Origin of the sequence: Bacillus sp. AK25, assembly GCF_048270685.1 — a bacterium.
Taxonomy (GTDB): domain Bacteria; phylum Bacillota; class Bacilli; order Bacillales; family Bacillaceae; genus Bacillus; species Bacillus altitudinis.
On the sequence record NZ_JBLUWC010000001.1, the window covers coordinates 855,332 to 1,086,017 of the forward strand.

Sequence of the window (230,686 nt, forward strand, 5' to 3'; positions counted from 1 at the left end):
GTTGTTATCTAGTTTTGAGAGAACATTTTTTGAAATATCTCTTGATTTATTTGTAATACATAGTATAATATCTTTTGTCACTAAATTGTCTGGTGATGATGGCGAAGAGGTCACACCCGTTCCCATACCGAACACGGAAGTTAAGCTCTTCAGCGCCGATGGTAGTTGGGGGTTTCCCCCTGTGAGAGTAGGACATCGCCAGGCTTTCTTCATTCCGCAGTAGCTCAGTGGTAGAGCTATCGGCTGTTAACCGATCGGTCGTAGGTTCGAATCCTACCTGCGGAGCCAATTTGGAGAGCTGTCCGAGTGGCCGAAGGAGCACGATTGGAAATCGTGTAGGCGGTAACCCCGTCTCAAGGGTTCGAATCCCTTGCTCTCCGCCACAATTTACATAATAAAGGGCCCGTTGGTCAAGCGGTTAAGACACCGCCCTTTCACGGCGGTAACACGGGTTCGAATCCCGTACGGGTCACCATTTTTATAGAAATACATACCAGCATTTTATTCGGAGGATTAGCTCAGCTGGGAGAGCATCTGCCTTACAAGCAGAGGGTCGGCGGTTCGAGCCCGTCATCCTCCACCATATCTTTTATATCGTCGCGGGGTGGAGCAGTTCGGTAGCTCGTCGGGCTCATAACCCGAAGGTCGCAGGTTCAAATCCTGCCCCCGCAACCAAATTTCTCTTTATTGGTCCGGTAGTTCAGTTGGTTAGAATGCCTGCCTGTCACGCAGGAGGTCGCGGGTTCGAGTCCCGTCCGGACCGCCATTTTTTAAAAAGAATACTTGGCTCGGTAGCTCAGTTGGTAGAGCAACGGACTGAAAATCCGTGTGTCGGCGGTTCGATTCCGTCCCGAGCCACCACTATTTGCCGGTGTAGCTCAATTGGTAGAGCAACTGACTTGTAATCAGTAGGTTGGGGGTTCAAGTCCTCTTGCCGGCACTGTTTTTCAAATGTGGAGGGGTAGCGAAGTGGCTAAACGCGGCGGACTGTAAATCCGCTCCCTCCGGGTTCGGCGGTTCGAATCCGCCCCCCTCCACCATTTTTATTTTCATAGGGGCATAGTTTAACGGTAGAACAGAGGTCTCCAAAACCTCCGGTGTGGGTTCGATTCCTACTGCCCCTGCCAATTATATGATTCATAACATCTATGGCGGTTGTGGCGAAGTGGTTAACGCACCAGATTGTGGCTCTGGCACTCGTGGGTTCGATTCCCATCAATCGCCCCATTTTATTATTGGGCTATAGCCAAGCGGTAAGGCAACGGACTTTGACTCCGTCATGCGTTGGTTCGAATCCAGCTAGCCCAGTTGATATGCGGAAGTAGTTCAGTGGTAGAACACCACCTTGCCAAGGTGGGGGTCGCGGGTTCGAATCCCGTCTTCCGCTCCAATTATGGCGGCATAGCCAAGTGGTAAGGCAGAGGTCTGCAAAACCTTTATCCCCGGTTCAAATCCGGGTGTCGCCTTTTTTGAAAAGACTGCCGGGGTGGTGGAATTGGCAGACACACAGGACTTAAAATCCTGCGGTAGGTGACTACCGTGCCGGTTCAAGTCCGGCCCTCGGCACCATTTTTTATATATTATAAGTTGCGCTCTTTAATGATCATGCCGGTGTGGCGGAATTGGCAGACGCGCACGACTCAAAATCGTGTTCCTCACGGAGTGCCGGTTCGACCCCGGCCACCGGTATCTATATCATCGGTAGTAAATACGATGAAATCAACGTTTCTTACACTTTGTAAGGAACGTTTTTTATTTATCTTCAATACGATTCTTATAAAAATATCGTGTACATATAATCGTGTGCTTACCTGTCATTAAACAAGAATGTTAAAGGAGGGATACATTTGGAGATAAGGTTTGCTAATTTATCAGATACATCGGTAATACATGATTTAATGATAAAGGCATTTTTGGAGTATAAAGACGAAGTGCCACCTTCAAGTGCTTTGGAGGAAACTGTGCAATCCGTTTTAATTGCCTTAAAAGACGGAGAGAGGAGTTTAATTTGTTATATTGATAATCAGCCAGTTGGAATGGTTCGCTTTAAAATAAAAGAAGATAGTTTATATTTTTATAGACTATCCGTAATTCCAGAAATGCAGGGTCATGGTATTGCCAAAAAATTATTAAGTTTTTTAGAAAATTTTGCAGTACAAGAAGAATTAACTAGTATATTCTGCAAAGTTCGTATGACCGTGACTAGAAACATAAAATTGTATAGTTCAATGGGGTATAGCATCTACGATGAGGAAGTTGTACATAAGCCAAATGGTTTAAGTATAAAAATTGTTTCAATGATGAAAAAACTTGGTTAAAAAATTATCGATTGGAGGGTGAATTTCATGCATTTGATATGTGAAAGTGAAAAAATAGAAGATTATTTGCTTGAATTAAACCAAGTCAATTATACTAATCCTATTATTAGGTCTAATGCAGATGAACTTTTTAATCCGGCTCAAACTGAAATTGAAAAGACAAAACTTGCTTATGAGTATGTTCGTGATGAAATATCTCATTCTTGGGATATACAAGGGAAACGGGTAACATGTAATGTATCGGATGTATTAGTGTATAAAGAAGGAATATGCTATGCAAAAATCTAATTTGTTAGCATCTTTATTTTAAGAAATGTTGAATAAATAGCATAATGCCAATGGTTCAAGGGTTCAGACGTTCAAGTACGACTCAAAATCGTGTTCCTCACGGAGTGCCGGTTCGACCCCGGCCACCGGTATCTAGTTTTAGATATTCTTTATTATCATCAATTACAGAAGAATTAAAGAATATTAACGTTTAAAACGTCTTTCTACAAATTGTAGGAGGGCTTTTTTTATTTGTTGTTTACCTGATTTTTCACACGAAAAAATTACTTCAAATTGTGTTCAAAGGAGATTAACTTTTACTTTATTGATGGTTACCTTATGATTAAACTAAAGGGGCAGGACAATTGAAGATGGATTGGATCAATTGTACATAGGAGGTGTTGTAATGATTACGGTTAAAAATGCTGAAAGTTATCTTAAAGATGGCATTGGTGAAGATACCGATGAGATAAATAAGGTTTGGGAAACATTTAAGGCTTTTTCAAAGGAGACCGTTGAGGGCGAAGAAGATAAAGAAATTTTATTTCAGTGTGGTGTCTATGATTTTACAGGAGAGGAACTATTTCATCTTGATTTTGTACGTCAGTTTACAATTTATGAAGAAGATGATTATTCTCATATGGAACAACTGCACTGTGAATTTTTATTTAAACCAACAAGCGAGTTAAAAAAGTTAAAGGTGGTAGAAGAATGGTCAATGGATTATGACGATATAGATCATTTTTTTCATCATATTGAGAGTATTCATGAATTTAAAATTCCTTTGACTTTAAAACCGATTAAATCAGCAATATATCAAGAAGAACTTTAATTCTTATTTCATTAACGGCTGCTTTACTTTCAGAAGGTATACCTTGCCTTTTTGAAATCATTTATCACGGAGTGCCGGTTCGACCCCGGTCACCGGTATCTATTAAAAGTTTGGTTTTTACCATGAATCTAACGTTTCACCCTCGTGGTGAAACGTTTTTTTGTGGTTTAAATGAGTTATTTAGATGAAAATAGAATCCTATTAGAACAGAATGAGCATGTACTACTTTTAACAGAATAAACTTTAGATGATTTGCAACGCAACATTTGGTACGATACATTTAACCATATAAGGAATCAAAATGGAGTAGCGCATTCACATAAAACAGTGAATTACCTTTGTGTAACTAAATGAATATTTGTGGGTACATACACATCTTTAGCTTGCATCATCATTGTGACCCAGTTTGGGGGAGAATTTATGAAAAAACAAAATGATCATGAAGAGTTATTGACAGGTGGAAATGTCTCCAACGTATATCGTTCAGGAGATACGGTTCGCAGAGAGGTAAAGTCAGACAATCTGAATATACAAAAGCTGCTAAAGCATTTAGAAAAAAAAGATTTCTCCTATGCTCCAAAGTTTTTAGGGGTTGATGAAAAAGGTAGAGAGATCTTGTCCTTCATTGAAGGTGTAGCCGGTCATGATCCCTTAAAAAAATACATGTGCTCTCACAATGCTTTAAAAGAAATAGCGAGAATGCTTAGACTGTATCATGATGCTGTTAGTGATTTTCCCATTTCAGACGATTGGGAACGAATGGACAATACGCCTAACAACATAGAGGTTGTGTGCCATAATGATTTTGCGATGTACAATATTATTTTCAAAAATAAAAAGCCAGTGGGAATCATTGATTTTGATGTAGCTGCTCCTGGTCCAAAGCTTTGGGATATTGCATATACTCTCTATACTTGTGTCCCTCTCAGTAGGTTTTTTCGTACTGAAACAGGGGAGGTCGTAAATTATCATTCATTAGAGCATGCAGCCCATATAAAGTATAGAGTTAAACTGTTTTTTGAAGCTTATGGTGAGGAAATACCAGAAGATTATGTGGACATGGTGTTGCTGCGTTTAGAAGGTCTATGTCAATACATGAAGCGAAAAGCGAATGAAGGGGATAGAGCCTTTCAAAAAATGATTCATGAGGGGCACCTTGAACATTATCAAAAAGACATACAATTCATTCATGAACACAGAAAAGAATGGATTTGAGGATGCCAAGGGTTTTATAAAAGAAAAAGGACAACTCATCTTTTTACTAGTTTCATGTGGATGTTACAATTGGTTATAATAGTTCAATAGAATGAATGTAAAGAGGCGGAGTTGTTATTTTGCAAATGAAGACGATATTACAGACTATTATTGAAGATGAGCGATCACATGATTATCCGCTTTTTAGACAGTACTGTGTAAGGAAAGAACAGGGTCTGCGTAAAGATGCGTTAAAGGTTCTTCAGTCTTTTGTTGAAGAGATGAATAAGAACGAATTTACAGCACGGCGTTCATTTGTTGTTTGGCTGTTTGATTACATTGAACGTTTTGAGGATGGTCATCATTTGCTTGTGTATCCATTGGTACATGGGGTGATCCATCCTGTTATTCGAGAGTGGGAAAATATTGATCCAATGGATGTGAGACCGTATCGCTGGCAAGGCTTGTTTGTGCATCAGGGGGAAGGGCTGCCCTATTTATTGAAGGCACTAGAGATGGGAGGCAGCAAAGAGCAGCGAGTGATTGTTCAAATTTGCGAAACCTATTTCTCGGCTTTGTGGTATTCGTTTCATCATATACATGAAGATCTTTATTTAAGCACCTATGAGAAAGATCATGAGCGAATTCAAGGGATTCAAGATGTCATGAAACTGATCGAAGATAAAAATGTTCAAAGCAATGTTGAAAAACTAGCAGTCTACTATAACCAGCTTTTATCGGACTGGAAGGAATTTCAGCAGACGGAGACAAGAGGTTTTGTGAAATGGTGTGCGGATCGTAAGAAGCCCTATGAGTGGGTACAGACATTTTACTATCACCAATAGTTGTTTTTCATAAGAAAAAGGCAGGGATCAACCCTGCCTTTTTTATTTATGCCATATTCTTTCTATTTCTACATGGTCTGGTTTAAAATATTTCAGGATGTAGACATCTGGATTGCTTAGTTGTTCCCACTCCTTGAATCCAATTGCAGGATCGGCGTGTTTTAGAAGCAGGCTCATAATATTGCCATGAGTGGCGAATAAAGTATGATCTCTTCCTAATTTTATTTGTTCATAGAGTGCCTCTACAATACGATTCATCGCTTCTTGGCTCGATTCTCCGCCTTCACAGGTCATATGCAAGTCCGAAAAACTGAGCTTTAGTATTTCATACCAATCCTTCATTGGTTGACTGCTTAACCTACGTTCAGAGAGACGCTTATCCATTTGTACCTTGATCTGTTTGGCATGAGCAAGGGGCTCAACGGTTTGAATCGCTCGTTTATAAGGACTTGAGATGATGTGGTTGAGCTGAATGCCGGAAAAAAACTGTGCGAGTTCATGCGATTGTGTGATGCCTTGAGGCGTTAAAGACGCATCCTCGGATTGTCCATCTGCTTGACAGTGTCTGACGAAATAATATGTCTTCATAGGGGGTACACCTTCCTCTAAGTATAAAAAAATCATCCAATATTGGATGAGGGTTCACGAAAGTTTAGGTTCTATTTGTTCGTGTCTGCTTCTTTGTATGGATCTATCAGTTTTGAGGTTAGGTCTAAGTTGAACAAAAAATCATCTACGGTGTCTGTGCCAAAGGGAAGAGTGGAAAAGTTAATTGGGATGCTGTCTTCTTGCGTATCTGAAGTAATCGGCTGTTTGTGCTGCTTTTTTCTCCAGTTCTTAAACAAGCGCATGTGAGGCCCCCTTTTCTAAAAAAAGATGGATTTATACATAATATACGGGGAGAGTTGTCCGAGCGTCAATTGTTTTCTTCAAAAGGATTTATTACATTTGTACGGAAAGAGCCACAGCTAAGTGCGGATCTTTCCGTGTTTTGACATGGCACGGTGTATGGCTTGTTGTACCTTTCGTTCGCATCTGATGTTGTATGGTTTCTTATGGAGTTTACTCGTCTTAAATTGACCAATTACACGGCGGACTCCTTGATCATAAATGATCAGCTCTCTGCTCGTTTGATCATTTAATAACGCTTGAAACCAGCTGTATTTTTTTAGCTGTGTTGCATTTCGTGATATATCATCTTCATCTACCTGTAAAAAAGGGATATACAGAGCAAGATTGAAGATGTCTAAAATGAATCCCATATTACCGGCCCCCTTCATATCGTTTATTACGTTTAGAAAGGGGAATGGTTCCATACAATTGGTTTTAAAAACAATCCCAGTGCATGAACCATTCTTTATTGTTTTTGTCGTAATAGAAATACATCGTGCCGTTATCACCAATCATGAACCGAGGTTTTTCTTCTGAGGCGATTTGTAGCATGAATTCTCCTGACATCTGGTGGGGAGGAGATTGGATGTAAGCTCCGTATCCACCGATTTTTGTGAACGAGTAGTTTGAGTAATGCTCGAAGAAATGATCTGTCGCTTCTTCACTTTCATTAACCTCTGATAAGTCAACGTATGACCAAGCTTCCTCCCAGCATGGATAATCCGGTTGTTCCCCTTCGAGCCACTCTATCTGGAAAGGCTTAATTCCTTTCACTTCTTCAGGGGTCTCAGCGATTTCTAATCCTTCCATTGATGAATATTCAATGAGTTTCCAGCCCTCACCGTTTTTGGCGATATCGATCGGAAGGGTTTTCTTGTTGATGAAAATTTGAATCATCTTACATTCATCAAAGCCGTTCATTCCCCCTGGTACTTCGGGTAAATACATTTGTAAAATGGGAATCATAGCTCCATCTTGATCTGCCGGCCACCCTTTATCACGTTGGATGAAAAAATGGCCAGCAAACCAGCTGTACTTAGATGGATCAGGACGAAATCCGCCTATTTTGGCTACAATAGGTGTTTTTCCTAGTTGATTTAATTCTTCAAAAGCTTTGATCTTCATTTATCCATCCCCCATTCTTTAGCCAGCAATGTGTGCATCTTGAAACGTTCCATTCATATTGCCAGAGACAATGATGACATGTCCCCAAAATAAATCTCCGTCATGATAGTAGGCTTCGAATTCTCCATTTGGATAAGCATGGAGGCTTTCAAGAGAGATGCGGCTGATAAATTGATCCGGTGTGATTTCTTCTGAATTTTCAGCGGAGTCGTCTTGTTCCTGCCAATCTTTTGCTAGTTCAATCAGCTGATTTGCTGCATATGACTTCATGGAGGCATCCCATGTCGTCTGCTCTTCTACGAGTTGTCTAGCCGTTTTCAGAGAGTCATTCATTTCTTCCTCTTCTTCAAGATTGAAGTAAAGAAGGCACTCCTCATTGCCCCACTGGATGGTTGTTTCAAATAAGTCTAGTCCTTTCACTAATTCAAAGGTACCCAGCTTGTCATCGTGGTAAAAGATAGGTTGTTGAGCTTCTTCTAATATTTCTTGAAGTTCCTTATCTTCAGTATCTGTATCAACAAGTGAAACGAGCATGAATTCACCTTCACCTTTACGTACTTGAAGTGTGACGATAGATTCTTTATGTAATTGCGCTTGTTTTTCCCGTAATCCCTTTTCATCTGTTAACCAGCACAGTCTCACTTTTTCGGTTATGATGCGGTCTTTTTCCTTCCATGCAATGAGTGGGATTGAAGCAGTCCAAAGAGTTTCTTTTCCCGCTTTTCCTGCGCCGACTCCAGAAGGTCCTGTAACAGCCATGATGTCTATCACTTCTTCTGAGAATCTTTGTTCAAATATGTTGACTTGTTTGTTTGATTTCATAGGATGTCCCCCAGATTGATTTATTTGATGGAGCTATACCTTTATCACACCGTACATTGGCAGGGGAAATCAAGCTTTTTTTGCTTAAAACTGTTTTTTCGGTTTGTGGTAGCAGAGAGGATACATGGATTGCTGGAGGTTGAGTCACAATAAAAAAGCAAATTGGTTCGGATTTTGTATAAATTTGGCTAAGTGAGTCGAAAAGCCTAGGTGATTCTTCCTTTTCTTTATAATTACTTTGACACGATTAGATGAAAAAAGTAAAGTAGTACTGAGTGATTTACAAAACCTTCATCATTCTCTGAAACATGAAACGGCAGTAAATTTAATGTAAATGGATATTTTTCCTTTTATTTACTCGTATTTTTTTTGAAACTTATGATGCTTCTTATTCGTTATATTAAAGGAGCACATGTAACCTGAGGAGAAAAGAGCATCGGAATGCTTGGTGCAGAAGATTTACATTTGCAAAATCAATGTAAATTTTTTATGATTTCATTTATATCAGATCGAAAATAAGAAAGAAGAGGTTTTATGAAAAAAATATTTGCGAACAAATATAGCTTTTTTGTTTTGGCTGTCCTTTTATTTTGGGCAAAATCGTACACAGCCTACAAAATGGACTTTAATTTAGGAGTGAAGGGATCTTTTCAAGAGGGGCTTCTCTTATTAAATCCATTCAGTTCAGCCATCGTGTTTTTAGGACTTGCTCTCTTTTTGAAGGGGCGTAAATCGGCCATTGTTTTAATTGTCATTGATTTTATTATGACCGCACTTTTATATGCGAATGTAGCGTACTATCGTTTCTTTGATGATTTTTTAACATTCCCGACAATGAAACAAGCCGGTAATCTTGGGGGAGGTATGACCGGCGGTGTGTTAGCAAGTATTAAGCCGCATGACCTTTTGTACTTCCTTGATATCATCATTTTAATTGCCATTGTCATTTGGAGACCAGAAGTGAAGAAGTTCCAAATGAAAAAAACTTTCGCACTGCTGATTGTGGCTGCAGGTGTTGGACTATTCTTCGTTAACCTACACTTAGCTGAAAAAGATCGTCCAGAATTATTGACGAGAACATTTGATCATAAGTACATTGTGAAATATTTAGGTGTTTATAACTATGCGATTTATGACGGCGTGCAAACCGCACAAAATGCAACGCAGGTAGCAAATGCGAGTAGTGATGATTTAACGGATGTCGTGAACTATACGACTTCTCACTATGCGAAACCAAATGCAGAATACTTTGGTCAAGCTAAAGGGAAAAACATCATCAAAATCCATTTAGAAAGCTTCCAGTCATTTTTAATTGACTACAAGTTAAATGGAGAAGAAGTGACGCCGTTTTTAAACAAACTAGCTCATGGAAAAGAAGATTTTACGTATTTTGATAACTTCTTCCACCAGACTGGTCAAGGGAAGACTTCTGATGCTGAGCTCATGATGGATAATAGTATGTTTGGCTTACCAGAGGGTGCAGCGTTTGTGACAAAAGGTGAAAATACCTTCCAATCACTTCCTGCCATCTTAGATCAAAAAGCAGGCTATACGAGTGCAGTGCTTCACGGGGATTATAAATCTTTCTGGAACCGTGACACGATTTATAAACATATGGGAATTGATCAATTCTTCGATGCATCTTATTACAACATGGATGAAGAAAACCTTGTAAACATGGGTCTGAAGGATAAACCATTCTTTAAAGAATCAATCCCAATGTTAGAATCAATGAAAAAGCCATTTTACGCACACTTAATGACATTGACCAACCATTATCCATTTAATTTAGATGAGAAAGATGCGACAATCGCTAAGGCAACAACTGGCGATAAAACAGTGGATAATTATTTCCAAACAGCGAGATACTTGGATGAGTCATTAGAACAATTCTTTAAGGACTTGAAAAAATCAGGTCTATATAAAGACTCAGTGATTCTATTATATGGTGATCATAACGGTATTTCTGAGAACCATAACCGTGCAATGAGTGAGATTCAAGGGAAAGAAATTACGCCATATCAAAATGCACAAAATCAGCGTGTACCGCTCATGATTCGGATCCCTGGGAAACAAGGCGGCGTGAATCATACGTATGGCGGTGAAGTAGACGTGATGCCGACGCTTCTTCACTTACAAGGTATTGATTCAAATGAGTACGTGAATTTTGGAACAGATTTATTCTCTAAGAAGCATGATCAAACTGTTGCATTCCGTAACGGAAACTATGTGACACCAAAATATACCCTTGTAGATAATACGGTCTACGATACAAAAACGGGTAAAGTGGTGAAACAAAACAAAAAGACAGAAGCGATTAAAGCCCGTGTTGATAATCAGTTAAGCTTGTCAGATAAAGTACTATACAGGGATCTTCTTCGATTCCATAAGCTATCTGATTTTAAACCAGTGAATCCATCTGATTATTTCTATGGTAAAACAAACAAAGAGACAGAAGCGGATTCTTCTGCTAACTAACTGAGTTTTGGGCAAGCACAGAAAGGTGCTTGCCTTTTTCTCTCTTACAGCTTGATTTGTTGGCAAAATATGTTTATATTTAGGGAGAAACAAGCGTGGCGTCAGCGATCAGCTGGCGATAACTCATTTTGTCCTAGGGGATTTCAGGAGGAGCTTATGACAACAAATACAAAAACACAAAAAAAGAAATCAGAATTATGGGGCTGGATCAAAGCCATCTTAATCGCATTTATTGCTGTTTTTATCATTCGTAACTTTTTATTCGCACCGTATATTGTGAAGGGGACTTCTATGGAACCGACACTGCATAATACAGAGCGGGTGTTTGTGAATAAAACAGTCGATTACTTCGGCGATTATAAACGCGGACAGATCATTGTTCTTGATGGGGAAGACCGCAGTACTCACTATGTGAAACGATTGATTGGTTTACCTGGTGATAAAATCGAAATGAAAAATGACCAGCTATATGTGAACGGTCAAAAAGTGGCGGAGCCTTATTTAACATCAAACAAAAAGAAAGCTGCCGCAGATGGCACCTTGCTGACACCTGATTTTGGTCCTCTTACAGTCCCTAAAGGAAAGTACTTTGTCATGGGTGACAACCGCCAAAACTCAATGGACAGTCGCAACGGTTTAGGTCTTTTTACAAAGAGTGATATTCAAGGGACAACATCATTCGTGTTTTATCCCTTCCAAGATATTCGATTAATCAATCACTAGTCAATAAGAAAAAGCACACGGGTGTGTGCTTTTTTTGTTTGGTTAAGACTGGCTTTTTGAAATCGCCTGTTCTAGATCTGCCAGAATATCTTCAATCGCTTCTGTTCCAACAGATAAACGAATAAGTTCTGGTGTCACCCCTGTGGCTTTTTGCTCTGCTTCACTTAATTGCTGATGCGTTGTGCTGGCAGGGTGGATGATGAGTGACTTAGAGTCGCCTACGTTTGCAAGATGTGAGAAAAGCTGAACCGAATCAATGAGTTTTTTTCCTGCGTCTTTACCACCTTTAATGCCGAATGTAAGGATGGCGCCTTGCCCTTTTGGTAAATAAGTTTGAGCCAGCTCAAAGGATTCATGGCCTTCAAGACCTGGATAGCTGACCCATTCTACAAGAGGATGTTCTTGTAAAAATTGTGCTGTCTTTAATGCATTTTCACTGTGGCGTTCAAGGCGAAGATGCAATGTTTCTAAGCCTTGCAAGAGTAAAAATGAGTTGAATGGTGATAAAGCCGCCCCTAGATCACGTAAGAGCTGTACACGTGCTTTTGTGATATAAGCCGCTTCGCCAATCGCTTCCGTATACGTCAGGCCATGATAGCTAGGGTCTGGTTCCGTCAGTCCTTTGAACTTATCACTTTCAGCCCAAGGAAACTTGCCGCTGTCGACGATGACTCCGCCAATAGATGTGCCGTGGCCGCCGATGAATTTCGTCGCTGAATGGACGACAATGTCTGCGCCAAATTCAATCGGTCTTAACAAATAAGGGCTGGCAAGTGTGTTATCCACAATTAGAGGGATGTGGTGCTTGTGTGCAATGGCTGATACGGCTTCAATATGTAAAATGTCGCCTTTTGGATTTCCGATGCTCTCTGCATACACTGCTTTTGTTTTATCTGTAATGGCTGCTTCAAGTTCTTCAAGGTTTGAGGAATCCACAAACTTTACTGTTATTCCAAGCTTTTTCAAGGTATGAGCAAATAAATTATATGTGCCGCCATACAGACTGCTGGAGGATACGATTTCGTCACCAGCTCCTGCAATGTTTAAAATGGAGTAAGTGGTCGCTGCTTGTCCTGAGGAGACCGCAAGTGCACCAATTCCGCCTTCAAGCTCAGCGATCCGTTTTTCAAACACATCATTTGTCGGGTTCATAATACGTGAATAAATATTACCGGGTTCCTGAAGTCCAAATAAATTCGCCGCATGCTCACTATCTCTAAAACCGAAAGAGCTTGTTTGGTAAATAGGTACAGCTCTTGAATAGGTGGCTGAATCCAGTTCTTGACCTGCGTGTATTGCTTTTGTTTCTAAACGAAATTGAAGTTCTTCTGACATGTGTGTATCCTCCTTTTGTTAGATAAAACCAACTACTTTAATAAGAAATATTTAATAAGACTATAAATCTTGTTTACTGCCCGGTCAATCATTTTTTAGATAAATCTGAAAAAACAATAAATATAGTTGACATGTCGGAATAGTATGTATTAACATAAGCATACTGAAAATACCAACAAGAATCGCTGATCGGTCAACCGAAGGCTCGTTCACTCAGGCATGAGTGAAGGGCCTTTTTTTATTTTAATCAGGAGGGAAGTTGAAGATGGAGAAAAAGAAAAAACGAAAAAAATACAGAAAACATTTGGATATCACATTAGACATTTTGATTGAGCGGAACAAATATGAGATTTACAGCAATCAAGAACGAATAGAAGCGATTTACGATCGTATTGATGAAAAGCATACAAGGTCGAAATAACCATTTTATAAAATATAGTTGATTTATAGGAATAATATGATTTAGGATGGTGCTAACAACTCAATATGAATAGCTGATCGGACAACACGAAGGCTCTTATCTCTCTTTTGGGATAAGGGCCTTTCTGTGTATCTATCTGATGACAAGAGGAGTGAACTTGCATTGACTATTTCCGTTGATATTGTGGATAAGTCTTTTTGGAAAGACAAACAAACCATTCAAGTGCTTGAAAACGTAAGGTTCACCATCGTTCCTGGTGAATTCGTGACGGTGATTGGTCCGAGCGGTTGCGGGAAAAGTACATTGCTGAAGATGATTGGAGGGCTTGATACAGATTATGATGGGCAGATCGTGATAGGAGAAAGGCGTGTGACAGAACCAGGAATGAAACAGGGCTTTATTTTTCAAGAGCATCGCTTGTTTCCATGGCTGACGGTCGAAGAAAATATCGCTGCCAATTTCAATTTAAAACAAGCAGCTGTTTGCCGCAAAGTGGATGAATTAATTGACATTGTTCGGTTAAAAGGTTTTGAACACGCCTATCCACATGAGCTTTCAGGCGGGATGTCACAACGTGTTGCTATTGCAAGAGCACTCCTGCGTGATCCGGAGATTTTATTGCTTGATGAACCTTTTGGTGCGCTAGATGCATTTACACGGAAACACTTACAGGATGTGCTGCTGGATATTTGGCAGGAGAAAAGAACAACGATGGTGCTTGTCACTCATGATATTGACGAATCCATTTATTTAGCCAATGAAATTGTGCTGTTACAAGCAAGACCCGGCCGAATTCATAAAATCCTTCCCGTGAACTTACCATTTCCGAGGAATAGAACGTCAACAGCTTTTCAGAGCTTAAGACAAAAGGTGCTTTCAGAATTTGAGAAAACAGATGAGCTGTTACTGACGAATGGCTCAGGAATTTAAGGAGGTCAAATCGAATGAAAAGGCAAAAAAGGATCGTTCTCTTTCTTGGTATCCTCCTTGTATTAGCTGGGTGTGGTCAAGCAGCGAATGGATCAGAAGACAAGCCGAAAGAGGTTCGGATTGGGATTCAGCAAAGTCTAAGCCCACTTCTTTTAGCAAAGGAAAAAGGGTGGTTTGAGCAATCATTTGAAAAAGAAGGTATGAAAGTCAAGTGGGTGGAGTTCCAAAGTGGTCCTCCCCAATTCGAAGGGCTCGCCGCCAATCAATTAGATTTTTCACAGGTTGGTAATTCACCTGTTATAGCTGGTCAGGCAGCAGGTATTGATTTTAAGGAAATTGGTTTATCTCAGGATGGGTTAAAGGCGAATGGGATTTTAGTGAATAAGAACAGTGAGATTCAAAAAGTAGAAGATTTAAAAGGGAAAAAAATCGCCGTTGCCAAAGGAAGCAGTGGTTTTGACTTTTTATACAAAGTATTAGATCAGGCAGGTTTATCTGCAAAGGATGTCCAGATCATTCAGCTTCAGCCGGATGAGGCAATATCTGCGTTTGAAAATGGGTCAGTTGATGCTTGGTCGATCTGGGAGCCGTTCTTATCACTTGAAACGATAGAAAAGGGAGCAAAGCTACTGGTTAATGGAGAAGCGACCGATTTATATTCACCTGGATTCACACTTGTCAGAACCAAGTTTGCCGATGAGTACCCTGAACTAGTGGTGCAATTTTTAAAAGTATATGACAAAGCGGTGAAATGGCAGAAAGATCATCAACAGGAAGCCATTACACTTTATGCTCGTTTGAAACAATTAGATCAGAAGGTGGTGACACAAGTATTAAACAATACAGAGCCGCTCAATGAGCCCATTTCTAAGAAAATCATAAACGCCCAGCAGCATACAGCTGATTTTCAATATCAAACAAAGGCGATACAGCGGAAGATTGATGTCAATCAGGTGGTAGATAATTCGTTTATTGAAAAAATGCTGAAAGAGGAGAAGAGTTGATGAAAGCTGCATCTAACCCAGCCCTTGTGACTAAAACCGAGCGAATGAAGAAAAAAAGGAGAAATGCTTCATCCTTCATCATATTAAAAGGACTTGTATTACCTGCTTTACTCATTGCAATTTGGCAGGGAGCTGCTGCTTCCCAAATCGTTTCTTCTACTGTACTACCTGCACCCACTGTCATTGCGGAATCTTTTCGTGAGTTGATTCGTTCCGGTGAGCTGTTTGGCCATCTTTACATCAGTCTCTACAGAGCAATATGCGGGTTTTTACTTGGGGGAGGTTTAGGACTTGCGATGGGTCTGTGTGTCGGTTTTTCTAGGAAAACCGAGCAGTATGTAGATCCGACCTTGCAAATGCTGAGAACAGTTCCTCATTTAGCGGTGACTCCTTTATTTATTCTTTGGTTTGGTTTTGATGAATCAGCGAAAATTTTATTGATTGCACTTGGGGCTTTTTTTCCGATCTATATCAATACCTTTCTAGGAATTCGCAGTGTAGATAACAAGCTGTTCGATGTGGCTCGCGCTTTAGAGTTTAATCTGTATCAAAATATCACAAAGCTCATTTTACCTGCTGCCCTTCCTCATATTCTTCTGGGCGTGAGGCTTTCATTAGGCATTGCCTGGCTTGGTTTAGTGGTGGCTGAATTGATGGGGTCGAGTAGTGGAGTTGGCTACATGATTATGGATGCAAGACAATTCTCGCAAACGGATAAAGTGTTTGTAGGGATTATCATCTTTGCGGTAGTTGGTAAGATGACTGATTCATTTGTACGGCTGTTAGAAAAGCGACTGCTCAAATGGCGCACAAGTTATCAAGGTGAAAAATAATAGGAGGCGATATGATGAATATTCTATGGTTTATTCCAACGCATGGGGATGGGCGTTATTTAGGATCATCGAAAGGGGCAAGACAGGCAGACTATCCGTATTTTAAACAAATTGCTCAAGCTGCCGATCAGCTTGGGTACACAGGGGTCTTGCTGCCTACTGGTAGATCTTGTGAAGATCCATGGCTGACAGCGGCCGCTTTAGCTGCAGAAACAACTCATTTAAAGTTTCTTGTGGCTCTTCGGCCAGGGTTGATGCAGCCGTCTGTTGCTGCTAGAATGACCTCCACATTTGATCGGCTTTCAGGCGGGAGACTGCTGATCAATGTTGTAGCGGGAGGAAGTAAAGAAGAACTTGAAGGAGACGGGCTATTCATTTCTCATGATGAACGCTATGAGGCAACAGAAGAATTTTTGACCATCTGGAAGCGGTTATTGAAAGGAGAGAATGTTCAGTTTCAAGGGAAGCATCTGCAAGCACAAAATGGACGTCTGCTATTTCCACCAGCTCAAACACCACATCCACCCGTTTTTTTTGGAGGATCATCAGAAGCAGGCATTCAAGCCGCTGCAAAACATACAGATGTTTATTTAACTTGGGGCGAGCCGCCTGCACAAGTAAAAGAGAAAATCGCACAAGTGAAAAAGCAGGCTGAAAAGGAAGGAAGAACGGTGAGGTTTGGTATTCGACTTCATGTGATCGTGAGAGAAACGGAAGATGAAGCTTGGCAGGCAGCGGAACATCTGATTCGTCATTTAGATCAAGTGACTATTGATGAGGCGCAAAAGACTTTACAAGGGATGGACTCAGTAGGGCAAAAACGAATGGTTGAATTACATCAAGGGAATAAAGAGAAGCTTGAAATTAGCCCTAATCTTTGGGCAGGCATTGGCTTAGTTAGAGGCGGGGCAGGAACAGCGCTCGTCGGGGACCCGCATACAGTAGCAGAACGTATAATAGAATATCAGTCTCTAGGTATTGATACATTTATCTTTTCTGGTTATCCGCACTTAGAAGAATCTTATTATTTAGCAGAACTTGTTTTCCCGCTTCTCCCATTTAAAAGAAATGGTGATGCAGGACCACACGTTCCTGCTGGTGAAATTATTGGGAACAATTACTTTCCTGATACAGCCTCTGCTGCAAGTTCCTCATAAATGAAAGCAAAGCAGTCATACTTGTGTCGGGCTGCTTTGCTTTTTTTATAGAAAGAGATGCAAGTAAAATGATATGTGCTGTGGAAGAAGGCAAGGGCTTTTTTCCCAACAGGATTTCTTGTATATACATATTTTAAGAGACAAGAGAAGAAGGAAAATATGCTCACTCTTTTGTCGGAATTATCAGTTAATATGTCGTATTTGATGTGTTAACGACATATAATTAGGACTTTTATATCTGATATATCGGGGGAATTCTTTCTATCTCAAAAAAATGAAAGATTAAATAGAAGAGATGATGAAAATGAACTATTTGAAAAAAGGCAGAAAAAAGATGGATTTATTGCCAATATATGGGTTTGGTGGTTCTTATGTTGTGGTGAAAAATAGTAAAAAAGGGAGAATTTATACAGTTGAACATGAACAATTGAATAAAAAGTCACATTTTACACGAAAATATGTTCGGTCAAAAATGGGATCTTCTGTTGATGTTTGGAGTGTGACGCCTATGATACGATCATCATAAGCTGGGAGGTGAAAAGTATGACTTATGCAGCGCCGCAAGTTGACTATTCCACTATGGAACCTGCTATTATGGACCAAGCTTGGTTCTTAGTATTTGTTGCTGTCCTTCTTGGATTGGGAGCAACAGTTGTTCTAGGAGCAGCAGTTTGGTGTTTAGCAAACGGCAAGGGTAGCTTTACAGGAGCCGTTCAGTGGGAAAGTGGCTTAAAAGTCCAAATTGAATGTAAGTAGCTATACTTAGGATTCATCTTTTTACTTCTTAGATAAGACACCAGGGCTAAACCGTCTGTGGCGGGCGGTTTAGCCTGATCTGTTTTTAAAGAATATGCAGACACTTGGAGGTTATATGTTTACGATCGAGAATTTAACCAAGACGTATAAAAATAACGTGACTGCTGTCAATGATTTTCATTTGAAAATTGCCCCTCATCAAATCGTTGCTGTGGCTGGACCAAATGGATCTGGTAAAACAACGATGATTAACTGTGTACTCGGCATCATTAAGCATACAGAAGGAACCATTCATATCAAGGACGTCACAAATGATGATCCATCCTTTAAAAAACAAGTCGCCTATGTTCCAGATGATCTGCTGCTCCCTGAAGCATTGACTGGTGCTGAATATTTAGATTTTGTTTCTTCTATGTATGAATGTAAAACAATTCAAAGAAGAAATCAACTAATTGAATTGTTTGATATGGAATCAGCTTTATCAAGACCGATTGAAACCTATTCCCATGGAATGAAAAAAAAGACACAGCTGATTGCTGCCTTTATGCTTGAGAGTCAATTAGTGATCATGGATGAGCCCTTTAGAGGACTTGATATTGAAGCGGTTATAAACACAAAGAAACTGATGAAACGTTATGCCGAGCACCATGGTGCAATCTTGCTTTCAACGCATGATATGCTTTCAGCGGAAGAGCTGTGCCACAAGATCGCCATTATTTCTAAAGGAAATAAAATGGATGAAGGGACGGTTTCAGCCTTAAAAGAAAAGTATCAATCAAGCACATTGGAACAGGTGTTTCTGAAAGCTTCAATGTTAAGTGATAGGGGTGCACATTTTGATGAAATCATTAATCATTTCTAAAATGATGCTTAAAATGTGGCAGCAGGAGATGTATAAGCTCTTTGATACTCAAACGAAGCGAATCATTGTGGTCTTATTCTTTTTGTTTGCAGTCACAATGGGAGCCATCATCGGATACAGTTTTACGGGTGTCTTTATGAAGGCTTTCTTAAATGGAGATGAACGTTCACTTGGGTTGTTGGTTGTGTCGATGGCAATCAATGCATCCATTTTTACAAGCTTGTTATTTGTGCTGATCAAAGTCAGAACACCTGAACAAGACCGCTTCTCTATGCAGCTCAGCTGGTTTCCGCTGTCTACCTTTCAAAAAAGTCTTGGTTACTTCATTCCGATGGTGACAGTTGTAACAGGGCTTGTTTTATTTTTCATCGGGATCTTGCTTTTACCTAATTTTATTGCACAAGGGATCGGTATTTTCTTTATTCTTACATTCTTTTTGATGGTGCTGTTGCAATCGCTCTTTGTCTTAACACTGCTTCAGCTCATTTACAACGTGACTTATTTACTCGTACTAAAATTAAAATTACCATTGCAAAAATTTGCAGCGATATTTGTTTTATTAGCGCTAGTTGTAGCCTATGGAATGACACATTTCGACATTAATCAAATACAGCAATCATATGTACAGTTTGATTATCATTTGATGTATTTTACAGCGCCGTTTTTCTTAGCGGCACAAGGGATGTCTCCTGACGGGGTGAATTATGCGATTTTGATCCTCTTCATCTTATTATCTGCGGGAGGCGCATTTATTTCTCTTGCTTTAATGCCAATTATGGCTGAGAAAAAAGCGTTAACCTTTCTGCACAAACTGCCATTTTCATCTTCGAAAAAGTGGTCACTCATTGTAAAGGAAATAAAGTCACAAGTGAGAAATGAAGAAAATATTTTAAACTTTCTCATCCTCCTTATTGTCATTTTATTTGTCCGTTATCAGTTTGCCTTCCGCTTTGAAGGAGAAGCTTTTTTTGTCCTATGTGCGCTAGCTGGGTTAACAGCTTTTAATTCATTTGGCAATGACAAACGTATGCTTGGGATGTATAAAACGTTTGGTCTAAGGCCGTGGGAAGTGGCACTTTATAAGTTCCTCGGGCTTTTGCTAGTTGGTGTGATCCAAATTGTTTTATTTATGATCACAACACTGACGCTCCCGGATCAGATCTGGATCGTGTTGATTGGCGCTGCTGTCTTGTGTAATGCAACGGCTCTCTTTTATGTGGTAGGTATTTTATTACCCCTTGATCGAAATAATCCTTACACAGGTATTTTCTCGTTTGGAGCGCTTATTTTAATCATGATTCCGATTGTATTTATTGGAAACTATGTGATAGGGGAATCGAGTCAAATGCTTCAGTGGCTGCTTGTGGCAGGATTTGAATGTCTGCTCATCTTTGCCATATATAAAGGTTTTTCATGGAGGTATTCACATGATTCAACTTCTTAACAATAAGCTAAAGATTGAGCGGGTGCCGGCACTTGCGCCATATGTGACTTTACAAAAAAGGCATTTGACTGATACGCAGTACGGAAGCTCACTTCCAATTAACGAAAGTGCATATCATATGTTAACGAAAGTGGATGGTCAAAGGACAGAGGCGAGTATTACGGCAGAACTCGCCGATTTGTTTCAGGTCGATGAGTCTGTGATTGCCCGCGATTTTTATCAATTGATGATGGGGTTGAATCAGCATCACTTGCTGTCGATTCATTATCAATCGCCATATCGGACTGTCACAGCCTTCTGTCAATTTTTTAAGCAGTATCAAGTAAAAATGAAAGAGCGGTTTGACTGCACGGGTCATTCATTTCTTCACATATTGGGTACGGCTCTGCTGATGGTGACGCGCAAAATCATCTTTTTCTGGGTGCTCTTTATGATCATGGCGGGAATCGCCTTTTTATTTATTCCTGATTCATCGATTGCGGCCATTGCGATTTATTTTACGATTATTTATTTCGGATTAATTACTGGAACTGCCTTGCATGAGGCGGCACATGGGTATGCACATCGGAAGTTCGCCGGCCGGGATGGTCCTCAAGGCTTTTTTGCAAGCGATATGATGTCTGTGAAATTTGTGAGGCCTGTTTTAGACCCGTTTCAGAAAAAACAGGTGTGGATTACACTGCTTGGTCCGCTTTTGCCGGGGCTCATTGGCGCAGTCGGAATCATTGTGACTGTTTTATTTCTAAAAGAAAATCCAATTTCGACAGGGTTTTTCATTTTTTCAATCACGTATTTTATTCAATTGCTCTACCTTCTTCCGTTTATGGGGGATGGTAAGTCTATTATGAAGCAGTTATTGCTTGGTGGAATGGGAGGACAACGATCATGAACGTTCAGGCAATGAAACAAGGTGCAATTGTTGGTAGTTTCCTAGGTTTCTTAGGTTTTCCGATGTTGACCATTGGTGTTCTGTTCTATCACTTATTTCAATCAAAAACAAATAATGAATTATTATTTAATAGTCTTGCTTTTGAGATGGAAGGTTCGTCTGCATTTACGTTCCAAATCAAACCAAACTTTTTTATTTATATGGTTGTCATTTTTGCTGTCAGTTTTTTCATTGTGGCATTCCTATCAGCCATGAAACAGAAAAAAGCGAAAGATTAGGAGAATTCTCCTAATCTTTTTTTGTATATTAAACCAAATTTTAGTATAATAAAAAATAAATATATAAAAGGGGATATCAATGATTAAGAAATGGAGCATTCTTTTATTTACTGTTTTTCTATTAGCAGGATGCGGCGAGAAGGCTGCAGAAACAACAACGACAGAGAAAACGGTCTCAGAAAAACCTGCAACAGAGAAAAATAAGGAAACAGCAACTCACGATGAAGTAACTGTCGAACCTATGAAACTAACAAAAAATGAAAAAAGTCTTTTGGAAGCATTATCAGATAAGCCGTTTGAAGCGATGACAGTGAAAGGACTAAAAGGCAGTAATAAAAGTGTATCCTTGATCGGTATGCATTACAAAGATGGACAATTATTAAAAGAAGATACAAAAAAAATCACCATTGACCTTCATCAAAATGGCGTCGATAACAGTGTGAATTTTATCTATCAGCTAGAAGATGAAAAAGATGATCTGTTAAAAGTAACGTATAGCTTATGGAAAGATAAAGAGCAAAGCGAACTAACGAAACTCTCGACTAGCATGGATTTCAAACAGGACGTGGGAGGAAACACAACGATATCAGCTTCAGATCTTTTTCACATGTCTCCTGGAGAGAAAAAATTAATTTCTACTACCATCACAACTGGAATGAACCATGAGTTTTCTGGTTTAACAGGTTCTGAAAAGAATCTGAAAGAGGAATTAAAAGATGTAAAGCAGGCTTATTTGGTGTATTTGCAACTAGACAAATAACTATCGTAATATATATGGAGAATATGAAATTTTTTGACGAAAAATCTTCATATTCTCTTGACGAATTGTTAAGAAAGTTGTAACATAATAAAAGTCAACGCAATGACGTTGTCTTTAAAAGATTGATGCGGGTGTAGTTTAGTGGTAAAACCTCAGCCTTCCAAGCTGATGTCGTGAGTTCGATTCTCATCACCCGCTCCAATACATAATTTTGTTTATAACGCAGTATTTCGTTTCATAGATAAACGAAGTGTTGCGTTTTTTATTATGTCAGTATAATGTGAAAAGCACTGTGACCTACAGTGCTTTTTCAATGAGTTCATATTTGCTTTCTCCACCATGTATTTGTATAAACATCTTCGTCAAGGATTGTATAAGCGCTTCACTCTTTTCCCGGGAAATAGATGGTGGGAAGAGAATGATTTGAAGAATGCTTTTTGTGTCTTGAGAAATTTGAGCTTTACTTGCTTGAGAAAATAACCCTTTAAGCTCTGCGCCATCCTGCCATTCAATATGACCAGTTTCATTTTTGGATAATGAAAGAGGCCCTTTCAATTGATCGGCATCTAATGTAAGGATAGGCAAGAAATATTTTAATGAAAAAAATATCGACAAATCCTGTACGGAATTGGTCGAGTCAATAAATTGTTCTTTTTGAATATCAGCAAGTAGCGGAAGAAAGGGGATATCTTCTAGAAGATTCGTCCATTCTTTGATCGCTGGTACTTCTTCCAAAGTTTGATCTTCATATTCAAAAAACAAAGATTCTTGAAACAGACGCAGTCGGCCTTTTAACATTTGAGGGGATTTTCCTATCTCAATATGTGAATATTCAATCTGTCCAACATGGATAGACGGGCTTTGAGGTTGGGAGATTTCCATTTGTATCTTCACAGTGACTCACTCCAATCGGTCATGATACACTCGTATTATACTGAAAACAACTGAAGAAACAAAGAAAGGAGGTTTGCAAGGTGATTCATGTTGGACAATTAAAAGAAGAGTTAATTCAATATGCGAACGAAATTGGTGTCGATAAAATTCGATTTGCAAGTGCTGATACATTTGATTCATTAAAGGACCGCCTCATCTTACATGAATCGTTAGGGTATTTGTCCGGTTTTGAAGAACCTGATATCGAAAAACGAACAAATCCTGCTTTGCTGCTTCCAAAAGCAAAATCAATTGTCGCCATTGCGCTCGCATACCCTTCCAAAATGAAAGATGCTCCCCGAAGTACAAAGGATGCAAGAAGAGGGATTTTTTGCAGGGCTTCATGGGGAACTGATTATCATGTTGTGCTGAAAAAAAAGCTCGACATGCTTGAAGAATTTTTGCGCAGTAAACACGAAGATATACGGACAAAATCAATGGTGGACACAGGTGAATTGTCTGACCGTGCTGTAGCCGAACGTGCTGGCATTGGCTTTAGCGCAAAGAACTGTATGATTATCACACCAGAGTTCGGATCTTATGTCTATTTGGCTGAGATGATTACAAATGTTCCATTTGAACCGGATGAGAAAATAGAAGACCAGTGCGGAACTTGTAATAAATGTGTGGATTCATGTCCAACGGGTGCTCTTGTGAATCCAGGCCAGCTCAATTCTCAAAGGTGTATTTCGTTTTTAACACAGACAAAAGGGTTTTTACCTGACGAATTTCGCTCGAAAATAGGGAATCGGTTGTATGGATGTGATACATGCCAAACGGTCTGCCCAATTAATAAAGGGAAAGACTTTCACCTACATCCTGAAATGGAGCCGGACCCTGAAATTGCAAAGCCGCTCTTAAAGCCACTGCTGACAATCAGCAATCGTGAGTTTAAAGAGAAGTATGGTCATGTTTCTGGATCATGGCGAGGGAAAAAGCCTATTCAGCGGAATGCCATTTTGGCACTTGCTCACTTTAAAGATACATCTGCTTTGCCAGATTTGGTTGACCTGATGCATAAAGATCCAAGACCGGTCATTCGAGGCACGGCTGCTTGGGCAATCGGTAAAATTGGCGATGGTCAGCAGCTTTCAGAACTCGAAAAAGCCCTTGGGCGGGAAAGTGATGAAGAAGCAAAACAAGAGATCATCAAAGGGATTGAATTGTTACAAACACCTTTAAATACTAAATAACCTCCCATTGAACATAGAATGAACCAAACAGAGATGTTAAAAAAAGTTTGGTGGTGTCTGTGTGAAACAATTATTAGAACAAACGTTAGAAGACAGACTGGCATATTTATTAAATGGCAGTACGATCAAACAGCCGCAGCTGATGTCTGATGTGGACGCTGTGGAGCGAAAGAAAGAGCTGTTTGCAAGAAGACAAGTTGAGATTGTCAAGGCGAAAGCAAAAGCAAAACTTCTCGATTCAGCTATTCAAGATGATGGAGCTCAGCAAGTACAATATCTCGCTCACCTCACTTATGTCTGTAAGGATATAGACGATTCTTTTTATTTAGAGGAACAGGTTGAGAAAAGAGAAGCGTTTCTTTATAACGACATGCTTGTGAAAGATCGGATGATGTTAGAAGAACGACAAAAGGAAGATCAGGTGGATGAGCGCTTCCAAAATGAAGACCAATTTGGAAGAGCTTTTCACTATGACCGGCGTGCAGCTGTTCAATATGCTGAAACGTATTGGAATAAACGAAATCCAGCCTATAAAAATTTCGAAGATAACTGTACGAATTTTATTTCACAATGTCTAAAAGCAGGGAATGCGCCAACGAGAGGATATCCGAACCGTGGATCTGGCTGGTGGGTTCGTCCACATACGTGGAGCTACAGCTGGACGGTGGCACATTCGATGAAAAATTATTTAGCCAATTCCAAAGCGGGGTTGAGAGCGAAGAAGCTCAAGGAGCCGCAGGAGCTTCAAATAGGTGATGTTATTTGCTACGATTTTGAAGGTGACGGTAGGTATAATCATACAACCATTGTCGTTGATCATGATAAAGGCGGAATGCCTCTTGTGAATGCACAAACGTATGACAGCCGTATGCGTTACTGGTCGTATGAAGATTCAACGGCTTATACACCTAGTATTCGTTATACGTTTTTTCACATTTTGGACGATGCTCCGAAGGATAGTTAATGGTATAATGTTGAGCGGAAAAGAAAATTAGAGGTGAACTTTTTTGGGACTTCATGTCGTTTTATATCAACCAGAAATTCCAGCTAATACTGGAAATATTGCGCGTACATGTGCAGCAACAAATACAACACTTCATCTGATTCGTCCGCTTGGTTTTTCGACAGATGATAAAATGCTGAAGCGTGCAGGACTCGATTATTGGAAATATGCCAATGTCGTCTATCATGATTCATTAGATGAATTGTTTGAGGCTCATCCGAAGGGGCAATTTTTCTATATCACAAAGTTTGGGCAAAAGCCGCATACAACGTTCGATTACTCGCAGCTAGATGAAGACTACTTCTTTGTATTTGGCAGAGAGACGAGTGGATTGCCAAAAGATTTGATTGAACGGAATATGGATCGCTGTCTACGTTTACCAATGACAGAGCATGTTCGTTCACTGAATCTATCGAATACGGCAGCGATTCTTGTGTATGAGGCGCTTCGCCAGCAGCAATACCGAGATTTGATATAAGAACATGATAAAAGCCGAGATCCGATCTCGCTCTCAGTGAATATGTAAGTACTGAAAATATGAACGAAATGAAAAAGGATGTTCCACTGATGGAACATCCTTTTTTTCATTTACCAGGCTTGCCTTCGTAGCCAGCTGTGAAAATGGATACTAAAAACGTAATGATGACGCCCATCATAATGACCGTTCTCATATAAGCTCCCCCTTATCCCTTTGTTCCTTCGCTGCCGGTTTCATATGTTGTGAAGTTCGCCTTGAAAAGCAGGAGATGAAGATCATTTTTCTCCTGTTTTTCCTTTATTATGAAGGGTCTTGCGGATGGTTGTCAATTCAGTTTGCCAATTCGTCATTTTGAAGAACGAAAGCATGTAATAGGACGCCTCCGCATAGATTGTAAAACAGTATCTGATTTCTAGCTTCAATCTTGAAAGAGGAGGTTCATATGGATATTTTAAAGAAAATTGAACAGCACAGAGAAGAAGAGCAGCGACTGAAATGGGAAGGCACCTTCAGTGAATATTTAGATATTATTAAAGAAAATCCACTTGTCGCTCAATCTGCTCATTCTCGAGTTTATCATATGATTAAGGACAGCGGGATTGAAGAGGAGAATGGGGTCAGAACCTACAAATTTTTTGATCAGGAGCTTTTTGGTTTAGAGGAATCATTGGAAAGGCTAGTGGAAGAGTATTTTCACCCTGCGGCTAAACGTTTAGATGTCAGAAAGCGTATTTTATTGTTAATGGGGCCAGTCAGCGGCGGGAAATCGACGCTTGTCACAAGGCTGAAAAGAGGGCTGGAAGAGTATTCACTAACAGATCATGGCGCAGTCTATGCGATTAAAGGCTGCCCAATGCATGAAGATCCGCTTCATCTCATTCCGCAAAATCTGCGGGAGGATTTCTATAGAGAATACGGCATACGTGTGCAGGGGAATTTATCACCTTTAAACTTGATGAGGCTCGAAGAGGAATATGGTGGCCGCATTGAGGATGTGAGAGTGGAACGAATTTTTTTCTCAGAGGACAAACGGACCGGCATTGGTACCTTCAGCCCGTCGGATCCGAAATCTCAGGACATTGCTGACTTAACAGGAAGTATTGATTTTTCAACGATTGCTGAATTTGGTTCAGAGTCAGACCCGCGTGCGTACCGGTTTGATGGAGAGCTCAATAAAGCAAACCGTGGAATGATGGAATTTCAAGAGATGTTAAAGTGTGATGAGAAATTTCTATGGCATCTTCTTTCATTAACGCAGGAGGGGAATTTTAAGGCGGGGCGTTTTGCGTTGATTAGTGCGGATGAATTGATTGTTGCACATACGAATGAAACGGAGTACCGATCATTTATTTCGAATAAAAAGAACGAGGCTTTACACTCAAGAATTATTGTGATGCCGATCCCTTATAATTTAAAGGTGACAGAGGAAGAACGCATTTATCATAAGATGATTTCAGAAAGTGATGTCTCAGATGTTCATATTGCGCCGCATACGCTAAAGGTAGCTGCGATGTTCTCTATTTTGACAAGGCTGAAGGAGCCGAAGCGGTCTGATATCGATTTGGTGAAAAAAATGCGACTGTATGATGGGGAAAGTGTCGAAGGTTTCCAATCTGTTGATATTGATGAGATGAAAAAGGAATTTCATGACGAAGGAATGAGCGGAATTGACCCGAGATATGTCATTAACCGCATTTCATCCACCATTATTCGAAAGAACATGGAATCCATCAATGCACTGGATGTCCTCCGTTCCTTAAAAGAAGGACTGGATCAGCATCCATCGATCTCAAGTGAAGATCGGGAACGTTATTTGAATTTTATTTCTGTCGCACGAAAAGAGTATGACGATATGGCGAAGAAGGAAGTTCAAAAGGCATTTGTGTATTCCTATGAGGAGTCTGCGAAAACTCTCATGGATAATTACTTAGATAATGTCGAGGCGTACTGCAATAAAAACAAACTGCGTGATCCGTTAACAGGTGAAGAAATGAATCCTGATGAAAAGCTCATGCGTTCAATTGAGGAACAGATCGGCATTTCTGAAAACGCCAAAAAGGCATTCAGAGAAGAAATCCTCATTCGGATTTCGGCTTATGCGAGAAAGGGCAAACGCTTTGATTATAATTCTCACGAGAGATTACGAGAAGCTATTCAGAAGAAGCTCTTTGCCGATTTGAAAGATGTCGTGAAAATTACGACATCGACGAAAACGCCGGATGAGCAGCAGTTGAAAAAAGTCAATGAAGTAGTGGCGCGATTGATTGATGAGCATGGCTATAATTCTACAAGTGCAAATGAACTCTTAAAATATGTAGGCAGTCTTCTGAATCGTTAATAAATGAAGGAGGCATTATTGGCGCAAACCAGCACCGGTAATGTCTTTTTTAAAAATCGTCGTCATTTCGACGACGACCAGCATACGATAATGGAATCGATGGGTACAAGAATTGTCCAAAAAGGTGAGGAGGGGGATGGATGTCCCGGCAAGAAAAAAGTCAGTTTATTGTGTCTCAGGAAGACTGGTCCCTCCATCGAAAAGGCTTTGATGACCAGCAGCGTCATCAGAAAAAAGTCAAAGAGGCGATTAAAAACAATTTGCCGGATCTTGTCACAGAGGAAAGCATTATTATGTCTAATGGCAAAGATGTGGTCAAAATTCCGATCCGTTCTTTAGATGAATATAAAATTCGGTACAACTATGATAAGAATAAGCATGTAGGTCAGGGGGATGGAGACAGCCAGGTTGGCGATGTGGTCGCTCGGGATGGATCTGACAGTAAGCAAGGGCAGGGAAAAGGTCAAGGTGCTGGAGATCAAGCCGGTGATGATTATTACGAAGCAGAAGTCTCATTAATGGATTTAGAGGAAGCGCTATTTCGTGAGCTGGAGCTACCAAATCTTAAACAAAAGGAACTTGATGATATCGTTGTCGAGGAAATTGAGTTTAATGATATTCGCAAAACGGGGTTAACCGGTAACATCCATAAAAAACGAACAATGCTGTCAGCATTTAAACGAAATGCCATGACAGGAAGCCCTTCCTTTTATCCTATTTATCCAGAGGATATTAAGTATAAGACGTGGAATGAAGTCACCAAACCAGAATCGAAAGCGGTTGTCCTAGCGATGATGGATACGAGCGGAAGTATGGGGCTTTGGGAAAAATATATGGCGAGAAGCTTTTTCTTTTGGATGACACGTTTCTTGCGGACAAAGTATGAGACAGTCGAGATCGAATTCATTGCTCACCATACAGAGGCGAAGGTCGTAGACGAGGAGCACTTCTTTTCTCGGGGAGAGAGCGGGGGAACCATTTGTTCTTCTGTCTATCGAAAGGCACTAGAGCTCATAGACGAACGATATCCTCCGTCACGATATAATATTTATCCTTTCCATTTTTCTGATGGTGACAATTTGACCTCTGATAATGCACGGTGCGTGAAGCTCGTTTCTGAAATTATGAAAAAAGCCAATTTATTTTGTTATGGTGAAGTGAATCAATATAATCGGCATTCTACGTTAATGTCAGCATATAAACATATTCAGGATGAGAAATTTAAGCATTATATTTTGAAGCAAAAATCAGACGTTTTTCTCGCATTAAAAAAATTTTTTCAGCAGGAAGAAGTTCATTCTTAAAGAGAACATTCAAAAAAACCTTTCAGCATAAGGGCTGAAAGGTTTTTTGTGTGGAGAAGGAAGGGATCACCAGAAAAAAAGTAAAACTTTCTCTTTGACATTTCAATTTTCATTTATTAATATTTAATCTTGTTAAATATAAGTTTTTCAAAAAAGATGCCGATCGTCTTTTCTTCTTTTTCTGCTTTTTGCTCATAAGTGAACAATAAGTATAAATGGGCTGCACACCATTTTCAGCGGAGTAGAAAAAGGGGAAACAGACAGCTCTATGAGCTTGTTTCATAATCTGTCAGATGATGGGCATTCTAAGTTTGCTAAAGCAGATGACACTATATTTTTATACATGAAAGGAGAAACAAAACATGAACAGAGGGCGTTTATTGCTAACAAATATTATTGGCCTTATTGTGATTCTTGCCATTATTGCCGGAGGTGCTTATTACTACTACGAAAGCACAAACTTCGTAAAAACAGATGAAGCAAAAGTGACAGGTGACATGTATCAAATTACAGCGCCAGCAGCTGGACAAATCAAAGGCTGGGACATCAATGAAGGTGACGAAGTGCAAAAAGACAGCACAGTTGCAAAAGTTGAAGGAGAAGCAAAAACAAACATTAAAGCAGTGGCTGATGGCACATTAGTCAAAAAAGAAGTACAAAACAACCAACAAGTGCAGCCTGGGACAGTTCTTGGTGAAACGATTGACCTAAGCAAGCTTTACATTACAGCGAATATTAAAGAAACAGACATTAAGAACATTGAAAAAGGTGACAAAGTGGACATCGTTGTAGACGGCGATCCTGATACAACATTTGAAGGAACTGTTGAACAAATTGGTTATGCAACAAACTCAACATTCAATATGCTGCCAGCAACAAACTCAAGTGGTAACTACACGAAAGTGACACAAAAAGTAGCAGTGAAAATTTCAATTAAAAATCCATCTGACAAAGTACTTCCAGGTATGAATGCTTCTGTCAAAATTTCATCTTAATGATGACTGATATCAAAAAATGAAAGGAGGTTGTCTGAGATGGCAAATCAACCTGCAGCGACAAAACAGGGAGCAGGCTCCTTGTCTTTACTGATCATTTTAATGGCCGGTTTGTTCGTAGCGATTTTAAACCAAACGCTTTTGAACGTAGCCATGCCCCATTTAATGACTGAATTTAATGTGAGTGCGACGACAATTCAGTGGCTTACAACAGGTTACATGCTTGTCAATGGTGTGCTCATTCCGTTATCTGCGTTTTTAATCACACGTTTTGGCCAGCGCAGCTTATTCCTCGTGGCGATGATTTCATTTACACTAGGGACTTTTATTTGCGGTATTGCGCCAAACTTTTCGACGATGCTGATTGGTCGTTTGATTCAGGCAGTCGGTGGCGGTATCTTACAGCCGCTCGTCATGACAACAATCCTTTTTATTTTCCCTCCGGAAAACAGAGGGAAAGGAATGGGGATTTTTGGTCTTGCGATGATGTTTGCTCCTGCAGTAGGACCAACATTATCTGGTTACATTATTGAACACTATTCATGGCGTATTATGTTTTATGGACTTGTACCAATCGGTGCGATTGTCATTATCGCGGCTTTCTTTATGTTTAAAAATATTGTAGAGCCTAAAAAAATCAAGCTGGACACTCTTGGTGCGATTCTGTCGATCGTTGGTTTTGCTTCGCTTCTATACGGAGTGAGTGAAGCGGGAAGTGATGGTTGGACAGATCCAATCGTTTTATCTACGATTATCATTGGTGCGATTGCGATCATTCTCTTTATTTTCCAACAGCTAAAAGCGGATAATCCGATGCTTGATTTCCGCGTGTTTAAATACAGCATTTTCTCATTATCAAGTGTTATCAACATTATTATTACCGTTGCCTTATACACTGGGATGTTCTTACTTCCGATCTACTTGCAGAACCTCGTTGGGTTTACTGCACTGCAATCGGGGCTATTAATGCTTCCAGGGGCACTTGCGATGCTCATTATGTCTCCAATTTCAGGGATCTTGTTTGATAAATTTGGACCTCGTCCACTTGCCATTGTAGGGATGCTGATTACGGTTGTCACCACATACGAGTTTACAAGGCTGACGATTGATACATCTTATAGTCACATTGTGCTCATGTATGCAGTACGTGCCTTTGGTATGTCACTCTTGATGATGCCAGTCATGACTGCTGGGATGAACCAATTACCGCAGCATTTAAACAGTCATGGTACAGCGATGTCAAACACACTGAGACAAATCAGTGGTTCGATCGGTACGAGTTTGATCACGACGATTTATACAAATCGCACGACATTCCATTATTCCAATATGGCAGATCAAACGAATACGGCTGACCCGTTCTTTATGAATTCATTCCAGGCGGCTGTCTCTAATGTGATGCACCATATGGGCATGACAGCAGAAGCTGCTCAAAAATATGTGTCGACCCAGCTCTTTACGAAAGCACAAGTCGATTCCAATGTGATGGGCATCAATGATGCTTACATGTGGGTGACATTATTCTGTGCAGCTGGTGTGATTCTCAGCTTGTTCCTGCGAGATGTACGTAAGGATAAAAAGCGAAAAGAAAAGCAGGATAAGAAACAAGAAATGACATTGCTTCCAGCACCTAAGGAAGCAAACCAAGATGCAAGATAAGTGTGGAGGGACCGTACATGAAAATTTATGTCGTATACGATAGTGAAGGTGACCATACAAAAGCACTTGCAGAAGCGATTGCAGCTGGCGCAGGTGAAGCAGAGCAAGCTGAAGTGTTCATTGATCATGTGAAAGATGCGGATATCCGCAAGCTTGATCAAATGGATGCAATCATTTGGGGCTGCCCTGGTCACTTTGGTACCATTAGTTCTGGATTAAAGACATGGATTGACCGTCTTGGGTATTTATGGGCAGAAGGAAAACTCATCGATAAAGTCGGTGCCGTTTTCTGTACCACTGCGACAACACATGGCGGATTAGAAATGACGATGCACAATTTGATTACGCCGATGTTCCATCAAGGGATGCTTGTGGTCGGCCTTCCTGGAAATGTTCCAGAAAATGCATTATACGGCTCTTATTATGGAGCAGGTGTGACGTGCCCGATTGATTCTGATGAAGTGATTTCTGCAGAAGGCATTGAGCTGGGGAAAGCATTAGGAAGACGAGTAGCATCAGTCACTGCGTCATTTAAGCGATAAGGAGAGGGTTCTTTTGGCGACGATTATTGTAGCGTTAGTAGCTGCTGTTCTAGTCATTATCGGATTAGTAGCGTTCAATGTCAGACACGCTTCGGCCGAGAAGGAAGAGATCAAAGAAGATGTATCGAATCATCCTGACGTGCCGCATAGCGAGCCAGAAGTTGCGGCGAGACCTGTAGAGCCTGAAGTGGAAGAAAAAGCGTCAGAGCCTTCTCAGACAGATGATGCTCCGTCAGGTGATGATTTCTATAGACAGGCGCTTCAAAAGTTTAAGCAGCCAGAACCACCTGTCAAAGAAGAAGAACCAGAGACGAAAATGAATGATGATATGTATCGTTCTGCTTTACAGAAACTAAAGCAGAAGGACAAATAAAAAGAGAACCTCTCGTCAGGTTCTCTTTTTTTATTGCACAAAAAAACCGCTGGCATAAAAGCCGAGCGGTTTTCCTTCACTCTATAAAGTGCTAAAAGAGCAGATGCTCTTAAATTACGCTTTGTTAACGTTAGCAGCTTGTGGTCCACGGTTACCTTCAACGATTTCGAAAGAAACTGATTGACCTTCTTCTAAAGTTTTGAAGCCTTCGCCTTGGATAGCAGAGAAGTGAACGAATACATCGTCTTGACCTTCTACTTCGATGAATCCGAAACCTTTTTCAGAGTTGAACCATTTTACTTTACCTTCTAACATGAAATTTCCTCCTAAAGCGATCTTAACGCTTAAATTCACTATTCTTGCTCTTACACAAACTTCAAAGACGAAAACTCTTTCAAAACTTTCTTCTTAAAGATGATACGAACAAAAATAATTACCTTTACTTTACCAGTGTTTGCGGGAAAAAACAACTGTTATACGAAAACTTTTTTAAAAATAATTAGCGCTAACAAATTGAGGAAAAAGCCTATGTTAAGTGTTCTCTTTTTCGTCTAGAAAAGCTCACTTTGTTTCTGCCTGACTGCTTCGCTTTATAGAGCTCCTGGTCTGCAATAATCGGTAATTGTTTCATGTTTTCACTTGTACCTGCATCATAAGCACATCCAATTGACACCGTAATGTGAATCGATGTTCCGTTTTGTAAATAAATTGGCTGATCCGCCATTTTTTTTCGTAAACGTTCCGCAATTTGCCATGTTTTTTCAACGGAACAATTCGGTAAAAGCACAGCAAATTCTTCACCGCCGATCCGCCCAATATAATCAGAGCTTCTTGTGTTCTTAATTAGCCTTGTTCCGATTTCTTTTAAAACGATATCTCCCTCATGATGTCCATACTGATCATTGATGGTTTTGAAATAATCGATGTCTAGATAAATCAAGGACATTTGATGGATAGGTTGCTTTAAGTTCAGCGAAAAAGCATCACTTAATATCTCATCGAATTTCCGTTTATTTAAAACACCAGTTAAAAAGTCATAATGAGCTTGGAATTTATACAAATTTAACATCTGATACGCTTTTGTTTGATGCTCAATGACATAAAAGTTAAATAAACCGGCAATATACGAGAAAATCCAATAGGCAGTATGCAGTTCAAACGATCTTTCATTGACGATGATGATAAATAAAATCGTCGCAATGACGTTGCTCATGGTAATAGATAACAGCATTTTTACGACGTGATTGATATGACGCTCAGCAATTAAAAAGGAAGCTGTGGCGATAAATATCATGGAAAAAATATTAATGAAAGAAGCGACATTGGCTTCGATTAATAATCGGCCAATAATGATCACACAGGCTGCAATAAACGTTTGTGCAATGCCTCCATAAAATGCCGTTAAAATAAGGGGGATATGTCTTAAATCGATGATGGCTGGTCCTGCTTTAATAGAGAAAAACATTAAGAGGACACCGAGTAACCCAGAAATCATTCCTTTAAAAATTTGTCTGAGCAGGGTGTCTTCCTTTTTTAAAAAATTCTCTTTAAACACAAGCATCAATAAATAATGGAAAGTGACAAGAATTGTTAAATTAATAAAGAGGTCTCTTAGCAAAATAAAATCACCTTTTTAAAATTACTAAAATTTGTTGCAAAAGAAAAGGGGAAACAAGATAATTAATAAAAATTTCACTTATGAGGGGTTTAAAATGAGGAGAAAACAATTTCCAGATCGAACGGACTGGCTTTCTTTTTTTGAGACGTGGCCTGATGAAGGATTTGAACGAGATATGCCCATTGAATATCAAGATCTAACGTTTCGGTTTGAGAATGAGGAAGAGCGATTTATAGTGACGATGTCTCTTGGAGTACAAGAATTTTCTTTGAAGGCTATTCGTAAAAAGGACGCATCTGTTTTAGGAGTATATGCCTTTAAAACTGTGCGACATGTAGAAATAAAAAAGGATCGGCAACATGAAAAAGAGCTGTTGATACTATTAGATGGTGTGGAACGGTTTGTTATCACGATCGAAATCACCTTCTTACCTTCCTTCTGCATCATGGTGAAAGAGCATTTTTCAGGAGAATGAACAGGAGCCTTTCTGAAAAAAGGCTCCTGTTTTAGTTATTTGTGCTCGATGTCATTGAGCACTTGCTGAATAGATTCATCATCCATTACATTCATGACACTTTCATCAATGTGAAGAGACTGGGCGTAAGACTCTCTCGGCGGCTGATGAGTTTGGTATGTTTTTGATGATGTTTGATGCTGGCTTGTTTCATTAGGCTGGACAGCGCTGAATGCTTGCTTGATCATTTGTCCTACTTCAGCTGTGCCTTTTGAGTCTTTACGTGAATGCGAATGGGGCTCATGACGAGATGACTCATGCTGGTGTTGATCTTTGCCTTTCATCATTGAGGACAAATTCATTTGAGTCATGCTGCTAAGTCTTCTCCGTAATAGTGGTGAAAATAATGCAATGATGGCTGTTGATGCTGCGATCATTGCACCAGTACTCATACCTTTTCTCTTTTTAAACAAACGAATCCCTCCATTTGATCGTGATGATACTTCTTCATCATGTTTAGGATGACCAATCAAGGCCGATTTATGAATTCATTGCTGAAATAGAGGATGTGTGCATAAAAAGTCTGCTGGATGAAAAACCTATGAGCAAAAGGAGGGAATCAATTGATGAATAAGAAATGGATGCTATCTTTATTACTCGTTCCAACATTGATCACTGCTGGGTGTGGAATGAACAACCAAGGCGATGAACGAAGAGGAACAATGAAACGACAGTACGAAAATGTCACATATAAGAACGACAACATGAGACAGGATCAACCAAATGTGCAGACACCTCAGAAGGTGAAAGTGGCAGATAAGGCATCAGAGCTTGTTGCCAACATGTCTGAAGTGAAAACAGCGAACGTACTTGTCACAGGGAAAAATGCATTTGTTGCTGTCGTGCTTGAAGGCAATAAAAGCGGAGATGTAACAGACGATTTGAAAAAGAAAATTTCTGACAAAGTCAAATCGACGGATCAACAAATTGATAATGTGTATGTATCTGCTAATCCAGACTTTGTCGATCGTATGGCAGGGTACGGAAAACGTATTAGAAGTGGAGAACCAATTTCAGGATTCTTCGACGAGTTTACTGAAACGGTTCGACGTGTCTTCCCTGAATCAAAATAGCTACGACAAAAGCCGTATGTCATATGCGGCTTTTTTGTTTGGAACCGCACCTTGCGCACCTGACTGCATAAAGTAAAAAATATATCACCTCTTGTTGATCTTTGTTTTTTCATAGAAAGAGAAAGAGGTTGCAGGATGAATTCAGGTGGGGAGTAAATGAAAGCAAAACCGTCATTAATTCATAAAAAACTTGTAAGCGGAATGATTGCAGCAGGTTTGATTTTTTATGCGTTCACTGCGTACTTGATTTATGTTGCGTTCCAGCTGGCAGGGCAATATCTAGAGGAGCATTCTTCGCCTAAAACGGTCTTAACGGAAGGACTCAATAAGCAAGTCTATGAACATATTCGAATCTACTATGCAGAGGATGAGGGCGCCTTTGTCGATCTGACCATAGAAGCGCTTGAGCAGGCAAAGAAGAGGACGATGTCAGTGTTTCAGTATGAAGCTGATAAACCGTTAGATATCATTTATTTTGATGATAAAGAGACGATTGAGCAATTTGCCGGTATCAAGCATATTACAGGTTTTTATTCTGATGTTGATCATATGATTGGATTATACCCAGATAAACGGGAAGAATTGTTGAAGAAAGAGACACTGCCTTTATACTTTTTCAACACGTTATTCATTCATGAGTATGCCCATTTCGTTTTCTATGAAAAGGTGCATGCATATAAGGTATCTCCAGTCGTCTTTCCTCTTTGGTTCCATGAAGGAACAGCAGAATGGACGGCCTATGATGTGCTGAACGCCACATCTGAACGGTTTGACGTCATTCCTTTTAAATCTCTTTATTCTGATCAAGACTGGCAAGAATCTCGCACGACGTATGAGACAGATGTTTATTTACAAAGCTACTATATGATCTATGAGCTTGTGCAGCTTTATGGACGAGATGTCATACATGAGATCATGGAGGAAACGGCGAAAACTAGTCGTTTTGATAGAGGGTTTGAACAAGCGACAGGACAACGTCTCACAGATTTTGAAGAGCAATTTAAACTGAATTATCAAAGAAACAACGGCTGACCTGTAAATAGGTCGGCCGTTGTTTTTATTTAATGAAGCGGTTTTTGCTGGTTGGCTTTGCTCGGCGGCATCTGCACTTGTCCCTGCATAGGGGCAAATGTAGATGTCATCGCTTGCATATCTTGAGCTGTAAGCTGCGGAACTTGATAATAGCTATGTTTGTTTTGATATAAGAAAATTTCATACGCCATTTCAATAAAGTTCGGGATTTGCGCTGCAAGCACACGTCGTACCACAGGGTTTGTGACCTCTAATGCAGTCATTGAGAGTAATCCAGCATGAGATTTCACGAGACCAAGCATATGCCCTGTAATTCCCGCATCTTTTACATCCTGTAATGATTGATTTGGCTTCTTAGGCTGAGATGGTTTTATTCCGTATGTCACCTGCGTCTGTTCGTTCATCATATAAGTAGATGTTTCTTCACTAGGCTTTTGACCAGTAGAAAAACAATCTACCGTGACGTTGTACTGGGACAATACAAATTGATATTGTCGATCTAACATGTCGGATAATGTGGGATCTTGGATAAATTGCCGAAAGATCATGTATTGATCCAAAATATTAATGGTCCCTGCCAATACCTCATGTAAATCAAATAACTCATGCCCGCCATGATTGAATTGGGGCTGCTGGGCATGTCCTTGAACGTTTGTCTGCTGATCGTTTTGCATAAAGAATCCTCCTTCTGTTTATACAGTCTGTTTTAATGTGAGGAAGTTTTCCTCCTTTCATGCAAAAACATTATTTACAATTAGAGGGTTTTCTTCCTTTTTGTCGAAAAAATGTATCAGACGAATGAACATGGGGGTACCAGATGCAGGACAAAATCATTAATCGTTTGATAGAAGACGAACATGTGCAGGCACCAGTGATTGGCATCGGTGTTTCGCCGTTTGAACAGCATCATCTTGAGGCTTTTTTTCAATCATTTCCGCATGAATTAAATGCCTCTTTTATTGTTGTGCAAAATCATGTGACAGGCGATTGTGTAACTGATTTGGAAGCACTTGTTTTACCGATTGGCTACCGGGCAAAGCCGATTAAGCATGGTGAGAAAGTCATGAAAAATACGATTTATGTTTGTCCGCAGCATGCAGCTGTGACATTGACAGAAGACAAACGGCTACACATAACAGAGCAGCATCCTACAAACAAGGCGTGTGCTGTGAATTCGTTGTTTCAGTCACTTGCCAATGTGCAAAAGGAAGAGGCCTATGCGATCTTTTTTCAAAAAGGCTATTGTGTAGGAAGTGGTCTGCTTCAAATCGTTGAGCAAGGCGGTACAGCCATATCGTGCAGTGAGACAAATAGTGGGTTTGATCGTATGTATCATCAAACATTTCAAGACCCTTCTGCACTTGCGTCATATATAGCCAACATCATCAACGTTCCGCATACAGATGTTGCAGACCCTGTTTTGATCAGAATCATTGAACGTCTTGAAATGCATAAAGGAATTGCATTTTCAACCTATGAGAAGCGCAGACTGCTCTCTGTCATTCAAAAAAGAATGAGGAGTGCGAACCAATCGATCTCCTTATTGTCCGAGTACGATCGTTTATTAGAGAGAGAACCAGATGAGCTTGATCGCCTGCATGTACAGCTTTTAAGCGGCACGACTTCCTTTTTTAGAGATATGGAAGCCTTTCGAGTATGTGAACATCACATCATTCCGTCGATCATTGAAAACACAATGAAAAATGGGAAATCTCGATGCCGCATTTGGATTGCAGGATGTTCTACAGGTGAAGAAGCCTATTCTTTTGCGATGTTATTTTTAGAAGAAATGAAACGAAGACAAGTGTCCATTGAACTTCAAGTGTTTGCAACAGACATCAACCGGAAAGCCATCCAAAGTGCAAGCAAAGGTGTTTATTCGCTTGAGTCTATGGCACGGATGCCAGAAAAATGGAGGGCGCGATATTTCGAAAAAAAAGGTGACGCTTTTATTGTGAAGCAGTCGCTTAGAAAACATATTGTCTTTGCTCCTCACAATTTATTGATCGATTCACCTTTTATCCACCTCGATTTTATCAGTTGCCGAAATGTTCTGATGTACTTCCAGCCAGAAGTACAAAAACGAGTCTTATCTCGATTCCAATATGCACTAAAGGATCAAGGGATGTTGATATTAGGACCGAATGAAAAGGTACCCAATATCCCTCGTTTATTTCATTTGTTAAATGAAAAGTGGAACATTTACACCCACTCAAACGTTCCTAAATACAATGTAGGTCATACGGAGTTAAAAAAACGAGCTGTCCAATATATGAAAGAAGTAGAGCAGGAGTATGATGCATGTTTCATCATAGACGATTTCGAGAAAATCCTCGCGATATCAAACGGTGCCTATTCTTTCTTAGCGCATGCAGAAGTCTCAGATGAATTATGTGAATATGTAACCCCTGATTATATGAAAGAGATACTAAGTCAAAGCTTTCAAAAGGTGTGGACTGAAGAGACTGAGGTTGTCTTTCAACATGTCCTCATTTCGGAAAATGGAAGAAAGCAGTATGCAGATTTTACAGTAAAACATTTTGATCGCCGTTTTAAAGGAGTATACGTCATTCTCATTCGGAAGAGTGAGAGAGGAAAAAATCAAAAGAACGGCAGGGACAAAGGGATGTTAGAGCAGAATTCGGTTTATCAACAGCGAATTGTCGATTTAGAAAACGAGCTCAATGAGGTCAAACAAAAGGAGCAAGAAGCAAGGGCTCAATTAAAAGAAAAAAACAAGCAAATAGAAGTGCGCGAGAAAACAAACGAGCATTTTATTAATATCATCAACAACTTAAAGGTGACAAGAGAAGAACTGTACCGGCCGTCTGTGAAGCCAGAACTTGCCACGTTGTTTGTGGACCGGGAAATGAATATTCGCTATCACACTCCTACAGCTACCTCTTTATTCACTTCAGCTCAAACCCGGCACCAGCAAACGTTTCAGTCGATGGTGAAGAAGTTATCGAAGGAAATGCTCTATCATGATATTCAATCTGTCATTTCAGATAGGCGCGTGATCGAACGTGAAATTGAAACGAACGAAGGAGAACAATTCACGGTTCATATGACACCTTTCTATGATCAAGATCGCGAGGGAGCGGTGATGACCTGGATCAAAATGACCGAAATGACGAAATTGAAGCAGGCTCTTCATCTTGCGGTGACAGCACTTGATAACAGCCATATTCATATTGTGGTTGCAACGGGAGAAGGTGTTATTCAGTGTGTCAATCAGCGCTTTTGTCAGTTTGTACAGCAGCATGAATATGATTTGATCGGAAAAGATATTTTTTCTGTCTATTATGCGTTGTGTCAATGTGATGATCTAGTGAAACAATGGGACGTGTGTTTAAGAGAGGGCAGCTGGACAGGTGAGTTGTATTTTCAGGACTTATCAGGGCGTGAGCGATGGGAAAGAGTCTCTTTACACCGAATCGATGACCCTGACAAAATGCAGTCTACTGTCATGCGGATTTCGGAGGATATTACAAGTCAAAAACAGTCTGAGAAAATGCTGATGAAGTCTGAAATGCTGTCAGCAGTTGGACAGCTTGCAGCTGGTATTGCCCATGAGATACGTAACCCACTTACGTCGTTAAAAGGCTTTTTACAGCTAATGATTCAAAGTAAAAAGTATCAGAAGGATTATGCCGATGTGATGATGTCAGAGTTTAATCGGCTTGAGTCTATTATTAACGAATTCCTTGTGCTCTCTAGAAGCAAATCTGTTAAATTTGAACCGGTGAATGTGAACCTTCTCCTCGAAGAAGTCATTATGGTCGTTGAATCTCAGGCGGTCTTAAAAGGAGTGTCGATTCAAAAGAATTTGGCTCCCTCTTTGCCACATATTCAAGGCATTCCAAATGAACTGAAACAAGTGTTTCTTAACATTCTTAAAAATGGAATTGAAGCGATGGATGGAGTAACAGGTGTGATCCAAGTGACTTCATTATTGAAAAACGACCAAATGATGCTGATATTTGAAGATCAAGGAAAGGGCATACCAGAAGAGGAGATTGGGAAATTAGGCGAACCTTTTTACACAACGAAAGAAAAAGGAACGGGTCTTGGATTAATGATGACCATTAAGATTATTGAAAGTCATGGCGGTACCATTCGTTTTGAGAGCAAAAGCTTTGAAGGGACACGTGTGATTATTACGTTTCCAAGTAATTGAGATCAGCTTTACATGAAATCCATCCAGTCTCAATAATTGCTTTGTACAATAGAAGAGATGAAGTTCAAAGGGGAGAAATCTAATGAAACGTATACAATCCATTCGAATGGTCTGTTGTTTGATTTTGGTGATATTTAGTCTGCAATCTTTACTGCCTAGTATGATGACTGCTGAGGCGTTTTCTTCTTCTGAGAAAAAGGAGACTTTATGGAAACAAACAAAGCCGATGAACATAAAAAAAGCCCGAAAACTGATAGGAGAAACGGTAACGGTGAGCGGAATCGTAACAGCAGATCAATCCGCTATAGGGAATGGGAAACTATCAACATATATTCAAGACAAAACAGCTGGTCTCAATATTTATTCTGCGCAGCCTAAGAATTTTCCAGAACTGAAAGCAGGCATGAAGGTCACGGTGACAGGCAAGATCACGACTTATAAAGGGCTCGTTGAAATTGTACCAGATCAAGATCGTCTGAAGATAGATGCTGTGAATCAGCCATTGCCTTCGCCAAAGAAAGTTTCCATTAAACAATTGGAAGCGGATCAGGCAGGCAAATATGAAGGAAGATTAGTGAAGGTAAAAGGCTATGTAGAACAGGCGCCAGATCAGCCAGCTGGCGGTGGATACAATGTGGCCATCATCGATAAAAAATATCATAGTACAGTCCTTAGAGTCATGGTTGATACGGGTGCCATTGATCAAGTGAAGACCGGAAAATGGTATGAGTTTACTGGCGTTTTAAGCAGATATGATACGCTGCAAGTACTTCCAAGACACAAAACCGATGTCAAATTGCTGAAGAACCAGCCAAAGCCGCCAAAAATCAAAAAAGAATACGAGGCAACGGTAGATCGTGTAGTGGATGGAGATACCATTCATTTGAAGAAGCCTGTGCTCGGCACAACCAAGGTACGCTTCGTGAATATGGACACACCAGAAACCTACCACAAGCCCAAAAATGAATTAGATCAAAACCAGCTGCGCTTTGGACAAAAAGCGACGGATTATTTAAAAACGCTACTTTCAAGTGGTGATCGAGTTACATTAAAGATTGGCCCGGAAGCAAAGGATGGATATGGACGTCTTTTAGCTCAAGTCAAAACCAAAAAAGGGCTGAATACGAACCTAGAACTTGTGAAAAAAGGATATGCCCCTACTTATTTCATCTGGCCTGTTGGAGATGAAAAAGAGTATCAGATGTTCCAGCAAGCAGTGAAAGATGCCAAGAAAAAAGGGCTTGGTATTTGGAATAAAGAAGATCCTCTTCTAGAACAGCCGTTTGAATTTAGAGCACGCGAGCAGAAAAAAGGGCTCACACGTTATGTGGGTGATTCATCTGCAAAAACCTACGTATCACCTGACAGCTGGAATGAGATCGATGTGGATAAACGTATCTTTTTTGCTTCTAAAGAAGAAGCAGAGCAGGCTGGATATCAGGCGTCAGCATCATCCAGTGAAGTTCCATTAACCATTTTAAGTATGAATGATTTGCATGGGAAAATTGATCAGCAATATGAGCTGGATGTAAAAGGTGATGGCAGTAAAGGAACATATGGACGGATGGATTATGTGGCGGCTTATATAAAACAAAAGCAAGCTGCGCAAAAAAATACACTGACAGTTCATGCAGGAGATATGATAGGCGGAAGCTCGCCGGTTTCTTCTCTTTTACAAGATGAACCAACCGTTGAACTAATGGAGAACATCGGCTTTGATGTTGGGACTGTCGGCAACCATGAGTTTGATGAAGGTGTAGATGAATTATTGCGCATCTTAAAAGGTGGAGATCACCCGAAAGGCACAAAAGGATACGATGGGCAGAACTTCCCGCTTGTTTGTGCAAACTGCGAATACAAGGACACTGGCAAACCACTTTTACCGGCCTATGAAATCATGGATGTCGAAGGAATTCCTGTGGCTTTTATCGGGGTAGTGACAACATCAGCGGCAGGAATGGTCATGCCAGAAGGAATTAAAGATATTCAATTTACTGATGAAGTCAAAGCTGTCAATGAAGCAACGAAAGAATTAAAGCAAAAAGGGATTAAAGCGATCGCAGTTCTGGCTCATATGACCGCCTCTCAAAATGGTGATACCATTACTGGAGAAAGCGCAAGGCTCGCCAAAGAAGGTGATGACGAAATTGATGTCATTTTCGCTGGCCATAATCACGAAGTGGTCAATGGAGAAATGAATGGAAAATTAATTGTCCAAGCCTTTGAATACGGAAAGGCAATTGGAGAAGTCAATGTCACACTTGACCGGAAAACAAAGGATATTGTCAAAAAGAGTGCAAACATCCAGTATGTAGACCAGGCTGGTATTGAAAAGGATCAGGAAGCAGCGGACATTTTAGCCCATTACGGAAAAGAAGTGGAGCCGATTATTAGTGAGGTTGTTGGAGAAGCTGGCGTCAAGATGGAAGGTGGCTATTCCAATGATGGTGATACACCACTTGGCAACCTCATTGCGGATGGCATGAGATATTCAATGAAAAGTGACTTTGCCATGATGAATGGCGGCGGTATCAGACAAAATCTCGAAAAAGGACCCATTACTTGGGGAGACCTCTTTAATATTCAGCCATTTGGAAATGTGTTAGTAAAGCTGGACATCAAGGGGAAAGATTTAGTTGATATCATTGAAGCTCAAATATCTCCTCAATTTGGACCAGATTATAGCATTTCAGGCTTTTCTTATTCGTACGATCCGTTAACATATAAAGTAGTCGACTTAAAACTGCCTGATGGTTCTTCCGTTGATTTCGATAAAACGTATACACTCACAGTGAACAACTTCATGGCGACTGCCACTGGAAGTAAGTATGCACCGATTGGGCGGCTAGGGAAAAATCCGGAAACAGGCCCAGAAGATTTAGAAGCAACGGTTGCTTTTGTAAAGAGCTTCGAGGGAGCTTCTATTGTGTATCAAAAAGAGGGCCGAATTCAACAAGCGAAACAAGAAGAAAAGGCAGCAGCAAGCTAAAGAATCATCAGCAAAGACAAAGGAGTTAACGCATGAAAAAATGGCTTGCAGTGATTGTCATGTCAGCGGGAATTGTGGTGCTTGGCTGGGGAATCTGGCAAATCGCTTCTACTCACTTACAAACAGCACATTCGTTAGAGGAAGCAAAGAAGGTCGTAGAAACTGATCAAGGGATGACAAAGGAAAAATTTTCACCTGAAATGGGGAAAGCCTCTGGCATCCTGACCATTCCGAAATTAAAAGCCGATTTGCCGATTGTTGAAGGGACAGATGCGGACGACCTTGCCAAAGGCGTCGGTCATTATAAAGGCAGTTATTACCCTGATCAAAATGGACAAATCGTTTTGTCGGGACACAGGGATACGGTCTTCCGCCGGACTGGTGAACTGGATATTGGGGATCAGCTGAAAATCACTGTACCGTATGGTGAGTTTGTTTATGAAATCACGCATACGAAAATTGTGGATCAGCATGATACATCCATTATTACCTTACAAAATAAAAAAGAAGAGCTTGTGTTAACCACATGCTATCCATTTCATTTTGTCGGCAACGCACCAGAGCGGTACATTATTTATGCGAAAAGAGCATCTGTCTAACGTCAAAAGAGCCTGTATGATCAGGCTCTTTTTTCTACATATTGTCCATTAATTCAGCCATATCAGGTGGGAGCGGTGCTTCTATCGTCAGCTTTTCACCTGTGAATGGATGGTTCATGTCTACTTGTTTGGCATGAAGGGCGCATCTGTTTATCAGGTCACGCTTCCCGCCATATAATGTATCGCCAGCTAAAGGATGCCCGAGACTGCTAAGATGGACCCGAATTTGATGCGTTCTGCCTGTTTCTAATCGCAGCTTAACGGCCGTCACCTGTAAACGTTTATTGAGATAGAAGACCTCATAATGAGTCTTGGCGCTTTGACCAGTAGGAGAAACCCTCCTTCTGACAGCATGGTGTTTATCACGTCCAATGGCTGCTTTGATCGTTCCTTTCTTTTTCTTAAACAGTCCTTGTGCGATGGCAAGATACGTTCTGTTAATTGCTTTTTTTGAAAGCATTTGATCGAGTACAGCATGTGCCAACCTGTGTTTGGCAAAAATGACGGTGCCACTTGTGTCTTGATCCAGCCTATGTATATGTCTGACCCGCTTTTCTTCTCCATTTGCTTGAAAATGGAAAGCGACTAGATTCGCCAGCGTACCTGTTTGTCCTTTTTCATTTGGATGCGTCGGTCTTCCAGCAGGCTTTTGGACAACTAATAAATGCTCGTCTTCAAAGAGTACCTCTAATTCACCGTATTCTGGCGTCACATCACTTTCTTCCGTCTCAAATAAATCAATGAGAATCTGATCACCTGTACTCACTTTTGCAGCATGATGGGCAGGTTTTTGATTGAGACGGACTTTTTGGTGCTCCATCCAAAAATGGATAATCGGTTTAGAGGCAGACACTTCGTCTTTTAAAAATTGACTTAAGGAAATGCCATTTTGCTGCTCACCTACTTTTAGGGAGAGCGTGTGTCCTTTTATGATCATGATATTCGTCCTCTCTTTGGGTATATATAGGAAACACTTACCTTAGCGAATGACTTTTTTTCTGTGCTATTCTGAATGGAGTAATAACGACAGAGAGGTAGATGCCACGTGAGATTAATGAAAGCTGCGACAGACCTTCAAGAGCAGGAAATTGAAGAAATATCAAAGGAAATTGAAGATCTTTTATCCCATTCTGTTAATGTAGAAGAGCAGGAAAAACAACCCCCGCTTACATTCATTGATGGTGTGTATAACGGGACAATGGATGATGCTTTTCGTATCTTATCAGGTCTTCAGCTATTACATACCATTATTTTAAAGCCGAAGCGACATATCACAAAACGAGATCGTGAGTTATTTGAACTCAACCGTGAACAAGTTAATGCGTGCGGCTTTTCTTTCCCGTTTGATTTAGATGATTTTGCAGGCCGTCACCTTCAAAATGCGTAAAAGTTGGTGTGAACTTCCTTGTTAACTTACAAGGTCGTCGCACATACTATTTTTAAGGGAACGGAGAAACCTTCAAGATCTGTAATACCAATTCCGCTCTTTTTCAACAATGTCTATTCTCCACGAATCGGAGCGCTTGGATCTCTTGCAGAAAGAATCGAACATGACAGGAGCCTGACAAAACGATGCAGGCTCCTTTTATACATAATCATTTTAGCAGACATTCATCTTTGAAAGTCAATTTTATTCACGATATGATAGCAGTATGGAAGATATTTCAGACTTTCGGAAAAAAGGAGTGGCCTCTTTGGTAAAGGCGATTATATTTGATTTTGATGGATTAATTTTAGATACAGAAACACATGAATATGAGGTTCTGCAGGAAATGTTTGCTGAGCATGAATCGGAGCTGCCTCTGTCTGTATGGGGAAATGTGATTGGAACGCAGGCGGGTTTTAAGCCTTTTGAATATTTGGAAGAGCAGTTAGGGAAGACATTAGATCATGAGGCGCTTACAGCGGACCGGCGTTCTCGTTTTCAAAAGAGAATGAAGGACGAAGCAGCAAGACCTGGTGTAGAAGCTTATTTAGAAGCGGCAAAGGAGCTTGGAATTAAGATTGGACTCGCTTCCAGCTCAGATTATAAATGGGTGTCTGATCACCTCAAACAAATTGGACTTTTCGATTACTTTGAATGTATCCGCACGTCAGACGATGTGGAAGAAGTGAAGCCTAACCCAGAACTTTATTTGCAAACCGCACAATGCTTAGGCGTTGAGCCAAAAGATTGCGTGGCATTTGAAGACTCTGTGAATGGGTCAATCGCTGCCAAACGAGCGGGTATGAAATGTGTCATCGTACCAAATAAAGTGACGAGCACACTGCAGTTTGAAGAATATGACGCGAGATTAGAATCCATGGCTGAAATCGAATTGCTCCAGCTATTCCATCAGCTTGAAAAAGAGGATCAGTAAGGGGGCAATACATCATGGCAGAAAAACTAGATTTAACGCGATTTGAAAAAAGAATGGTGATTCGAAATATTAGAGAAGAAGATATCGACCGAATCATCGCATTGCAAGAGGTATGCTTTCCAGGCATGGACCCTTGGAAAAAAGAGCACCTTGAAAGCCACCTTGAACATTTCCCAGAAGGCCAGTTCTGTGCGGAATTCGAGGGAGAAATTATTGGCTCATGTTCAAGTTTATTAATTAACTTTGATGAATACGATGATCGTCACACATGGCAGGACATCACAGATGATGGATATATCACAAACCATAATCCAGATGGGATGAATATGTACGGAATTGAAGTAATGGTCAGTCCTGAGTACCGCCGGATGAAAATCGGTCATCGTTTATATGAAGCAAGAAAAGACTTAGCGAGAAGATTAAATTTAAAAAGCATCATCATTGGCGGACGTATCCCGAATTATCATAAATATCAAGAGGAAATGACGCCTCGCCAATATGTAGAGCAAGTCATGCTGCACCAAATTTATGATCCTGTGCTATCTTTTCAGCTGTTAAATGAATTTAGCCTGATGCGGATCAATCCGAATTACTTGCCGGATGATAAAGCTTCCAGCACGTACGCAACGCTAATGGAATGGAACAATGTCGATTATCGCCCGCAGTCGAAAAGATATTATAAATCGGCGTTTCCGGTTCGAATTTGTGTCATTCAATATGCAATGAAGCAAATTCATTCCTTTGAGGAGTTTATGAATCAAGTGGAGTATTACGTGGATGTGGCATCAGATGCGTCAGCTGACTTTGCCGTTTTTCCGGAAATCTTTACAACGCAGCTTATGTCATATTTAGAAGAGAGATCACCAAGTCTAGCAGTGCAGCGGATCACAGAATATACCGAGGACTACATCAATTTGTTTACAGATCTCTCGGTCAAGTACAACATTAATATCATCGGTGGTTCTCATTTCGTTGAAGAGGAAGGGAAAATCTATAATATCGCCTATTTATTTAGACGTGATGGAACGATTGAAAAGCAATATAAGCTGCATATCACGCCGAATGAAAGAAAATGGTGGGGGATTTCAGCTGGTGACCAAGTCCGGGTATTTGATACGGACTGCGGTAAAATTGCGATCCAAATTTGCTACGATATTGAATTCCCTGAGCTTGCTCGAATTGCAGCTGACAAAGGAGCGAAAATTATTTTCACTCCATTCTGTACAGAAGACCGTCAAGGCTACTTACGAGTGCGTTACTGTGCGCAGGCGAGAGCGGTTGAAAATCAGATATATACGGTCATTTCTGGAACGGTCGGAAACCTTCCGCAAACAGAAAACATGGATGTCCAATATGCACAATCAGCCATCTTTGCACCATCTGATTTTGAATTCGCAAGAGATGGCATTGTAGGGGAATGCAACCCGAATATTGAAATGGTAGTTGTCGGTGATGTCGACTTAGAAATATTAAGAAGGCAGCGTCAAGATGGGACGGTTCGTCAGCTAAAAGACCGAAGAAGAGACGTGTACCATATTGAATATAAGAAATAACCAAAACAAGCGCCCCGCAGTTATGCGAGGCGCTTTTCTGTATGTTTACATTTTCTTTAATGCCACTGTAGCAAAATGGGCAATGCTTTTGGCAGCTAAAAATGGAACGTCTGATTTAACAAGAGATTGATAAATCGTTTTTTCTACTTGTTTCCATGTAAGATCAGACTCTTCTAAAAGATTTTTTAAATCAGGTCCTACATGCTGGTTGAAAAACTGTTCAAATTGTTCACGTTTTTCTTGTCCGGCAATCACTTCTAATTTTTGTAGCCATTTTTCTTGTTTTTGGAAAGATTGTTCAATGTTTTGTTTAATGGTGTCTGTTGTTGAAGGAAGCTGAAAATCACTTTCTGCTGTCACCTGCTTCGTTTGAATAGATGCAGCATCAGCTGTCTGTGTAATAGGTGAAGCGAATAAAAGGACAGTGGTGGAGAGCATCAAAGATTTTGCGATTGTTTTCATTAAGAAAACCTCCTAGTTCATTTAGTATTGTGCACGATATTCATTATACATTTTTGTTAAAAAAAGGTAATGAGACTTACCGCTTATTTTTTCATGCGACAAAGGGATGCCAAATGAAAAGACGAATATACTGAATGGAAATGATGTTTTACAAAGGGAGAGGGATATGGGGCGACAATCTAAACATCTGTATATCAATTTGCCGGTTAAGCATGTGAATGAGTCAAAGGCTTTCTTTGAACAGCTGGGGTTTGACTTTCAACAAGAACTGACGAATGAACATGCTGCTTGTTTTGTGATGAATGAGACGATCACAGTCATGCTGTTATCACTTAAGCATTTCCAATCCATTTCAGAGAAGGAATTGGTAGATGCCAGAAATGGCGCAGAGGTCATTATCTCTTTACAGGTCGAGACGAGGGAAGAGGTTGATGAGCTTGTGGAGCGTGCGATTGCAGCTGGTGGTTCACCGTTTAAAGAAAAACAAGACCATGATTTCATGTATGGCTGGAGCTTTCAGGATCGTGATGGTCATTTATGGGAAGTGTTTTATATGGATGAGGAGAGAAGCGACCTTTCATAAGGGTGCTTCTTTTTTATTGATGATCAGTGGTATGATAAGAGGGTAAAAAAGAAGGAATTCATCTAGAGAAAAGTAGGTGCTACATGGAGTTTTTACTTGTCTTAATGCCAGTGTTCGGCATATTCCTTATAGGGTATATTGGGCAGAAGACAATTGGTTTTGATATACATACGCTCTCATCAATGTCTTTATATTTAATGTCACCATTTCTTGCGTTTGAAACCTTTTATCAAAATAAAGTATCGATGGACTATGTGTACTTATCAATATTTGTCGTAGGGCTTTGTCTCTCACTTGTTTTATGTGTCTTCATTTTATCTCGAATTTACGGGTATTCGAATGAAACGTATTGTGCCATGATTTTGTCATCAGCATTTATGAATAATGGAAATTATGGCACGCCTGTTGTCCTTCTTGTTTTTGGAGCAGCTGGTTTAGATATTGCGATTGTGCTAATGGTCCTTCAGCAGCTCGTCATGAGTACGATCGGCATGTATTATGCAGCAAAAGGTGGAGAGGACGCGGGAGACTTGAAGGTCGTTCTAAAAAAAGTGCTGCGTATGCCTGTTGCTTACGGGGCTCTTCTTGGTCTATTATTTCAGCTCATTGACCTTTCATTACCTAAAGAGCTTATGACAGGTGTTCAGCTGGTCGGGGATGCAGCGATACCAACGATTATGCTGATTTTAGGTATGCAGCTCGCAGTGATTTCTTTTAAACAAGTGGATTATCGTAATATTTCCTATGCGGTGCTGCTGAAGCTGTTTATCTCACCACTCATCGCATTCGGCTTTACGCTTATTTTACCGGTAGATGATTTGGTGAAACAAATTATGATTTTAGTTGCAGCGATGCCGACTGCGGCGAATACCACGCTGATGGCTGTGCAATTTCGAACGAAACCTGAGTTTGTCTCAAGCACGACGTTTCTCAGTACGATTTTAAGTATTGTGACTTTACCTGTTTTATTATGGATTTTATCCATGCACCCTCTGGGATAGGGGACGGCAAACAAAGGGGGACTTATGAATGAATGTAGATGTTCATTTTCAAGTAAGTGATGTGTTAAAAACGAAGCATTTTACGCATGCGAAAGTGTTAGCTGGGGAAAAGGGATTGTTTCGGCAGGTAAAATGGGTACATGTACTTGAAGTGCCTGCTGTAGAGGATTTGTTAAACGGAGGCGAGCTGATCTTAACGACGGCCGCAGGCTTCCATGATCAATTGGAAGTCTTTCAGGCGTTTTTAAGACAGTTGATTGACTCAGGTGCGGCTGGATTATGTATTGAGTTTGTACCGCTCCGGTTTGATGTACCGGAAGAACTGATTATTTATGCAGAAGAACGTGATTTTCCGCTAATTCTGTTTACAAAAGAAGTGAAGTTCGTCAATATTACACAGCATCTCCATACGATGATGATTGAGCGTCAGTATCAGATGATGGCGGATTTAGAAACACTGTCGTCCAAGTTGAATGAGCTTTTACTAACTCCTCATCCGCAGATGGATATTTTGGATCAAGTGTATCAGCACGTGAGAGGGATACTACTGCTGATCCCTGTTCAAGGTGAGCCGATTATTTTATGTGATTCTTCCAAACAAACAGAAGAGCTTGTGATGAATTATTTGCAATATGCTTCATTACCAAAAGGATATGAAGTGACGCAAAAACAAGTCCTTGCACTCAAACAAACCTTTGCAGACCTCGTCCTCATTCATCAATCGAACACACTCTCGGAATTTGAACTGCTTGTGATGGATAAAGGAGCGAATGCCCTTGCCCAGCAAACTTTAAGAGAGCTGTATACAGAAGAGCTGAAGAAGACAAAAGAGAATGAATGGCTGCAAAAATGGTTTCATGAAGATCATACAGAAAGAGAGATCATAGAACACCTTGAGGAGACAGAAGGGCTGAAAAAACCGACCGGCTGTGTGGTGATGCTCTTTCAAAAAAACCACCAAATAGAAGAAATCGCAGGGAATCTTTATTTTCTTGTCTCTTGCCGTTCTATTTTTCAGCGTGCTGGTTTCTATTTGATTGTGTACGAGCATCAAGGACAAACCTTATTTATTTTATTGAATACAAGAAAAGTTGAGGACTGGAAAGAGCGTGCAGAAAAAGCGGCAAACGACATCACGCAATTATATGACCGTGAGAAGCCCGGCGAGGCAGTCATCAATTATGGAATCGGTTCATATTGTGAGCAATTTCAGTACATGAGAAAAAGTTTTCAAGCAGCGAAAGAAGTGCTGCATTTAAAGAAAGTGATGCCGCAGCGGGTAGAAAGCCCATTTTATCAAGATTTACATATGCTTCGATTGATGCCTGTCATGAAAGAAAGCGGGTTATTAGAATGCATGGTGAAAGAGTATTTGGAGCCGGTGATTTTATATGATAAACAAAATAGCGGCAGGCTCTATCAGACGCTGAATATCTTTTTACAGACAAACGGTTCTAAAAAAGAAACCGCAAGCCAGCTCTATATTGTGAGGCAGACGCTTTATCACAGATTGGATAAGCTTCATGCTTTACTTGGTGGGGATATGATGCAAGCGCCAAAACGTCAAGCGCTTGAATTTGCGATCCTTGCTTATGAATTTTTACAGGGGAATCGCCATTAACGGTATATGTTAGATTTGCTAAGGGATCAAGTAGAGTGTCTCATGGTTCTTTTCAATCAGTTGACGATCTGTCTAATGTAATGTGTCTGGCCCCTTTTTTATAATGAGAGTAACGACACGGGCGGTCTTGTTTCAGTTTCATATGCCTCACTTTTTATCCATATAATGAATGGAGAGGTCATATGCAGGACCGGTTTAAGCTTCTTTGATGATGAAAACGGATACATGGGGGCGTGGGAAGATGAAAACACATAACGCACAAAATCTTCAAGCGAAAGATGATCAGTTCATTTGGCATCATATGAAAGGGACAAACAAAGAAAATGAAAGTATGGTGATTCATGAGGCAGAAGGCGCTTGGGTGACAGATATTCATGGAAATCGCTATTTAGACGGGATGTCAGGACTATGGTGTGTAAATGCCGGATATGGACGTAAAGAGCTTGCAGAAGCGGCGTATAAGCAATTAAATACGATGCCTTACTACCCACTGACACAAAGCCATGTGCCAGCGATTCAGCTGGCTGAGAAGCTCAATGAATGGCTAGACGGGGACTATGTGATCTTCTTTTCTAACAGTGGTTCTGAAGCGAATGAAGCGGCATTTAAGATTGCCAAACAATATCATGCGCAAAAGGGAGAGAGTACACGCACAAAATTTATTTCTCGATATCGATCGTATCATGGCAACACAGCAGCAGCTCTAGCCGCAACGGGTCAAGCGCAGCGTAAGTACAAATATGAACCGTTAGGGCAGGGGTTTATCCATGTCGCACCGCCTGATATGTACCGGCATCCTGAAGATCAAGAGAGCTTGGCAAGTGCTGCGGCAATAGATCAGGCCATGACGTGGGAACTAAGTGAGACGATAGCTGGGGTCATTATGGAGCCGATCATTACGGGCGGAGGTATCCTAATGCCGCCAAAAGGGTATTTGAAGAAGGTCAAAGATATCTGTGAAGCCCATGGAGCGCTTCTCATTGTAGATGAAGTCATATGCGGCTTTGGCCGGACAGGAAAGCGGTTTGGATTTATGCATGAGGAAGTGAAACCAGATATCATCACCATGGCAAAAGGGATCACAAGTGGATATTTACCGCTATCTGCAACGTGCGTGAAACGAGACATTTATGAAGCGTATGCAGGAGAAGATACGTATGACAGGCTACGGCATGTGAATACATTTGGCGGTCACCCTGCTTCCTGTGCGGTTGCGCTTGCTAACCTAGAGATCATGGAAAACGAGCAATTAGTGGAGCGGTCAGGCACGCTTGGCCAAGACATGCTCGAACGTTTGCAAGAGTTAAAAGAGCATCCATTTGTCGGTGATGTGAGAGGAAAAGGTCTGCTGTTTGGGATTGAGCTTGTGCAGGATCAGGCGTCAAAAAAGCCAGCTGATCCAAGTGTAGTCGGTCAATTGATTGCAGAATGTAAAAAGCGAGGATTGATCATCGGGAAAAATGGCGATACAGTGGCTGGCTATAATAACGTGGCACAGCTCGCCCCACCGCTAAATATCACTGATGAAGACGCCTCATTCATTATTCATACTTTAAAAGAAAGCATGGCGCAATTATAGCAGAGATTTCTCTGCTTCAGATTGTTGACAAAGGGCTAAAATGAACTTTATTTTAGCCCTTTGTCTTCTTTTCAGCGTGATAGAAAATCTTTGAAGTCTAGGAAGGACGAGCACCAGCACGCAGAACTGACAAAGAATGCGAGGGTTTGTCTACACGCTGTAGCAGAGAGATTTCTCTGCTTTTTTCTATGTCCAGAAAGGATCAGATCTTAATAGATCTGCTAGGCTGAATGGTCAATGGGCACACTAGGTGTATTGAAAAAAACATGCGATTCTATTACTGTAAGGAGAAGATAGAACCAATACACACGAGAAGGAGACGGCATATGAGTTTTCATGATCAACCCATTCTACCTGCTGTTCGCAATATGAAGCAATTTGAGGAATTTTTAAAAAGTCCATTTACATATGGGGTCTTACTTGATGTTCACTTAGGGCGGCTTAAGGGCATCATGAATGAGGCGAATGCGCATCATAAAAAAATGTTTGTCCATGTCGATCTCATTCACGGAATCAAACATGATGAGTACGGAACGGAATTTATTTGTCAGGAAATGAAACCAGCTGGCATTATTTCTACTAGGTCTTCTGTCATAGTAAAAGCCAAGCAGAAAAAGGTATATGCCATCCAGCGAATGTTTTTACTTGATACAAGTGCGATGGAAAAAAGCATGGAGTTTGTCGGAAAACATCGTCCAGATTTTATTGAAGTATTGCCGGGTGTCGTGCCAGATTTAATTACAGAAGTGCGCGAAAGAGCTGGAATACCAATATTTGCAGGAGGATTTATCCGAACAAAAGAAGATGTAGAACGGGCGCTTGCAGCAGGGGCGACAGCAGTCACCACATCGAATACAAAGCTTTGGAAAGCGTTCCAAAAATGAAAAAGATAAAATGTGAAAATTGATTGACAACGTTTTCATCCTCTGATACTATAGCACTAAGTTAATATCATGTGATGGAGAAACGGAGATCCACAACGACGCTTTACTAGGTGACAAATGACCCTGATGTAAAGTATGTTTGTTGTGGGTCTTTTTTCTTTATCTTTTCTACACATTTATAGGGGATGGCAACTGAACCAGAGGAGGAATTTTTCATGACACCATTTTGGGGTGAAGTCGTTGGTACAATGCTTCTGATTATTTTCGGAGGCGGTGTGTGTGCGGCAGTCAGTTTAAAGAAATCGCTCGCTTATCAGTCCGGTTGGATTGTAATCGCTTTCGGATGGGGATTTGCAGTAGCGATTGCAGCTTATGCCACTGGAGGAATCAGCGGTGCACATTTAAACCCGGCGCTGACAATAGGTCTAGCATTAGAAGGAAGTTTTCCTTGGGCTGATGTTCCAATGTATATTGTCGGTCAAATGCTTGGCGCATTACTCGGAGCTATTATTGTCTTCTTACATTACTTACCACACTGGAAAGCGACAGACGATCCAGGTGCAAAACTAGGCGTATTCTCAACTGGTCCTGCGATTCCGCATACTTTTGCAAACGTGCTCAGTGAAGTCATTGGTACATTTGTATTGGTGGTAGGAATTTTAGCGATTGGTGCAAATAAATTTGCAGACGGAGTCAATCCGCTGATTGTTGGTTTCTTAATTGTCGCAATTGGTCTTTCATTAGGTGGTACAACTGGTTACGCAATTAACCCTGCACGTGATTTAGGTCCAAGAATCGCACATGCCATTCTGCCGATTCCAGGTAAAGGTCCATCAAATTGGAAATATGCTTGGGTTCCTGTTGTTGGTCCAATTTTGGGCGGTGCATTTGGCGGTGTTTTCTATAATGCAGCCTTTAAAGCGAACGTCACACCAGCCTTTTGGATTGTAAGCGTTATTTTAGTTGTGGTATTGTTAGGACTCTATGTCTCTACGAAAAACCAGACAAATGCTGTCAATGAAAGTATGTAAGGGGAGGAAAACACCATGGCAAAAGAAAAATATATTCTCGCATTAGATCAAGGGACAACAAGCTCAAGAGCGATCTTATTTGATCAAGAAGGTAAAATTGCACATACAGCTCAGAAGGAATTCAATCAATATTTTCCGAACCCAGGCTGGGTAGAACACAATGCAAATGAAATTTGGAGCTCTGTTCTATCAGTTATTTCAACTGCTTTAATCGAATCAGGAATTGAAGCAGATCAAATCGCCGGTATCGGAATTACGAACCAGCGTGAGACAGCTGTCGTTTGGGATAAACATACAGGCGCACCCGTTTACAATGCAATTGTTTGGCAGTCTAGACAAACATCGGGTATATGTGATGAGCTAAAAGCGCAAGGGCACGATGAAACGTTTAGAAATAAAACCGGTCTTCTGATTGATGCTTATTTCTCAGGCACTAAAGTGAAATGGATTTTAGACAATGTCGAAGGTGCTCGTGAGAAAGCAGAAAATGGTGACTTACTGTTTGGCACAATCGATACATGGCTCATTTGGAAAATGACTGGCGGGCAATCACACGTGACAGATTATTCGAATGCATCAAGAACGTTAATGTTCAATATTTACGATCTGAAATGGGATGAAGAACTCCTTGATATCTTAGGTGTTCCAGCTTCCATGCTGCCAGACGTCAAACCATCATCACACATTTATGGTGAAACAACAGACTATCACTTCTTCGGTAAAAATATTCCGATTGCAGGAGCGGCGGGAGATCAGCAGTCTGCGTTATTCGGTCAGGCTTGCTTTGAAGAAGGAATGGCGAAGAACACATATGGTACAGGATGTTTCATGTTGATGAATACAGGGGAAAAAGCAATTAAGTCGGATCATGGATTGTTAACGACGATTGCATGGGGCATTGACGGCAAAGTTGAATATGCTTTAGAAGGAAGTATTTTCGTTGCTGGCTCAGCGATCCAGTGGCTGCGTGATGGACTTAGAATGTTTAAAGACTCAAAAGACAGTGAAGCTTATGCTGAGCGCGTTGAGTCAACAGACGGCGTATATGTCGTACCAGCATTCGTTGGTTTAGGCACACCATATTGGGATAGTGATGTCCGAGGCGCTGTATTCGGTTTAACACGCGGTACTTCTAAAGAGCACTTTGTTCGTGCAACGTTAGAATCACTTGCTTATCAAACGAAAGATGTTTTAGATGCGATGGAAAAAGATTCAAACATCTCACTTAAAACATTGCGCGTCGATGGCGGGGCTGTAAAGAATGATTTCTTAATGGGCTTCCAAAGTGATTTGCTCGATGTACCAGTAGAACGTCCAGAAATTAATGAAACGACGGCACTCGGTGCGGCCTATCTTGCGGGAATAGCAGTTGGCTTCTGGAACGACCGTTCAGACATTGCAAAACAATGGAACCTTGACAAGCGCTTTGAACCTAAAATGGAAGAAGACAGCCGTGACTCGTTATACAGCGGGTGGAAAAAGGCTGTAAAAGCAGCTCAAGCTTTCAAATAAACAAAAAGTATGGTATACTTCAAGTAAGTTAATAGAACGGTTGGAGAACTGGAGAGACCGCAAGCACCGAAGTGTAGAAATACGCTTTGGGTGTTTGCGGTCTCTTTTTCTTTACCGTACAACATGGGAGGAACAAGAGATGACTTTTTCTAGCTTAGAAAGAGAACAAATGCTTCAGGACATGACAAAAAAACCATATGATGTGTTTATCATTGGTGGGGGTATTACTGGCGCTGGTACAGCACTTGATGCGGCTTCACGCGGAATGCGTGTCGGTCTTGCGGAAATGCAGGATTTCGCAGCAGGTACGTCTAGCCGCTCAACGAAACTAGTGCACGGTGGACTTCGTTATTTAAAACAATTTGAAGTGAAAATGGTCGCAGAGGTCGGTAAAGAGCGTGCCATCGTATACGAAAACGGTCCTCATGTGACAACGCCAGAATGGATGCTTCTTCCGATGCATAAAGGCGGGACATTCGGTAAGTTTTCAACTTCAATCGGACTTAGAGTATATGACTTTTTAGCTGGCGTTAAGCATAGTGAACGCAGAAGTATGCTAAGTGCAAAAGAGACACTTGCAAAAGAACCACTTGTGAAAAAGGATGGCTTAAAAGGCGGGGGCTACTATGTTGAATACCGTACAGATGATGCACGCCTGACAATTGAAGTCATGAAAGAGGCTGTGAAATTCGGGGCAGAAGCGGTCAACTATGCGAAAGTAAAAGAATTTATTTATGATAAAGGCAAAGTTGTCGGTGTTGTCATTGAAGATGTGATGACGCAAAAAACATACGATGTATATGCGAAAAAAATCGTCAATGCGACTGGTCCATGGGTCGATCAGCTAAGAGACAAGGACCACTCAAAAGAGGGGAAACATTTACAACATACAAAAGGAATTCACTTAGTATTTGACCAATCTGTTTTCCCATTAAAACAAGCAATCTACTTTGACACACCTGATAAACGAATGGTCTTTGCGATTCCAAGAGAAGGAAAAACATACGTGGGAACAACAGATACCGTTTACAAAAAACAGCTGGAACATCCGCGTATGACAAAAGCAGATCGTGATTACGTGATCAAAGCCATTCAATATATGTTCCCAGATCTTAACATTACAGAGAAAGACGTTGAATCTAACTGGGCTGGTCTTCGTCCACTCATTCATGAAGAAGGGAAAGATCCTTCAGAAATTTCTCGTAAAGATGAGGTATGGACATCATCTTCAGGCTTAATCACGATTGCCGGCGGTAAATTAACAGGTTACCGTAAAATGGCTGAACACATTGTGAATCTTGTACGTGATGGACTGAAAGAGGAAACTGGAAAAGATTTCGGACCATGTAAAACGAAACATATGCCAATTTCAGGTGGGCATGTAGGCGGTTCGAAAAATATGGCATCCTTTGTTCAAGCGAAAACGGCAGAAGGAGCATCCGTTGGTTTGACAGAACCGATTGCACAAAAATTAGCTGAGAAATATGGCTCAAACGTCAGCAATGTCTTCAAGCGTGTAGAGCAGCTTCAAGGGGAAGCAGACAAACGAAACATTCCCGCATATGTGTTGGCTGAACTTGTCTATGCGATCGAAGAAGAATTGGCTGTAACACCTGTCGATTTCTTCTTGAGAAGAACAGGCAGCCTATTATTTAATATCAATTGGGCAAAAACGTATGCACAGCCTGTTGTTGACTATATGGCAGATCGTTTTGGCTGGGATGAAGAGACAAAACAGAAACATCAAACTGAATTAGACCGACTATTCCATGAAGCAGTCGTACCGCTTGATGCTGAATAAGTAAAAAGCCGATCGTGTATCGGCTTTTTTTATTTTGTTCATCGTTTTTTCATATGTTCATGATATAACATGACATGAAGGATAATTCCATATAAAATAACAGTAGATGTTATTTTATTGATGATAAGAGCTGGGAGGACGACCATGAGTTGGAATACGAATTATGAGCGTTGGATCAATGAGAAGCACCTGGATACTGAACTGAGGGAATGGCTGGAGGCACATCAAGATGATCATCAAGCACTTGAAGACTGTTTCTACAAAAACCTTGAGTTTGGTACTGGAGGAATGCGCGGAGAAATTGGTGCTGGAACGAACCGAATGAATGTTTACACTGTTCGAAAAGCATCTGCTGGTCTTGCTGCGTATATTGCAGCACATGGAGAGGATGCAAAAAAAAGAGGCGTCGCCATTGCCTATGATTCACGCCATAAATCTCCTGAATTTGCGATGGAAGCGGCCAAAACACTTGCTTCACATGGCATTCAAACATACGTATTTGACGAACTGCGTCCGACACCAGAACTCTCTTTTGCAGTTCGAGAACTGAATGCCTTTGCAGGGATTGTTGTGACAGCAAGTCACAATCCGCCGGAATATAATGGCTATAAAGTTTATGGAGAAGATGGAGGCCAAATGCCCCCATTTGAAGCAGATCAAGTCATTAAAGAAGTAGATGCCATCGAAAATGAATTAGCCATTTCAGTGGAATCAGAAGAAGTATTGAAGCAAAATGGTTTGATCCGCATGATTGGTGAAGAAATCGATCAAGCGTATATGGAAAAATTAAAAACCATTCGTGTGCACCCTGAGCTTGCAAAAGAAGTCGATGTCAAAGTGGTGTTTACCCCGCTTCATGGGACGGCGAATAAACCTGTCCGAAACGGACTTCAGGCCTTTGGTTATAAGCATGTGACGGTTGTACCTGAACAGGAAAAACCAGATCCGCAATTCTCGACGGTTACGTCTCCAAATCCAGAGGAGCATGCCGCTTTTGAATACGCCATCAAGCTTGGCAAAAAGCAAAATGCTGATATGTTGATTGCGACAGATCCAGATGCAGATCGATTAGGTATCGCTGTGAAAAATCACGATGGAGAATTTACCGTTTTGACGGGCAACCAAACAGGCGCCTTACTACTTCATTATTTATTATCTGAAAAACAAAAACTAGGTCAGCTACCGCCTCGCCCCGTTGTGATGAAAACGATTGTGACAAGTGAGCTTGGGCGTGCTGTTGCCTCAGCATTTGGAGCTGACACGATTGATACGCTCACTGGCTTTAAATTTATCGGAGAAAAAATCAAGCAGTTTGAAGAAAGCGGAGAATACACGTTTCAATTTGGCTATGAAGAAAGCTACGGCTATTTGATCGGTGATTTTGCACGAGATAAAGATGCAGTTCAAGCTGCGTTATTAGCAGTTGAAGTCGCAGCCTTTTATAAGAAACAAGGGAAGTCATTATACGATGCGCTTGTTGATATTTTTAAGGAATTTGGATTTTACAGAGAAGGCTTAAAGTCATTAACCTTAAAGGGGAAAGTAGGAGCAGAGCAGATTTCTGCTATTCTTCATACCTTTAGATCAAACCCGCCAGCTTCTATCGCCGGTCAGCGCATTACGGTCATTGAGGATTATCAATCAAGTCAAAGGCACCTTGTGGCTGAAAAGAAAGAAGAAACGATTCATCTGCCGGCATCAAACGTCCTGAAATATTTCCTTGAAGATGGCTCATGGTTTTGTTTACGACCTTCTGGTACGGAGCCTAAAGTCAAATTTTATATTGCAGTCAAAGGCACATCGTTAACAGACAGCGAAGAAAAGCTGAAACACTTATCAGAAGAAGTCATGAAAGTCGTCTATGACATTGTGGAAGAAACAGCTAAATAAAATATCACAAAGCCATCATGTCATGCATGATGGCTTTTCTCAGTCGAAAGGATGAGAAAAAATCATCCTTTTTGAGAAAGAGCCGCACAGATGCTCATGGTATAATCAACATATTGATCAGAGAGGCAGTAAAAGCCGGGGGTACACACGATGGGAGATTACCAAGAAAAAGTCAAAACATTAAAAACGTTAAAAGAAATTGCTGAAAAGTTAAATGAAGGAATGGAAATGAAGGAAACGCTTCATGAAGTGCTTCATATGCTTATGGAAGTGACAGGCTTTCAAACAGCATGGATTTATTTTATAGAAGAAGACGGATCGTATGAACTAATGGCAGAAGTATGCTTACCTGAAGCGCTGGCAAAGCATCAAAAAGAGCTCATGTGTCAAAACGATTGCTATTGCATCAACCGCTACACGAAAGGCTCACTGCAATCAGCGACCAATATCATCAATTGTAAACGGATTGAAACGGCGATTGAGCAAAAGCTTGGAGATACAGAAGGAATTACCCATCATGCAACCGTTCCGCTCCAAGCATGTAAGCGTACGTTTGGCTTATTAAATGTGGCGGCAAAAGGGAAGGTCACATTTACACAGGAGGAGCTGAATCTGCTTGAAAGTATTGCACTGCAAATAGGTACGGCTATTCAGCGCATGAAGCTTGTGCAAAATGAGCAGCAGCATGCACTGCTAGAAGAACGAAACCGGCTTGCACAGGATTTACACGATTCTGTGAATCAAATGCTGTTTTCCGTGAGTTTGACTGCAAAGGCAGCGCGTCAAATGACAAGTGATCAACATTTAGGGGAAATGATTGATTTTATTCAGCATTTATCACAAGATGCCCTCATTGAAATGCGTTCACTCATATGGCAGTTAAGACCAAAAGGACTTGAAAAAGGATTTACGACAGCGATTGAAGAGTATGCACAGCTTTTAGGTCTAAATTGTTCATTGTCTTTATCAGGCTGTATGGAAATAGATCATTCAAAGCACGAGACTTTATTTCGCGTATGTCAAGAAGCTCTAAATAACTGCCAAAAGCATGCGGGCGTTGAGAAAGTAGAGGTCAAACTGGAGCAATCAGGAGATACGTTTGGTATGAAAATCATCGATCAGGGAAAGGGATTTCAGTATGATGAACAAATGAGTCTTCCTTCATTTGGGCTGAAAGGGATGGCTGATCGTATCCGAAGAGCAGGCGGTACATTTTGCATCAATTCTGAGCTAGGTAAGGGAACGACGATTGATGTGAAAGTACCATTTTCTCAAGAAAGGAAGGGATTGTCATGAGGGTAGTTATTGCAGATGATCATCATATTGTCAGAAAAGGGCTGGTCTTTTTCTTGCAAACTCAGCCAGATGTAGACATCGTCGGTGAGGCATCCAATGGGGAAGAGGCACTGCAGGTAGTTAGGCAAACAAAGCCTGACATTGTCTTGATGGATCTCTCTATGCCTGTAATGAATGGAATTGAGGCGACAAAGCAAATGACGCTGGATATGCCGGATGTCCGCATTGTCATTCTGACAAGCTATGCAGATAAGGACTATGTGATCCCTGCTATCCAAGCGGGAGCGAAGGCTTATCAGCTCAAGGATGTAGCACCTGAAAAGCTTCTCACGACAATGATTGAGGTGCAAAATGGTACGTATCAATTAGACGGTCATATTACGACGTTTCTCGTCCAGCATCTAACTGAACCTAAAGAGCAGAAATGGGCATTGATGAACGAACTGACCAATAGAGAACGTGATGTCTTATTTGAAATCGCAAAAGGGAAAAGTAACAAAGAAATTGCCTCATCGCTTTTTATTTCTGAAAAGACTGTGAAAACTCACGTGTCTCATGTGTTATCAAAGTTAGAGCTGGCAGATCGAACTCAGGCCGCTCTATATGCGGTAGATTATCAAAAAAATCAGCCGAAAGAGCTGTTGTAAACAGTCATGGTGGACATTCCAAAAGACTTCATGAGTATTCTCTCGTGAAGTCTTTTCTTCTTTATGAAAGGCGGTTAGTAAAAGGCTGAAAAGAAAACAAAGAGCTAAAATAAAGTTCATTTTAGCCCTTTGTCAACAATCGAAAATCAACCTTTTCCTTTATGTGTACATTGGTTCAGCATATGCTTCAGCAACGGCAGCCTCTGAAGCATGGTCGATATACTGCAGGAGTCCATATAAACATTTTTCAACATCTGCATCGTTCCGGTTAAATTGATACGCATGTAAGAAATGCTCAATACGTTTCGAGAGCAAATCATCTTGCGTACGGACCATAAGAATAAGTAAATTATCCCATTGCGAGCGATGCGTATAATAAAGTGCCTTATCATAATCTGCCACATTCATTAAACCTTCTCCTTTCCCTTGAGAAGTCCTCATTAGTTTGCTCGGATCAGGTCGACTTTTTCAGGGGAAAAGTTGGTGTCTGCATAAACTGGGTACCGGGAATTATAGGCTGAATAAATGCTTGATGTATGAAAAAGAACCAACCAGCAAAACCTAAACAAAATAGACATGAAAGTGAGAATATTGATATTATGCACCCGAAATTATGGATGCTTTTTGCAGCAGGAATTGTTTTATTTGGCAGTCTCATGATTCATCCATCTTCACAAGCAGCTGTGCAGCCGGCAGAGAATTGGGAAAGACTTGCGTATACTGCCTTGCAAGATGAATATGAAGGCGCCGCTTTAAACGATTATCATTACATTGGACGTACACAAGTGAATGAAGATCAAACAAAAGATGTGTTTCGCGTGACCGTGAAGGAAGGCTCCACACGATTTGCAGCACATGCAGAAATTTATTTTCATCCAGTGACGGGTCATTTGATTAGTATTAACGTATTTCGGCTATAAAAAAGCACCTCTTTTAAAAAGAGGTGCTCCAGCTGAAAACAAGATCTATTTCATGCTTCCTTGAAGATATGAGCGAATATCCACACCGAGTGAATCCGCTAAACGCTGTCCGTAATCTTCATCTGCACGATAGAAGTTACAGATCGCAAGTAATTTCGTTTTTTCATTTACATCTTTCAAGTCAGCTGTCAGGTTTTTGATCAATGCTTGTTTCTCTTCTTCAGAGTAGCTTCGATATTTTTCTCCAGCTTGTTTGAAATCATTTGGTTTTTCAATTTTTTGTCTCACTATACGGTCACCATGAAGAACGGGTTCACTTTCTTTGTAGTGAGGGTTTTCTTTTGGCTGATCGTCATAACGGTTTGGTTCATAGTTAATATGACCGCTTGGACGAGTTGTTGTCATAAAGCCATCCTGTTGGTTATTGTGAACAGGCGCATAAGGACAGTTCACTGGGATGCGCATGTAGTTTGCACCTAGGCGGTGACGCTGCGTGTCAGGATAAGAGAACAGACGACCTTGAAGCAGTTTGTCTTCAGATGCTTCAATTCCTGGTACTAGGGCACTTGGCGTGAAAGCAGATTGCTCTGTTTCAGCAAAGAAATTTTCTGGATTGCGGTTCAGTGTCATGCGGCCCACTTTTTGCAGCGGATAATCTTCCTCGCTCCACGTCTTCGTCGGATCACATGGATCATAATCTAGTTCATCATAATCACTGAGCGGCATAAGCTGAACGTAAAGATCCCATGCTGGATAATTTCCTTTTTCAATACGATCATACAAGTCTCTTGTCGCATGCTGGAAGTCGTTTGCTTGAATTTCTGCAGCTTCTTCCATCGATAAATTGCGAATGCCTTCTGATGGTCTCCAGTGGTATTTCACATATTTCGTTTCTCCGTATTTGTTTACCCATCTAAACGTATGAACACCAGAACCGCGCATTTCAGCGTAGTTCGCAGGAATACCTTCGTCAGAGAAGAGCCATGTGAGCATGTGAGTGGATTCAGGTGTTAACGTCATAAAATCCCAATAACGGTCAGGATCTTGAATGTTGGTTACAGGATCTGGCTTGAGAGAGTGAACCATGTCAGGGAATTTGAGTGCATCACGAATGAAGAAGATCGGCAAGTTGTTCCCAACTAGATCATAGTTGCCTTCTTCTGTATAAAACTTGACAGCGAAGCCGCGAGGGTCACGTAATGTTTCAGGTGAACCTTTAGGGTGAATAACCGTTGAGAAACGGACAAAAACGTCTGTTTGTTTTCCTTCTTCACTTAAGAAGGCTGCTCTTGTATGTTTCTCCATGCTATTTTCTACTTCAAATACACCATAAGCGCCGGCGCCTCTTGCATGAACGACACGCTCTGGAATACGTTCACGGTCAAAGTGTGCAAGTTTTTCAATCAAATGGTAATCATCAAGAAATGAAGGCCCCCTGTGACCAGCAGTTCTAGAGTTTTGATTATCGCCAACTGGCACGCCTTGATTCGTTGTCAAATTTTTATGATTAGAATTTGTCATTCTTTTTCTCCTCCTGTAAACAAAAAATGGTTTCTAGCAATCTATATACCCTAATTATATTGAATCAAACATGATAGTCAATATTTATTTATAATAATTTTAAATAAATTATTATTACAAGGAGGTAAAGAAAAAGACGAAAGAAATAAATTCTTTCGCCTTAGAGCAGAAGCTCTCTTAGAGCATCTTTGTTTTGTGTTAAATCATTTAATGTGTATTGGTCAAGAACGCGTAAATAAGCAGTGAGTGCTTCATGAAGTACGTGTTTTAATGAACAAATCGGGGAGATAATACAGCTGTTTTTCTTCGGATCAAAGCATTCAACCATGACTAAATCATCCTCTGTATAGCGGACAACCTCACCAATATTAATGCTTTCTGGGCTTTTCCCCAGCCTAATCCCACCATTTCTTCCGCGGATCGTTTCTACATAACCACGTTTTCCAAGATGGTAAATGACCTTTGTCAGGTGATTTTTCGAAATGCCATAAATATCGGCAATCTGCTGAATATTTGACAGTTCATTGTTTTCTCTCGAAGCTAAATAAATGAGTACCCTTAATGAGAAATCTGTATAATTCGTAAGTTTCATTTGGACGACCTCTAAACCTAATAGAGTTTTGTATCATCGTAACACATTTTAGACAAAAACTGTTCGAGAAAGTACTAAATGTGACAACATTTAAAACATGCATTTTAAATATTGCTTTTATAAGCTGTCATCCATTACGATAAAGATGTATTTAAAATACATCTTTTGAAAGAAGGAATAACGATGTTATCCACAGATCAAATGAATGCCATTAAACAATCAGCCCCTCTTCTAAAAGCTGAGGGAACAAAACTTGTGACTGTTTTTTATCAAAATATGATTAGACAGCACCCAGAGCTACTCAATCAGTTTAATAAAACAAATCTCATGAATGGAAGCCAGCCAGAGGCGCTTGCCGCAACACTCTATCAAGCTGCACTGCACATTGATCGCTTGGCAGACTTGCTTCCTGCTGTGAAACAAATTGCCCATAAGCATGTCAGTGTCATGGTGAAAAAAGAGCAGTACCCAATCGTCGGATATCACCTTCTTGAAGCAATGAAAGAGGTATTTGGGTTATCAGAGGAAGATGACACATTGTTGGCTTGGAAGGCTGCATATGACATCATTGCGAATATATTCATCACCATTGAGGCAGAAATGATGGCTGAAAATGTGAAACAAACGGGTGGATGGGCAGATGTCAAACCGTTTATTCTGAAGAAAAAGAAACAAGAATCTCCATCACTCATTTCCTTTTATTTCGTACCAGAGGATGAATCTGAGCTACCAATGTATGAAGCTGGTCAATACATTACGGTGCAGGTAGATATGCCGGGTGAAGCCTATGTATGCAGCAGACAATACAGTTTATCAGATCAATATCACCCATCTTACTATCGCATCACCGTGAAACGAGATGGGCATGTCTCCACATTCCTGCATGATGAAATGAGAGAAGGCGATATTCTTCACGTGAGTATGCCGCAGGGAATGTTCTGCTTGAAAGATGACACAAAAGAACCCGTTTATTTGATTAGTGCCGGTTCTGGTGTCACACCAATGATTGGTTTAGTGAAAACAGCGTCGCATAACAATCAGCCATTCACGATGATTCATGCAGACAGATTAGAGGATGTAACCGCTTTTGAACAAGAGTTTGAACACGTTCTCACTTCATCTCCAGAGGGGCGTATTATCCTTTGTAACGAACAATTTGAAAAGAGTGGAAAGAGTGAGCTGGTTGAGAAGGTGGCTACGCGGATTGACCGACCTTTCCTTCAATCAGTCATTGGTGAAGGAAAAGGCCAATTTTATGTTTGCGGTTCTCCAGCATTTACTCAAGAGATGATCCTTATTCTAAAAGCGATGGACATCCCAGAAGAGAATATCCATTTTGAAGCGTTCGGCGGGCAGTCCATGAAAGAAATGGAAGTCGTCTAAACAACTGGCTGAACATCATGTTTTTTTAGGTACGCTCATATAGTAGGGATAAGTCCGATGAGGAGGGATGGTTTCCTTGAGCGTATCTGAAAAGCGTCTTTTACAACGAGCCATTGATGAAATTACAGAAATTGCAGAAGGATTTGGTCTAGATTTTTATCCGATGAGGTATGAAATCTGTCCCGCGGAGATTATTTATACATTCGGTGCATATGGCATGCCAACACGATTTAGCCACTGGAGCTTTGGAAAGCAATTTCACAAAATGAAGCTTCATTATGATTTAGGATTAAGCAAAATTTATGAGCTGGTGATTAATTCAAATCCTTGCTATGCCTTTCTCCTTGATAACAATTCGCTTGTTCAAAATAAACTAATTGTGGCTCATGTCTTGGCACACTGCGATTTCTTTAAAAACAACTGCCGTTTCCAAAACACAAAACGAGATATGGTGGAAAGTATGTCAGCGGCAGCAGAGCGAATTAAAGAATATGAACATATCCACGGTACAAAAGAAGTCGAGTCTTTTTTAGATGCTGTATTGGCATTGCAGGAGCATATTGATCCGTCGCTTGTTCGTTCAAAATTAAGCTGGAATCTCGACGATGAAGATGAATATGAAGAGGACAAACCAAAACGTCAAACGCCATATGATGATTTGTGGGGAATGGATGAATCAAAAACACGTGAGAAAAAGAAAACGATCAAGCAATTCCCCCCAAAGCCAGAAAAAGATATTTTGCTCTTTATCGAGGCACACTCCCGGGAGCTAGAGCCTTGGCAGCGGGATGTGCTGACGATGCTGAGAGAGGAAATGCTCTATTTTTGGCCACAGCTAGAAACGAAAATCATGAATGAAGGCTGGGCATCGTATTGGCACCAGCGGATTATGCGTGAACTTGATTTAGATTCAAGTGAATCGATTGAATTTGCCAAATTAAATGCAGGTGTCGTGCAGCCATCTAAGACAGGAATCAATCCTTACTATTTAGGGCTGAAGATTTTTGAAGATATTGAAGAGCGCTACGATCATCCATGCGAGGAATTAAAAAAAGCAGGAGTGACGGAAGGGTCCGGTCGCAGCAAAATGTTTGAAGTGCGAGAAATTGAATCAGACATTTCTTTTATTCGAAATTACTTAACGAAAGACCTTGTGATGAGGGAAGATTTGTACTTGTTTCAAAAGCAGGGGAGAGACTATAAAGTCATTGATAAAGAATGGAAGGCAGTCCGTGATCAGCTAGTCAGCATGAGGGTCAATGGCGGCTTTCCGTATTTGACAGTCATCGATGGCGACTATTTAAAAAACAATGAACTCTATATTAAACATTGGTATGAAGGCATTGAGCTCGATCTCAAATACTTAGAAAAGGTGCTTCCATATTTGTATCAGCTATGGGGAAGAAGTGTGCATATCGAGTCAGTTCTTGAAGGAAAAGAAGTGATGTTTTCATACGATGGAAAAGGGGTTCATAGGAAGTATCTCACTTAATGATCAAAAAAGATGTCTACGACTAGACATCTTTTTTTGTGATTAGCACTTTATTGGTTTTTCAGCAGTTTGAAAATGTGTTTCGCTTGATCTGTATTTTCCATGAGCCCTTTTAGCTGCTCACTTGTTGGTCCATAAGCATAAAATGGTACTTCATCCCCTGTATGACCCGATGTGGTCCAGCCTGTATGAGACCTCGTATTGATGACTTTTTCGATGGCATCATCAATTTGAACAGGATCTTTTGTTTCAGCTGCCTTTTGAATAGAGGCGATTTCCTCTTTTGAGAAATCAAGGTCGATGTATTGTTTGAGCGCAGTCTCGACCGTCATACCCCCAACAATTTTGTTTGCAATAAAATCAGGTGTCTTCTTTGCTGCTTTGACAGGCTGATAATCCCAGCTTCCCGAGCCGTCTGCCCCGAAGGAAAGGCCGCCAGTTGAATGATCTGCTGTCGTGATGACTAATGTATTTTTATCCTTTTTTGCGAAACGAATGGCTTCTTCAAATGCTTTTTCAAAATCCTTCATCTCACTCATCGCACTGACAATATCGTGGTCATGTCCAGCCCAGTCAATTTGACTGCCTTCAACCATGAGGAAAAATCCTTTTTTGTTTTTAGACAGCTGTTTGATGGCTGAGGATGTCATGTCTTGCAAAGAAGGGGTCGTTTTATCACGATCAATTGCTTTATCGAGACCACCGTCAGCAAAAATGCCTAACAATTTTTGCTGTTTGTTTTTTTGTAAGTCAGCTTTATTGGTTACGTAACGATAGCCTGCTTTTTGAAATTCTTTCGTCAAATCACGATCTTTTCGGACAAAATCGATCAGTCCTCCGCCAAGCATGACATCGACTGTATGCTGTTTGCCAATTTTCTCATCGAAGAAATCATCAGCAATGGCTGCTGTGTTTTTTCTAGACACATCGTGGGCGGCATACGCAGCAGGTGTCGCATTGGTTAATTCAGATGTGACGACGAGACCAGTAGACTTTCCTTTGCGTTTTGCTTCTTCTAATACTGTTTTTAGTTTTTTGCCATTTTTGTTTACACCAATGGCGTTGTTGTATGTCTTTTGACCAGTTGCCATGGCTGTACCAGCTGCTGCTGAATCAGTAATGTTACTTTTAGAATCATCAGGGTATGTTTTATGCATGCCAGTGAGGTAAGGGTCAAACGCTGTTTGCTTGGAAAGATCACCGTTGTGTTTAAATGAGCGGTAAGTTGAAAGGTAAGGTGTTCCCATGCCATCTCCAATGAGCACGATCACATTTTGTACGTCATTTTTTGGTTTCTTTTTAGCCTCAGCTTTGTCAGCCTGTCCAAATTCAATTCCTGAAAAAATACCAATCGATAACACTGATGCGGCTGCGATTGCAGCTATTTTCGTTTTCGAGCTTTTCAACACACTCATTCATTTTGCCTCCTCATTGTTTATGTATCGCTCTCACGTTTACAATGGTAGAGCAGAAGTGTGGATTCCAAATGACAGCACCGTAAAGTTCACTTTAAAATTGTAAAGGTCCACTTTACATAGAATGAACCAAAAAGAGAAATGAATGTATGATTTATCTATGACAAGATGCATTTGTTTTGTCATGATTGTGTAATAAAAATGAAATAAAAAGAACCCTAAAAAAAAATAATTTTTGCCGAATTAATAAGCATAATGTCGTAGGAAGTCAAGACTATTTCTTCTGGTATTCGATCCTTATAATAGAAAGTAGATAAAAATTCGGATCACGATAGAAACATACAGGAGGAACAAATGAAAAAACAATTGATCACAGCTGCAAGTGCAGTTCTACTTGGAACGACATTATTTGCCGGAGCTGCCTCAGCACAATCAGTAAAGGTTCAAAAAGGTGACTCTCTTTCTGTTCTAGCGAAAAAATACAAAACAACCGTGAGTAAGATTAAATCAGACAATAAGTTGAAATCTAACACGATTTATGTTGGACAAACTTTAAAAGTGAATGGTACTTCTTCAAAAAAGGTAACGAAAACATCAAAAACAACAACAAAAGTAAAAGCGTCTTCAGCGACAGCCACTCATAAAGTTGTCAAAGGTGATACTTTATCTAAAATCGGCAAAAAATATGGAATGACAGTGAAAGAGCTGAAATCGTTAAATAAACTCAAAACAGATCTGATTAAAATTGGACAAAAGCTGAAAGTGAAAAAGACGTCCAAAGTGAAACCAACACCTGTCAAAGAAAAAACAGTTGCTACTTCTTCTTTAAACACGTCTAAACTCGTAGCAGATGCGAAAGCACAAAACGGTACACCATATAAATGGGGTGGAACGACACCGAAAGGCTTTGATTGCAGCGGTTTTATGTGGTATATCATTAACAAACAAACAAAGATTTCAAGACAAACAACTGAAGGTTTTTGGGGATCAATGAAAAGCGTCTCAACACCTAAAGTTGGAGATTTTGTCTTCTTTACAACCTATAAATCTGGCCCATCTCACATGGGTGTCTACCTTGGGAACAACAAGTTTATCCACGCTGCTTCTGATGGTGTGACGATCAGCGATATGACTTCAAGCTATTGGAAGCCAATTTACCTTGGCGCAAAGACATTTGTAAACTAATATCATCTAGGGACTGCTTATAAAGCAGTCTCATTTTTATATGGCGCTGTAGGTTTACCATTAAATGCAAGAAAATAAAAACGATATCATAAAAAAGCCCATGCTGCTTGGCATTAGCCAAGTAACACGGGCTTTTTATCTCATGAGATTTAAAAACCTAATTGAAGATCGACATCAATGGAGACGATCGCATAGACACAAACGATGACAAAAATATTCAGAACGACGCCTAGGAAACCTGGTCCAGTGCGGCCTTTTTTAATGAACAGTTCAATCACACCGAATGGAACTGCGGCCATTGCAAAAGGAAGCATTTGAAACGAATAAAATGTCACATTGCTAATAATGGCGAGGTTCAGCATGAGCAGCGATAAAATAGCGGTGCCGACCGAAATCCAGCCAAACACATTATGCTCTTTAAAAATTCTTACCAATTCCATAATTCCACCTCGCTCACTTTGGCCGTTTTAATGCGTTTTGTCTTCACAAATTTCTCTATTTCTTTAGAAGGACCTGTGACAACAGAACCGTAAACCGTGACACCATTTTGATTGATATAGCGTATTCGGTTAGAGAGGTCAAGTTCAGGTCTGCCAGAGATCGTTTTTGCCCAGGATGGATGCTGGTTGACATAGGCGAGGGCATCTTTGAACTGATCAACCTCTGTTTTTGATGTGTGCTGAAGCTCTTTTAAAAATTCAGAGTCTTTCCCGGGAAAACCGATTGGACGCTGATTTCCACTTAATGAATCTTCTGTTTTGATCGCATTCCAAAGCACTTTCATATCATATTTTTTAGCAAATGAATACACGTCTTTCGGTGTGTATGCTTTGTCATAGGATACATACACTTCACTCACTGTTCCTTCAGGTAGCTTGTCTAGAGTAGTGAGTGTTTGTTTTTTAGATGTATCTGCCTGAGACGAAGGGTGCGTAAAGAAATCCTCCGTATTACGTGCGCTGTCGCCATAATAAGAGATCGTAGGCTGCTTTAATTTATCGAAAAACATTTCGATTTGTTCACTGCCGATGGCTTCTGTTTTATTGCCAATTTGTTTTTGCAGCTTAAGTTCTGTGTTCATACCAAATAGTTTGACTTGTCCTTTTAAATCTTTCATATCAATGGCGACATTCGGTTTTGTTAGGGCGACTGTTACAGCGGCCGTTTCCATAAAATGATTGCCTTTACTGTCTGCTCCGCCAACGCCGTAGTATAGATAACTACCTAGTGTACAAAGCGGTAAAATAATCAATGTAGATATAACAGCAAGCACAGAAATACGTAAATAGGACTTTCTTTTTCCGTATTGTAAAATGGCTTTTTGTTTTTCAGGACTGATGGAGAAGTCTGTCCAATCTGAGTCATTCAGTTCTTGGCTTAAGCGTTTTTCATTTTCTTCCAGCTCTTCTTCAAACGCCATCATTTCTTCCTCGTTCATCTCGCCATTATTATATTGTTCCCATCGCTTATTAAACTCTTCATTCATCATTAACACCTCTGTTATATAGTGCTTTTAGGCGCTGCCTTGCACGAAATAAAACACTTTTAAAATTTGCTTCAGTAATATTCATGACCTTGGATGCTTCTTTGTAATTTAGTTCTTTTAAATAATACAATGTCAACGCTTCCTTGTAGTTATCTGGAAGTTGCTCCAAATACATGTTGAGAACTTCTTTTATTTCAATCTGTTCAGCAGGACTTTGTACAGACGTTTGTAAAAGGCCGCCAATGAGATCATCCGATATGGTCACTTCTTTTTTATGTTTCCTGACATAATCAATAAAAGCATTTCGTGCCACCTGAAATAACCAAGGTTTCACTTTGCTATGGTCGTAGGAATGAATATGTATATAAGCACGCATAAAGGTTTCCTGCAATAAGTCCTCTGCCAAATGTTTGTCTTTTGTCATGGAGAGCAGAAACCTGTAAACATCGTTCATATACATTTGATAAATTTCATCGATCGTCACTGATTTTTCTCCCCTCTATGTTATACACGCATAAGAAAGGCATAAAGTTGCACGAAACTTCTCATAGGCCGTACATTACTCATCTCTTTCGCCGAATCAAAATCATTTCTCCTTATCATAGCGAAATTTGCATCATTTATAAAGTGTTTTCAATAGAACAAATCAGGAAAAAAACTCAAAAAACGACAATTTTGGACACATTTCTTCCTCTATTCTCTCCTAAAAACACATACTTGAATACAGAAGGAGCGGTCATCTTAAGTGAAAAGATGATTTTAGTGAACCGTCTCTATTTTATCAACAGGAGAAAATTTTTAGTACCAGGTAATAAAAAATTTGTTATAATAGAAACAAATCCTTCATTCTTCAAACAAAGGAAGTGCACTATGTATAAATTTTCAGGCTATACCGTCAAAGCATTTTTTGCTCTCCGAGGCGGAATCAAAGTATATCAAAAAGAGAATCTGCCAACAGACCGGGGGTTTGTCATTGCTTGTACGCATGAGGGTTTTGTGGATGTTCTTGCATTAGGCGCAGGAATTCTTCCGTTTGAGATCCACTACATGGCGAAAAAAGAATTGTTTGCAAATAAATGGATCGGCGGATTTTTAAAGAAGATTCATGCTTTTCCAGTTGATCGAGAGAATCCTGGGCCAAGCAGTATTAAAACGCCCATTAAATTATTAAAAGAGGGGAAAATCGTTGGGATTTTTCCAAGCGGAACACGTACAACAGAAGATGTTCCTTTAAAAAGAGGGGCCGTTACGATTGCGCAGCTCGGCAAATCACCAATCGTACCAGCAGCGTACAAAGGACCTTCTAATGCAAAAAGCCTTTTTAAGAAGGGGAAAATGCGCTTAATTATTGGTGAACCGATTGAGCTGTCTGAATTTGATCATCTGCCGCCAAAAGAAAGATTAGGTGCGATGACAGAAGTATTAAACACAAGAATCAAAGAACTTGAAGCTAAGTTAATCGAAAAGGGATAAAGAAAACGACCACTTGCTAAGGCAAGGGTCGTTTTTTTCTTAAGAAGCGCCTTCTTCAGCTGCTTCTAATAGTTGTTCGTTTAGTTTTTTGACTTCGATATATGCCACATGGTGTCCATCGACTTCATTAATGATAAATTCATAGCCTTGTTCACGAATCGCGTCATTTTTCTCGACTTCATATTTTTGTGTAAGGAACCAGCCGCCGATTGTGTCGACTTCTTCGTTATCAAGCTGAATACCTAGTAGCAGGTTAACTTGATCTACAAGGACCTTTCCATCAAAGATGTAGTGGTCTTCTCCCAATTTACGCACTTCGTTGATTTCATCAATATCGAATTCATCACGAATTTCACCGACAATTTCTTCAAGGATGTCTTCAACTGTTACAAGTCCGGCTGTACCGCCATATTCATCTGATAAAATGGCCATGTGTACACGCTCACGCTGCATTTTAAGCAGTAGATCATGAACAGGAACTGTTTCAATTACATGAATAATCGGGTTTACAAAATGTTCGATCGTATCACTTGTGGAACATTCACCACTAATACATGCAGTGAGTACTTCTTTAATATTCACAACACCGATAATGTTGTCTTTATCGCCATCTTCAATTGGATAACGTGTATATTTCTCGACTTTGGTCACTTTCAGCATTTCCTCAATCGTAATATCGTGCGGGAAGCTGACAACTTCGGTACGAGGAATCATAATTTCTTTCGCCAGACGGTCATCAAATTCAAAAATTTTATTCACATATTTGAATTCAGACTGGTTAATCTCGCCGCTCTTATAGCTCTCAGATAAAATAATCCGCAATTCTTCTTCAGAGTGCGCCATGTCATGCTCAGAAACTTGTTGAAGACCAAATGCTTTCGTTAATAAACGAGCAGATCCATTTAACACCCAAATGAACGGAAACATCACTTTATAAAATATCATAAGCGGTCTAGCAAATAGAAGGGACACTTGCTCAGCCTTTTGAATGGCGAGTGTTTTTGGGGCAAGCTCTCCAACCACGACGTGTAAAAACGTCATAATACTAAACGCAATAATAAAAGTGACAATATGACTGGCTGATTGAGGAATCGACAGCTCTACAAATAGTGGAGCAAGCATATGCGCAATTGTTTCTTCCCCTAACCAACCAATACCAAGGGCGGTAATGGTGATACCGAGCTGACAGGCCGACAGATACTCATCAAGGTGAGTCGTGACATGCTTGACAGCAACTGCTGTTTTATTACCTTCTGCGATTAACTGATCAATTCTTGAGCTTCTTAAGCGAATGATCGCAAACTCCGATGCAACGAAAAACGCGGTTAAAGCTATAAGTAAAGCAACTATGAGTAAATTCACTATGTCCAATTAAGGCCTTCGTTCTGACTTTGAGAACGAAGGTAACACCTCCTGTTTAGTAAAAATTTTAACTTAACAGCAGTAAAAATGATTGGACAGCCGTCATTTTTTCAGGAGTAAGCTGCTCTTTTAGTTTTTCACGTTGTTCTGGCTGAAGCTGCTTACAACGTGCCAAAATGCGGTCCATATGCTCATTCATCCGATCGATATCAGAGGTTAAATGGACAAGTTCGTCATGTTCTTCCTTTTGAGAAGGGAATTGTTCATCTAATCTGGATTTGATGTCAGAAAGAGCCAATCTCTGCTGTTTGCAAAGAACGATTAATTGTAATCGTTCTAAAGCATGTTCATCGTAATAACGATAATTAGAGCAAGATCTAACAGGCGCAAGCAACCCTAGATTCGTATAATAATCTACAGTTCGTTTCGTCACCTGTGCAATCTGTGCTAGTTCACCAATACGATACTTTTTCTCAGCCCCATCTGAACATCTCCTCCTAACCGTCACGTTATAGTTTATGAAAATAGTTTAATATAATTCGAGTCTGAAATACAAGATAATTGTTCAGATTTCCTGCCAATATGAAGAAACAAAGGGCATTTCCATCAATTTGGGTTGTCATCTCTAAAATACTGTAGCGATACAGGAATTTTCAGATTATTTATGGTAAGATAAAATGAATACCGTTTCATATATATGTAGAGAGACGGATTTTACGTGAACCGGAGGTGGTTAAGTGGGGCCCTCAAAGTAGTCTTATTTAATCAGTTAACCGTTTTGCAAAAGACAACATCATCAATCAGGAGGTGACTCCTTGTTCTTCTAAGAAAGAGCAAGGTTAAATGGACGATATTGTTAATCTGAGTATAGTCGGAGTTTTGATTGCTTTAACAGCTTTCTTTGTTGCATCTGAATTTGCCATTGTAAAGGTGAGAAGTTCAAGAATTAATCAGCTTGTTGCCGAAGGGTCCAAAAAGGCTATCATGGCGAAAAAGGTGACATCAAGGCTAGATGAATATTTGTCAGCCTGCCAGCTCGGTATTACAGTGACATCCCTTGGTTTAGGGTGGATCGGTAAACCGGCAGTAAAAGAACTTTTAGTTCGAGGTTTTGGTTTGACAAACATTCCTGATTCAGCAATCAGCCTGATCTCAGCAACACTTGCGTTCTCTATTATTACCTTTTTGCATGTAGTTGTTGGCGAGCTTGCACCAAAAACACTTGCCATACAAAAGGCAGAAAAAATGACGCTTTGGCTGTCAGGACCGCTGCATGCATTTTATATCCTTATGTACCCTTTCATTTATGTGTTGAACGGGTCAGCCCGTGTACTAACGAAAATGATGGGTATCGATATGGGGTCTGAAAAAGAACATTCCCATTCCGAAGAGGAATTAAAGATTTTATTATCTGAAAGCTTAAAAAATGGGGAAATCAACTCATCAGAGTATAATTATATGAACAAGATATTCGATTTTGATAATCGAATCGCAAGAGAAATTATGATACCGCGAAGAGAAATTTGTGCGATTCCAGAAGATATGCCGTTAGACGAAATACTGGCGATCATGACAAAGGAAAAGTACACACGCTTCCCAGTGTTTTCAGGGGATAAAGACCATGTCATAGGCATGCTCAACAAAAAGCAGCTCTTTGCAGATATTGTGTACCAAGGAGAAAAAGATCAACTGAAGCTTCAAGATTATATTTATCCAGTGATTGAAGTGATTGACACGATTCCAATTCAAGAGCTTCTCGTCAAGATGCAGCGCGATCGAATGCATATGGCGATTTTAACGGATGAATATGGCGGGACATCTGGACTTGTCACAACAGAGGATATTTTAGAAGAGATTGTTGGAGACATTCGAGATGAATTCGATGAAGATGAGCAACCTGTCATTCAAAAGAGAGCGGAGCATCATTATATATTAGATGGAAAAGTGAGATTAGAGGAAGTTCAAGATTTGATCGAAATGTCATATCATGATGAAGAAATTGATACGATAGGTGGGCTAATCTTAAATGAGAACATTGATATCCGAGAAGGACAATCCATTTATCTTGATGATATTCGGATGAAGGTCTTGGAGATGGATGGACGCTATGTGAAAAAGATCGACCTGAAAAAAGGCGTCACATCATCAGAAAAAGAAAATACACGCACAGGGCTTGATATAAAAGAGCCGCTGTTAGTAAATGAAATGACCTTGAGCGAAAAATAAGCTCAAGGTTTTTTTAGGTATTTAGCCTCTTTTTTAAGAATGTATGTTCGTATACAATAAGAACAAACGTTCGTAAAAGGGGGATGGACATGCTCTGGTATGAAACAGCAAGTATCACGGAGAAAAAAACCTCAATGAAACGTATTGAGTTTCATTTAAAAAATTTCAAGAACTATCAAGCAGCCATTTTAAATATTGAAAGACAGCTTGAAAAGCGAAGTTCTCTCCAACATCATCATATGGCACGTCAAAAATTAGAAGAGCAGAAAAATCAGTATGAACTGATTGTTGCTTGTATTGAAACGGCTTTAAAAGAATTGGATGAAATAGAGCAGCAGCTCATTGATTATAAGTATTTTCGAGATTGGCGCATGGCAAAATGTGCAATCGAAATCGGCTATAGTGAGAAGACACTATTTTTAATGAAGCGCCAGCTGATGGATCAACTGCTCATCAGCCTAGCAGCCATCACAGATATTTAAAACAGAAGTTGTCCTATTTGATAAAACGCCGCAAAAAGGGATAAAGAGCCGATAATTGTCACAAGTAAATAGGCAGCAAGCTTTCCTATTTGACGCTGCATCAGCATCGTCGCAGATTCTACACTAAACGTAGAGAATGTGGTAAAGCCTCCAAAAAAACCGGTTCCTATGATCACTAGCAGTGGATGATTGGACGTTACAGCGCCTGTGAGAAAACCTAAACCGGCTGCACCTAATAAATTAATGAAAATAATACTGTACGGGAAAAGGGCATGGGATGGATTTTTCTGGATTGTTTGGCTGATGAAGAAACGACATGCACTGCCGATCCCTCCAGCTACAGCTGTATAAAAAACAATCATTTATCTGCTTCCTTTCTGCTGCTTATTTTGATGAAAGAGCCGTTCAGCAAGGATCAGGCCAGCTAAAGCAGCGGCTACTCCAGCAATGACTGAGAGCAGGATGTACATCATACTTAAATTGAACTGCCCTGCCTGTAACAGAAGAACTGTCTCTTTAGAAAAGGTGGACATGGTCGTAAACCCGCCGCAAAACCCTGTTCCAATCAAAGCTGCAAGATCTTTTTTTCCTTTCTGAAATAGAAAGTAACCTGTCGCAAAACCAAGAAGCAGGCTGCCGGAAATGTTTTCAATCATCGTTGCATAGGGGAATGTCTGGCTGATGACAGTTTGGCTTAGTTCATATCTGCAAAGTGTACCAATCAATCCACCGATAAAAACGGCGAAATAAGTTTTCATCTGCATCATTTCTCCTTTTGAAAAAATAGCGGGTTATCCGTTACCACACCATCAATTGGATATTTTTTGATTCGATCCGCTGTTTTTTGATCTTTTACAGTCCATATAAACACATCCATCCCGAATGTGTGGATGCGGTCTATCCACCATCTATTGATCATCGTTTTCTTCATATTAAGACAATTTGTAAACGAGCTGTATGTCGTTAACTTTCGTTTCGTTAGTTTAAATGCATCAGGCTTTATAATCAAAGCTGTGCGAAGAGAAGGGGCGAATGCTTTGATTCTTTGCAGTGCATGAACATCAAAAGATTGAATGATGATATGACGAGAATAGGCAAACCGATTGATGATGCGGGCAACTGCCTTTTCGATTCCTATCTGCCGTTTTGGGTGTTTGATCTCGATCAATATTCCAATCCGCTGACTGTATCTTTCAAGAATTTCTTGTAATGTTGGAATTCGTTCATTCGTATACTGTTGGTCAAACCAGCTTCCTGCGTCCAGTTTTTTCAACTGATCAAGTGTATAGCTTTTGACTAATCCGTTTCCGTTCGTCGTTCGATCAACGGTATCATCATGGATGACGACGACGTGCTGATCCATGGTCATTTGTACGTCTAATTCAATATAATCTGCTCCTTGCTCGACAGCTACATCAAACGCAGCGATTGTATTTTCTGGGGCTGCGCTTGATGACCCTCTATGTGCGATAATATACACCTGCTCCAGCTCCCTAACATAAGTTCTGGTCTTATCATATCAAATGCTTTGGTGGTTTTCCTTCTTTACTATATGGAGAAGAAGATCGCCGTATTATCATGGAACCTCATGTACCGAAAAAGCTTGATGTATCATTTTGAAAAGTTACAGGAATAGAGCAAGCTTTGATTGAGTAAACCTGAATTACATCAATTTTTCTTCGATCAATTTTGTCCAAATCGTCAGCGTTCGTCAAAATATTAGTGCTTTCGTCATGTTGACTGAAAATTCTGATGTTTTATAATGATGAAAAGGAGGCGAGATGATTGGGTAAAGGGAGAATTAGAGTGGAAGAACGTATTAAGGCCGAAACGGATGCTGAAATGTTTAAAGCGACTCTCCTTGATCAGGCTCAGAAGAAAAAGTAGTTTGCTGCCCGTCGATATGTCTCAAGCCAAAATTTCATAATTGAACATCATGCCTCGGGATAGGTCCCGAGGCTTTTTATATAGAGGTCAGACATTTAAGAGAGGACATAAACGAAGGTTATATTATAAACTAGAGAGGATTGTTTTAAAGGAGAGAGACAGAGATGTTTACACAAAAATGGATGGATACATATTTTACAGTCGATATTGCGATCCAAATAGGCATTAGCCTTTGTATTTTATTGCTTTTTTTATTACTTCGAAAAGTATTTACAAAATACTTGTTTCACCTGCTCTTTAAGCTGACAAATCGGTCTAAAACCGAAGTCATTAACCAAATTGTCGTGGCGTTTGAAAAACCTGCGAGGCTGTTTTTTGTGGCACTAGGTTTATATTTTGCGTTAAGACAAGCCCCATACTTTGAGCACCATATGGATGTCATTGTCAAATTGTATAGATCCTCTATTATTTTGATGCTGACGTGGGGACTTTGTAATCTAACCGCAGCTTCTTCTTTCTTATTTCAAAAAGTGAATTCAAAATTTGAATTAGAGATGGATGATATTTTAGCGCCATTTTTATCAAAGGTTCTTCGTTTTATTATTATTGCACTGAGTATTAGCGTCATTGCACAAGAGTTTAATTATGATGTGAACGGACTTGTGGCAGGGCTTGGTCTAGGTGGTCTTGCTTTTGCGCTCGCTGCGCAGGATACAGTGGCGAACTTTTTTGGAGGAATTGTGATTATTACAGAGAAGCCTTTTACAATGGGCGATTTTGTAGAGACTCCAAGTGTACTTGGGACTGTAGAGGACATTACCTTCCGAAGCACAAAATTTAGAACACCTGCTGAAGCGGTGGTGACTGTACCAAATTCGACCCTTTCAAAGGAGCCAATCACAAATTGGACGAGAATGAATAAACGTCAAATTACGTTCTCCGTTCGCGTATCTTACAATACACCGAAAGAAAACATTGATAAGTGCATCAAACGTCTGAAGCAAATGCTTTATGAGCATGATGGGGTTCATAAGGAAACGATTATGGTGAATTTCGATGTGCTGGCAGACAGCTATTTAAACTTATTCTTTAACTTTTATACAAACACAACGGCTTGGTCTGAAAACCTGGATATTAAGCAGGATATTAACTATCGCATTATTGATATTTTCCATGAAGAAGGGGTAGAATTTGCTTTCCCTGGACAGACCATTTATATGAAACAAAAAGGTGAGAAACAGCTCGGTGAATAAAGGAGGAATGGTGGTTGGATCAAACAAAAGTGGCAGCGCTAAGAGAGAGATTATCAAAGGCCTCACATATTACAGTCCTTTCAGGTGCTGGGATGAGCACAGAATCGGGAATTCCCGATTTTAGATCAACGGGTGGACTATGGACAGAAGATACCTCTCGCATGGAGGCAATGAGCCGGTCTTACTTTTTATCACATCCGCATCAATTTTGGCCGAAATTCAAAGAATTGTTTCAAATGAAGATGAGTGGAGAGTACGAGCCAAACGCTGGACATGCTTTTTTAGCCAATTTAGAAAAGCAAGGAAAACGCGTGGATATTTTCACGCAAAATATCGATGGTCTGCATAAAAAAGCGGGAAGCCAGCATGTGTATGAACTGCATGGTTCCATTCAAACAGCTACATGTCCATCATGCGGGTCTACATACGAACTGCCTTATTTATTACAAGAAGAGGTACCGGTTTGTGAGCGAATTTCATCAGACGGCCGCGCGTGTGGGCGAGTACTTAAAACAGATGTTGTCCTTTTTGGGGACATGGTGAAGCACTTTGATCAAGTGGAGAAATCGCTCCAGCAAACGGACATGCTACTCGTCATGGGAACTTCCTTAGAAGTGGCACCAGCCCGATATATTCCAGAAGATGCTGCTCATCATCCTTCCATCTTTAAGGTCATGATGAATTTAAGTGAAACGGAATTCGATCCGCTGTTTGATCTTGTCTTTCACGAACGAATTGGCGAGCTTGTGAATGCTTTATAAATCATAAAAAACCCGCATCCAATAGGTGCGGGTTTTCTTTATTGCTGTAGTGGCTTCATTGTTTCATCAAGGACTTCAAACGTGTAGCCCTTCGCCTTTAATTGTGTGATCAGGCTGTTTAAGTATTTTGCGGTAGCTGGTTGATCATGCATTAAGATGATTTTTGGCTCTTTCGGGTACTTGGTTTCAAGCACTTGCAGCTGATTTAATACTTCTGGTACATATTTTGAGCTTTTATATTTCCAGTCAAGACTGTCAATGGTCCAGTCCCAGTATACAAAGCCTTTTTGTTTTAAACGTGTTTTTTGCTGGTCTGTTAAGTTTGGAGAACTGCCATAAGGTGTTCTCACAAGATGTGTATATTCACCAGTAACAGAAGCCAATATACGTTGATCTTCTTTCATCTCATTTACAGGAGAATCACTTTTTTGATAAAAGCGTTTCACATCATGCGTGATGCCATGAAGTCCTAGTTGATGACCTTCTTGATGAAGTCTTTTCACAGCTGCTGGGTGTTCTTTGATTTGCGGCCCGAGCATAAAGAATGTGGCCTTCACTTGCTGTGATTTTAGCACATCTAACAGCTGATTTGATGTAGCAGAAGGGCCATCATCAAAGGTCAAAAAGATCGTTTGATCCGTTACATGTTTGTTTGGATTGATCTTAAAATGTGCATCTAATGTTTTTGGCGAATCATCTTTTGCTTTCAGACTTGTACTTGTGTCTCGAAATGGACTGCTCGCAGACACTTCATTCGGTTGATCTGCTGCCTGCATATTGGTTTTAGACATATCCCAAATGAAAAAAAGGATCAATGTCAGAATGACTAGACCAATCGCCTTTGAGAGCAGCATCGTGTTTGAAGGTGTCTTTTTTTTCGTAACCCGTTGCATTACAATCGCTCCAATAAATCAGTAGTTTGTGTCGAATCATGTAGTGGATTCTGTCTTTTTTCGCTGTTTTTTGTCGTGCTCATATGGAGTAAGTATACAGGAAAAAAGAGCCTATGAATATAGAAGATGCTAAAAAATTGGAATCTTTTTGGTTATGAATCTATATTTGTTACAATAGAAGGTTATCCAGTCAAATGGATATGAAATAATTCTGAATAATCATTGAAACGTTTACATTTATCCGCTAAGATAGCATCAGATTCAACCATTAAGCGAAGCGAAGGGGAGATTCCATATGAAAGTATTGTACAATGGGGATTTTATTGAAAAAAAAGATGCACATGTTGATATTGAAGACAGAGGCTATCAATTTGGCGACGGAGTCTATGAGGTCATCCGCGTATATAATGGGACTTTGTTTACATTAAAAGAGCATACTGAGCGTCTATTCAAGAGTGCAAAGGAAATCGGCATTCATCTGCAAGGTACAGTATCCGATATGGAAGAGAATTTGAAGAAGCTAGTCGCAGATAATCAAGTGATTGATGGCGGCGTGTATATTCAAGTCACGCGAGGCGTCGCACCTCGTAAACATCAATATGGTGCACTTACCCCTCAGATTACGGCATATACATTTCAAGTGAAAAAGCCTATTCAAGAGCAGACAGCTGGTGCGAAAGCTCTATTGTCTGAAGATCTTCGCTGGTTAAGATGTGATATTAAAAGCTTAAACCTTTTATATAACGTCATGGAAAAGCAGAAAGCGTCTGAAGCTGGTGCGTTTGAAGCGATTTTAATAAGAGACGGCTTTGTGACAGAGGGGACGTCCTCGAATGTATATGCCGTCATTGACGGTGTCATTCGTACACACCCAGCAAATAACCTGATTTTAAACGGCATTACACGTAGAAAGCTGCTAGAGGTTTGTCAGGAAGAAGGATGTCGTGTGGAAGAAACCCGCATGAGTAAAGACGAACTTTTGCATGCGCAGGAAATTTTCATTAGTTCAACGACAGCTGAAGTGATTCCAATTGTAGAGATAGATGGTCAGCCAGTTGGGAAAGGTGTTCCAGGAGAGATCACGAAGCGTGTACAGGAAGGGTTCCAGAAAAAAATTAAGCATGAAAGCGAAGCATCTATTTCTTCATAAAAAGAAAAAGGCTGTAAACATTGGTTTACAGCCTTTTGTGATGATATTTATTTCACGATCAGTACAGGTATATCTGATTTGGACGATAACTTTTCACTTACACTGCCAAAGAGCATTTTTTTCAATCTGCTTTGGTCACGTGCTCCCATGACGATGAGGTCTGCTGAAATCTTTTCAGCGTATTCGATAATCGCTTCTGCAGGCTCCCCTTCAACAATTTCGATCGTAGCTTCAAACTGCTCTTCATTTAACAGCATTCTTGCTTCTGCAACGACCTCTTCTGTATGATCTTCAAAAATCAAGGGACTTTGCTGTTCATCATGAGGTACATACACAGGGGGTGTTTGAAGGTCTGCCATGCCGCCTCCGATATAAGCGCCGCCAGTCATTGGGCGAGGTGCATCAAACACCTGTCTGCTGGATTTCCCATCATGAGCGTAGGCAACGGTCAACTTGGCATTCAACGTTTTGGCTAAAGCGATTGCCTTCTTTAATGCTTTCTTACTGTCTTCATGTCCATCAAACGCAACGACCATCCGATCAGCTTGAAACAATGTCCTCATTCCTTTCAAAAGGAGTCTATACGTTCATGGTATACCCGTTATGAGAAAAAGATACACATGAAAACGATTGTGTTTTTGTTAGAAAATTTCATTTATTGAAAAATATTTATTGACAAAATGGTGACAGCCACTATAAGATAAAAAAAGATTCAAGAGCCAAAAGGAGGAAATGTCATGTGCAACATCATTGGAAGAATGAAATCAAACTGCATGAATAGGTTGATTCACGTGACAATTACACCTTCATTGGTCATTGAAAAGGGACTCGTATGTTCCAATTGATCGGATGAATCAAGGCGTATGTTGCGTATTTGTCAACATGCGCCTTTTTATAATGTATAAAAGAGGCGTACCAGTTAGCTGGTTGCCTCTTTTTTTGTTGTATACATTTCGTATCTCGAAATAATGGAATGCATCAACAACTAAATGAAGAGGAGTGAAAGCATGTGAACATGCCAAAGGCAAGACAAATGACAAAAGTTCAAAAAACGAAACAAGGTGACAATCAGGAAAATATAGAAAGCGGCTAGCTTTAAAAGGAGAGACAAACATGTTTTCAGTATTTGTGAAATTAGGCTGGTTCTTTAAACAAGAGTGGAGGCGCTATACAATCGCCATTACGCTGCTGCTCATTGTGAATGTGCTTGAAATGCTGCCACCGAGGTATCTGGGTCAAGCAGTTGATGACATTCGGTCTGGTCAATTTACAACATCCAGTATTCTGTTTTACGTAACCATTTTTTGCTTACTTGGTGTCAGTGTCTATGCGCTCACCTACTTTTGGATGTATCAGTTATTTGGCGGCGCGAATGTCATGGAGCGTGTGATGCGCGGAAAATTAATGCGCCACTTACTTAAGATGACACCCACCTTTTATGAAAAGAAAAAAACCGGAAATCTAATGGCGCTAGGTACAAATGATTTGAATGCTGTGGCTTTAACAACAGGCTTTGGCGTTTTAACATTAGTCGATTCCACTGCTTACATGCTGATGATCTTTTTTACGATGGGGCTGACGATCAGCTGGAAATTAACTTTAATGGCCATTATTCCGATGCCGTTGATGGCGATTTTGATAGCGTTTTATGGCAGTAAAATTCATGAACGCTTTACAGTCGCTCAAGATGCATTTGGTGATATGAATGATCGTGTATTAGAATCAGTTGCCGGCGTTCGGGTGATTCGGTCTTTTGTACAGGAAAAACAAGATGTGAATCGCTTTCGAGAAATGACAGATGATGTTTTTCAAAAAAATATGAGAGTAGCGATCATTGATTCATTGTTTGAGCCGACGGTGAAATTGCTTGTGGGGATCAGTTATTTAATCGGTATCGGTTACGGCGCATATCTTGTGTTCCAAAGTGATTTAACCATTGGTGAGCTTGTCGCATTTAACGTCTATCTGGGGATGATGATCTGGCCAATGTTTGCCATTGGTGAATTAATTAATATCATGCAAAGAGGAAATGCCTCATTAGACCGGTTGAATCATACTCTCAGTTATCAACCGGATGTAACTGACGCAGCCAAGCCAAAAAGATTACAAGAGCCTGGCGATATTCAATTTGAACATGTGACATTTAGGTATCCAACTTCCTCTAAAGATAATCTAACGGATGTCTCCTTTACTGTACGAAAAGGGCAAACGATTGGTATTACAGGAAAAACGGGAAGCGGAAAAACAACGATTGTCAAACAGCTTCTTCGTCAGTATCCGACAGGTGATGGGAAGATCTTGCTTTCAGGTGTTCCAATTGAGGACATTGAATTGGATCAACTGTTCCAATGGATTGGCTATGTTCCGCAAGATCATGTCCTTTTCTCAAAAAGTGTAGAAGAGAATATGCGTTTCGGTCATAGAGACGCGAGAGAAGCTGAATTAGCACAAGCGATTAAAGATGCTTACTTTGAAAAGGATTTACGCCTTTTACCAGAAGGCTTGGAAACCATGGTTGGAGAAAAGGGAGTGGCGCTGTCAGGAGGACAGAAGCAGCGGATTTCCATTGCACGTGCTTTATTAATTGACCCAGACATTTTGATTTTGGATGACTCGTTATCTGCAGTTGATGCAAAAACAGAAACGGCTATTTTAGAGAATTTAAGACAAAATCGTCATGGAAAAACGACATTTATTACAACCCACCGTCTATCAGCTGTAGAGCATGCGGATCTCATTCTTGTCATGGAAGAAGGACGTATTGTTCAAAAGGGAACCCATCAAGCGCTTATTCAGCAAGATGGATGGTATAAAGAGCAATTTCTGCGTCAGCAGCTGACAAATCAGCTGGAAGGAGGGGATGAGGCATGACAACAGGGAGAAGACTTCTTGCCTATGCACTCCTGTATAAAAAAGTATTGTCTGTTGCTTTGATCTTTCTCATCATTGCAGTTGGTGCTGAGTTGACAGGACCTTTCATTGGGAAAAAAATGATTGATGATCATATTTTAGGTGTAGAAAAACCGTATGTTGAGGTAAATGAAAAAACAGATAAAACGGTTTATTACCAGGGAAATAACTATATAAGAAGTGACCGGCTACAGAATCAAAATGAAGCTGGAAAGCAAATCAATGTCGTGCAAGTCGGATTTGGGTACTATTTTGTGAATGAACCGATTCGATTTGACGGGAGCCGGACAATAAAAGGGGATCAGCTCACCATTGAAAATGGGAGCGAGCGTGAGACGTATCAGGTACAGCAGTTATCCAAAGAGGAAATCTTTGCTTTTTATCAGCCGGAAATCAGTGGTTTGGTACAGCTTGTTCTATTTTATTTTGGGATGCTCGTCATTGCGATTTTCTTTCAATATGGGCAGCACTATTTACTCCAGCGTATTGCAAATCGCATTATTCAAAAAATGCGAGTGGACGTATTTGAACATATTCAAACGCTTCCGATTCGGTATTTTGATAATTTACCGGCTGGAAAGGTTGTCGCCCGGATTACGAATGACACAGAAACCATTCGTGATTTATATGTCACAGTACTCGCTAATTTCGTCACAAGTGCCATTTACATGGTTGGAATTTATATCGCCATGTTCTTATTAAATGTGAAGCTGGCGCTTATTTGTTTAGTGGCTGTTCCGATTATTTTCCTATGGTCGATGACTTACCGAAAGTTTGCGTCAGTTTACAATCATCGCATTCGATCCATCATCAGTGAAATTAATGCCAAGCTAAATGAAGCCATTCAAGGAATGACGATTATTCAAGCATTTCGACATGAACAAGCAACGAAAGAAGAATTTGATGAGCTGAATAACAATCACTTTCGATATCAGCGAAAGATGCTTCATTTAAATTCACTGCTTTCACATAACTTGGTGAATCTGCTTCGGAACTTAGCATATGTCGCACTCATTTGGTATTTTGGCGGCGCGTCCTTAAGTGCGACGGGCATTGTGTCGATTGGGGTGCTCTATGCATTTGTCGATTATTTAAATCGTTTGTTCCAGCCGATTACAGGCATTGTGAATCAATTCTCTAGATTAGAATTAGCCAGGGTTTCATCTGAACGGGTCTTTCGATTATTAGATGAGCCAGGTACTGAAGTGGAAGAACCGGTTCAGAAGAAAATCGAGGGGCACGTTCAATTTCAGGATGTTACCTTTGCGTATAATGAAGGGAAAAATGTATTAAAGAACATCACCTTTGAGGCGAAAAAAGGTCAGACGGTGGCACTCGTTGGACATACCGGTTCTGGGAAAAGTTCGATCATGAATTTGCTGCTACGTTTTTATGATATTCAGCATGGGGATATCCTCATTGATGGAGAAAGCATCTATGATCAGTCGCGCCAAACGCTGCGTAAACAAATGGGCATTGTACTGCAAGATCCTTATTTATTTTCTGGAACGATCGCATCCAATGTCAGTTTAGGAAATGAAGACATTAAAAGAGAAACGATTGAAACATCGTTAAAGCAAGTGGGCGCAGCAGAACTATTAAAGCATTTGCCTGAAGGTTTTGATGAACCAGTTGTTGAAAAGGGGAGTACTCTTTCCTCTGGGGAGCGTCAATTGATTTCATTTGCCCGTGCACTGGCATACGATCCAGCGATCTTAATTCTAGATGAAGCGACGGCTAACATTGATACAGAAACAGAAGCCATCATTCAACGGGCACTGGATGTCGTCAAAGAAGGACGAACCACTTTTGTCATTGCGCACCGATTATCTACTATTAAGAAAGCTGACATGATTTTGGTGTTAGAAAAGGGTGAGATTGTCGAGCGCGGCAGCCACGAAGAGCTCATGGAGCAAGGCGGACTGTATGCGCAAATGTACGAATTACAAAAGGGAGCTGTGACGAGCGGCTGATAGGATGAGTAGCAAAAGCCTCTTTCAATTTGAAAGAGGCTTTTTTATGATAATACTGAAGGGATGTAAATAACGACAGTGATATTTTAAGAATGAAAATAATTCTAAATACTTATAAAAATGGATTATTAATGTTTTTTTATCCATAAATTCTAGTTTTTTCATCTATATGCATATTGTGTTTTCTTTTTTTTTGATATTGTATTATATGAATAAAAAAGAGGAGGATTGAAAGTGAAGAGTAAACAAGGATTATTTAAAAATGTCATCTTGATTACCGCAACAGTATTAATTTTTTCTGGGTTTAGTAGTGGAGTTACATTATCTGCATCAGCAGTTGAACAACAATCGCCAAAGAAACAAGTGGTTGAGACAAAATCTGATTTATCATCACAAATTCAATCTTATAAGGCTGATGATCAAAATGGACAAATTCATGCTTTAGGTAATATTGATTCGTCAGAGTATGCTGATAGGGTTACTGTAGACTTGGATCAAGTCTTAAATATGCAATCTGCCCAGCGTAATGTTTATAAAAAAGCATTTCAAAAAAAAGATTATAGTAATTTAAAAGATGCACTAGGAGCAAGTTCAACAATACTTGGATTATTGTTTATTGCTAATACACCTACAGGAGTAGTTACTGGAGTGACAGGTTTACTAGCTACAATAGCACCTAGTGCACAAGCAGAATTAGACAAGCTTGTAAAAAATGGTTACTATGAAATGGGCGATTTACAAGAGTTTTTACACGAAAATAAAAAGTATGATTTAATTGATGTACAACTGCCTTTTATTGAATACAAAGTTAATGGTAAAAGAATTAGATTTGTTACAGGAACAGGTGTAATTAAGCGAGTTCATTCAAAATCCGGTTGGATCACTCTCTGATAATTTTTTGTAATACATGGTCAAATTTATATGGTCATAAAAAGTCGAGGGGAAATACCTCGACTTTTTTAAGTCCTAAATATAAAATTTCCAGTTTGCATGATAGTGTTTGTAATGGTCAATAAGCGATACCGACGCGTTGATGCACAAATTCCTTTGAGTTTAACTGCTGATACAAAAAGTGTGCGGTATCTTCAACTGAAATTTTCTGTCCATCTATAGGGAGAAAATTCTTTTCATAGCGATATGACCGTGTCACTTCTCCATCTGGTAAATAGGTTGGGCAAATGATTGTCCAATCTAGTTCAGTTGATTGAAGAATTTCAAATGCTTTGGCATGTTCTTTAGCAGCTCGGGAAGTGGTTCGCCTTGATTCATTTGTTTCAAAGCGGTAAAGCTCAGGCTGCTGCCTTGCTTTCAAAATCCCCGCAGTGCCAATCGTTATAATTCTTGATGTTCCTGTTTGCTTCATGGCTTGTACGATATGCTCCATTGAAACAGATAAAGTATCATCACCATCTGTTGATAGACAGCTCACGACAATATCTGATCCTTTAATTGTTTCAAGAACATCCTCTTGATTTCTGGAATTGCCGGTGACTTGAAACATACCCGCAAGCATTTCTTCCCGGTTTGTCCGAATTAACGAGCGAACCATGTAACGATCATCTTCTTTTATGAAACGAAGAAATGCTTGTCCTACACGTCCATGAGCACCGAAAAGAGCTATTTTCATCTGATCGATCCCTCCACTACATACTATAAGTGAAAAGAACTTAAAATGGTACAGTTTTATGTCATGCTTTTTTTATAAAGATGAAAGGACCGAATACTATGAGCATATTCACATAATAGAGAGAGACCGACAAATTGTAGAAGTTCAAAATTCATACCTGAAATAATGTCCATGAAGATCCGCTCCTTTCTAATACATCATATGAAGTCAAAAGGAATCGGTGAGGGATAAAACCAAAAAAAGAAGACACCATAAGAGGTGCCTTCTATGATCCAGATATGAAATTAAGCTTTTGTTCCGCCAAGGTTTTGCTGAGCGTAAGATACAAGACGTTTCGTGATTTCTCCACCAACTGAACCGTTAGCACGAGCTGTTGTTTCTGCTCCAAGGTTTACACCAAACTCAGAAGCGATTTCGTATTTCATTTGATCGATTGCTTGCGCTGCTCCAGGAACTAGTAATTGATTTGAACTATTAGAATTTGCCATGATGTGAATCTCCTTTTTATATATGATTTTTTTGGTTGGGTTTGCTGGAGTCGCACCAGCGAAATGACCAAGTCATTTGCCACTTGGCGAAACCCAATGCGGTAACTGCTTTGTACTAAATATTATGGTTCGCTACGAAAAAAACATACGGAAAAAGAACATGGTAAATGTTGTTTTCATATACAAAAAACCACCACCCAATGGTGATGGTTTGTGGAACGTCTTCTTATTCAGCTGAGCGGATGCGCAGCTCAGTCTCTGTATCAAAGAAGTGCGCTTTATTCATATCAATGGCAAGAGGGATCGTCTGACCTGCCTGAATATCTGTGCGAGAATCAACACGTGCAATAAACGTTTGACCAGCGAGAGAAGAATAAAGCATCGTTTCGGCTCCCATTAATTCAGCCACTTCTACGTTTGCTTCAATTTTTGTTCCTTCAGAAGCCTCTATAAACACAGGCTCATCATGGAAATCTTCTGGTCTGATGCCTAGAATCACATCTTTTCCGATATAGCCCTGACTGCGTAATACTTTCATTTTTCCTTCTGGTACACGAATGTGCGTATTCCCAATGGCAATGGCTCCGTCAGACAGTTTTCCTGTAAAAAAGTTCATCGCTGGAGAGCCAATAAATCCTCCTACAAAGACATTCTCTGGGTTTTCATACACATCCTTTGGTGCGCCAACCTGCTGAATAAAGCCATCTTTCATGACAACAAGCCGAGTAGCCATTGTCATGGCTTCTGTTTGATCGTGTGTGACGTAGATGAATGTCGTCTGTAGCCGCTGATGAAGTTTAGAAATTTCGGCACGCATCTGAACACGAAGTTTAGCATCTAAATTAGAGAGAGGTTCATCCAAAAGAAAGACTTTTGCATCGCGCACAATGGCCCTTCCAAGTGCAACACGCTGTCTTTGACCTCCAGACAATGCCTTAGGTTTTCGATCTAAGTATTGTTCAAGCCCTAATATTTTCGCAGCGTTTCGTACCCGCTCATCAATTTCTGCTTTAGGAAATTTTCGAAGCTTTAATCCAAAAGCCATATTATCGTACACATTCATATGAGGGTATAAGGCATAGTTTTGGAAAACCATCGCAATATCCCGATCTTTTGGTGCCACATCATTCATTCGCTTGCCGTCTAATAGAAAATCCCCTTGTGAAATTTCTTCAAGGCCTGCAATCATGCGGAGGGTTGTTGATTTTCCGCACCCAGATGGACCAACAAACACAATAAATTCTTTATCCTCAATATGTAGATTAAAGTTATCTACTGCTGTTACTTTGTTATCGTACACTTTATAAATTTGATTCAGCATCATTTCAGCCATAGGTGGTAGCCTCCCAGTCCTTTTTTGAAAGCGCTTTACTTATAAATGAAGTGTATAAAAAGGAAGGGTGTCTGTAAATGGACAACGTGCACAATATCTTATTTTCATTTTTAGGCAAGGTGCTCATGATAGGATCATTTAAGAAAGATCGAGAAGATTCATCATGAAATAAGCAGCTGACGCTTCTTGAAAATGCCGTATATCTAGTCCTGTCCGTTCAATAAATTTATCAATCCGATACTGAAGGCTGTTTCGATGAACATATAACACTTTTGCTGCCTGCGATGCATTTAAATTACACTGCATATAGGTCGTGAGAGTCCGGTAAACGTCCCGATCAAAGATTGTTTCTATAAATGCATCTGAAATAGCGGCAGAAACCATGTCTGTATCATGGCGAATGAAAGCAGGTAGACATTGATAAAATGTTGCAACTCCTGACCTAAGTTTTCCTTGCTTCAGATGCCATAAAAAGAGCTGATGTTCATTTAATAATCTCATTTTTAAATTTCCATTCGGCAAATGCAGCTGTCCTTGCATGAAGACAACGTCTGTTAAAAAATCACTTGTGATGGCTTGAGACAAATCATGTAGCTGTCCAAGTTGACCATTTTCTGATGTAGCGTTTGTTTGAATGAGCATAGCTGTTTCAGTGCCTGTCCATATGAAATGAATATGTTCGAGGCTGCTGTGCACAGCCTCTTTTATTTGCTGCCTTTGTTCTGCTTGGTGCTCCATTTTAAAAAAATGAACACGGACAGATTGATCGATGGTGATTGATTTGTTTTCAAAGAGATAGCTGTACCATTTCTGTTCTTCTTCCGTTTCCTGCGTATGAGGTACATCAATTGGTGTGAGGAATGAATTGAGAAGAAGCGTTTCCCTTTCTGTTAGCTTCGTTTTGTTTACTCCGAAAATTTCGCCTTCGTCTGTTTGATACCAGAGAATTTGTTTATCATTTGTTGGTGAACTGATGATATGGTGTCCGTAAACAAGTTTTAGTTTTTCTAACATGGCGAGGCTCCTTAAACAGTTTAATCATACACATGGAATAGCATTAATTCGTGGATTTCTTCTTTTAAGGTTGGTTCAACTTCATGAGGCGGAAGCTGAGAGCCCCATTCAATATCACCCGTTTTGTGATAAATGCCTTCATAGTGTGAACCATTATGAAAAAAGGATATTTTCCAGCCAGGTAATTGCGCTTTTTTAAAGAGAGGTTTCCATTGAAAATGAGAAATCATATCATCATTGCCTCCTTGCTTTTATTGATGAAACAATAAATACACACGACAGTACGGAAACAACCTTGAACTTGGTTTTATTGTATCTCATCTGATGAAAAGAGCATAGGGAAAGCACAGATTTCAGAGACATGAAAAGAAAACATCAGTAGGCGTTTGCATGGTCTATAGGATTAAGAGCCATTTGTGTTAGGTAAGATGCGTATTCAACGATTCTTTTCCCAATCAGCCATTCTGAGTTTTTCAATGGTGCATGCAGAAAAATCTCGCGGCCTGGACGAGAATTGGCTTCAAACATCCAGATAGCACCTAAGTGATCAATACCTAAGTCAAAACCAATTTCGCCAATCAGACCGGGCATTTTTTCATCTATCACACGACTAAGTGCGAGGGCAGTATCAGAGAACTCTTGCAAAACCTTCAAACGTTTCTCTGCATCAGGAAAGATATCATATAGTGTTTTTACTGAACCACCATGCAGTTGATGGGTTGTGACAGTGTGATCTCCTGAAACTTTTCCAGCAACGGCTGTAACAGTCCATTGACCATACTTATTTTTATTCGTATGAATTCTAAAATCCAGTGGTTGATTGTCTATTTGAAGAAGCTCAATGCCTTGTTGTGCAATCAAGTCGTGAATTGCACAATCTTCCCGCAGTTTTTTCACGAAATGATCTACGGAATGATATGAAGTGGATTTCCCTTTATTTGAGCAGACAGTGATCTCGTTTTCCGTCATCTTTAACCGATAAATACCGTCTCCGTGACTGCCGTTTGTTGGTTTTAAATAAATGACATGATGCAGATGAAGGAGTGTTTCTATTTTAATTAAAGCATCAAAAGGATCTAATCGTATGGAATGTGGTAAGAAAGAGCTTGTTTTTTCATCTGTTAATAGCTGTTCATGAATGTCCCATTTATTAAAAAAATAAGGGTTGAACCAAGGGATATCGTAGTCTTGAGTGAGTTTTCGTTTTGTTTCTTGAATGAATGCCGACTGAGCAGCCTTTCTATTAGGCAGCCGGTCATAAACAACGGATGGGAGGGGCATCTGCTTTTTTACCCAGCGCTCCTCTTGGTAAAGCAAACCGTCTACTATTCCTTTATCCCAATCGATAGAATGAGTACCAAAAAGATATGCAAAACCAGCATGCTGCCTGCAAGATTGTAGCAGTTTTATAAAATAGGAAGATCTTGCGCCTAAAGGTGCTGTATTTTGTTCGAATCCTGCAGTGAAAATGCCGATGAGAGGTCCTATATAGAGTGTATGTTGAACTAATATGACATCAGCTTTCGTTTTGTATGGAATGAGTAAAGTGCGATAAAGGTCTTCTGATAATAAAATCCTTTGTGATTGATGATGATAGGAAATGGTGAAATCATCTACTAAACAAGAACCTAAAGCAATAGATAAAATTGCCCCCTGCTCTTTAAACTGGACAGGAAGATGTACTGTTTTTTCACTTGCTGAATGAGGAGCGATGATGTAGCGTTTTCTCTTCATAAGGAACCTCCTTTTCTTCAGCCATCATCGATTTGGCATGTTCAAGTATGGTCTGAATCAATTGATTCTCCCTCTCAGGGTAAGCTTTTAAAAAAGAGGATCGTCCTGGCTTGGATCTTACATTTGAGATGAAAAGTCTGCCTTCATTTGTATGAAGCAAGTCTATAGCGAATTCAATACACGGTGAGAAAGTTTTGTCTATAAACGCTGGAAGAGATGACTGAATGGAGGCAATATCATCTAACAACAGCTCCTTGATGTGTGGCTTTAATGAGTTTAAATAGTGATCAAAGGCTACCACATGAATGGAATTTTGTGTATTGCTTAAAAGGCTGTTTTCTACTGATGGTTTTGTATGAATCCCCATGCTATTCCATTGATTTTGTGAATTTTTTATAAGAAAAATCCTAATTTCATTGAATATAACGTCTTTTTGATCATTCGTGTTAAAAAATTGAAGGAAAGATCGGCCGATATACTTTTTGCACCAGCGCTCAACCTCTGCTGAATGTGAAAAGGTGATGATTTGCTTAGCGTTTAGCTGCACAGTAATGAGTGATTTGTCTCTTAAAGAAATGAAGCAAGAGGGTGCTGCGTGCTGTTGAGAAAGCGGCTGTATTTTACAATATCCGCCCTTTCTGACCAAGTTGAGAAGGTCTGAGGGCTCTGTCAATAGAGAGCAAACAGGTAAGTATGGTTGTAAAGAAGGGAGGAGACGGAGCTGCTCGAATAGCCGCATTTTATTTGAAATTCCAGTATTCAAAAAAACGGTTTTTGGATACTTTTTTAACCAATTCATGATAGGTTTTGCTTTTTTAGATTGTGCGTCATGCTGATAAAGACAACGATCATAAATCAAGTCAGGAATCTGAAATTCTGACGCTTCAAATCCTTTGCCAGTCTTAAATTTTTGACCGTGAATGACATTTGAAGCAGGCTTTAAATCTAGAGGTGAAAAACGAACAACTTCTAAATCAAAAGAAGAGGCTGCTTTGGCAAGCTGATGTGTGAATGCTTCTTCATGCTTCGGAGAAAGAGTGACAATGCCGAGCGTTGACGTCATGAAACAACACCTACTTTTCAAATTCTTTTTTTAACATCTGAAAAACACTTTTTGTTGATTTTACATAAACTTGGCGTTCCTATATCATTACGACAGATCGTTGTCTCATATGTCACATTGAATGCTTCATTTGCTTGGACTCTTGACAACAACTATAATACGTATAGATAAAAACAATAAACTTCAGGTGTTGTTTGAAAGGTAGATGACGACTTTGGATATATTCACAACGTTTATCTTTATGATTGTGATAGGTGCAGTGATAGGGGCAGCAACAAACCATCTCGCAATTAAAATGCTTTTTCGTCCGTATAAGCCATATTATTTATTTGGGAAGCAGCTCCCATTTACACCGGGTCTCATTCCTAAAAGAAGAGATGAAGTAGCCAAGCAGGTTGGCGTCATGGTGATGGAGCATTTACTAACGCCAGAGGGTATTAAAAAACGATTTGAATCATCAGAGGCAAAGCAAGAGATATTGCAGGCAGTGCACCGATATATTGATAAAGGTGCTGATATGGAAATGACGGTTTTCTCCATGTTAGAAAAATACGGTTTTTCACAGGCTGACGTTAAAGCTGACGCATGGCTTCATCAGTGGACTGATCATAAGCTCCACTCACTGCTTGAAAAGTATGATCAGCAAACGTTGTCTGAGCTGTTGCCACAGGATGTAGAAAATAAGCTTGCATCCAAAATTCCAGATGCCGCAGATTATATTTTAAAGAGAGGCATTCATTATTTTGAAAGTGATGAGGGAAAAGCAAGACTCGGTCATATGATAGATGATTTCTTAAAAGAACGAGGAATGCTTGGCAGTATGGTCCAAATGTTTTTAGGGAATTCAAGCTTAATTGATCGCGTGCATCCTGAAATGATGAAGTTCTTAAAGAATGCAGAGACAAAAAGGTTTTTATCAGATTTACTTGTTCAAGAATGGGACAAGGTAAAGCAATTTTCTTTACATGAGCTTGATAAAAAATGGAATGTGAAGGAGCTTCTATTTAGTGTGAAAAAGCAATTGCTTTCATATTTTTCTACAAAGGTGCTGTTAGATAGACCAGTAGGAGTTTACATCAGTGCAGTAGCGGATGATTTTAAGACCAAATTTGCTCCATCTCTCATTGATAAAGGGATTGAAGCCGCATCTAATGCGCTTGAGGGACTGCTCGCAAAGCTCCAATTTGAAGAAATTATTCGTGAACAAATTGAACTTTTCCCGCTTGAAAAAATGGAAGAGCTTGTGATCAGCATATCTAATAAGGAGCTGAAGATGATCACATTTTTAGGCGGTCTTTTAGGTGGATTGATCGGTGCTGTCCAAGCGATTTTTGTCACCTTATTCTAAGGCAAGATCGAGAAATTTCGATGAATTTATTGTATATATGTGAAACGAAAGCCATAGTTTGTTATAGTGGAGTGGTGTCCGCCGATCCATATCGGTGATAACGGATAGAAAGGAGACATAACATGTCTGTAAATCTTTATGATGTTGCATATGACCTTGAAAAAGCACTGCGTCATAGCGAAGAATATTCAGCGTTAAGAAATCTTTATGATGAGGTAAACGGGGATGAGTCCTCTAAAAGAATGTTTGAGAACTTCCGTGACATTCAAGTAAACCTTCAACAAAAACAAATGACTGGTCAAGAGATTACACAAGAAGAAGTAGAACAAGCGCAAAAAACGGTTGCACTTGTGCAGCAGCACGATAAAATCTCTCAGTTGATGGAAGCAGAACAACGCGTAAGTGTTCTCATCGGTGAATTAAATAAAATTATCATGAAGCCTCTTGAAGAGCTTTATGGAAATGCAGAAGAAAATTAATTGAAAGGGCGATCATATTCGCCCTTTTTTTCATTCATATCGCCGCTTATATATCTTTAAAAAAAGGGTTGTCGAAGCTCGTAAATTCTGCGATAATACTTATTGAAAGTGCTTTCAAAAAGCGCTATCGTGATGAATTGGGTGCGTTCCACTTTGGATTTACGACGATGAGTCAAATGAGAGAGAAGCGCTTCTGGGAGAAAAGCAAAGCATAAGGGGATATGATATAAGCAATGCTTTGGTGTGTGAAAGATGAGGGGATCATGGGGAGCTTCATCACGCCATTGTTACGCATCCAAACCATACATAAAAAAAAGCCTAGGGGTAGGCTTTTTTTATTTGCGATTGAGGCATAAAACAAGGGCTGCTTCAACTGCATGTTCTAAAGCGCTAAGCTAGGGCATATCCTCATCGTAAGTACAGTCATCAAGAAGGGGGATGCCTCAGTGTCAAAAAAGCTACTTGCACTCAATATAGATGGAACGTTGCTTCGTTCCAATGGGAAAATCCATTCCGCTACAAAAGAAGCTGTGGAATATGTTAAGAAAAAAGGGGTTTACGTGACGATTGTCACCAACCGTCATTTTCGATCCGCGCAAAAAATTGCCAAGGCGTTGAAAATACCAACTTCAACTCTTGTGACGCATAGTGGTGCATTTATCGCTGATAAGCTTGATGAGCCGCTCCATGTGAAGAAATTAACGGAAGAGAAAACATTTAATCTTGTGCAGATCCTTGAAAGCTTTGATTGTAATGTTCGCTTGTTACATGAAAAATTCTCAATCGGCAATCGGAAAAAAACACAGTCTCAACTGATGGGAAAAACGTTGATTCATCCGTCTGATCCCATTTTCTATCCCGTTCAATTTGTTGAATCATTAAGTGATATGCTCATGGATGAACCGGTTAGCACACCTGTCATTGAAGTGTATTCGACGGCAGCACTTCAGCCTGAAATCCACACAACCATTCAACAAGCATTCCCATCTGTTGATCTGATTAAGATCAGTGATGAGAAAATGAACATTGTATGCAAAGGGGTATCGAAAGAAGCAGGACTTTCTCTTTTAACTTCAGCACTAGGTTTTACATTAGAAGATACGGTCGTGATCGGTCACGGGACAGACGACATCCCGATGCTTGAGTTAGCTGGCTTAGGCGTTGCGATGGGGAATGCACCTCATTCGGTCAAACGTAAAGCCGATTGGGTGACACGTTCTCATGATGAACAGGGTGTTGCTTATATGATCAAAGAATACTTTAGAATGCAGCAAAGGGAAGGTTTTTTACATCAATTTGATATTAAACGATAATACAGTGAAGGCCCTGTCTATTAAGAAATGGCAGGGCCTTCATCTGTTCTCTTCATTGCTTTTCCTAGATGAATTTTGTAAAATGAAACAAGTTTGAAGATAAAGGTGATACGATGCGAATTTTAATTAAAGGGCTGTCTGATGAACGATTTCATCGACCGCTTGTCAATATAGCCAATTTATTCGATGAAGATAGTGAAGTGCTGTTTGATTCAGGTGAAGCGAGCGATGGCCTGATCATGGTGTTTGATTGGAAAGAAACCCATGGTAGGGTGGAGACTTCTGGCCATATCGCTGGAACAGATATGACGAGTCGTTTTACAAGAGAGATGCCAGAGGGCTTGAATGAAAAAGAGCGCTGGAAGCAAATCAAAAACACTGTGCTGTCTGTTTATTTACATCTGCTTCAGGAACATACAGGAATGACGCAAAAATGGGGGATTCTTACGGGGATACGCCCTACGAAATTACTTCATAAGATGCTAAGAGAAGGCATGACAAAGGAAGAAGCACATGCAGCGTTAAAGCGCGATTACTTGATTCATGATGAAAAGATCCATTTGATGCAGGAGATTGTTGATCGTCAAATCAAAGCCATTCCAGATCTGTACGATCTACAGGAGGAAGTGAGTATTTATATCGGTATTCCTTTCTGTCCAACAAAATGTGCTTATTGCACGTTCCCTGCTTATGCCATTCAAGGACAAGCTGGAAGAGTAGGAACGTTTCTTTTTGGGCTGCATTATGAGATGCAAAAAATGGGCGAATGGTTAAAGGAACATGGGATTAAAGTGACGACTGTTTATTTTGGCGGAGGTACTCCAACGAGTATTACAGCAGAAGAAATGGATTTGCTGTATGAGGAGATGTATCGCTCTTTTCCAGATGTGAAACATATTCGGGAAGTCACTGTAGAAGCGGGACGACCTGATACGATTTCACCTGATAAGCTGGAAGTGCTCAACCGTTATCATATTGACCGGATTAGTATCAATCCGCAATCATATGAGAATGAAACATTGAAAGCGATTGGCCGGCACCATAGTGTGGAAGAAACGATTGAAAAGTATCATTTATCAAGGCAGTATGGCATGAATAATATTAACATGGACTTAATCATCGGGCTGCCAGGAGAAGGGCTAACGGAATTCCAACATTCCTTGAACAAGACAGAAGAACTGAAGCCTGAATCTTTAACGGTGCATACCCTTTCCTTTAAGAGAGCGTCTGAAATGACCCGCAATAAGGAAAAGTATCAAGTGGCAGACCGAGAAGAGATCACACGTATGATGGATGAAGCGGTTGCTTGGACAAAAGCACATGACTATCATCCGTACTATTTATACAGACAAAAAAACATTTTGGGGAATCTCGAAAATGTCGGGTATTCGTTAGATGGGCAGGAAAGTTTGTATAATATTATCATTATGGAAGAGGTGCAGACGATCATTGGCATTGGATGCGGCGCTGCGAGTAAATTCATTGATCCGCGAACCGGAAAAATTACGCAGTATGCCAATCCAAAAGATCCAAAGTCTTATAATGATCGTTATGAGCACTATACGGAAGAGAAGATTCAGTTTCTTGAGTCATTATTTGTTTCTCACATGTAAACACTGCGGTGACGCAGTGTTTTTTTCATTTGTAAAAGGGTATATAGGGGGTAAAAAGATAAAGCAGGTGTACATATGATGGATGTGATCGGAATTGGGATTGGGCCAGCAAATTTAGGATTGGCCGCTTTATTAGAAGAGTATGAAGATGTGACATGCTGTTTTTTTGAACAGGAAACCGAATTTGCTTGGCATCCTGGTATGCTCATCAAAGGAACGGACTTACAAGTTTCCTTTCTAGCGGACCTTGTGACAATGGCTAATCCAAGGAGCAAGTATACATTTTTAAATTATTTACATGAATCAAACAGGCTTCACCGCTTTTATACATTTGAACAATTTGATATCCCCCGGAGAGAATTCAATGAGTATTTATCCTGGGTTGCAGGTGAATTGGATAGCTGTCAGTTCGGGATGAAGGTGGAAGAAGTGACCGACTGTGAAGACGGGTATCTTGTAAAAGTTCGGCGGTTGAAAGATGGGGCGCTTTCTGAATATCGTGCAAAGCATGTCGTCCTTGGAACTGGAAGCAAGCCGATGATTCCTGTCGATGTGCCAGAAGCTGCGTTGCCGCATGTGACCCATAGCAGCCGTTATATAGATCAACAAAAAGAACTTCATGAAGCTGAAACGGTGGCGGTGATTGGTTCAGGTCAGAGTGCAGCTGAAATTTTCTTAGACCTACTTCAGCATCAGAAGAAAGGACAGCAGCTTTCATGGTTTACACGTTCAAGTGAATTTAGAGAACTAGAGACAGCGGAGCTTGGTCAGGAGCTATTTACACCTAAGTATGTTGAATATTTTCATTCTCTTCCTTATGAAGAACGGATGAACACATTGCCTAGACTGGCAGGATTAAGGAATGGCATAGATGCATCGACGCTTTCTCGTATTTATCAGGAATTGTACCATCGCTCCGTTTCAGGAGAAGAGCCATCTGTACTCATTCAGCCAATGACGGAGCTTGAAGCGATACATATGGAGGATGAGCAGCAGGTAGAGCTGCATTTGAAACAATGGCAGCTGAAGAAAGAAAAGAAAATCACAGCCGATCATGTGGTATTGGCTACAGGATATACGCCTAATATTCCGGAATGGTTTAGCGTATATGAACCATTGATTGAATGGGAGAGCGATAAGCATTTTAAAGTGACAGACGACTTCAGGCTTGTGTTTAAAGACAAACGGTCTCATCATTTCTTTACATTCACGAACCTCGATCACTCTCATGGAACAGCGGCGACCAATTTAAAACTATCGATTTACCGCAATCAGAAAGTCATCCGAACCATTCGCGGGGAGAAGAAAGAACAAGTGAAGCAAGAAACAGCATTTCAGCAATTTGAATAGATATAAAATAAAAAAAGGGCCCCAGCACTGGGCCCTTTTCAATTAAATGGTTGTTTCTCTTTTTACTTTTGGTTTTTCAGTTTTCCATTTGAAGATTTTGTTTAGGATTTGATAGATACGCTTTGATTCTTTCGTCACTAGCGGTCCTAAAATCGCAAGGATTAATACATATAATGCAGCAAATGGCTTCAATGTAGCGGCAAGCCCGCCTGCAATCCCAAGTTCGGCTACAATGATGGAAAACTCTCCTCTTGATACGATAGTTAATCCAATATTAGAAGAGGCTTTATGAGAGAAACCGGCTCTTCTTCCAGCAAACATCCCAGCGGTGAAGTTCCCGATCAAGGTGAGAATGACAGCACCGATCGCAAGCCAGAAGGCATCTCCTAATGTAAATGGATCAATACTTAGTCCAAAGCTGAAGAAGAACATGGCGCCAAAGAAATCTCTAAAAGGAACAACGAGATGTTCAATGCGGTCTGAGTGCTCTGTTTCTGAAAACACAAGACCGAGTAAGAGAGCGCCAATGGCCTCTGCGACATGAATCGTCTCTGAAAAACCAGCCACGAAGAACAAAGCGGCAAAAATGACAATGATAAATACTTCATTTGAACGGATATCGAATAGTTTGTTTAATAGTTTTGGCAGCTTACGCGCGATGATAAAGAAAATCATCATGTAACCAAAAGCGATTAAAATAGATAATAAGGCACCGCCAACGGACGTGGCATCTCCAAGGACAAGACCGGATACGACAGATAAATAAACGGCGAGAAAAATATCCTCAAACATAATAATCCCAAGAATTAACTCTGTTTCAGGGTTCGCTGTCCGTTTTAAATCGACAAGGACTTTGGCGACAATGGCGCTGGATGAAATGGTGATAACGCCTGCCATAATGAGAACTTCGAGGAATCCAAAGCCTGTGATAAACCCATAAAGCAATCCTAAGCTAAAGTTGATCAAAATATAAATAGATCCGCCGACTGCAATGGATTTACCCGATTTTATGAGTTTGCCGACAGAGAACTCAAGCCCCAGATAGAATAGAAGGAACAGGACACCCATTCTACCAAAAAACGAAATAATCTCGGTGCTCTCGATAAACTTCAAATCAATGATCCCGATGGTTGGTGCATGCGGACCAACAATCATCCCGAGGACAATGAGAAAAGGAATGATAGAAAATTTAATTTTATTGGCGATTAAGCTGGCAATGGCGATGAGAATAAGCGCCGTTCCAACTTCAAAGACTAAATGATCCATTCATCACTCTCCCCCTCTAGAAAGAAAATCACGTATCAATCGCTTCAAGTGTTTTCTTTCGCCTGAAATGACCATCGTATCATTTGCTTGAATAATCGAATCGGCACCGGGGTTGAGTAATTTTTCATTTGTATGTTTAATGATCGCAATGACGGTGACTTCATAATTTTGTCTCACATCTAAATCGCCGAGTGTATGTCCAACCGCTTTTGCGTCTTTTTCTACTTTAAACCATTCAATGATCAAATCATTGAACGCCATTTCAATCGTTTCAAGTGCTTGCGGCTTATACACCATACCGCCAATAATGGCAGCAATTTGCCGGGCTTCAGCATCATCGAGAGAAATGGTGGACAGTACTTCATCTGGATCTTCATCGTCGAAACGATAAATCTCCCGTCTGCCATCATCATGAATCACAATCGTCATCTTTTCTCTATTTCTCGTTTCAATTTCAAATTTCTTTCCAATCCCAGGAAGATCATTTTCTTTAATGTTCATTTTATCCCTCCGAATATGATAGGTTTTGTTTTTCATATAGTGAGTACGGATGAAATAAAATGAATCAGTCGAGGTAATTTGATTGGTACATAATGGGGATCGCACACTTCATTTCTAAAAAACATAAATCAATAGATAACGCTGTGGCTGGTACAAACTTTACAAGAAAAGCTTTTGAAGCGCCCATTGATAACCTCTGTTTTAACAGAAGAGATGCGGCATGTTTTTTTGAAAATGGAGGTGTCTTCACAGCGTTGATTTCTTCATCATAAATCGATGGAGAAATCAGGCTTGGTGTGCTCGCTTCTGCTTGTGAAGCAAAAACGACATTTGAAAAGGGAGAAAACATGACGATGCAGCTAATCAATATACATATGGAACTCCTTATCAATCATTCTCCCCCTTTCATATGATGTTTTATTTCTTATTTTACTATATAAAAATATATTTCTCGTTTCAACAATTATGCTTATTTTAGTATCAGTTGATCTTGAAATTTTTTGTGTAGAGGAAAAGGAATTGCTTGATGGAAATTGAAGTAAGTGATGAGCTTGAAAAGAAAGAGGGGGAATGGATGATGACATATATCAATTGTCAGGTAGATGGGGATATTTTTGAAATCGTTTTCAATAGGCCTGAAGCGTATAATTCGTTTCATGTTGACATGTTTGCTGAATTGAAGGAAGCGTGTGATACAGCGAGTGAGAGCAGTGCGAAAATTGTTGTACTCAAGGGGATGGGCAAAGGGTTTTCAGCAGGCGGAGATATTGGCATGATGCTAAAGCAAGATCGTGAAGAAGATTTTCATCGCGTGATGGATCTGATCGAGGGAATTACACTTTCTTTAGCCAGTATGAAAAAAGTGACGATTGCACTTGTCCACGGGGCAGCGGCTGGTCTTGCTTTTAGCTTTGCCCTTAGCTGTGACTATTTGTTTATGCATCAAGATGCTAAACTTGCCATGAACTTTAATGGAATCGGGTTAATCCCAGATGGCGGAGGGCATTTTTTCCTCACCAAAAGAGTTAGTGAACAAACCGCTAAACAATTGATTTGGAGCGGACAAAAGCTACCGGCTGAAGAAGCGCTCAAGCTTCGCCTTGCAGACGGCGTGTTTCAAGATGAGGTGGATACGTATCAAAAAGCGTGCGTCAAGCCATTTTTAAATATGCCGCTTCAAGCCTTTGTTGAAACAAAGATGATTTATTTTCAGCAGTCAGAATCACAGTTGTTAGCCGTTCTTCAAAAAGAGCGTGCTGCACAAGCTAGACTGAGACAAAGCCGTGATCATCAGGAGGGTGTTCAAGCGTTTTTGGAAAAAAGACGTCCTGTGTTTCATTAAATAGAAGAATGAATGGCCGGCGGATGCCGGCTTTTTTAACGTTCAAATAAAAGAAGTTTACCTGCATCATTTACGAGCCGGTGAGAATGCTTTGTGTATTGTTGTTCGATTAAACGATGACGTCCTAATTCTTTTGCTTTTTCATCACTATCTGTGGTGATTTTTTCGTTTAATAAGGTTTCACCTGACGAATCAAATACAGTCAAATAGTAGGTTTTCTCCATCTCTGATCTTCCCTTCCTTCTTGTTTTTTAATGAATTATACAAGGAGGAAGTTAAAACCTCTTTTTTCACCCCTAAAAATGTGTTTTTTAGAATGAGAGCGATAGAACGTGCATTCGTAAAAACGGCGTGATAAAATATGGACAACTACAGTAACGTACAAGGAGATAGACGTTTGACGAAGCTCACTTTTATTCATGCCGCAGATCTTCATTTAGATAGTCCGTTTGCGGGAATGTCCAATATACCGAACCGAATTTTTAAGAGGTTGAAAGAAAGTACATTTCAAAGTGCCAAGAACATGTTTGAACTTGCAATTGATCGAGAAGTAGACTTTATGCTGCTGAGCGGAGATATATTTGACGAATCGAATCGCAGCCTAAAAGCACAGCTTTTTTTAAGAAATCAGTTTCTACAGCTACAATCACACGGGATTGAAGTGTTTATTATTTATGGTAATCATGATCATTTAGGTGGTGAATGGACACCAATTGAGTGGCCAGAGAATGTTCACGTTTTTTTGAGCAGTACGCCAAGTGAGCAAGCCTTTTATAGAGAAGGTCAGCTTGTGGCAAGTATTTACGGGTTCAGCTACAAAGAGCGAGCTGTCCATGAAAATATGACACCTTATTATGAAAAAACAACAGATGCCCCTTATCATATTGCAATGCTTCACGGCACATTAGCAGGTCAAGAAGGGCATGATGCGTATGCACCATTTCAGCTTCAGCAGCTTCTAGCGCGGGATTTTGATTATTGGGCGCTTGGACATATTCATAAGCGGGCTCTTCTGCATGAAGACCCGATGGTGATCTATCCTGGAAACGTGCAAGGAAGACATATAAAAGAAACAGGAGAGAAAGGCTGTTATGTCGTTTACCTATCTGAAGATGCTCAAAGAGCGGAGTTTATGGGCTGTTCAGATGTCATCTTTGAGACATTGACAATAGATATCACACATACCGCTCATATGACCGATCTTGTGATACTTGTGGACAAAAAGATGAGTGGACTGAAAGAGAGAGGTGTTCCTCATTTTGTGAAAATCGAACTAACTGGCGATGCTCCTGCTTATATGGAGCTCACGCAGCTTGAAGTGCTTGAGGAGCTGATGGCTGTTCTTCATGAACAGGAGGAAGATGAAGACTTGTTCGTTTGGGTGATGTCGATTGACTGCCGGACACATGAAGATGCCGTCTATCCAGAAGATTCTTTTTTGACAGAACTAACAGCAGAAATTGCCGAGTTTGATGCGTATGATGAGCTGCTTTCACCGATCAAGCGTCATCCAACCTATAGAAAGGCAGGAAGAGCTTTTACAAAAGAGGACGAGATCGATATTAAAGAAGAGGCACAAAGACTGCTGGCAGAACAGCTGAAGCAATTATGAGAAAAGGAGAGGCATGATGAAAATACGTTCACTCCATATTGCGAATTTCGGGAAATTTTCCAATCAAACCTTCCACTTTTCTGATGACGGTTTTCAGTTAGTTTATGGCCTGAATGAATCGGGGAAAACGACATTGAAGGCGTTTATTGAATCGATGTTATTTGGTTTTTCCAAAAGCCATATGTATAAGCCAAAGCATGGCTCGTTTTATGGTGGTTCTCTTACGTGTTTAGATGAGGAATTAGGTGTGATTCATATTGAAAGAACATCTGATCATGGCGGCCAAGCTCAGGTGTTGCTGCCAAATGGTGAAGTGAAAGATGAAGCGTTTCTACATGCGATGTTAAAGGGAACGGATCGCAGATTATACCAATCGATCTATTCTTTTGACGTGTTTGGTCTGCAAAATGTACAAGCATTAAATCAAGATCAAATAGGGGAATTTCTACTCTTTTCAAGTTTGTTTGGCTCAGATGCGGCATCCAAAATGGACAGCAGGCTGCTAAAACAGCAGGAGCAGCTTTTTAAACCGAATGGACGTAAGCCTGAATTAAATCAGCAGCTTGATCATGTAAAAGAGCTGTCAGGTAAGTTGAAACAGGCCAAATTGGTAGAAAGTCGTTATACCGCAAAGAAAAAAGAACAAGCTGAATTAACCGAGAAGGTAGAAATGCTTCAGCATGAAATGAGACAGACTGAAGAAGAGATTCAGCTTTTGACTGAACATATTCGACTTTATCCTATGATAGAAAACAAGCTAGAGTTAAAAAAAGATTTGGCTAGTTATCCAGAACGAGTCAAACGGTTTAGACCGGAAACTGCGCATGAACTTGATAAATTAGAATCACACCTTCACCCAAAAAAGGCGCAAGTGACGGCACTGAAACAAAAATTAGATCATTTGCAAACGTCGCTCACGCAAGTTCAGCCACTCTATGACAAGGATACGGTATTGGAGATGAAGCGAGTCATAGCTGAATCATCTGATGCTGAACTTGTGAAGAAACGCTTAGCAGAAGGGAAAACAGAGCAGAATTCTTTGAAACAAAAAATAGAAGAAGCATCAGCGAAGCTGAAGTGGCAGCGTCCAATCAAGCTTGACCAGCTGGATGATTCACTTGACTTTGAGTGGGAATTAAAAGAGGCTGTGAGCCAATACGTTCGTTTAATGGATAGGAAAACACAGCTCGATGACCGGTTTGATCATGCAAGACATGAGCTGGAAGAAGCGGAAACCGCTCTAAAAGGATTAAAGGAGCAGCCCGTTAAAGAGCAAGATGCAGAAGATGTCAGGGGCACAAGAGCTACAGTGAAGCAGAATCATTCCAGAGTGTGGTTATTCCCGCTGATGTTCGTGCTATGTGCTGTCATTCTCACGGTCTTATTCATTTTAGCAGAGAGCTGGGTGACGTTACTGTTTGCAGGATTTTCTGTATTTATCTTGATCGCTATTTATCCAGTGCTTAAACAGACTCAGATGAAGGAAGCAAACGACAGTAACGCCTATCATTCCTTTCACGTTCAAACAGCTTCAGCTGAAACGCTTGTGAAGCAAAAGGAGCTTTTATACGAAAGAATGATACAGCAATATGAAGACTGGGAGCGGGAACTGGAACCTGTACAGCAGCAAGTAGAAGATATGAGAAGGCAGCTGGGGTTGTCCTCAGAGCTCTCATTCCTTGTGGAAGCTTTCCATATCTTGAAACAATTAAAAGCGAATACAGCGGCATATGAGGCGCTTAACAAGGAAATAGAGGTGCTCACACAGCAGCAATCGACCTACGAGCAAAGAGTTTCAGCGCTCATGAGTCTCCTTCAAAGAAAAGAAGGGACCATTCAAGAGAATATTTCAGCCTTTCAAGAGATATTGAAAGATGAGGAAAAAAGAGAAAAAGAACGTCAGACATTACACGTATCCATTCAACATGTAGAGCAGCAGCTGACAACATTAGAAGGAGAAGTTCAATATTATGAAAAACAAACGGACGAGCTTTTTCGAAAAGTAGAAGCAGCGTCAAAAGAAGATTATCATGTCCTATCTCATCTATCCAAAGAATACCGTGAGCGGCTGTACAATTTGCAGCAGCTGAACCAAGAGCTGCACAAAAGCGGTTATATAGATGAGGAAGAGGTCATTATCCGTAAAGGTTTACGCACCCTTGAGGAGCAGTGTGCACAAGCAAAAAGACATCTGAATGACATGCAAGAGAATGTGACGAATATGAAAAAACGCTTGGCAGAATTAGCAGTAGAAATACGCCAAATAGAAGCATCAGGTACGGTGTCTGATTTGACTCATCAGCTTGCTGTAGAGCAGGAGCAGGCAAAGCATCTAGCGAAAAAATGGGCGGCTATTCAGCTCGTTCGTTCCGTCATTCGAGAGAAACTCAATGAGCATAAAGAAACGAGGCTACCAGCACTCCTCCAAACAGCTTCCCGATTTATTCAGCCGTTAACGAATGATCGATATGAAGTGATTTTATTTTCTGCCGAAGATGACCGTCTGATTGTGAAACGGAGGGATGGACGCCTATTCCGCCCGGAGGAGCTTTCACAAGCAACATGTGAGCAAATTTATCTCTCGATTCGTTTTGCACTTGCTTTGTCCCATCAGCAAGAGTGTCAGCTCCCATTTATGATGGATGACAGTTTCGTTCACTTTGATCATGTCCGTCTAGACAGGGTGCTGGAGCTGATGAGTGAACTCACTCGTTTTGAAACACAGCTGTTTTATTTCACTTGTCATCATTATATGAAACAAGCAGCGGAAGACGGGCAGATTACGAGTTTAGTAGTGGAATGATTGACAAATTATGACTTATGTTATACTTATATGAGCAGAAACATGGAAGGAGCATTTATTGAATGGCTAAAGGGATCATGACCTATGACGTCGGCGAACAAGTTGACCTGCATTTATTAATTAAATCATCTACTAAAGGGATTGCGAGTAATGGCAAACCATTTCTAACGTTAATTCTTCAAGATCAAAGTGGAGATATTGAGGCGAAGCTATGGGATGCAAAGCAGAATGATGAAATCACATATGCTGCGCAAACCATTGTGAAGGTAGTAGGTGATATTCATCATTATCGCGGAAGGAATCAGCTGAAGCTTAGGAATATACGTCCTGTTGCTGAAAACGAGCAAATCCGCATTGATGATTTTCTAGAAACAGCTCCTATTCCAAAGCACGATATGATGGATACCATCATGCAATATATTTTTGATATGAAAAACCCTAATATTCAGCGTGTCACAAGACATTTGCTGAAGAAATATGGACAGGAATTCGCTGATTACCCAGCAGCTACGAAAAACCATCACGAGTTTGTTTCGGGTCTTGCCTATCACGTGGTATCGATGCTTCATTTAGCGAAATCCATTGTTGATCTATACCCATCACTAGATCGAGATCTTTTATATTCAGGGATCATTCTACATGATTTAGGGAAAGTCAAAGAGCTTTCGGGTCCTGTCTCCACCACATATACAGTAGAAGGGAACTTAATTGGCCACATTTCTATTATGGTGACAGAAATTGCGAAAGCCGCAGAGGAGCTTGGCATTGATTCTGAGGAAATTCTGATTCTGCAGCATTTAGTGCTGAGTCATCATGGAAAAGGGGAGTGGGGCAGTCCTAAACCACCAATGGTGAAGGAAGCCGAAATTCTCCACTATATAGATAATTTAGATGCAAAAATGAACATGATGGATCGTGCGCTTGAGCATGTGAAGCCAGGAGAATATACAGAGCGTATTTTTGCACTAGAGAATCGTTCGTTTTATAAACCAACCTTTCACAATGAATCATCATGATAAAACGCCCGTTTGATGCGGGCGTTTTTTTTCATAACTTGTCTTCTTTTCGCATAAGCATGTAACACAAAGGAAGAGAGATTAGTCCTGAAAAAGGAGGGGAAGACAATGTTATTTTTTCCATGGTGGGTATATGCATGTATCATTGGTATTATCTTTTGTGCCTATAAATTAATGACGACAGCCAAAGAGGAGCAAGAGATTGATCAATCCTTTATTGAAAAAGAGGGAGAAATCTTTATCGAACGAATGGAGCAGGAGAGAGAGCGTAGACGTCAAGGACAGCAAATGAAACGATCACAGGAAACGGCGAAGCATGAGGACCATTCGATTGCATAATCAATAAGAATAAAAAAACCCCTCTACAAGTTCATGTAGAGGGGTTTTTCGTTCATTATTGGTTTGTTGTTTGTTGTGTGGTTTGCTCAGATTTTTCTTTGAATGTATTTTCAAGTTCTTTATCTTTTACTTTCACATCAGCATCTTTCACCAATTTGTTTAAGATCGTTTGAATTTCATTGTTATCGGCTTGTTTTTGATCAAGCAGTTCTTTTTTCAAGTCTGCTTTCATGTCATCGTATTTACCGCGTTCTTCGGTCTTTTTAATGATATGGTAACCAAATTGAGATTTTACTGGTTTGCTGATTTCATTTACTTTTAGTTTGAAGGCAGCTTTACTGAAGTTCTCATCCATTTGGCCATCTTTTGCGAACCAGCCTACATCGCCGCCTTGTGCTGCTGAAGCAGTGTCAGTTGAATATTCAGATACAAGGTCATCCCATTTTTCGCCTTTATCTAATTTCTTTTCTACTTCATCTGCTGTTTTCTTGTCAGCAACTAAAATGTGGCTTGCGCGGATTTTCCCTTTTAGGTCATCGTAATACGCTTTTACTTCTTTGTCAGTGATTTTGATGTTAGCTTTGGCAGCCTTTTGAGTCAGCAGCTCATATTTTACTTGATCTTTGATGTAATCTTTTCCGAATTCATCTTGAAGTTGTTTTAAACGATCTTCACCAAGTGTCTTTTTATATTCTTCCAATTTCTTATCAATTTCTTTATCTGATACTTTGTATTTGTCAGCAAGAACCTTTTGTTGAACAAGTAGGTTTAAAGCATCTCCACCTGCTTGTTTCTTAAGAGTTGTGTAAAGCTCTTCTTTTGTGACATCTCCTGATTTTGTTGTTGCGATCACTTCTTTGTCACCGCTACTGCATGCGCCAAGAGTTAAAACACTTACTGCTGTTACAGCTGCTAAAGCCATTTTTTTCATTCAAAAAACACTCCTAATCTTTCCAATTTATTTATCATTGCTTGTATCATAACATATTGTGACATGCTGTAAAAAGAAATGCAAATGGGAGGGCATTCGTCTAGTCAAATTTTTGCGACCAACATACACATATATTGATCACAAAAAGGAGGCTGAATTATATGGGAGCAGGATATTCTAATGGGTTTGCTTTATTGGTCGTGCTATTCATTTTGCTGATCATCGTTGGTGCAGCATATCTTTATTAATTAAATCGCTGTTACAGAAAGGAGCCGTCCTGCCATGCGTGCGGGCGGTTCTTTTTTAAAACGATGACAAGTGCCTAAACGTTTTAAAATTTTCTGCATACACTGAGCTTAGAACAGAGGAAGAACTGGCAGGAGGTGTTTTCACATGGGAGGAGAAGTCTTTGCTGGCGGTTTTGCACTAGTCGTCGTATTATTCATCTTATTGATCATTATCGGTGCATCTTGGATTTGCTAATAGATCATCATACACAAAAAGCTGCCATCAAACAGGCAGCTTTTGCTTTGATCTTAAATAGATATGGTAATTTCAACAAATGATGAGATCAGTAAGATCAGTATCGATACATTGATAAAGCGAAACACCTTATCTTGCCGTTCTTCAGGAATCTCTCTGACAAGGCATAATGTATTAGTAAGCCTGTTTATTGAATACACAATAAACGCGGCAAAGACGATGAAGTAAAATAAAACTATCGGAGATCCCCCCTCTCTATGCTATTCCCATACTACATTACCAAATTTTTTATGAAAAAGATAGAAGTTGGCTTTAAAAACCTCATGATGAGGAAGTTGGGTCAACTAAAATATCAAACTCGTCTTGGGCTTGATCAATGATGCATGATTTTGGCGCTTTTAGCAGTTTCCAAGCAAATAAAAAGTCAGGCAAACAATAGCCTGCATGAATACTTGCGATCATGATAAAATAGTGTGCGTACATTGGAAATGCCATTCCTAAAACAAAGTAAACAGGTGAGATGACACAAAACGGGCTGAGCAGTGAGAAAAGCATCACTCTCTTAGGCACGCGCTGCCAGCAATTTCGTTTAAATAACGTCATTTTTTTCTTATGTTTCATGACTGGGATCAAGTGAACCACGCGGTGGACAAGCAATGTCGCAAGTAAAAGCACGACAAAAAGTGGTGCATTGTGACTGCTGAGTCTCGTTTCAGGATGAGTCAGTTGAAAACATAAAAATGCCATAATGAAAAAAAATACAGTAAGACATATGGCTGAAATCATCATTCTCGTATAACCATAATCCTTTTCAAGATTAATGGTCTTCCAACAATTCATTTTTCATCCTTCCAATCTCAAAAAAACTAATTGAATATCTCAAGATAATTTACTCTTCCTGAGGATAAAAATCAATGGTTTTCATGAAAAAAAATAAATTGTTACATTCATATGGAATAAAGAGAGGAAACTTTGGGTTTTTCAAGAAAAAAAGACATAAGAGGGAGGTTCGTCTCTTTCGTCAATGAGTAATTTCGGCTAAAATAGAGTGACTAAGAGAAAGAGGGAACGTACATGAGTATTGAGGAACGAATGAGCCAGCTCGAATATTATATGGAACTGTTACTGACGGCGACAGATATGAGCCGTTATCCATATTATGCGCTATTGATCCGGCAGCGTGTATCGAAAGAAGAGGCAAAGGACATTGAGCGTATTTGTGCTGAGCTCTTAGATGAAATGGACAAGCAAAAAGCACAAGGCTACGTCATGTTCGACGATCTCCTTGCGCTGTTTGCGGGACAGTTAATTGAAAAGCTGGATGTTCATGAGACGATTTTTGCTTTGCATGATCAAGGGCTGTTTCAGCCGTTAATGAATGAATTTATAAAGATCATTAAACAATTTGATTTGCTTTAGCCGCTTTTTCCTCTGCTGAGTCTTCAAGTTCTTCAGGCTTTTTCGTGACTTTCCCACGTTCATTCAAAAAGTCCTTCTCAATGTTTGAAAACGATTTCTCAAAAATCTCCATGAAATCCTCACCATAAATGTTTCGGATAATACACATCATTTCTAAAATTTCAGGGAACTTTCCGTAAATGTCATGAAGCGGCTGTGCGCCTTTGACAATACCAGTTCGGGCCGGGTCGTAATCTTCGAGTAGTTTATGGAATGTCTCTTCGCCTTTTGGCGTTAGTTCAATATACGTATTGCGTTTATCGTTTAACTTTTTAGAAAATTTTAAAAATCCTCTTTCCTCTAATTTTTTAGAGAAGTTAAACGCCGTTGATACATGCATGACGCCAAACTTTGCAATTTCTGATATTGAAGCTCCTTTTAATTGATACGCAATCCACAAAATATGATGTTCATTGATATTTAGGTTATACGGTTTGATCCACTGCTGCCAGTCCTTTTCAATGGATTTCCAAAGAGCTTTGCTCAATTGGGCCATTCTTTGACTGAATAAAAGTGCTTCTTTTACATCGAAAGGCTGTTCCGAATGATTCATCCATTTCACCTACTTCTCTTTTTCTTGTAATTCTATTATGCCAATAAAATAAAGATTAATAAAGCTGAAAATTCAAGAATTTTTAAAAGTCATGAAAAACATTGACAAAATAACCTTTTTTCAACAAAAAAAGTGCGGGATACGCACCCCGCACACTTTTGTAAACGAATATTTTTTTGTGAGTATATTAGTTTTGTAAGGTTTTCTCCAGTTGTTTGAGCTTTTCCTCAATTTCCTGAATTTCCTTTTGTAAGTCCTGCTGATGAGGTTTGATTTCCTCGCGCCATTGCTGAATGGATGTTTGCAATTCAGTTCCGACCTCTTTAATGACCTCAGCACTTTCTTTTGCGGTTTCAACAATCTGCTCTTTTAAAGCTTGTCCATCTCTTTTTAATCTTGTCAGCGTATCTTCGAATTTGTCATAGCCGTCTTTCATCTTTCCGCGTACATCTCTGCCAGAAGAGGGAGTCGTCAGGAGCACTGCCGCACCTCCGAGGAGACCGCCTACAAATAATCCTGTTAATAAAGAACGTCCACTAGCCATTCCAATCACCTCTAGTCAAATTTTACACATTCGCATGTTCTCTCTGAGCTGACGATCAGCTTCATTGAACTTCCATACATAGCTTGCTTTATTTTAGCATACTTTTGAAGAAAAGGGAGGGGAGAAGGTTGTCTGTCTTTCTGTTCGTTTTTACGTGTATGTGTGTGATTTTCGCAGGTGGTTCTATTCATTATGTAAGGCAGCTTGGGTATGCAGGGTCTTATCCGCCAAAACATGTATTAAGACAAAAAGCAATTGTGTGTGCTGCAGGTGCAGGGATTTCGCTCTCCATTTTGCTGCTTACCCTTTTTCTTTTATAGAAGCATGAAAAAAACCTCTTCATCTAATGAAGAGGTTCCAGCATGTAGACAAACCCTCGCATTCGTTGTCAGTCCTGCGTGCAGGTGCTCACGAATGTCAAATTCGCTCCGCCCGCGCCAGTACTCGTCCTTCCTAGACTTCAAGGGCTTTCAATTGCTGAAAAGAAGACAATTGGCTAAAATAAAGAATCATTTTAGCCCTTTGTCAACAATATGAAAAAAACCTCTTCATCCAATGAAGAGGTTCAGTTATTCGTTAAGCGACTTCAATCATTCTTGCGCGCTTTAATATGGACTGAGCAATCGGGAAGACAAATACCATAGCTATCGTATTGATCACAGTTGCTGGCAGGACAACACCTACAAGAAGTGCTGGTAACGCAGCCGGCAGTCCAGTAATCAGTAAAGCGGCAGATAGGAAAATCACGCCCGATACGACGGTCCCAACAGCGGTGAGTACAGCGGTCAGAACGACTTTGTTCTTGATCTTCTGGCAAGATAAGAAAAGGGCTAAGAAGATAAAGGCTGTCACCGGTTTATCAATCATATTTGGAATTTGTCCGCCTGGAAAACCTGTTGTCAAAGCGGAAATGACCCCCGTGACTAGGGCGATCACAACGACATGCTGTACCTTCGGAAAAAGGATGATGCTTAAAAACATCATGACCAGCATCATATCAGGCTTCATTCCGAAAAAGATGGGCGGGAAAATCGTATGCAAAACAGCTCCCATTGCTGCAAGCAATGACATAATCACTAATTCTTTTGTTTTCATTTCTATGCTCTCCTCTGCTAAGCTCTTAGAACTCTCCAATAATATGGCTGATCATTTATTGCAAGAGTCATGACTTTATATTTCTCGTTATTATAACAAATTTATTTCACGATAGAAAAGCCTTTTTACTCATTTTCTTGCTGGAACTTTTTCATAAAGTCCGCAAGCTTTTGGCAGTCTTCTATAGAGACGGCGTTGTAAATCGAGGCTCTGCATCCGCCAACAGAACGGTGGCCGGCGAGTCCAACCATTTGTTCTTGTTTTGCTTTCTCCACAAAGGATGCAGTGAGTGCATCATCACGCAGGGTAAACGTGACATTCATATGCGAACGGCTGTCAGCACGTGCATGTCCTTTGTAAAAACCGCCGCTTTGATCAATCGTATCATACAGAAGTGCTGCTTTTTGTTCATTGCGTTTTTCTGCTGCTTCTACACCGCCCGCCTGTTTCACTTGCTCCAGGACAAGGGACAGCATATAAATCGCAAAAGTCGGTGGTGTGTGATAAAGAGAATTGGCTTTGGCATGTGTTGAATATTTTAAAATTTTAGGTGTGCCGCTTTTTTCTTTCTCTAATAAACGTTTGCGCGCGATCACAATCGTGATACCAGAAGGCCCTAGATTTTTTTGTGCCCCGGCATAAATGAAATCAAATGAAGACACGTCTATTTTTTTGCTGAGAATATCACTGGACATGTCGGCAATAAGCGGGAGTGACGTGTTCGGGAACGTTTTCCACTGAGTACCGAAAATGGTATTGTTCGATGTGATGTGCAAGTAAGCACCGTCATTTAAAACGGACGCATCTACATCTGGAATATACGAATAGTTGTCGTCTTCACTTGAGGCAAACACTGATGTTTCACCAAACCCTTTTGCTTCTGACAAGGCTTTCTCTGACCAAGCACCTGTTTGGATGAAATGAGCCGTTTCGCCTTCATGTAAGAAGTTCATCGGAATCATTGCAAATTGAAGACTTGCCCCGCCTTGTAAAAAGAGGACCTCATAATCTTCTGGAATGTCCATCAATTCTACCAAGAGTGCTTTCGCTTTATTGTGGACTTCTTCATACTCACCGCTGCGATGAGAAAGTTCCATCACAGACATCCCGGTTTGTTTAAAATCAACAAGTTCTTCCTGTGCTTTTTGAAGCACTTCTAGCGGCAGCGCCGCCGGACCAGCATTAAAATTCGTCGTTCGCTTCATCACAATCTCTCCCTATTTCTCGCGTTAATGGATCAAAAGATAAAACCATCCTATCACAAATTTGAAGCATTTGGACAAAAAATTTGAATCGTCCTAAATATCTTACGATTCGGAGGATAAGCTCAGAAAAGAGGCGAAAAAAAGAAAAACCTCATCAATTAAGATGAGGTAAGGCGCGTATGGATGGCAGAAGAAATGTCTTTTAAATCCTCTGATGTATATTGATCTTGGTGTGATTTCCATACGGCACCAAAGCCGTCGCCTTTGCCATAACGCGGAATAATATGCATATGGTAATGGAACACAGATTGTCCAGCTTTTTCACCGTTGTTGTTCAGAAGGTTTAAACCAATTGGTTCAAATTCTTGTTTGATGGCTCTAGCAATTTTCGGAATCGCTTGGAAGTAATGATTAGACACTTCTGGTGTCATGTCATAAATGTTTTCTTTATGTATTTTCGGGATTACAAGGGTATGTCCTTTTGTTACTTGGCTGATATCAAGAAAAGCCAATACATGCTCGTCTTCATATACTTTTGCACATGGAATGTCTCCATCAATGATCTTGCAAAAAATGCAGTCGCTCACGCCATGTCACTCCTCATTATTTTTCCTTTATCGTATCACAAAAAGAAGCAAAAAAGAAAACAGGACAAGCGAACTCCTTTGGTCGCTCATCCTGCTCCTGCAGAAGAAATGCTGATGCTTTCATTTGATATGCCTTTTGAATTCTCTATTTACTGAAATAAAGAATTCATATGCCTGCTATTTCTGCCGTAAACACCTCATTTGACGTTTTGGTTCGTCGTATACATATTTGTATAGGACACAAAAATCAAGAATCAGTGAAGCAAAACAGAAGCTAAGGTTTTTAGATGAAAAACCAACTTGTCATGCGGTTATTGCCTTTAACAAACACCTCATTTACGTATTGGTCATCAAGTTCATTTCTTCTACATACATTATGATGACCAGTATGCCGATGTTTTATTCATGAGTTGTCTATAGGTAAACATTTCAAATTGTCTTTCGTTTTTGGTACTATAAAGGAAAAAAGAAAGAAAGGAACGAACTGATGTCCCTTCTAACTGTAAAAGATGTAACGGGTGGATATACAAAGAATCCCGTTCTGAAAAATATTTCATTTGAATTAGAAAGAAACCAAATCGTTGGTCTCATTGGCTTAAACGGGGCGGGAAAAAGTACAACCATTCGTCATATTATTGGATTAATGAAACCTCATAAAGGGGTCATTGAGCTGAACGGACGAACCCTTCAAGAAGATCAAGAGGCGTATCGTTCACAATTTACGTTTATTCCAGAGACACCTGTCTTATATGAAGAATTAACGTTAAAAGAGCATTTAGAGCTGACAGCGATGGCTTACGGCCTTTCAAAAGAACAATTAGAAGTACGTCTGCCGTCTTTGCTGAAGGAATTCCGAATGGAGAAGCGATTGAAATGGTTCCCTGCTCATTTTTCTAAAGGGATGAAGCAGAAGGTGATGATTATGTGTGCGTTTCTTGTGGAGCCAGAGTTGTATATTATCGATGAGCCGTTTTTAGGGCTTGATCCGCTTGCGATCAACGCACTATTAGAACGGATGAATGCGGCGAAACAAAATGGCGCAAGTGTTCTGATGTCAACGCATATTTTAGCCACAGCGGAACGTTATTGTGATTCCTTTATTATTTTGCATGAAGGGGAAATTAGAGCGAAAGGAACACTGACAGAACTAAGAGAGCAGTTCAACATGAGAGATGCGACACTCGATGATCTTTATTTGGAATTAACAAAGGAAGAAAGCTATGAGTAAAACAACGCAAACCATTTGGAAATCACGATTAGAAGAACACGTACAAGAAACAAGAAAATATTTAAAATATATGTTCAACGATCATCTTGTGATTGTGCTCATTTTTTTCCTTGCAGGCGGGGCGAGCTGGTACAGTAATTGGCTGAAGCATATTCCAGCTCACTTCCCATCCTATTGGGTGATGGCAGTTGTTTTCTCATTGGTACTGACTAGTTCTTACGTGCGAACGTTGATCAAAGAGGCAGATCTTGTGTTTATGCTTCCTTTGGAAGCTAAGATGGACCCTTATTTAAAACAAGCGTTTAACTTTAGCTTCATTTCTCAGTTATTTCCTTTGATTGCCGTGTCCATTATTGCACTTCCGCTATATTCGGCTGTCTCCACAGGCGATCTGATACTATATGTGCTCATTTTGGCGCAAATGATCTTAATAAAAGGTCTGAATACAGCGATTCAGTGGAGAATCACTTATTTTCAAGGGAAACATGTGAGATGGATTGATGCAGTGATTCGTTTTCTGCTCAATACAATGTTAATGTATACCGTTTTACAAGCAGCTTATGCCATTGCCATCGTCTTTTATCTTTTATATGCTGTCTATCTCATTTATCTAACAAATGCAGTAAAAAAACAGCCTTTTCAATGGGAATTGCATATTTCTGATGAGTTAAAACGAAAACAGCGTTTTTACCGCTTGGCAAACTTATTTACGGATGTCCCTCATTTAAAGAAACAAGTGAAAAGAAGGGCGTATATGGACTGGGTCTTGCAGTTTGTCCCTTATGAACAGCGTAAAGCTTTTTCTTATATGTATGTGAGGGCGTTTTTACGTTCAAATGACTATTTTGGTCTTGTGTTTAGGTTAACGGTCGTGTTTGTGCTCATCCTCTTGTATACAGGTGCAGCAGGCTGGGTGGGGGCATTACTTGTCTTGTTTACAGTCTTTATCACAGGTGTACAGCTTGTCCCGTTAACAAAGCACTTTGCTCATCTGTCGTTACAGGCACTTTATCCTGTGTCTCAGCAAGAAAAAGATCGAAGCTTTTTTGTTCTCGTACGAAATGTACTCATCATCCAGTCATTTGTACTGAGCTCCGCCGTTTTCCTAGCAGGTGGATGGAAGGGAAGCGGACTTGCTCTTCTCATTTCATTGGTATTTGTGCTTGTCCTATTCAAGCCTTATGTACAAAGCAGATTAAAAAAGATGAGATAAGCGTTTTTTACAGCGAGCGTATGATGTCACCAAGGAGGGAACTGGGATGAATGCAGCTGAACGGGAACTGTATGAAGAGGCCATTTTTTTTCAAATGCGTTTTTTAAGAAAACCATCCAAGATCGAGCGGTTTTCAAAAGGCGTTCAGCAGCAAGTGAATCGCAAAATCCCTGCTCGATTTCATCAAGTCATCACAAGTGCGGTGAAAACAATGGTTGAATCCACCGTATCAGGAAGCCATTTTACTTCATTTACAGTCATTGATGAACAATTGTCTCTTGTAGAGCGAAATGAGCTGGCAAAGGAAAAGGTGACATATTATCAAAAGGCCGCTGCGATTGAAGGAATTGGCACAGGTGCGGGTGGATTGTTTCTCGGAATGGCGGATTTCCCTCTCCTTTTGAGTATTAAAATGAAATGTCTATATGAGCTTGCTTGTATATATGGATTCGATTTGTCTCAAAAAGAGGAAAGGCTCTTTTTGCTTTGTATTTTTCAACTCGCCTTTTCAAGCAGTGCACATCGTCAAAAAATGATGAAACTCATTGAAGAATGGGAAACAACCCGGGAAGAAATGGATTGGTATAGTTTTCAGCAGGAATATCGAGATTATATTGACCTTGTGAAGCTGTTTCAATTAATGCCTGTGGTCGGTGCCGCTGTTGGCGGGGTGGCAAATCATCAGCTGACAGGACAGCTTGGTGAAGTCGCACGCCATGTGTTTCACTTGCGTGTGTTGAAAGAATTGAAATAGAAAAGCCACTGCCCAGCAGCGGCTTTTTTCATTCATCGTAGGAAAGGACGGCATGAGCGAGTACCTTTGCTGCGACAGGCATTGCGTTTTCGTTAATATCAAATTTTGGATGGTGGTGTGGATACACATCTTGGCTGTTTTCTGGCATAGCGCCTGTGTAGAAGAAAGTACCAGGAACATGCTGAAGGTAGTAAGCAAAGTCTTCTCCGCCCATTTGGGTTTCGGCTTCTTTTACTTCTGTGACTCCTTCTGTCTGTTTGGCTATTTCTGCTATATATTCAGTTGGTGCAGGGTGATTTTTGACTGCAGGATAGCCTCTTACATATTCATAAGTATAAGAGGCATCGTGCATGTGGCAGACACCTTTCACCACCTGTTCAATTTCACGTTCAATGATATGGCGTGCACTCTCTTCAAAGGAACGTGCAGTACCTGTCAGCACGGCCGAATCTGCAATGACGTTAAAGGCATTTTCAGCGACAAATCCCCCTACAGATACCACCGCAGAATCAATCGGGTTGACTTTACGGGCCACGACCTGCTGAAGATTGGCTACAATTTGTGAACCGATGAGTACGGCATCTTTCGTCAGGTGCGGCTGTGCGCCATGTCCGCCTTTCCCTTGCACTTGAATAGAGAAACGATCGGCGGCTGCCATAAAGTTCCCGCTTTTATAAAGAACAGTGCCGCATGGCTCTGAGGACCAAAGGTGGGTGCCGAAAATGACGTCAACACCGTCTAAACAGCCATCTTCAATCATTGGTTTCGCACCGCCGGGGGCATATTCTTCAGCGTGTTGATGAATGAGGACGATTTTTCCTTTTAATTGATCTCGGTGCTCATGTAAGATCTTCGCTAAGACGAGAAGTGTTGCTGTGTGGCCATCGTGACCGCATGCGTGCATGACGCCAGGTTTTGTTGAACGGTAAGGTACATCCTTTTCATCATGAATGGGAAGTGCATCAAAATCAGCTCTCAGTGCAATGGTCGGTCCAGGGGAAGTTCCTTCAATAAAAGCGAGTACACCATGTCCGCCTACATGTGTGCGTGTTGGGATATGTAATCTGTCATAATATTGAGCGATGTAAGTAGCTGTTTCCTCTTCCTGAAAAGAAAGTTCTGGATTCATATGGAGATGGCGTCTAATTTCAACCATTTCCTCATAATGTTCATCAAGACGTTCATTGATCCTTTTGTGTAAAGTGGATACTGTCATTGATCCGAAAACCTCCTTTAGGCTCTTTTACTGATTGTATGGTAATTGTTAGAATCTTTCAACAGAAGAGGATGTCGAGAATGACAGAAAAGGTCATTTTACATAAAAGTCGAAGGTTAAGTATGAAGCTTGAAAAAGGGGGAGTGGCATTGGGAAGCTGTCCAAATTGTTCAAAAGCATTTTCTTTCGTCGAAAAATTTCATTTATCGCATACGAGAATGATGCTTTGTCCAAGCTGCCGGCATCAAATCAAAGAAACGTTCGTTTCGAAGATGAGCTTTTTGATGATTTGTTTGATTCCACTGTTGGTACTACTTATTCAGATGAAAGGTGCTTCACCTATGCTCAAATGGCCCATCTTATTAGGGTGGATCTTGCTGAATTTTTATGTACTTCAGCCAATCATTCATCGGTACGAGCTTAGAGATAAGCGTTGAAAGCCCAGCAGAAGGGCTTTTTTTTATGAAAAAAAGAAGTGCGAAGAGCAGCACTTCCTTAATGGTCTATGACGGCATGATAGGATGTCAGATAGGCAGGACGAGAGAAGATGGAGCCAGTATCCTCGTGCGGCTGAAAGAATGCTTCTGACTCTTGAAAGTCTTGAAATAAGTCTTCAGATTCCCAAAGGGTCAATATCAAGTACACTTCTTCATCCTTTTTTGGTCTTAACACACGAAGCGCCTGAAAGCCGCGCTGGTGTTCTGACATGTTTGTTTTTTTCTGAAAGGTGGATTCAAAAAGTGCTCTGCTTTCGAGCTTTACAGGGATATGATTCAGCGTGACAAAGCCAGATTGGACGAGCTCACCTTTTGTATAAATCACATCATAGGCATGGGGTGCTTTAAAGACTGTCTCACCCTCCGTTTCATGAAAAAGAGCCGCTTGTTCCTTACCGACCGTATAAAGCAGATTTTCAAGATGATGTTTTTTTGCGATTTTTTGCAAAAAGTCTGCTGTTCCATATGTAATATAGAAATTCATCTAAACCGCCTCCTGCTTGATAGTATAACAAAAGAATGATATATAATTCTTTGGTAGTCAATCCATAAAACATATTATGAAGCAATACATCCCATACTATCCGTATAAAGGAATGAGGTGACCTAATTTGAAGAAAAAGAAGATAATCATTCCATTAGTCATTGCAGGAAGTACAATCGTGCTTTCATTTATTGGCTATCTGACCATTTTATTTTTAGGACATTATGTCATAGATGAGAAGAAGCTCGTTTTTCACGCTTCCTCGAAAATCATTGATCAGAATGGAAAAGAACTCACAAGCATGTATTCAGAAAATCGGGACCCTGTGTCATTAAAAGAGGTCCCAGATAAAGTGGCGAAAGCTTTTGTTGCTGTAGAGGACAAGCGCTTTTATGAGCACCACGGAATTGATGCACAATCGATTTCAAGGGCGGTTTATCGAGATATATTAGCAGGTGGAAAGGTAGAAGGCGGCAGTACCATCACTCAGCAGCTCGCCAAAAATATCTTTCTCACAAATGATAAAACGTTTCTTCGAAAAACAAAAGAAGTCATTATTGCGATCAATTTAGAAAGAGATTATTCAAAGGACAAGCTGCTTGAAATGTATTTGAATCAGCTTTACTTTGGTCATGGCGTCTATGGGATCCAAGCAGCGGCCAATTACTATTTTAGTAAAGATGTAAAAGATCTCACAGTTAGTGAAGGAGCTACACTTGCTGCCATGCCAAAGGCACCTTCAACGTATTCCCCTGTTCTACACCCAGATAAAAATAAACAAAGACGGGATACCATCCTGAATTTAATGAATGAACAAGGATATTTGTCTTCTACAGAAACAGTTGAAGCAAAAGGAAGAACACTTGGTATTCATTTAAAAAAGAAATCAGAAACCCCTTGGGTGGACAGTTATGTAGATCTCATGATTAAAGAAGCAGAATCACAGTATTCGATTTCGCATGAACAATTGCTTCAAGGCGGCTATACCATTACGGTACCAATCGATATGAATTTGCAAAAAGTTGCCTATGATGCGATGAAAAACAATCGTTATTTCCCGGGAAAAAGCGGGTCACCTGAAGGAAGCGCTGTGTTTATTGACAACGCATCTGGTGGTGTAAAAGCAGCAATAGGCGGACGAGAATATCAGGCAAGAGGCTATAACAGAGTCACAGCTGTTAGACAGCCTGGTTCTGTCTTTAAGCCGATCGCAGTATATGGTCCAGCGATGCAGGAGAAAAAATTCAGACCGTATTCACTGCTTGAGGACAAGGAAAAAAGCTATGACGGCTATTCTCCAAAGAACTACGATGGACAGTACGAGGGCAGGGTCACGATGGTAGAGGCTCTCATGAAAAGTAAAAATACATCTGCCGTATGGACGTTAAGCCAGCTTGGCATCGATACGTCTAAATCCTATCTTGAGAAAATGGGGATGGATATTTCGGATAAAGGACTTGCCATAGCGCTTGGCGGTTTAGAAAAAGGGGTTTCTCCATTGCAGATAGCTGGAGCATTTCATACATTTGCAAATGAAGGCGTCTATAAAAAGCCGTTCTTCATTCAGAAAATCACGAATGATGATGGAGAAACCGTTGAAAAAAATCGAAACAAAGAAGAACGAGTGTTTAGCGTACAAAATGCTTGGAATATGACAAGAATGCTTCAACAGGTCGTCAAAGGCGGAACCGCTCAGAGCGGATCATACGCTGGAGATTTGGCTGGTAAAACAGGTACAACTACGTATTCCGGTGTCAAAGGGGCAACGAAAGATGCTTGGTTTGCTGGCTACACGCCTAGTACAACAGGGGCGATCTGGATGGGGTATGACAAAACGGATAACAGTCATTATTTAACTGGCGGAAGTCAGTACCCAGTGCAGTTAATGAAAGATATTTTAACAACAGCCCAAATAACCAATGAAACATTCCAAAAACCAGAGGGAATTAAAGAACTTCAATCGCCAATCCATTTAGAAGGACTGTCAGGCTTTGAAGCACGTTATGCATTTAAAATCAAAGGGCTCTTTACATTGGAGCTGTCATGGGATGAACAGGAAGACAAACGCGTTGAATATCGTATTTATGAAAAGAGGAATGGAAGCGAGACCCTGATCGATTCTGTAACAGGAACAAACAGCTACACAATGCCGTATGCAAATGTGTTTTCAGATGCGCAGTATAAGGTTGTTCCATACAATACTCAAACACAAGAAGAAGGCGAAGGTAGTGCTTATATCAAGCCAGAGGCTTTTGGACGTTAATATTCGGCGATTTTTTGAACATTGAGCCGCTTTAGTATACCGAGCCTTGAAAAAGCGGTATAGTAAAAGCAGTGTTTGAGCCTTATACAAAGAGAGTGTGAGGCGAAAGGTGGAATGAAAGGTAATGGGAAAAACGAAGGCTTTTAATGACACGTTCTTAAAGGCGTGCAAAGGGGAAAAAACAGACCATGTACCAGTTTGGTATATGAGACAGGCAGGACGCTCGCAGCCTGAATATCGTGCCCTTAAAGAAAAATACGGGCTATTTGAAATTACGCATCAGCCAGAGCTATGTGCTTACGTAACAAGACTTCCTGTAGAACAATATGGTGTAGATGCCGCTATTTTATATAAAGATATTATGACGCCGCTTCCAGCTATTGGAGTGGATGTTGAAATTAAAAATGGAATTGGACCAGTGATTGACTCGCCTATTCGGACAAAGGCAGATATCCAGCGTCTTGGAGAGCTTCATCCTGAAGAAGACCTGCCGTATGTGCTTGATACGATCAAGCTGTTAACAGAGGAGCAGTTGAATGTTCCGCTGATTGGTTTCGCAGGCGCACCTTTTACGATGGCAAGCTATATGATCGAAGGCGGTCCATCTAAAAATTATCATAAAACAAAGGCGCTCATGTACAGTGAGCCAGAGACATGGATGCTTTTGATGAATAAATTAGCCGATATGACGATCACATACATACGCGCTCAGGTAAAAGCAGGCGTCCGAGCATTTCAAATCTTCGACTCTTGGGTTGGCGCTTTAAATGCAGCAGATTACCGGACCTTCATTAAGCCTGTCATGCAGCGTATTTTCACAGAGCTGAAGTCTGAAAACGTACCAATGATTATGTATGGTGTCGGTGCGAGCCATCTGGCGAAAGATTGGCATGACTTGCCGCTTGATGTCGTTGGACTGGATTGGCGTATGAGTATAGACGAAGCGCGAAAAGAAGGCTTAACAAAAACGTTACAAGGAAACCTTGATCCAACGATTTTACTTTCTCCTTGGGAAGTGATTGAAGAAAGAGCAAAAGCGATTTTAGATCAAGGGATGAAATCAGATCAATTCATCTTTAACTTAGGTCACGGGGTATTTCCTGATGTCTCACCAGACACGTTAAAGAAGCTGACTGATTTTATTCACGATTATTCAGCTAAACATAAAAAGACATCCATCTAAATGATTTCAAATGATCTGAAGGAGTGTTGGTTGTGGAGAAAAAGAAAATGGGGCTACTTGTCATGGCATATGGCACCCCATATAAAGAAGAAGACATTGAACGTTACTATACACATATCCGTAGAGGCAGAAAGCCAGAGCCGGAGATGCTGCAAGATTTAAAGGACCGCTACAAGGCAATTGGCGGCATTTCTCCTTTATCAAAAATTACAGAACAGCAGGCAAATGGTTTGTGTGAACATTTGAATGAGATCCAAGACGAGATTGAATTTCATGTATACATTGGGTTAAAACACATCGAGCCTTTCATTGAGGATGCGGTCGCTGATATGCACCGAGATGGCATCACAGAAGCGGTGAGTATTGTCCTTGCACCGCACTTCTCCACATTTAGTGTGAAATCGTATAACAAACGTGCACAAGATGAAGCAGAAAAGCTTGGCCATCTGAACATTACTTCTGTTGAAAGCTGGTACGATGAACCGAAGTTTGTGGACTATTGGGTGAAACAAGTGAAAGAGACGTATGCATCCATGAGTCAGGAAGAAAGAGATTCAGCAGTGCTGATTGTGTCTGCACACAGTCTTCCTGAAAAAATTATTGCAGCAGGGGACCCATACCCTGATCAGCTCGCACAATCTGCAAAAATGATTGCTGAAGGTGCAGGAATTGAGCATTATGAAATTGGCTGGCAAAGTGAAGGCAATACGCCTGATCCGTGGCTTGGACCAGACGTACAAGATCTCACACGTGACCTATTTGAGCAAAAAGGCTATAAAACATTTGTATACGTGCCTGTTGGATTTGTCGCTGATCACCTTGAAGTGTTATACGACAATGATTATGAATGTAAAGTCGTCACGGATGAAATTGGTGCAGCTTACTATCGTCCAGAAATGCCAAATGCGAAACCAGCATTTATTGATGCACTGGCAGCAGTCGTATTAAAGAAGCTTAATGAAAGCAAGTAATCATATAAAAGAAGGCGATCCTATGCATGACAATCAAAAACACCTTGTCATCATTGGCGGTGGCATCACAGGTTTGGCCGCCGCCTTCTATTTGGAAAAGGAAATTGAAGAAAAAGGCCTTCCTATCCAAATATCTCTTATTGAAGCGAGTCCTAGGCTAGGTGGAAAAATTCAAACATTATATAAAGACGGTTATATCATTGAACGTGGACCCGATTCATTTTTAGAAAGAAAGGTCAGTGGACCCCAGCTGGCAAAAGATGTTGGCCTATCTGATCAGCTCGTCAATAATGAAACAGGGCAAGCGTATGTATTAGTCAATGAAACCCTTCATCCGATGCCAAAGGGCGCTGTCATGGGCATTCCAACTCAAATCAGTCCTTTCATTACAACTGGGCTTTTTTCAGTTGCCGGAAAAGCACGTGCAGCGATGGATTTCGTTTTGCCAAAAAGCAAACAGACAGAAGATCAGTCTCTGGGGGAATTTTTTAGAAGACGTGTGGGTGATGAAGTGGTGGAGAATTTAATTGAACCGCTACTATCAGGCATTTATGCTGGTGACATTGATCGCCTGAGCTTAATGTCTACCTTCCCGCAGTTCTATCAAACAGAACAGAAGCATCGCAGTTTGATTCTTGGGATGAAAAAATCACAGCAGCATGCAAAAGCGCAACAAGTGACAGCGAAAAAGCAAGGACAGTTCCAGACAATCAATCAAGGGCTGCAAGCACTTGTTGAAGCGGTCGAAAGTAAACTCAAGCTGACGAAGATTTACAAAGGGACAAAAGTAACCCAGATCGAAAAAGCCGAGGGAGGTTATGGCGTTCAATTAGACAGCGGTCAAACGCTTTTTGCAGATTCTGCCATTGTGACAACTCCTCACCAATCGATCTATTCCATGTTTCCAAAAGAAGCAGGGCTTGAGTACTTGCATGACATGACATCGACTTCTGTTGCAACAGTTGCACTCGGATTTAAAGAAGAGGATGTTCACAATGAATATGATGGTACTGGTTTTGTCATCTCAAGAAATAGTGATTTCTCCATTACAGCATGTACGTGGACAAATAAGAAATGGCCTCACACTGCACCTAAAGGAAAAACATTGCTCCGTGCATACGTTGGGAAAGCTGGCGATGAATCAATTGTCGAACAGTCTGATCATCAAATCGTGAGCATCGTGCTGGAGGATTTGAAGAAAATCATGGATATTAAAGCAGATCCAGAGCTGACGACAGTGACTCGCTGGAAAACAAGCATGCCGCAATATCATGTGGGTCATCAAAAAGAGATTTCGACGATGCGAGAAACGTTTAAGCAATCATATCCTGGTATTTATATCACGGGTGCTGCATTTGAAGGTGTTGGGATTCCTGATTGTATTGATCAAGGAAAAGCTGCCATCTCAGAAGCTGTATCTTATCTATTTTCATAAAAAATAAACTCCCTTTTCTGTCATGGAAAGGGAGTTTTTCATGTTCGTATGTTTAGAAAAGAGTGGTGAATAATAAAATTGAACAAAGTTGTTGCATCTGACGAAAAAGATGTGGTATATTACTTTCTGTACTTAATGACCGAAACGTTCAAATAGTCATTTTGGGAGTGAGATCATGAGTGTTGATAGGAGACAAATGATTTTAGATGGAGCAACAAAGGCATTTACCCAGTTCGGGTATAAAGCCACGACAATGGACCTTGTAGCAAAGCTTGCCAACGTCGGAAAAGGAACGATTTATACCTTTTTCAAAAACAAAGAAGAGCTGTTCGATGAAATTTTCACATCACTGTTAATGGAGATGAAGAAAATTGCAGATGAAGCAATAGATGAGAAGAATAGTTTCTCTGAAAACCTTCACTTAGCACTCTTTGCAATATTAGAATTTCGAAAAAACCACCAGCTTACAATTAAAATCTTTCAGGAAAATGCGGAGCTTGGCACATCAGCAGTGAAAGAAATGATTGAAAAAATGGAGCAGATGATCATTCGCTATATTAAAACAAAAGTAAAAGAAGCGATTGAAAAAGGCGACATTAAGCCCTGTGATCCTGAATTGACGGCATTTGTGATGGTGAAACTATATATTGCACTTATTTTTGACTGGGAAAAACGATATGAGCCTTTAACAAAAGAAGAGGTCGCTGAATCGCTCGAGCTTTATGTACTAAAAGGACTGTCTGCAACAACATAATTTTTTTTAAGTTCAAATGACCGAATTCTTAATTTAGTCATTCATCCATGGGAGGAAAACAGCAATGAATGTAATTCGGAATCAATGGAAAGACATTGTGACGAGCAAAAAACTACTAATCCCGATTTTAGCTGTCTTATTTGTTCCACTGATTTATAGTGGTGTATTTTTAAAAGCTTACTGGGATCCATATGGTACAGTTGATCAATTACCTGTAGCGGTTGTCAACTTGGATGAAGGCAGTCATTATGACGGCAAAACCCTTCAAGTGGGCGATGATTTAGTGAAGGAATTGAAGAAGAACGATAGTTTTAAATGGCATTTTGTTGATAGTGAAGAAAAGGCCATCAAAGGGTTAAATAACGAGGATTATTATCTTGTCGTCGAGATTCCGAAAGATTTCTCGAAAAATGCGAGTACAGTACTAGACAAACATCCGAAAAAATCGAATCTGAAATATTATACGAACCCAGGCGCAAACTATGCTGCGTCTCAAATTGCGAATAACGCCATTATCAAATTAAAAGATTCGGTTTCAAAGCAAATCACAGAAAATTATGCTGAGGTCATCTTTGATAACTTCAAAACAATTGCAAAAGGATTAGATCAAGCAAGCGATGGAGCGAAGAAAATTGATGACGGAACAAAAAGCGCAAAAGATGGCAGTCAAAAATTAAAAGACAATCTAGCGAAATTGGCAGAAGGAACGTTAACGTATAGCGAAGGTGTCCATCAGTTCGCAGGAAAAATGGGTGAACTGAACACTGGAATTCAATCTCTTGACAGTGGTCTTGGTCAGCTCTTAACAGGCTATCAAACGATTGATCAGAAATTTGGGGAGCTTGGCACAGGAATTGATACATTAACCGAAGGGTTAAACACAAGCCGTAAAGGACATGAGCAGCTTTCTTCTAAAATGCCGCAATTCACAGCAGGCATTGAGCAGCTGAACAATAAAGCACAGTCATTTTCAGAAAAAATCGCTGCTGTGGAGAAAGTATTGTCTTCACCTGAATTAGCGAATCTTGAAAAGATGGCGCCTAAGATTGATCAGGTGAAAAAAGATGCAAAAACGTTTAGTACCAAACTTGCTTCTTTAAAAGAAGCATTATCTAATCGAGATGCAAAAGTAAAAAGTATTATTCAAAACAGCTCAATGACAGATGAAGAGAAAAAGGCGGCAATGGATCAACTAGACAGTCTTCCTACAATCGAACTGCCTGATTTGTCTGGGCTTGAGCAAAGCTTAGCGGCGCTGCAGGAACTGCCTGACGCAAGTGAAGTTCAGTCTGCGGTTGCATCTGCAAAAGCACAGCTACAGCAAGTCAAGCAGCTCCCAGAGAAAACAGAACAGCTGTATACATCAACAGTCGCCATACAAAATGCGATTGATCAAATGACATCCGGTACGAATAAATTGTATCAAGGTGCACTGAAGCTTCAAACGGGTCAAGGGAAATTACAAGATGGCCTGCAAACAGCAAATGGAAAGCTTGATACAGCGAAAAGTGGTGCGGATAAACTGGCAAATGGTTCAAGCCAGCTTAGTGCAGCATTGAATAAACTAGAAAGTGGATCAGCGAGTATCCAAAGCAACTCATCTAAACTGGCTGAAGGGTCAAAATCCCTTGATAAAGGATTAGGTGACTTAAAAAGCGGGACTGGAGAGCTTTCTGATAAGCTAAAAAGCGCTGCAGATGAAACAGGAGACATTGATGCGGGGCAGGACAATTACAATATGATTGCAAGCCCAGTCAAAACAGAGAATGATACAGCGAAAAAAATTGATAACTATGGAACAGGGCTCACACCATATATTTTATCAATGGGACTCTTTGTTGGAGCTCTTATGCTAACTGTTGTATTCCCAATGAAAGATCCTGCAGGACGCCCTAGAAATGCGTTTGAATGGTTTGTCAGCAAATATAGTGTGCTTCTCTTAGTCGGTATCTTGCAGGCAGTGATTGCAAGCTCTATGCTCATCTTTGGACTTGGACTTGAGGTGGAAAGCCTCTGGCGCTTCTATCTCTTTGCGATCATCGTCAGTCTGACATTCCTAGCGATCATTCAGCTGCTTGCGACGACAATGGGGAATCCAGGTCGCTTCATTGCCGTCATTATCTTGGTTCTTCAGCTTGCAGCAAGTGCGGGTACATTCCCGCTAGAGCTTGTACCAAAATTCTTCCAAGTCATTCACAGTCTGCTTCCAATGACGTATACCATCAACGGATTTAGAACGATCATTGCAAGCGGTGATAACAGTTATTTATGGCACCAAGCAGCGATTCTTGGAACAGTAGCCATCATCATGATGGCTGCAACAACAGCATACTTTGCTTGGAACATAAGAAAAATGAAACAAGAAGAAGCTTAATCGAAAAACCTTTCTCTTTCATGAGAAAGGTTTTTTTGATTAGAAATTAGACATCAGGAACCCGAAGCGATATATTTTAAGAAGGATGCTGAAAAAAGGCATGCTTGGAAAGAATTTCTTTTAGATGAAGGAGGATATGCCGAATGACAACGGAAGTAAATGAAACGGTTCAGCTTATTCAAAAGCTTGTGTCGATCCCAAGTCCATCAGGAAATACTGAGAAAGTGATTGGCTTTGTCGAACGTTTTTTACAAGATTTACATATTGAAACGAAGCGAAATCGAAAAGGCGGATTAATTGCCACCCTAAAAGGAACAGATGACAAGGAACACCGCATGCTGACAGCACATGTCGATACGCTTGGTGCGATGGTCAAAGAAATTAAATCAAATGGCCGGCTGCGTCTTGCACTCATTGGAGGCTTTCAATATAACTCGATAGAAGGCGAGTATTGTGAAATTGAAACAGTAACAGGCCGTACATACACAGGTACCATTCTGATGCATCAAACGTCCGTTCACGTATATGAGGATGCTGGAAAAGCGAAGCGAAATCAAGAAAATATGGAGATTCGCTTAGATGAGAAAGTGAAAAATGCAGACGATGTGCAAGCACTCGGCATTCAAGTAGGAGACTTTATCTCATTTGATCCTAGAGTGGAAGTGACATCTTCAGGTTTTATTAAATCAAGACACCTTGATGATAAGGCAAGTGTGGCGTTGTTGCTGAGATTGATTCACCGCATTCAAACAGAGAACATCACATTGCCGCATACGACACATTTCTTAATTTCAAATAATGAAGAAATTGGATACGGTGGGAACTCGAATATCCCGGAAGAAACGGTGGAATATTTGGCTGTTGATATGGGAGCCATCGGTGATGGTCAATCAACCGATGAATACAGTGTGTCGATATGTGTGAAGGATTCTAGCGGTCCTTATCACTATGGTCTGCGCAAACATTTAGCAGCATTAGCTGAGGCAAATAAGATCGATTACCGCCTTGATATATACCCTTATTATGGCTCAGATGCGTCGGCAGCGATTCGAGCAGGGCATGATATCATTCATGGACTGATTGGACCTGGCATTGACTCTTCGCATGCCTTTGAAAGAACCCATGAAGACTCATTGATTCATACAGCCAATCTACTGTACCACTATGTTCAAAGCAAATTAATCACAGTATAAAAAAAGAACCCCATGATCGGGGTTCTTTTTGATTAGCTTGAAAGTTGTGTTGGCTCAGGTACATCTTGTCCAGTCATCACGCGGTGTCCTTTTTCAGGGTCATATTGCCCTTCCCATTTAGACATCACGACAGCTGCAAGTGCATTACCAGTTAAGTTGACAACGGTTCTTGCCATATCCATGATACGATCAACACCTGCAATAAAGGCTAGACCTTCAGCAGGAACACCGATCGTTCCAAGTGTTGCAAGTAATACAACAAAGGATGTACCAGGAACGGCAGCCATTCCTTTTGATGTCACCATCAGTACAAGGATTAGTGTGAGTTGCTGTACGATTGTGAGGTCAATGCCATATACCTGCGCTAAGAAAAGCGCCGCAATGGCTTGATACAAGACGGAGCCGTCCAGATTAAACGTATAACCAATTGGGATAACAAAAGAAACAATTCCTTTTGGACACCCGATGCGCTCCATTTTATCCATGACTCTCGGTAAAACTGTTTCAGAGCTGGATGTACTAAAGGCGAGAAGCATTTCGTCTTTCATGTAAGCAAGAAATCTGAAAATATTGACGCCAATCATCTTTCCAATAATTCCGAATACAACGATAAGGAAGAGAGCGAGCGCAAAATAAACAAGACCTACGAGCTTACCTAATGAAACGAGAGATTCAAGACCAAATTTTGATACTGTCACACCAATGAGCGCGAACACACCAAATGGTGCAGCTTTCATCACAACATTGACGACATGGAACATCGCATGTGACACACCTTCAAAGAAGGCGAGCACTGGTTTGCCGCGTTCACCAATCGCTGAAACGCCAAGTGCGAATAATACAGTGAAGAAAATAATCGCAAGCAAATCACCTTCCGCCAATGATTGGAAGAAGTTCGTCGGAACGATATGAAGGAACGTATCAGCAACTGATTTACTGCTTTGTTCTTTTTCCGTTTCAACATACTGGCTAATATCCTGTTTTTCTGTATGTCCAAAGTCAACGCCTGCACCTGGTTGAACAAAGTTCGCAAGCACAAGACCAAGGATGATCGCAAACGTTGTGATAATTTCAAAATAAAGAATGGTTCTAAAACCAAGCTTTCCTACTTTTTTACCATCACCCGCACCTGCAACACCTAAAATTAAGCTAGATACGACAATCGGAATGACAATCATCTTAATGAGTCGTAAGAAGAAGTCTCCAATTGGTTTTAAATATGTCTCAACACCAGGGTTACCGAAAAAGATCGCACCAACCACGACACCGAGAATAAGACCGATTAGGATTTGAGTAGCTAATCCAAATTTTAATTTTTTCATAGATTTCCTCCCTAACATATTCATTAAAGGAATATTCCCATTATATTAAGTTTTAATATATGAATTAAAGTATAACTAAAATTAAAGAGGTTCGTCCACGATTAAATTATATTAAGAAAATACAAAATTATTTGAAAAAATGGACACTTCGAACCCCCTTCGTTGTTTTAAGTCAATAAAAAGTGCCTTCCGAACTAAAAGTCATCATATGAAAATACTAAAAAACCCTTCTGTACCAAGGGTTTTACCTTTTTACCTATTTTTTAGAAAAAATAAAAAGCACTTTTGACTCCAACTGACGACGGAGGAAAAAAGTGCTTTTTTATTCTATTTATTTACTTATTTAAGATAACTTACTTGTGAGCATTCCTCACATTCATTACCGTAACACTCGTGCTGTTCCATTAAATCATTTCCACATTTTGTGCATTTTTTTGAAGGCAAATTTCTAAAAAACTCAGTGATTTTTCCTAGCATTTGTCATCCTCCAATACGTTTTATTGCTATCATTGTATTATAACAGATTAATAATTGTCAATCTGTTTTGTAACAATAGGCAAGAAGAATGCTTTTTTTATGAAAAATGGGTATATTGTAAGAAGGGGATTTTTTGAAAAGGAGGAAATATGACGATGAAATTAACCGTGATTGGCTGCTACGGAGGATTTCCAGCAGCTGGTGAAGCCACATCAGGTTATCTTTTTGAATCAGATGGTTTTCGTCTGCTTGTCGACTGCGGGAGCGGAGTTCTGTCAAAGCTTCAGCAATACATTGATATAGAAGAACTAGATGCTGTACTCCTTTCTCATTATCATCACGATCATATTGCAGATATCGGACCTCTCCAATATGCGAAGCTAGTGGGTTATCATTTAGGAAAAAGCAGTGGTCCGCTGACGATCTACGGACATACCGGGGATCAAGCAGCATTTCAGCGGCTCTCTGATGATGTACATACAAAGACAAAACCTTATCACCCGGAAGAGGGCATTCAAATCGGACCATTTCAAATTGATTTTTTGAAAACGGTTCATCCGGCAGAATGCTATGCGATGAGAATTCAGGCAAATGAGGCTGTGGTGGTGTATACAGCTGATTCCAGCTATCAAGATGCATTTATCCCTTTTAGCAAGGATGCAGACTTACTTATTGCCGAAAGCAACTTTTACGCCGGACAAGACGGATCGGGTGCAGGACATATGAACAGCACTGAAGTAGGGAAGCTGGCAAGTGAAGCAAATGTTGGAGAGCTCATCATCACCCATCTGCCTCATTTCGGTCGGCATAAAGACCTAGTCAATGAAGCACAGGCGTTATATACTGGCAATATACAGCTTGCCCATTCAGGGCTTATATGGAACAAGGAAGGAAGATAGAGATGCTGTTTATCGATAACGAGCAACATTATGACCCAATGATTAATTTAGCCATTGAAGAGTATTGCTTAAAATATTTAGATCCAGAAGAAACGTATTTGCTGTTTTACATCAACCAGCCGTCCATTATTATTGGAAAGAACCAAAATACAATAGAAGAAATCAATACAAAATATGTCGAAGACAATGGCATCAAAGTCGTTCGCAGGTTATCTGGCGGTGGTGCAGTTTACCATGACAAAGGAAACTTGAACTTCAGTTTTATTACAAAAGACGATGGAGACAGCTTTCATAACTTTAAAAAATTCACCGAGCCAGTTATCAAAGCGCTTGAAAAGCTTGGCGTCAAAGCGGAATTAAGCGGGAGAAATGACATCATGGCAGATGGGCGAAAAATTTCGGGGAATGCTCAATTTGCTACAAGAGGACGTATCTTCAGCCATGGCACCCTATTATTTGATTCAGAAATCGAACATGTTGTCTCGGCATTAAATGTGAAGAAAGAAAAGATCGAATCAAAAGGGATTAAATCCATTAGAAGCAGGGTCGCCAACATTAGTGAACTGATGGATCAAAAAATGACAACAGAAGAATTTAGAAAAATTCTTTTAAGCTATATTTTTGACACGAACGGAGACGTGCCTGAGTATAAGCTGACAGAAAAAGATTGGGAGAAGATTCATGAGATTTCTCGTGATCGATACCAAAAATGGGAATGGAACTACGGCCGTTCTCCTAAGTTTAACTTGCAGCACTCTAAGCGTTTTCCAGCTGGATCGATTGATCTTCGATTAGAAGTGAAAAAAGGCATCATTCAAGACTGCAAAATTTTTGGTGACTTCTTCGGTGTAGGAGATATTGCTGATATTGAGAAACGACTCATTGGGCAGCAATATGATCGCAAAACCATTAGTGATGTATTAGAAGACATGGATATGCGCCATTATTTTGGTAACGTATCAAAAGAAGATTTTCTAGATTTGATTTATTAAGCAAGGACAAGCACGGCTAGAGATAGCGGTGCTTTTTTCTAATGAAAGGGATGAAAGCGGTTTACATTTGATCTTGTGAATTTTTTCGATTGTCTATTATAATAGAAAGGAGGAATGTTTGGTCATAAAATGAATGGCTATTCATTCATTGATGAAGTATAAGGGGTGGGAGAATGGATTTGATCAAAAATCTTGAGCAGACTGCGATGACCAAGGGAGAGAACGTCGCACTGATCTTTGAAGGGAACAAGTGGACCTATCGAGAACTGATGACAAGTATCGAACGTTTTGCAGATGGTTTAGTGAGCGAAGGGTTTCAAGCGGGGGATCATATCGCACTGATTTTAGGAAATTCACCGCATTTTGTGATTTCATTTTTTGGTGCATTAAAGGCAGGGCTTGTTGTTGTACCTGTCAATCCAACATATACGCCAAGTGAAATCGGCTACATGCTGGTCACTGGTGATGTAAAAGGGATTGTTGCACCGGATCAGCTTCTGCCGATATACGAGCAGGTGTATGAACAGCTTCCAGCGATTGAACGAGTCATTATTTGTGCTCAAAATGAATCTGCGTGCAGGTCAAGTTTAAAAGAAGTATCTGATCGTCTTGTTTTCTTCGGAAAGCTTGTGTCTGGAGATGCACCAGAAGCTGAGCATCCTGCCATACAACCTGACGATACGGCCGTTATTTTATTTACATCTGGTACAACAGGAAAACCAAAAGGGGCAATGCTCACTCATGTTAACCTTTATTCAAATGCAAGAGACATTGCGGAGTACCTGTCAATTGATGAGAAGGACAAGGTGATTGCTGCTTTGCCGATGTTCCATGTGTTTTGTTTGACCGTCTGTATGAATGCCCCCTTGATTCATGGAGCGACAATCTATGTCCTGCCGCATTTCAGCCCATCAGAGCTTTTACGAATGATGGAGAAAGAAAAACCAACGCTATTTGTTGGTGTTCCAACCATGTATAACTATTTATACCGCCAGGACGGTCATGAGGAAGCGATGAAGTCGGTGAGGATTTGTATATCAGGCGGTGCGTCCATGCCTGTTGCTTTACTTCACGGTTTTGAAGAAAAATTCGGTGTCACGGTGCTAGAAGGCTACGGATTATCAGAGGCTTCCCCAGTGACGGCATTCAATCCCCTTGATGGAAAAAGAAAACCAGGCTCGGTCGGCACTGATATTATGAATGTGAAAAATAAGATCGTGAATGAACTTGGAGAGGAAGTTGGACCAAACGAAGTCGGAGAACTCATCGCAAAAGGGCCAAACATTATGAAAGGCTATTACCAAATGCCAGAAGACACAGAGGCGGCCCTGAAAGACGGCTGGCTGTACACAGGAGATTTGGCGAGAAGAGATGAAGAAGGATATATTTATATCGTCGATCGAAAAAAGGATATGATTCTCGTTGGCGGGTATAATGTCTATCCAAGAGAAGTAGAAGAAGTGCTTTATCAACATGAAGCTGTAGCAGAAGCCGTTGTCATCGGTGTGCCAGATCCAAACACAGGAGAGGCTGTTGTCTGTTACATTTCCCCTAAGAAACATGCTCACATCAATCAAGAAGACATCATCACACATTGTTCACGCTATTTGGCGAAATATAAGCAGCCCCAAACGATCCATTTCATTGATGATATTCCAAAAAACACGACTGGTAAAATTTTAAGAAGAGCGCTAAAGGATAAGTACCAAGCAGAAACAAGTAAATAAAAAAGAGTCGCTTCTTATGAAGAGGCTCCTCAGCGTGTAGACAAACCCTCGCTTTCTTTGTCAGTCCTGCGTGCTGATGCTCACGAATGTCGCTCTGCGCCAGTACTCGTCCTTCCTAGACTGCAAAGGTTTTCTATCACGCTGAAAAGAAGACAAGGGGATAAAATCAAGTTCATTTTATCCCTTTGTCTACAATCTAGGGAGTCTCTTATGAAGAGTCTCCTTTTTGAATCGCTTCTTGTACCTGTTTTCGAAAGGAATTTGACTGTTTTTGATTTAATTCATAATAGGTGCCGTCTACTAAAAAAACAACTTGAGAGCGGTTGGTCCATAGCTGAAAAGAAGTGCCATTTGTCCGTCCGAACATGACCTTGGCGATATAATCTGGCTTTTTTACATTCTTTTTGAGATGGCTGCTTGTTTGTTTCCCTTTGTTTAATTGTTCAATTAGATCCTCAGTTGTATCTTTATCATCTATTTCATATGAAATGGACTGGTTCGTCGGTGAAAGCAATAATTTCTCTGCTCGATTTTCATCGAAGATGTCACTTGTCCGGCTGAACACATAAAAGAAGGTAATCAGTAAAAGCCCAAAGATCACAATTCCTGCAAGGATTTTCTTCATGAGGAACCTCCAACTCACTTTTTTATGGTTAGTTTCTCCGATTATTGAACAGCATAATCATTTTTTTCACTCAAGCTTTTTCAGATAGGGCATGCTATGATGGAGCCACATGAGACAGGTTCTAAACAAAAACGTGCGTGATTACAATAGAGAGAGAAATGGAAAGGAGGCTGACCAGTGCGAGTACGCAAATGGGTAGCTCTTGCAACGGTAGCATACATATTGTACGGTCTTTTTATTTATTCTTACTTATTTCTAATGGGGGATTCATCTGTCCCTGACAGTGTGAAAGGGACAAGTGCAGACCCGCATACATTTATGACAAGCCATGAGCTTGTGATTAGTGGAAGTTACTCGAACATTCGTAACCTGTTGTACTTTATGACAATTCCTTTAGATTGGTATGTCTTTTTCCTTTTGCTCATTTCTGGGTTTTCAAGGAAATTAGCAGATTGGAGCTTGGCAGCAGCTCGTTTTCACCTTTTGAGCAAACTTGTGTATGTGTTTGTGCTGTCACTTTTGACGATGCTGATCACATTGCCGGTCAAGTGGGTGAGCTACCAGTTGTCCTTGCACTACGGTGTTTCAGCACAAAGCACGGCAAGTTGGCTAAAAGACCAAACGCTTGATTTTTGGATTCAATATCCGCTGCTTGTTCTATGCGCAATTGTGTTCTTTTGGCTCATTCAAAAGAAAAGGAAATATTGGTGGCTGTATGCTTGGTGTTTAACCGTTCCAGTTACACTGTTTCTTTTCTTTATACAGCCGGTCGTTATTGATCCACTCTACAATGATTTTTACCCATTGAAGGATCAAGCGCTTGAGAAAAAGATATTAACTCTTGCAGAGAAAGCACACATTCCAGCAGATCATGTATATGAAGTCAACATGTCAGAGAAAACAAACACGATGAATGCTTACGTCACAGGAATTGGTGAAAATAAGCGTATTGTTTTGTGGGATACGACACTTCAAAAGCTGAAAGACCGTGAAATCTTATTTATCATGGCGCATGAGATGGGACATTACGTGATGAAGCATGTGTATATCGGTTTAGCAGGATATTTAGTGTTGTCTCTGGTTGGATTTTTTGCCATTGACCGTCTTTATTTTTCCCTTTACCAAAAAGGCGCTTCTCCATTTCGTCTGAAGGCACCACATGACGTTGCTGCTCTTCCGCTTCTTTTGATCATTGTATCTATGCTGTCATTTGTTGCTTCTCCTTTTACAAATGCTGTGTCAAGACATCAAGAACGTGCAGCTGATGAATATGCTGTGAACTTGACAAAGGATGGAGAGGCGGGGGTGACGTCATTTCAAAAGCTTGCAAAATCAGGGCTTTCCCAAGTCAATCCGCCACTTTTAGTGAAAATATTCCGCTATGGGCACCCGACGATGATGGAGAGAATCATCGATATGGAAAAGGCAGCGAAAAAAGAGGAAACATCGCAAAGCAATAAATAAAAAATCCGGCTCAGTTCGCCGGATTTTTTGTCACACTTATTTTAGTTAGAAGCTGCTTGAACGTTAATTAATCCTTTTCCATAATAGAACGAATTACCAAGTGGTGTTGCCGTATTTTCTAAGCGCTGACGAACCTGAGAAGTTGATAGATTCGGATACTTAGAGAGGATAAGCGCTGCTGCTCCTGCTACATGAGGAGATGCCATCGATGTTCCCGTATAAGATGTATATCCACTGCTTGGTACTGTACTTAAAATCGATGTACCAGGTGCAGAAACATCTAATTCAGGACCTGCGCTAGAGGACGAGTTTCTGACATTGTTGCTGTTCACGTTGGCAACAGCAATTGTAGAGTCATATTTTGCAGGATAGCCAACGGTGCTAGTAGAGCCAGTGGAACCTGAATTCCCTGCTGCGGCAACGACAACTACTCCGCGGTTATTCGCTGTGTCTACAGCATTTTTAAGCGCTGTGGATCCGCTTGGGCCGCCTAAGCTCATATTGATGACATCCATGTTATTGGCAACAGCCCATTCAATACCGCTGATAATCCAGCTGTATTGTCCATCTCCGTTTCGATCTAACACTTTAACGGCATACAAGGAGGCGCTTGGCGCAACCCCAAGAACACCAATCGTGTTATCAAGGGCAGCAATGGTTCCGGCTACGTGAGTTCCGTGTGATTGAAAGTCTTGTGTGGCATTTGGCTCTGAAGGGACGAAGCTAGCACCGCCTGCAACATTTAAGTCAGGGTGTGCGGCGTGGATTCCAGTATCAAGGACAGCTACTTTGACGTTAGCACCTTTATAACCTTGAGCGTGTACGGCTGGAGCTTTGATTTGAGGGATACCATAAGGGACGGTTTGTGCATATGCTTCTGCTTTGTGGTCTTCTTCTACATAAGCAATGCTAGGGTCGTGTTCAAGTTTTTTTGCGGCTTGTTCAGACATCTTCACTTGTGCAGCATTAATGAGGCGGTATTGTTTTTCTAATTTCCCACCATTTTGTGTCACTGCTTGTTTCTTAGAGCTGTTTGTGGTGGCAGAAGCTTTAAAGCCAACGATATAGCTTTTTTCACTTTCTGACTTTGAGGCAGTCTCGGCATTTGCCATCGAGCCTCCAAACCCTGCTGAAAACAGAAGAGGGACAGCCAATAAAACACTTGTCATCACATTTTTCTTTTTCACGCACATTCCACATCCCTTTTTCTTATTTCAGAATAATCATCCGTAGTCTATAAGAATGATCCGTTTGATTATTCTGTATTTTCAGTTTAATAGAGGTAGGCAAATAAGAGTAGACCCGAATTTTTGTGGAAGTCCTAGCGAAAAATAGGGAATTAAGTCACTTGGAAATGATGGTAAAATATGTTTATTCTATATTTCCAATGGTTTTCTATTAAAAAGGAATCGTGCTTTTTTTCTCATGATCCATTTGAGGATAAACATTCGATACCCGAAATGCCATAAAATAGGTAGAAAAGGCTATCATCTATTTCGAATTTCGATATAAAAAAATATTATTTTATCATTGTTTTTGACATGAAAAAGAACCTGCTATGAAAACAGGTTCTTTAAGAAGGGGCAGATTGTGTTAAATGGCTGACCACGTTGTAATCGTTCACCTTCCATTCACCATCTGTCCATTCCACATAATTTAAGCAGGCATTCTCAAGTCTTTTATCCTTAATACCCAGATGCTCGTCAGCTAGTGCGGTGAGTAAGGCATGGATGGCAGCACCGTGTGCTACGATGAGTACCCGTTGATCTGGGTAGGTTGCTCTCACCTTTTCAATACCTTCTAGCATTCGATCTTGAAGTGCCGATAGTGGTTCCATATTTGGATACTGTTTATTTGGAAACAGCTTCTGACGTTCCTCAAATGACATGCCTTCAGCGTCGCCAAAATCTCGTTCAATAAAATCGTCCATGATCACGAGCGGTGCATGTACATGCTGTAAAATCAAATGAGCTGTTTCTTTTGCCCTTGATAGCGGACTGGAAATGACAACATCCCAGTGGGCATCTTTTAAGTAAAGACCGGTTTGTTTCGCTTGCCATTTACCAGTGTCATTTAAAGGGATATCTGTTCGTCCTTGAATTCGTTTTGCTGCATTCCAATCGGTTTCACCGTGTCTGACTAGGCAAATTGCTGTCAATCAAATCCCGCCTTTTCTATCTTTTCCTCTATTATACTAAAACAGAAGAAGAATGACTGGATCAGTGATTTGTCAGACTCGTTAAGGACTCGACCGAACTTGCCACTTGGGACACTGTTTGTTTGACTTCTTTCAATTCGTTTAGGAATGTTTGCAAATCTATTTCAATTTTTCCGTTTTGGTTTTTGCTTAAGTTCATGCTGCTGACGATATCATCGAATAGCGAGTTGATTTGGGTCATTTTTTCTTTACTGTCTGTCACAAGTAAATTCACATCAGCAATATGCTGTGACACAATGGCGATTTGTGAATTTGTGTTGTTGACGAGCTCAGATACAGTTGAAACCGTTTTCTTTGTATCCTCTGATAATTTGCGAACCTCGTTTGCAACGACTGCAAAGCCTTTGCCATGTTCACCTGCTCGAGCTGATTCGATTGAAGCGTTTAAAGATAGTAAATTCGTTTGCTCCGCAATACCTGTGACGATCCCAAAAATTTGTTCAATTTGTTTTGCGATTTCTTCTAAGCGTTTAATTTCTGTTTCAATCTTTGTCATACTGCCGTCAATTTGGTTCATTTGCGTCTGCTGAATTTCTAACTCTTTTTTACCGCCAATTGATTTCTCTTCAACTTGTGCTGAAATCTTTGTGCCAGCCTGTGACATATCCGCCATCTCATCAGATTTTGATACAAGTTTGTCCACTGCATTTGTTGTGTTTGAGAAGAGAGAAGCAAGTGAATTAGATGTTTCTGTAATTTTTGTATGAAGCTCTTTTTGCTGTAGTTCTGCTTCATCACGAACTTTAGAGTATTCATTTTGGAACGTATCTAGGACAAGCTGTTGCTCTAGATTTAAAATTTTCGTCGTAGCTTTCACTGCCGTCTGATATTCTTTGAAATCTTGGATATGCTGGGCAAATAAATCCATAATGGATAGCAATAGGTCTTGGAAGGCTGCCATATACCATTTAGGCTGAAGTCCAATTCTTAAATGAACTTGTGCAATTTTAATTCTTTTGGCCACATAAGATTCGTCAATCACACCGGCAAACATTTCACTAATATGAATGCGTAGTGTTTTCTTTAGACGCTCGACTGAGCTGTTATCTTGAATGATGTGCATCAAGGAAGACTCGACTTCTAGGTTTTTATAAAATTTATCGACGATATGTTCAATTTCATCTTGAACGATTGGATTTAGCTGTTTCAAGATAAAAAGGTCTTGCTGCGTCAAATCAATCATTTTAATTTGTTTGGCAATGTCCGTATTCTCCGGAAAATTGATTCGTTTTATCCCATCATCCTGCTGTGTGAAAAAAGCAGTGTTTTTCTTTTTACTCTCTTTTTTAAATAACAATGTGTTTGTCCCCCCATGATCATCAAAAATATCAGACTTTATGTTTTTTATCGGATAATATTGGATTTTTTAAAGGGGAAACAGTGAAATTTTACTGTTCTTTATATGACCTTTTTAGTGGTTTTTTAGCCGGTCCTTCTACTACTTCTCCCGTAATGGAGAAACGAGACCCGTGACAAGGACAGTCCCACGTGCGGTCGCTATTATTCCACGCGACTTCGCAGCCTAAGTGAGTACAGGTTGTATCGACAAGAAAGATATCGCCGTCCTCTGACTTAAAAGCGCCACATTTTTTGTGCTCATAAGATACAATGCCGCCTTCACCCGGTTTTAAATCATCAATTGTTTGATCAGCTCGCTTTAATTTACCGCTGATCAGCTTTGCTGCAACATTGGTGTTTTCTTTGATAAAGTCTTTTACGAATGCGTCTGACACGAGTCTTGATGGAGTAAAGATGGATTCGTAAGGATTGGATTTTCCTTCGATCAAATCTCCGATCAGTGTCGCTGCTACGTGGCTTGTGGTCATGCCCCATTTTCTAAAGCCTGTTGCCACAAAAATATTCGAATGATGTGATGTCAGGCGGCCAATGTAAGGGATTTGATCCATTGTGACCATATCATGCGTGGACCAACGGTAAAGGACTTCCGTTATACCAAGGGTCGCTTCACCAAACTTTTCTAGTGCTTCATAGTGTGCGGATTCATCTCCGCCTTGTCCGGTTTTATGGCCTTGTCCACCGATGAGCACGACATCTTCTCCATGGAATTTCGCCGTTCTTAATGAATGGGCAGGCTGATCAATTCCTAAGTACATGCCGTCTGGGAGCGGTTTTTTTGTTTTGGCTGCGACGACATAAGATTGCTCAGGATGGATTCGCGTGAAATACAGTCCTTTGCCATCGTAAAAAGGAAAGTGTGAGCATGAAATGATAGAGCGCCCCATCAGATGATGGCCACTTTTTGTGATAACAGCAGGGTGTTTTCCTTCTTTTACATCGACTGCCGTTGTCTGTTCAAATATGCGCACGCCTCGGTCAATGAGCTGATCGATCAGTGCATGAAGATAATGAAGAGGATGAAATTGTGCCTGCTGCGTCATGGCGAGGGCTGCCTTGATGCCAGCATCAAACGGGAGCGCTGTTTTCCATTCTCGATCGATACCGAGCTGTTTGTACGCATCTAATTCCTTCTTTAACTTTTTGACGCCGTTTTCTTCTGTTGTATAAAGGTAAGCATCTTTTACCTCAAGACGACAATCAATGTCATACTCTTTCACACGTGCTTGGATGAGTTCCTTTGCTTTTTCATTTGCTTCTACATATAAACGGGCTTTCGGCATACCAATATGCTGAATCAGCTCATGATAGTACACATCATGCTGGGAGGTAATTTTCGCTGTTGTATGTCCGGTGGTTCCTTGCAATACTTGATCAGCATCTATGATGATGACATCCAGTCCGCGTTCTGTCATTTCAAATGCAGTAGCGATACCGGTAATACCAGCACCGACAATAATGACATCTGCTGTAAGATCTTCGCTGACAGTAGGAAAAGAGGGCTTCTCACTATCAGCTAGCCATAACGACTTTGCTTGTTCCGATCCTTTATGTTCTTGTTCCATGTTGTCGCCTCCAGTCACTTGTTGTGTATAATTTTTCCACGATGCTGAAAATCATACATTTTAATGGAAACAAGAGCGAAATACATAAAAAAATGAGCAACACATAAAAATAAACGAGATAAAAAGGAAGGAGTGGACTGACGTGTCAACAAAGCAGCCAAAGAAAACGTTACCGCCTCAGCATCAGAACGAACGTCCAGGACTTGAATATAAAATGAACCCTAGACCTATCTTTGATCGAGAGGTGCAAGGCAAAAAGCTGACAGGTAAAACGGCGATTGTCACAGGTGGAGACAGCGGGATTGGAAGAGCAGTATCTGTCTTATTTGCGAAAGAAGGAGCCAATGTAGCAATTGTTTATTTGAATGAACATCGTGATGCGGAAGAAACGAAGGACTATATTGAAAAGATGGGAGGCCGCGTCATCTTAATAGCAGGTGACCTAGGGGATGAAGCTTTTTCACACGAGGTCGTCAAACAAACAAAAGATGCTTTCGGTTCGATTGATATTTTGGTCAACAACGCAGGTGAACAGCATCCGCAAAAAAGCATTGAACAGATTACTTCTCACCAGCTTCTTCGGACATTTCAAACGAATATCTTTGCCATGTTCTATTTAACAAAAGCGGTGCTCCCTCATTTAAAGAAAGGAAGCAGTATTATTAATACAGCATCGGTCACTGCTTATAAAGGTCATGAAACCTTAATTGATTATTCATCGACAAAAGGGGCGGTTGTAACGTTTACAAGATCATTATCTCTATCTCTTATCAAACAAGGGATTCGGGTAAATGGGGTAGCGCCTGGACCGATTTGGACACCGCTGATTCCATCCACATTTACGGAAAAGGAAGTGTCTGAATTTGGTGGCGATGTCCCAATGGAGCGGCCTGGTGAGCCAGTAGAGTTAGCGCCGAGTTATTTATTTTTAGCGAGCGAAGACTCTTCTTATATGAATGGACAAATGATTCATGTGAATGGCGGAACCATATTAAATGGATAAAAACAAAAAACTTGCGGTAAAGAGACAAGTTTCTGTCTCTCTGCCGCAAGTAAAATCATCATGATTGATGTAAGCAATGTTCTGCATATTGAGCTGACAGGTCATTAAAACGCTTTTCATCACGCTGATCTAGCGCCTTGTCAATCTCTTCTCTAAGGAAGGTTAAGCGCTGTTTATAAAGCGCCTCATCTAAAACCATTTGAATATAAATGTCTAAAATAGTAACGCCATTCTCTTCGGTTTTTTGGGTGTTGCGGGACTTCATGAGCTCAGCATACGTTTTTTTCTCTTTCATAAAGAATCCCCCCGATGCCTTTTTTATAGTATATGGATTGGCGGAGAAAAAATCAACAAGAATTTATAATTTTTAGACAATTTATTTTTGAGCCATATCGACACCCCTTGTCCAGTCGACAAGATACGATATATCTTTAAAAATGGCTTTTAGATAGATCGAATGTACTAAAAAATATGATAAAAAGATGATTTTAAATAAATATTGAAAAAATCCTGTCGTTTCTTATACGTTGGTGATAGATTAATAGTATCTAAAATAACCAAAAATTAACACAGGAGGAAATGAAGTGTCAGGAATTAGTGAAACACCATTAGATTCATACGTCATTAATCAAACAACAATGGCGGTCCTTCCGGTTGAAGAAGGAAAACGAGTATATTCAAAAGTGATCGAAAGAGAGACAAGCTTTTACGTTGAATTAAAGCCGCTGCAAATTATAGAACGCAGTTGCAGGTTCTTTGGCTCAAGCTATGCAGGCAGAAAAGCGGGAACATACGAAGTAACAGGAATTTCCCACAAGCCTCCCATCGTGATTGACTCATCCAATCATCTGTATTTCTTCCCAACCTATTCATCCAACCGCCCTCAATGCGGATGGATCTCCCACAAATACATTCATATCTTTCAGGAATCATCCCTCGGAGACACGGTTGTTACTTTTACAAATGAGCAATCGGTCAAACTAGATGTCTCATATAAGTCATTTGAGAGTCAGGTACACCGAACAGCGTATCTTCGAACGAAATTTCAAGATCGACTTGATGGAGGTCTTCCTAAGAAACAAGAATTTATGCTGTATCCAAAGGAACAGCAGCTCAACCTTGTGTATGATTTTATCTTAAGAGAACTTCGTAATCGTTATTAGTGAGAGATCAGCGGCAGACAGCCGCTGGACTGCTTACTCATTGCCATCACTTTTTTGCAGAAAAAACCATTGATTATCGTATAAAAAAATATATAATTTATCTATATCGTATAATTTTTTATACAATGAAAGGGGTCATGGGGATGATGTATGAAGAGCTGGATACGCCGGCACTACTCATTGATAAAAGGGTGATGATGGAGAATGTAGCGGCGATGCAGCAATACGCAGACCGTCAGCATGTCAAATTGCGCCCTCATACGAAAACGCATAAAACGCCTGCACTTGCCAAGCTGCAGGAAGAGAAAGGTGCATCTGGCATTACGGTAGCGAAAGTAGGAGAGGCTGAAGTAATGGCAGCCCATGGGCTCAAGGATATTTTTATCGCCAATCAAATTGTAGGTGAGACTAAACTCAAGCGGATTCGTAAACTGGCAGAGTCGATACAGATTTCATTCGGTATAGATTGTGTTGAGCATGTGAAGCAGATTGAGCAAGTCTTTTGTGAATCAGAGAAAAAAGCGGAGGTTTTAATTGAGATAGAGGTTGGAGAGGGAAGGTCTGGTGTCATTGAAGAACGTGATTTCTGCCACATATTAGAGGCGATTCAAACAAGTGATGCCGTTCATTTAAAGGGGATTTTTTCTCATGATGGTCATACGTATCAAGCGGAAAGTAAAGCACATTGCCGGACATTATACAAGGAGGCTGTAAATCGAACACTCCGTTTTGCGCAGATTGCAGAAGAAGCTGGTATGCCGCTAGAGGTCGTCAGTATTGGATCAACACCGCCATTTTTATTTCAATTTGATATTCCAAAAGGAGTCACAGAAATACGGCCAGGCACATACATCTTGATGGACGCTTCCCAGTCCAATGTAATCGGCACATATTCACATTGTGCAGCATCTGTGCTGACAACGGTCATTAGTAAACCGACAGAGCGCCGGGTGATTACAGATGTAGGGGCCAAGGGGCTGACGGCACAAACACGTACAAAAGGGCTGACCAAAACAGAGGGCTTAGGCAAAGTGAAAGAATATGATGATGTATTTGTTTCAAGCGTATTTGACGAGCATGCCATTATCTATCATGAAGGCTTTCGTCAAAGTGTACAGATCGGTGAGAAGGTGCAAATTATTCCGAATCACATCTGTCCTGCTGTGAATCTTCATGAAAAAGCATACCTCATTCAAGATGGCGAAGTGGTAGAAGAGCTGGAGATTGCTTGTAAAGGAAAGCTGCAATAAATGGGTAGGATCATAAAAGGCGCCGAAAGGGGTCTTTTTTATTGGAGAAAAAATGGCGAAGATGAATTAGATTGAAACCAAATGTGCCTTTCTCGTCGTCTATTGACTGTATCATCATGAAATGGCAGGGAAATGTGAACCATTAGAAGGATTTTCATTCATTTCCGCATAAATCACAGAAGTGATACATGCGGTCTGTTACAATAAAAATAAGTCATTTCTTGCAAGGTGTTCGTATGAGGTAAAAGTTGATCATATTTGACCGATATGAACAAATGGGAAAGAGAAATGGGGGCCGTGTATGAAAAAACGATGGCATTTGATGCTGCTATTTACCGTGACAGTGACACTACTCACGGCCTGCAATCAAGCAGGTCAGCCGCCTTCAAAACAAAACACAAAAGAAGCTGCGTATGAACAATGGGTTCAGCGTTATATGGATGAGTTAAATGAAGCATATGAAAACATGACCGATCAATTTATTTCGGATGGACATGGAAAAATTCAAGTCAATGAAAAATTGACAAAAGCAACGAAAGCATTCGACCGTGTCATTCAAAAAGGGCTTACTCATCAAGAAGTGCCAGCTGTGTATCAAAAGGCAGACAAACAATTAAAGACAGGTCTTGCTTCATTTGAAAAAGGAATGAGCAAGGTAGAGCAGCTGTTGAAGCGTCCTGATCAAGAAAAGCTGTTTATGTCAGCCACTCAATATTTTCAAGATGGATTGCAAGAGACAGCCTCTTTCATTGAAGAAGTAGGAAACGTTCAGCAATCACAATGAAAAGCCTGGAAGAGAGACTTCCAGGCTTTTTTAGATGTGCAGTGTTTGCTTTAATCGGCGTACACCTTCTTGAATCATGGCTTCATCCGTACAGGCAAAACCAAGCAGCAACCCTTTCCTTTTGCTTTCATAACAATAGGGGCTTAATGGATAAATGCCGACACCTGCCGCTTTTGCGGCCTCAATCGTACCTTGTTCATCAAAGTCTGATGTTCCTTCCAAAAAGACGTGAAGGCCTGTATCGGTTCCATATAAACGGAAGTGTTTGTCAAAGTGATGTGTCAAAAGAGCATCCATCATCGCTGCCTGCCGTTTTTTATACATCTGTCTCATCCGCCTGACATATCGCGTAAACTCGCCTTCTCTGAAAAAAGAGGCAAGAGTGATTTGCTCCATGATCGGCAGCTGTCTTTGAATAAGTGATTGCAGTGCAGCGATTTCTTTGATGACTGCTTTGGAGCCGATGATGGCAGCAAGGCGGATGCCTGGTGCAAGCACCTTGGAAAAACTGACAATATAGATCACATGATCGGGTGCTTCTGAAAATAAAGAAGGAAGCGGTCCGCCATGATAACGATAATCCCCATCAAAATCATCTTCTAATATGTAAGATTGAGCCTTCGCAGCAAACTGCAGCAGCTCCCGTCTTCTATTGACGCTCATACAGACACCGGTTGGCCGCTGATGAGAGGGCGTTACAGCGATCAGCTTTGTACGTTCTGGCAATGTATTCACCATCATTCCTTCTTCATCGACTGGTGCGGGGTAAATAGTCATTTCGCGATGTAAAAAGGATAACCTAGCTCCAGGAAAACCAGGATCTTCAACAGCGACTGTATCTCCTTTTTTGAGCATGACTTGTGAAATCAAGTCAATGGCTTGCTGTGTGCCCCCTGTTAACACCATTTGGTCTTCTTCTATATCAATGCCGCGTTCAACCGATAAGTATTGGCGAATTTCAGAACGCACTTCCCATAATCCATGCGGAGAAGAATAGCCCCAATCCTTCATATTTAAGCGCTGTAGTGCTTTTAGAAGCGAGCGTTTCCATATGTTTTGAAAATGGTCGTCGATGGCTGGTTCTTGATGGCGGAAATCAATCTCAAGTGTGTCATGAAATTGATTGGCCGAGAGCCAGTGATCCATTTGTTTTTCAGCCTCGTCAAAGTGAGGTCTTGTCGGAAGTGCAAAAGGCGGTTCGTTTTGATGTGGGGGAGAAGCAGCATAGTGATTACTTGAAATGACCTTTGTCCCGCCTCTTCTAGAGGTGCTGACATAGCCTCTTGCTAGCAGTTCATCATAGGCAAGCTGTACGGTGGATCGAGATACGTTGAGCTCTTGTGCTAATACTCTTGTCGGAGTCAACTGATCATCAGGATTCAGTGTGTTTGTATGAATTTTTTGAATGATGCCATTGACGATTTGCTGCCAGAGCGGGGTAGAGCTGGAACGGTCTAAATGAATGTACACAGTGCACCTTCTTTCCTTTGTCATGTCATCATTGATGATGACATGGAATTATGGACTGGTCAATAGCTTCATTTTTGGATGTGGGAAGAAATCCAAATGATGTGTACACTGGTTCATATCATTTACACAGAGGAGAGAGTCCCATGATTCCTGCATCAAAAGAAGAAACAGCACAGCTATCCATGATTCCGTTTGTGTTCGTTTTATTTAGCCTTTTTATGATTACAACAGCAGTGAACCTGCAAGTCCCTCTTTATACGGAATATGCAGAGCAGGCAGGATACGGAAAGGCGTCAACAGCCCTTGTGTTTGCTGCGTATGTTTTCGGACTGATTCCAGTATTACTGTTACTTGGCGGCATGTCTGACCGGGCTGGACGAAAACCGATTTTATTGATCGCTCTTTGCTTTTCATTATGTGCCACCCTGCTCATGATCGTGCATCCTACCATACAAATGCTCTTTGTCGCCCGGCTGCTGCAAGGAGTGGGACTTGGGTTAAGTGTTGGCACATGTACTGCCTACTTGATTGCTTTATATCCAGAGAAATCGGGCTGGATCCCAACGTTTATCGCATTATGCAGTTCAATTGGATTTGGTGGAGGTGCTCTTTTTACAGCGATTCTTTCTTTTGAGCAAGTGTCACTGACGCCTCTTAGCTATTGGATTGTGTTGGTCTTGATTATGTTGACGATTGTTGCTGTATTCTTTTTGGTGCCGCCTGTACAAGGGGATGCAAGTAAACCGCTCATGAACATGCCGAGGTTTCCAAAAGGGACAATGCCTGCGAACATAGCCATTGCTATCGCATGGTCTGTGTGCGGTCTTGTCATTTCGATTTTGCCAGCACAGCTTAAATTAAATGGCTATGAATTGTGGGTAGGCCCGGCGCTGTTTTTTATTAATATGGCAGGTGTTCTGATGCAGCCTTTTGTCCGAAAGATGAATAGCAGTGCAGCGCTTCGTATCGGTTTTATTTGTCTTCCGTGCGGATATGGCCTGCTGTTATTCGGTGCTAATAGCGGGTCTATATTCCTTGTCCTTGCTGGAACTCTTTTAGCGGGCACAGCTTGCTATGGATTTACTTACTTAGGCGGTCTCCAGCTGATTGTTGAGAAAGGGAAGAAGGAAGCGGCTAGAGCCGTTGCTGGATATTACTTGTTTGCGTATCTAGGTCTTGGCATACCAAGTGTGTTCGTTGGTCTCTTTGCTGATATGTACGGTACTCAGACAGTGTTAACGCTCTTTTTCATGCTCGTGCTGGCAGCCTGTCTGATCTTGTTTAGTTTAAGTTTCAGAGAGAGGCAAAAGTGAAATGGATTCTTTCTCTTTCCTCTCCAATTCGTTTAAAATAAAGACAGAAGAGGGGGAGGGAAATGAAAAAAGTACAGCTAAATGGAGCGATGTGCAGATCACAAGAGGAGCTTCATGATCAACTAAAAACAGTGTTACAACTTCCTGATCATTACGGGAAAAATCTTGATGCCCTTTGGGACTGTTTAACAGGAGAAGTGAGCTTGCCTGTAGAGCTTACATGGATTCATTATCAAGCAAGCAAAGACGAGCTTGGTGATTATGCAGAGAATTTGCGGCAGTTATTTCAAGAGGCTGAAGAGGAACTGCAAGGGCAGTTTCAATTGAATATTGAAGTGTAAAAAAGCAGCTGATCCTAAAAGCTGTTTTTTTATGCAGTTTTCACCCTTTCTCATTCTACTATTGAATATTTCACTAAATATGATAATATATGAACTGCCGTTAATTGATAATGATAATCATTTGTGGCAGAGAGCTTGATAGAAAGTGTGAACCCTGTATGAAGTTGTACCAATTAAGTTTGTTGTTTGTGTGTTTGGCATGTGCGTCGCTGTTTGTCGGAGTACAGGACCTGTCTCTTTTACAGTTGTTTCATCTATCAGATGAACAAATGAACACCTTATTTTCAAGTCGCATCCCGCGGCTGATGAGTATTGTGCTTGCTGGCATGAGCCTGAGCTTATGCGGTTTTATCATGCAAAGCATGACGAGAAATAAATTTGTCTCTCCAACGACTGCAGGAACAATGGATTGGGCCAAGCTGGGTATTTTAACCGCTATGCTTGTTTTTACACAGGCAAGCCCGCTGATGAAAATGGCGATTGCGTTTTTATTTACGTTAGCTGGCAATCTATTATTCTTAAAAATTCTACGCCATATTAAGGTGAACGATACGATCTACGTACCGTTAGTCGGCTTAATGTTTGGCGGAATTGTTAGTTCAATTTCCACGTTTATAGCCTATAAATATGATTTGATCCAAAACGTATCCGCATGGCTGCAAGGGGATTTTTCTCTTATTGTTCAGGGGCGTTATGAACTGCTCTATGTGAGTGTTCCTCTATTGATCATCGCGTATTTATATGCTGACCGCTTTACAGTGGCTGGTATGGGTGAGAGCTTTGCCGTCAATTTAGGTTTAACGTATAAACGTGTCATGGCAGTTGGTTTGGTGATTGTTTCGATGATTACTTCTGTAACGATTTTGACTGTTGGCATGCTGCCATTCCTTGGCTTAATCATTCCGAATATTGTATCGATCTACCGAGGGGATCACTTGAAAAAGAGCCTGCCGCATACGGCTTTATTAGGGGCCATTTTTGTGCTCATATGTGACGTACTCGGACGGGTGATCATTTATCCATATGAAATATCTGTCGGGCTTATGGTCGGCATCATTGGAAGTGCGATCTTCCTGTACATGTTATTAAGGAGGAAGCGCTATGCATAAGAAACGAACATTATTTCTCATTGCAGCCATTGCAGCCGTATTCGTTGTCATCTTCGTCACCTTTCAAATGGGGTACTGGGAGTACACAGTGCCGAGCCGTTTAAAAAAGGTGCTTGCCATGACTTTGACAGGAGGCGCGATTGCCTTTTCCTCTGTTGTGTTTCAAACATTGACCAATAACAGAATCTTAACGCCAAGCATTTTAGGGTTAGACGCGCTTTACTTGTTTTTGCAAACGGCGATTATTTATCTTTTTGGATCGACCAATTTGATGATCGCGAATAAGAACCTGAATTTCTTTCTCTGCGTTGGATTGATGATTCTTTTTTCTGTGCTGCTCTATACGGTGATGTTCAAGCGCAAAAACAAGCATATTTTCTTACTCCTGCTTGTCGGGATTGTGTTTGGAACATTGTTCAAAAGTCTTTCTTCCTTTATGGAAATGCTCATTGACCCGAATGAATACCAAGTCGTACAGGACAAGTCCTTTGCCAGCTTTAATCACATCAACACAGATATTTTACTCTTCGCTTCTCTTTTATTTGCGGCACTTTGTCTTTATATATGGACCTTCCGCGCGAAATTAGATGTCATGTCGTTAGGAAAGGAACAGGCTGTGAATCTCGGGATTGACTATGACAGGATCACAAAAAAGATGCTGATCGTCATTGCTGTCCTTGTTTCTATTGCGACGGCGCTCGTCGGCCCGATTACGTTTCTTGGCTTACTCGTCGTAAATGTGGCAAGAGAGCTGTTTCGTACATATCGGCACACGTACTTGCTATTAGGCTCGTTTTTCATTAGTGTCATTGCGCTTGTTGGCGGGGAATTTCTTGTGGAAAAGGTTTTTACGTTTCAAACACCGCTTAGTGTGCTGATTGATTTAGTCGGCGGACTGTATTTTATTTATCTACTTTTAAAGGAGAGTCGTTCATGGTCGTGATGAAGGGAGTCAGTAAGACATATAACGGAAAAACAGTGCTTCACGAAACAACTGTCAGTGTAAAAAAAGGACAGCTGACCTCTCTCATTGGTCCAAATGGCGCAGGCAAAAGTACGCTTTTGTCCATCATGAGCCGCCTGATTCAACCTGATACTGGGGAAGCTTGTTTAGAGGACAAACCTTATCGTGCCTACTCTCCTCAGGAGCTTGCGAAAAAAATGAGCATCTTGAAGCAGTCGAACCACATGAGTGTGCGTCTGACCGTTCGTGAGCTTGTCAGCTTTGGCCGCTTTCCTTACTCTCAAGGCCGCTTGACAAAAGAAGATGAGAACATGATTGATGTGTCGCTTCAATACATGAGACTCGTCGAAATCCAGCATCAATATTTAGATGAACTAAGCGGCGGACAAAGGCAGAGAGCCTTTATTGCCATGGTGCTGGCTCAGGATACGGATTATATTTTCTTAGATGAGCCTTTAAACAATTTAGATATGAACCATTCAGTTGAAATGATGAAGCTGTTTCAGCAGCTCGTGAAAGATCTTGGAAAAACGATTGTTGTTGTTCTCCATGATATTAACTTTGCATCTGTCTATTCAGATCACATCGTCGCCTTAAAAGAGGGTCAGGTGGTCAAAGAAGGAAGCGTTGATGAAGTGATTCAAACAGAAGCACTTGAACACATTTATGACATGCGCATACCGATCGAAGTCATTCGTGGTGAGCGTATTTGCTTATATTTTTCTTGAAAAAATGAAGAGGTGATCAATCATGAAAAAATGGATTTGGATGATAACAGTATTAACAGCAATTGCTGTCCTTGCTGCCTGTGGTAACCAAGGAAAAACAGCGGGAACGAATGAGGAAACCGTAACAGTAAAGGATATGTTGAATAAAGACGGTGTGAAGGTCAAGAAAAACCCGAAAAAAGTCGTCGTCTTTGATATGGGAAGTCTCGATACACTTGATAAACTTGGTGTCAACGTGACAGCCTTACCAAAACAAGTGATTCCTCACTATTTATCTAAATATGAAAGTGACAAATATGAGAATGTCGGCGGCTTAAAAGAGCCAGACTTTGAGAAAATTGCAGAAATCAAGCCTGACTTGATCATTATTCAGCACCGTCAAGCAGATGCATTTGATGAATTTTCTAAAATTGCTCCGACGATTTATATGGATGTAGATAACGCTAACTATATGGAATCATTTAAAAAGAATGCTGAAACATTAGGAAAGATTTTTGATAAGGAAGACCAAGTCAAAAAAGAACTTTCTGCTATTGATCAAAAAGTAGATGCATTAAAGAAACAAGCAAAAGAGTTAAAGAAAAATGGTCTCGTCATCATGGCGAACGACAGCAAAATGACGGCATTTGGTCCTAAGTCAAGATATGGTCTGATCCATGATGTATTTGGCATCACACCAGCAGATCAAAAGCTAGAGCCATCTGATAAACATGGACAAAGCATTTCGTATGAATATATGGTCAAAACGAATCCAGATTACTTATTTGTCGTGGATCGCGGCGCGGCGATTGGAGAAGAAACGTCTGCGAAACAGCTTGTGGAAAATGATTATGTGAAATCAGTCAAAGCGGTTAAAAACAATCATGTGGTGTATCTAAACTCTGACATGTGGTATTTAGCAGGCGGTGGCCTTGAATCATTGAATGCGATGATTGATGAAGTGAAAAAAGGAATTGAACAAAAGTAATGGATGAAAAGCTGCTCCTATCGAGCAGCTTTTTATTGTGGATACATAAAAATATGTTGCATGCAGGAAACTTTCATCAAAATATGTTATAGTGGAACCTACATTGTGAGACTAAGATAGAGTGAGGGTTCGGAAAGGATGAAGGAGAAAACAAGATCAAAAAGAAGGCTAAGACCTTGGGTGAAAGTCGTGCTGTTTATCATGGCATTTGTCATGATCATGGCAGTATCTGTCACAGGATATGCATACTATAAAATTTCAAAAGCGTCGAATAAAGCGCAAGTATCTTTAGAAAGAGGAGAGACCTCGCAAAAGCGTGTGAAAGCTTTTGATCCAGGAAAGGATAGCTTTTCGGTGCTGCTCTTAGGGATTGACAGCCGTCCAGGTGAAACGGTAGACGAAGCAAGAAGTGATGCGGTCTTACTGGCGACGGTGAATCGAACAGACAAAACGATCAAGCTCCTAAGTATTCCTCGTGATTCTTATGTTGATATACCGGGGAGAGGATATGATAAAATTGCTCACGCCCATGCGTTTGGGAGTGCAGATTTATCAGTCAAAACGGTAGAGAATTTGTTAAACATCCCGGTAGACTATGTGATTGCAGGAAACTTTAAGGCGTTTCAAGACATTGTCGATGAGCTAAATGGAATTGACGTAACGATTGAAGATGAAGATATTGCAAAACAAATGGAAAAGGATTCAAAAGGAAAAGTTCATGTGGAAACAGGCACGCATACGCTCAGTGGTGAAGAAGCATTAGCGTTTGTGAGAACGAGAAAGGCAGATAGTGATCTCATGCGCGGAAAGCGCCAAATGGAAGCACTTCAAGCCATCTTTGAAAAATCCAAATCCATTTCGTCCATACCGTCTTATGACAACATCATTGATACACTTGGAGATAACGTCTCCACCAATTTATCCATGAAACAGTTGATCGGTCTATTCCCTTTACTGAGTTCATTAAAATCAGTGGATACCATCCAGTTAAAAGGGCACGATTACCAGCCTGCGAATGTGTATTACTTTGAGTTAGATGGACCAGGATTAGAAGAAGTGAGACAAGAGCTGAGAAAACAGCTCGAATTATCATAATGGAGAAAGAGCCTGCCACTGTGGCAGGCTTTTTTTAATAATAGAGGGTTGCAGGCATCGTTGGGTACCACACACCATTTAAAGCAAGCGCCCAGCCATACACCTTTTGACCTGATTCAATCTTGTCCTTTACCGAAGTGAGCGCTTCGTATGAAGAGACTTGATAAGCCTGTCCGGTTTTTTTAGCGACAATGACCGATAGAATATTGTCATTGAATACACTTGGCTCTTCGTCCGTACTCGTCCAAGCAATTCGATTATAGTAATTCATGTTAAAAGGATTTTCGAGTGCTTTCACTTCAAACTTCACTCGTTTTCCAACGATAGAAACCGTTGTATAGGCTACACTTGTTATTTGTGCAGATGCTGCTGGGGCTTGTTTTCCTGTTTGCAGTGGTTCTAATGCTGACACTGTGCTTGGCACAAGTAATCCTGCTGCTAAGGTAAGTGCTGTTATTTTTTTGAACATGAGTTGGAACCTCCTAATTTTTGGTATAATAATCAATTCGCCAAAAAGTGAAGAGTTCCTTCTATAAATGTAAAATATAACCATATCATTTTCCTGAATGGAGAAAATAATGGGTGAGCATTTCCTCTACACGATGACGTATACGGGGATTAAAATATTTATGCTTTTCTTCATAGCCATTGATCAGAAATAAATATGTCGTAAATCCTTCATCGTGTTCAATTTGCTGTACGTTCATTTTTTCTTTACGTAACTGTTGTTTCAGTTGATAAAGGGCTTTTTGTGCTTCTTTTAATGAAGAGGTGACTAGCTGAATATATGGTTCATTTAGTTTGAATGTTTGATGTTTTTTAAGGTACGTCAAATCACGATTGAGGATGGAGATGACCATTGGAAGAAAGATGGCCTGTTCCATCATCTGAAGCTGTACGCTTGATAATCTCGTCATGTCCATGCCTGCTTTCTTTATTTATAGAACATTTGTTCTTATTTATTATATCGGATGAGTTAAAAAATCTCAAGGGGGGGCTGAGAGGGATTCATTTGTATATTTTTATGTTTTCCATGTAAAATGAAAGATAGACAAACCTTGAAGGAGTCAAACAAGTTGCCATTATTTCTTTCTATATTTACTCATGAAAATATCACATCATTTTTTGAAAGCTACAAGGCTTTTGGACCCATTGTGGCTATATTACTCCCTTTAATAGAAGCATTTCTACCGTTTTTACCTCTCGTGGCATTTGCGGTGGCCAATGCAAATGCTTTTGGGCTATGGGAAGGCTTTTTATTGACCTGGATTGGTGCAAGTGCAGGGTCTATCCTTGTCTTTTTACTGATCAGAAAATTTGGACAGATGAGGATGCTGAACTTTATTAGCAGACACCCTTCTATTCAAAAGCTAATGCTTTGGGTTGAAAAGCGGGGATTTGGTCCGTTGTTTATTTTACTCTGCTTTCCTTTTACACCTTCTGCTGCCGTTAATGTCGTAGCAGGTCTATCAAGAATCAGCGTCTGGCAGTTCTCATTAGCTGCTTTATCAGGGAAGTGTGTCATGCTCTTTATTATTAGTTTTATCGGCTATGACATTTCTGCTTTAGTAAAGAATCCGTTAAGAAGTGTTTTTGCGGTTCTAGTCATTGCTTTATTATGGTATGTTGGAAAGAGAGTAGAAAATAGGTTGAATATTCGGATGAGTCAGCGTGAGGACAAAGGAGGCTCTTAATGAAAAAGAAGCCATTGCTATGGTTCATGATTATTACATGCATCGTCTTGTTGTTCCAAGTAAAGAATTTCATGTTTGTCACGTACAAAGTAGAAGGGGTTAGTATGGACCCGACATTTACAGATGGAACAGAATTATTAATTAACAAGTTCTCGCCAAAACTCACGAAAATTAGCCGGTTTGACTATGTGTTATTTCATGGCCCTAAAAATCAAATCTTGATCAAACGGGTCATTGGGCTTCCAGGAGAAACAATCAAATATGAAGATGATCAACTGTTTGTTGATGGTGTAAAGTGGAAAGAGCCGTATTTAAAAGAGCAGAAAAAACATAAAATGGGCAACGTCCTAACAGGTGATTTTCAGCTGAAAGCCATCACCGGTCGTCAGAACATACAAAACAATCATTACTTCGTGATCGGAGATAATCGAATACATAGCTTTGACAGCCGGCATTTTGGAACCATCTCAAAGGATCAAGTAGTCGGTGTAAAAAGGAATCATGATGAATAAAAAAGAGCCGCTCTGCATAAGTAGAGCGGCTTTTTCTATTTAGCGGTTTTATAATCAGTCTGTCTTTTTGCCCAGACATGATGTAAGAAACGAAAAAACGGTGGCAGCATGGCGATGACCAAAATAATTCTGACGACTTGTACAGCCACAACAAATGTGGAATCCTCATGAAGTGTAACAGCTGTTGTGGCCATTTCTGCAATACCGCCAGGCGAAAAAGCAAGAATGGCTGTAATGACAGAAATACCTGTTATTTCTGCAATGGCAATTGAACTGAGAACGGTCGCAGCAATCAATCCGGCTGAGCTGACGACGGCCACAATCAAGGTATTTTTTAACCCGACAAACATTTGTTTATTCATTTTTGACCCGATGGTTGCCCCTAGAAATACCTGTGACGCAATGTTCGCTTGGGCTGGCCAGTAAGGAATCAAATCATGACCTGTCAAGGCGCCTGCCCCTACTTGGAGAGCTGCCACACCTAACATACTGCCGATGAGCCAAGGGGCGGGAAAGTGAAGACGCACGGCTAGGCGTGACATCAGCCATGCCCCTAAAATGAGTGCAGCAGTCCAAGAAATGTTTGATATTGTGAAAACGCCTGATGAGAAGGCGCTGCCTTGGGCGACTACCACATCTGATTGGCTTTTTGTATTTAAATAAAATACCGTAAATGGAATGGTCAGTACGACCATTAACACACGTATCGTTTGTACGAGACTCACTACAGCTGTATTTGCTCCAACCTCTTGGGCGATGCCCGGCATAGCGGAAAGACCGCCGGGGGCAGTGCCGACAAAGCTAGTCAGCATATCGGTTTTACTCAGCTTCCATAAGACAAACCCGGAGAGCATGGCTAATAAAATAGAAAAGACGAGCATGAAACTCACGGGAAGCCAATTTTCAGCGAAAATGTGAAGGACTTTCATGTTCATTTTTTGTCCTAGTTCGATTCCGAGAATGAATTGACCAAGGAGTAGCCATCTGCTGTGAATACGTAAGGTATTCTTTCCTTTACGCTGAAACAGGGCGGGACGGCGCATGGCAATAAATGCAGCTGTCATTAATGTGCCAATCATCCAGCCGATAGACATCCCTGTTAGAGATAAAAGGAATCCACCTAAACCGCTTACCGCAATCAAAATGAGATCGGTTCGAAGGCTGTTTCCTTGCTTCATCACGTATAAACCTTCTTCCTGTATATTTGTTCAGTAAGTGAAATGTTGTTATCTTCACTATAATACAAAAGTCTCTATAAATAAAATACGAATTTTTTTAGTATTTTCATAAGATTATCTTATGGTTAACTCTGTTAGAAAAAAGATTGTTTTTGATATAAATGACATATAATTTTCGCCAAAAACAAATACAATATACAACGATTTTCCCCTATTTTTGTTATCGGTTGACTATCATTTTCAATTACACTACACTACATAGTGTGAGGTGATGACATGAAAATTCCTTCTTTTAAATATAACGAAAAGGGATTGAACCGCTTTTTCGGTCCTTTAGAAGGAAGGATTATGGAGATCCTTTATCAAGGTGAGGATATGCCGATTAAAGAGGTACAGCAGAAGCTGTCAGATGAAAAGCCGATTAATTTCAACACGGTCATGACGGTACTCAATCGATTAACCGAAAAAGGAATTGTGGAAAAGAAAACAAAAGGGCGTTCATCTATCTATAACCCTGTTTTAACAAAAGAAGAATTTCTAAATGAGCAAACGAAATGGATTACTCAAGGACTGATGGATGATTTCGGCCCCCTTGCAGTCAATCATATGGTGGACGCAATTGAAAGTGCTGATCCTGAATTACTGAAGGTACTCGAAGCAAGGCTTGCATCCAAAAAAGAGGAGAAACGACATGATTAAAATGAAGTCGAGTCTGCTGTTTTTAGGCGGTATATTGATTGGCTTAGTGATCTTTTACCAGATGGGCTATTATGTACTCTCAAGCTTTTTTGGCTGGAATCAAGCATATAACCTGATCCATGTATGTCAATCTGTTCTCGAATTTTATGGATTCACTCCTTTAAAGTATTTTCTGGATGCGTTCGTCTTGTATACGCTTGGTTTTGCCGTTTTCTATATGACAAAGCAGGTCAGAAAGTATCTTCATTTCAAAAGAAATATGATGATGGCAGTCGATCAACATTCAACGCAAAGTCTATCAGACAAGTATAGAAATGAGATCATTGTGTTTCATTGCCATGAACCGCTTGCTTTCGCAATGGGGATGCTTCGGCCAAAAGTGTATCTCTCAACAGCGCTTATAGACATGCTGGATGAAGGAGAAATCGATGCTGTTGTCTATCACGAATTACATCACAAATACAGCTACGATCCTTTAAAGACTTTCACTTTCTCTATGCTCACGAAAGTGATTTGGTACATTCCTGTGTTAAAGCATATGAGACAAAGTTACTCCGTTTTTCGTGAGGTCATTGCAGATGACTATGCCATTCAGCAGACAGGGACTGAGCTAGGAGTAGGGCAAGCCCTTTTGAAACTCATTAAAAATAGAACCCAGTTTCAAAAACAAACGAAATTTGCCGTGTCCTTTGGAGATCGAGCATTGAATTTAAGAATCCAAAAAATCTTAAACCCAACATACAACATACCGTTCAATGTACCACTTATCCCAATTGTGACATCAACCATCCTCATGTTGGTCTTAATGATTATGCTCAACTTAAATTACTAATTTTTTTTACGAATGAACATTACATGATGTAGTGTAAAAATGGGAGGAAATCACTATATGAAAACAAATCAAGAAATAGGAACACTTTTTGTACGCGTCATCTTAGGCATTATTTTCTTTTTACATGGGCTTCAAGCATATCAAGGTGGACTAGGAGGCACTGCGGCATTTTTTGGTCAAATTGGTGTCCCAGAATTTATGGCCTATATTGTCAAAACAATTGAACTGGTTGGTGGAATTGCCCTGATTCTAGGTTTAGGCACACGTCTTTTCGCAGCTTTATTTGTGCCAATTATGGCTGTAGCCATTATCACAGTTGGTTTTGCAAGAGGGTTTGTGGGCGGTTATGAATTTGAACTTTCTTTAATGGTCATGGCGCTTTACTTGACACTTAGTGGCAGCAAGATGCTTTCGATTGATGGATTGTTAAAACAACAGCAACAAAGCAATGAAGCAAAATTTCATTAAATAACAAAAAACTCCTTCTGCAATTTGTAGCAGAGGAGTTTTTTTATGGTCAAAAGGTCGTTTTATCATTAAAAAAGGAAAAGCGAAGAGGCGTTTTGATGATGACAGCCCTTTATTTCACATATTGAATGAGCAAAAAAGCAATTTCATTTTTTGACGGAACATACGATCTCCTATTAAAATAGGGGTAACTAAGAAACATGGTGCGTTAAAAGATATAGAAACCAGACAGCATGCTGCTGTTCATCTTGAGCAATACGCTTCATTAATTCCTTTGTTCCTTGATCACGGACATAGTCTGATACCGTTAAGTAAAAATCGACTGTTTTTTGTTCGTCTTTAAAGGCAAATAAGAGACCTTCCCTAAATTGGTCTGGACAAGGCTCTGTTATGCTTGGTTTGTGGTTTTTACCAGTCAAAGAATAGTATAGCTTTGTAAATAGCTGATAATGTCTGACTTCATCCTGACGTATTTCTTGAATGATTTTTTTCGCTTCAGGATTTTTTGCTTTTTGTGCAAGTTTTTCATAGCATTGGATCGCAGAATATTCGCCATTGATGGCCTTTTCAAGGTCTGCAATGATCCTTGTGTTTTGGCGCATGTCATATGGCGAGTAGTCATAATAACCGTAATACATGATATTGCCAGCCTCCTTTTAGATCATGATGGTTTATGATATGAAAAGAGTCGGGAAAGGTGCCTATTTTCTTTTCAATCGGAGGAGAAAGGGAAGGTGATAGGAAAATAGCTATTTACCTTTATTTTCGCTAGAATATGAGTACATAAGAAAGGTGTTGTGGAACGTGGAGATTCAGTTTTTAGCAGGCAGATCGGGGAGTGGAAAAACGACTGCAATTCTAGAAGAAATCAAAGAACAACTGCGGCTTGATCCGCTGGGTCCGCCAATCATTTTTTTAGTCCCGGATCAAATGACATTTTTAATGGAATATGAGCTTGCAAAAACGTCTGAAGCTGGTGGAATGATCAGGGCCAAAGTCTTTAGTTTTACTCGGCTTGCCTGGTCTATATTACAGCAGACTGGCGGTGCGAACCGTCAATTTGTCACAAGCACAGGAATTCAAATGCTCTTAAGAAAAGTAATAGAAGAACAGAAAGACAAGTTTAAGGTATTCAAAAAGGCGAGTGATAAACCGGGATTTGTTGAGCAAATAGAAAAGACGATGGCTGAATTCAAAAGGTACTGTATGATGCCGGAGGATATTGAAAAAATCTCGGCATCCAGTATGCATTCAGAGTATACAGAAGAAAGACGTGCGGCGGAAAAATTGCATGATCTTCATGTTCTTTATCAGCAGATGGAGCAGCATCTGCAAGATGAGTATGTGCACTCAGAGGATTACTTGACACTTCTGGCTCAGCAAATTCCTTTATCAGAAGAATTGAGAGGGGCACACATTTATATAGATGGTTTTTATCAGTTTACCCCCCAGCAGCTTCTTGTCATTGAACAGCTTTTGCTACATGCAGAAAAAATAACAGCTGCATTCACAGTGGATCGTTCCTATCATGACACGCAGCCAAATGAACTTGATTTATTTCGCATGACAGGTAAGACATATTCCCAGCTTTATCAGTTGGCCAAAGAGTGCGGAGCGGCTATTTCTGAGAACATTTTGGAGAGAAATAAGCGGCATCTTCATACCCCAGATCTAGCTTATTTAGAAAATCAATATGAACAGAGACCTTTGCAGCCGTATCAAGAAGAAACGCCTCACCTTACCGTATCGAAAAGTGCAAATAAACGAGCTGAAATTGAGGGAGTAGCGAGAGATATTCTTGCTTTAGTAAGAGAGGAAGGTCTTAGGTTACGAGATATCTCAATCGTTGCAAGACATGTAGACGACTATAAAGATACGTTAAAAGAGGTGTTTCGAGATTACGATATTCCTTTCTTTATTGATGGAAATGAATCGATGCAGTATCATCCGCTCATTGAGTTCATTCGCTCGAGCCTCGATGTCATAAAAGGGAACTGGCGGTATGAGGCGGTGTTTCGCTGTGTGAAAACGGAGTTCTTATTTCCGCTTGAACTCGCTAAAAACAAAGCGAGAGAACAGGCGGATCAGCTTGAAAACTATTGTATTGCTTACGGTGTAAAAGGTGAACGCTGGACGAATGGTTCACGCTTTCATTATCGCCGCTTTCAATCATTAGATGAAGATTTTGGACAAACCGATCAAGAAATAGAAATGGAGCAAATGCTGAATGATGTAAAAGAATGGATTGTTCCGCCACTCTTTCAATTGCAAAAAAGATTGAAAAAAGCGCAAAAGCTAAGAGACATGGTGGAGGCAGTGTATGTCTTTCTAGAGGAAGCCCAAGTGCCAGAAAAGCTTGAAAAGGCAAGGCTTGAGGCAGAAGAAGCAGGCAGATTAGCTGAAGCGATGCAGCATGGGCAAGTGTGGGATGCTGTCGTTCAATTGATGGATGAATTTGTTGAAATGCTGGGCGAGGAGGAGCTCTCATTTCCATTATTTCAACAGATGATGGATACAGGACTGTCCTCTCTCAAGTTCGCTTTGATTCCCCCTTCACTTGATCAAGTGTTTATCGGAAGTATGGATTTATCCAGAATGTATCAAGTAAAGTGTACGTTTGTCATTGGAGTAAATGATGGAGTTATACCTGCACGGCCCTCTGATGAAAGTGTATTGTCTGAAGACGACCGGGAATGGTTAAAACGTGCAGGAGCAGAGCTGGCAGAGACAGGGAAGGAACGGCTGCTGGATGAACAATTTTTGATTTATCAAGCGCTGTCCAGTCCATCGCACTACCTGTATGTATCCTATTCAGCTTCAGATACGGAAGGGCGGTCTCTTTTGCCTTCGACCCTCATCAAGTATTGTGAGGAACTGATGCCAAACCATCAGCAAGCCCTCTATGTGTTAGATCCAGAGCAGTTGGAAGATCAGGAGCAATTAAAATTTGTAACAAACGAGCATGTCTCGTTATCCTATACCGTTTCGCAGCTGCAACAATGGCTCAATCAATATCCGATCAGCGGCGTATGGTGGAGTGTATATAATCATTTGATGACCTCGTCCAACCGCGACGTATCAAATAAAATCATGTCCAGCTTGTTCTTTACAAATAGAGCGACACGTTTAAATCCGAATGTCACAAAAGAACTTTACGGTGACCATATTCAGGGCAGTGTTTCAAGAATGGAGAAATTCAATGCATGTGCATTTTCTCATTTTGCTTCCCACGGGTTAAAACTAAAAGATCGACAATTTTACAAATTAGAAGCACCTGATATCGGTCAGCTCTTTCACTCGGCTTTAAAACTGATTTCAGATACGCTTGTTGAACAAAAAAAGGATTGGAAAAACTTAACGAAGGAAGATTGTGTGACCTACTCAAGGCATGCAATCGAACAGCTGGCTCCACGTCTGCAAAAAGAAATTTTATTAAGCTCTAATCGGCATGCTTATATCAAAGAAAAGCTCCAAAAAATCCTCATCAGGGTGTCTTCTATATTAAGCGAACATGCAAAAGTGAGCGGATTCTCTCCGGTTGGACTTGAGTTAGGTTTTGGAGGTCAAGGACCTCTGCCGCCGTTTACTTTTCAATTAAAAAACGGCTGCACGATGGAGCTTGTTGGAAGGATTGACCGAGTGGATAAAGCAGAAGGATCAAAAGGACTTCTATTAAGAATTGTCGACTATAAGTCCAGTGAGAAGGGGCTTGATCTAGCAGAAGTTTACTACGGTTTAGCCTTGCAAATGCTCACTTATTTAGACCTGACCATTACGTATTCTAAAGAATGGCTTGGCATGGAAGCGACACCGGCAGGGATTTTATACTTCCATATTCATGACCCGCTGATTCAAGCGCCTATTCCGCTCGCAGAGGATGCAATTGAGCAGGAAATATTGAAGAAATTTAAAATGAAGGGTCTATTGCTCGAAGATGTGGAAGCAGTGAAGTTGATGGATCAAACACTCGAATCAGGAAGATCACAAGTCATCCAAGCTGGTTTGAAAAAGGATGGTTCTTTCCGATCTGACTCTGCGGTATTAAGTGAAGATCATTTTCACATTCTCACAAAACACGTTCGGCGAACCTTTGAAGAGGCAGGAGAAAGAATTACAAGCGGTGAGGTAGAAATAAACCCATATAACTTAAAGGATCAAACCCCTTGCCGCTTTTGCTCCTTTAAGTCTATTTGCCAATTTGATGAATCAATAGAAGATAATGAATTTAGGGTGCTCACCTCTGAGAAGGATGATGTCATGTTAGACCGGATCAAAAAAGAAGGGGATCAGTATGCAAATACCAAAACCGAATAACAGTACTTGGACAGATGACCAATGGAACGCCATCGTTTCAGAAGGACAAGATATTCTTGTTGCTGCGGCGGCAGGGTCAGGGAAAACAGCGGTCTTGGTTGAACGGCTCATTCGAAAAATGACTCGGCCGGAGCAGCCAGTTGATGTGGACAGGCTGCTCGTAGTGACTTTTACCAATGCTTCAGCAGCAGAAATGAAGCACCGGATCACTGAAGCACTTGAAAAAGAACTATCTAAAAACCCTGGATCACTTCATATGCGGAGACAGCTGTCACTTATGAATCGTGCCAATATTTCTACCTTGCACTCTTTTTGTTTGCAAGTTCTCCGTACCTTTTATTATGAGATTGACCTTGATCCAGGTTTTCGTTTGGCTGATCAAACAGAAGGAGAATTATTAGGAGATGAAGTGTTAGATGAACTGTTTGAGGATGAGTATAAGGCTGGAAAGCCGTCATTCTTTGAACTCGTTGATCGTTACACATCTGATCGGCATGATTTAGATCTTCAATGGCTTGTCAAAAGAATTTATGAGTTTTCTAGGTCACATCCAGCTCCCGAACAATGGATGCGGGCATTCCTTTCTCTTTATGATGTGGATACACAGACAAAGGTAGAAGAATTACCCTTTTATCCATATATCAAAGAGGACCTTTCTCTCGTTTTAAGAAGCTGTCAGGAACTGCTGGAACAAGCGCTCACTTTATCAAAAGAGCCGGGCGGTCCAGCACCGAGAGCAGAGAATTTTATAGATGATTTAGAGCAAGTAAATGAATTAATAAGGCATCAAGATGATTTTGGGACACTTTATGAGCTTTTGCCAAACATCAATTTTAAAAGGTTAAAGACTTGCAAAGGGGATGACTATGACCCGGCTCTGTTAGAAAAAGCAACAGATGCACGCAATCAAGCCAAAAAACAATTAGAAAAGCTAAAAGATGAATACTTTATGCGCAGTCCCGATCAGCATTTAAAAAGCTTGGCTGAAATGAAGTCAGTTGTAGAAACACTTGTAGAGCTTGTGATTCAATATGGAGAGCGTTTCGAGAGAGCAAAACAAGAAAAATCAATCGTAGACTTTTCTGATCTAGAACATTATTGTTTGCGCATTTTAGCGAAGCAGGACGCAGAAGGAAATCTCATTGAAACAGAAGCGGCTAAGTACTATCAACAGCAATTTGAAGAAGTACTCGTGGATGAATACCAGGATACAAACCTTGTCCAAGAAACGATTTTAAAGCTCGTGTCTAAAGGAAAACATCCTGCCGAAGGCAACCGCTTTATGGTTGGTGATGTGAAGCAGTCCATTTATCGCTTTAGACTTGCAGAGCCGATGCTCTTTTTAAATAAATATAAACAATTCAAAGCAGACAGCAAAGAAACAGGTAAAAGAATTGATCTAAATAAAAACTTCCGTAGCAGGGCTGATGTTTTAGACAGTACCAACTTTCTGTTCAAACAGCTGATGGGAGAAACAGTTGGAGAAATTGAATATGATGAACAAGCTGAATTAAAGCTTGGAGCGAGTTATCCGCAAAGCGAAGACACGACGACAGAAATGCTTCTTGTTCATTTAGATCAGCACGACACAGAAAGCGATGAAGAACGAGAAGAGCTAGAGACGGTACAATTTGAGGCGAGAGTGATTGCAAAAAAAATAAAAGAATTGGTAGAACAGCCTTTTCAAGTGTACGATGCAAAGCAGCAGCTGACACGCAACTTGCAGTATCGAGACATTGTGATCTTGCTTCGCTCAATGCCGTGGGCTCCGCAAATGATGGAAGAGTTGAAGAAGCAGGGAATCCCTGTTTATGCGAATCTTTCCTCAGGTTATTTCGAAGCTACAGAAGTATCTGTCATTCTTTCTTTGTTAAAAGTGATTGATAATCCATATCAAGATATTCCGCTCGCTGCTGTTTTAAGGTCACCTCTTGTTCATTTAGACGAAAATGAGATGGCACTGATTAGAACAAGTGATAAAAAAGGCACTTATTATGACGCTGTGAAGGCATTTATGCGTGTGACACACTCTGATCATCCGACATGCAGAAAGCTGGAGCGATTCTTCCTTCAATTACGCAAATGGCGTGATTTTTCGATTCAGCATTCGGTAGCAGAACTGATTTGGGAAGTGTACCGAGATACACAATATCTAGATTATGTCGGCGGGATGCCAGGAGGTAAGCAAAGACAGGCAAACCTTCGGGCTTTATATGATCGAGCGAAACAGTATGAAAAGGCTGCATTTAGAGGGCTATTTCGATTTCTTCGATTTATTGAAAGAATGCAAGAGCGTGGAGATGATCTTGGAGCGGCAAAAACGTTCAGTGAAACAGAGGATGTTGTCCGCATGATGACCATTCATAGCAGTAAAGGACTCGAATTCCCTGTTGTGTTTACTGCAGGACTTGGCAGGAACTTTAATATGATGGATCTAAATCAGTCCTACTTGCTCGATAAAGAATTAGGTTTTGGCAGCAAATATATTCATCCTGAACTGAGAATTAGTTATGCAACATTACCGCTGATCGCGATGAAAAAAAAGATGAGAAAAGAGTTACTATCTGAAGAACTGAGGGTTCTATATGTGGCGCTCACAAGGGCGAAGGAAAAATTATTTTTAGTCGGCTCTGTCAAAAATCAAGTGAAAGCTTTAAGCAAGTGGCAAAATGCCGCAAACGGAGACGACTGGCTCCTCCCTGATTTTGAACGATATCAAGCGAGAACATACTTAGATTTTATTGGCCCTGCTCTTATCCGTCATCAAGCGATGTCTTCTCTTTTAGAAGAATCGAGAGAAGTCGTTCTCTCGCATCCATCATCATTTTCTATCACCTTTCATCAAGCGTCCGATCTTCTACAAGAAGACATGTCACTTGAAAAACAAAAACAAGACGAAGTGGTACAAGCATTAATGGAAGGTGTGCCTGTTCAAGGATATGGCGATTACGAGGAGGAAGTAAAAGAAAGACTTTCATGGCGTTATCCATATTTAGCGGCCTCCCAAGTAGGGACAAAGCAGTCAGTTTCCGAGATCAAAAGAATGAAAGAAATACAGGATGAATACAGTGTGCCTTCTTCCATCCGAAAGACTCGTGCGACACTGTACGAACGACCGGCTTTTATGAAGAAAAAAACACTCACAGCCGCAGAACAAGGGACGGCCATGCATACAGTCATGCAGCATATCCCTCTTCCTTCAAATGAACCATATGATGAATCTCGTGTAGAAGAGCTGCTCCATTCTTTAAAAGAGAAAGACTTACTAACAGATGAACAAATCCAGTCCATCAATCGAGAAGGAATTGTGGCCTTCTTTTCTACTGCTATTGGTCAAAAACTGCGGAAAGCGGACTGGGTGAAACGAGAAGTATCGTTTAGTATGGTTTTACCGGTTAAAGAGGTATACAGCCATATTGATGCAGAAGGTGAACCTGTGCTCATTCAAGGAATGATTGATTGTTTATTTGAAGCAGATGGCAAGCTCTATTTACTTGATTATAAAACAGATCGAGTGACTGGCAGATTCTCAGGTGGATTAGAGGAAGCTGAAGCGATGTTAAAAAAACGCTATGAAACGCAAATATCGTTGTATACAGCAGCGGTAGAACGTTTAACAAACAGAACATTAGAGGAAAAAATCCTTTATTTCTTTGATGGAAATCTAGAAATTTCTTTATAGGTGGAATGAATGAGAGGTGAATCACATGAGGATTCTGCATACAGCGGATTGGCATCTAGGGAAAACCCTTGAAGGCCGAAGCCGGCTTGAGGAGCAAGCAGAGTTTTTAGATGAATTAAATCAAATCGTCAAGGATGAACACATTGATGTCGTTGTGATGGCTGGAGATGCCTTTGATACAGTGAACCCTCCTGCTCGCGCAGAACAGCTTTTTTATGAAAGTCTGTCTGCATTATCTGGTAAAGGAAAGCGTCAGGTGGTTGTGATCTCTGGCAACCATGATAACCCAGACCGTTTATCAGCCGCATCTCCTTTAACGAATGAGCAGGGGATTCATTTAATTGGATATCCGACAAATGATTTAATTCATGTCAATGTTCCTTCTGCAAGTGAACGTCTATCTATTGCAGCACTCGCTTACCCGTCCGAAGCAAGGCTAAACGAGGTGCTGGCTGAAACATTTGAAGAGAAACTGCTTCGTGATCAGTACAATTTAAAAATACAACAAATGTTTCAATATTTAAGCAACCAATTTCAGGCGGATACGGTCAATATCGCAACAAGTCATATTTATGTGGCAGGTGGCAGTCAAACGGATTCGGAAAGGCCGATTGAAGTGGGAGGCGCATATACCGTTGCGGCCGAAAGTCTGCCTGAGTCGGCTTGTTATGTCGCATTGGGGCACTTGCATCGCCCCCAAACCATTAAACGTGCCAAAACGATTGCCCGCTATTCTGGATCTCCACTTGCATACAGCTTTTCTGAAGCAGGCTACGCCAAATCAGTCACCATTGTGGATGCAAAACCGAATGAAACAGCAAGCTGGAAAGAAGTGTTTTTATCAAGCGGTAAACCACTTATGAAGTGGAAGGCGACTGAAGGGCTGAGCCAAGTACACAGTTGGCTGGATGAAAAGCGGGATCTTCAAGCCTGGATTGATTTAGAGATTCACTTAACAGATCAGCTGTCGATCGAACAAATTCATCAGCTGAGAAAACAGCATAGTGGATTTGTCCATATTAGACCAAAGTTTAAAGAGTTACAGCAAAAAGAAGAACAAAAACAAGTGGAAAAGCTCTCGATTGAAGAGCGGTTCGTGAAATTTTATGAGCGTCAGACAGGTGGAGGTCTACCTGATGAAAAAACTGTCAAGCTATTTTTAGAGCTTGCCAATGACATGCAAGAGGAGGAAGCGAATTGAAGCCGATCGCGCTAACCATTAAAGGACTTCATAGCTTCAGAGAAGAGCAAACAATTGACTTTAGCTCCTTATGTGATGCAGGTGTGTTTGGTATTTTTGGACCGACTGGAAGCGGAAAATCGTCCATATTAGATGCCATGACACTTGCACTCTATGGCAAGGTCGAACGTGCACTCAATAATACGCATGGTATTTTGAACCAAGCTGAAGAAAAACTGTCTGTCTCCTTTACGTTCGCTTTGCAAAGGGAACACCATATTTCTTATAAAGTGGAACGTGCCTTTAAACGGGCAGATGAAATGAAGGTTAGAACGACGTTATGCCGATTGATTGAAATTGGTGATACGCAGACAGTTCTTGCAGATAAAGCAAGTGAGGTCAATCGTAAAATAGAAGAATTACTTGGTTTAACCATTGACGATTTTACGAGAGCGGTTGTTTTACCCCAAGGAAAGTTTGCGGAATTCCTTTCATTGAAAGGAGCCGACAGGCGCCAAATGCTGCAGCGTTTGTTTAATTTGGAGAAATATGGTGATCAGCTAGTCAAACGTTTACGCGCAAAGGCTCAAAATCACTATGGACAGAAAAACGAACTGTTGGCTGAACTGACTGGATTAGGAGAAGCTGGTCCAGAGGCATTAGCGAAAGCTAAAGAAGCAGCTGCGCAGGCGCAAGCTATTTTTCATGAGAAAAAACAAACGCGGGACGAAGCGTTCACTGCTTTTACAAAAGCGCAAGCCATCTGGCAGTATCAAAAGGAACAAGAAGCGTACGAGAAGGAACAACACAACCTCAATCTGCTGGCATCCACGATGGAAGAGAAAAAGAATCAACTTCACATTGCAGAGCAGGCAGAGACATTAAAGCCTTATGCGGATGCATTAACAAAGGCTGAAAAGCAGCTCTCTCAAGCATCAAAAGAGAAGCAGGAAGCAGAAAAACATTTACTTCATCAACGAACGATCTATGATCAAATGACGCAGGAGTATGAGCAAACGCGGCAAAAGAAAATGGAAAATGAGCCAGAGCTTCTTCAAAAGAAAGAGCAGCTGATTCAATTAAAAGAAATTGAACGAAAAAAAGAAACAGCTCTTCAGGAAAAGACCGTACTAGAGCAGCAAAACAATGAAAAAGCGCAGCAATTGACTCAAAAAAAAGCGGAAGCCGAAAACGTGCAATCTTTATTAGAGCGTGCGCTTGCGAAACAAACACAGTTGAAGCATGAGCTGGAACAATTACAAGTCTCTGTCAAAGAGCGGAAACTTGTACAAGACGCACTTCGTTTCAGTGAAAATGTTCAAAGAATGAATGTGAGCATTCAAAAGGAAGAACAAAAGATTGAGGAGCTAAGACAGCGTTCAGCACAGGCGACACAATCGTATGAAAAGCTTCAAAAACAGCAAAAAGATCATCGTGAAAAAATAAATCAATCGTTTCAAGCGATAGAGCAATTGTATTTTTATGTATGTGAATTTGAACGAGGTCTTACAGAATGGAGTCATAAAGAGCAGGACAAAAAACAAGAAAAATTAAAACAGCGTGATGTTGTCAGATCGGCAGAATTAAGAAAAGAATTAGCGGCAGAGCTAGTAGACGGTGAACCATGTCCTGTTTGTGGATCGATTCATCATGATCCAAAGGCTGTGATAGACAATGACCATGAAGAAACGGTTGCCCAAATTGATGAATGGATTGTAAAAATGGATAAAGAGCTCAAGCTGGCAGAGGAATATGCTAGAGACATGTTTGCTGCAAAGCAGCTGCTTGAAACGCATGCCAATCAATTAGTTAAACAGTTCTCCTTTTTATCTCAAAAAGCCCCCGATTCGGAAGTAGCTGCAGCAGTAGAAGCAGTACAGAATCCGCAGTCTTTGCACCAGCTGATTCAAGAATGGAAAGGCGTAAAACAAGATATTCAAGCAATCGAAAGCAAACGAGCTCGTTTAATGGACGTTACTTATGATCAAGCGGCAGAAATGAGCAAAGTAAAAGATCAACTGACATTTGAGCAGCAGCGCATGCAGGAATTAGACATGCTGATCAAGGAGCTTCGATCTGAGCTTTCCGAACAACTGACGCAATTTGAACAGACCTTTCCTCATCTGACAATCAACCAAGTGCAGGAAATGCAGCAACAAATTGACGAAAAGGATCAACAAGCGGAAGGTTATCAAGAGCGTATTGAGAAGAGTATTTCTTTTCTAGAGGAAAAACAGCAGGCAAAAGAGCATCTGCAAACAGCCATATACGATCTAGAGAAGGAACTCGATAAGTTGGCGCATCAGCTGGGAAGCCAGCAACACCTGATCGATCAATATGAAACAGATTTACAGCGATATCCTTTAAAAGCGGCTTCTCTTTCTGATGAACTGGACGAAGTTCAACAATCTCTTGTTCATCTAAATGAAAAAGAACAGCAATCGTACGAGCAATTCAAGCATGCACAGCAATTATTTAGTGAGGCGCAAAGCCATTTCTCAAGCAGTGAACGTCAGCTCCAAGAGGCGAAGCGGCGAAAACAAGAAGCTGAGAAAGCGTGGCAAAAAGAAACAGCATCTACTCCTTTTGCTCATCCTCAGGAGATAGCACCTGCTTTAATGGATCGATCTGTACGTCTTACAGTCAAACAGGAAATTGAGGAATTTGAGGATAAAAGAAAGCAATGTGCAGCAAACTTAAAGCGAATTTCTGAACTGTTAAAAGGTGAGTCGCTGGATGAAGACGAGTGGACAGATATTCAACTAAAAAAAGAAGCTGCGGAAAAAGCGCTTGAAGAAGCGACAGCGCTGAGTGGATCTGCACAGGAGCATCTGCGAGTGATTGAAGCAAACCATCAGCGCTTTGCAAGCATTCATGAACGCCTTGAAGAACTGCAGCAAGAAATTGACCGGCTGGATAAGCTTCAAACTGTGTTTAAAGGGAATACATTTGTTGAGTTCCTAGCAGAAGAACAGCTAGAAAGTGTCAGTCGCGATGCTTCTCATCGTCTTGGGATTTTGACAAGACAAAGGTATGCCATTGAAGTCGATTCAGAGGGCGGTTTTGTGATGCGGGATGATGCCAATGGAGGTGTCAGACGTCCGGTATCCAGCTTGTCTGGGGGAGAAACTTTCCTGACGTCTTTAGCACTTGCCCTTGCTCTGTCTGCACAAATTCAGCTGAGAGGTGAGTTCCCGCTGCAATTCTTCTTCTTAGATGAAGGATTTGGTACGCTCGATCAAGACTTGTTAGATACGGTGATTACAGCATTAGAGAAGCTACAGTCTCAAAATTTGGCCGTTGGTGTGATCAGCCATGTGGAAGAATTAAAGATGAGACTGCCAAAGAAACTGATTGTCCACCCAGCAGATCCAAGCGGGAAAGGAACAACAGTCTCGATGGAATTAATGTAAAGTGAGGTGATCTCAGGTTGGCAAAGCAAACGATTGGATTATGTGAGCTGTGCGGAAGACAAGAGGTCGTCCTTACAGAACATCACTTAACGCCAAGAGAAGAAGGAGGGGCCTTTCTACCGACTGCCTTCCTGTGTATCCCTTGCCATAAACAGGTACATGCTCTTTATACAAACCAGGAGCTTGCCGCACGTTTGAATACGCTGGATGCCCTAAGACAAGATGAAAAGCTTGTTCCGTACATCAAATGGATTCGAAAGCAGCCGGCAAGCAAGCTGGTCAAAACAAAGAAATCAAGACAACGCAGAAAGAAATAAGCATAAAAAAGCGCTCCTCTAAATGAAATGAGTGTAGAGGAGCCGCTTTATGCATTGCCTACCATATTCTGATCATTTAAGTCAGGATCCACATAGTTGGTGGCGCTAATGCCATTATTTAAAATCAAGAAATCTCCGGTATTCCCCGCTCCAGAGCCTAAAGCAGATTTTGAAGAACTTTTAGGCGAAAGATAAAATGAGTCACCGACGTTTACGACGCCCCCAGAAATCGAGTTAATGTAAATGGGTCCGACAATTGCTGGCATAATCGACATCCTTTATTCGAAGTCATATCACCATCATATGCGCAGGTAGGTCCAATTGTGAGTTTGGTGGATGTTCGTATTGTTGCTAAATAACTCTCGAATATGCTTCACTCGCGCAACGGCATTTATTCCGCACGTAGAGCCAATTTGATAGATAGAGGAGGAAGAGACCCCTTCTACATGAATGGACGACACTTTAATGAGAGGCTTTTCATGATAAAAGGCCGTTCTAACCGCTCGTTCTGGCAGCATCAATGGGATCGGCTCATAATACACTTCAAATTCTTTTGCATCTAGGTTTTCAGCTTCATTTCCATAAAACAAACTAATGGTTCGCTGGACAGCTAGCACCTTCACGTTCGGACATAGCTCCTGTGTATCACCAATTTGAACAACACTTGAAATCCCGACAGAATTCACCTTCGAGAACTTCACTTGAGATGTGCGCTTGATCATTATCGAGGGGCTAGAGGAACAAACGGGCCAATAATTAAAGATTCTGGCGGTGTATCGAAAATCGATGACAGTTGTACGTGATCCATGTCCCCGATAATAAATAGGGAAGAGGACGATACCCCAACTACTTTAATGCTTCCGGTTTCGATGTTGCGGTTGACGACTGTGAAATTCATCCGTTTTCCTCTCCTTTCGTTTCATTTGGAATATGGGCTAAAAAGTGCTCGATTGCCCGTTTGACATCATGTTTCACGTATTCAGCAATTTGCTCGGAACGTTGAAGCGGGGTCATATCTTCCCTTTGTGGCAGCTGCCCCGCATAATATTTGATTCTGCTGTCTATTTGTTTTCGAATGTCCTCAATGATATGGTGTTTGTTGCTTTCATCAAGCGAGCCTTCGTATCGCTGCTCTAGTTCTTCAAGAAGCTGCGGTGCTTCTTCATTTAAGAATGCATCGACAAGCTGGCGTGTTTGATTGAAAAATTGATCAGCCATTTCTTGCTGCATCATTCCAATTCCCGGGGTTGTTGTTTGGCCCACTTCAAAATTTTGAACACTATTTGGATCAGATGGATTGAGACCGATATTTAATGTGCCTTCCAGCCGCTCGATTTTCAGTTGATCAAATTGATAATCAATCCGTTCAATCGTTGTTGTCGGTTTATCTTTGATCATTTGCATTTCCTGCTGAAGCTCGTTAAGCCTTTTTTCAAGCATCATGATTTGCTGTGTTTGCTTTTGAATGATGCCATACATTTGTGAAGCGCTGTTTTGATAGTCATACATATGCATACACCTCCGGGGATTGCAGATGAACTTATGTTGTTGGTGACTGAAGCGGTACAAAAGGTGCCGTGCTTGCGCCTTGAGACTCTTCAATTCCTTGTGTGCCTGCTGCGGCAGGTGCTGCTTCTACGTAGCTACCAGTGTTATACAGATTGGAGAGTGCTTTGATTGATCCAGCACTGCCGATTTGCAGAACGGATGAGTTACTCACAGACTCCACACGTAAGTAATTAATTTGTATCGCTTGATTAATATAGAAGTTCAACGGATTCTCACTCCTTACAAGTTGCCAACAAGCGGTTGATCAATGACATCACTATCATACGTATTTGTCACACTTTTATAGTTGCTAATGCGTAATTGATCACCAGTGTTAAAACTGCCTGCGCCAGCAAACGTTTTAACCTGACTATTTGGAGAAATGGTGATGCAGTCTCCAACATGAACGACTCCGCTCGTTCCGACGGCATTTACTTTAAAGGCTCCAACAATAGCCGGCATAGCGGTGCACATCCTTTAGAAAAATAGGGCACTTCGTTTTTGGGCGTTTCACCATAGCTTATGATGGGTCTTTTAATATGTGATTGTCTTTTTGAAGAACTTTGATGAGAGGAATGAAGTGTATGGTTTACCCTTTATTCGAGCATTCTTTAGAGGTGGTTTTGATGCCTTTATTTAAGAGTGTGTCAAGCTCTTGACTGCACCTGATGGTTTCTTCGGCATTCATTCCGAATTTTTTTGCGGTCTCAATCAAATGTAATCTTTTTTGTTCAATTTCATAATTGATCATAACGGACGCCAACTCTCACATTTTTTATCAAATAGAAGGATATGGTTAGTATACCCTATTTTTCTATAAAAAAAGCTCTTTCGTCAATATGAGAACTAAAGTGACAAAATTCGAAAGTGTCTTTACAGGCGCGATGTCTCTTTTTTAATCTCAGTTTGTAAATAACGTCGTCTTTTGTTGATATACTGTCGGATTAATTCTCGCTCTGAACGCAGCATGTCTTGTCGGTTTTTCGTATATGGATCTTCTCCAATTCGCTGCTCAATCGAAGCATGCCATGTCTCAATGATGGGGAGAAGCCGGTTTTCTAAAAAATGTGTATCTAGTACGTGCTGGAAAAGGGCATAATAGTCTCTTTTAAATGCAGGGATGTCTAGTAATCTAGCGGTTAATGTATTGAAACCGCTGACTGGAATATAATCAAACGCCATTTCTTCTCCGTGAATATCACGACCCCAAGTCGCATCATAATCCCAAGGCATTACTTGAAACCTTCCTTGATCATTCACATAAAGGGCATAGTTATGAACAAAGCCATCAAAATTTTGGGTACACACGACACCAATGAGCCAGCGGAAATATTGTGTCACATCAAGATACTCCTCAATCTTATTTGCAAACGTGTCGTCCCTTGCGGTGTTCAAAAAGTAAATAAATTCACTCAGCTGCTTGTCGTGTTCAGGTGTTCCTGTTTTTTTCTCATAACCGAGAAGAAGATGTTTTTTAGGCTTTTTATCAAATGAACTTAAAAGAGAGAAATTGGCGTCATCATCTACAGCATAATAAATGCCGCCTCCATGCAGCTGTCGTTTTTGGAGGAACCGCTCATCTACAGATTCTATTTTTAAATAAATGCCTTCTTTTCTTCCATTAATGGTCAGAAACACATGAGAAGCGGACGGGCTGAACACACCCATTTGTTCAAAGAAATAAAAAGACAGCCTGTTGCGAATGAAAGAAGGATCATTGTACTCTGCATTTAAGTGAAAAAGGGATTCGCCCTGTCTTTGCTTTGGTTTTCGATATTCAATTTGATAGGATTTTTTCTTGAGCTTTCGGATGTGTGATCCTCGGTATGAGGCATAAATATGTGACTTCGTTTGGCCGGTTTTCAAAATGGCCTCGACGGGTTCATCGTTCCATACGTCTTTTTTAAATTCCATGAGATCTTTTGGATGAATCCAGATATCCAGTTGTTTTAAAGGTTCTGTGTCCATGCGTTCATCACCCTCCTATATCTCCTCCACTATATGAAAATGAAGGAATGTCCTGTACCTGCTGGTAGGTATTCATGGAGTTTTCTAAGAAAGAGGCATTCGCCAAGAACACTTGTCTATCGAGTCTCGTAACATAAAGCAGAGAAGATAAACAGCTTTGTCTGTTTGTTTTGTCAGAGCACAGTTTGGGAGGGGAATTGTTCGTGAGCACATTTGATCATTCGCATATTGAACATGCAGTTGATTCACTTCGAAGTGAGGGGCGTGATCATCACTTAGATCGTGAACCAGAATCGGGACATTCGCACAAATCATCTCGTTCTCGTCATTCAAATCGCCGTCACTGGTTCTTTGGTGGAGGCGGATGCCGTAAGTCACATCGCAGCAAAAAAAGCCATAAAAGCTATCGCTCTAAAAAAAGTCGCTGCTCAAAGAAAAGTGTAAAGAGCGAGAAACCATGCAAAAGTAAAAAGTCGTATAAAAGCAAAAAGTCTTGCCGCAGCAAAAAGAGTGAACCAAAAAAATCATGCCGCAGCAAACACAGATCACATCATAAGAAAAGCTGCCGCAAATCACACCGCAGCCATCGATCTAAACGTTCTCATCACCACAAACGGAGTCACTCTTGCCGAAGATGCGGAAAGAAAAAACATCATTCCCGCCATCAAGGAAATGTTGATCGTAAATGGGATCAAGGGAATATGTGGGAGTATCGACGCTACCGCTAAATGTCAGGTCTTCCTTTTTGAAACCCTTTTTAAAAGAGAGTATGATAAAAAAGGGTTTTTTTTATTTCGTAGAGAAATAAAAATGAGACATCATAATGTATTGAAATGAAGATTGTGGGGGGAAGACATGAAGTTTTTTACAGGTGAGATACATAACAGATTGTTTATCGGGGTCGTCATTGATGATGAATGGGTGATGGACGTCAAAAAGGCAGAAGCAAAACTATTTGAGCTAGAAACATTGCCAAACTCTTTATTTGAATGCATCAACATGGGGGACAAGTTTGTCGAACACGTCAAACAGCTTCTTGATTGGGCGGAGAAAAAAGAAGAAGACCGCGGCTCTTATGTCTATCCGCTTTCGGACGTGACACTCCATGCACCGATTCCAAAACCAACGAAAAACATCATGTGTGTTGGGAAAAACTATCAAGATCACGTCATGGAAATGGGAAGTGCGGCAGATATTCCTAAAGACGTGATGATCTTTACAAAGGCGCCTACCTCTGTTGTAGGGCATGAAGCGGACATTCTTCTCCATGAAGATGTGACAAGTGAATTGGATTACGAAGGGGAGCTTGCCATTGTCATTGGCAAAACAGGAAAGAATATTGCTCCTGAAGAGGTCCACGATTACATTTTCGGTTACACCATTTTAAATGATATAACGGCAAGAGATTTGCAGAAAAAACACAAACAATTTTTCATCGGAAAAAGCTTAGATACAACTTGTCCAATTGGACCTTATATCGTTCACAAGTCAGTGATCGAGGATCATGGAGCACTCCATGTGGAAACAAAGGTAAACGGAGAGGTTCGTCAGTCTGCCAGTACGGAATTAATGATCTTCCCAATTGAAGACATTGTGTCAACTCTTTCAAAAGGGATGACGCTGGAAGCGGGAGACATCATTGCAACAGGTACACCTTCTGGAGTCGGCAAAGGTTTTGAACCGCCAAAATTTTTAGCCTCAGGCGATCAGGTTGAAGTAACAATTGAACCAATTGGGACGTTATCAAATCGCGTCAAATAAAGGCGTGTTGACACAGGATTGTCGCTTTGTGTTCGACTTATTTCGTGGTACGATGAGAAGGTAATTGTTCTGATAAAGGGGGAAATCACAAATGGGAACACATTTACATATTACAGCGTGGGTGCTAGGTATTATTTTATTTTTCGTTGCCTTTGCATTAGCAGGTAAAAACGATAAAGGCGCTAAAATTGTGCATATGATCGTACGCCTATTTTACTTGATTATTATTGCAACGGGTGTAGAGCTGTATGTTCGCACAGGAATGAAAATCCCGGGTTACGGGGGCGAGTATGTTGGAAAAATGATACTTGGTATTCTTGTGATTGGTTTCATGGAAATGGTCCTTGTACGCAAGAAAAAAGGAAAATCGGTAACGGGTGTATTCATTGGTTTTATCGTGGTTGCTATTGTGACCATTCTTCTCGGCTTACGTCTGCCGATCGGTTTCCATATCTTTTAAGATAAAAAGGGCATTGCTTATCAAAAGCAGTGCCCTTTTTATGTGAGATCAAACTGAGACATCAGCCGGTGACCGTCAGACGTCGTCCATTCCAATTGAACTTGATTTGCGTCCGAATGATGGTGGCATTGAAGGGCAAGTGATTGCATGTCTCCTGAAAACTGAAAAAAAGACACGCGATGAGAAGGATGGAAGGAAGAGAAGACACAATCATAGACGGAAAAGCCAAGCTGTTCTACATAGTCAATGATCTGATAAAAGACGCTTTCCGGTACGAACATGAGCAAATCAAGCCACCCTTTAGAAAGAGACGCTGTATATAGAATGCGTTCACCGCCTTTTACCTCCATCAACTTCCCATTCTCACAAAGAACGACAGACCCGAGCAATTCTCCTTTTGTCCATCGATCCTTTTCTTTCAAACAGATCATAGAACTTTGAAGGCTTTCAGGCAGCATGATGTCTCCTTCTTCGTCTTCAATCAGACAATGACCGTTTTCCATCAGTAAGTATCCGTTACACCATTTTGGGTGGTTTTGCTGAAGATATGTCATGCGGTTCTCCATTCGCAAAACCTCCTTTCCTCTTTCTTTTCTTACCAAATGAAGCTTGTCCTATACACAGGAGGAAAAAAGGACAAATCAACTATCAAGGAGACGATGCATAAACTAAGAAAGGCTAAATGAGAACACTTGATGAAAAACGGATGGGAGCTGATGATGATGTGTGGAATAACAGGCTGGGCAGACTTTAAAAAGCAGCTCATCCAACAGGATCATGTAATCAATCAAATGACAGATACATTATCTAAACGAGGGCCGGATGATACAAATACGTGGAAAAGTGAGCACGTTCTTTTCGGCCATAAACGGTTAGCCGTTGTCGATGTTGAAGGCGGAAAGCAGCCGATGACATATACCCATCAACACCATGATTATACGGTGGTATACAATGGAGAACTCTATAACACAGAGGATATACGAAAAGAATTATTTAAAAGGGGGCACCGCTTTCTTGGGCATTCTGATACAGAGGTTCTTCTTCACGCCTATACAGAATGGAAGGAAGAGTGTGTGACCCATTTTAATGGAATTTTTGCATTTGTCATTTGGGATAGTGAGCGTGAATTATTATTTGCAGCGAGAGACCGGCTCGGTGTCAAGCCATTTTTCTATACAGAACGTCATCATTCCTTTTTGTTTGGCTCAGAAATCAAAGCACTTCTAGCTCATCCTGAAATGAAAGCCAAAGTGGATCATGAAGGGTTATCAGAAATCTTTGGTTTAGGGCCGTCTAGAACACCAGGGCAAGGCGTATTTAAAGGGGTGAAAGAGCTGAGACCTGCTCATGCCTTAACCTTCTCAAAAGATGGTTTGCGTGTGTGGAGGTACTGGAATGTCAAAAGCAAGCAGCATACAGATTCGCTTGATGACACCGCTCAGCACGTGAAGGAACTCTTTACGGATGCTGTTACAAGACAGCTCGTCTCTGATGTGCCTGTATGTACGTTTTTATCGGGCGGTGTGGATTCTAGTGCCATTACGGCCATTGCCGCCAAGCACTTTGAGAAAATAGGGAAAGCCCCGCTGCATACGTATTCCGTTGATTACGACGGAAATGATCAATTCTTTGAAGCAAGTCAATTCCAGCCCAATGCTGACGGGCCGTGGATTGATCGAATGACCAAAGCGTTTCAAACGAATCATCACAGCTGTATCATTGGGCAAAAAGAGCTGGCTTCTTATTTGAAAGAAGCGGTTGAAGTGCGAGATTTGCCGGGGATGGCAGATATTGATTCTTCTTTGCTATGGTTCTGCCGAGAAATTAAAAAGGATTTTGTTGTCGGTTTATCAGGTGAATGTGCAGATGAAATTTTTGGAGGTTACCCATGGTTTCACATGGCAAGCGAAACCAATGGATTTCCGTGGATGAGATCAACGGAAGCACGCATTCAGCTTCTTCAAGACTCATGGCAAAAGAAATTATCACTGAAGGAATATGCGCAAAGCAAATATGATGAAACCGTGGCAGAAACCCCTCTTTTAGATGGGGAAACTGGAGTAGATAAAGCCCGAAGAGAACTTTTTTACTTAAATATGATTTGGTTTATGACAACTCTGCTGGATCGAAAAGATCGTATGAGCATGGGGGCGAGCCTTGAGGTACGTGTACCATTCGCAGATCATCGTCTTGTTGAGTATGTATGGAATATTCCTTGGGAAATGAAAATGTATGGAAATCGAGAAAAAGGGGTTTTGAGAAAAGCATTAGAGGGAATTTTACCGAATGAAGTGCTTTATCGCAAGAAGAGCCCTTATCCGAAAACACATCATCCTGCTTATACTCAGGCGGTAAAAGTGATGTTAACAGATTGTCTCACGCAAAAGGATTCTGTGCTTCATGAATTTTTAGATCCACATCAATTAAAACAGCTGATTGAAACAGAAGGGGCTTCTTTCCAGGTTCCTTGGTATGGTCAGTTAATGAAAGGCCCACAGCTCATTGCCCATTTGGCACAGATTCATCATTGGTTTGAAACATATCGAATTGATATAGAAGCATAACAAAGGGTCGGCTTTCTTGCACTTGTTGAAAGGAAGTCGGCTTTTTTGATACATAACATGAGACTTTTAGAGCACATCAAAAGTTGATCTAACCGCTTCAATTTGTATAATTAACTTAAAGTGAATTAATTTGGAGGAAAAAGGATAATGAAAATCATTGTGATCGGAGCAGGACCAGGGGGACTTGCAGCAGCTATGATGTTGCAAAGCAAAGGACATGATGTTCATATATATGAAAAACAGTCCTTTGTTGGCGGACGTAACTCTAAGTTTCAACTTGGCGATTTCACGTTTGATACAGGTCCTACTTTTCTCAGTATGATTCATATTGCAGAGGAACTGTTCACCTTTGCCGGTAAAAATCTCTATGATTATATAGATGTGATTGAATTAAAAGAAATGTATAGATTAATCTTTCAAGATGAGAAGCTTGATATGATTCGAGATCGAGACGAAATGTACAAACGACTAGAAGCCTTTGCAACTGGTGAGGGCGAAGGGTATGTACGTTTTATGAATGATACAAAACGAAAAATGGACCGCCTAACGCCGATTCTACAAAGTAAAATGGATCGTTTCCATCATTATTTGCGTCCAAAGGTCATCAAAGCACTTCCTCAGCTCTCATTAAATAAAAGCTTATATGATGTGCTGTCGGATTATTTCTCAAATGAATCAGTGAAATATGCCTTTACATTCCAATCAAAATATTTAGGGATGTCACCTTGGGAATGCCCAGGAGCGTTCTCAATTCTTTCCTTTATGGAGCATGACACAGGCGTTTATCATCCGAAAGGCGGAGTGAATCAGCTGTCAGAAGCGATGGCAAAGGCAGCTGTTGAATCTGGGGCTACCCTTCATCTATCAACTGGAGTTGAAAAGTTACTGACGGAAGGGAGGAAAGTGAAGGGCATTCGCTTAGAAACCGGTGAAGAAATACAGGCAGATGAGGTCGTCGTAAATGGTGATTTTGCACACGTGATGACAAAGCTTGTAGAGCCGGGTCTTTTAAAGAAATATAGCGAGAAGAAACTGAAAAAGAAAAAATTCTCATGCTCCACCTTTATGCTGTACCTAGGTTTAGATACGATATATGATGAGCCGCATCATACCATCGTTTTTTCGGATGACTATGCGAAGTTCGTCAAAGAGATTACGAAAACCTTTGAGCTGCCGGATGATCCGTCCATTTATATTCAAAATGCAAGTGTGACAGATGATTCGCTTGCGCCAAAAGGCAAGTCCGCTCTTTATGTGTTAGCACCCGTTGCCAATAATCAAAGCCGTATTGACTGGGAAGTGTATCAAGAAGAATTTAGAGAGCTTGTGCTGGATACGCTGGAGCGGAAAACAGGCTTTAAGAATATCAGGCAACATATCGAAGTCGAGCGGATGATCACGCCGAAGCATTGGGAAGAAGAGCTGTACGTATATGAAGGAGCTACATTTAATCTTGGTCATCAGTTGACGCAGATGATGGTACTAAGGCCGCATAATGAATTTGATGAGTTGAAACACTGCTGGCTCGTCGGTGGAGGAACCCACCCGGGCAGCGGATTGCCAACCATTTTAGAATCAGCGCGTATTACGACAAATGCGATTCTGTCAAAAGAGAAACATACGCACAAAAGAGTGACACATCAAGAAAAGGGGAGCGCCTCATGAAAAAACATATATTGATTGCTGGCGGCGGTATTGGCGGAATGATCTCAGCCCTCTATTTAAAAAAAGCTGGACATGATGTCACCCTTGTTGAAAAAAATGAACGGCTCGGCGGGAGACTTGCTTTTGTACGTGAGAAAGGATATAAAGTAGATGAAGGTCCGACCATTGTCCTACTTCCTGATATGTTAAAAGGCATTTTACATGACGTAGGCATTGATGAAACATCTCTTAATCTCTTGCAGCTCGATCCGCTGTATACGATCCACTATCAAGATGGAACCTCCTATACGAAATACTCTGATACAGGGCGACAACTTGAAGAAATCAAACGTGTATTTCCAAAGGAAGAACAGGGATATTTAACATTTATGCAAGAAATGACGGATCGGTTTCAAGAAGGGCAGGAAGCTTTTCTAGAAAAATCATTTCATGAAAAACGAACCTTTTTTACAAAAGCGAACATGAAGATTTTAATGAAATTAAAAGCATATCGAACCGTTCAAAGTTCTCTCAAAAAATATTTTTCCGATGAGCGCCTCCGAGATGCATATGCACTTCAAACCCTCTATGTCGGAGGAAATCCGTATGAAGCATCTGCCATTTATTCGCTTGTTTCATATAGTGAGCACGCACACGGAATTTACTATTTAAAAGGCGGATATGCGAGTTTAGTAGATATATTGGAGAGACAGCTCTTAAAGACGGGTGTACACATAAGAAAAAGTGAAGAAGTCGCACAATTTGAGTTTGAGGGGAAACGTGTGGTCAAGGCAAAAATAAATGATGAGCACATAGCAGCTGATGCATTTGTGATGAACGGAGATTATCCAGCGGCGTTAAAACAGCTTGGTTTAGGTGAACAAGACCGGCGTAAATACGTTCCATCCTCCGGCTGCGTGATGGTGTATCTAGGGTTAAACAAAATATACGATGAAGCACCTGTTCATCAATTTTTCATGGGAGAACACTTTGATCAGCATATGAGAGAGGTGTTCCAAACGAAAACGATACCTCAAGATCCATCATTTTATACTTTTAATCCATCGACCATCGATCCATCCCTTGCCCCAGAAGGCAGCAGTGTCCTATATATGCTCATTCCTGTACCATCAGGAGATCACATCAATTGGGAACAAGAGACAGACTTTGTGGATAAAATGGTGGAGCGTCTTGAGAAAAGAGGCTTTCCACAGCTGCGAGAGGCGGTTGTCTGGCAAAAGGTGAGAACACCGAATGATTCAATGCGAGAAGGATTGTTTGAAGGCGGCAGCTTTGGACTCGCTCCTAATTTGTTTCAATCAGGTGTGTTTCGACCGCAAGTAAAGGTTGCAGATGTAGACAATCTATATGCGGTAGGTGCTTCCATCCATCCCGGCGGCGGGGTACCGATCGTGATGCAAAGTGCAAAGCTCATGGCTTCTGTACTGCTTAAAGAGCTGAACAACAGAAAGGAAGTGAAGCTAAGTGGTTGATGTGCAAACAGCATTGAAAATATGTGAAGAGACCATTCAAACCCATTCAAAAACGTTTTATCGTGCCTTTTCCATGCTGCCTAAAAAGAAAAGACAGGCTGTTTGGGCCGTATATTCTTTTTGTAGGAGAGCGGATGACATTGTAGATGAGTCTCCTTCATCAAAGGAAGAACTGGCGTCTTTTGAGGAGGCATTTGAACGTTTCTTGCAAGGAGAAGTAGATCGTGATGATCCAATGTGGGTGGCGCTGGAGTATACATTTCAACAGTTTCGTATGGATGAATCCCCATTCCGTGACCTGCTGCGAGGACAGGAGATGGATTTAGAGCAGCACCGGTATGAAACGTTAGATGAACTGCTCATCTATTCCTATCATGTCGCAAGTACAGTTGGATTAATGCTGCTTCCGATCATTGCACCGCGTAAAAAAGAACAGCTAAAAGAAGCAGCGATTTCCCTGGGGATTGGCATGCAGTTGACCAATATTCTTCGAGACATTGGTGAGGATAAGGCGGAAAGGAACCGCATTTATTTGCCAAAACAAATCATGGATCAATTTGGGTATACAGAGCAAGAATTACAAGAAGGGATCGTCAATCAAGCCTTCCAGCACGTATGGGAATATATTGCATTTGAGGCAGAGGCGTACTATGAGGAGTTTTTTGACCATCTCCATGAATTCCCACTTTATTCAAGGATACCAGTGAAAGCTGCTGCTCACTTTTATAAGGCTATTTTAGATAAAACTAGAGAAAACGAATACCGCGTCTTTACGAAGCGGTCATATATTTCAACACAAGAAAAAGCACTTATTTTAGAAGATATTACGTAATGAAAAGAAGACAAAGGGGTAAAATAAAGTTCGTTTTAGCCCTTTCAGCGTGTAGACAAACCCTCGCATTCGGTGTCAGTCCTGCGCTTCGGTGCTCACGAATGTTAAATTCGCTCCGCGTCGATGCTCGTCCTTCCTAGCCTGCAAAGGTTTTCTATCACGCTGAAAAGAAGACAAAGGGGTAAAATAAAGTTCATTTTAGCCCTTTGTCAACAATCTGAAAGGACTGCACCCGTAGTCCTTTTTATGTGGAAGTAAACCGGTACTCCGTCCACACCCTTGAACGCCACCGCCTATACATGAAGATACCTCTTACCCATTCATCCACGATAAAAGAAATCCAAACCCCGATCAGGCCCATCTCAAGTTGAATGCCTAATAAATAAGCGATCGGAAGGCCGATGCCCCACATTGAAATCATCGCCATATAGACTGGAAACTTCGCGTCACCAGCTGCCCGCAAGGAGTTGATGATGACCATATTAAAAGAACGTCCAGGCTCTAAAATAATCGTCAATATGAGGAGGACGCTCGCGATTTGAATGATCTCACTGTTGCTAGTGAAAAAAGTAAGTAAATGCGTCGATGATAAAGATAAAGCAGTAGAAGAAAGAAGCGAGATGGCAATGGCCCAGTATAAGCTTTTCATGCATCTTCGATAGGCCGCATCAAATTCTTTCGCCCCGATCAGGCGCCCGATTAAGATTTGCGTTCCTTGGCTAATGGCGGCACCAAATAACATAATGAACATCATCAAATTCTGAGTATAGACTTTTGCTGCCAGTGCTTGCGTGCCCATAAATGTGATAAACAGCGTAATAATCATTTGAGAGCCATTATAAGAAAGCTGTTCTCCAGCAGAAGGAATGCCGATTTTTAGCAGTTTTTTTAAATGCGTTCGCTGGATGTAAAACATTCGCTTGAATGAAAACCGCAATCCAATGCGGTGTCGAACAATGAGAATCATGGCTGTAAGACCGATCAACCGTGCAAATGATGTGGAAAGAGCGACACCCATGACACCTAATACAGGGAAGCCAAATGGTCCAAAGATGACCAAATAATTACCAGCAACATTTAACAAGTTCATACCGATGGTGACATACATCGTATCTCTCGTGAATCCATAGCTTTTTAAAATAGCACTATAGGTCATAATGAGCGCCTGTATAAAAGAAAGCAGGCCGACAATCTGTAAAAAGACAGTTGCATCTGGCATGAGCTCGCTTGATAATCCCATCATATGCAGGATGGGCACAGCTAACACAAACATAAGAAGACTGATCACAAAGCTAATGAGGAAGTTGGTGCCTAGTGATACATAGGCAACTTGGGTCGCTTCCTGCTTGCGACCCGCTCCTAAAAGCTGCGCAATGACAATCGTCGTCCCAGTCGTAATGAAGCTGAACATCACAATCAATAGATTTAATAGCTGATTGCTTACCCCTACTGCGGCAACACTATTGTCAGAATACTGGCTGAGCATCAGTGTATCTGCGCTCCCCATCAGCATATATAAAGAGATTTCGATAAAAATAGGCCAAGTTAATGCAAATAATGAAGGGTGGGATTTTTCACTTTTGGCTTGAACCTTTTGTATTGTCAGTGCTTGTGGTTTCATCACATCACCTTCTTTCGTATAAATCCGATTTATAGTGTACCTTGCATCGACTATAATAAGAAGAGATGAAACCGAAACTTATTGGAGAAATCCGACTTCATAAGGGGATGAATATGGGTCCGTTTATTACATTTACTGTACCGCCATTTCCAGTCTATATTGCTTCAGGCAAAGGTGTATTCCACCCAGGAGAACGACATATCTCCAGAATTTTCACCGTATTTGATCTTCTTTATGTCACGAAAGGTGAACTGTGGATCACAGAAGACGAGGTGCCTCATCACGTAAAAGAGGGAGAATATATCATCTTATCACCGGGACTTGCCCATGGTGGACATCTGCCATGCAAAGAAGAAACACTTTATGAGTGGCTGCATTTTTCAATTGATTCATTTGAGTTCACAGATCGGCCGAGAGAACACTGGTTTGATATGAAACAAAATCAAGCCACTTTTGAAAAAGCAGCAAGCTATGAATTTCGTCTGCCCCGAAAAGGAAAAGTGAAAGGGGGAAGCGTGCTACAGAAGCATCTTTCAGCGATGCGCGCTTTAAATGATGATGCGTCTGAACTTCAGCTCAAAAAGCAGCTTCAATTTGAGGAAATGCTCATTCATTTACAAAAAGAAGCATTTCATATTCCAAGTGCAAAGGAGACTGTCGCTTCAGAAGTGGTTCACTATCTTGAACGTCATTTTACGCAAAAATTACAGATGGAGAAGCTGGCAGAGATTCTTCATTATCATCCTGATTACATGACAAGGTGCATGCAGACCGTGTACGGACTGACGCCGAGCCAGTACATCAATCGACTCAAAATTGAAAAAGCCAAAAGCCTGCTTGCTTCAACGAATGAAAAAATAGCTCTCATTGCAGAACATGTAGGCATTGATGACCCTACTTATTTTTCAAAGCTGTTTCGGCAAAATGAAGGCATGACGCCTATCGAGTATCGTCATCTTGCTAAAAGAACGACAAAGTAAAGGAACGTGAACAGATGAAAGGAAAAAAAGAAGAGATTGTGAGCATACGTCCATTAGACGAAACCGATTTAGAAGTGGTATGGCATTTAAGGTTTAAAGCACCAGACCAGGCTTATCGAAAGTGGAATGCACCATATTTTATTGAACATGACATATCGCTTGCTGCATTTAAAAAACGCTATTTACAGGATGATTCTGTCCTGCCAAAACTATTTGGCATTGATGTCGGAGGTGAATTAAAGGGCACAGTTTCTTATTATTGGGAGAATGAACGCACACGCTGGCTGGAGTGCGGGATTCTTATTTATGACTCACGTTTTTGGAATGGGGGCGTTGGAACAAAGGCATTGCGTCTATGGATCGATGAACTCTTTTCACACATTGATATCCCACGCATCGGTCTGACCACCTGGTCTGGAAATGAACGCATGATGCGTTGCGCAGAGAAATGCGGGTTTATCCTTGAGGGAAGACTGCGTAAGGTTCGTTACTATCAAGGGGAGTATTATGATTCGATGCGGTATGGAATGCTGAGAGAAGAATGGCAAAGCCTTCCACACCATTCATTTGAATAGTTGTTTTTAAGATTAGGAAAAAAGTATAGTAAGATTCAATAAATTGAAAAAGAAGGGAGGCGGATAAATGTGAAATGGATTACAGGTTGGTTTGTATCCATATTAGTCGCAATCTACCTATTCGTTGATGCACCAAAACACGGGAAAAATAAATGGTTATGGGCCATCTTAGGCCTTTTACTCGGGCTCTTCACACTTGGAATATATCTCATTCAAACAGGAAGAAAAGGGTTGGGCTGGACAGTACTGATTGTGTCCATTTTCATCTATGCGATTGCCATCCTCGTCTTTGTCTTGTACTTTCTCATGCTGGTCTTCGGGTACTCCAACGCAAATTAAAGAGTACGGCTGTGGTGATTTGTTTCACTTCAAGTTGCTACCGATTGATGGTTTGATTGCGCAAAAGCATCTTAGGATCAATGGTGATGGGGCTCGGGCAGGATGATCCTCATGTTTAACCATCTTATTTTATCTCATGTGGCTCACTGCTTTGGTCAAGTAAGTCCTTCATAAAGAAGGGCTTTTTTCTTTTATTTTTTGAGCAGGGACACCTGCAATGACAATCCGCTCTTCATGAAAGGAGCGATTCACTACTGCATTTGCTCCGATGGAAATATGATTCGCAATATAAATGTTTCCAAACAGTTTAGCGCCAGGGCCGATCCATACATGATCTCCGATGACGGGCACATCTTTTTCATGATGGTTTTGACCGATATTCACGCCTTGATGAATATCACAAAACGCACCGATTTTGGCATGCTTGTTCACAATCAACAGCCCAGTATGGTTGATTCTGAGCCCAGGTCCAAATACACCAATTGGGATATCAAAGCCAAGCTGCATGCCTTTCTTTTTATGTAAGTAACGATAAAACCATTTGCGTAACGTAGCACCGCTATTCGTATAGTACTCATATTTTCGTAAATATCTTTGATATTTCCAAATATCATCCCCAAGCCACTTTGGTCTTTTTCGATTGATGGCAAGTGCTTTCTGATCTTGTGCCAAGTAGTGGTGAAGGTCATGCTTCGTTAAAATCATCAGATCTCCCTCGATTCCCTTTCGTTTCAGAAAAATTATACCATTTTACCCATTTATATCAAGATAAACTGACGTTCATTCTTTATTTTTCTACATTCATTTCATTCGGCCGCCCTGTATCAAACAAGGGCGTTACAACGAATAGAGCAAAAGAACCAGGAGAATTGATTTGTAATTTTTTTCAACATTTTTCATGATCAAACGTTACATCGCCTTATGGCTGTAGATGTTTGTAAAAAATACACGAAATTACTCGTTAAAAAGAGAAAATAGCATTCATATGCTTTTAGAATCATCTTTTTGAATACAATTGACTTTCGTATCTTACATCCTCTAGGCTAGTAAATGAAAATGATAATCTTTATCAATTGGAGGAGTGTTTTATTATGTCCATCAAAACCGTTTCTAAAAATCAGCAATTTTTAGAGCAACAAAGTCAAAGAGAATCTAATGCAAGGTCTTACCCGAGACGGTTCCCATTAGCCATGCAAAAAGCCGAAGGTATGATCGTGACAGATGCAGATGGTAGAAAATTTTATGACTGCCTAGCAGGTGCAGGAACACTTGCCCTTGGTCACAATCACCCGGTTGTTATAGATGCTATTGAACGTATGCTTCATGAAAAAAGACCGTTGCATACGCTGGACATCACTTCAGAGATTAAAGAAGAATTTGTGAATGAGATTTTTTCTCACTTGCCAGAAGAGTTTGCAAAAAGAGCAAAAATTCAATTTTGTGGACCAACTGGTGGTGATGCTATAGAAGCAGCAATTAAATTAGTCAAGACAGCGACGGGAAATCGTTCCATTCTATCATTCCACGGAGCATATCATGGTGCTACGCATGGCACGATGTCATTAAGCGGCAACTTATCGCCAAAGGAAAGAGTACAAGGATTAATGCCAGATGTTCACTTCCTGCCTTATCCATATGAATACCGCTGCCCATTTGGAATTGGCGGTAAAGATTCACATCGCATTTCCAGCTCTTATATTGAGCGTGTATTAAATGACCCTGAGAGTGGAATTCTCCCGCCAGCAGGCATGATCTTTGAAGCGGTGCAAGGGGAGGGCGGCTCCATCCCGGCATCAATTGAATGGATACAAGAAATGAGACGAATCACAAAAGAAAAGGGAATTCCACTTATTATTGATGAGGTTCAATCAGGCATCGGTCGAACTGGTAAGATGTTTGCCTTTGAACATGCTGGTATTGTGCCAGATGTCATTGTGTTATCAAAAGCAATTGGGGGAAGCCTTCCGCTATCCGTTGTGATTTATGACAAAGACTTAGATCAATGGAATCCAGGTGCACACATTGGCACGTTTAGAGGAAATCAAATGGCGATGGCAGCTGGAACTGCTACGCTTAAATATATAAAAGAAACCAATCTGCTTGATCATGTAGAAGAGCTTGGTCAGCGTATGCAGGCCAATCTAAAAGACATTCAAAAACAAGTGCCTGCTCTCGGTGATGTGCGAGGAAGAGGATTAATGATTGGTGTTGAAGTTGTGAATCCAGATGAGAAACAGGATGTGGACGGCAGTTATCCAGCAAATCCAGAGCTAGCCAGTCTCATTCAAAAGAATTGTTTCGATAAAGGCTTAATTGTGGAGACAGGAGGCCGTTTTGGAAGTGTGATTCGATTCTTACCGCCTTTGATCATGACAGAAGAACAGCTTGAAAAAGTCATCACGATTTTTAAAGAGGCAGTTTACGATGCAGTCAACTAAACCATCTGTCGATTCATTATTTATTCAACAAAGCCAGCTTGGGAGGGAGTCCTTCCAAGCGGCACTCTACACATCCATCGACAGCTTACTAGCAGAATGGCAAACAAGCAGAGGACCGTATAGCGGAATATTGCCTGGGAAATTAGCGACTCATGTCGAATCGTTATTCCAGATTCAACCGGCTGGTGAATCCATTGAGTCTGTTTTTCAAGATATAAAAAATCACCTTTTACCGCATTTAGTTGATGTGTCACATCCTAAATGCCTGGCACATTTGCATTGCCCACCTCTTATCCCTGCTCTTGCAGCAGAGGTGATCGTAAGTTCCTTTAACCAATCAATGGATTCCTTTGATCAAAGCGGCATTGCATCTTTGGTTGAGGAGGAAATCCTCAAGTGGTTATGTGAAAAGTTTTCTTATGGAGAACGAGCAGATGGGACCTTTACGAGCGGTGGAACCCAATCTAACTACATGGGACTGCTTTTAGCAAGAGATGCATTTTGCGAAAACACATGGCAATGGAATGTACAGCAGAAAGGGTTGCCGAGCGAGGCAAACCGTATGCGGATTCTTTGCTCCAAGAATGCCCACTTCACTGTGAAAAAATCAGCATCTCAGCTAGGTTTAGGTGAACAGGCTGTTGTGTTAGTTGAGACGGACGAACATCACCGAATGGACCTGCATGATTTGCAGAAGAAGCTTATGGAGCTTAAAGAGCAGGATTTGCTTCCATTTGCAGTCGTGGCGACTTGCGGGACAACTGATTTTGGCAGTATTGATCCTGTACGTGACATATATGACATGGTGAAGCCTTTCGGTTTGTGGATTCATGCAGATGCTGCCTATGGAGGAGCGCTTGTATTAAGCAAAACCTTCCGAGGAAAATTAGATGGCATCGAGCTTGCTGATTCGATCACGATCGACTTTCATAAGCAATTTTATCAGCCGATCTCCTGCGGGGCATTTCTACTAAAGGATAAAAGACATTTTGGTTTGATTGATTACCATGCAGATTATCTCAATCCAAAGGAAGATGAACTGGAAGGCATTCTGCATCTCGTGAATAAATCTGTTCAGACGACGCGCCGGTTTGATGCGCTAAAACTCCTTCTTTCTCTGCGTATGATTGGAGAAGAAGGATTTGCAAGTATCATTGACCATACCATCCATTTTGCGAAAGATGTGGCTACGTTGATTGAGAAAAATGATCATCTTGAGGTGATCAATCCTGATCCAGAAATCAATGCAGTCGTGTTCCGTTTTATGGATGATCATCAAGCAGAGGACATCAATAAAATCATTCATCGCACACTTTTCCAAACAGGAACGGCTGTCGTAGCAAAAACAGTAGCCGATGGTCAAACTTGCTTAAAATTCACTTTGTTAAATCCGAGAACGACTATTACACATATTGAGGAAATCCTTTCTGACATTGTTGATATCGGGATCGCTCATATTCAATCCGGGAGGGTACTACGTTGAGTCAATATAAACAAATGGCTGAAAATGCAACGATGCAAAGCTTTTTAAACTGTTTTTTACGTGAAACAGGAATTGATCGATCTGCAAAGAAAGAGACAAAAGCAGACGGCTCACTTGTATTTGTAGCAGCATTAGCAAAACAAGATCTTGAGCTTGTCATTCCGATTCGATATTTTTCGCCTGTAGGCCGTCATCTCTTTGATTTTCCCGTTCGATTTCGCCCGCAAGGCAGTGAGCAACAGGGAACGATCGTCGATTACACCACACTTGTTGCTTTATGTTCAAAGGAACTTCTCATTGAATACGGCCGCACAGATGCAGAGGATGAGTTCATGCTTCGCATCATTTTAAGCTGCCGGAATATTGAACGATTCATCAGAGAGAGAGAAAGTGATCGAGCAGCTCTTTCTTCAGCTGATTTTGAATATATCGAAGCGGAGCAGTCACTTCTTCTTGGGCATTTAACGCATCCTACACCAAAAAGCAGACAAGGAATGACAGAAGAGGAGGAAGCTATTTATTCTCCTGAGCTGAAAGGCTCTTTCCAGCTTCATTACTTTAAAGCGCATCCGTCAATTGTGCTTCAGGATTCTTCAATTTCACAGTCTGCGGCAAGCCTCATGTTTGAGGAGCTCATGCGCCAGATGCCAGAAGAAAAAGAGAGACTGACGACGTTAACAGAAGGCGGTCAATATGTTCTGATTCCGATTCATCCGCTACAAGTCCAAGTGGTCATGGAAAAAGCGTTCGTCAAGCGTTATATAGAGGACGGGATGCTGACGTATTTAGGGCCGCTAGGGTCTGAATACACAGCGACATCTTCCTTTAGAACGGTCTATCAAAAAGACTCTGCGTACATGCTTAAATTCTCTGTCCCTGTAAAGATCACAAACTCTTTACGCGTTAACAAACAAAAGGAACTTGATCGCGGAGTTGAGATGTCTCGTATCTTAAAAACAGAATTAGGCGTTTCTTTATATGACAAATTCTCTGGATTCCGTGTGATTGAAGATCCTGCGTATCTATCTATTCAAGGGGATGAGACGGAATCTGGCTTTGAAGTCGTCATTCGTCAAAATCCATTTTTGCATCATGAAAAAGGGGCAAGCTTAATTGCAGGGCTATGTCAGGATCATGCATATGGAGAAAAATCACGCCTTTCAGGCATTATTCATGAACTAGCAGACGCTGAAGGCAGATCAACAGAAGATGTCAGCCGTGATTGGTTCACACAATATTTATCGATTGCGTTAGAGCCGATGCTTTGGCTGTTTGAAACGTATGGTCTTGCCCTTGAAGCCCATCAGCAAAATGCTGTCGTACAGCTAAAGAATGGATATCCGCACACATTCTATTATCGTGACAATCAAGGCTACTATTATAGTGAATCGAAAAAGGATCAGCTTGCGAAGCTTGTTCAAAACTTAAGCGTCAGAAGTGAAACCATTTGTGCAGACGATGTAGCAGTTGAGAGACTGCGTTACTATTTCTTCTTTAATCATTTGTTTGGTCTTGTGAATGGTTTTGGTACAGAGGGGCTTGCACAAGAAGAAGATTTATTAGCCCTGATTAGAGACACACTGCTTGCGCATGAAGAGACATATGGTGCATCTGAGCTGACGAACAGTCTTCTCCGGTCACAGGAGCTGCCTTCAAAAGCGAACTTACTCACTCGGTTTGAAGATATGGATGAGCTCACGGGTTCTTTAGAAACGCAATCCAGGTACACGCCTGTATTGAATCCCCTCTTTTTACATAAGGAGGCGCTGATTGGATGAGGCATCGAATTGGGTTCATTCGCGCTGAATATGAACGGGACGTCCAGCTTGTCCACAAGTGGATGCAAGAAGAGTATGTCCACCCATTTTGGCATTTGAATATTCCATTTCCTGCTTTTGAAAAGCACTTTTATCAGGCCATTCATGATCCGCATCAAACCCTTTATTTAGGAACCATTGATGGCACGCCGATGAGCTATTTTGAAGCATACAATGTGAAAGGGGATATCATTGAATCGTACTATCAGCCTTCTCCGCATGATCAAGGCATTCACCTGTTAATTGGAGAGCCAGATTATGTAGGGAAAGGATTTGCGGCTCCGCTGCTTCAAGCCATGACAGCATTTCAGTTTGAGCAGAACAAACGAACAGAAAAAATCGTGGCTGAGCCAGATATTCGGAACGAAAAAATGATTCATGTCTTTGAAAAGTGTGGATTCGAACGTGTGAAACCAGTCACTTTACCAGATAAAACAGGTCTTTTGATGTTTTGTCATCGAGATCGATTTGAAAGGAAGTATAACCATGACGCGGTTCAACAAGCAAAATAATGTAGTGGATGTCATTGGGATTGGCATTGGACCATTTAACCTAGGGCTTGCTGCATTATCTGAAGAAGTAGATGAAATTGACGCTTTGTTTTTTGAAAGAAGTGAAGCGTTCCACTGGCATCCAGGTATGCTCATTGAAGGGACAACACTTCAAGTCCCCTTTTTAGCAGATCTTGTCAGTATGGCAGATGTGAAAAGCAAATATAGCTTTCTCAACTATTTGCAGGAACAAAACCGTTTGTATTCATTTTACTTTCTAGAAGACTTCCATATCCCGCGCAAGGAATATAGCCATTATTGCCGCTGGGTCGCGGATCAATTAGATTCTTGTCGATTTGGCATGAATGTCGAATCTGTCTCCATCGTTGAAAAAGATGGAGAAAAACGATATGAAGTGCATGTCCGTCATGTGAAAGATCAAACGGTAGAGGTGTTTGAAAGTAAGCATCTTGTTTTAGGTATCGGTACACAGCCTGCGGTACCAGCATCTCTTCAGCCAGCTTTAGGGGATCGGGTGTTTCATTCTGCTGATTACTTGAAACGAAAGAAAGAAGGCTGTTTTAAAGGAAAATCCGTGACGGTCATCGGTTCTGGTCAAAGTGCGGCAGAAGTATTCTATGACATTTTATCAGACGATGAGGCGAAGGATATTCATTGGTTTACACGCTCTAAAGGGTTTTTCCCAATGGAATATTCAAATTTGGGTCTTGAGTATTTCTCTCCAGACTATATTGATTTCTTTTATGAGCTTCCGCAGCCTAAAAAAGATGCGCTATTAAAGCAGCAAGATTTGCTGTATAAAGGCATCAGCTCAGCGATGATCCGAGATATTTATCACTTGCTTTATGAACGTTCTGCTTGCGGAGAGCAGCTGAACACCGTGCTGCAGGCGATGACGGAAGTCAATTTGATTGAGGAAACGAGGGACGGCTTATCGCTTTCATGCAATCAATGGGTCAAAGAGGAATCCTTTACGCATGAGACAGACATTGTCGTCTTGGCAACGGGCTATCAATCTGTATTACCGCCATTTATTGATCCGATTTCCCATCATATTCAGTGGGATCATCAAGGACGCTTCCAGGTTGAACGTGAATATCGATTGAAAACAAACACATTAGGTGAAAATGATATTTTTGTACAAAATGCAGAGCTTCATACACATGGAGTAGGCGCACCAGATTTAGGGCTAGGGGCGTACCGAAACAGTGTCATTATCAATGAACTGGCTCGTCGACCTGTGTATCCACTTTATCAAAAGCATGTTTTCCAGACATTCGGTACACATAAACACGCAAATACATTTGAAGAAATCAAAGGGTAAGGAGGATGAACCGATGAGTGTACAAGATGAATTGAAAAAAGCGGTCAATCCTGCTGCTTGGAAAAAAGCAAACCAACGAATGGTGGCAAAAATGCTGTCCGAATATATGTATGAGGATATGCTTCATCCCGTTCAGCTAGATCATCAGGATGGCATCGCCCAATATGAATTAATCATTCACGAACAGAAGAAATATCGTTATCTCGCAAAACCTCGTTTGTTTGATAGTTTTGATACGATTGCTGAATCGATCGAGTGCTGTCAAGACGGAACATGGACAAAGGATGTTAGTGCCATTGTGTTTTTACTAGACATTCAGCCAATCATCCCAATGTCTTCTGAAACAACTGGCCATCTGATCAAAGAGCTTCACCATACCTTGTTAGCGGATGTTCATTTGCTGTCGAAAAAAGCACTTCGTGCAGATGAGTTAACGGATACAGATTACGCATGGATTGAAGGCGAGATGACGGGTCATCCTTGGATCGTCTATAACAAAGGGCGTATTGGATTCAGCTACAATGATTACTTAGCCTATGCACCTGAAAGGCAGGAATGTGTGCAGCTGTCTTGGATTGCTGTTCACCGAGAACTTGCGACATTCCATGCGGTCGATCATGAGAACTATGAGCACATCATTGCCAAAGAATTAGATGAAGTCACGATTCGTCAATTCCAACGTGTGTTAAAGGATGAAGGGCTAAATGCGGCTGATTATTATATGATGCCTGTTCATAAATGGCAGTGGACGCATATGATCATCCAGCATTTCCCCGAAGATTTAGCCATGCGCCGTATTGTGTATTTAGGAGAAGGGCTGGATCAATATATTCCACAGCAATCGATCAGAACCTTTACGAACATCTCAAATAAAGGCAAGCATCATATTAAACTGCCAATGAGTATTTTAAATACGCTAGTGTACCGGGGGCTCCCATCAGAACGTACGGTGATTGCACCTCGTATTACAGCACATATTAAAGGAATCGCCGATCAAGACGCCTTTTTATCCGATGTATGCCGCGTGATTTTACCAGGTGAGAATGCGAGTATCAATGTTGATCATCCTTATTACAGCAAGCTACCTGGTGCGCCATATCAATACCTTGAAATGCTTGGTGTCATTTTTAGAGAAAGCATTTATACGTATTTAGATGAAGGGGAGAGCCCTGTTACGTTGGCGGCACTGACTTATGAGGATCATGAAGGTGAGCCTTATCTGAAGCAGCTCATTGAAAAATCGGGTCTGTCAGCAAAAGAATGGATGGCGTCATTCTTCCATGTTGTCATGCCGCCGCTTCTGCACTTTATGTATCAATATGGCACGGTCTTTTCACCGCACGGACAAAATACAATTCTTGTATTAAAAGATCATAAGCCGCATCGTTTGGCGATCAAAGATTTTGTTGATGATGTGAACATTAGTGATCAACCGCTGCCTGAATTGGCTTCATTAGAAGAAGATCTAAAGGAAGTGCTGCGTAGTGAGCCGCCTGAGGGTCTTGTACAATTTATTTTTACGGGCCTGTTTATTTGCAATCTTCGTTACGTGTCAAACGTGTTAGACAATCACAATCTGTTAGATGAAACGACGCTTTGGCGCTTACTTGCAGAAGAAATTCAGCAGTATCAAAAGCAATTTCCACAACTAAAAGATCGTTTTGCTTTATTTGATCTATTCCAGCCTCAGCTGACAAAGCTTTGCTTAAACCGTAATCGCATGATTGATTATGGCTATGGAGATGGAGATGACCGGCCGCATGCATCAGAGCATGGCAAGGTCACAAATGCACTCGCTCAAGTTCTCTCATCCGTAGGCGAAAAATAAATAAGAAAAGCTGTAGACAACATCTGTCTACAGCTTTTTGATTTTTTAAGAAAATGCTTGTGAGGCCAGGAAATAGAGAAGCGCAGGATCGTTCTGCTTTTCGTTCCCGCGAATCATCATAAAATGTGCGACGTTTGTTTTCGTAAATCCTGCTTCTACAAGTGATGCATGCAGGCGTTCAGCTGTTTCTTCCTGCATATCTAAACGAAAGGCGCCAGAATAAGACGTGAGAAGTGATTGAATGAGTAATAGCGCCGTTTGTTCATCGTTTGCTGCAAGCGGGCCAATCATCAGATTAGCTGGTGTTTCCACACCAAACGCGAAGCCGGTGATTTCGTGGTGTTCATCCTTTGCGATCAGTTTAAATGCTGCTCGCTCCATTCGTTTTATTAAGAAGTTTGATCGATTGGTTCCTGCGCCTTTTTCATCCAGTCTTTCAATAGACGGGAGGTGCGTTTCATCAGCGGGAAAAAGATGAATCTGATGTGACGGATGAAGCGCACTAGGATTTGTTTTTTGTGCTTTGTATGTATGAATATAACCGGCTGTCTGAAAGCCGATTTTTTCATAGACTGGCTGTCCTTGTACAGTAGCCGTTAAAACGACAGGGACACTTGGATCACTATGACGAAGCAGTGTGTCAATCATTTGACGGGCAAGACCGAGGCCTCGATGTGTCTCAGATACAATGACCGCTCCAATTGATGCCACACTGTCATACTGAAAAAGTCCAGCGCATGAAATGACTTGTCCGTCAGTTGTTGTAAAACCGGTAAAATGTCCATTTGTTAAAAGAGATGTGAGCTCTTCCGCATTGTAATCAGGCCAATCGACCTCTTTTGACAATGCGACAAGGTCTGGTATGTCATCAAGGGTTAAAGATCGTTGAATAACGTTTGGCAATACACGCAACTCCTTCTTAGCTGATTTCTCTCTATGTATCGTACCATAAGAACGCATAAGAAAAAGGAAAAGGGGATACCTTTTCCTTCACCGTGTAGACAAACTCCGTTTTGGTGCTCCCTTTTCCTTTTGTCTAGTTTAATAATTGAGGTCACGGTTGTATTCATATTCAAAGGTGAGCTGTAAGTTTTTAATTGAGACAACGCCTACTTTAATTAACCGTCCACCGATCAATTGAGGAACCTCGGTTGCATTAAAAGAAACAAAAAAGCGGTCTTTTGCTGGCACTTGACTTGTTTTATAAGAAGAGATGTCAACTTTTTGACCGTTCCAAGGTACGTTCACTGTTCCGCCTTTTAAGGAAGAGACGGTGAATACATAATTATATGCATTTGTACTGCCTTTTTCAGCTTCTAATGACAGGCCAGTGACAACGGCATCCTGCGGCAAGCTGCTTAAATCAAAAGAAGAATTGGGAGATCCGGCTTCATTGAAACTATTCAATGTGGCAGGTGATCCATATCGTTTCGTTGTGCCTTTTTCAATACTCTTATCAAAGACAATACGATACATGTTGTCCTCTTCATTTAATAATTGCTTTGGTTTGACGGCTAAATAGTAGTCAGTGCTTGCGGCAATTTTCGGCATATGGATGATTTCATTTTGGTTGTTTGTCCGCACAGAGGAAGACACGAGTGACCCGCTCTGATTGTAAAGATAAAGATCGAAATCATTTCCAGCTTTCACATTGACGAGTTTGATAGAAAAGCGGCCATCTGCTCCATCAAATTTAGAGCTGGTGAACCGGTAAAAATCAATGTCATTCATAGAAGAGATACTGCCTTCGTGATATAAATAGGTCTTGTTTAGATGAAGAGAGTGCTGTAAGAATTGAGCTTTTTCCATCGTATCATTGTTTGCATAATCACTGTCTGGATACAGATGCTCCAATTCTTCTGTATAATATTTTGTTTGTTTCGTAGACGTTTCACTTGCTTGAGCAGGTGATTGGAAAAGAGGGCTAGCGATAAAGAGGCCTGTAAGCAATAAAACCCCGATCTTCTTTTTGAACATGACAAACATCTCCTTTTAAGTAAATGACTTTCATTTATAATATCGGTAAATAAACGTATTTTTTCATATATATTCCATTTTTATTTATAAAAAGAACCTCCAATTCAGGAGGTTTTTTTAGTGAACGTTAAAATATCGAGCTTCAGGATGAGAAACGACAATGGCTGAAACGGATGCTTCAGGCTCCATCATAAACCCTTCTGTGAGATGAATCCCGATTTTTTCTGGCTGCAGCAGATGGAATAGTTTTTCTTGGTCTTCTAGATTAGGGCACGCTGGATAGCCAAAGGAATAGCGCTGACCTTGATATTTGGCTTGGAACCGTTTCTCCATCGTGAAATCGACTGGGTCTGGGAATCCCCATTTATCACGAATTACTTGGTGCGTTCGTTCAGCCAATCCTTCTGCAAGCTCAAGTGCTAAAGCTTGGACCGCATGCATTTTTAAATAGTCACCCTCTTGTTTAAATTGCTGCGCAACCTCTCGTATGCGGGCGCCAGCCGTCACTGCAAATAAGGCGATATAATCTTTCTCGTTCTCTCCGCTTTTCCGCACATAATCAGAAATAGACCGGTACGGAAGTTTTTCCTGTCTTGGAAATTGGAATGTCTCAATGACGCGGTCAGGCGCTTCTGGATCATAGATATGCAGGTCATTCCCATTTGAACTGGCAGGGAAGAATTGATAGACGAATGCAGGTGCAAACCAGTTTTTCTCTCTGCCTTCTTGAAGAAGATCTGTGATCAGCTGTTTTAACTCCAATGCTTTTGGATGCTGTTCAGCCAAGAGCTTTTTGACCTTTCCTTTTAAACCGAGGTGATGGCCGATCAGCATTTGCTCATTGACATAGGGCATTATGTGGTGCAAATCAATATCCCGTACATAATGGCGTTTCGTATTTTCTGGCGTGAAAATGGCTGCCTCCGGAAGTGTCGCGCGTTTTTCTAGTAATTCAATCACAGCTTTTGGCTGCGTTGTTTCTTTTTCCTTATGGAGTGTTTCTTGTTCCTCTAAGGGTTTTGTTTGAAATTGAAGAGGGTTCATTCTTAATTCATTCGCTAAAGACAGGCCGTCCATTGCATCTTTGGCGTAAAGGACGGGGCCATCATATTGAGGCGAAATTTTCATCTTCGTAAACTTCCGTGAAAGCGCTGCGCCGCCCACCAAAATGGGAACAGAAATGTTTGCTTTTTGTAAATCTTGAGCGGTCAAGACCATTTGCTGTGCTGATTTGACAAGTAAACCTGATAATCCAATCATATCTGGCTTTTCTTTTTGCACCGCTTCAATCAATGTTTGTGGGGTTACTTTGATTCCGAGATCGACGACTTGAAAGCCATTATTGCTCAAAATGATGTCGACCAGGTTTTTCCCTATATCATGGACATCTCCTTTGACGGTGGCGAGGAGAATCTTCCCTTTGCCGCTTGCGTCCTTTTTCTCCATAAATTGCTCAAGGTATGAAACAGATGCTTTCATGACCTCAGCGGATTGGAGGACTTCAGCTACGATCAATTCGTTTTGATTAAAAAGGCGCCCAACCTCTGACATTCCCTGCATTAATGGTCCATTGATGATATGAAGAGGTGATTCAAATTTCTCCAAAGCAAGGGCAAGGTCATCAATCAGGCCTTCTTTCGTCCCTTCGACGACATAGAGTGCCAGCCTTTCATCAAGTGATAAGGAGATCTTTGGTTTCTTCTCTGTTTTCTTTTTCCCGCGATAAAATTGGGTGAACTCAGCAAGGGTTTGATCATTTGTTTCATAAAGTAAAGTTTCAGCCAGCTTGATTTCTTCCTTTGGAATTGAAGCAAAGCGTTCAAGCTTTTCAGTATTCACGATCGCATAATCAAGTCCTGCTTTGACGCAGTGATACAAATAAACGGCATTCAATATTTCTCTGCCGACTGGTGGGAGTCCGAAAGACACGTTACTAATGCCTAAAATGGTGAGACATTCAGGCAGTGCTGCTTTGATTCGCTCAATGCCTTTAATCGTCTCTTCAGCAGCACCAATATACTGTTCGTCTCCAGTACCTACTGGAAAGACAAGCGGGTCAAAAATGATATCACTCGCAGGGATTCCATATTTTTTCGTGAGCAGGTCATGGGATCTTACGGCAATTTCAAGTTTTCGATCTGCTGTGACGGCCATCCCTGTTTCATCGATTGTTCCAACAACAAGTGCGCCGCCATATAGCTTGACAAGCGGAAGAATCTCTTCAAAGCGCTCTTCTCCATCCTCTAAATTAATAGAATTGATAATGGCTTTTCCTTGAGAATACATGAGTGCTTTTTCGATGACATGTTTATCGGTTGAATCAATGACAAAAGGAGCTTTCACTTTTTTCATGGCTTCTTTTAAAAAGCCTTCCATGTCTGCTATCTCATCACGATCAGGGTCTGCTAGACACACATCAATGACGTGAGCGCCATTTTTCACTTGAGCACGAGCAATTTCTGCGGCCTCTTCAAACTTTTGTTCTGCGATGAGCCGTTTGAATTTGCGTGAACCAATGACATTTGTGCGCTCACCAACAAAGAGAGGGCGCATCGCTTCTTCATAAATGAGGGGCTCGATTCCTGATACGGTATGCGGTGATGACTCATGCGACATGCTGCGGGGCTGAAGCGGACGTACTTCATCTGATAATGCCTGAATATGTGCAGGCGTTGTACCGCAGCAGCCGCCGACGATATTTAACCAGCCTTCTTTTGCAAAAGCGGCGATTTTTTTAGCAAGCGAACCAGGGGATTCGTGATATTGCCCTTCTTCATCTGGGAGACCAGCGTTTGGATAGCAGCTGACAGCCGACTTTGCGATGGAGGAGAGTGTACGGATATGGTCTGTCATAAATTCTGGACCAGTTGCACAGTTTAGTCCGACGCTGATTGGTTTCATATGCTCAAGTGAGATATAAAAGGCTTCAATATCTTGGCCTGCAAGGGTAGTGCCCATCGGCTCAATCGTACCTGACACCATAAGTGGCAGCTCAATACCGGTTGCTTGAAAGGCTTCTTGAATGCCTTTAAATCCAGCTTTGACATTCAGCATGTCTTGACTTGTTTCTAAAAGAAGAGCATCACATTTCCCATCAATCAGGGCGCGGGCTTGTTCTTCATAATTTGCAACGAGCTCTTCAAACGTTGTGCCGCCTGTTACGGATAATGTTTTTGTAGTGGGCCCCATTGCGCCTACTACAAAGCGGGGCCAGTCTGGCGTCGACAAACGGTCTGCTTCACGCTTTGCCAGCTGAGCTGCTTTTACGTTCAATTCATAGGCGAGATGGCCAAGTCCATATTCATCGAGAACGAGCTTCGTCGCACCGAATGTATTTGTTTCAATGAGGTCAGCACTTGCCTCTAGGTATTGCCGGTGAATCGTGGAGATAATGTGAGGGGCTGTGACGTTTAAATATTCGTTACAGCCCTCATACTCTTCTCCGCCGAAATCCTCTGCTGTGAGATCGGCGTTTTGAATCATTGTGCCCATTGCACCGTCAAGGACGAGGATGCGTTTTTTGAGCTGTTCAGTGATAGTTGGCATGGATGTTTGGCTCCTTTTCTTTCTGATGGATGTAAGTTGTCAGTTCTGCTGTTAAATCTGATCGAAGGAAAGGGGTAATTAAATAGATACCATTAAACAATTCGCAAGCTGTATCTAATAAAGAGCGGGCAATCGCTAACCCTTCTGTCCGCTGCTTTTCTTTATCTTCGCCTGCCTTGGCCATAATCTCACGAATCGAGTCAGACAATTTAATGCCGGGAATTTCATGATGAATAAACTCAGCATTTCGGCTGCTTGTTAGCGGCATAATGCCGATATAAATCGGTTTATCCAAATGTCGGCTTTCTTCATGAATTTTCACAAGCTGTTCCTCAGAGTATACAGGTTGTGAAATAAAATAATCGGCACCGTATTCGATTTTCTTCTCAAGGCGTTTGACCGCTTTATCAATATGACGGACATTTGGATTAAACGCGCCAGCCACTGAAAAATTAGTCTTTTTCCCTAGTGGCTTCCCAGAGAAAGATAGTCCCTCGTTAAATTGTTTGATCAGACGGATCAAATCAAAGGAGGTTAAATCATACACAGATGTCGCACCTGGGAAGTCTCCAATTTTAGACGGATCGCCTGTGATGGCTAAAATATCGGTTAGTCCAAGTGTGTCCAGCCCCATTAAGTGGGATTGGAGTCCAATTAAATTGCGATCACGACATGTGATATGGACAAGTGAACGCATATCAAGCTGCTGTTTTAATAAAGCGCCGCATGCCACATTGCTAATACGCGGGGTAGCTAGAGAGTTATCGGCCAGTGTGAGGGCATCAATGCCTGCACTTTTTAATTCGTTCGCTGCGACGAGGAATTTTTCAAAGTTCAGCTTCTTCGGCGGATCCAGCTCTACGATAATCGAACGTTTTTTCACAGCCAGCTCGTCAAGACCTGGTTCTGTCCGTTGATCTTGGATGGAAATGATTTCTTCTTTTAATACTTTCACTTCTTTTTCGGTAATAGGTGCTAAATCTTTGACCGCCTCAGCCATAGCACTAATATGCTGAGGGGTTGTTCCGCAGCAGCCTCCAATGATTCGTGCGCCCTGATTTCTAAACTCAAGTGCACTTTTTCGGAAATAATCATTATCTGTATCATAGACGAGTCTGCCTTCTTCAAGGGAGGGGAGACTGCTGTTTGGATAGACAGATAAATGAGAATTTTCCAAAAGTGGAACACCTTCAAGTGCCTGAATCATATGATAAGGGCCTAATCGGCAGTTAATGCCGACGACATCAGCGCCAAGTGAGGATAATTCAGATAAACCGTCTTTTAGCGGTGTACCGTCCTGCAATACACCTTGCTCATGCATGGAGACGTTCAAGACAATCGGAAGCGCTGTTTCTTTGCGAGCAATCTCAAGAACGGCTTTTGCTTCTTCAATATCGTAATATGTTTCAAGCAGTAATCCATCAGGCTCTTCATTTAAAAGGATATAGAGCTGTTCTCTAAAGCTCCGTTTAATCTCATCTAAAGAGTAGGCATTTTTGTTAAATGTTCGAATGCCACCGATCGTTCCAAGGACATAAGCTGAGCCAGCGGCTGCTTTGGCAATTTGTACAGCTTTTGTGTTAATGCGTTTTGTTTCTTCTTCTAAACCGTAGCGGGATAGTTTAATATAATTCGCACCGTATGTGTTCGTTTGGATAATGTCCGCTCCAGCTTGCACATATGCTTCGTGCACTCTTTTGACTTCATCTTCTTTTGATAAATTTAATTCTTCAAAGCAGCGGTCAATGCCATAAGAGTATAAAAGTGTTCCCATTGCTCCATCAGCAATCAGTACGCGATTTTGTAAGTCTTGTAATAGGCCCATTGGTTTCCTCCTTATTTCTATGTAACAAAAAAAGCCTTCTGATAAGAAGAAGACTTTTTGGCTGTATTGAAATTCTTCTTCTTATCTTCCAAGCAGTTGCTTGCTGGATTTAGCACCTTGGTCATAGAAAATAGATTTCTACTACACCGGTTGCTGAGGCTTCACAGGGCCAGTCCCTCTGCCTCTCTTGATAAGAAAGCGATATGAACATGTCAATGAATTGAACTTCCATCAACTGTATCGAAAAAATCGGAAATAATCAATGGAAAATTTGAAATTTATCGAAAATTTATAAATTGGACGTCAATCGGTAAATCTGCCTTGCGCATGAGCGCAATCACTTCTTGTAAATCATCTTTATTTTTTCCTGTCACACGCACTTGGTCATCTTGAAATTGCGACTTTACTTTTATACCAGATTGTTTGATCAAGGCATTGATCTTTTTGGCATTGTCCTTATCAATCCCGCTAATCAGCTTTGCACGCTGGCGAACGGTTCCACCTAGGGCATGTTCTGTTTTTCCGTAGTCAATGTTTTTAGTCGGTACGTTTCGTTTAATCAGTTTTGTCACAAGGACATCCTTTAGCTGCTCCAGCTTGAAGTCATCATCAGAAATGAGAACGAGTTCTTCTTTTTCTAGTGAAATATCACTTTTACTTCCTTTAAAATCATAACGGTTTTTAATTTCTTTCAGTGCTGCTTGAATGGCGTTTTGCACCTCTGGCAGCTCCACCTTCGATACAATATCAAATGAACTTTCTTTTGCCATCACATATGACCTCCAACTATAGATATTGCGTCTATTTTATCATGCCCATATGGGAAGAAGAAACTTTATCGAAGAGAGTTCAGATGTATGCGGTATAATTCAAGTACAGTTTGTCCACTTTAGCTAACAGAACTAGAGATGTTCATGATGACAGAAGTATAGTAGAATAAAGTGAATCAAAAGATGAACGAACGCTCTTTTAAGGGCAGATAGGAAGGAAGAGAACATGAGACCAGGTGAGCAACTGACCTTGCAAATAGATAACGAGATGGAATACGGCTACTTTTTAACAGATGGCGAAGATTCTGTTCTCCTACATCGCAGTGAGATGACAGAGGATATTGGAGATCGTGATGAAGTAGAGGTCTACTTATATGTAGATCATGAGGAAAGACTGGCAGCGACGATGAAAATTCCTAAAATCAATGCACATACATACGACTGGGTAGAAGTCGTAGACGTTGTAGAAGATATGGGTGCTTTTGTCGATATAGGTTTGTCAAAGGATGCACTTGTTGCAACTGAACACCTCCCGCCTTTTGAGGAAGCGTGGCCGAAAAAAGGCGACAAACTATACTGTATGCTCAAAGTGACAAGTTACGGGAGAATGTTCGCAAAACCAGCCACTGAAGATGTGATCAGTGAATTATTTACTGAGGCGCCAGAAACGTTAATGAACAAAGAAATTACGGGAACGATTTATCGCTTAATTGCGACAGGTTCTTTTATGCTGACGGATACAGGCGTGCGTGGATTTATCCACCGCACGGAACGAAAGGAAGAGCCTAGATTAGGATCGACCGTGACAGGACGCGTCATTGCAGTGAAAGAGGACGGAACCGTGAACGTTTCTCTGCTTCCTAGAAAACAGGATGCACTATCTGTCGATGCAGAAGAAATTTTAACTTACATGAGAACGAGAAACGGTGCAATGCCTTACGGGGATAAAAGCGATCCAGAAGATATCCGGGAAAGATTTCAAATGAGCAAAGCAGCCTTCAAACGAGCATTAGGTCATCTGATGAAAAATGATCTTGTTTACCAAAAAGAAGGGTGGACATACGAGAAAAAGTGAGCATTTGCTCACTTTTTTTATTTTTGTCATAAATAATGGTTTTTTTCAGTGAAAAAAGTCATGAAAAAAGCTGAAAATCCTTCACTTTATCATTGAAACAATGACTCTCAAATCCGATAAATAAGGGGTAAGGATGATAAAAGGAGTGTGTTTTTGGATGAAAGTGAAGATTTCATTACTTCTGATGGCAGCTATGATCATGGTGCTCGCCTCATGCAGCAATCAGCAGGGAGGACCACCGATATCAAATGCGAAGCATATTGGTGTCATGCTGACGGATGATGGTCTTGGTGATCAATCATTTAACGATTCATCATTTAAAGGATTAGAAAAAGCACGTGATGAGCTTGGCATTGAATTCGATTATAGAGAAATTGCAGAAACCGATACATATGAAAAAGGGCTGACCGAGCTTGTGAAAGATGGAAATGACCTGATTATCGGTGTAGGTTTCAGTATGCAAGAAGACTTAGAAAAGGTAGCGAAAAAATATCCGAAAAAGCAATTTTTACTCATTGATGCTGTGTCTGAACTGAAAAATGTCACATCAGTGACTTTTAAAGAAGAGCAGGGCAGCTATTTAGCGGGAGCACTTGCTGCCATGACAACAAAAAGTGATGTCATTGGTTTTGTGGGCGGAGTCGATGCAGAGGTTATCCATCGATTTGAACAAGGCTATCAAAAAGGCGCAAAATCTGTGAATCCGAAAATCAAGGTCGTATCCACGTATGCTGGCACATTTAGTGATGCAGGCAAAGGCAGTAAAATAGCGAAAGACATGATCAAAAAGAAAGCAGATGTTTTATATGCCGCAGCCGGTTATACGGGTGTTGGTGTATTAAAAGAAGCGCAAACGCAAGGCAAATACGCAATCGGCGTGGACAGCGATCAGTATTATACAGCTGAAAAAGCCGTTATTTCGTCTATGGTCAAAAACGTAGATGAAGTCGTTTATCAATTCAGCGAACAGCTCGTCAAAAGCAGCAACATCAAAAGCGGGCATATCGTTTATGACTTAAGTAATGACGGAATCGATATGGCGAGAATCCGGGTGCTCAAAGATGCTGAGAAATTGACCAAAAAATTAAATGGACTGAAGCAGACACTTCTGAAAGAAGAGGGGGCAGCATCATGAGCTTACGCATCAAAATTTTGCTCAACTCACTCATTTCACTTCTTTTAGCGGTTGGCGTAATTGCCTTTATTATTGTGAGCATGACAAAGATTCAGTCATCAAGCGAAACAGAAGTTCAAACCTTACTGAACGTACAAAAAACGAAGGCCAGCTTTGAAAGTGTCGAACAAGCCATGACCAATTATTCCATGACCCTTTCAGATGAACAGCTAGAGGTCGTTCAAACCGATATATCGACAGCGAAAAAACAGCTGCAAATGTTAAACAAAAACGCAGGAAATATGAACAAAGAAGCCCTAACACGGTTAAATTCAAAGTTTGACACATGGACGCAAGAAGCAAACAATGCCATTGGTGAAAAAAATGCCTCTGATGCCAGACGAGTAGCTGCCAGAATTGACGGTGTTTTAAACGACGTGCATACGATGAATAAAAGAGCACAAGAAGCGTATGAATACCATTTAGAGGAGGCGGCAGACAATGTGCAAAGGATCATCACAAGCGCATCTGTCGCAGCCCTCACGCTGATTGTCATCGCCGTCTTTTTAAATATTGGTTTAACGAGATCCATTGTGACACCAATCAAATCCCTTTCTTACCGGGCAAAACAGATTGCCGAAGGAAACCTCGCTGTGGAGCGGATGGACATCAAGCGGAAAGATGAAATCGGCGGATTAAATGAGTCGTTCAATCAAATGACGGATCAGCTGATTAGCTTGATTCAAGAAATCAGCCATGTCTCAAGCCAAGTAGAATCATTTTCGATTCAGTTAGATGATGAAAACAAAAAGCTTATGGAATCAGCCAATCAAGTGTCTGTATCGACAGACGAAATGGCAAATGGTTCACAAGCGATTTCAGAAGACCTACAGCATGGCGTTAGTTTGATTGAGAAAATGGATTCACATGGCCGTAAGAATTCCGAAAGATCACATACAGTCATCCGTAGTACAGAGGATGCCATTGAATCGGTAGAAAGCGGAAAGCACACGTTAACAGAAACAAAAGCAGCCATTGAAAAAAATACACGTGCGACGAGACAAATTGAAGAGTCTGCAGGAGAATTCACTCAGTACGCAAGCGGAATCTCCGCAATGGCCAAAACGGTTTCTGATATTGCGGACCAGACAAACCTCCTCTCGCTCAATGCGGCGATTGAAGCGGCAAGAGCAGGAGAAGCTGGCAAAGGGTTTGCCGTCGTAGCGGACGAAATTCGTAAGCTGGCAGATGAATCGTCTCGTGCAACAAGACAAATTTTTGACATGGTGAGTCATATTGAAAAAGGCATTCAATCCATTAGCCAAACTGTACAAGAAGGGGTCAAGCTATCACTTCAGCAGCAAGATGCAATGGACAAAACCTCACACTCCTTTGAAGATATAGAAACAAAAGCACAACATATTAAGCAAGAAATGGCGGTCTTAAATGACCAAATTATTCAATCAACAGAGCTTGGCGGACAAGTGCTGCACTCGATTGAAAATATTAGTGCCGTTGTAGAAGAAACGGCAGCGGGCAGCGAAGAAATTTCTGCCTCGGCAAACGAACAACTGCAATCTTTCCATCAAATGAACAAACAAGTAGAAGAACTGATGAGTATGACGGCAAGGTTAAACGAAACCGTTCACCGATTTAAGCTATCATAAGAAAAGCACCCTTCCCGTGATGTTTCAGGGAAGGGTGCTTTTTATGATGGGCTGCCTGTAAAGAAGATGGCAAGTGTGCTAGGGCCTGAGTGGGACCCAACAGCCGCGCCGATGACTTGGATGTCGATTTCTTTTGGGTGAAATTCCGCTTCAATTAATTGCCTCATTTCTTCTGCAAGTGCAGGGTCATCTCCATGACTAATGCCAACAGTTTGACTAGACCAGTCAGATCCACGTTCTTTCATCAGCTCGATTATGCGTTTCAACAATTTTTTACGGCCACGAATTTTTTCAAGGGGTATCAGTTTTCCATCCTCAACGTGTAAAATGGGTTTAATACTTAACAATCCGCCAACAAATGCGGACGCTTTACTGATTCTTCCGCCTCTTGCTAAATACGATAAATCGTCTACAGTAAAAATATGTTGTAAAGATTCACAAAAATGCTTTACAGACGTTTCAATTTCTTGTATTGTATTTCCGTCAATGGCAAGTGATTGAGCGTGTTTGACAGCTAGTCCATAACCAAGTGAAGCACATTTAGAATCAATGATTCGTAAATCGAAATCAGGGTATTCTTCCTTCACTTCGTTTGCCATCATCACAGCGGTTTGGTATGTACCTGAAAGCTCTGATGAAAAGGCAACATAGATAGCGGATGTATGGGTTTGTGCTGCAGAAACAAAGGCTTCTTTGATCCGATTCGGTGAAGCTTGTGATGTTTTTGGACTTGCACCTTGTCTCATCGCATCAAATACTTGTTTTGGTTCAATGGTGATCAAATCCTCAAATTCCTGCTCGCCGAGTAACACACGCAGCGGAATGAGTGTCATGTTTTGTTCATCATAATAAGAAAGAGGCAGATCAGCAGCACTGTCTGCTATGATATGAACAGTCATCAAAATCCCTTCTTTCTAAAAAAATCAACCATATTTTACATCTTTTTAGCCTAACTATATCATAGAAAATCATTTTTTCGTGTTCAAATTCTAAATTTTAGGGAAAACCATAGAGAGAATGGTAAGTGGAGGAATGACAACATGTTCATTGGAGAAGCAAAAAAATTCATCGTCGTCGTCATTGGTGCCTTACTCAATGCGATTGGGCTGAATTTATTTTTAATCCCTGCTGACGTATATGCAAGTGGTTTTACAGGGGTTGCCCAGCTGTTATCTAGTTTAATCGATCAATATGCACCGTTTTATTTATCAACAGGGATCCTATTATTTATTTTAAACATTCCGGTCGGCATTTTAGGCTGGATGAAGGTTGGTCGTTCCTTTACTTTGTATAGCATTATTAGTGTGGCACTGACAACGATTTTCCTCGGCATTTTACCAGAGACAAGTGTTTCTGAAGATATTTTATTAAATGCTGTATTTGGCGGAGTCATTTCTGCACTTGGCATTGGGATTACACTGAAATATGGAGCCTCAACAGGCGGCCTTGACATTATTGCGATGATTTTAGCGAAATGGAAAGACAAACCAGTGGGCACGTATTTCTTCATTTTAAACGGAATTATCATTTTTACAGCAGGATTGTTACAAGGTTGGGAGAAAGCTTTATATACCCTTGTCACATTATATGTGACGACTAGGGTAATTGATGCCATCCATACGAGACATGAAAAGCTGACTGCCATGATTGTGACAAAGAAAGCAGATGAAATCAAAGAAGCCATTTATGGAAAAATGGTCAGAGGGATTACGACTGTTCCGGCAAAAGGGGCATTTACCAATGAACAAAAAGAAATGATGGTCATTGTCATTACAAGGTATGAGCTGTATGAACTTGAACAAATTATAAAGGAAGTCGATCCAAAAGCCTTTACAAATATTGTTCAAACAACCAATATTCTTGGATTTTTCAGACGAGATTAAAAGGTGGGTAGAAGATGAAAAAAGGGTTAGTGCTTTTTCTCGTTCTATTGGTTTTAACAGCTTGTGGACAACAAAAAAAAGATGAACCAGACAAGGAGGTATCCGGTCAAATGGGAGAAAAAACCGTTGTACTCACAGTAGACCCCGTCCAAAAAGGTTCTTCGGTTCAATTTCATATGTCACTCAAAAATGAATCAGATCGAGATATTGAATTCACGTTTAACACAAGCCAAAAATTCGAATTGAGTGTGTACGATGAAGACGGAAATGAAAAATACCGTTACTCGAAAGACCGTATGTTCACACAAGCCATCCAATCCTTTGTGCTGAAAGCAGATGAAACATATGACTTCCAAGATACGTGGTCAAACGGTGTGGAGCCGGGAACGTATGAAGCGGTCGTCACATTTAAAGGAAAAGCAGAAGGGCTAAAGCAAATCATTGAGAAGAAAACGTTCCAAGTGAAATAAGCATAAGAAAAGCTGTCCACAAAGCGGACAGCTTTTTTCGTTAAAGATCATCAAGCAGGTCTTGGAACGTATGCAGCTGGTTTCTTTCTGCATCTGTCGAATTAGCAAATGCAGATGATACGGCGTTTTTAGCTCGCTGAACTGCTTGTTGACGCTCTAAACCAGATGGAAATGAAGAAGTAAGGGCTTCTTCAGTAAATGATTTGGCTTGATCAAAAAGTTCGTTTCTCACAATGAACCTCCAGAAGCATCAGTCTTCATATTTCCCCTGTCCTCCGCAGCTTCTTCAAGTGTGGAACGATACGGAAAACGTGCGTCATGCAGACTGACTGAATCTTTACCTTGTTGTATAAAGCGTTTCGATTTGCTTCTTTTACCCATTCGGAATCCGCCCCTTTACACAAGCTGACAGGACAACCTGTCTAACGGTAGTATGCCCGCTTCGACCTGCTATGTATGAATGGAAAAATTAAAGCGAGAAGTAATTCGTTAGGAATTTTGCAATCCCATCTTGTTCATTCGTATCTGTCACTTCATTAGAGACGCGTTTCACTGCATCAATCCCGTTGCCCATTGCAACCCCGCATCCAGCAAATTCAAGCATCTCTAAATCATTGTCTTCATCTCCGAATGCCACAATCCGTTCCTGAGGCACACCGTAATAATCACTAATTTTTTGCAGTCCAACGGCTTTGTTCATGCCTGTTTTAATGATTTCAATGACGTGCCACGGAGCAGCCCAGCGTCTGTGGTCAATCACTTCTGCATGAACATCTGTCAAATAGCTCCGAATCGCTCCGACGTCTTCTTCTTTTGCGTGAATTAAGACGCTTGTGACATTCTCTCCAAGATTGTTCCGAAGATCTCCAACGGTCACTTTGTTTGCATTCATATTAAATATATCAATGAGCTTTTCATCATGATAATGGAAATACAAATCGTCTAGCACTTCAGCTAACACATTGTGTACTTTATATTCCTCACTAATATCCACAAGCTGTTTTACGACTTGAAGATCAAGTGATGTGTGAAATCTGCCCCATTTTTCATCAAGAGGATGATGGACAAACGCTCCATTAAAGTTCACAATCGGAGAATCGAGCTGCAATTGCTGATAATAAGGAGAGCTGGAACGAAATGGCCGGCCAGTTGAAATACAGACATGATGCCCGCTGTCTTTCACTTTTTGAATGACATCAAGTGTGTGTGCTGAAATCGTTTTATCGTCTTTTAATAACGTGCCATCCAGGTCAAGTGCGATTAGATAAGGTTTAGTCTCCATAAAATCTCCTTTGATCTGTAAGTAATAGGAGGCAGCTGGTGCGGGTGCCTCCACCTATAGTGTATCTTTATCACATCTTCGTTGTCTACATGTTAAAATAAACAAAGACGGGAATGATAAAGGAGGATTCATAGGCTGTGATCACCATTGATGAGCAAATGACGCACGATATTCCATTTTTACATATCGTAAAAGCTGAAAATAAAGATAAACCACTGCCACTTGTATTTTTTATACATGGATTTACAAGTGCACGCGAGCACAACTTACACTTCGCCTTTCATTTGGCGGAAAAAGGCATGAGAGTCATTTTGCCTGACTGTGCTTATCATGGTGTAAGATCAGAAAACCTCAGCTTAGAGGAACTGGCATCAAAGTTTTGGGAAATCGTCCTAAACGAAATACGTGAAATCGATATCTTAAAAACATATTTTCAAGAAAAACAATTGATTGAAGCCGATCTAATAGGTGTTGCGGGTACATCTATGGGAGGGATTACGACCTTTGGTGCACTCGCAAAACATGATTGGATTAAAGCGGCAGTCAGCTTGATGGGCAGTCCGAAATATACGACATTCCTACAAGCACAAATTATGGACATGCGGCACAAAGGGTTGATGAAAGAGATTACAGATGAAGAGGTTCATCAGCAATTAGACGCGCTGCGTCCTTATGATTTAACGCTGCAAACAGATCGATTAAACAAAAGACCGCTGTTATTCTGGCATGCAGAAAACGATCCAGTTGTCCCTTACAGACATGCAAAAGCTCTTTATGACGAGTTAGCAGAAACCCAATATAAAGAAGATCCGCACCTGATTCGTTTTATTACAGATGGACAGGCTGGCCATAAGGTCTCAAGACAAGCAATGTTTGAAACCATTGACTGGTTTGTGACACATCTGAAAAGCACAAACGTTTAGCCAAAAGGAAAAGTACGTTATACTAGTTGAAAAAGGAGTGGATATCATGGATGAAGCATTGAAAGAAAATATTTTAGGCGCCCTAGAACAGGTGATTGACCCTGAGTTAAACGTAGACATCGTCAACCTTGGACTTGTCTATGATGTCGATCTTGATGAGAATGGAAAAGCGGATATCACGATGACTTTAACATCAATGGGGTGTCCCCTTGCACCAGTTATCGTGGATGAAGTGAAAAAAGCATTAAGTGACTTGCCTGAAGTGAAAGAAACAGAAGTTCACATCGTATGGAATCCACCTTGGACACGTGACAAAATGTCAAGATACGCAAAAATTGCGCTTGGTATTCAATAAGTAAATACGATCTGGTATGAGTTGAACTCATGCCAGGTTTTTTTATGAAAAATTAAGGTAGAGGAGGAGTATGGCTTGATATAATGGATGTAATTTTATAGAACGGAGTACCTATAATGAAACGAAAGTGGATATGGATCGTCCTTTTGATAGGATATGGTGCTGCCTTTTTTGCATCAGTCTCTATACGTGAAGGTCAAGCACACAAAAGACAAGGACTCGAGGCGTTTACAGATGTGAGTCACCTCATGCCGGTCAAAATAAAAAAAGTCGTGCAAGGAAAAGAAATAGAATCTTTAAAAGAAGTATTGGAAGAAGCAAAAGAGAAGAATCTGCCCATTTCAATCGCCGGAAAGCAGCATAGTATGGGCGGCCACACGTATTATGAAAATGGCATTGTACTAGACATGACGAAATTTCGCCGAATCGTATCATTTAATGAAAAAAAGAAGACCATTCGGGTCCAGAGCGGCGCCACATGGGATGATATTCAAACATATGTGAACCCATATGGTCTTGCAGTAAAGGTGATGCAATCTCAAAACATCTTTACGATTGGTGGCTCGTTAAGTGCAAATGCACATGGACGTGACATTCGCTACGGCTCACTCATTGACACTGTGCGCTCTTTCACACTGTTAAAAGCAGATGGAGAGATCATCACAGTAAAGCCTAGCGATGATTTATTTACTGCTGTGATTGGAGGATACGGCTTATTCGGTGTCATTTTAGATGTTGAGCTTTCCTTAACAAAGGATGAATTATATAAAATGGAGACAACCTCTCTACACTTCGATGAATACACTGATTATTTTCAAAAGCATGTAAAGAACAATAAAGAAGTGCGCATGCATCTCGCAAGAATCTCTACAGCGAAAACAAATTTTTTGAAAGAGATGTATGTGACGAATTATTCGCTTACTTCTAATCAACAGATCGATCCATACCGCGAGCTCAAAGAAGATCAGCTCGTCATCCCTTTAAAATTTATGCTCGGCCTTTCGAGAAGATTTGATATGGGGAAAGATTTGCTATGGAACTTGCAAAAGAAGTATTTTCAAAGTCAAAATGACCAGCTGATCACAAGAAATAACGTGATGCGGTCTGATTCTGCTTTTTTAGAATATGAAAATGAGTCAGATACCGATGTGCTTCAAGAATACTTTGTTCCAGTTGATCGTTTTCGTGCGTATATCGATGACATGAGAAGCTTTTTACAACAGGAAGAATTGAATTTAATGAACATCACGATCCGTTACGTACAAAAAAATGAAAAAGCGGATCTCTCATATGCGAAAGAAGATATGTTTGCACTTGTTTTGTTAGTGAATTATGGTTTTGAGAAAGAAGAGAAGGCAGAAGCAGAGCGGGTCATCCGGCAAATGACAGATATCACCTTACTGCACCATGGAAGCTATTACTTACCATACATGCCTTATCAAACGAAAGCACAAATGAAACAAGCGTATCCAAAAACCGATCTATTCTTTCGAAAGAAAAAGCAAGCAGATCCAGATGGCAGATTTATCAACTACTTTTATGAAAGGTACAATACACAATGAATGCTAAAGCAATGAAATGGTTCGTCTATTCACAAAGTCTACTGTTTTTCGCCAGTAGTCTCATTTTCCCTTTTTATATTCTTTTTATTAAAAATGTTGGGTCGAGCTATTCTCAATTTGGTCTTGCTTATGGTCTGTTTGGTTTGAGCGGTGCGTTCATTCATTTATTATTAGGAAAACTTCCTGAAACGACCGACAGGCGTCTCTTTTTAATCATTCATTCGTTTGGTATGGCGTTTCTTCTTCTCCTTTTTCCACATATCACAGAAGTAGAGCAAGTTTATATGATTCAGATTGCCTTAGGTGTGCTAGGTGGTGTTCAGAAGCACGGAGAGAAACTACTCGTCACCGAACTCACAAACGAGAAAAAGCGAATGAAAGAAGTTGGGCACTATCATTTTTGGACAGCGCTTTTTTCATCCATCGCCATTATGCTTGGCGGCCTGTTTGCTGATTTCTTCACCATTCATTTGATTTTTTATGCAAGTTCCCTATTATATTTATGCAGTGCGCTTCTGGTCCTCAATATGAAGAACAATAGATAAAATCCGCATGTCTCACGAAGATATGTGGATTTTTTTATGAAAAAAAATGAAAACAAATATTAAATATACAATTGAATTAATTTTTATACATGTTATAATGTTAAATAATTTCACAAAGATCAAGAGGGTGTATTGACGTTGAAAATAGGTATTATAGGTGCTACAGGGTACGGTGGTGCGGAATTAGTTCGTATTTTTAAGCAGCATCCACATGTGGAGGAATGTATATTGTATTCATCAAGTGGTGATGGGCAATTATACAGTCAATCTTATCCGCATCTGACAACGATTACTGACCAAACATTAAAAGCCATTGATCCGGCTGCCATTGTGCAAGAAACAGATGCTGTGTTTTTAGCGACACCAGCAGGCGTTTCAAGTGAACTCACACCGAAGCTCATGAATCAAGGGGTGCCAATTATTGATTTATCAGGTGACTTGCGCATTCAAGATGGAACTGTTTATGAAGCGTGGTATAAACGAAGGGCAGCGGATGATGCATCGGTTCAACAAGCTGTATACGGATTATCTGAATTGAATCGTGAAACCATTAAGCAAGCGGAAGTCATTGCAAACCCAGGCTGCTTTCCTACTGCAGTTCTTCTAGGTTTAGCACCGCTGATGAAACAGAATCTCATCGATGAATCTATGATCATTATAGATGCAAAAACCGGGGTGTCCGGTGCAGGACGATCAGCCTCACTTGGCACACATTTTTCAGAGCTGAACGATAACTTTAAAATTTATAAGGTGAATGAACATCAGCACACACCTGAAATAGAACAAGTACTTAGAGAATGGAACCCGCAAACGGCGAACATCACATTTTCAACACACCTTGTCCCGATGACTAGAGGGATTATGGCGACGATGTATACACAATTGAAATCAGATGTCACAAAAGAAGAATTAATGAAACGGATGAAGGATTTTTATGAAGATTCCTATTTTGTAAGAGTGAGAGATCACGGGATATATCCGCAAACAAAAGAAGTATACGGCAGTAACTTCTGTGACATTGGTTTTCATTTAGATGAGCGAACAGGCAGACTGACGATTGTATCTGTCATAGATAATCTCATGAAAGGCGCAGCCGGCCAAGCGGTTCAAAACTTCAATATCATCAAAGGCTTACATGAAGAGGCGGGCCTCACAATGACACCTCTCTATCCATAAGAACAGGGGAGACAACAAACATGATCGAATTGAATGAAAAAAGTATTGTCAAAATTGACGGGGACGTATCATCACCAAAAGGTTTTGAAGCAAAGGGGATTCATATAGGATTACGCTATTCAAAAAAAGATCTTGGCTTGATCATCAGTGAAGTACCAGCAGCGAGTGCAGCGGTATACACTCAAAGTCACTTTCAAGCTGCGCCTCTTCAAGTCACACAAAAAAGCTTGAAAAAGACGGGCAAACTAAAAGGTGTCATTGTCAATAGTGCCATCGCCAACGCATGTACAGGTGAGCAGGGATTAAAAGATGCATACGACATGCAGGCAGCCTGTGCAGACATGTTAGGCACAGAGCCTGATTACATTGCTGTTTCTTCTACTGGTGTCATTGGAGAGTGTCTGGATATGGATAAAATCAAAACAGGCATCGCTCAGCTAAAAGAAGCAAAAGCAGGAAATGGCCACTTTGAAGAAGCGATTTTAACAACAGATACAGTCATTAAAAATACGACATACTCATTGACGATAGACGGGAAAGAGATTCTCATTTCAGGTGCAGCAAAGGGCTCTGGTATGATTCATCCGAACATGGCAACAATGCTCGGGTTTGTCACAACCGATGCAAATGTCGAACAAGAAGCTTTGCAAAATGCTCTTCGTGACATCACAGATGTGACATTTAATCAAATTACCGTCGATGGAGAAACATCAACTAACGATATGGTGCTTGTGATGGCAAATGGAATGGCAGAAAACCAGGCACTGAATGAAGAACATCCAGAATGGCCATTGTTTAAAGAAGGATTAAAACTAGCCTGTGAAGATCTAGCAAAAGAGATTGCAAGAGACGGAGAAGGCGCAACTAAATTAATCGAAGCGAAAGTTGTTGGTGCAAAAAACAACTTAGAAGCTGGTATTATTGCAAAAAAAATCGTAGGTTCAAGTCTTGTGAAAACAGCCGTATACGGTACGGACGCCAACTGGGGACGGATTGTCGGAGCAATCGGTCATAGCGCAGCTTCTGTCACGCCAGAAGAGGTTGAAGTTTACTTAGGCGGGCAATGTCTGTTTAAACATAATGAACCTCAGTCTTTCTCAGAAGAGGAAGCAAAAGCGTATCTAGAGCAGGATGATATTACAATTTTCATTCAAATGAATGAAGGAAATGGTGAAGCGGCAGCATGGGGCTGTGACCTTACCTATGATTATGTGAAAATTAACGCGAGCTATCGCACATAATGAAGGAGATAGACATGGATAAAACGATCGTGTTCAAGTGTGGAGGCAGTGTCATTCGAGAACTTTCCGATACCTTTTATGAAAATGTCCGCTCACTTCAATCTGCTGGATTTAAACTGGCTATCGTACATGGCGGGGGTCCTGAAATCACGAGCATGCTGCAAAAATTAGAAGTGAAAACGGAATTTGTAGATGGACAGCGCAAAACAACAAAGCCGGTGTTAGAGGTAGCCGAAATGGTCCTTTCAGGAACGGTGAATAAATACTTTGTTTCAGAGCTGGCAAAGCATGATATATCATCTGTCGGTGTATCTGGTAAAGATGGACAGATGCTTGTCGCCGATTTTCTCGATCAAGATGTATATGGGTACGTTGGCGAAATCAAAGAAGTCAATCCAGAGATGGCAGAAGCACTAATGGAGAAACAATTCATTCCCGTCATTGCGCCGCTATCTATGACCGAAGAATGCCAAACGTTAAATGTAAATGCTGATCTTGCGGCATCAGCAGTCGCAGGAGCTATGAAAGCTGATAAGCTCATGTTTGTCACAGATGTGGAAGGAATTTTAAAAAATGGTGAGCTGTTAGACGTTGTCACCGAACAAGAAGCGCTCAAGCTCATCGATGAAGGCATTATTTCCGGGGGAATGATTCCAAAGGTGCAATCTGCGCTAAGTGCTTTATCAGGAGATGTGGATGAAGTCATGATTGTGAATGGAAAAGGCAGTATTTTTACAGGAGATACCTTTAAAGGAACTCGAATTGTAAAACAAAAGGAGGCGGTCCTGTGAGTCATCTCTTTCAAACGTACGGACGGTGGAATGTTGAAATTAAAGAGGCAGAAGGTTCTTGGGCAGTTGATACAACTGGGAAAAAATATTTAGACTTTATACAAGGCATTGCGGTCACGAATTTAGGTCACAATCATCCAAAGGTCAATCAAGCCATCAAGAAGCAGCTTGACGAGGTCTGGCACGTATCAAATCTATTTGAAAATGGACTGCAAGAAAAAGCAGCGGAAAAGCTGGCAGCCAACAGTTCAGGAGATCTCGTATTTTTCTGCAACAGCGGGGCTGAAGCGAATGAAGGGGCTATCAAATTGGCCCGAAAAGCAACAGGTAAAACAAATATTGTGACGTTTTTGCACTCTTTCCATGGGCGTACGTATGCTGGTATGGCTGCCACAGGTCAAGATAAAATCAAAACTGGTTTTGGACCGATGCTGGAAGGCTTTCATTATGTACCGTTTAATGACCCTGAAGCGATCACAGCGTGTGAAATCGATGATGTCGCAGCGGTCATGCTGGAAGTGGTGCAAGGTGAAGGTGGAGTGAATCCAGCTACAGCTGAATTTCTAGAAGCCGTTCAAACGTTTTGCAAAAAACATCAAGCACTGCTGATTGTAGATGAAATCCAAACGGGTATTGGGCGAACAGGGACAGCATTTGCCTATGAGCAATCGGGACTTGATCCTGATATTATTTCAGCCGCAAAAGGTTTAGGAAATGGATTTCCAGTCGGTGCAGTGATAGGGAAAAAAGCTTTAGGGGATGCATTTTCTCCAGGCTCTCATGGCACAACATTTGGTGGCAATATGCTCGCTATGTCAGCTGTGAACGCAACTCTTGATGTAATATTCAAAGAAGACTTTCTTTCAGAAGTGAAAGAAAAGGGTGCGTACCTTTTAAAGAGACTGCAAGAAGTCAAACAGCTGAACATCGTGAAAGAAGTACGGGGCAAAGGATTAATGGCAGGAATTGAGTGTCATCAGCCAGTAGGTGATTACATCACAGCCCTTCGAGCGCAAGGTTTGCTGGTGCTTCCAGCTGGTCCGAATGTCATTCGTTTATTACCTCCGCTGAATGTCAAAAAAGTTGAATTGGATCAAGCCATTGAAGCAATCATTCAAGTGTTAGCAAATGAAGCAGTAACGGTCTAAATTTTTTTACACCAGAACGCATAAAAATGCATTTATATTATTAATTATTCAATATGGGGTGACACAAGCATGAAAGGTTATTTAAATTTAGAAGATGGAGCCTCTTTTGAAGGAGATCTGACAGGAGAAGCTGGCATGACAGGTGAAGTGGTCTTTTTTACAGGGATGACAGGTTATCAAGAGGTGCTCACAGATCCTTCTTATAAAGGACAAATCATTGTCTTCACATATCCGCTCATCGGAAATTACGGCATCAATCATGAAGACTTTGAGAGCAAAAAACCACAAGTAAAAGCGGTCGTTGTCTATGAGGCAGCTGAGCATTTTTCTCATCACCTTGCAGCCGTAAGCTTAAAAGATTATTTACAGAAGTGGAACATTCCGCTTCTTACACATACAGATACTCGCGCAGTCGTGCAGAACATTCGAGCCAATGGAACGATGAATGCAGTGCTTAGTTTAGACGAAAATGAAACGCCGCCTGCAATGAAGCAAGACAATGTGGTTGAGCAGGTCACAGAAGATGAAGTATACACACAAGGCAGCGGCGAGGAACATGTAGCACTCATTGATTTTGGCTTTAAAAAATCTATTGCAGACTCACTCGAAGCGCGCGGCTGTAAAGTCACAGTGATTCCGTACAAACAAATGGAAAAGGTATTTGATATCAAGCCAGATGCGATCCTTTTGTCAAATGGACCTGGAGATCCAAAAACAATGAAGCCATATTTAAAAACCATTCATGACATCATGATGACCTTCCCGACACTAGGCATTTGCTTAGGTCATCAATTAATTGCTCTTGCGCTTGGCGGGGATACGTATAAGCTTCCTTTTGGCCACCGCGGGGCGAATCATCCTGTACAAGATACAGAATCAAAACGTGTCTTTATGACAAGCCAAAATCATAGCTATGTGGTCAATGAAAAAAGCATGAATGACAAAGAAGTGGACGTCAAATTCCTCCACGTGAATGACGGATCTGTTGAAGGATTCATTCATAAAGAGAAGCTGATTATGTCCGTTCAATTTCATCCAGAAGCACATCCAGGCCCTGCAGAAAGTGAATGGGTATTCGATGATTTTATTGAGAAAGTGAAACAAGCAAGGAGAGAAGTCGCACATGCCTAAAGATCAAAGCATACAAACCATTCTAGTCATCGGGTCCGGTCCAATCATCATTGGTCAGGCAGCAGAATTTGATTACTCAGGAACACAAGGTTGTATGGCCTTAAAAGAAGAAGGCTACAACGTCATCTTAGTGAATAACAACCCAGCAACCATTATGACAGACGAGTCATTTGCTGATGAAATTTATTTTGAACCGCTTTCAGTTGATTCAGTGACAAGAATCATTGAAAAAGAGAAACCAGATGGTCTTTTAGCCAATCTTGGCGGACAGACGGCTTTAAACCTTGCTGTCGAGCTGGAAAAAGCCGGTGTGCTGAAAAAGCATGGGGTAAAACTGCTCGGAACGTCAGTTGAAACAATTGAAAACGGTGAAGATCGTGAGAAATTCCGTGCTCTCATGAAGCATTTGAATGAACCTGTACCAGAAAGTGAAATTGTGGATAATGCGAAAGACGCCCTTCAATTTGCAAAAGAAGTGGGCTTTCCCGTCATTCTTCGACCAGCCTACACACTTGGTGGTAAAGGGGGAGGCATCGCTTTAACTGAAGAGGCTTTTAAACCGCTGATTGAAGGTGCTCTTCTAGCGAGTCCGATTCATCAGTGCTTAGTTGAAAAAAGCATTGCTGGCTTTAAAGAAGTCGAGTATGAGGTCATGAGAGATCGTCAAAATACGTGTATCACTGTATGTAACATGGAAAATATCGATCCAGTTGGTGTGCATACAGGTGACTCGATTGTCGTTGCACCGTCACAGACATTAACGGATCAGGATTATCAAATGCTCCGTTCAGCGAGCTTAAAAATTATTTCAGCGCTTGATGTCGTTGGCGGCTGTAATATCCAGTTCGCTCTTGATCCACTTAGCAAAGAATATTTTGTCATTGAGGTCAACCCTCGGGTCAGCCGGTCTTCTGCTCTTGCATCGAAAGCAACAGGCTATCCGATTGCCAAAATGGCGGCAAAACTTGCGGTCGGTTATACACTAGATGAATTGAAAAATCCGCTTACAGGAACAACGTATGCTAGCTTTGAGCCGGCACTCGATTATGTCGTGGTGAAATTCCCGCGTTGGCCGTTCGATAAATTTAAACAGGCAGACCGGAAATTAGGCACAAAAATGAAGGCGACTGGTGAAGTCATGGCGATTGACCGTAATTTAGAATCTGCCATTCAAAAAGCCGTCGCATCACTTGAAATCAAAACAAAGGGCTTCCACTTGCCTGAACTGAAAGAACATTCGACTGAACAGTTATTTGAATTAATCAAAACACCGGACGATCGCCGTTTCTTTGCTGTCATGGAGCTGCTTTCCAGACAAGAAACCGTTGAAACGATTCATGAAACGACGAAGATTGATCTGTTTTTCTTACATGTCTTCAAGAATATGATCACACTCGAACAAGAATTGAAGAATCATCAGGGGACGCTATCCAAAGACACCTTAAGAAAGGTGAAGGAAAAAGGCTTCCTTGATGAAACAATCGCTTCTCTGACGGATCGCAGTGAACAAGATATCAGACAGCTTCGCCAAGAATATGGCATTGCCGCTTCATTTAAAATTGTCGATACATGTGCGGCTGAATTCGATGCAAAAACGAATTACTTCTATTCTACGTACTTTGGCAAAAGTGATGGAGAGCATCAAGAGAAAACAAAGCAGCGTGCACTCATCATTGGCTCAGGTCCGATTCGAATTGGGCAGGGAGTCGAGTTTGATTATAGTGCCGTTCACGGCGTTCTGACTCTACAAAAGCTTGGATTTGAAACCATCATGATGAACAACAATCCAGAAACGGTTAGTACCGATTATGAGATTGCAGATCGTTTATACTTTGAGCCGATCACGTTAGAACATATTTTAAACGTAGTTGAAGCGGAGCAGATTGATTTTGTCATCGTTCAATTTGGCGGGCAGACAGCAATCAATGTGGCGGAAGGTTTAGAAAAAGCCGGCGTTACCTTGTTAGGCACGTCCTTTGACACACTAGATGCATTAGAAGATCGCGATTTATTCTATCAGCTTCTTGATGAACTGAATCTTCCTCATGCAAAAGGAGATACAGCTCATTCAAAAGAAGAAGCACTGGGGCATGCTGCAAGCATCGGGTACCCTGTTCTTATTCGTCCATCATATGTCATTGGTGGAATGGGCATGATCGTTGTTCATACAGAAGCTCAATTGGCAGAACTACTTGATCAGCCAGATCATTTACCTTATCCGATCTTAATTGATGAGTACGTCACTGGAAAAGAAGTGGAAGTGGATCTCATTTCAGACGGACAAACGACATTCATTCCAACAATCGTTGAGCATATTGAAAAAGCGGGCGTACACTCAGGTGACAGCTTTGCCATCTTGCCAAGTGTCTCTATTAGTGAAGACATCAAAGAGCAGGTGTATAACGCTTCTGAACAAATCGCAAAGAAATTAGCTTTTAAAGGCATTATGAATATTCAATTTGTGATAAAAGGGAACCAGGCGCTCGTATTAGAGGTGAATCCTCGGGCAAGCCGGACTGTTCCAGTTGTAAGTAAAGTCATGGGTGTTGACATGATCCCAATGGCAACTCAGCTGTTAGCTGGTGCAACGCTTGAAGAATTGAAACCGGCAACGAAGAATAAGGGGGGCACAGCTGTTAAATTCCCAGTCTTCTCCTCACATGCCATTCAAGATATCGATTTAAAGCTCACACCTGAAATGAAAGCGACGGGTGAAGGAATGTGTGTTGGAAAGAACGTCGAAAGCGCCTTGAAAAAAGTGTTTGCACCGATCTGGAAACAGAAAGGAAGCCTCTTTATACAAGGCAGTGAATTATTCGTAGATGAAGCAAAACGAGCAGGCTTTGACGTCTGGACTGGCAGCTTTGAATCGTGGCTGCAACAAGACGATAAATCGCTTCACATTCATTTAGGTAATGATGAAGAGGCAAAAGAACAGCGTGTAAAAGCACTCACACATGGTGTTCAAGTTCTAACCGAATATGAAACAGCGCAAGCGTTCCTGCAAGGAAAAGATGGAGATGTATCACCAGTATCTCTCCACGAATTATATAAAAAGGAAGTGACGGCATGAGCCAAGTCCACGTACAACCAGCATTATACGGAAAAGACTTTTTATCGTTAAAAGACTTTTCGATCAATGACATTGCGTACTTAATTGAAAAAGCAGAAGAAATGAAACAACATCCATATCAAGATTTATTCAAAGGAAAAACGTTAGCGATGATCTTTGAAAAATCTTCAACTAGAACCCGTGTCTCGTTTGAAGCGGGCATGACGCAGCTAGGCGGACATGCGCTCTTCCTCAGCTCAAATGATCTGCAAATTGGCAGAGGAGAAACGATTGCTGATACAGCGCAGGTGCTGTCTGGGTATGTAGATGGCATTATGATTCGAACCTTTGAACATGAGAAGGTAGAAGAACTTGCAAAATACGCCTCTATTCCAGTGATCAACGGACTAACGGACTACTCTCATCCATGTCAGGCACTGGCTGATTTACTGACGATTAAAGAAGCAAAAGGCACACTAAAGGGTGTGAAAGTGGCGTACATCGGTGATGGGAATAATGTGGCTCATTCCTTAATGGTCGGCTGCGCGCAGTTAGGCTGTGACATTGCCGTTGCATCACCAAAAGGCTATGAACCTCTTCAAGAGGTGACAG

General features: G+C 40.8%; 224 protein-coding genes, 17 tRNA genes, 1 rRNA gene, 2 pseudogenes and 1 riboswitch (1 of these 245 only partly in view). Of the genes and pseudogenes, 163 read left to right on the plus strand and 81 right to left on the minus strand.

The window, feature by feature from the left end; all coding sequences use genetic code 11:
- Positions 1-88: 88 nt before the first annotated feature.
- From rrf to ACNO7B_RS04395, 22 genes are all read left to right on the plus strand, one after another.
- Positions 89-204 (plus strand): 5S ribosomal RNA (gene rrf / locus ACNO7B_RS04290).
- Between the two features lie 9 nt (positions 205-213).
- Positions 214-288: transfer RNA gene (locus ACNO7B_RS04295), tRNA-Asn, on the plus strand.
- Positions 289-292: 4 nt separating this feature from the next.
- A tRNA-Ser gene (locus ACNO7B_RS04300) sits at positions 293-383 on the plus strand.
- Between the two features lie 17 nt (positions 384-400).
- A tRNA-Glu gene (locus ACNO7B_RS04305) sits at positions 401-475 on the plus strand.
- A 32-nt stretch (positions 476-507) separates the two neighbouring features.
- Positions 508-583, plus strand: a tRNA-Val gene (locus tag ACNO7B_RS04310).
- 15 nt (positions 584-598) lie between these two features.
- Positions 599-675, plus strand: a tRNA-Met gene (locus tag ACNO7B_RS04315).
- 14 nt (positions 676-689) lie between these two features.
- Positions 690-766: transfer RNA gene (locus tag ACNO7B_RS04320), tRNA-Asp, on the plus strand.
- A gap of 19 nt (positions 767-785) precedes the next feature.
- A tRNA-Phe gene (locus ACNO7B_RS04325) sits at positions 786-861 on the plus strand.
- A gap of 6 nt (positions 862-867) precedes the next feature.
- Positions 868-940 (plus strand) — tRNA-Thr (locus ACNO7B_RS04330).
- 15 nt (positions 941-955) lie between these two features.
- Positions 956-1,040: transfer RNA gene (locus ACNO7B_RS04335), tRNA-Tyr, on the plus strand.
- A gap of 13 nt (positions 1,041-1,053) precedes the next feature.
- Positions 1,054-1,127 (plus strand) — tRNA-Trp (locus ACNO7B_RS04340).
- Between the two features lie 24 nt (positions 1,128-1,151).
- Positions 1,152-1,227: transfer RNA gene (locus tag ACNO7B_RS04345), tRNA-His, on the plus strand.
- A 9-nt stretch (positions 1,228-1,236) separates the two neighbouring features.
- A tRNA-Gln gene (locus ACNO7B_RS04350) sits at positions 1,237-1,308 on the plus strand.
- A 7-nt stretch (positions 1,309-1,315) separates the two neighbouring features.
- Positions 1,316-1,390 (plus strand) — tRNA-Gly (locus ACNO7B_RS04355).
- Between the two features lie 5 nt (positions 1,391-1,395).
- A tRNA-Cys gene (locus tag ACNO7B_RS04360) sits at positions 1,396-1,466 on the plus strand.
- A 14-nt stretch (positions 1,467-1,480) separates the two neighbouring features.
- A tRNA-Leu gene (locus ACNO7B_RS04365) sits at positions 1,481-1,569 on the plus strand.
- Positions 1,570-1,607: 38 nt separating this feature from the next.
- A tRNA-Leu gene (locus tag ACNO7B_RS04370) sits at positions 1,608-1,689 on the plus strand.
- Between the two features lie 158 nt (positions 1,690-1,847).
- Entirely contained in the window at positions 1,848-2,318 is a 471-nt protein-coding gene (locus ACNO7B_RS04375; protein WP_039962725.1) for a GNAT family N-acetyltransferase, read from the plus strand.
- Positions 2,319-2,345: 27 nt separating this feature from the next.
- Positions 2,346-2,606, plus strand: a complete 261-nt coding sequence (locus tag ACNO7B_RS04380) for a transglutaminase family protein (RefSeq protein ID WP_417901234.1) — start codon at positions 2,346-2,348, stop codon at positions 2,604-2,606.
- A gap of 385 nt (positions 2,607-2,991) precedes the next feature.
- On the plus strand, positions 2,992-3,417 hold the full coding sequence (locus ACNO7B_RS04385) for a hypothetical protein (protein WP_417901235.1): 426 nt from the start codon (positions 2,992-2,994) through the stop codon (positions 3,415-3,417).
- Between the two features lie 420 nt (positions 3,418-3,837).
- Positions 3,838-4,632, plus strand: coding sequence for a phosphotransferase (locus tag ACNO7B_RS04390; RefSeq protein ID WP_417901236.1), 795 nt, complete (start codon positions 3,838-3,840; stop codon positions 4,630-4,632).
- Between the two features lie 119 nt (positions 4,633-4,751).
- Positions 4,752-5,456 carry a hypothetical protein gene (locus ACNO7B_RS04395; protein ID WP_417901237.1) on the plus strand — a complete coding sequence of 235 codons (705 nt, stop codon included), beginning with the start codon at positions 4,752-4,754 and terminating at the stop codon, positions 5,454-5,456.
- 42 nt (positions 5,457-5,498) lie between these two features.
- Here ACNO7B_RS04395 and ACNO7B_RS04400 read toward each other — a convergent pair whose 3' ends face one another.
- The 5 genes from ACNO7B_RS04400 to ACNO7B_RS04420 all read right to left on the minus strand — a co-directional run bounded on the left by ACNO7B_RS04400 (position 5,499) and on the right by ACNO7B_RS04420 (position 8,294).
- Entirely contained in the window at positions 5,499-6,044 is a 546-nt protein-coding gene (locus ACNO7B_RS04400) for a histidine phosphatase family protein (protein ID WP_417901238.1), read from the minus strand.
- A 71-nt stretch (positions 6,045-6,115) separates the two neighbouring features.
- Positions 6,116-6,307, minus strand: coding sequence for a hypothetical protein (locus ACNO7B_RS04405; RefSeq protein ID WP_008349128.1), 192 nt, complete (start codon positions 6,305-6,307; stop codon positions 6,116-6,118).
- A gap of 117 nt (positions 6,308-6,424) precedes the next feature.
- On the minus strand, positions 6,425-6,718 hold the full coding sequence (locus tag ACNO7B_RS04410) for a hypothetical protein (RefSeq protein ID WP_417901239.1): 294 nt from the start codon (positions 6,716-6,718) through the stop codon (positions 6,425-6,427).
- 64 nt (positions 6,719-6,782) lie between these two features.
- Complete coding sequence (locus ACNO7B_RS04415) at positions 6,783-7,472, minus strand: DUF1963 domain-containing protein (protein WP_417901240.1); 690 nt, start codon at positions 7,470-7,472, stop codon at positions 6,783-6,785.
- 18 nt (positions 7,473-7,490) lie between these two features.
- The gene (locus ACNO7B_RS04420; RefSeq protein ID WP_249670336.1) at positions 7,491-8,294 is read right to left on the minus strand and encodes a DUF2262 domain-containing protein; all 804 of its coding nucleotides are present in this window, start codon (positions 8,292-8,294) and stop codon (positions 7,491-7,493) included.
- Positions 8,295-8,828: 534 nt separating this feature from the next.
- On the opposite strand from ACNO7B_RS04420, the gene ACNO7B_RS04425 reads away from it, so the two are divergent.
- Complete coding sequence (locus ACNO7B_RS04425) at positions 8,829-10,772, plus strand: LTA synthase family protein (RefSeq protein WP_007497007.1); 1,944 nt, start codon at positions 8,829-8,831, stop codon at positions 10,770-10,772.
- A 156-nt stretch (positions 10,773-10,928) separates the two neighbouring features.
- Positions 10,929-11,495 carry a signal peptidase I gene (lepB, locus tag ACNO7B_RS04430; protein ID WP_108611615.1) on the plus strand — a complete coding sequence of 189 codons (567 nt, stop codon included), beginning with the start codon at positions 10,929-10,931 and terminating at the stop codon, positions 11,493-11,495.
- Positions 11,496-11,537: 42 nt separating this feature from the next.
- Here the strand turns inward: lepB (ACNO7B_RS04430) and ACNO7B_RS04435 are convergent, their stop codons facing one another.
- Positions 11,538-12,830, minus strand: a complete 1,293-nt coding sequence (locus ACNO7B_RS04435; RefSeq protein WP_417901241.1) for a homocysteine synthase — start codon at positions 12,828-12,830, stop codon at positions 11,538-11,540.
- Between the two features lie 265 nt (positions 12,831-13,095).
- Here ACNO7B_RS04435 and ACNO7B_RS04440 point away from each other — a divergent pair, with 265 nt between their 5' ends.
- The 13 genes from ACNO7B_RS04440 (at position 13,096) to ACNO7B_RS04500 (ending at position 22,365) form a co-directional block, all read left to right on the plus strand.
- The gene (locus ACNO7B_RS04440; protein ID WP_019743964.1) at positions 13,096-13,251 is read left to right on the plus strand and encodes an FbpB family small basic protein; all 156 of its coding nucleotides are present in this window, start codon (positions 13,096-13,098) and stop codon (positions 13,249-13,251) included.
- A gap of 162 nt (positions 13,252-13,413) precedes the next feature.
- A complete protein-coding gene (locus tag ACNO7B_RS04445) occupies positions 13,414-14,181 on the plus strand; it encodes an ABC transporter ATP-binding protein (protein WP_056705050.1) in 768 nt (255 codons plus the stop codon).
- 14 nt (positions 14,182-14,195) lie between these two features.
- A complete protein-coding gene (locus ACNO7B_RS04450) occupies positions 14,196-15,185 on the plus strand; it encodes an aliphatic sulfonate ABC transporter substrate-binding protein (protein WP_035392610.1) in 990 nt (329 codons plus the stop codon).
- A 44-nt stretch (positions 15,186-15,229) separates the two neighbouring features.
- Complete coding sequence (locus ACNO7B_RS04455; RefSeq protein WP_234805349.1) at positions 15,230-16,018, plus strand: ABC transporter permease; 789 nt, start codon at positions 15,230-15,232, stop codon at positions 16,016-16,018.
- 14 nt (positions 16,019-16,032) lie between these two features.
- The gene (ssuD, locus tag ACNO7B_RS04460) at positions 16,033-17,175 is read left to right on the plus strand and encodes an FMNH2-dependent alkanesulfonate monooxygenase (protein ID WP_079920573.1); all 1,143 of its coding nucleotides are present in this window, start codon (positions 16,033-16,035) and stop codon (positions 17,173-17,175) included.
- 304 nt (positions 17,176-17,479) lie between these two features.
- The gene (locus ACNO7B_RS04465; protein WP_046343034.1) at positions 17,480-17,701 is read left to right on the plus strand and encodes a hypothetical protein; all 222 of its coding nucleotides are present in this window, start codon (positions 17,480-17,482) and stop codon (positions 17,699-17,701) included.
- A gap of 17 nt (positions 17,702-17,718) precedes the next feature.
- Entirely contained in the window at positions 17,719-17,931 is a 213-nt protein-coding gene (locus ACNO7B_RS04470; RefSeq protein ID WP_003211695.1) for a hypothetical protein, read from the plus strand.
- Between the two features lie 115 nt (positions 17,932-18,046).
- Positions 18,047-18,793, plus strand: a complete 747-nt coding sequence (locus tag ACNO7B_RS04475) for an ABC transporter ATP-binding protein (protein WP_008349096.1) — start codon at positions 18,047-18,049, stop codon at positions 18,791-18,793.
- Positions 18,771-20,237, plus strand: a complete 1,467-nt coding sequence (locus tag ACNO7B_RS04480; RefSeq protein ID WP_019743966.1) for a hypothetical protein — start codon at positions 18,771-18,773, stop codon at positions 20,235-20,237. Before ACNO7B_RS04475 ends, ACNO7B_RS04480 begins: the two co-directional genes overlap by 23 nt.
- Positions 20,221-21,126 (plus strand): PqqD family protein, encoded by a 906-nt coding sequence (locus ACNO7B_RS04485; RefSeq protein ID WP_035392602.1) that lies wholly within the window; start codon positions 20,221-20,223, stop codon positions 21,124-21,126. The genes ACNO7B_RS04480 and ACNO7B_RS04485 overlap by 17 nt, the downstream gene beginning before the upstream one ends.
- Positions 21,123-21,404 carry a hypothetical protein gene (locus ACNO7B_RS04490; protein ID WP_035392600.1) on the plus strand — a complete coding sequence of 94 codons (282 nt, stop codon included), beginning with the start codon at positions 21,123-21,125 and terminating at the stop codon, positions 21,402-21,404. Before ACNO7B_RS04485 ends, ACNO7B_RS04490 begins: the two co-directional genes overlap by 4 nt.
- Positions 21,405-21,483: 79 nt before the next feature.
- Positions 21,484-22,164 carry a hypothetical protein gene (locus ACNO7B_RS04495; RefSeq protein WP_008349087.1) on the plus strand — a complete coding sequence of 227 codons (681 nt, stop codon included), beginning with the start codon at positions 21,484-21,486 and terminating at the stop codon, positions 22,162-22,164.
- A gap of 127 nt (positions 22,165-22,291) precedes the next feature.
- Positions 22,292-22,365 (plus strand) — tRNA-Gly (locus ACNO7B_RS04500).
- Positions 22,366-22,461: 96 nt separating this feature from the next.
- On the opposite strand, the gene ACNO7B_RS04505 is transcribed toward ACNO7B_RS04500, so the two are convergent.
- Entirely contained in the window at positions 22,462-23,058 is a 597-nt protein-coding gene (locus tag ACNO7B_RS04505) for a hypothetical protein (RefSeq protein ID WP_080987785.1), read from the minus strand.
- An 83-nt stretch (positions 23,059-23,141) separates the two neighbouring features.
- On the opposite strand from ACNO7B_RS04505, the gene queG reads away from it, so the two are divergent.
- The 9 genes from queG to ACNO7B_RS04550 all read left to right on the plus strand — a co-directional run bounded on the left by queG (position 23,142) and on the right by ACNO7B_RS04550 (position 32,982).
- Positions 23,142-24,290, plus strand: coding sequence for a tRNA epoxyqueuosine(34) reductase QueG (gene queG / locus ACNO7B_RS04510; protein ID WP_377837394.1), 1,149 nt, complete (start codon positions 23,142-23,144; stop codon positions 24,288-24,290).
- Positions 24,291-24,351: 61 nt separating this feature from the next.
- Positions 24,352-25,254: an amidase domain-containing protein gene (locus tag ACNO7B_RS04515; protein WP_008349082.1), complete on the plus strand. Its 903-nt coding sequence runs from the start codon at positions 24,352-24,354 to the stop codon at positions 25,252-25,254.
- 43 nt (positions 25,255-25,297) lie between these two features.
- A complete protein-coding gene (trmL, locus tag ACNO7B_RS04520) occupies positions 25,298-25,771 on the plus strand; it encodes a tRNA (uridine(34)/cytosine(34)/5-carboxymethylaminomethyluridine(34)-2'-O)-methyltransferase TrmL (RefSeq protein ID WP_003211950.1) in 474 nt (157 codons plus the stop codon).
- A 442-nt stretch (positions 25,772-26,213) separates the two neighbouring features.
- Positions 26,214-28,109: a PrkA family serine protein kinase gene (locus ACNO7B_RS04525; protein WP_017360374.1), complete on the plus strand. Its 1,896-nt coding sequence runs from the start codon at positions 26,214-26,216 to the stop codon at positions 28,107-28,109.
- 140 nt (positions 28,110-28,249) lie between these two features.
- Positions 28,250-29,413 carry a sporulation protein YhbH gene (yhbH, locus tag ACNO7B_RS04530; RefSeq protein ID WP_017360373.1) on the plus strand — a complete coding sequence of 388 codons (1,164 nt, stop codon included), beginning with the start codon at positions 28,250-28,252 and terminating at the stop codon, positions 29,411-29,413.
- 362 nt (positions 29,414-29,775) lie between these two features.
- Positions 29,776-30,408: an HlyD family efflux transporter periplasmic adaptor subunit gene (locus tag ACNO7B_RS04535; RefSeq protein ID WP_007497037.1), complete on the plus strand. Its 633-nt coding sequence runs from the start codon at positions 29,776-29,778 to the stop codon at positions 30,406-30,408.
- Positions 30,409-30,447: 39 nt separating this feature from the next.
- The gene (locus tag ACNO7B_RS04540) at positions 30,448-32,067 is read left to right on the plus strand and encodes a DHA2 family efflux MFS transporter permease subunit (protein WP_041507548.1); all 1,620 of its coding nucleotides are present in this window, start codon (positions 30,448-30,450) and stop codon (positions 32,065-32,067) included.
- A gap of 17 nt (positions 32,068-32,084) precedes the next feature.
- Complete coding sequence (locus ACNO7B_RS04545; RefSeq protein WP_113747690.1) at positions 32,085-32,609, plus strand: NAD(P)H-dependent oxidoreductase; 525 nt, start codon at positions 32,085-32,087, stop codon at positions 32,607-32,609.
- Positions 32,610-32,622: 13 nt separating this feature from the next.
- Positions 32,623-32,982 carry a hypothetical protein gene (locus tag ACNO7B_RS04550; RefSeq protein ID WP_017360371.1) on the plus strand — a complete coding sequence of 120 codons (360 nt, stop codon included), beginning with the start codon at positions 32,623-32,625 and terminating at the stop codon, positions 32,980-32,982.
- Positions 32,983-33,096: 114 nt separating this feature from the next.
- Here ACNO7B_RS04550 and cspB read toward each other — a convergent pair whose 3' ends face one another.
- Both cspB and ACNO7B_RS04560 read right to left on the minus strand, forming a co-directional pair.
- Positions 33,097-33,297 (minus strand): cold shock-like protein CspB, encoded by a 201-nt coding sequence (cspB, locus tag ACNO7B_RS04555; RefSeq protein ID WP_008349061.1) that lies wholly within the window; start codon positions 33,295-33,297, stop codon positions 33,097-33,099.
- Between the two features lie 211 nt (positions 33,298-33,508).
- On the minus strand, positions 33,509-34,600 hold the full coding sequence (locus ACNO7B_RS04560) for a GGDEF domain-containing protein (RefSeq protein ID WP_417901242.1): 1,092 nt from the start codon (positions 34,598-34,600) through the stop codon (positions 33,509-33,511).
- A 94-nt stretch (positions 34,601-34,694) separates the two neighbouring features.
- Here ACNO7B_RS04560 and ACNO7B_RS04565 point away from each other — a divergent pair, with 94 nt between their 5' ends.
- Entirely contained in the window at positions 34,695-35,075 is a 381-nt protein-coding gene (locus ACNO7B_RS04565; RefSeq protein ID WP_113747689.1) for a hypothetical protein, read from the plus strand.
- 35 nt (positions 35,076-35,110) lie between these two features.
- Here the strand turns inward: ACNO7B_RS04565 and ACNO7B_RS04570 are convergent, their stop codons facing one another.
- The gene (locus ACNO7B_RS04570; protein WP_035703388.1) at positions 35,111-35,527 is read right to left on the minus strand and encodes a hypothetical protein; all 417 of its coding nucleotides are present in this window, start codon (positions 35,525-35,527) and stop codon (positions 35,111-35,113) included.
- 153 nt (positions 35,528-35,680) lie between these two features.
- On the opposite strand from ACNO7B_RS04570, the gene ACNO7B_RS04575 reads away from it, so the two are divergent.
- Together ACNO7B_RS04575 and ACNO7B_RS04580 are read left to right on the plus strand one after the other, a co-directional pair.
- On the plus strand, positions 35,681-36,187 hold the full coding sequence (locus ACNO7B_RS04575) for a YhcN/YlaJ family sporulation lipoprotein (RefSeq protein WP_008349054.1): 507 nt from the start codon (positions 35,681-35,683) through the stop codon (positions 36,185-36,187).
- Between the two features lie 156 nt (positions 36,188-36,343).
- Positions 36,344-37,219: a hypothetical protein gene (locus tag ACNO7B_RS04580; protein WP_113747688.1), complete on the plus strand. Its 876-nt coding sequence runs from the start codon at positions 36,344-36,346 to the stop codon at positions 37,217-37,219.
- Between the two features lie 29 nt (positions 37,220-37,248).
- Here ACNO7B_RS04580 and ACNO7B_RS04585 read toward each other — a convergent pair whose 3' ends face one another.
- Complete coding sequence (locus ACNO7B_RS04585) at positions 37,249-37,893, minus strand: spore coat protein (protein ID WP_113747687.1); 645 nt, start codon at positions 37,891-37,893, stop codon at positions 37,249-37,251.
- Between the two features lie 143 nt (positions 37,894-38,036).
- On the opposite strand from ACNO7B_RS04585, the gene ACNO7B_RS04590 reads away from it, so the two are divergent.
- The 3 genes from ACNO7B_RS04590 (at position 38,037) to ACNO7B_RS04600 (ending at position 44,987) form a co-directional block, all read left to right on the plus strand.
- Positions 38,037-41,399 (plus strand): CheR family methyltransferase, encoded by a 3,363-nt coding sequence (locus ACNO7B_RS04590; protein ID WP_035703395.1) that lies wholly within the window; start codon positions 38,037-38,039, stop codon positions 41,397-41,399.
- 82 nt (positions 41,400-41,481) lie between these two features.
- Complete coding sequence (locus ACNO7B_RS04595; protein ID WP_417901243.1) at positions 41,482-44,388, plus strand: 5'-nucleotidase C-terminal domain-containing protein; 2,907 nt, start codon at positions 41,482-41,484, stop codon at positions 44,386-44,388.
- 32 nt (positions 44,389-44,420) lie between these two features.
- Positions 44,421-44,987 (plus strand): class D sortase, encoded by a 567-nt coding sequence (locus ACNO7B_RS04600; RefSeq protein WP_025207002.1) that lies wholly within the window; start codon positions 44,421-44,423, stop codon positions 44,985-44,987.
- A gap of 34 nt (positions 44,988-45,021) precedes the next feature.
- Here ACNO7B_RS04600 and ACNO7B_RS04605 read toward each other — a convergent pair whose 3' ends face one another.
- On the minus strand, positions 45,022-45,924 hold the full coding sequence (locus ACNO7B_RS04605) for an RluA family pseudouridine synthase (protein WP_046527422.1): 903 nt from the start codon (positions 45,922-45,924) through the stop codon (positions 45,022-45,024).
- A 108-nt stretch (positions 45,925-46,032) separates the two neighbouring features.
- Here ACNO7B_RS04605 and ACNO7B_RS04610 point away from each other — a divergent pair, with 108 nt between their 5' ends.
- The 3 genes from ACNO7B_RS04610 to ACNO7B_RS04620 all read left to right on the plus strand — a co-directional run bounded on the left by ACNO7B_RS04610 (position 46,033) and on the right by ACNO7B_RS04620 (position 48,900).
- A complete protein-coding gene (locus ACNO7B_RS04610) occupies positions 46,033-46,374 on the plus strand; it encodes a DUF5365 family protein (RefSeq protein ID WP_113747685.1) in 342 nt (113 codons plus the stop codon).
- Between the two features lie 307 nt (positions 46,375-46,681).
- A complete protein-coding gene (locus tag ACNO7B_RS04615; protein WP_019743733.1) occupies positions 46,682-47,347 on the plus strand; it encodes an HAD family hydrolase in 666 nt (221 codons plus the stop codon).
- A gap of 14 nt (positions 47,348-47,361) precedes the next feature.
- Positions 47,362-48,900, plus strand: a complete 1,539-nt coding sequence (locus tag ACNO7B_RS04620; RefSeq protein ID WP_007497061.1) for a bifunctional GNAT family N-acetyltransferase/carbon-nitrogen hydrolase family protein — start codon at positions 47,362-47,364, stop codon at positions 48,898-48,900.
- Between the two features lie 45 nt (positions 48,901-48,945).
- On the opposite strand, the gene ACNO7B_RS04625 is transcribed toward ACNO7B_RS04620, so the two are convergent.
- Positions 48,946-49,362 (minus strand): hypothetical protein, encoded by a 417-nt coding sequence (locus tag ACNO7B_RS04625; RefSeq protein ID WP_007497062.1) that lies wholly within the window; start codon positions 49,360-49,362, stop codon positions 48,946-48,948.
- A gap of 166 nt (positions 49,363-49,528) precedes the next feature.
- On the opposite strand from ACNO7B_RS04625, the gene ACNO7B_RS04630 reads away from it, so the two are divergent.
- The 11 genes from ACNO7B_RS04630 to ACNO7B_RS04680 all read left to right on the plus strand — a co-directional run bounded on the left by ACNO7B_RS04630 (position 49,529) and on the right by ACNO7B_RS04680 (position 63,207).
- The gene (locus ACNO7B_RS04630; protein WP_008349030.1) at positions 49,529-49,945 is read left to right on the plus strand and encodes a VOC family protein; all 417 of its coding nucleotides are present in this window, start codon (positions 49,529-49,531) and stop codon (positions 49,943-49,945) included.
- Positions 49,946-50,028: 83 nt separating this feature from the next.
- Entirely contained in the window at positions 50,029-50,946 is a 918-nt protein-coding gene (locus ACNO7B_RS04635; protein WP_007497064.1) for an AEC family transporter, read from the plus strand.
- Between the two features lie 28 nt (positions 50,947-50,974).
- A complete protein-coding gene (locus ACNO7B_RS04640; protein WP_417901244.1) occupies positions 50,975-52,567 on the plus strand; it encodes a PucR family transcriptional regulator in 1,593 nt (530 codons plus the stop codon).
- 241 nt (positions 52,568-52,808) lie between these two features.
- Positions 52,809-54,146 carry an aspartate aminotransferase family protein gene (locus ACNO7B_RS04645; protein WP_414835185.1) on the plus strand — a complete coding sequence of 446 codons (1,338 nt, stop codon included), beginning with the start codon at positions 52,809-52,811 and terminating at the stop codon, positions 54,144-54,146.
- A gap of 326 nt (positions 54,147-54,472) precedes the next feature.
- Complete coding sequence (locus ACNO7B_RS04650) at positions 54,473-55,030, plus strand: glycerol-3-phosphate responsive antiterminator (protein ID WP_008349014.1); 558 nt, start codon at positions 54,473-54,475, stop codon at positions 55,028-55,030.
- Positions 55,031-55,245: 215 nt separating this feature from the next.
- Complete coding sequence (locus tag ACNO7B_RS04655) at positions 55,246-56,061, plus strand: MIP/aquaporin family protein (RefSeq protein WP_008349011.1); 816 nt, start codon at positions 55,246-55,248, stop codon at positions 56,059-56,061.
- A 15-nt stretch (positions 56,062-56,076) separates the two neighbouring features.
- Positions 56,077-57,573 (plus strand): glycerol kinase GlpK, encoded by a 1,497-nt coding sequence (glpK, locus tag ACNO7B_RS04660; protein ID WP_007497075.1) that lies wholly within the window; start codon positions 56,077-56,079, stop codon positions 57,571-57,573.
- 139 nt (positions 57,574-57,712) lie between these two features.
- Complete coding sequence (glpD, locus tag ACNO7B_RS04665) at positions 57,713-59,374, plus strand: glycerol-3-phosphate dehydrogenase (RefSeq protein WP_060780922.1); 1,662 nt, start codon at positions 57,713-57,715, stop codon at positions 59,372-59,374.
- Between the two features lie 144 nt (positions 59,375-59,518).
- A complete protein-coding gene (locus ACNO7B_RS04670; protein WP_417901245.1) occupies positions 59,519-61,264 on the plus strand; it encodes a phospho-sugar mutase in 1,746 nt (581 codons plus the stop codon).
- Between the two features lie 150 nt (positions 61,265-61,414).
- The gene (locus ACNO7B_RS04675) at positions 61,415-62,560 is read left to right on the plus strand and encodes a GAF domain-containing sensor histidine kinase (RefSeq protein WP_008349005.1); all 1,146 of its coding nucleotides are present in this window, start codon (positions 61,415-61,417) and stop codon (positions 62,558-62,560) included.
- The gene (locus ACNO7B_RS04680) at positions 62,557-63,207 is read left to right on the plus strand and encodes a response regulator (protein ID WP_008349002.1); all 651 of its coding nucleotides are present in this window, start codon (positions 62,557-62,559) and stop codon (positions 63,205-63,207) included. Before ACNO7B_RS04675 ends, ACNO7B_RS04680 begins: the two co-directional genes overlap by 4 nt.
- Before the next feature lie 159 nt (positions 63,208-63,366).
- On the opposite strand, the gene ACNO7B_RS04685 is transcribed toward ACNO7B_RS04680, so the two are convergent.
- Positions 63,367-63,615, minus strand: a complete 249-nt coding sequence (locus ACNO7B_RS04685) for a YhdB family protein (RefSeq protein ID WP_008349000.1) — start codon at positions 63,613-63,615, stop codon at positions 63,367-63,369.
- Between the two features lie 128 nt (positions 63,616-63,743).
- Here ACNO7B_RS04685 and ACNO7B_RS04690 point away from each other — a divergent pair, with 128 nt between their 5' ends.
- Positions 63,744-64,127: a YqzG/YhdC family protein gene (locus tag ACNO7B_RS04690; RefSeq protein WP_041507533.1), complete on the plus strand. Its 384-nt coding sequence runs from the start codon at positions 63,744-63,746 to the stop codon at positions 64,125-64,127.
- A 45-nt stretch (positions 64,128-64,172) separates the two neighbouring features.
- On the opposite strand, the gene ACNO7B_RS04695 is transcribed toward ACNO7B_RS04690, so the two are convergent.
- Both ACNO7B_RS04695 and ACNO7B_RS04700 read right to left on the minus strand, forming a co-directional pair.
- Positions 64,173-65,648 (minus strand): catalase, encoded by a 1,476-nt coding sequence (locus ACNO7B_RS04695; protein WP_144684746.1) that lies wholly within the window; start codon positions 65,646-65,648, stop codon positions 64,173-64,175.
- 160 nt (positions 65,649-65,808) lie between these two features.
- Positions 65,809-66,240 (minus strand): Rrf2 family transcriptional regulator, encoded by a 432-nt coding sequence (locus ACNO7B_RS04700; protein ID WP_041507532.1) that lies wholly within the window; start codon positions 66,238-66,240, stop codon positions 65,809-65,811.
- A 183-nt stretch (positions 66,241-66,423) separates the two neighbouring features.
- Between ACNO7B_RS04700 and ACNO7B_RS04705 the strand changes: the two genes are divergently transcribed.
- Both ACNO7B_RS04705 and ACNO7B_RS04710 read left to right on the plus strand, forming a co-directional pair.
- Positions 66,424-67,623 (plus strand): globin domain-containing protein, encoded by a 1,200-nt coding sequence (locus tag ACNO7B_RS04705; RefSeq protein WP_417901246.1) that lies wholly within the window; start codon positions 66,424-66,426, stop codon positions 67,621-67,623.
- Positions 67,624-67,690: 67 nt separating this feature from the next.
- Positions 67,691-69,115 carry a SpoVR family protein gene (locus tag ACNO7B_RS04710; RefSeq protein ID WP_411239013.1) on the plus strand — a complete coding sequence of 475 codons (1,425 nt, stop codon included), beginning with the start codon at positions 67,691-67,693 and terminating at the stop codon, positions 69,113-69,115.
- Positions 69,116-69,165: 50 nt separating this feature from the next.
- Here ACNO7B_RS04710 and ACNO7B_RS04715 read toward each other — a convergent pair whose 3' ends face one another.
- Complete coding sequence (locus ACNO7B_RS04715) at positions 69,166-70,530, minus strand: alkaline phosphatase (protein ID WP_008348991.1); 1,365 nt, start codon at positions 70,528-70,530, stop codon at positions 69,166-69,168.
- A gap of 354 nt (positions 70,531-70,884) precedes the next feature.
- On the opposite strand from ACNO7B_RS04715, the gene ACNO7B_RS04720 reads away from it, so the two are divergent.
- Positions 70,885-71,715 (plus strand): C40 family peptidase, encoded by an 831-nt coding sequence (locus ACNO7B_RS04720; RefSeq protein WP_008348987.1) that lies wholly within the window; start codon positions 70,885-70,887, stop codon positions 71,713-71,715.
- A 149-nt stretch (positions 71,716-71,864) separates the two neighbouring features.
- Here ACNO7B_RS04720 and ACNO7B_RS04725 read toward each other — a convergent pair whose 3' ends face one another.
- From ACNO7B_RS04725 to ACNO7B_RS04735, 3 genes are read right to left on the minus strand one after another with little or no spacing between them, the layout of a single operon-like run.
- Positions 71,865-72,155, minus strand: coding sequence for a hypothetical protein (locus tag ACNO7B_RS04725; protein ID WP_008348984.1), 291 nt, complete (start codon positions 72,153-72,155; stop codon positions 71,865-71,867).
- On the minus strand, positions 72,143-73,201 hold the full coding sequence (locus ACNO7B_RS04730; RefSeq protein ID WP_024719964.1) for an anti-sigma factor: 1,059 nt from the start codon (positions 73,199-73,201) through the stop codon (positions 72,143-72,145). Before ACNO7B_RS04730 ends, ACNO7B_RS04725 begins: the two co-directional genes overlap by 13 nt.
- Positions 73,194-73,685: a sigma-70 family RNA polymerase sigma factor gene (locus tag ACNO7B_RS04735; RefSeq protein ID WP_008348979.1), complete on the minus strand. Its 492-nt coding sequence runs from the start codon at positions 73,683-73,685 to the stop codon at positions 73,194-73,196. The genes ACNO7B_RS04730 and ACNO7B_RS04735 overlap by 8 nt, the downstream gene beginning before the upstream one ends.
- 386 nt (positions 73,686-74,071) lie before the next feature.
- Between ACNO7B_RS04735 and ACNO7B_RS04740 the strand changes: the two genes are divergently transcribed.
- On the plus strand, positions 74,072-74,674 hold the full coding sequence (locus ACNO7B_RS04740) for a lysophospholipid acyltransferase family protein (RefSeq protein ID WP_017360344.1): 603 nt from the start codon (positions 74,072-74,074) through the stop codon (positions 74,672-74,674).
- A 39-nt stretch (positions 74,675-74,713) separates the two neighbouring features.
- Here ACNO7B_RS04740 and ACNO7B_RS04745 read toward each other — a convergent pair whose 3' ends face one another.
- Complete coding sequence (locus tag ACNO7B_RS04745; protein WP_007497105.1) at positions 74,714-76,045, minus strand: hemolysin family protein; 1,332 nt, start codon at positions 76,043-76,045, stop codon at positions 74,714-74,716.
- Between the two features lie 58 nt (positions 76,046-76,103).
- Positions 76,104-76,544 (minus strand): MerR family transcriptional regulator, encoded by a 441-nt coding sequence (locus tag ACNO7B_RS04750; protein WP_417901247.1) that lies wholly within the window; start codon positions 76,542-76,544, stop codon positions 76,104-76,106.
- A gap of 335 nt (positions 76,545-76,879) precedes the next feature.
- Between ACNO7B_RS04750 and ACNO7B_RS04755 the strand changes: the two genes are divergently transcribed.
- Positions 76,880-78,262 (plus strand): hemolysin family protein, encoded by a 1,383-nt coding sequence (locus ACNO7B_RS04755; protein WP_017360343.1) that lies wholly within the window; start codon positions 76,880-76,882, stop codon positions 78,260-78,262.
- Positions 78,263-78,351: 89 nt separating this feature from the next.
- Positions 78,352-78,744, plus strand: coding sequence for a hypothetical protein (locus ACNO7B_RS04760; RefSeq protein WP_046343072.1), 393 nt, complete (start codon positions 78,352-78,354; stop codon positions 78,742-78,744).
- Here ACNO7B_RS04760 and ACNO7B_RS04765 read toward each other — a convergent pair.
- The 3 genes from ACNO7B_RS04765 to ACNO7B_RS04775 are packed head-to-tail and all read right to left on the minus strand — an operon-like array spanning position 78,741 to position 80,224.
- Positions 78,741-79,106 (minus strand): CrcB family protein, encoded by a 366-nt coding sequence (locus ACNO7B_RS04765; protein ID WP_417901248.1) that lies wholly within the window; start codon positions 79,104-79,106, stop codon positions 78,741-78,743. The genes ACNO7B_RS04760 and ACNO7B_RS04765 overlap by 4 nt on opposite strands.
- Positions 79,107-79,508: a fluoride efflux transporter CrcB gene (crcB, locus tag ACNO7B_RS04770; RefSeq protein WP_017366925.1), complete on the minus strand. Its 402-nt coding sequence runs from the start codon at positions 79,506-79,508 to the stop codon at positions 79,107-79,109. It lies immediately after the preceding gene.
- The gene (locus tag ACNO7B_RS04775) at positions 79,508-80,224 is read right to left on the minus strand and encodes a glycerophosphodiester phosphodiesterase (protein ID WP_417901249.1); all 717 of its coding nucleotides are present in this window, start codon (positions 80,222-80,224) and stop codon (positions 79,508-79,510) included. The genes crcB and ACNO7B_RS04775 overlap by 1 nt, the downstream gene beginning before the upstream one ends.
- Before the next feature lie 305 nt (positions 80,225-80,529).
- On the opposite strand from ACNO7B_RS04775, the gene ACNO7B_RS04780 reads away from it, so the two are divergent.
- The 3 genes from ACNO7B_RS04780 (at position 80,530) to ACNO7B_RS04790 (ending at position 82,645) form a co-directional block, all read left to right on the plus strand.
- Positions 80,530-80,631: a YhdX family protein gene (locus ACNO7B_RS04780; RefSeq protein WP_017360338.1), complete on the plus strand. Its 102-nt coding sequence runs from the start codon at positions 80,530-80,532 to the stop codon at positions 80,629-80,631.
- 164 nt (positions 80,632-80,795) lie between these two features.
- Positions 80,796-81,884, plus strand: coding sequence for a mechanosensitive ion channel family protein (locus ACNO7B_RS04785; RefSeq protein WP_017360337.1), 1,089 nt, complete (start codon positions 80,796-80,798; stop codon positions 81,882-81,884).
- A 29-nt stretch (positions 81,885-81,913) separates the two neighbouring features.
- A complete protein-coding gene (locus tag ACNO7B_RS04790; RefSeq protein WP_373422531.1) occupies positions 81,914-82,645 on the plus strand; it encodes an NAD-dependent protein deacylase in 732 nt (243 codons plus the stop codon).
- A gap of 38 nt (positions 82,646-82,683) precedes the next feature.
- On the opposite strand, the gene ACNO7B_RS04795 is transcribed toward ACNO7B_RS04790, so the two are convergent.
- Complete coding sequence (locus ACNO7B_RS04795) at positions 82,684-83,538, minus strand: polysaccharide deacetylase family protein (RefSeq protein WP_268450334.1); 855 nt, start codon at positions 83,536-83,538, stop codon at positions 82,684-82,686.
- Between the two features lie 295 nt (positions 83,539-83,833).
- Here ACNO7B_RS04795 and dat point away from each other — a divergent pair, with 295 nt between their 5' ends.
- The gene (gene dat, locus ACNO7B_RS04800) at positions 83,834-84,688 is read left to right on the plus strand and encodes a D-amino-acid transaminase (protein ID WP_224562585.1); all 855 of its coding nucleotides are present in this window, start codon (positions 83,834-83,836) and stop codon (positions 84,686-84,688) included.
- 47 nt (positions 84,689-84,735) lie between these two features.
- Here the strand turns inward: dat and ACNO7B_RS04805 are convergent, their stop codons facing one another.
- Positions 84,736-85,242, minus strand: coding sequence for a universal stress protein (locus ACNO7B_RS04805; RefSeq protein WP_417901250.1), 507 nt, complete (start codon positions 85,240-85,242; stop codon positions 84,736-84,738).
- A gap of 559 nt (positions 85,243-85,801) precedes the next feature.
- Here ACNO7B_RS04805 and ACNO7B_RS04810 point away from each other — a divergent pair.
- From ACNO7B_RS04810 to ACNO7B_RS04820, 3 genes are all read left to right on the plus strand, one after another.
- Positions 85,802-87,559 carry an ABC transporter ATP-binding protein gene (locus tag ACNO7B_RS04810; protein WP_024719974.1) on the plus strand — a complete coding sequence of 586 codons (1,758 nt, stop codon included), beginning with the start codon at positions 85,802-85,804 and terminating at the stop codon, positions 87,557-87,559.
- Entirely contained in the window at positions 87,556-89,571 is a 2,016-nt protein-coding gene (locus tag ACNO7B_RS04815; protein WP_417901251.1) for an ABC transporter ATP-binding protein, read from the plus strand. Before ACNO7B_RS04810 ends, ACNO7B_RS04815 begins: the two co-directional genes overlap by 4 nt.
- 234 nt (positions 89,572-89,805) lie before the next feature.
- Positions 89,806-90,462: a hypothetical protein gene (locus tag ACNO7B_RS04820; protein ID WP_417901252.1), complete on the plus strand. Its 657-nt coding sequence runs from the start codon at positions 89,806-89,808 to the stop codon at positions 90,460-90,462.
- A 118-nt stretch (positions 90,463-90,580) separates the two neighbouring features.
- On the opposite strand, the gene ACNO7B_RS04825 is transcribed toward ACNO7B_RS04820, so the two are convergent.
- The 7 genes from ACNO7B_RS04825 to ACNO7B_RS04855 all read right to left on the minus strand — a co-directional run bounded on the left by ACNO7B_RS04825 (position 90,581) and on the right by ACNO7B_RS04855 (position 96,830).
- Positions 90,581-91,198 carry an NAD(P)-dependent oxidoreductase gene (locus tag ACNO7B_RS04825; protein WP_268450180.1) on the minus strand — a complete coding sequence of 206 codons (618 nt, stop codon included), beginning with the start codon at positions 91,196-91,198 and terminating at the stop codon, positions 90,581-90,583.
- A gap of 284 nt (positions 91,199-91,482) precedes the next feature.
- A complete protein-coding gene (locus ACNO7B_RS04830) occupies positions 91,483-91,686 on the minus strand; it encodes an alpha/beta-type small acid-soluble spore protein (RefSeq protein ID WP_008348940.1) in 204 nt (67 codons plus the stop codon).
- A gap of 226 nt (positions 91,687-91,912) precedes the next feature.
- Positions 91,913-93,019: an ABC transporter ATP-binding protein gene (locus tag ACNO7B_RS04835; protein WP_024719977.1), complete on the minus strand. Its 1,107-nt coding sequence runs from the start codon at positions 93,017-93,019 to the stop codon at positions 91,913-91,915.
- Positions 93,020-93,157: 138 nt separating this feature from the next.
- A complete protein-coding gene (locus ACNO7B_RS04840) occupies positions 93,158-94,033 on the minus strand; it encodes a helix-turn-helix domain-containing protein (RefSeq protein WP_417901253.1) in 876 nt (291 codons plus the stop codon).
- Positions 94,034-94,053: 20 nt separating this feature from the next.
- Positions 94,054-94,263, minus strand: coding sequence for a YheE family protein (locus ACNO7B_RS04845; RefSeq protein ID WP_008348933.1), 210 nt, complete (start codon positions 94,261-94,263; stop codon positions 94,054-94,056).
- A 145-nt stretch (positions 94,264-94,408) separates the two neighbouring features.
- Positions 94,409-95,767 carry a YheC/YheD family protein gene (locus ACNO7B_RS04850; protein ID WP_417901254.1) on the minus strand — a complete coding sequence of 453 codons (1,359 nt, stop codon included), beginning with the start codon at positions 95,765-95,767 and terminating at the stop codon, positions 94,409-94,411.
- A complete protein-coding gene (locus ACNO7B_RS04855; RefSeq protein WP_242731826.1) occupies positions 95,724-96,830 on the minus strand; it encodes a YheC/YheD family protein in 1,107 nt (368 codons plus the stop codon). The genes ACNO7B_RS04850 and ACNO7B_RS04855 overlap by 44 nt, the downstream gene beginning before the upstream one ends.
- Before the next feature lie 214 nt (positions 96,831-97,044).
- Between ACNO7B_RS04855 and ACNO7B_RS04860 the strand changes: the two genes are divergently transcribed.
- The 5 genes from ACNO7B_RS04860 (at position 97,045) to ACNO7B_RS04880 (ending at position 102,933) form a co-directional block, all read left to right on the plus strand.
- The gene (locus ACNO7B_RS04860) at positions 97,045-98,178 is read left to right on the plus strand and encodes a DUF445 domain-containing protein (RefSeq protein ID WP_417901255.1); all 1,134 of its coding nucleotides are present in this window, start codon (positions 97,045-97,047) and stop codon (positions 98,176-98,178) included.
- Positions 98,179-98,300: 122 nt separating this feature from the next.
- Positions 98,301-98,657, plus strand: a complete 357-nt coding sequence (locus ACNO7B_RS04865; RefSeq protein WP_007497132.1) for a YlbF family regulator — start codon at positions 98,301-98,303, stop codon at positions 98,655-98,657.
- Between the two features lie 446 nt (positions 98,658-99,103).
- On the plus strand, positions 99,104-99,970 hold the full coding sequence (locus tag ACNO7B_RS04870; protein WP_008348923.1) for a Cof-type HAD-IIB family hydrolase: 867 nt from the start codon (positions 99,104-99,106) through the stop codon (positions 99,968-99,970).
- A gap of 113 nt (positions 99,971-100,083) precedes the next feature.
- Positions 100,084-101,583, plus strand: coding sequence for a coproporphyrinogen III oxidase (locus ACNO7B_RS04875; protein WP_417901256.1), 1,500 nt, complete (start codon positions 100,084-100,086; stop codon positions 101,581-101,583).
- Between the two features lie 75 nt (positions 101,584-101,658).
- The gene (locus tag ACNO7B_RS04880; RefSeq protein ID WP_417901257.1) at positions 101,659-102,933 is read left to right on the plus strand and encodes a lysine N(6)-hydroxylase/L-ornithine N(5)-oxygenase family protein; all 1,275 of its coding nucleotides are present in this window, start codon (positions 101,659-101,661) and stop codon (positions 102,931-102,933) included.
- Between the two features lie 42 nt (positions 102,934-102,975).
- Here the strand turns inward: ACNO7B_RS04880 and ACNO7B_RS04885 are convergent, their stop codons facing one another.
- The 3 genes from ACNO7B_RS04885 to ACNO7B_RS04895 all read right to left on the minus strand — a co-directional run bounded on the left by ACNO7B_RS04885 (position 102,976) and on the right by ACNO7B_RS04895 (position 105,091).
- Positions 102,976-104,199, minus strand: coding sequence for a cation:proton antiporter (locus tag ACNO7B_RS04885; RefSeq protein ID WP_007497140.1), 1,224 nt, complete (start codon positions 104,197-104,199; stop codon positions 102,976-102,978).
- 3 nt (positions 104,200-104,202) lie between these two features.
- Positions 104,203-104,700, minus strand: coding sequence for a cation:proton antiporter regulatory subunit (locus ACNO7B_RS04890; RefSeq protein WP_017366937.1), 498 nt, complete (start codon positions 104,698-104,700; stop codon positions 104,203-104,205).
- Between the two features lie 64 nt (positions 104,701-104,764).
- Positions 104,765-105,091: a potassium:proton antiporter gene (locus tag ACNO7B_RS04895; protein ID WP_417901258.1), complete on the minus strand. Its 327-nt coding sequence runs from the start codon at positions 105,089-105,091 to the stop codon at positions 104,765-104,767.
- A 135-nt stretch (positions 105,092-105,226) separates the two neighbouring features.
- Here ACNO7B_RS04895 and ACNO7B_RS04900 point away from each other — a divergent pair, with 135 nt between their 5' ends.
- On the plus strand, positions 105,227-106,042 hold the full coding sequence (locus tag ACNO7B_RS04900) for an enoyl-CoA hydratase (protein ID WP_080688154.1): 816 nt from the start codon (positions 105,227-105,229) through the stop codon (positions 106,040-106,042).
- A 35-nt stretch (positions 106,043-106,077) separates the two neighbouring features.
- Here the strand turns inward: ACNO7B_RS04900 and ACNO7B_RS04905 are convergent, their stop codons facing one another.
- Entirely contained in the window at positions 106,078-106,266 is a 189-nt protein-coding gene (locus ACNO7B_RS04905) for a YhzD family protein (RefSeq protein WP_024719988.1), read from the minus strand.
- 173 nt (positions 106,267-106,439) lie between these two features.
- Between ACNO7B_RS04905 and ACNO7B_RS04910 the strand changes: the two genes are divergently transcribed.
- From ACNO7B_RS04910 to ACNO7B_RS04925, 4 genes are all read left to right on the plus strand, one after another.
- A complete protein-coding gene (locus ACNO7B_RS04910) occupies positions 106,440-107,654 on the plus strand; it encodes a metallophosphoesterase family protein (protein ID WP_417901259.1) in 1,215 nt (404 codons plus the stop codon).
- 16 nt (positions 107,655-107,670) lie between these two features.
- On the plus strand, positions 107,671-110,457 hold the full coding sequence (locus ACNO7B_RS04915) for an AAA family ATPase (RefSeq protein WP_417901260.1): 2,787 nt from the start codon (positions 107,671-107,673) through the stop codon (positions 110,455-110,457).
- Positions 110,458-110,519: 62 nt separating this feature from the next.
- The gene (gene yhaM, locus ACNO7B_RS04920; protein ID WP_052321011.1) at positions 110,520-111,473 is read left to right on the plus strand and encodes a 3'-5' exoribonuclease YhaM; all 954 of its coding nucleotides are present in this window, start codon (positions 110,520-110,522) and stop codon (positions 111,471-111,473) included.
- Between the two features lie 108 nt (positions 111,474-111,581).
- On the plus strand, positions 111,582-111,812 hold the full coding sequence (locus tag ACNO7B_RS04925; protein ID WP_017360318.1) for a sporulation YhaL family protein: 231 nt from the start codon (positions 111,582-111,584) through the stop codon (positions 111,810-111,812).
- Positions 111,813-111,867: 55 nt separating this feature from the next.
- On the opposite strand, the gene ACNO7B_RS04930 is transcribed toward ACNO7B_RS04925, so the two are convergent.
- Entirely contained in the window at positions 111,868-112,743 is an 876-nt protein-coding gene (locus tag ACNO7B_RS04930) for a peptidylprolyl isomerase (RefSeq protein WP_007497153.1), read from the minus strand.
- A gap of 161 nt (positions 112,744-112,904) precedes the next feature.
- Between ACNO7B_RS04930 and ACNO7B_RS04935 the strand changes: the two genes are divergently transcribed.
- On the plus strand, positions 112,905-112,991 hold the full coding sequence (locus ACNO7B_RS04935; protein ID WP_008361129.1) for a YjcZ family sporulation protein: 87 nt from the start codon (positions 112,905-112,907) through the stop codon (positions 112,989-112,991).
- Between the two features lie 145 nt (positions 112,992-113,136).
- The gene (locus ACNO7B_RS04940) at positions 113,137-113,226 is read left to right on the plus strand and encodes a YjcZ family sporulation protein (protein ID WP_017360317.1); all 90 of its coding nucleotides are present in this window, start codon (positions 113,137-113,139) and stop codon (positions 113,224-113,226) included.
- 53 nt (positions 113,227-113,279) lie between these two features.
- On the opposite strand, the gene ACNO7B_RS04945 is transcribed toward ACNO7B_RS04940, so the two are convergent.
- Positions 113,280-113,465 (minus strand): hypothetical protein, encoded by a 186-nt coding sequence (locus ACNO7B_RS04945; RefSeq protein WP_072368131.1) that lies wholly within the window; start codon positions 113,463-113,465, stop codon positions 113,280-113,282.
- Between the two features lie 82 nt (positions 113,466-113,547).
- Positions 113,548-114,066 carry a DUF3267 domain-containing protein gene (locus ACNO7B_RS04950; protein ID WP_007497155.1) on the minus strand — a complete coding sequence of 173 codons (519 nt, stop codon included), beginning with the start codon at positions 114,064-114,066 and terminating at the stop codon, positions 113,548-113,550.
- A gap of 234 nt (positions 114,067-114,300) precedes the next feature.
- Here ACNO7B_RS04950 and ACNO7B_RS04955 point away from each other — a divergent pair, with 234 nt between their 5' ends.
- Positions 114,301-114,645 carry a YhaI family protein gene (locus ACNO7B_RS04955; protein WP_008348893.1) on the plus strand — a complete coding sequence of 115 codons (345 nt, stop codon included), beginning with the start codon at positions 114,301-114,303 and terminating at the stop codon, positions 114,643-114,645.
- Here ACNO7B_RS04955 and ACNO7B_RS04960 read toward each other — a convergent pair.
- Both ACNO7B_RS04960 and ACNO7B_RS04965 read right to left on the minus strand, forming a co-directional pair.
- The gene (locus tag ACNO7B_RS04960) at positions 114,623-115,237 is read right to left on the minus strand and encodes an HTH-type transcriptional regulator Hpr (RefSeq protein ID WP_008348891.1); all 615 of its coding nucleotides are present in this window, start codon (positions 115,235-115,237) and stop codon (positions 114,623-114,625) included. The genes ACNO7B_RS04955 and ACNO7B_RS04960 overlap by 23 nt on opposite strands.
- A gap of 187 nt (positions 115,238-115,424) precedes the next feature.
- A complete protein-coding gene (locus ACNO7B_RS04965; protein WP_007497160.1) occupies positions 115,425-115,781 on the minus strand; it encodes a YtxH domain-containing protein in 357 nt (118 codons plus the stop codon).
- Between the two features lie 128 nt (positions 115,782-115,909).
- Between ACNO7B_RS04965 and ACNO7B_RS04970 the strand changes: the two genes are divergently transcribed.
- Entirely contained in the window at positions 115,910-116,101 is a 192-nt protein-coding gene (locus ACNO7B_RS04970; protein ID WP_008348888.1) for a hypothetical protein, read from the plus strand.
- Positions 116,102-116,357: 256 nt separating this feature from the next.
- Here the strand turns inward: ACNO7B_RS04970 and ACNO7B_RS04975 are convergent, their stop codons facing one another.
- From ACNO7B_RS04975 to ACNO7B_RS04985, 3 genes are all read right to left on the minus strand, one after another.
- Entirely contained in the window at positions 116,358-116,876 is a 519-nt protein-coding gene (locus ACNO7B_RS04975) for a tryptophan transporter (protein WP_008348886.1), read from the minus strand.
- Between the two features lie 125 nt (positions 116,877-117,001).
- Positions 117,002-118,081 (minus strand): 3-phosphoserine/phosphohydroxythreonine transaminase, encoded by a 1,080-nt coding sequence (serC, locus tag ACNO7B_RS04980; protein ID WP_017360313.1) that lies wholly within the window; start codon positions 118,079-118,081, stop codon positions 117,002-117,004.
- Between the two features lie 158 nt (positions 118,082-118,239).
- Positions 118,240-118,668, minus strand: coding sequence for an HIT family protein (locus ACNO7B_RS04985; protein WP_008348883.1), 429 nt, complete (start codon positions 118,666-118,668; stop codon positions 118,240-118,242).
- A gap of 487 nt (positions 118,669-119,155) precedes the next feature.
- Between ACNO7B_RS04985 and ACNO7B_RS04990 the strand changes: the two genes are divergently transcribed.
- The 3 genes from ACNO7B_RS04990 to ACNO7B_RS05000 are packed head-to-tail and all read left to right on the plus strand — an operon-like array spanning position 119,156 to position 121,863.
- Entirely contained in the window at positions 119,156-119,896 is a 741-nt protein-coding gene (locus tag ACNO7B_RS04990; protein WP_417901261.1) for an ABC transporter ATP-binding protein, read from the plus strand.
- Positions 119,889-121,109, plus strand: a complete 1,221-nt coding sequence (locus ACNO7B_RS04995) for an ABC transporter permease (protein WP_046343097.1) — start codon at positions 119,889-119,891, stop codon at positions 121,107-121,109. Before ACNO7B_RS04990 ends, ACNO7B_RS04995 begins: the two co-directional genes overlap by 8 nt.
- 46 nt (positions 121,110-121,155) lie before the next feature.
- On the plus strand, positions 121,156-121,863 hold the full coding sequence (locus ACNO7B_RS05000) for an EcsC family protein (protein WP_417901262.1): 708 nt from the start codon (positions 121,156-121,158) through the stop codon (positions 121,861-121,863).
- 28 nt (positions 121,864-121,891) lie between these two features.
- Here ACNO7B_RS05000 and ACNO7B_RS05005 read toward each other — a convergent pair whose 3' ends face one another.
- Positions 121,892-123,079 (minus strand): M20 family metallopeptidase, encoded by a 1,188-nt coding sequence (locus ACNO7B_RS05005; RefSeq protein ID WP_410684882.1) that lies wholly within the window; start codon positions 123,077-123,079, stop codon positions 121,892-121,894.
- Between the two features lie 143 nt (positions 123,080-123,222).
- On the opposite strand from ACNO7B_RS05005, the gene ACNO7B_RS05010 reads away from it, so the two are divergent.
- A complete protein-coding gene (locus ACNO7B_RS05010) occupies positions 123,223-123,516 on the plus strand; it encodes a hypothetical protein (protein ID WP_224562986.1) in 294 nt (97 codons plus the stop codon).
- Positions 123,517-123,574: 58 nt separating this feature from the next.
- Here ACNO7B_RS05010 and ACNO7B_RS05015 read toward each other — a convergent pair whose 3' ends face one another.
- Positions 123,575-124,060 carry an antibiotic biosynthesis monooxygenase family protein gene (locus ACNO7B_RS05015; RefSeq protein WP_007497177.1) on the minus strand — a complete coding sequence of 162 codons (486 nt, stop codon included), beginning with the start codon at positions 124,058-124,060 and terminating at the stop codon, positions 123,575-123,577.
- A 127-nt stretch (positions 124,061-124,187) separates the two neighbouring features.
- Between ACNO7B_RS05015 and ACNO7B_RS05020 the strand changes: the two genes are divergently transcribed.
- The 7 genes from ACNO7B_RS05020 to ACNO7B_RS05050 all read left to right on the plus strand — a co-directional run bounded on the left by ACNO7B_RS05020 (position 124,188) and on the right by ACNO7B_RS05050 (position 134,233).
- Positions 124,188-126,323 (plus strand): transglycosylase domain-containing protein, encoded by a 2,136-nt coding sequence (locus ACNO7B_RS05020; RefSeq protein ID WP_017360307.1) that lies wholly within the window; start codon positions 124,188-124,190, stop codon positions 126,321-126,323.
- A gap of 124 nt (positions 126,324-126,447) precedes the next feature.
- Positions 126,448-127,506, plus strand: coding sequence for a uroporphyrinogen decarboxylase (gene hemE, locus ACNO7B_RS05025; RefSeq protein ID WP_007497181.1), 1,059 nt, complete (start codon positions 126,448-126,450; stop codon positions 127,504-127,506).
- A gap of 32 nt (positions 127,507-127,538) precedes the next feature.
- The gene (hemH, locus tag ACNO7B_RS05030) at positions 127,539-128,477 is read left to right on the plus strand and encodes a ferrochelatase (protein WP_017366949.1); all 939 of its coding nucleotides are present in this window, start codon (positions 127,539-127,541) and stop codon (positions 128,475-128,477) included.
- 22 nt (positions 128,478-128,499) lie between these two features.
- Entirely contained in the window at positions 128,500-129,912 is a 1,413-nt protein-coding gene (hemY, locus tag ACNO7B_RS05035) for a protoporphyrinogen oxidase (protein ID WP_025207039.1), read from the plus strand.
- 175 nt (positions 129,913-130,087) lie between these two features.
- Positions 130,088-130,666, plus strand: a complete 579-nt coding sequence (locus ACNO7B_RS05040) for a TetR/AcrR family transcriptional regulator (protein ID WP_026050070.1) — start codon at positions 130,088-130,090, stop codon at positions 130,664-130,666.
- 64 nt (positions 130,667-130,730) lie between these two features.
- Positions 130,731-133,040: a YhgE/Pip family protein gene (locus tag ACNO7B_RS05045; protein ID WP_417901263.1), complete on the plus strand. Its 2,310-nt coding sequence runs from the start codon at positions 130,731-130,733 to the stop codon at positions 133,038-133,040.
- Between the two features lie 143 nt (positions 133,041-133,183).
- Positions 133,184-134,233, plus strand: a complete 1,050-nt coding sequence (locus ACNO7B_RS05050) for a M42 family metallopeptidase (RefSeq protein ID WP_025207042.1) — start codon at positions 133,184-133,186, stop codon at positions 134,231-134,233.
- 32 nt (positions 134,234-134,265) lie between these two features.
- Here ACNO7B_RS05050 and ACNO7B_RS05055 read toward each other — a convergent pair whose 3' ends face one another.
- Together ACNO7B_RS05055 and yhfH are read right to left on the minus strand one after the other, a co-directional pair.
- Positions 134,266-135,555, minus strand: a complete 1,290-nt coding sequence (locus ACNO7B_RS05055) for a cation:dicarboxylate symporter family transporter (protein WP_008348850.1) — start codon at positions 135,553-135,555, stop codon at positions 134,266-134,268.
- A 339-nt stretch (positions 135,556-135,894) separates the two neighbouring features.
- Positions 135,895-136,032 (minus strand): protein YhfH, encoded by a 138-nt coding sequence (gene yhfH / locus ACNO7B_RS05060; RefSeq protein WP_008359029.1) that lies wholly within the window; start codon positions 136,030-136,032, stop codon positions 135,895-135,897.
- Positions 136,033-136,187: 155 nt separating this feature from the next.
- On the opposite strand from yhfH, the gene ACNO7B_RS05065 reads away from it, so the two are divergent.
- The 3 genes from ACNO7B_RS05065 (at position 136,188) to ACNO7B_RS05075 (ending at position 139,650) form a co-directional block, all read left to right on the plus strand.
- Complete coding sequence (locus ACNO7B_RS05065) at positions 136,188-136,931, plus strand: MBL fold metallo-hydrolase (protein ID WP_025207043.1); 744 nt, start codon at positions 136,188-136,190, stop codon at positions 136,929-136,931.
- Between the two features lie 2 nt (positions 136,932-136,933).
- Positions 136,934-137,923 carry a lipoate--protein ligase LplJ gene (gene lplJ, locus ACNO7B_RS05070; RefSeq protein WP_035392513.1) on the plus strand — a complete coding sequence of 330 codons (990 nt, stop codon included), beginning with the start codon at positions 136,934-136,936 and terminating at the stop codon, positions 137,921-137,923.
- 173 nt (positions 137,924-138,096) lie between these two features.
- Entirely contained in the window at positions 138,097-139,650 is a 1,554-nt protein-coding gene (locus ACNO7B_RS05075; RefSeq protein ID WP_410684876.1) for a fatty acid--CoA ligase family protein, read from the plus strand.
- A gap of 208 nt (positions 139,651-139,858) precedes the next feature.
- Here ACNO7B_RS05075 and ACNO7B_RS05080 read toward each other — a convergent pair whose 3' ends face one another.
- Entirely contained in the window at positions 139,859-140,275 is a 417-nt protein-coding gene (locus tag ACNO7B_RS05080) for a hypothetical protein (RefSeq protein ID WP_008348821.1), read from the minus strand.
- Positions 140,276-140,452: 177 nt separating this feature from the next.
- Here ACNO7B_RS05080 and ACNO7B_RS05085 point away from each other — a divergent pair, with 177 nt between their 5' ends.
- Entirely contained in the window at positions 140,453-141,739 is a 1,287-nt protein-coding gene (locus tag ACNO7B_RS05085; RefSeq protein ID WP_417901264.1) for a M48 family metallopeptidase, read from the plus strand.
- A 41-nt stretch (positions 141,740-141,780) separates the two neighbouring features.
- On the opposite strand, the gene ACNO7B_RS05090 is transcribed toward ACNO7B_RS05085, so the two are convergent.
- From ACNO7B_RS05090 to ACNO7B_RS05105, 4 genes are all read right to left on the minus strand, one after another.
- Positions 141,781-142,926: a serine alkaline protease SapB gene (locus ACNO7B_RS05090; RefSeq protein WP_039962807.1), complete on the minus strand. Its 1,146-nt coding sequence runs from the start codon at positions 142,924-142,926 to the stop codon at positions 141,781-141,783.
- A gap of 386 nt (positions 142,927-143,312) precedes the next feature.
- Entirely contained in the window at positions 143,313-143,897 is a 585-nt protein-coding gene (locus tag ACNO7B_RS05095) for a histidine phosphatase family protein (RefSeq protein ID WP_417901265.1), read from the minus strand.
- 61 nt (positions 143,898-143,958) lie between these two features.
- Complete coding sequence (locus ACNO7B_RS05100) at positions 143,959-145,320, minus strand: globin-coupled sensor protein (RefSeq protein ID WP_370539267.1); 1,362 nt, start codon at positions 145,318-145,320, stop codon at positions 143,959-143,961.
- Positions 145,321-145,345: 25 nt separating this feature from the next.
- A complete protein-coding gene (locus ACNO7B_RS05105; protein WP_417901266.1) occupies positions 145,346-146,878 on the minus strand; it encodes an FAD-dependent oxidoreductase in 1,533 nt (510 codons plus the stop codon).
- Positions 146,879-147,020: 142 nt separating this feature from the next.
- On the opposite strand from ACNO7B_RS05105, the gene ACNO7B_RS05110 reads away from it, so the two are divergent.
- The gene (locus tag ACNO7B_RS05110; RefSeq protein WP_046343106.1) at positions 147,021-147,881 is read left to right on the plus strand and encodes an SDR family oxidoreductase; all 861 of its coding nucleotides are present in this window, start codon (positions 147,021-147,023) and stop codon (positions 147,879-147,881) included.
- Positions 147,882-147,939: 58 nt separating this feature from the next.
- Here ACNO7B_RS05110 and ACNO7B_RS05115 read toward each other — a convergent pair whose 3' ends face one another.
- A complete protein-coding gene (locus ACNO7B_RS05115; protein ID WP_008348804.1) occupies positions 147,940-148,176 on the minus strand; it encodes an IDEAL domain-containing protein in 237 nt (78 codons plus the stop codon).
- Between the two features lie 289 nt (positions 148,177-148,465).
- Between ACNO7B_RS05115 and ACNO7B_RS05120 the strand changes: the two genes are divergently transcribed.
- The 3 genes from ACNO7B_RS05120 (at position 148,466) to ACNO7B_RS05130 (ending at position 151,078) form a co-directional block, all read left to right on the plus strand.
- Positions 148,466-149,044: a competence protein ComK gene (locus tag ACNO7B_RS05120; protein ID WP_017366958.1), complete on the plus strand. Its 579-nt coding sequence runs from the start codon at positions 148,466-148,468 to the stop codon at positions 149,042-149,044.
- Positions 149,045-149,187: 143 nt separating this feature from the next.
- A complete protein-coding gene (locus tag ACNO7B_RS05125) occupies positions 149,188-150,294 on the plus strand; it encodes a D-TA family PLP-dependent enzyme (protein ID WP_417901267.1) in 1,107 nt (368 codons plus the stop codon).
- A gap of 301 nt (positions 150,295-150,595) precedes the next feature.
- Positions 150,596-151,078 (plus strand): hypothetical protein, encoded by a 483-nt coding sequence (locus ACNO7B_RS05130; protein ID WP_046343108.1) that lies wholly within the window; start codon positions 150,596-150,598, stop codon positions 151,076-151,078.
- A gap of 30 nt (positions 151,079-151,108) precedes the next feature.
- Here ACNO7B_RS05130 and ACNO7B_RS05135 read toward each other — a convergent pair whose 3' ends face one another.
- On the minus strand, positions 151,109-152,548 hold the full coding sequence (locus ACNO7B_RS05135; protein ID WP_181566834.1) for a PLP-dependent aminotransferase family protein: 1,440 nt from the start codon (positions 152,546-152,548) through the stop codon (positions 151,109-151,111).
- Between the two features lie 143 nt (positions 152,549-152,691).
- On the opposite strand from ACNO7B_RS05135, the gene ACNO7B_RS05140 reads away from it, so the two are divergent.
- The 7 genes from ACNO7B_RS05140 to ACNO7B_RS05170 all read left to right on the plus strand — a co-directional run bounded on the left by ACNO7B_RS05140 (position 152,692) and on the right by ACNO7B_RS05170 (position 159,065).
- Positions 152,692-153,861, plus strand: coding sequence for an MFS transporter (locus tag ACNO7B_RS05140; protein WP_017360232.1), 1,170 nt, complete (start codon positions 152,692-152,694; stop codon positions 153,859-153,861).
- 62 nt (positions 153,862-153,923) lie between these two features.
- Entirely contained in the window at positions 153,924-154,202 is a 279-nt protein-coding gene (locus tag ACNO7B_RS05145; protein WP_025207101.1) for a barstar family protein, read from the plus strand.
- A 158-nt stretch (positions 154,203-154,360) separates the two neighbouring features.
- Positions 154,361-155,311, plus strand: coding sequence for an ABC transporter permease (locus tag ACNO7B_RS05150; RefSeq protein ID WP_017366964.1), 951 nt, complete (start codon positions 154,361-154,363; stop codon positions 155,309-155,311).
- Positions 155,304-156,254 (plus strand): iron chelate uptake ABC transporter family permease subunit, encoded by a 951-nt coding sequence (locus ACNO7B_RS05155; protein ID WP_025207102.1) that lies wholly within the window; start codon positions 155,304-155,306, stop codon positions 156,252-156,254. The genes ACNO7B_RS05150 and ACNO7B_RS05155 overlap by 8 nt, the downstream gene beginning before the upstream one ends.
- Positions 156,245-157,003, plus strand: a complete 759-nt coding sequence (locus ACNO7B_RS05160) for an ABC transporter ATP-binding protein (RefSeq protein WP_081114757.1) — start codon at positions 156,245-156,247, stop codon at positions 157,001-157,003. The genes ACNO7B_RS05155 and ACNO7B_RS05160 overlap by 10 nt, the downstream gene beginning before the upstream one ends.
- Positions 157,004-157,025: 22 nt before the next feature.
- Positions 157,026-157,970, plus strand: a complete 945-nt coding sequence (locus tag ACNO7B_RS05165) for a siderophore ABC transporter substrate-binding protein (protein ID WP_191218909.1) — start codon at positions 157,026-157,028, stop codon at positions 157,968-157,970.
- 138 nt (positions 157,971-158,108) lie between these two features.
- A complete protein-coding gene (locus ACNO7B_RS05170) occupies positions 158,109-159,065 on the plus strand; it encodes an LCP family protein (RefSeq protein WP_417901268.1) in 957 nt (318 codons plus the stop codon).
- Positions 159,066-159,099: 34 nt separating this feature from the next.
- Here the strand turns inward: ACNO7B_RS05170 and ACNO7B_RS05175 are convergent, their stop codons facing one another.
- Complete coding sequence (locus tag ACNO7B_RS05175; RefSeq protein ID WP_017360225.1) at positions 159,100-159,534, minus strand: hypothetical protein; 435 nt, start codon at positions 159,532-159,534, stop codon at positions 159,100-159,102.
- An 85-nt stretch (positions 159,535-159,619) separates the two neighbouring features.
- Positions 159,620-159,982: a hypothetical protein gene (locus ACNO7B_RS05180; RefSeq protein ID WP_017360224.1), complete on the minus strand. Its 363-nt coding sequence runs from the start codon at positions 159,980-159,982 to the stop codon at positions 159,620-159,622.
- A gap of 159 nt (positions 159,983-160,141) precedes the next feature.
- Between ACNO7B_RS05180 and ACNO7B_RS05185 the strand changes: the two genes are divergently transcribed.
- Both ACNO7B_RS05185 and lepB (ACNO7B_RS05190) read left to right on the plus strand, forming a co-directional pair.
- The gene (locus tag ACNO7B_RS05185; RefSeq protein ID WP_017366969.1) at positions 160,142-160,759 is read left to right on the plus strand and encodes a TVP38/TMEM64 family protein; all 618 of its coding nucleotides are present in this window, start codon (positions 160,142-160,144) and stop codon (positions 160,757-160,759) included.
- On the plus strand, positions 160,759-161,271 hold the full coding sequence (gene lepB, locus ACNO7B_RS05190; protein WP_007499139.1) for a signal peptidase I: 513 nt from the start codon (positions 160,759-160,761) through the stop codon (positions 161,269-161,271). The genes ACNO7B_RS05185 and lepB (ACNO7B_RS05190) overlap by 1 nt, the downstream gene beginning before the upstream one ends.
- 35 nt (positions 161,272-161,306) lie before the next feature.
- Here the strand turns inward: lepB (ACNO7B_RS05190) and ACNO7B_RS05195 are convergent, their stop codons facing one another.
- Complete coding sequence (locus tag ACNO7B_RS05195; protein WP_017366972.1) at positions 161,307-162,449, minus strand: AbrB family transcriptional regulator; 1,143 nt, start codon at positions 162,447-162,449, stop codon at positions 161,307-161,309.
- A 276-nt stretch (positions 162,450-162,725) separates the two neighbouring features.
- On the opposite strand from ACNO7B_RS05195, the gene ACNO7B_RS05200 reads away from it, so the two are divergent.
- Genes ACNO7B_RS05200 through ACNO7B_RS05210 form a run of 3 tightly spaced genes read left to right on the plus strand, consistent with a single transcriptional unit; the run spans position 162,726 to position 164,448 of the window.
- Positions 162,726-163,148: a BlaI/MecI/CopY family transcriptional regulator gene (locus ACNO7B_RS05200; RefSeq protein ID WP_007499135.1), complete on the plus strand. Its 423-nt coding sequence runs from the start codon at positions 162,726-162,728 to the stop codon at positions 163,146-163,148.
- Positions 163,141-163,980, plus strand: coding sequence for a M56 family metallopeptidase (locus ACNO7B_RS05205; RefSeq protein ID WP_017360221.1), 840 nt, complete (start codon positions 163,141-163,143; stop codon positions 163,978-163,980). The genes ACNO7B_RS05200 and ACNO7B_RS05205 overlap by 8 nt, the downstream gene beginning before the upstream one ends.
- 57 nt (positions 163,981-164,037) lie before the next feature.
- Positions 164,038-164,448 carry a DoxX family protein gene (locus tag ACNO7B_RS05210; RefSeq protein ID WP_008348626.1) on the plus strand — a complete coding sequence of 137 codons (411 nt, stop codon included), beginning with the start codon at positions 164,038-164,040 and terminating at the stop codon, positions 164,446-164,448.
- Between the two features lie 191 nt (positions 164,449-164,639).
- Here ACNO7B_RS05210 and ACNO7B_RS05215 read toward each other — a convergent pair whose 3' ends face one another.
- Complete coding sequence (locus ACNO7B_RS05215; RefSeq protein ID WP_007499129.1) at positions 164,640-165,086, minus strand: ferritin-like domain-containing protein; 447 nt, start codon at positions 165,084-165,086, stop codon at positions 164,640-164,642.
- Positions 165,087-165,252: 166 nt separating this feature from the next.
- On the opposite strand from ACNO7B_RS05215, the gene addB reads away from it, so the two are divergent.
- The 5 genes from addB to ACNO7B_RS05240 are packed head-to-tail and all read left to right on the plus strand — an operon-like array spanning position 165,253 to position 177,354.
- The gene (addB, locus tag ACNO7B_RS05220) at positions 165,253-168,762 is read left to right on the plus strand and encodes a helicase-exonuclease AddAB subunit AddB (RefSeq protein WP_417901269.1); all 3,510 of its coding nucleotides are present in this window, start codon (positions 165,253-165,255) and stop codon (positions 168,760-168,762) included.
- Positions 168,740-172,444 (plus strand): helicase-exonuclease AddAB subunit AddA, encoded by a 3,705-nt coding sequence (addA, locus tag ACNO7B_RS05225; RefSeq protein WP_417901270.1) that lies wholly within the window; start codon positions 168,740-168,742, stop codon positions 172,442-172,444. The genes addB and addA overlap by 23 nt, the downstream gene beginning before the upstream one ends.
- A gap of 25 nt (positions 172,445-172,469) precedes the next feature.
- Positions 172,470-173,645: an exonuclease subunit SbcD gene (sbcD, locus tag ACNO7B_RS05230; RefSeq protein ID WP_410684854.1), complete on the plus strand. Its 1,176-nt coding sequence runs from the start codon at positions 172,470-172,472 to the stop codon at positions 173,643-173,645.
- Positions 173,642-177,037 carry an exonuclease subunit SbcC gene (gene sbcC / locus ACNO7B_RS05235; RefSeq protein ID WP_417901271.1) on the plus strand — a complete coding sequence of 1,132 codons (3,396 nt, stop codon included), beginning with the start codon at positions 173,642-173,644 and terminating at the stop codon, positions 177,035-177,037. The genes sbcD and sbcC overlap by 4 nt, the downstream gene beginning before the upstream one ends.
- A gap of 17 nt (positions 177,038-177,054) precedes the next feature.
- Positions 177,055-177,354: a hypothetical protein gene (locus ACNO7B_RS05240; RefSeq protein ID WP_017360217.1), complete on the plus strand. Its 300-nt coding sequence runs from the start codon at positions 177,055-177,057 to the stop codon at positions 177,352-177,354.
- Positions 177,355-177,401: 47 nt separating this feature from the next.
- Here the strand turns inward: ACNO7B_RS05240 and ACNO7B_RS05245 are convergent, their stop codons facing one another.
- The 8 genes and pseudogenes from ACNO7B_RS05245 to ACNO7B_RS05280 all read right to left on the minus strand — a co-directional run bounded on the left by ACNO7B_RS05245 (position 177,402) and on the right by ACNO7B_RS05280 (position 180,870).
- Entirely contained in the window at positions 177,402-177,620 is a 219-nt protein-coding gene (locus tag ACNO7B_RS05245; RefSeq protein WP_003211468.1) for a spore germination protein, read from the minus strand.
- Between the two features lie 22 nt (positions 177,621-177,642).
- Positions 177,643-178,076 (minus strand): annotated as a pseudogene (locus ACNO7B_RS05250) (spore germination protein GerPE).
- Entirely contained in the window at positions 178,076-178,252 is a 177-nt protein-coding gene (locus ACNO7B_RS05255; protein WP_417901272.1) for a spore gernimation protein GerPD, read from the minus strand. Before ACNO7B_RS05255 ends, ACNO7B_RS05250 begins: the two are co-directional and overlap by 1 nt.
- Entirely contained in the window at positions 178,249-178,863 is a 615-nt protein-coding gene (locus tag ACNO7B_RS05260) for a spore germination protein GerPC (protein WP_008348607.1), read from the minus strand. Before ACNO7B_RS05260 ends, ACNO7B_RS05255 begins: the two co-directional genes overlap by 4 nt.
- A gap of 31 nt (positions 178,864-178,894) precedes the next feature.
- A complete protein-coding gene (locus tag ACNO7B_RS05265) occupies positions 178,895-179,128 on the minus strand; it encodes a spore germination protein GerPB (protein WP_003210877.1) in 234 nt (77 codons plus the stop codon).
- Positions 179,129-179,142: 14 nt separating this feature from the next.
- The gene (locus ACNO7B_RS05270; protein ID WP_003211745.1) at positions 179,143-179,364 is read right to left on the minus strand and encodes a spore germination protein; all 222 of its coding nucleotides are present in this window, start codon (positions 179,362-179,364) and stop codon (positions 179,143-179,145) included.
- Positions 179,365-179,491: 127 nt separating this feature from the next.
- Positions 179,492-179,653, minus strand: a complete 162-nt coding sequence (locus tag ACNO7B_RS05275; RefSeq protein WP_008348605.1) for an aspartyl-phosphate phosphatase Spo0E family protein — start codon at positions 179,651-179,653, stop codon at positions 179,492-179,494.
- 122 nt (positions 179,654-179,775) lie between these two features.
- Entirely contained in the window at positions 179,776-180,870 is a 1,095-nt protein-coding gene (locus ACNO7B_RS05280) for a CotH kinase family protein (protein ID WP_417901273.1), read from the minus strand.
- A 203-nt stretch (positions 180,871-181,073) separates the two neighbouring features.
- Between ACNO7B_RS05280 and ACNO7B_RS05285 the strand changes: the two are divergent.
- From ACNO7B_RS05285 to ACNO7B_RS05300, 4 genes and pseudogenes are all read left to right on the plus strand, one after another.
- Positions 181,074-181,535 (plus strand): annotated as a pseudogene (locus ACNO7B_RS05285) (CotG/ExsB N-terminal domain-containing protein); the annotation flags it as partial.
- Positions 181,423-181,707, plus strand: coding sequence for a hypothetical protein (locus ACNO7B_RS05290; RefSeq protein ID WP_417901849.1), 285 nt, complete (start codon positions 181,423-181,425; stop codon positions 181,705-181,707). The pseudogene ACNO7B_RS05285 and the gene ACNO7B_RS05290, both read left to right, overlap by 113 nt.
- A gap of 18 nt (positions 181,708-181,725) precedes the next feature.
- Complete coding sequence (locus tag ACNO7B_RS05295; RefSeq protein ID WP_417901274.1) at positions 181,726-182,631, plus strand: fumarylacetoacetate hydrolase family protein; 906 nt, start codon at positions 181,726-181,728, stop codon at positions 182,629-182,631.
- Positions 182,632-182,722: 91 nt separating this feature from the next.
- Complete coding sequence (locus ACNO7B_RS05300; RefSeq protein ID WP_007499115.1) at positions 182,723-183,091, plus strand: YisL family protein; 369 nt, start codon at positions 182,723-182,725, stop codon at positions 183,089-183,091.
- A 38-nt stretch (positions 183,092-183,129) separates the two neighbouring features.
- Here ACNO7B_RS05300 and ACNO7B_RS05305 read toward each other — a convergent pair whose 3' ends face one another.
- Positions 183,130-183,657 (minus strand): DUF2777 family protein, encoded by a 528-nt coding sequence (locus tag ACNO7B_RS05305; protein ID WP_417901275.1) that lies wholly within the window; start codon positions 183,655-183,657, stop codon positions 183,130-183,132.
- Positions 183,658-183,813: 156 nt separating this feature from the next.
- Here ACNO7B_RS05305 and asnB point away from each other — a divergent pair, with 156 nt between their 5' ends.
- The 4 genes from asnB to ACNO7B_RS05325 all read left to right on the plus strand — a co-directional run bounded on the left by asnB (position 183,814) and on the right by ACNO7B_RS05325 (position 189,624).
- Positions 183,814-185,655 (plus strand): asparagine synthase (glutamine-hydrolyzing), encoded by a 1,842-nt coding sequence (asnB, locus tag ACNO7B_RS05310; RefSeq protein WP_417901850.1) that lies wholly within the window; start codon positions 183,814-183,816, stop codon positions 185,653-185,655.
- A 147-nt stretch (positions 185,656-185,802) separates the two neighbouring features.
- Complete coding sequence (locus tag ACNO7B_RS05315) at positions 185,803-187,320, plus strand: phytoene desaturase family protein (protein ID WP_417901276.1); 1,518 nt, start codon at positions 185,803-185,805, stop codon at positions 187,318-187,320.
- Complete coding sequence (locus tag ACNO7B_RS05320) at positions 187,317-188,792, plus strand: phytoene desaturase family protein (RefSeq protein ID WP_417901277.1); 1,476 nt, start codon at positions 187,317-187,319, stop codon at positions 188,790-188,792. The genes ACNO7B_RS05315 and ACNO7B_RS05320 overlap by 4 nt, the downstream gene beginning before the upstream one ends.
- Positions 188,785-189,624 carry a phytoene/squalene synthase family protein gene (locus tag ACNO7B_RS05325; protein ID WP_417901278.1) on the plus strand — a complete coding sequence of 280 codons (840 nt, stop codon included), beginning with the start codon at positions 188,785-188,787 and terminating at the stop codon, positions 189,622-189,624. The genes ACNO7B_RS05320 and ACNO7B_RS05325 overlap by 8 nt, the downstream gene beginning before the upstream one ends.
- Before the next feature lie 244 nt (positions 189,625-189,868).
- Here ACNO7B_RS05325 and ACNO7B_RS05330 read toward each other — a convergent pair whose 3' ends face one another.
- Entirely contained in the window at positions 189,869-191,245 is a 1,377-nt protein-coding gene (locus tag ACNO7B_RS05330; RefSeq protein WP_410684839.1) for an MATE family efflux transporter, read from the minus strand.
- 113 nt (positions 191,246-191,358) lie between these two features.
- On the opposite strand from ACNO7B_RS05330, the gene ACNO7B_RS05335 reads away from it, so the two are divergent.
- From ACNO7B_RS05335 to ACNO7B_RS05345, 3 genes are all read left to right on the plus strand, one after another.
- A complete protein-coding gene (locus tag ACNO7B_RS05335) occupies positions 191,359-192,225 on the plus strand; it encodes an AraC family transcriptional regulator (protein WP_025207121.1) in 867 nt (288 codons plus the stop codon).
- Positions 192,226-192,239: 14 nt separating this feature from the next.
- Complete coding sequence (locus ACNO7B_RS05340; RefSeq protein ID WP_024720035.1) at positions 192,240-192,800, plus strand: GNAT family N-acetyltransferase; 561 nt, start codon at positions 192,240-192,242, stop codon at positions 192,798-192,800.
- A gap of 63 nt (positions 192,801-192,863) precedes the next feature.
- Positions 192,864-193,139 (plus strand): hypothetical protein, encoded by a 276-nt coding sequence (locus ACNO7B_RS05345; protein WP_035392471.1) that lies wholly within the window; start codon positions 192,864-192,866, stop codon positions 193,137-193,139.
- A gap of 168 nt (positions 193,140-193,307) precedes the next feature.
- On the opposite strand, the gene ACNO7B_RS05350 is transcribed toward ACNO7B_RS05345, so the two are convergent.
- Positions 193,308-193,844, minus strand: coding sequence for a serine O-acetyltransferase (locus tag ACNO7B_RS05350; protein WP_017360201.1), 537 nt, complete (start codon positions 193,842-193,844; stop codon positions 193,308-193,310).
- A gap of 386 nt (positions 193,845-194,230) precedes the next feature.
- Here ACNO7B_RS05350 and ACNO7B_RS05355 point away from each other — a divergent pair, with 386 nt between their 5' ends.
- From ACNO7B_RS05355 to ACNO7B_RS05380, 6 genes are read left to right on the plus strand one after another with little or no spacing between them, the layout of a single operon-like run.
- Positions 194,231-195,577 (plus strand): aspartate aminotransferase family protein, encoded by a 1,347-nt coding sequence (locus tag ACNO7B_RS05355; RefSeq protein ID WP_417901279.1) that lies wholly within the window; start codon positions 194,231-194,233, stop codon positions 195,575-195,577.
- Positions 195,564-197,060: a pyridoxal phosphate-dependent decarboxylase family protein gene (locus tag ACNO7B_RS05360; protein WP_417901280.1), complete on the plus strand. Its 1,497-nt coding sequence runs from the start codon at positions 195,564-195,566 to the stop codon at positions 197,058-197,060. The genes ACNO7B_RS05355 and ACNO7B_RS05360 overlap by 14 nt, the downstream gene beginning before the upstream one ends.
- Positions 197,057-198,838, plus strand: coding sequence for an IucA/IucC family protein (locus ACNO7B_RS05365; protein ID WP_417901281.1), 1,782 nt, complete (start codon positions 197,057-197,059; stop codon positions 198,836-198,838). The genes ACNO7B_RS05360 and ACNO7B_RS05365 overlap by 4 nt, the downstream gene beginning before the upstream one ends.
- Entirely contained in the window at positions 198,835-199,389 is a 555-nt protein-coding gene (locus tag ACNO7B_RS05370; protein WP_008348567.1) for a GNAT family N-acetyltransferase, read from the plus strand. The genes ACNO7B_RS05365 and ACNO7B_RS05370 overlap by 4 nt, the downstream gene beginning before the upstream one ends.
- The gene (locus ACNO7B_RS05375) at positions 199,364-200,713 is read left to right on the plus strand and encodes a lysine N(6)-hydroxylase/L-ornithine N(5)-oxygenase family protein (RefSeq protein ID WP_046343155.1); all 1,350 of its coding nucleotides are present in this window, start codon (positions 199,364-199,366) and stop codon (positions 200,711-200,713) included. Before ACNO7B_RS05370 ends, ACNO7B_RS05375 begins: the two co-directional genes overlap by 26 nt.
- A 13-nt stretch (positions 200,714-200,726) precedes the next feature.
- Complete coding sequence (locus ACNO7B_RS05380) at positions 200,727-202,541, plus strand: IucA/IucC family protein (RefSeq protein WP_417901282.1); 1,815 nt, start codon at positions 200,727-200,729, stop codon at positions 202,539-202,541.
- A gap of 45 nt (positions 202,542-202,586) precedes the next feature.
- Here the strand turns inward: ACNO7B_RS05380 and ACNO7B_RS05385 are convergent, their stop codons facing one another.
- The 5 genes from ACNO7B_RS05385 to ACNO7B_RS05405 form a co-directional block, all read right to left on the minus strand.
- On the minus strand, positions 202,587-203,444 hold the full coding sequence (locus ACNO7B_RS05385) for a GNAT family N-acetyltransferase (protein WP_017366994.1): 858 nt from the start codon (positions 203,442-203,444) through the stop codon (positions 202,587-202,589).
- A 138-nt stretch (positions 203,445-203,582) separates the two neighbouring features.
- Positions 203,583-204,518: a hypothetical protein gene (locus tag ACNO7B_RS05390; protein WP_041507476.1), complete on the minus strand. Its 936-nt coding sequence runs from the start codon at positions 204,516-204,518 to the stop codon at positions 203,583-203,585.
- Between the two features lie 117 nt (positions 204,519-204,635).
- Positions 204,636-208,064, minus strand: a complete 3,429-nt coding sequence (gene metH / locus ACNO7B_RS05395) for a methionine synthase (RefSeq protein ID WP_417901283.1) — start codon at positions 208,062-208,064, stop codon at positions 204,636-204,638.
- Positions 208,048-209,889, minus strand: a complete 1,842-nt coding sequence (locus ACNO7B_RS05400; RefSeq protein ID WP_417901284.1) for a bifunctional homocysteine S-methyltransferase/methylenetetrahydrofolate reductase — start codon at positions 209,887-209,889, stop codon at positions 208,048-208,050. The genes metH and ACNO7B_RS05400 overlap by 17 nt, the downstream gene beginning before the upstream one ends.
- A 78-nt stretch (positions 209,890-209,967) precedes the next feature.
- A riboswitch (SAM riboswitch) is annotated at positions 209,968-210,086 on the minus strand.
- Positions 210,087-210,167: 81 nt separating this feature from the next.
- Positions 210,168-210,659 carry a YajQ family cyclic di-GMP-binding protein gene (locus tag ACNO7B_RS05405; RefSeq protein ID WP_007499076.1) on the minus strand — a complete coding sequence of 164 codons (492 nt, stop codon included), beginning with the start codon at positions 210,657-210,659 and terminating at the stop codon, positions 210,168-210,170.
- A 226-nt stretch (positions 210,660-210,885) separates the two neighbouring features.
- On the opposite strand from ACNO7B_RS05405, the gene ACNO7B_RS05410 reads away from it, so the two are divergent.
- The 3 genes from ACNO7B_RS05410 (at position 210,886) to ACNO7B_RS05420 (ending at position 214,515) form a co-directional block, all read left to right on the plus strand.
- Positions 210,886-211,734, plus strand: coding sequence for a S1 RNA-binding domain-containing protein (locus ACNO7B_RS05410; protein WP_017360190.1), 849 nt, complete (start codon positions 210,886-210,888; stop codon positions 211,732-211,734).
- Between the two features lie 157 nt (positions 211,735-211,891).
- Entirely contained in the window at positions 211,892-212,869 is a 978-nt protein-coding gene (locus tag ACNO7B_RS05415; protein WP_342498924.1) for a BMP family lipoprotein, read from the plus strand.
- Positions 212,866-214,515 carry a methyl-accepting chemotaxis protein gene (locus tag ACNO7B_RS05420; RefSeq protein WP_417901285.1) on the plus strand — a complete coding sequence of 550 codons (1,650 nt, stop codon included), beginning with the start codon at positions 212,866-212,868 and terminating at the stop codon, positions 214,513-214,515. The genes ACNO7B_RS05415 and ACNO7B_RS05420 overlap by 4 nt, the downstream gene beginning before the upstream one ends.
- A gap of 41 nt (positions 214,516-214,556) precedes the next feature.
- On the opposite strand, the gene ACNO7B_RS05425 is transcribed toward ACNO7B_RS05420, so the two are convergent.
- A complete protein-coding gene (locus ACNO7B_RS05425; RefSeq protein WP_008348544.1) occupies positions 214,557-215,414 on the minus strand; it encodes a DegV family protein in 858 nt (285 codons plus the stop codon).
- 141 nt (positions 215,415-215,555) lie between these two features.
- Between ACNO7B_RS05425 and ACNO7B_RS05430 the strand changes: the two genes are divergently transcribed.
- Together ACNO7B_RS05430 and ACNO7B_RS05435 are read left to right on the plus strand one after the other, a co-directional pair.
- A complete protein-coding gene (locus ACNO7B_RS05430; RefSeq protein ID WP_007499067.1) occupies positions 215,556-216,398 on the plus strand; it encodes a YitT family protein in 843 nt (280 codons plus the stop codon).
- A 14-nt stretch (positions 216,399-216,412) separates the two neighbouring features.
- Entirely contained in the window at positions 216,413-216,868 is a 456-nt protein-coding gene (locus tag ACNO7B_RS05435; protein WP_235702035.1) for a BsuPI-related putative proteinase inhibitor, read from the plus strand.
- Positions 216,869-216,908: 40 nt separating this feature from the next.
- Here ACNO7B_RS05435 and ACNO7B_RS05440 read toward each other — a convergent pair whose 3' ends face one another.
- The 3 genes from ACNO7B_RS05440 to ACNO7B_RS05450 all read right to left on the minus strand — a co-directional run bounded on the left by ACNO7B_RS05440 (position 216,909) and on the right by ACNO7B_RS05450 (position 218,150).
- The gene (locus tag ACNO7B_RS05440; RefSeq protein ID WP_008348541.1) at positions 216,909-217,100 is read right to left on the minus strand and encodes a DUF3813 domain-containing protein; all 192 of its coding nucleotides are present in this window, start codon (positions 217,098-217,100) and stop codon (positions 216,909-216,911) included.
- Positions 217,097-217,249 (minus strand): hypothetical protein, encoded by a 153-nt coding sequence (locus ACNO7B_RS05445; RefSeq protein ID WP_008348539.1) that lies wholly within the window; start codon positions 217,247-217,249, stop codon positions 217,097-217,099. The genes ACNO7B_RS05440 and ACNO7B_RS05445 overlap by 4 nt, the downstream gene beginning before the upstream one ends.
- Before the next feature lie 88 nt (positions 217,250-217,337).
- Positions 217,338-218,150 (minus strand): Cof-type HAD-IIB family hydrolase, encoded by an 813-nt coding sequence (locus tag ACNO7B_RS05450; protein WP_008348537.1) that lies wholly within the window; start codon positions 218,148-218,150, stop codon positions 217,338-217,340.
- A 137-nt stretch (positions 218,151-218,287) separates the two neighbouring features.
- On the opposite strand from ACNO7B_RS05450, the gene ACNO7B_RS05455 reads away from it, so the two are divergent.
- The 11 genes from ACNO7B_RS05455 to argF form a co-directional block, all read left to right on the plus strand.
- Positions 218,288-219,073: an alpha/beta fold hydrolase gene (locus ACNO7B_RS05455; protein ID WP_041093094.1), complete on the plus strand. Its 786-nt coding sequence runs from the start codon at positions 218,288-218,290 to the stop codon at positions 219,071-219,073.
- Between the two features lie 46 nt (positions 219,074-219,119).
- Complete coding sequence (locus tag ACNO7B_RS05460; RefSeq protein ID WP_003211530.1) at positions 219,120-219,428, plus strand: metal-sulfur cluster assembly factor; 309 nt, start codon at positions 219,120-219,122, stop codon at positions 219,426-219,428.
- Positions 219,429-219,544: 116 nt separating this feature from the next.
- Positions 219,545-220,990, plus strand: a complete 1,446-nt coding sequence (locus ACNO7B_RS05465; protein WP_417901286.1) for an FAD-binding oxidoreductase — start codon at positions 219,545-219,547, stop codon at positions 220,988-220,990.
- Positions 220,987-221,535, plus strand: coding sequence for an MFS transporter (locus tag ACNO7B_RS05470; RefSeq protein ID WP_048001695.1), 549 nt, complete (start codon positions 220,987-220,989; stop codon positions 221,533-221,535). The genes ACNO7B_RS05465 and ACNO7B_RS05470 overlap by 4 nt, the downstream gene beginning before the upstream one ends.
- Before the next feature lie 138 nt (positions 221,536-221,673).
- Positions 221,674-222,711: an N-acetyl-gamma-glutamyl-phosphate reductase gene (gene argC / locus ACNO7B_RS05475; protein ID WP_235701765.1), complete on the plus strand. Its 1,038-nt coding sequence runs from the start codon at positions 221,674-221,676 to the stop codon at positions 222,709-222,711.
- Between the two features lie 20 nt (positions 222,712-222,731).
- Positions 222,732-223,952, plus strand: a complete 1,221-nt coding sequence (argJ, locus tag ACNO7B_RS05480) for a bifunctional ornithine acetyltransferase/N-acetylglutamate synthase (protein WP_417901287.1) — start codon at positions 222,732-222,734, stop codon at positions 223,950-223,952.
- Positions 223,953-223,966: 14 nt separating this feature from the next.
- Positions 223,967-224,743: an acetylglutamate kinase gene (gene argB, locus ACNO7B_RS05485; protein ID WP_417901288.1), complete on the plus strand. Its 777-nt coding sequence runs from the start codon at positions 223,967-223,969 to the stop codon at positions 224,741-224,743.
- Positions 224,740-225,891: an acetylornithine transaminase gene (locus ACNO7B_RS05490; protein WP_216099307.1), complete on the plus strand. Its 1,152-nt coding sequence runs from the start codon at positions 224,740-224,742 to the stop codon at positions 225,889-225,891. The genes argB and ACNO7B_RS05490 overlap by 4 nt, the downstream gene beginning before the upstream one ends.
- A 69-nt stretch (positions 225,892-225,960) precedes the next feature.
- Entirely contained in the window at positions 225,961-227,022 is a 1,062-nt protein-coding gene (locus tag ACNO7B_RS05495; protein WP_007499056.1) for a carbamoyl phosphate synthase small subunit, read from the plus strand.
- On the plus strand, positions 227,015-230,095 hold the full coding sequence (locus ACNO7B_RS05500; protein ID WP_417901289.1) for a carbamoyl phosphate synthase large subunit: 3,081 nt from the start codon (positions 227,015-227,017) through the stop codon (positions 230,093-230,095). Before ACNO7B_RS05495 ends, ACNO7B_RS05500 begins: the two co-directional genes overlap by 8 nt.
- Positions 230,092-230,686, plus strand: partial view of an ornithine carbamoyltransferase gene (gene argF / locus ACNO7B_RS05505; RefSeq protein ID WP_417901290.1) — the 5' portion only. It continues 356 nt past the right edge of the window; 595 of the gene's 951 nt are visible here — the first part of the coding sequence; the start codon lies at positions 230,092-230,094; its stop codon lies off the right edge, out of view. Before ACNO7B_RS05500 ends, argF begins: the two co-directional genes overlap by 4 nt.

Coding starts and splice junctions, on each gene's coding strand:
- ACNO7B_RS04380 (WP_417901234.1), top strand. CDS start 2,346: ATGCATTTGATATGTGAAAGTGAAAAAATAGAAGATTATTTGCTTGAA.
- ACNO7B_RS04385 (WP_417901235.1), top strand. CDS start 2,992: ATGATTACGGTTAAAAATGCTGAAAGTTATCTTAAAGATGGCATTGGT.
- ACNO7B_RS04390 (WP_417901236.1), top strand. CDS start 3,838: ATGAAAAAACAAAATGATCATGAAGAGTTATTGACAGGTGGAAATGTC.
- ACNO7B_RS04400 (WP_417901238.1), bottom strand. CDS start 6,044: ATGAAGACATATTATTTCGTCAGACACTGTCAAGCAGATGGACAATCC.
- ACNO7B_RS04405 (WP_008349128.1), bottom strand. CDS start 6,307: ATGCGCTTGTTTAAGAACTGGAGAAAAAAGCAGCACAAACAGCCGATT.
- ACNO7B_RS04410 (WP_417901239.1), bottom strand. CDS start 6,718: ATGGGATTCATTTTAGACATCTTCAATCTTGCTCTGTATATCCCTTTT.
- ACNO7B_RS04415 (WP_417901240.1), bottom strand. CDS start 7,472: ATGAAGATCAAAGCTTTTGAAGAATTAAATCAACTAGGAAAAACACCT.
- ACNO7B_RS04420 (WP_249670336.1), bottom strand. CDS start 8,294: ATGAAATCAAACAAACAAGTCAACATATTTGAACAAAGATTCTCAGAA.
- ACNO7B_RS04425 (WP_007497007.1), top strand. CDS start 8,829: ATGAAAAAAATATTTGCGAACAAATATAGCTTTTTTGTTTTGGCTGTC.
- lepB (WP_108611615.1), top strand. CDS start 10,929: ATGACAACAAATACAAAAACACAAAAAAAGAAATCAGAATTATGGGGC.
- ACNO7B_RS04435 (WP_417901241.1), bottom strand. CDS start 12,830: ATGTCAGAAGAACTTCAATTTCGTTTAGAAACAAAAGCAATACACGCA.
- ACNO7B_RS04440 (WP_019743964.1), top strand. CDS start 13,096: ATGGAGAAAAAGAAAAAACGAAAAAAATACAGAAAACATTTGGATATC.
- ACNO7B_RS04450 (WP_035392610.1), top strand. CDS start 14,196: ATGAAAAGGCAAAAAAGGATCGTTCTCTTTCTTGGTATCCTCCTTGTA.
- ACNO7B_RS04455 (WP_234805349.1), top strand. CDS start 15,230: ATGAAGAAAAAAAGGAGAAATGCTTCATCCTTCATCATATTAAAAGGA.
- ssuD (WP_079920573.1), top strand. CDS start 16,033: ATGAATATTCTATGGTTTATTCCAACGCATGGGGATGGGCGTTATTTA.
- ACNO7B_RS04465 (WP_046343034.1), top strand. CDS start 17,480: ATGAACTATTTGAAAAAAGGCAGAAAAAAGATGGATTTATTGCCAATA.
- ACNO7B_RS04470 (WP_003211695.1), top strand. CDS start 17,719: ATGACTTATGCAGCGCCGCAAGTTGACTATTCCACTATGGAACCTGCT.
- ACNO7B_RS04475 (WP_008349096.1), top strand. CDS start 18,047: ATGTTTACGATCGAGAATTTAACCAAGACGTATAAAAATAACGTGACT.
- ACNO7B_RS04480 (WP_019743966.1), top strand. CDS start 18,771: ATGAAATCATTAATCATTTCTAAAATGATGCTTAAAATGTGGCAGCAG.
- ACNO7B_RS04485 (WP_035392602.1), top strand. CDS start 20,221: ATGATTCAACTTCTTAACAATAAGCTAAAGATTGAGCGGGTGCCGGCA.
- ACNO7B_RS04490 (WP_035392600.1), top strand. CDS start 21,123: ATGAACGTTCAGGCAATGAAACAAGGTGCAATTGTTGGTAGTTTCCTA.
- ACNO7B_RS04495 (WP_008349087.1), top strand. CDS start 21,484: ATGATTAAGAAATGGAGCATTCTTTTATTTACTGTTTTTCTATTAGCA.
- ACNO7B_RS04525 (WP_017360374.1), top strand. CDS start 26,214: ATGGATATTTTAAAGAAAATTGAACAGCACAGAGAAGAAGAGCAGCGA.
- yhbH (WP_017360373.1), top strand. CDS start 28,250: ATGTCCCGGCAAGAAAAAAGTCAGTTTATTGTGTCTCAGGAAGACTGG.
- ACNO7B_RS04535 (WP_007497037.1), top strand. CDS start 29,776: ATGAACAGAGGGCGTTTATTGCTAACAAATATTATTGGCCTTATTGTG.
- ACNO7B_RS04540 (WP_041507548.1), top strand. CDS start 30,448: ATGGCAAATCAACCTGCAGCGACAAAACAGGGAGCAGGCTCCTTGTCT.
- ACNO7B_RS04545 (WP_113747690.1), top strand. CDS start 32,085: ATGAAAATTTATGTCGTATACGATAGTGAAGGTGACCATACAAAAGCA.
- cspB (WP_008349061.1), bottom strand. CDS start 33,297: ATGTTAGAAGGTAAAGTAAAATGGTTCAACTCTGAAAAAGGTTTCGGA.
- ACNO7B_RS04565 (WP_113747689.1), top strand. CDS start 34,695: ATGAGGAGAAAACAATTTCCAGATCGAACGGACTGGCTTTCTTTTTTT.
- ACNO7B_RS04575 (WP_008349054.1), top strand. CDS start 35,681: ATGAATAAGAAATGGATGCTATCTTTATTACTCGTTCCAACATTGATC.
- ACNO7B_RS04580 (WP_113747688.1), top strand. CDS start 36,344: ATGAAAGCAAAACCGTCATTAATTCATAAAAAACTTGTAAGCGGAATG.
- ACNO7B_RS04585 (WP_113747687.1), bottom strand. CDS start 37,893: ATGCAAAACGATCAGCAGACAAACGTTCAAGGACATGCCCAGCAGCCC.
- ACNO7B_RS04590 (WP_035703395.1), top strand. CDS start 38,037: ATGCAGGACAAAATCATTAATCGTTTGATAGAAGACGAACATGTGCAG.
- ACNO7B_RS04595 (WP_417901243.1), top strand. CDS start 41,482: ATGAAACGTATACAATCCATTCGAATGGTCTGTTGTTTGATTTTGGTG.
- ACNO7B_RS04600 (WP_025207002.1), top strand. CDS start 44,421: ATGAAAAAATGGCTTGCAGTGATTGTCATGTCAGCGGGAATTGTGGTG.
- ACNO7B_RS04605 (WP_046527422.1), bottom strand. CDS start 45,924: ATGATCATAAAAGGACACACGCTCTCCCTAAAAGTAGGTGAGCAGCAA.
- ACNO7B_RS04620 (WP_007497061.1), top strand. CDS start 47,362: ATGGCAGAAAAACTAGATTTAACGCGATTTGAAAAAAGAATGGTGATT.
- ACNO7B_RS04625 (WP_007497062.1), bottom strand. CDS start 49,362: ATGAAAACAATCGCAAAATCTTTGATGCTCTCCACCACTGTCCTTTTA.
- ACNO7B_RS04630 (WP_008349030.1), top strand. CDS start 49,529: ATGGGGCGACAATCTAAACATCTGTATATCAATTTGCCGGTTAAGCAT.
- ACNO7B_RS04635 (WP_007497064.1), top strand. CDS start 50,029: ATGGAGTTTTTACTTGTCTTAATGCCAGTGTTCGGCATATTCCTTATA.
- ACNO7B_RS04640 (WP_417901244.1), top strand. CDS start 50,975: ATGAATGTAGATGTTCATTTTCAAGTAAGTGATGTGTTAAAAACGAAG.
- ACNO7B_RS04645 (WP_414835185.1), top strand. CDS start 52,809: ATGAAAACACATAACGCACAAAATCTTCAAGCGAAAGATGATCAGTTC.
- ACNO7B_RS04650 (WP_008349014.1), top strand. CDS start 54,473: ATGAGTTTTCATGATCAACCCATTCTACCTGCTGTTCGCAATATGAAG.
- ACNO7B_RS04655 (WP_008349011.1), top strand. CDS start 55,246: ATGACACCATTTTGGGGTGAAGTCGTTGGTACAATGCTTCTGATTATT.
- glpK (WP_007497075.1), top strand. CDS start 56,077: ATGGCAAAAGAAAAATATATTCTCGCATTAGATCAAGGGACAACAAGC.
- glpD (WP_060780922.1), top strand. CDS start 57,713: ATGACTTTTTCTAGCTTAGAAAGAGAACAAATGCTTCAGGACATGACA.
- ACNO7B_RS04670 (WP_417901245.1), top strand. CDS start 59,519: ATGAGTTGGAATACGAATTATGAGCGTTGGATCAATGAGAAGCACCTG.
- ACNO7B_RS04675 (WP_008349005.1), top strand. CDS start 61,415: ATGGGAGATTACCAAGAAAAAGTCAAAACATTAAAAACGTTAAAAGAA.
- ACNO7B_RS04680 (WP_008349002.1), top strand. CDS start 62,557: ATGAGGGTAGTTATTGCAGATGATCATCATATTGTCAGAAAAGGGCTG.
- ACNO7B_RS04685 (WP_008349000.1), bottom strand. CDS start 63,615: ATGAATGTGGCAGATTATGATAAGGCACTTTATTATACGCATCGCTCG.
- ACNO7B_RS04690 (WP_041507533.1), top strand. CDS start 63,744: ATGAAAAAGAACCAACCAGCAAAACCTAAACAAAATAGACATGAAAGT.
- ACNO7B_RS04695 (WP_144684746.1), bottom strand. CDS start 65,648: ATGACAAATTCTAATCATAAAAATTTGACAACGAATCAAGGCGTGCCA.
- ACNO7B_RS04700 (WP_041507532.1), bottom strand. CDS start 66,240: ATGAAACTTACGAATTATACAGATTTCTCATTAAGGGTACTCATTTAT.
- ACNO7B_RS04705 (WP_417901246.1), top strand. CDS start 66,424: ATGTTATCCACAGATCAAATGAATGCCATTAAACAATCAGCCCCTCTT.
- ACNO7B_RS04710 (WP_411239013.1), top strand. CDS start 67,691: ATGGTTTCCTTGAGCGTATCTGAAAAGCGTCTTTTACAACGAGCCATT.
- ACNO7B_RS04715 (WP_008348991.1), bottom strand. CDS start 70,530: ATGAGTGTGTTGAAAAGCTCGAAAACGAAAATAGCTGCAATCGCAGCC.
- ACNO7B_RS04720 (WP_008348987.1), top strand. CDS start 70,885: ATGAAAAAACAATTGATCACAGCTGCAAGTGCAGTTCTACTTGGAACG.
- ACNO7B_RS04725 (WP_008348984.1), bottom strand. CDS start 72,155: ATGGAATTGGTAAGAATTTTTAAAGAGCATAATGTGTTTGGCTGGATT.
- ACNO7B_RS04730 (WP_024719964.1), bottom strand. CDS start 73,201: ATGAATGAAGAGTTTAATAAGCGATGGGAACAATATAATAATGGCGAG.
- ACNO7B_RS04740 (WP_017360344.1), top strand. CDS start 74,072: ATGTATAAATTTTCAGGCTATACCGTCAAAGCATTTTTTGCTCTCCGA.
- ACNO7B_RS04755 (WP_017360343.1), top strand. CDS start 76,880: ATGGACGATATTGTTAATCTGAGTATAGTCGGAGTTTTGATTGCTTTA.
- ACNO7B_RS04760 (WP_046343072.1), top strand. CDS start 78,352: ATGCTCTGGTATGAAACAGCAAGTATCACGGAGAAAAAAACCTCAATG.
- ACNO7B_RS04765 (WP_417901248.1), bottom strand. CDS start 79,106: ATGATTGTTTTTTATACAGCTGTAGCTGGAGGGATCGGCAGTGCATGT.
- crcB (WP_017366925.1), bottom strand. CDS start 79,508: ATGCAGATGAAAACTTATTTCGCCGTTTTTATCGGTGGATTGATTGGT.
- ACNO7B_RS04785 (WP_017360337.1), top strand. CDS start 80,796: ATGTTTACACAAAAATGGATGGATACATATTTTACAGTCGATATTGCG.
- ACNO7B_RS04795 (WP_268450334.1), bottom strand. CDS start 83,538: ATGCAACGGGTTACGAAAAAAAAGACACCTTCAAACACGATGCTGCTC.
- dat (WP_224562585.1), top strand. CDS start 83,834: ATGAAAGTATTGTACAATGGGGATTTTATTGAAAAAAAAGATGCACAT.
- ACNO7B_RS04810 (WP_024719974.1), top strand. CDS start 85,802: ATGTTTTCAGTATTTGTGAAATTAGGCTGGTTCTTTAAACAAGAGTGG.
- ACNO7B_RS04815 (WP_417901251.1), top strand. CDS start 87,556: ATGACAACAGGGAGAAGACTTCTTGCCTATGCACTCCTGTATAAAAAA.
- ACNO7B_RS04825 (WP_268450180.1), bottom strand. CDS start 91,198: ATGAAAATAGCTCTTTTCGGTGCTCATGGACGTGTAGGACAAGCATTT.
- ACNO7B_RS04830 (WP_008348940.1), bottom strand. CDS start 91,686: ATGGCAAATTCTAATAGTTCAAATCAATTACTAGTTCCTGGAGCAGCG.
- ACNO7B_RS04835 (WP_024719977.1), bottom strand. CDS start 93,019: ATGGCTGAAATGATGCTGAATCAAATTTATAAAGTGTACGATAACAAA.
- ACNO7B_RS04840 (WP_417901253.1), bottom strand. CDS start 94,033: ATGTTAGAAAAACTAAAACTTGTTTACGGACACCATATCATCAGTTCA.
- ACNO7B_RS04845 (WP_008348933.1), bottom strand. CDS start 94,263: ATGATTTCTCATTTTCAATGGAAACCTCTCTTTAAAAAAGCGCAATTA.
- ACNO7B_RS04850 (WP_417901254.1), bottom strand. CDS start 95,767: ATGAAGAGAAAACGCTACATCATCGCTCCTCATTCAGCAAGTGAAAAA.
- ACNO7B_RS04855 (WP_242731826.1), bottom strand. CDS start 96,830: ATGACGTCAACGCTCGGCATTGTCACTCTTTCTCCGAAGCATGAAGAA.
- ACNO7B_RS04865 (WP_007497132.1), top strand. CDS start 98,301: ATGTCTGTAAATCTTTATGATGTTGCATATGACCTTGAAAAAGCACTG.
- ACNO7B_RS04875 (WP_417901256.1), top strand. CDS start 100,084: ATGCGAATTTTAATTAAAGGGCTGTCTGATGAACGATTTCATCGACCG.
- ACNO7B_RS04880 (WP_417901257.1), top strand. CDS start 101,659: ATGATGGATGTGATCGGAATTGGGATTGGGCCAGCAAATTTAGGATTG.
- ACNO7B_RS04885 (WP_007497140.1), bottom strand. CDS start 104,199: ATGGATCATTTAGTCTTTGAAGTTGGAACGGCGCTTATTCTCATCGCC.
- ACNO7B_RS04890 (WP_017366937.1), bottom strand. CDS start 104,700: ATGAACATTAAAGAAAATGATCTTCCTGGGATTGGAAAGAAATTTGAA.
- ACNO7B_RS04900 (WP_080688154.1), top strand. CDS start 105,227: ATGGAAATTGAAGTAAGTGATGAGCTTGAAAAGAAAGAGGGGGAATGG.
- ACNO7B_RS04905 (WP_024719988.1), bottom strand. CDS start 106,266: ATGGAGAAAACCTACTATTTGACTGTATTTGATTCGTCAGGTGAAACC.
- ACNO7B_RS04915 (WP_417901260.1), top strand. CDS start 107,671: ATGAAAATACGTTCACTCCATATTGCGAATTTCGGGAAATTTTCCAAT.
- yhaM (WP_052321011.1), top strand. CDS start 110,520: ATGGCTAAAGGGATCATGACCTATGACGTCGGCGAACAAGTTGACCTG.
- ACNO7B_RS04925 (WP_017360318.1), top strand. CDS start 111,582: ATGTTATTTTTTCCATGGTGGGTATATGCATGTATCATTGGTATTATC.
- ACNO7B_RS04930 (WP_007497153.1), bottom strand. CDS start 112,743: ATGAAAAAAATGGCTTTAGCAGCTGTAACAGCAGTAAGTGTTTTAACT.
- ACNO7B_RS04935 (WP_008361129.1), top strand. CDS start 112,905: ATGGGAGCAGGATATTCTAATGGGTTTGCTTTATTGGTCGTGCTATTC.
- ACNO7B_RS04940 (WP_017360317.1), top strand. CDS start 113,137: ATGGGAGGAGAAGTCTTTGCTGGCGGTTTTGCACTAGTCGTCGTATTA.
- ACNO7B_RS04950 (WP_007497155.1), bottom strand. CDS start 114,066: ATGAATTGTTGGAAGACCATTAATCTTGAAAAGGATTATGGTTATACG.
- ACNO7B_RS04955 (WP_008348893.1), top strand. CDS start 114,301: ATGAGTATTGAGGAACGAATGAGCCAGCTCGAATATTATATGGAACTG.
- ACNO7B_RS04960 (WP_008348891.1), bottom strand. CDS start 115,237: ATGAATCATTCGGAACAGCCTTTCGATGTAAAAGAAGCACTTTTATTC.
- ACNO7B_RS04965 (WP_007497160.1), bottom strand. CDS start 115,781: ATGGCTAGTGGACGTTCTTTATTAACAGGATTATTTGTAGGCGGTCTC.
- ACNO7B_RS04975 (WP_008348886.1), bottom strand. CDS start 116,876: ATGAAAACAAAAGAATTAGTGATTATGTCATTGCTTGCAGCAATGGGA.
- serC (WP_017360313.1), bottom strand. CDS start 118,081: ATGAAGCGAACGACGAATTTTAATGCTGGTCCGGCGGCGCTGCCGCTA.
- ACNO7B_RS04990 (WP_417901261.1), top strand. CDS start 119,156: ATGTCCCTTCTAACTGTAAAAGATGTAACGGGTGGATATACAAAGAAT.
- ACNO7B_RS04995 (WP_046343097.1), top strand. CDS start 119,889: ATGAGTAAAACAACGCAAACCATTTGGAAATCACGATTAGAAGAACAC.
- ACNO7B_RS05000 (WP_417901262.1), top strand. CDS start 121,156: ATGAATGCAGCTGAACGGGAACTGTATGAAGAGGCCATTTTTTTTCAA.
- ACNO7B_RS05005 (WP_410684882.1), bottom strand. CDS start 123,079: ATGACAGTATCCACTTTACACAAAAGGATCAATGAACGTCTTGATGAA.
- ACNO7B_RS05015 (WP_007497177.1), bottom strand. CDS start 124,060: ATGAATTTCTATATTACATATGGAACAGCAGACTTTTTGCAAAAAATC.
- hemE (WP_007497181.1), top strand. CDS start 126,448: ATGGGAAAAACGAAGGCTTTTAATGACACGTTCTTAAAGGCGTGCAAA.
- hemY (WP_025207039.1), top strand. CDS start 128,500: ATGCATGACAATCAAAAACACCTTGTCATCATTGGCGGTGGCATCACA.
- ACNO7B_RS05040 (WP_026050070.1), top strand. CDS start 130,088: ATGAGTGTTGATAGGAGACAAATGATTTTAGATGGAGCAACAAAGGCA.
- ACNO7B_RS05045 (WP_417901263.1), top strand. CDS start 130,731: ATGAATGTAATTCGGAATCAATGGAAAGACATTGTGACGAGCAAAAAA.
- ACNO7B_RS05050 (WP_025207042.1), top strand. CDS start 133,184: ATGACAACGGAAGTAAATGAAACGGTTCAGCTTATTCAAAAGCTTGTG.
- ACNO7B_RS05055 (WP_008348850.1), bottom strand. CDS start 135,555: ATGAAAAAATTAAAATTTGGATTAGCTACTCAAATCCTAATCGGTCTT.
- yhfH (WP_008359029.1), bottom strand. CDS start 136,032: ATGCTAGGAAAAATCACTGAGTTTTTTAGAAATTTGCCTTCAAAAAAA.
- ACNO7B_RS05065 (WP_025207043.1), top strand. CDS start 136,188: ATGAAATTAACCGTGATTGGCTGCTACGGAGGATTTCCAGCAGCTGGT.
- lplJ (WP_035392513.1), top strand. CDS start 136,934: ATGCTGTTTATCGATAACGAGCAACATTATGACCCAATGATTAATTTA.
- ACNO7B_RS05075 (WP_410684876.1), top strand. CDS start 138,097: ATGGATTTGATCAAAAATCTTGAGCAGACTGCGATGACCAAGGGAGAG.
- ACNO7B_RS05080 (WP_008348821.1), bottom strand. CDS start 140,275: ATGAAGAAAATCCTTGCAGGAATTGTGATCTTTGGGCTTTTACTGATT.
- ACNO7B_RS05105 (WP_417901266.1), bottom strand. CDS start 146,878: ATGGAACAAGAACATAAAGGATCGGAACAAGCAAAGTCGTTATGGCTA.
- ACNO7B_RS05115 (WP_008348804.1), bottom strand. CDS start 148,176: ATGAAAGAGAAAAAAACGTATGCTGAGCTCATGAAGTCCCGCAACACC.
- ACNO7B_RS05125 (WP_417901267.1), top strand. CDS start 149,188: ATGATGTATGAAGAGCTGGATACGCCGGCACTACTCATTGATAAAAGG.
- ACNO7B_RS05130 (WP_046343108.1), top strand. CDS start 150,596: ATGAAAAAACGATGGCATTTGATGCTGCTATTTACCGTGACAGTGACA.
- ACNO7B_RS05140 (WP_017360232.1), top strand. CDS start 152,692: ATGATTCCTGCATCAAAAGAAGAAACAGCACAGCTATCCATGATTCCG.
- ACNO7B_RS05145 (WP_025207101.1), top strand. CDS start 153,924: ATGAAAAAAGTACAGCTAAATGGAGCGATGTGCAGATCACAAGAGGAG.
- ACNO7B_RS05150 (WP_017366964.1), top strand. CDS start 154,361: ATGAAGTTGTACCAATTAAGTTTGTTGTTTGTGTGTTTGGCATGTGCG.
- ACNO7B_RS05155 (WP_025207102.1), top strand. CDS start 155,304: ATGCATAAGAAACGAACATTATTTCTCATTGCAGCCATTGCAGCCGTA.
- ACNO7B_RS05160 (WP_081114757.1), top strand. CDS start 156,245: ATGGTCGTGATGAAGGGAGTCAGTAAGACATATAACGGAAAAACAGTG.
- ACNO7B_RS05165 (WP_191218909.1), top strand. CDS start 157,026: ATGAAAAAATGGATTTGGATGATAACAGTATTAACAGCAATTGCTGTC.
- ACNO7B_RS05170 (WP_417901268.1), top strand. CDS start 158,109: ATGAAGGAGAAAACAAGATCAAAAAGAAGGCTAAGACCTTGGGTGAAA.
- ACNO7B_RS05175 (WP_017360225.1), bottom strand. CDS start 159,534: ATGTTCAAAAAAATAACAGCACTTACCTTAGCAGCAGGATTACTTGTG.
- ACNO7B_RS05180 (WP_017360224.1), bottom strand. CDS start 159,982: ATGACGAGATTATCAAGCGTACAGCTTCAGATGATGGAACAGGCCATC.
- lepB (WP_007499139.1), top strand. CDS start 160,759: ATGAAAAAGAAGCCATTGCTATGGTTCATGATTATTACATGCATCGTC.
- ACNO7B_RS05195 (WP_017366972.1), bottom strand. CDS start 162,449: ATGAAGCAAGGAAACAGCCTTCGAACCGATCTCATTTTGATTGCGGTA.
- ACNO7B_RS05200 (WP_007499135.1), top strand. CDS start 162,726: ATGAAAATTCCTTCTTTTAAATATAACGAAAAGGGATTGAACCGCTTT.
- ACNO7B_RS05205 (WP_017360221.1), top strand. CDS start 163,141: ATGATTAAAATGAAGTCGAGTCTGCTGTTTTTAGGCGGTATATTGATT.
- ACNO7B_RS05210 (WP_008348626.1), top strand. CDS start 164,038: ATGAAAACAAATCAAGAAATAGGAACACTTTTTGTACGCGTCATCTTA.
- ACNO7B_RS05215 (WP_007499129.1), bottom strand. CDS start 165,086: ATGTATTACGGTTATTATGACTACTCGCCATATGACATGCGCCAAAAC.
- addA (WP_417901270.1), top strand. CDS start 168,740: ATGCAAATACCAAAACCGAATAACAGTACTTGGACAGATGACCAATGG.
- sbcD (WP_410684854.1), top strand. CDS start 172,470: ATGAGGATTCTGCATACAGCGGATTGGCATCTAGGGAAAACCCTTGAA.
- ACNO7B_RS05245 (WP_003211468.1), bottom strand. CDS start 177,620: ATGCCAGCAATTGTCGGACCCATTTACATTAACTCGATTTCTGGGGGC.
- ACNO7B_RS05255 (WP_417901272.1), bottom strand. CDS start 178,252: ATGAATTTCACAGTCGTCAACCGCAACATCGAAACCGGAAGCATTAAA.
- ACNO7B_RS05260 (WP_008348607.1), bottom strand. CDS start 178,863: ATGTATGACTATCAAAACAGCGCTTCACAAATGTATGGCATCATTCAA.
- ACNO7B_RS05270 (WP_003211745.1), bottom strand. CDS start 179,364: ATGCCGGCTATTGTTGGAGCCTTTAAAGTAAATGCCGTCGGAACGAGC.
- ACNO7B_RS05275 (WP_008348605.1), bottom strand. CDS start 179,653: ATGATCAATTATGAAATTGAACAAAAAAGATTACATTTGATTGAGACC.
- ACNO7B_RS05280 (WP_417901273.1), bottom strand. CDS start 180,870: ATGGACACAGAACCTTTAAAACAACTGGATATCTGGATTCATCCAAAA.
- ACNO7B_RS05295 (WP_417901274.1), top strand. CDS start 181,726: ATGAAGTTTTTTACAGGTGAGATACATAACAGATTGTTTATCGGGGTC.
- ACNO7B_RS05300 (WP_007499115.1), top strand. CDS start 182,723: ATGGGAACACATTTACATATTACAGCGTGGGTGCTAGGTATTATTTTA.
- ACNO7B_RS05305 (WP_417901275.1), bottom strand. CDS start 183,657: ATGGAGAACCGCATGACATATCTTCAGCAAAACCACCCAAAATGGTGT.
- asnB (WP_417901850.1), top strand. CDS start 183,814: ATGTGTGGAATAACAGGCTGGGCAGACTTTAAAAAGCAGCTCATCCAA.
- ACNO7B_RS05315 (WP_417901276.1), top strand. CDS start 185,803: ATGAAAATCATTGTGATCGGAGCAGGACCAGGGGGACTTGCAGCAGCT.
- ACNO7B_RS05320 (WP_417901277.1), top strand. CDS start 187,317: ATGAAAAAACATATATTGATTGCTGGCGGCGGTATTGGCGGAATGATC.
- ACNO7B_RS05330 (WP_410684839.1), bottom strand. CDS start 191,245: ATGAAACCACAAGCACTGACAATACAAAAGGTTCAAGCCAAAAGTGAA.
- ACNO7B_RS05335 (WP_025207121.1), top strand. CDS start 191,359: ATGGGTCCGTTTATTACATTTACTGTACCGCCATTTCCAGTCTATATT.
- ACNO7B_RS05340 (WP_024720035.1), top strand. CDS start 192,240: ATGAAAGGAAAAAAAGAAGAGATTGTGAGCATACGTCCATTAGACGAA.
- ACNO7B_RS05350 (WP_017360201.1), bottom strand. CDS start 193,844: ATGATTTTAACGAAGCATGACCTTCACCACTACTTGGCACAAGATCAG.
- ACNO7B_RS05355 (WP_417901279.1), top strand. CDS start 194,231: ATGTCCATCAAAACCGTTTCTAAAAATCAGCAATTTTTAGAGCAACAA.
- ACNO7B_RS05360 (WP_417901280.1), top strand. CDS start 195,564: ATGCAGTCAACTAAACCATCTGTCGATTCATTATTTATTCAACAAAGC.
- ACNO7B_RS05370 (WP_008348567.1), top strand. CDS start 198,835: ATGAGGCATCGAATTGGGTTCATTCGCGCTGAATATGAACGGGACGTC.
- ACNO7B_RS05375 (WP_046343155.1), top strand. CDS start 199,364: ATGACGCGGTTCAACAAGCAAAATAATGTAGTGGATGTCATTGGGATT.
- ACNO7B_RS05380 (WP_417901282.1), top strand. CDS start 200,727: ATGAGTGTACAAGATGAATTGAAAAAAGCGGTCAATCCTGCTGCTTGG.
- ACNO7B_RS05390 (WP_041507476.1), bottom strand. CDS start 204,518: ATGTTCAAAAAGAAGATCGGGGTTTTATTGCTTACAGGCCTCTTTATC.
- metH (WP_417901283.1), bottom strand. CDS start 208,064: ATGCCAACTATCACTGAACAGCTCAAAAAACGCATCCTCGTCCTTGAC.
- ACNO7B_RS05400 (WP_417901284.1), bottom strand. CDS start 209,889: ATGGGCCTATTACAAGACTTACAAAATCGCGTACTGATTGCTGATGGA.
- ACNO7B_RS05405 (WP_007499076.1), bottom strand. CDS start 210,659: ATGGCAAAAGAAAGTTCATTTGATATTGTATCGAAGGTGGAGCTGCCA.
- ACNO7B_RS05410 (WP_017360190.1), top strand. CDS start 210,886: ATGAGACCAGGTGAGCAACTGACCTTGCAAATAGATAACGAGATGGAA.
- ACNO7B_RS05415 (WP_342498924.1), top strand. CDS start 211,892: ATGAAAGTGAAGATTTCATTACTTCTGATGGCAGCTATGATCATGGTG.
- ACNO7B_RS05420 (WP_417901285.1), top strand. CDS start 212,866: ATGAGCTTACGCATCAAAATTTTGCTCAACTCACTCATTTCACTTCTT.
- ACNO7B_RS05425 (WP_008348544.1), bottom strand. CDS start 215,414: ATGACTGTTCATATCATAGCAGACAGTGCTGCTGATCTGCCTCTTTCT.
- ACNO7B_RS05430 (WP_007499067.1), top strand. CDS start 215,556: ATGTTCATTGGAGAAGCAAAAAAATTCATCGTCGTCGTCATTGGTGCC.
- ACNO7B_RS05435 (WP_235702035.1), top strand. CDS start 216,413: ATGAAAAAAGGGTTAGTGCTTTTTCTCGTTCTATTGGTTTTAACAGCT.
- ACNO7B_RS05445 (WP_008348539.1), bottom strand. CDS start 217,249: ATGGGTAAAAGAAGCAAATCGAAACGCTTTATACAACAAGGTAAAGAT.
- ACNO7B_RS05450 (WP_008348537.1), bottom strand. CDS start 218,150: ATGGAGACTAAACCTTATCTAATCGCACTTGACCTGGATGGCACGTTA.
- ACNO7B_RS05460 (WP_003211530.1), top strand. CDS start 219,120: ATGGATGAAGCATTGAAAGAAAATATTTTAGGCGCCCTAGAACAGGTG.
- ACNO7B_RS05465 (WP_417901286.1), top strand. CDS start 219,545: ATGAAACGAAAGTGGATATGGATCGTCCTTTTGATAGGATATGGTGCT.
- ACNO7B_RS05470 (WP_048001695.1), top strand. CDS start 220,987: ATGAATGCTAAAGCAATGAAATGGTTCGTCTATTCACAAAGTCTACTG.
- argJ (WP_417901287.1), top strand. CDS start 222,732: ATGATCGAATTGAATGAAAAAAGTATTGTCAAAATTGACGGGGACGTA.
- argB (WP_417901288.1), top strand. CDS start 223,967: ATGGATAAAACGATCGTGTTCAAGTGTGGAGGCAGTGTCATTCGAGAA.
- ACNO7B_RS05495 (WP_007499056.1), top strand. CDS start 225,961: ATGAAAGGTTATTTAAATTTAGAAGATGGAGCCTCTTTTGAAGGAGAT.
- ACNO7B_RS05500 (WP_417901289.1), top strand. CDS start 227,015: ATGCCTAAAGATCAAAGCATACAAACCATTCTAGTCATCGGGTCCGGT.